Here is a 216551-nt window from a genome sequence, read left to right on the forward strand (position 1 = left end):
CCCACTCGACCGCGCGGGAGGACATCGAGGCGACCCTCACCGACGCGGGCGTCGAACGCTACATCGCGCTGCCGTACGCCCACAAGCCGGATATCGCCGCGGAGTTGAACGACTGGGTGCTTGCGAAAGCCGAAGAGAGCGAGATGTGCGTCCCGTTCGCGACGGTCCACGGCGAGGACGACGTGGCCGAGGTCGTCACCCGCGCGTTCGAGCGCGGCGCACGCGGCCTGAAGTTCCAGTGTCCCGTGCAGGGCTGTGGTCCCGCAGACCCACGGCTCGACCCCGCCTTCGAGCTCGCGAGCGAGTACGACCGCCCCATCCTCTTTCACGCCGGCACCGCGCCGATGTTCGAGGACTCGCCGCACGTGGGCGTCGACCAGTTCGAGTCGTTCCTCCAGTCGTATCCCGACGTACGAGCCGCCTGCGCCCACATGGGCACCTTCGAGGAGGACGCGTTCATCGCGCTCTTAGACGAGTACGACAACGCCTACCTCGACACCTGCTTCTCGATGAGCAGCGCCGCACCGCGATACATGGATTTCGACCCGGATTCCATCGCAACCGAGGTGTTCGAGGAACACGCCGACCGCATCATGTACGGCTCGGACTACCCGAACATCCCCCACGACTACGCCGCGGAGCGCGAGCACCTCCTCTCGCGGACGCTCTCGGAAGGGGCACAGCGCGCGATTTTTAAAGGGACGGCGGAGCGGTTCCTCGGCGAGCGTTCCTGAGTCGTACCGCTCGACTCAGTACCGCTCGTCCACGATTCCCGGTTCCTCGAGCGACTCGACGATGGTGAGCGCGTCCGGGGCGATGAGCAGCCGTTCCTTCACCGCGGTAGCGAGCGCGTTCTCATCAGCTTCGCCCTCCACCGTCAGCGCGAGGTGGTCCGTCGACCCCGGTCGGGTGACCTCGATGCGGTACTCGCCCGTGAGTCCGGGGAAGCCCGCGAGCACGGTGCCCAGACTCTCGGGGTACACCTTCACGCCCTTCACCTTCAAGCGCTCGTCCGTCCGACCGACGACGCCGTTCGGGAGGACGACCCGGCCGTCGCGGACCTCCAACTCGGCGAGGTCGCCCGTCCGGTAGCGCACGAGCGGGCAGGCCTCCTTCCGGAGGTGGGTCAAGACGAGTTCACCGCGTTCCCCCGCGGGGAGCCGCTCGCCCGTGTCCGGGTCGATGACCTCGACGAGCGCGTAGTCGTCGCGGACGACGAGGCCGTCTTCGGCCGTGGTCTCCGCCGCGACCGGGAGGATCTGTCGGGAGCCGAAGTAGTCCACGGCGGTGTCGGCGTCGAGCGCCTCCTTCACCGCCTCGCGCTGGCCTGGAATCGAGGTGAACGGCTCGCCCGCGCCGACGAAGACGTCGACGGAGGCACCGGCCTCCCCGACCTTCTTCGCGAAGGAGGGGTTGCCGACGACCGCCCGGACGTCGTATCGCTCGACCGTCGCGGCCGCCCCCTCGCTGTCGCCCGGGCCCGCGGGGATGACCTGTGCCCCCAGCGCCTCCAGCCCGCGGTGGACGATGATCCCCGTCCCGAACGTGTGGTAGCCGAAAGTGTTGAGCACCCGGTCGCCCGGTTCGATCCCCGCCTCCCGGAAGACGGCGGCGTTGGCCTCGGCCTGCCACCGCAGGTCGTCGTCGGTGTCGAAGACGGGGGCGAGGTCCTCACCCATCGGGGTAAACGAGAGCATCACGGCCTCGTCGTGACACGACCCCGTGGGGGCGTGGGTCTCGTAGTCGGCCTCCAGTTCCGCGGCCGTGAGATACGGCAGGTCGTGGAAGTCCGCCCACGTCTCCACCGCGGGGAGGTCGGCGTAGAGGTCGTACTGTCGGACCCGGTCGAGCTGACTGGTGAGCCGGTCGAGTACCTCGTCGTCGTACATGCTACGAGACGCGATACCAAGGAGCATAAATCCGTGGCCACCCCCACAGCTATACGGCCGCCCGCGGAGGGAGGAGATATGCCACGCGTCAGCATGCAGCGGCGGCGGCTCCTCCTCTGGAGCCTGCTGGCCATCGCCTTCCTCGTCCTGAACTTCCACCGGACGGCGACGGGGGTGCTCGCGGACACGCTCGCCCGCGCGTTCGACGCGACGGGGAGCGAACTCGGCTTCCTCCACGCCTCCTTCTTCTACATCTACGCGGCGCTCCAGCTCCCCGCCGGGCTCATCGTCGACCGGTACGGCCCCCGGCGGGTCGTCGCGACCGGACTCGCCGTGATGACCCTCGGCGTCGGCTGGTTCGTCACCACGGAGACGTTCACCGCCGCGCTCCTCGCCCGCGGGGTCATCGGCCTCGGGGGAAGCGTCTTCTACATCGCCACGCTGCGCTTCTGTGCCAGCTGGTTCCGCCCGGACGAGTACGCGACGATGACCGGGCTCACCATCGCCGCGGCGGGCATCGGGGGGGTCCTCGCGACGACCCCGCTCGCGCTCGCGCTCGATGCGGTGGGCTGGCAGGCCGCCCTGCTCGCGACGGGGGCCGTCACGGGCGTCCTCGCCGTCGCCGTCGCCGGGCTCGTGCGCGACACGCCCCGGCGTGCGGGCTACGAGGGCGCGGGGGGCGACGAACAGGAGACTGCCGACCTCACACAGGTGCTCTCGAACACCCGCACCGTCCTCCGTGAGCCGGAGACGTGGCTGCTCGGCGCCCTGCTGTTTTTCACCCTCGGGACGAACTTCACCGTCCTCGGGCTGTGGGGGGTCCCCTTCATCGTGGATACGTACGAGGTGTCCGTCGCCCAGGCCTCGCTGTACGTCCTGCTCGGGAACATCGGCTTCGTCCTCGGCTCGCCGGCGTTCGGCGCGCTCTCCGATCGGCTGAGCCGGCGGACGAGCCTCATCGTCGGCGGCACCGTGCTGTTTACGGCCGCCTACACCACCCTGCTCGTCGTCCCCCCGCTCCCCGTCGTCGGCCTCGTCCTCTTCCTCGCGCTGTTCGCCAACGGGGCCGTCGCGCTCTCCTTCACCGTCGCGAAGGAGCGCCACGCCCCCGACGTGGCGGGGACGGTCACGGGCGTCATCAACAGTCTCGGCTACTTCGGCGCGGCCGTCCTCCCCGCCGCGATGGGCGTCGTCCTCGACACCTACTGGACGGGCGAGGTGATCAACGGCGCCCGGGTGTACACCGTCCTCGGCTATCGCGTCGCCTTCGGCATCGCCGCGCTGGCCGGGGTGTGCGCGTTCGTCTGTGCGCTCCTGCTCCACGGGCGCGAGACCGGCGTGACGGTCCGGAGCGTCCTCTCACCCGCGGATTGACTCGGCGATGGCCGCGAGATACGACTCCCGGGTGTGGTCGAGCCGGGCCATCCAGAGCTCCTGGTAGGCCGGGTGGAGGAGGGGGATGACAGGCGCGCCGAGGTCCAGGTCGTAGCGCGTGAGGACGGTATCGAGGAAGCCGTCGAGCTCTCGCCCGGCCGCGTCGAACAGCGACTGCGTGGCGTGTTTGCCGGTGGGGAGGATGGCTGTTGGTTCGACCTGTTCGATTTCTCGAAGGAGATACGGCCGGCAGTTCGCGGACTCTTCGGGAGTCGGCTCGCGGTTCGACCCCTCGCCATCGGGTGGGAAGCATTTCACCGAATTCGTGTAGTAGCAGTCCTCCGCGTACCCGAGATCAGCGATGAGGGTCCGGATCTTCTTCCCCGACACCTGGTTCGTGTAGGCCATTCCCGTGAGGTTCCCGCCTCTCCATTGGTCGGCTTCGGGGTCACCAGCGGCGGGGGCCTCCCCCACCACGACGAGGCTCGCGTCCAGCGGGCCGACGCCCCAGGAGATGCAGGTGCGGGCCTCGGCGAGCGCGGGACAGCGCCGGCAGTCGGCGGCGAGGGGGTTTCGCTCGTCGGGGTCGGGAAACGCGCTCACTCCGTCAGCGGGAGGACGACGCCGAAGAGCAGTGGCGTCAGGAAGAACAGCAGGACGCCGACGACCTCCATCTCGAAGAAGAGCGTGACCTCCCAGTCGGGAAGCGTCCCGAACAGCGCCGCGCCCACGGTCTCGCCGAGCGCGCCGACGAGGAACAGCGCCACGCCCAGCAGGAATCCGCGTTTCGTCACCGTCGGATAGTCGATGTTGCCGTACCGGCCCATACACGCCCGAAACACGACGGGGAACGTCAACGTTTCGAGAGCGAGCGATAGACAGTCACACCCGAACACGAAAGCCCCTTATCGGTGGCTGGCAGATGAGGAGGCATGCAACGACTGCTCGAAACGGGGGCCGAACTGTTCACGGTGCTCGTCGAACTGCTCGCAACCATCGCGCTCGCCGGCATCGGCCTCAGCGCGGAACGGGTCGGCGCGGCGGCCCTCGCCACCGACACGGCGATGGCGCTGTGGTTCACCTACATCGGCCTCGTCGCGCTCGCGGGTGCCCTGCTCGTCACCCAGAACCGCCTCGCACCCCGGGTTCGCGCCGCGCTCGCGTAACTGCGGTATCGCCGGGCGTCGGGCCTGCAAGACCGATTCGTCTTTTAGGCAGGAAAGAGAGCCTTCGGGCATGGAACGATTCGAGGAGGTCGCCGACCAGTACGACCCCGACCCGCTCGAGGAGCGCGTGTTCGAGTACTGGGACGAGGTGGACGCCTACGAGAAGACGAAACGCCACCGCGAGGACGGTGAGGACTTCTTTTTCGTCGACGGCCCGCCGTACACCTCCGGGGCCGCCCACATGGGGACGACGTGGAACAAGTCGCTGAAGGACGCCTACATCCGCTATCTGCGGATGACGGGCCACAACGTCACCGACCGCCCCGGCTACGACATGCACGGGCTCCCCATCGAGACGAAAGTCGAGGAGGAGCTCGGCTTCGAGAACAAGAAGGACATCGAGGCGTTCGGGATGGAGAACTTCATCGAGGAGTGCAAGGCCTTCGCCGACGAGCAACTGGAGGGCCTGCAGGACGATTTCAAGTCCTTCGGCGTCTGGATGGACTGGGAGAACCCGTACAAGACGGTCTCCCCCGAGTACATGGAGGCCGCGTGGTGGGGCTTCGCGCAGGCCCACGAGCGCGGACTCGTCGAACAGGGGAAACGCTCCATCTCGCAGTGCCCCCGGTGTGAGACCGCCATCGCGAAGAACGAGGTCGAGTACCACCAGGTCGAGGACCCCTCCATCTACGTGAAGTTCCCCCTGAAGGGGAGAGAGGGCAGCCTCGTCATCTGGACGACCACGCCGTGGACGATCCCCGCGAACACCTTCGTCGCCGTCGACGAGGACGTGACCTACAACGCGGTTCGCGCGGAGAAGGATGGTCAGAGCGAGGTGCTGTATCTCGCCGAGGGCGTCGTCGAGGAGGTGCTGAAGAAGGGCCGCTACGACGACTACGAGGTCGTCGAGGAGCTCACAGGCGAGGAGCTGCTCGGCTGGGAGTACGACCACCCGCTCGCCGACGCGGTCGACACCTATCCCGACTTCGAGGGCGCCGGCGAGGTCTACCACGCCGACTACGTCGAGGTCGACCGCACGGGGCTCGTCCACTCCGCGCCCGGCCACGGGCAGGAGGACTTCGAGCGCGGCTTCGAACTCGGGCTCGAGATCTTCTGTCCCGTCGAGAGCGACGGCGTGTTCGACGAGCGCGCCGGGAAATATGCAGGAACGTTCGTCCGCGACGCGAACGAGGACATCATCGCCGATTTAGAGAAGCGCGGCCACCTGCTCGCCTCCGAGCGCTACGTCCACGACTACGGCCAGTGCTGGCGGTGTGACACGGACATCATCTTCCTCGCCACCGACCAGTGGTTCATCACGGTCACGGACATCAAAGACGAGCTCCTCGAGAACATCGACGACAGCGAGTGGTATCCGCAGGAGGCGCGGGACAACCGGTTCAAGAACTTCGTCGAGGATTCGCCGGACTGGAACGTCTCCCGGCAGCGCTACTGGGGCGTTCCCATCCCCATCTGGACGCCGGAGGACTGGAGTGGAGAGATGGACGAGGTCATCGTCGTCGCCACGCGCGAGGAGCTGGCCGAGCGCGTCGACCAGGACGTCGACCCCGCCGACGTGGACCTCCACCGGCCCACCGTCGACGAGCTGACCATCACCGAGGACGGGACCACCTACACCCGCGTCCCGGACGTGTTCGACGTCTGGCTCGACTCCTCCGTGGCGTCGTGGGGCACCCTCGATTACCCCTCCAACGAGGAGGATTTCGAGAACCTCTGGCCCGCGGACCTCATCATGGAGGCGCACGACCAGACCCGCGGCTGGTTCTGGTCCCAGCTCGGGATGGGCACCGCCGCGCTCGGCGAGATCCCCTACGAGAACGTCCTCATGCACGGCTGGGCGCTTGCAGAAGATGGCCGCAAGATGTCCAAATCCATCGGGAACATCGTCGCACCGCAGGAAGCCATCGAGAAGCACGGCTCCGACGCGATGCGGCTGTTCCTGCTCTCGCAGAATCCCCAAGGAGATGACATGCGCTTCTCGTGGGACGAGATGGCGAAGATGCAGCGGAACCTCAACATCCTCTGGAACGTGTTCCGCTTCCCCCTTCCCTACATGCGGATGGACGGCTTCTCGCCCGAGGACGTCGCGTTAGAGGACTGCGAACTCGAAAGCATCGACCGCTGGCTGCTCTCCCGGCTCCAGACCGTCAAAGAGGAGATGGCGGCGGCGTGGGAGGGCTACCGACAGGACGAGGCGCTCGATGCCCTCCTCGATTTCGTCGTCGAGGACCTCTCGCGCTTTTACATCCAGGTCGTCCGCGAACGGATGTGGGAGGAGTCCGACTCCGACTCGAAGACCGCCGCGTACGCGACGTTCCACCACACGCTCCGCGAGACGGTGGCGCTCGTCGCCCCGTTCGCGCCGTTCATCTCCGAGCGGATCTACGGGACGCTCACCGGCGAGTCGGGCCACCCGACCGTCCACATGGAGGACATCCCGGCGTTCGAGGAGGCGTGGTACGAGCCCGAGCTCGAGGCGGACATGCAGGTCGTGCGCGCCGTGGAAGAGGCGGGGGCGAACGCCCGCCAGCAGGCCGAGCGCAAACTCCGCTGGCCCGTCACGCGCGTCGTCGTCGCGGCGGACGACCAGCAGTCGGCCGACGCCGTCGACCGCCAGCGTGCGCTCCTCCGCGAACGGCTCAACGCGCGGGAGATCGAACTCGTCGAACCCGGCCAGCAGTGGGGCGAACTCTCCTACACCGCCCGCGCCGACATGTCCGTCCTCGGTCCCGCCTTCGGCGGGGACGCGGGCGAGGTGATGAACGCACTCAACGCCGTCTCCGTCTCGGAGAAATCCTTGGAGACGCTGGAGGCGGCCGTCGCCGACGAACTCGGCCGCGAGGTCGACCTCGACCCGGAGATGGTGGAGTTCGTCACCGAGACCCCCGAGGGGGTGTCGGGCACCCCGTTCCGCGTCGCCGGCGACGACAAGGGCGTCGTCTACGTCGACACGGCGCTCACCGAGGAGATCGAAAGCGAGGGCTACGCCCGCGAGGTCATCCGCCGCGTCCAGGAGATGCGCAAGGAGCTCGACCTCGAGCTGGACGCCGAGGCCGTCCTCAGCGTGGACATCGCCGACGAGCGGGTCGCCGACCTCGTCCGCGAACACGAGAGCCTCATCACCGAGGAGACCCGCACCGAGTTCGGTGACGCCGACGACGGGCTCGAGAAGGAGTGGGCGGTCGAGGGCGTCTCGATGACCATCGCACTCGCGCGCAAGGACTAATCCACCGCCACCCGTTTCGGGTGGTAGTGAACCGAGCGGTCCCCCTCCTGCTCACCCTCCTCGTGCTCACCGCGCCAGCGGCCGCCATCCCCATCGCGGACACGGCAGACACGGCGGAGACGGCGACGCTCGAACGCACGCTCACCGTTTCTCTCACCCCGGAGACGCCCGGCGAGATAGCGGTCGAGGCCCGCATCCAGCTCCCCAGCGGCGTCCAGGAGTTCACCCTCCGACTCCCCGGCGAGGCGACGGTGACGGCGACGGACGGCTTCGAACGCCGGACCGCCCAGCGGTACGCGTGGACGGGCAGGAGTCGGACGCCGACGCTCACCTACACCCTGCCCGCGAACCGCACCAGTTCGGGCGAGCGGTCGGGGGCGCGGGGGGGAGGCTATCGGTACGTCGACACGGGCGACTGGGCCATCGTTCCCGTTCCCCGTGTGGGTATTGCCTACTCGGGGACGGGCGACGAGCCGACACTCGACAGCCGCGTCGTCGTCACTGGCGAGGGTGTCGTCGGCGAGGACCTCGTGTTCCTCGGGGCACACACCGTCCGGAACCGGACCGCGTCGGGCCAGACGCTCCGGCTCGTCGTCCCCGACGCGGCCGACCTCGCCGAATCCCCGAGCGACATCCTCGACGCCATCGAGCGCGCCGCAGCCCTCGACATCGGCCCGCGCGACGACCGGGTGACGGTCATCGCCGCCCCCACCTCGGTCGCCTGGGGCTCCACCGGGCTCCAGCGCGGTGACGCGGACTTCTGGGCGGTCGCGGACCGCCGGCTCGACGCCCCCAACAACGTCTGGGTCCACGAGTACGTCCACACCCGCCAGACCTACCGCGCCGACGACTCCGCGCGGTGGGTGACGGAGGCGACCGCGGACTACTACGCCGCGCTGCTCACCTACCGCGCGGGCGAGATCGACTACGAGCAGTTCCGCAGGCACCTCGAGTTGGGACAGCGAGCGCGCTACGAGAACGTCGTGCTCGCCGAGCCGTCGACGTGGGGGACGATACTCGCCCCCTACGACAAGGGTGCGCTCGTCGTGGGGGCACTCGACTACCGACTCCGCCAGCGCGGCAGCAGCTACGACGCCCTCCTTCGACGGTACAACGGCCGGAACGTGACGAACGCCGACCTCGTCGACGCGGCAGGGGGCCTCGGCGGGGATGACCTCGCCGCCTTCCTCCGCGAGCACACGACGACGAGCGCGACGCCGGAGACGTGGACACGGGAGGCGCACCTCGCGGCGTTCGGGTCGAATCCGGAGTTCGCCTACGCCTTCCAGCCCCCCTACGAGCGGGCGGGGCCGTACCGAAACGACACCGGGACGACGGCCGTGACGGGCGAGACGCTCACCCTCGCGGTTCGGGTGGAGAACACGGGGACGGAAGCCGGGCAGTTCCGGGCGGTCCTCCGGCGTGACGGGACCCGCGTGGCGAACGAGACGGGGCTCCTCGAAGCCGGGGCGGCCCGGACGCTCACCTTCCCGCAGACGTTCGGGAGCGCGGGCGAGTACGGCTTCTCGGTCGGGAAGGCGACGGAGACCGTCGACGTGCGGTTCCCCGCGAGCCCGCGCGTCGTCGCGGTCGAGGCCCCTGCCCGCGTCGCGCCCGACGAGTCGTTCGTCGTCCGGACGACCGTCGCGGCCCCCGACCGGCCCGCCGACGGGAGCGTCCCCGTCTCGGTGGACGGCACGCCCGTCGCCGACCACCGGGTGCAGCTCGACGCGGGTGCCACGAGAGAGATCGAGACGCGCCTGCGGCTCACGGAGCCGGGAAAACACGAGATAACGGCACGGGAGGAGACGGTGACGGTGGTCGTCCGGTCGAGAGCGACCGGGACCCCGACAGCTGGTGACGAGGCCGAGACGGGTACACCCGGAACCCAACCGGCGACACCAACTGCGGGCGACGGAGGCGGCCTCGGCGTCCTCGCCGCGGTGAGTGCGCTGGCCGCGCTCGCGGCGGCTACAGGCGCTCGGCGATGGCGGGCGCGGCGCTGACCGAGCTCACCGGCCGTTCGAGCGTGTCGGTGCCGTAGACGGCGGTCACGCCCGCGGTGGCGAGTCGGGTCCGCGCGTTCTTCGCCAGCATCGGATGGACGCAGGTGACGAACACCTCGCGAGGGTCCGCGAGCTGGGAGATGGCCGAGGACATCGTCCCCCCCGTGGCGATGATGTCGTCGACGAGCACCACGTCGCGGCCCGCGGTCTCCGCGGCGGCGGGCGTCATCGACACCTCACCGGTGTCGTAGTTCCGCTCCTTCACGAAGTGGTCCGTCTCCCCGCCTCCGTACGAATCGCGGACGGTCTCCGCGAGCGCCGTCGCCCCCTCGTCGGGCGCGAGGAACAGCGGGTCGTCGAGCGACGGGAGGGGTTCGGCGAGCATCGGCGCGGCGTCGACGGCCCCGCAGGGGACGGTGAAGAAGTCACAGACCCCCGGCTCGTGGGGGTTCACCGTGAGCACGCGGTCGGTCCCCGTCGAGACCGCGCGGGCGACCGCACGGGCCGAGACCGGCTCGCCGTCGCGGAACGCCTGGTCCTGCCGGGCGTAGCCCATGTAGGGGATGACGGTGACGACCTCCGCGAAGTGGCGGTCGGCCACCTCCTGCAGCTGGAGCAGTTCGACGTGTGCGCGCGCCGAGTCGGTGGCGGCGACGACGACGGCACGCTCGCCGCTCACGTCCGGGGCGCGGGCGAGGAGTTCGCCGTCGGCGAAGGACTCGTACTCCACCGACGCGAGCGGCTCGTCCAGTTCGGTCGCGAGCGCGGCCGCGAGCGACTGGGACGCAGAGCCGGGGATAATCATACTCGCCCATCCCTGCGGCACAGATACAAACGTTTCTCCTCGCCCCGCGTGTGCGAAGCGGGCGCGAGGGGGCGCGTCTCAGACGAGCGGGGAGAGCGCCCGCACGTCGGGCAGGCCGAGCAGCCGGTCGCGGAAGCCGTCGCCCGCGTCCGCGAGGAACGTCCCCGACTCGGTGACGGCGTAGACGGCGTCCCCGTAGCCCACGTCGACGATGCCCGCGGGCGCCTCGACCTCGCGCCACTCGCCGTCGGCCCGCTCGTAGAGCGTCTCCGCGGTGGCCGCGTGGACCCGGTCGCCCGCGGTGGCGACGGCCGTGAACTCACCTTCCAGCGCGTCCATCCAGCCGTTGCCGAGCCAGTAGAGCCCGTCGTCGGTCGCGGCCCAGATCTCCTCGCCGACCGCGATATCGTTCACCGCCGAGAGCCCGACGTGGGTGCCGTCGAGACGAAACACACCCCCCTTCGCGGCGACGAGGTCGCCGTCGATGGCGCGCACGTCGTCGATCTCCGCGAGCGTGGTCCAGTCCCCCTCCTCCCGCGTCGCGACGCGGCCATCGCCCGCGGCGACGAGCCCTTCCTCCCCGTAGGAGACCGCGCTCGCGGGGCCGAACCCCGTCTCCACGAAGCCGTCTTCACCGGCGAGGAGCACGTCCTCGGGGGTGGCGATCGCCACACGGCCGGTAGCGGTGACATCGACACACGGCCCCCGGTACTCGAGGCCGAACTCCCCGACGAGGTCGGCCGAGACGGTGACGCGGGCCAGTCCCGCGCCAGTGGCGACGAACACGTCCGTCGCGTCCTGTTTCGCCGCGTAGACGCGCTTCTCCTCCAGTGAGATGTCCTTCTCCGCGCTCATATCGGGAACGAGAGCGCGGCCCGAAAAGGCGTTTTCATCACCGCGGCGACGGGTTCCGGGTCGCAATTCCTAACTTCGGCCCCGTCGGAACTCGGCTATGAAGGTCTTCGGGTCGAGCGGGGTCCGCGGCGTCGCCAACGAGGAGCTGACGCCCGGGTTCGTCCAGCGCATCGCGCTCGCGGCCGGGTCGGTCTGGGGTTCCGATACCGTGGCCGTCGCGCGCGACACGCGGGCGACCGGGCGGATGCTCGCGGACGCGGCCGCGAGCGGCCTCGCCAGCGTCGGCAAGGACGTCCACCGTATCGGCATCGTCCCCACGCCGGGCGCACAGGCGTACGCCGAGCGCGCAGGCGTCCCCGTGGTGATGATCACGGCGAGTCACAATCCGCCGGAGTACAACGGCGTGAAGCTCATCGGCGCGGACGGCATCGAGCTCACCCGGAACAGCCTCGAACGCGTCGAAGAGCGCCTGCTCGCCGAGCGGTTCGACACCGTTCCCTGGAATGAGACGGGCGAGAGCCGCCGGGTGGAGAACGCCCGCCGCGCGTACGTCGCGGAGGCGCTCGACGCCGTCGACAGGGAGACGATCGCCGCCGCCGACCTCACCGTCGCGCTCGACCCCGGCCACGGGGCGGGCTGTCTCACGAGCCCCGAGTTCTTCCGCGAGCTCGGCTGTGCGGTGGTCACCGTCAACGCCCAGCCGGACGGCCACTTCCCCGGCCGCGACCCCGAACCCGTCGCCGCCAACCTCGGCGACCTCGGCGACCTCGTCCGCGCGTCGGACGCCGACGTGGGTATCGCCCACGACGGCGACGCCGACCGCGCCATCTTCTACGACGAGACCGGGAGCTATCTCGAGGGGGACGCCACCTTCGCCGCGCTCGCCGCGGCCGAGCTGACGGAGAGCGATATCACCGTCTCCGCGGTGAACGTCTCCCAGCGGCTCGTCGACGTGACCGAGGCGACGGGCGCGACGCTCGAGCTCACCCCCATCGGGAGCACGAACATCATCACCCGGATCCGCGAGCTGGAGGCCGAGGGAGCCACCGTCCCCATCGCCGGCGAGGGGAACGGCGGGGTGCTGTTCCCCCGGTATCGACTGGCGCGCGACGGGGCGTTCACCGCGGCGAAGTTCCTCGAGCTCCTCGCCGAGAAGCCGGCGAGCGAGGTCGTCGCCCCCTACGACGGCTACGCGAACGTCCGCGAGAACATCCACTACGAGACCGACGCCGAACGCGACGCGATGCTCGCCGCAGCCGAGGAGTACGCCCAGTCGGCCGACGCCACGCCGACGACCATCGACGGCTACCGCCTCGACTACGGTGACGCGTGGGTGCTCGCCCGGCCCTCCGGCACCGAGCCCGTGATCCGAGTGTACGCCGAGGCGCGGGAAGAGACGCGGGCGACGGAGCTGGCCGTCGGGGCCACCGAGGCCATCCGCGCCGGAAAGAAGAACGCCTAGGGCCCCGGGCAGTCCGCGAGCGCCGACCCCAGTTCCGTCAACTCCGCTTCGAGGGCCTCCGTGTCGTCCGCGACCGTCGCGTCCTCGTCGAACTCCTCGCGAGCGACGGCGCTCTCTCTGAGGTGGTCGTAGTCGGGGTCGCGGGCGAGCGCGCGAACCCGCCGCAGGGCCGCGAGCGTCTCCTCGTCGGCGAACGCGCGCACGACGGACTCCACCTCCTCCGTGAAGTAGCGGAGCTCACCCGCCGTCATCGGGGGCCAGCCCACCGTGAACGGCTCGCCCGAGAGGCGGTCGAGATACGTCCGGTTCGTCGCCACGGCCCCCCGGAGCTCGCCGGGGTCGTCCACGTAGTGCGAGAGCTTCGAGGTGGAGTAGTCGGCGAACTCCAACAGTTTCGGGATGGGTTCTTCCCCCACGTCCTGCACCCGGACGAACGAGAGCAGCCGGTCGGGCGGGGCCTCGATGTCGAGTAAGGGGAACGAGGCGGCCCGCTCGACGAGTCCTAGCACCTCGCGGGCGGGCGCGTCGTGTTTGTATTCCTGAAACGCGCCGGTGACGGCCTCGTCGTAGGCCTGGATGGGGTCGCGCAGGCGCTCGACGGGGGCGTCGAAGTCGATGGCGTCGAGTCGCCGTTTGCGTTCGAGGGTCGATTCGAGCTCCGACCGGCGGGCCTCGGCCCGGCCCCGGGCCTTCCGGTAGCGTTCGCGCGCCTCCGCGAGGTCCTCGCGCAGCTCCGCGCGCTCCCGGGCAGGGGCGAGCGCCTCGCGCGCCTGCTCGAAGTCGCTCTCGGAGAGCACACTGGAGACCCCCGTCGTCAGGTGTTCGTCCGCGGCCTCGAACGCCTCGCGCTCGGTGACGGCGTCGGGGAGGTCGGCGTAGACCTTCCCGAGCGCCTCGCGGAAGCGGACGTACCCCTCGAAGTCGTCCCAGTCGGTGGCGCGCTCCTCGTACTGGTCGAGGGTGCGTTCGACCCGCTCGTAGGCGTCGGCGAGCGTGTCGATGTGCTCGGTCTCGTCGGCCCGCTCGCGCAGCCGCTCGTACTCCGCGGCGGCCTCCCGGAGCTCCGTCGCGACCTCCGTCATCAGTAGACGTCGTCGGGGTCGAACGCCTTCTCACCCACCACCTCGCCGTCGATGGTGCGATAGAAACAGGACTCGTAGCCCGTGTGGCAGGCTCCGCCCGTCTGGTCGACGAGATACAGGAGGGCGTCGCGGTCGCAGTCCACGCGGATCTCTTCGATCGCCTGGGTGTGGCCGGAGGTGCCGCCCTTCTTCCACAGCTCCTCGCGCGAGCGGGAGTAGTAGTGCGCGTAGCCCGTTTCCTTCGTGCGCTCGACCGCCTCCTCGTTCACGTAGGCGAGCATGAGCACCTCCCCGCTGTCGGCGTCCTGCGCGACGGCGGGGATGAGGCCGTCGCTGAAATCGAGGTCCATGCCCCCACTCGGAGGGGGAGTCAAAAAGGGCTTTCCGCCGACGACTCGGGGACTCAGGCCAGCCCCAGGAGATAGACGAGGATATCGCCGAAGGTGAGCGCGGCGACGAGCCCGACGAACATCGGGACGACGAACGGGATACCCGGGGTCACCCACACCGTCTCCCTGGCGACGAGGGTCTCGAGCCCCTCACGGAGCGTCTCCGCGTCGGTGCCGTAGGCGTGTTCCACGTCGTCGAGGAACGCCTCTGCGCCCCACGGGTCGATACGGCGGACGGCGGGAATGGGGCCGCCGTCGGTGACCGGCGCGCCCGCGAGCACCCCGTCCCCGGGGTCGTTTCGCTCCTCGGGTGCGGGGATGGCGTCGCCGTCGCGGAACGCGTCGGGGCGCTCCCGGAGCGCGGTCAGGGTCGTGCCGCGCCACCGGAGGTACATCCGCAGCGCGTCGATGTCGAGCCCAGAGCGGGTGTAGCCCGTGCGGGTCTCCAGAATCCGGCCGTACGTCTCCGCCACCTCGGGGACGGAGACGGGCCGGGCGACGGCCATCGGGAGGGCGATTCGCCGGCGAAGGAGGTTCCGCGCCGCGAGCAACAGCGGGTAGGCGAGCCCCAGCACCACCGTGTTCGAGAGGATGGTGAGCGAGAGCACCCGGAGGGGGGCGGGGTGGAGGGGGAGCGTCCCCGCGGGCAGCAAGTACACCGGGTAGTCGGGAAACACCACCGCGAGGGTCATGATGGCCTTCGCGTCCGCGCCGCCGAACCCGCCCACGCGCCAGAAGACGTAGCCGAGCGGGGCGACCAGGAGAAGGGAGACCGCCACCGAGATGGCGAACAGCCGGGTCCGGAAGGCGTCGGCGTCCGCGAGCAGGGTCGTCTCCCACGCGAGGGCGATGACCCCGAGGAGGACGAGCGGGGGCCACGTCCAGTTCGGTACCCGTCTCGTCTTGATATCGCGGTAGGCGGCCCACCCGAAGACGGGGACGACGAGCAGTCGCAGCAGGTCCGGGGGCGGGCTCCCGAGGAGGGAGTCGACGACGGAGACGGCGAGTGCGGTCACACCCGGAGTCCGCCCGGCCCCCGATTAACGGTTTCGACGGGGCTTACTCGCTGGAGGTGAAAGGACGGGCATGACCACCGGTCTCGTCCTCATCGACGTGCAGACGGGGTTCGACGACCCCGCGTGGGGGACGCGCAACAACCCCGACGCGGAGGCAGCCATCGCCGCGCTCCTCGCGGGCTTCCGTGCCGCTGGGGCCCCCGTGTTTCACGTCCGGCACGCCTCGACGGAGGAAGGGTCACCCCTGCGGCCCGACGGGCCGGGCTTCGCGTTCAAGCCCGAGGGCGAGCCCGAAGCGGGAGAGCCGACCTTCGAGAAGTCGGTGAACAGCGGGTTCATCGGGACCGGACTGGAGGACGCCCTTCGGAACGCGGGCGTCGAGCGCGTCGTCGTCTGTGGGTTCACGACGGACCACTGCGTCTCCACGACGACCCGGATGGCCGAGAACCTCGGGTTCGAGGTCGCCATCGTCCGGGACGCGACGGCGACCTTCGGGAGAGAACTGGACGGGGAGGCAATCGACGCGGAGACCAATCATCGAGTCGCGCTGGCGCAGTTGCAGGGGGAGTTCGCCGAGGTGGTGACGGTGGCGGACGTGTTGGCCGGGTTCAGATAAGCGTACGAGCTGCACGGCCAACACCAGTACGAGACGGCGAGACGTACCAGCGGCTCCAGCGAGCCGTTCGGGGCGCGAGCTCCTCGCTCCTGATTCCGCAGCGAGTGTACGGGGAACTGGGTGGCGGCTCTGACACACAGGCGTGCCCATCAGCCCGGATTCGCTGGCAAGCGGGGCTCGACGAAATAGTAGAGGAGGAATGCCAGTTGTTTATACAGCTTATCAAGTGGTTTGTTGGCATGTAACACATAAATTGGCACCAATTAAAACGCTATAGATGTCTCTACTGGCCCAACCTTCGGCCCTGCGTTCAGGCTACTTCAATTGGGGTGACGCTATCGGCGAACCTCGAGAAAGGTGATGCTGATGTGGACGTCTCGTTTCGCGTAGGCCAGGGCGAACGCCAATAATGTGAAGAGGGCGAACACCCCGAACGCCACAAGCACGGCTGCCGAAGGTGGGATCGCTGTCAGAATCATCGGGCTATCTGCTGGTGTTACTCTGTCTGTTCGTCTTCGAGCTCGTCGAGGAGCTGCTCTGCTTCCATTTCGATCTCCTCGTCTAAGTCCAACTCTGCCTCGAGATCGTCGAGGGTATCCTCGACGTCTTCTGGCGCACTGGGAGTTGGGGCTTCATCTTGTGCCGGCTCGCTCTCGGTTTCTTCCCATGGTTCCCACCGCCGCAGGTTCTGAACGAGCTGACGATAATCGTCTGGAGTAGCTTCCTTGAACTCGTCTGGGAGCTTTGACCAGCCCTTCGCTCGGCTAACCCAGTATTCGGGGCCGCGGTTGTCCCAGTACTTTCGGGGGTACTCCTCCATAGGAGTCGGTTCGGGCAGGTTGGGGTCTCGACGAGGTTCTCGTCGCCCAATCGTTGCGTCTCCTTCGACCAGGGCTTCGCGGACGAGCTCCTTGATCGTGCCCAGGTCACTCATCGACACGTCGAGAGAGGAGCAGATCTGCCTGTACTCGTCGGTGAACGACACGATATCCCCAGCCACGTCTTCATGTTGGCGGTGGTGTTCGTCCACCACGACTGCAACGACCCCCAAAGTAACTCCTTCGAGCCCCTTCTGCTGGCCGAATCTGGAGAAATCGAGGGTTTCAACGACGCTAATAACCTTCTCCCGTTCGTGTTTCGCCAACGGGAGGTCTGAGCAGATGGCCTCCGCGATACGTGTCTTGTCCCACTCGCTCTGTCGGGTCGGGAGGTCGCCATCGGAGTGATGTCGCCCATCGTGTAGTCGCCGAAGACGCTCTGCGTCATCGTCGCCGTCTCCTTCGTCCCCAATGCGCGTAGCCATCGGACTGTCGTAGCCCGCACTGTACGCGTCTTCGTGCGGGCTTCCGCCCGGATCATCGGATGAGGCGTTGATACTGTCGTCGTGTCGGGTTCTTCCTGGTTGATTGAATGCCGACATATCGTGGTGCCTCCGCCGATGATCTTCCTCATTGCCTGTACCTGTCGGTAGGGCTGATTCATAGTCAGACTCGACGAGATCCTCCATGGAGATATCCTGCAATTCTTCTGGAATTGGTTCTAAGTTGCTTTCGTGCCCAGAATCGGGCTCATCATCTGATGTCATAGTTGTTACTCGAGTTTTCTGTCTGCGTGAACTGCCGCAGGGATACGCGCGAGATTGCTACACGCGTGGCTCGATGTCGAGCCAGCGTTTCCGAATGGGGTAAGAGCTCAGAATGAAAGAGTCGTCCCTCATCGGCGTTGCGCGCAGTAGAATACTGGGAACGCTGTAGCGTCCCTCCCTCCATTTACCTGTGTTGTAGCCAGGAATAGTTAAAGGAATACCGCCAGGTTCGGATTGCTCTGCTGAAGTATCAGGCACTCTCTGTTGGATTCAGGCCATCATACAGCTGTTCGATGTTTTCATTTCTCCGCTCGGACTGCTTCCATCCTGTGGTTTACAACGAGTTGGCAGTCTTCCTCAGACGTTCTTTCCGTCGTCTCGTGGTTCACCCCCGTGGTTGTCGTAATACTTGTCGGCGAACCGTTCAGCGTTCTCGGATAGATAGTTCTCGGCTTCGTGCCAACTCTCGATATCTATCCTGAAGTCCTTGATATCGGCACCCATCGCTCGGTAGTACCGATCAGCGTGAATATCGGGCTCGCCCTCGTGCGGAGAGTTGTCCACCTTACACACCTCGACGTCCGTCCCATCGGCGAGTCGGAAGAAGAGGATGACTGCGAACGATTCGACGTTGTTCTCGTCGGGATCGAGCCGCACCCCGATGATGTAGTTGATGCCCCTGCGTTCCGTTGCCGTGTACTGGTAGTAAAAGTCAGATTGCGCCATCGTAGTCACTTGTCATTGCTGTTGAATCAGAGACGTAGAATGTCCCCTCATTCTAACAGAGGGGTTCCTGCAACAAAAAACTTTCGATTTTTGGATATGTATGGTAGTGTTACCGTTGAGGTGGTGGTTTGCGTCTGATGTCTCAGAATACTGGCTTCTCGGAAGTTTTATACCGTTGTGGTTGATACACAACGGTAAGGAGGAAGTCAGAATGTCGAGCATAACTTCAGATAGCCGCACTAGCCCCGAGGAGCGCCGTGAACGACGAGCTGAGATGGCCAGGGCGCTAGCCCGCGGGGGTATGACGGGGGTGCATGTCATCTCCCTCGAGCAGGCTGACGAAGTCCTCACCCCACGCCGCAAGGAGATCATCGAAGTCCTCGGGCACGGGGAGTACGACTCCGTCCGGGGGCTCGCCCGCGAGCTGGGCCGGGACAAGGGGCAAGTGAGCCGCGATCTCGGGCTGCTCGCCGAGCACGGTATCGTGGCGTTCGACACGGATGGGCGCTCAAAGAGCCCGCGGCTCGCCCAGGAACACGTCGTGGTCGAGCCGATCGTCTGATCCACGCACGCGGTGAGTACAGAACCACCAGTCTCGGCAGTGTGTTGACGACCCAAAACGACCGCAGGGACCGATCGAGAAACGACTACCCAGTATCGGCTCGGCGAGAGTGATAATGAAAGGAGATTGCCGCGTCTAACGTTTCGCGAGTCAGCGAAACTTAGATGACGCGGTTCTGGAGGTAGTCCAGGTGCTTCGCGTTGTAGACGAGTTTGACCTCGTCGGCCGCGGGCGAGCCGATGCAGGTGAGACGGACGTTCTTGTCGTTGACCTCCTCGTCGGAGAGGATCTGCTGCATGTCCATCTCGATGTCGCCCTCTTTGACGATGGCGGCGCAGTTCGCACACGCACCGGCGCGGCAGCTGAAGGGCCAGTCGTAGCCCTGTGCCTCCGCGGCCTCGAGGATGTACTCGCCCTCGTTGACGTCGAGGGTACCGAAGTCCTCGGCGTCGAGTCCGGCGTCACCGGCCTTCTCGAAGAGATCGTCGTCGTCGAGGTCCCAGCCGTTGTCGCCTAGTACTTCGTAGTTGAGGTAGGTTACCGTGGGCATCAACAGACCGATTCTCCCCCCAGTATGTTAAATCTCGCCTTTTTGTGGGGCCTAAACCTCGTGTAAGACCGTTTACATTAGATGGCGAACGCGAAAACACCGTACGACGCGATGGCGGCGATGGAGGGGGTGAGGATCCACATGATCATCACGCGCCCGGTGGTCGTCGGGTTGAACAGGTCCGTGCTGACGACGTCCGCCGGCCCCTCCTCGCCGATGCGGGGGACGTCCGAGACGGACCGGGTCGCCTCCCCGTCGCCGTCCGTCGCGAGCGCGTCGACCGTGACCTCCGGGCCCTTTCCGGAGACGGCGGCGCTCGCGGCGTCGGAGAGCCGGGTCGTCCGCGTCGCCCGGCCCCAGCCGAGCCCGATGATGCACATCGTCGCCGAGACGGCGAGCGAGGCGGGAATCCCTATGTACGAGAGTCCGGTGATGAGCGAGGCGGAGACGACCTCGACGATGAGCGCCGCGAGCAGGGGGAGGTCGGTGAGGTCGTTGCCGACCGTATCGAGGGTGCGCCGGGCGATGGTGAACGCCCCGAGCGCGATGGCACCGCCGCCCAGAAGCACGCCCTGCTCGACCGTGAGGGGACCGGTACCGCCCGCGACGAGCGGGGCGACGGCGTTCGCGACGTTCGACGCGCCCGCGGAGAAGGCCATGTAACAGCCGATGACGACGACGAGCGCCTTCGAGACGAGTTCGCGCCGAGGGGTGCCGTCGAGCGCGAAGCCGGCGTCGAGATACGGGTAGAGATAGCGACCGACGACGGCACAGAGCCAGAACGCGATGATGGGGGCGACGAGCCACCAGACGACGATCCGGCCCATCACGCCCCATCGGAGGGTGCCGGTGGCGACGCCGAGGCCGGCGATAGCACCCACCGCGGTCATCGAGGTGGAGGCGGGGACGCCGAACAGATTGGAGATGAGCAGCGCGAAGCCGACGAAAAAGAGGATGACCACGCTCGCGACGAGGGTGAACTCCGCGGCGGGGACGATCTCGCCGCCCATCGTCCGGATGACGTTCCGGCCGACGGTCCAGCCCCCGAGGATGGCGAAGACGCTCATCAGCCCCGCGGCGGCGAGTTTCGAGAGCGTCCCGCTGCCGACGGCGGGGCCGAACGCCACGCCCGTCGAGGAACCGCCGATGTTGAAGCCGACGAAGACGGCGACTAACAGGCCGACGAGGAGGAGCAGACTCAACACATCCGGAGCGACGAACCGAGCGCGTATAAACGACACTGTCGATACCGAGGGAGTGTCGATGGGTTTACGCGCCGATATCCCCCACGCTCGAGTATGTTCGAACGATTCGTCGTCCCCGCCGTGGACATGCAGGACGGCCAGGTCGTCCAGCTCGTCGGCGGCGAGCGCGGCACCGGCAAGGAGTACGGCGAGCCCGTCGACGCGGCCCGCAAGTGGGTCGATGCGGGCGCGCGGACCCTCCATCTCGTCGACCTCGACGGGGCCTTCGAGGGGGAGCGCGTGAACCGCGAGGCCGTCGACGCCATCCTCGACGCGGTGGACGTGGACGTGCAGCTCGGTGGGGGGATCCGCACCGCTGCGGACGCCCTCGACATCTTAGACCAGGGCGTCGACCGGGTCATCCTCGGGACCGCGGCCGTCGAGAACCCCGAGATCGTCGCCGAAATCGCGGAAGAATACCCCGACGGCGTGATGGTGAGTCTCGATTCCAAAGGGGGAGAGGTCGTCGTCTCCGGGTGGACGGAGGGGACGGGCCTCGACGCCCCGGAGGCCGCCGTGCGCTACGAGGAGCTCGGGGCTGCCGCCATCCTCTTTACCGATGTGGACGTGGAGGGACAGCTCGAGGGCGTCCGCACGGCTCCCGTCGAACGGCTCGTCGAGGCCGTCGACATCCCCGTCGTCGCCTCCGGCGGGGTCGCGACGCTCGACGACGTGCGGGCGCTGCAGGAGACGGGCGCCGCGGCCGTCGTCGTCGGCACGGCACTCTACGAGGGCGCGTTCACCCTCGAAGAGGCGCTCGACATCTAGGCGCAGGGACGCACATCCGCGCGCAGGTCCGTACACTCGCGTACGGGGCTGTCGCGGGAGCTTTTTCGGGATTTCGCCCCTCTCTCGGGTATGCGATCGTACAAGGCGAAGATGGTCGAACCCATCCGCCTCCCCTCCCGTGAAACCCGCGCCCGGAACCTCGAGGCCGCGGGCTACAACGTCTTCAACCTCGCCTCGCGTGACGTGTACGTCGACCTCCTCACCGACTCGGGGACCGGAACGATGAGCGACGCGCAGTGGGCCGCCATGATCCGCGGCGACGAGGCGTACGCCGGCTCGCGCTCCTTCGAGCGGCTCCAGCAGTCGGTCGAGGACGTGATGGGTTTCTCGCGGGTGATTCCCACCCACCAGGGCCGCGGTGCGGAGAACGTCCTCTACGGCACCCTCCTCGAAGAAGGAGAGATCGCGCTCAACAACACCCACTTCGACACCACCCGCGCGCACGTCGCCCACCAGGGCGCGCAGGCCGTCGACTGCCCCGTCGACGCCCCGTGGGACGGCGACGCCGGCGACTTCGCCGGGAACTTCGACGTGGAGAAAGCCCGGGCCGTGGTCGAGGAGCACGGTCCCGACACGGTCCCCGTCGTCATCCTCACCATCACCAACAACTCCGCCGCGGGCCAGCCCGTGAGCATGCAGAACATCCGCGAGACGGCCGTCTTCGCCGACGAGATCGACGCCACGTTCGTCATCGACGCCTGCCGCTTCGCGGAGAACGCCCACTTCATCAAGTCGCGGGAACCCGAGTACGCGGACACCCCGCTCGCCGACATCGCCCGCGAGCAGTTCGAGCTGGCCGACGCCTGCACCATGAGCGGGAAGAAGGACGCGCTCGTCAACATCGGGGGGTTCGTCGGCGTGCGCGACCCCGACCTGTTCGCCGCGTGCAAACAGCGCGCCATCCTCTACGAGGGCTTTACCACCTACGGCGGCCTCGCCGGCCGCGATCTGGAGGCGATGGCCGTCGGCCTGCGCGAGGCCGTCGACCCCCCCTACGTCGCGGAGCGCGTCGAACAGGTCGCCACGCTCGGCGAGCTCCTCACCGACGCCGGCATCCCCATCGTCCGGCCCACGGGCGGCCACGCGGTCTACATCGACGCCGCGGCGCTTCTCCCCCACATCCCCTCCGAGGCGTTCCCCGGCCAGCGGCTCGTCGTGGAGCTGTACCGCGAAGGCGGGGTCCGAGCCGTGGAACTCGGCTCGTTCGCCTTCCCCGGCGCCGAGCATCCGGAGTTCGTCCGGCTCGCCATCCCCCGGCGAACGTACTGGCGTGAACACCTCGAACACGTCGCGGAAACCGCGGCCCGGGTGGCCGAGCAGGCCGACGAGTACGTGGGGCTCGAAATCGTGAGCGAACCGCCGATTCCGGAGCTCCGGCACTTCTCGGCGGAGCTTCGGCCCGTCGAGTAGCGTTCTACTCCTCCTCGTCCTCCCAGTAGTCCACCGCGTCCTCCCGGCGATAGTAGCCGTGGAGGCTCCGCGGGTCCCGCCCACCCGGTGGCGACCCGACGAACACCCCGAGCTTGTCGCTGTCGGGGTACACCGTCACGTCCGGCTCGTTCATCGTCGAGACCGCGAGATATCGGAGCACCCCATCGGAGTCGTTGACCACGCGGTGGGCTCCCGACTCGTCCGCCGGCAGGGCGACGTAGTCCCCCGCACGCAGGGCGTGTTCCGCCCCCGCGAGGCGAAGCAGCCCCTCCCCCGCCAGCACGTAGATGGCCTCCTCGTTCGCCGTGTGGTAGTGGTACGGCCACGACCGTTCGCCCGGCGGGAGCTCGTAGAGGCTACACCCCAGCTGCTCCGACCCCGCGGCCTCCCCCAACTGCTTGCGCCGAAGCCCCATTTCGCTGTCCGACCACTCGAGGTTCCCCTCGCTGATCTTGCTCATAGAAGAGCCGTCAGCCCACGCGATGATAGTTCCACCCCGGCGACGCTCGGTGACACAGCCACCAGCTTGCGCTCGGTGAATCATCCACCAGCGACGACTGCCAATCAGTCACGCCGGGTGGGACTGAAAGGGGCCGGGCGCTCGCCAGCCGAGACGACGCAAGCACCGCAGTGACCGGAGGGAACGAGGAGCGCAGCGAGTCGCAGGCGGCGAGCGTCCGGGGGCTTTCGAAGTGGTGTTCACGGCTGTCACTGCGGCACAGCAGCAAGCAGGGGCTTTCGAAGTGGTGTTCACGGCTGTCACTGCGGCACAGCAGCAAGCAGGGGCTTTCGAAGTGGTGTCACCAGTTGTCGCCCTCACGACGCCGAACGAACCACGACAAAACCTCACACAGAGACGCAAACGACATACCACGACTCCTCAAAACGAAGAGTATGAGCGATCGAACTGCGGCGGTCACACGCGAAACCGGCGAGACGGAGATCGAGGTCGTCCTCGATCTCGACGGGGACGGGGACGCCACCATCGACACGGGCGTCGGCTTCTTCGACCACATGCTGACCGCGCTCGCGAAACACGGGCTGTTCGACCTCACGGTCCGCTGTGACGGCGACCTCGCCATCGACGACCACCACACCGTCGAGGACGTGGGCATCACGCTCGGGGAGGCCTTCTTAGAGGCCGTGGGCGACAAGCGCGGTATCGTCCGGTACGCGGACCGCCGGGTGCCCCTCGACGAGGCCGTCGGCGACGTGGTGCTCGACATCTCGGGACGACCCTACTTCCAGTGGTCGGGTGAGTTCTCCCAGCCCTCCGTCGGGGAGTTCACGAGCGACATGGCGCGGCACTTCTTCGAGTCGTTCGCGCTCAACGCGCGGGTCACGCTCCACGCCGCCATCGAGGGAGAGAACGCCCACCACGAGATCGAGGCGCTGTTCAAGTCGGCGGCGCGGGCGCTCGACGACGCGACGCGCATCGACGACCGGCGCTCCGACACCCCCTCGACGAAGGGGACGCTCTAGCGGGTGAGGGTGTCGCCGTCGCTCGAAAACCGCCCCTCGGCGATGGCGTGTTCGACGATGCGGTGGACGACCTCGTCGTCGAGGTCGTACGCGCCCGCGGCCAGCGCTTCGGCCTCCGTCCTGTCCATCGGGAACTCCCGGTTCCGGAGGAACCGCACGACCTTCCGGTAGGCCGGCGGGACGGCGGCCTCCCGCGCGATGGTCTCGCTCGCGGGGCTCGGCTCTTCGTTCTCGTCCTCGGTCTCTGCCTCCCCGTCTTCAGGCTCCGTCTCGTCCGCCTCGACCGACTCCGCCGGGGTATCGACCGCCGCCGCTTCGGTCTCCATCTCGTGGTCGCCGTCCCCGGTCGCGGGGGCCTCGCGTGTCGCCGCGCGCTCGCGGCGGCGCTCGGTCGAGCGGGCGTCCGCGTCCGCGCGAACGCGCTCCGCCGCACGGGTGTGCGCGACCTCCGCGTCCTCGTTCAGCCGGTCGAGCAGGGGGGCGACGACGTCGGCCAGCGTGTCCTTGCAGGGCGGACAGAGGACCATCCGCCGGCCACCGTCGATCTCGGGGGGGAGTACCTCGTAGACGCCGCGGCCGTCCGCGCCACAGAAGTCACAGGTGCGTACCTCGCGCATGGCCGGGGGTTCGGCGGGCCGGGTGAAAACGCCATCGGGCGCTCGCGGGGGGCCTCGGAACCGTTTTCCCGTGCCCCCACGACCCACGGGGTATGTTCGACGAAATCATGGAGAAGTTCGCGGACTCGCCGTCCCAGCAGGCGGTCATCCGTCTCCTCCTCGAACGGGGGTTCTCCGTCAACGACGAGGGGCGCGTCGTCTCGGGCGGCATCGAGATCCCCAACACGGGGATCGCCCGCGAGATCGGGGTCGACCGGCGCGTGGTGGACGCGACCACCGACGCCATCCTCGACGACCCGGAGCTCCGGCGCATCTTCCAGAACATCTCCGCGATCCCGTCGCTGATGGACCTCGCGCCCGTGCTGGACCTGACGGTGCTCACCGTGCGCGTCGCCGACGCCGACGAGTCCGGCATCGTCGCGCAGGTGACCGGCCTCATCGCCGAACGCGGCATCTCCATCCGCCAGACCATCTCACAGGACCCGGAGTTCACGGACGACCCCTGTCTCTACATCATCACGGACGCGGACCTCCCCGGCGACCTGCTGAACGAGCTCAAGGCGCTCCCGTTCGTCCGGAAGATCGAGCTCGAATAGCGAGCGGCGTGATCAGCGGAGCCGGACGAACGGCGGCTCGGCGAGCGGCTCCACGACGCGCGAGCGCCCCACCGCGTCCGAGGGCCCCTTCTCGACGGTGAAGAAGTCGAGCCCCTCCTCGCCGCGCCACGTCTTGAACGCCGTGTCCGCCTCGCTCGTGAAGAAGTCGGCCACGCGGTCGCCCGCGACGCTGCGGTCGACGGTGATGGCCGCGGAGAACCCGGGGAGCGCGATGACGTTCGCCGAGGCCCAGTAGAACATCTGGCGGGCCTGCGCCGGCGAGACGTGGTGGAGGACGGCGGAGAGTTCGAGGACGGCGAACGTCGGGCGACCGGCCAGCCGGTCGACGAGCGACCGGATCGACTCCTGGAGGCTCCCCGTCTCCGACTGGAGGATGACGTTCCGTTTCGGGAACCCCGAGAGCATCCCCGTCTCGCGGTCCTGTGAGACCGTATCCAGCAGGTAGAACTGGTCGTTCTTCATCAGCTGCTGGACGCTCCCGATGCGCGAGGCGAGCAGGTCGTTCACCCGGCCGGCGACGACGCCGGGGGCCGTGACACAGACCACGCGCGCACCGCGTTCGAGGACGTGCGCACAGACCGACGCGGTGAACGGCCAGTGGCTCGTCCGCGCGTCGTGTTCGAAGACGGTGACCCCGTCGCGGACGAACCCGCCGACCAGCTCGTCGAACCCCTCGATATCGGTGGCGAGCGTCTCGTGCTCGGACGCCGTCGACCGGGGGACCAGGCCCGCGTCGGTCGCCGAGAGCGCGAGTCGGTAACGCCGACTGTCGAGGTCCGTCGGCGCCTTCTCGACGCGAAGGAACCGCTGGAAGTCACCCCCGACGGGGTCCTGCCAGCACTCGACGACGGCCGCCGCGTGGTGGGTGAGCGCGGGCGCGTCGCCCGCAGCCGTCACGAGACAGGCCGCACCCGCCGCCTCCAGCGCGCTACAGAGCCGGACGACCCCGCCGCCCGCGTCGCCGAGGCCCTCCACACCGTCGAGGACGACCCGGTCGGGAACCGCGCCGGCCACGTCGGCCAGCGTCCCGGCCAGCCCCGCGAGGGTCGTCTCCGTGCTGTCGTCGCCGACCTCGACGGCCAGCCCGTCGGCCGTCGGGGAGACGACGACCGTCGTCACGTCGCCCGGGAGCGCCTCGCGCCGTCGCCGGTCGGGCGGCCCGACAGAGACGTACCAGTCGCCGGCCGCGAGCGCGCCGGTAGCGAGCCGCGACCGGCCCGTCCCGGAGGACCCCCGGACGAGCAGCGTCCCCTCGGTCGGAACCCCACCCCCGACGAGGCCGTCGAGGATGGCGTCCCCTGTAGAGTGCGTCATGCTCTGAATCCTCAGCGCCGACGGATATGAAACCCACCCACGGCTCGAAAACTGTATCCCGCAGGCTGGCGAGGTGTCGGGCGTGACCACGGAGTACCGCACCCTCGCCGGCCCCGCGCGAACGCGCTTCGTCGTGCAGGGCTCTGAGTTCATCGGCCACGCGCGCCCCGTCGAGACCGTCGACGACGCAGAGGCGTTCATCGCGGAGGTCGAAGCCGAGTACGCCGACGCGACCCACAACGTCCCCGCCTACCGGGTCCGCGTTGGCGACGGGTCGCTTGGAGGAGGGATGCTCCGCGAGTACTCCAACGACGACGGCGAACCCTCCGGGAGCGCCGGCAAGCCCATGTTGAACGTCCTGCAGGGCCGGGAGCTGGAGAACGTCGCCGTCGTCGTCACCAGGTATTACGGCGGGACGAACCTCGGCGTCGGGGGCCTGGTTCGGGCGTACTCGAAGTCGGTGAAGGACGCGATCGCGGAAGCGGGCGTCGTCACCGAGGTCCCTCACGAGCGGTTCGTCGCCGAGGTCGAGTACGACGATTCGGGGACGGTCCGCGGCATCCTCGAGAGTCAGGGCGTCGCGTTCGAGGCCGCTTACGACGCGACGGTCAGCTTCGAGGTTCGGGTGCCGACCGCCGACGCCGAGGGACTGCGCGACAGGCTCCGGTCGGCGACGAACGGCCGGATAGAGATCGAGTAGGGGGAGGGAGCCGAGGCCGTCAGGCCGGTGCCGCGGTGGCCGTCCCCGACGACCGCGACCGGTTCAGGACGACGAGCGCCGCGAACAGCAGCGCCCCCGCCGCACGCGCGGCGAGGTCGAGTTCCACCGTGTTCATACCGACGGGCGAGAGCAGCAGCCCCGGAGCGATGAGCAGGAGCGCGGCGAGCGAGAAGCCCGCGCGCTCGTTGCGGCCGATGTCGGTGTAGAGGTAGCCGATGACCGTCGCGCCGAGCGCGACGACGCCGACGAACACCCCGACGACGGGGATGACGACCTCGGGGATCAGGAACCCGAGGTCCGCGAAGTCGGTGGCGTTCAACACGCGCACCTCCTCACCCGTCCCGGTTCCCCGAATCAGGAGGATGCCGGGCGTGAGGACGAACGCGAACGGGACGATGGCCTTGTTGAGCGACAGGGAGAACGCCTCGATCCCCGTCTCGAACGGGTCGGATTTGGCGACGCCCGAGGCGGCGTAGGCCGCGACCGCCACCGGCGGGGTGATGTCGGCGATGACCCCGAAGTAGAGGATGAACAGGTGGGCCGCGAGGATGGGGATTCCGAACTCGGAGATGGCGGGCCCCAGCATCGAGACGAGGATGATGTACGTCACGGTGGTGGGCATCCCCATCCCGAGGATGATACTGGAGATGGCCGTGATGACCAAGAGGAGCACCAGCGACCCGCCCGCGACGTTCAGGATGAGCGCCGTGAGGTTCGGGCCCAGGCCGGACGCCGAGATGACGCCGGGGATGATCCCCGCGGCGGCGACGGCGATGACGACGGTGGTGGCCGTGCGCGCCCCGGAGTCCATCGACTTCAGGATGAAGGTGAGAAAGCGGAACGGCGCGCGGTCCGCGAGCGCCCGCCGGTCGAGCGAGTCGGCGACGGTCTCCGCGGAGTCGTCCACCTGGTCGTCGTACTCCAGAAGCGGCGGGTCGATACTCGGCCGGGCGAGCATCACGGCGACGGAGACGCCGAGGATGATCCAGCCGATGCCGCCGGCAGTGGCGAGCAGGGCCGCCTCGGGGCTCATCGCCCCGGTTCCCTGCCCGAGAACGGCCCCGACGAGGCCCGCGCCGGTGAGCAGGTGGGCGGCGAAATCCAGCAGCGCGAGCCCCGCGATGCTCCCGACGAGGGGGCCGCGGGTGTCCTCGTTGTACGCCGCCACGAGCGCGATGAGCGCCGTGATGGCGAACAGGGTGTACCACGCCGCACGGGCCACCGACAGCACCTCGATGATGAGATAGTAGAGCAGGAGCCCGATGGGGACGAGGTAGAACCACCCGCGTTTCATGTGCTCCCGGATGGTGACGGTCTCGATCCCCTCGACGGCCCCGATATCCAGACGAGAGGCCTCGAGGTGGACCATCACCCAGACGCCGAAGAAGAAGACGACGGCGGGGATGGCGGCCGCGAGAATCACGTCCGCGTAGGGCGTGAGCGTGTACTCGACGATGAGGAACGCCGCCGCACCCATCACGGGCGGGAGAATCTGGCCACCCGAGGAGGCCGAGGCCTCCACCGCACCAGCAAAGGAGGGACGGTAGCCCGAGCGCTTCATCAGCGGGATGGTGAACGCGCCCGTGGTGACGGTGTTCGCGATGGAGGAGCCCGAGATGGTCCCCATGAACCCGGAGGCGAGAATGCTGGCTTTGGCGGGGCCACCACGCCGTTTACCGGTCGCGGCGTAGGCGAGGTCGATGAACCACTTGCCGGCCCCGGACATCTCCAGGAACGCGCCGAACAGGATGAAGATGAAGATGAAATCGACTGAGACGCCGACGGGGATCCCGAACACCCCGTTGGAGGTGTTGTACCAGAGGTCACGGATGATGATGGCCCACGAGGTGTCCGTGATCGAGAGGACGCCGATGAACGGGGTGGCGGGGTCGATGAGCCACCCGTACTTCGCGTAGACGATGAACGAGGAGACGATGGTCATCAGGTAGAAGCCGAGGGTGCGCCGGGTCGCCTCCAGCACGAGGAGGACGCCGACGAGTCCCAGCAGGTAGGCCCAGCTGCTCTCCCCCAGGATCGGAAGCGCCTCCAGCGGCGCGAGGATCGGGTACACCTCACCCACCGTCCGGGCGTTGTTCAGTCCGAGCGACCGGACGACGTTGATGATCTCGTCCAACTCCGTGAGGAAGTAGAACGCCGAGAGGACGGCGAAAAGCGAGAGGACGCCGTCGAGCGGCGTGATACGCTCACCCTCCGGGTCGCCGGCGAACCACCGGACCGCGTCGGCGAGCGCCTCCACGACGGACGTGACGGGGGAGTCACCGAACCGCTCGCGGACCGCGGGCGGGACCGCCTGCAGCCGTCTGGCGACGAAGCCGTCCCCGGTGGATGGCGGGAACAGCATGAACGCCAGTACCAGCGCGAAGGCGACGTGGATGGCGCGTATCTGGAGCGTCTGGAGCGACTCGATGCCGACCCGTCCGACGAACGGGACGGTGACGGCGAAGACGATGCCCTTCGCGGCGAGCCACGTCTGGAACGCCGAAAAGAGGATCGCGACGGCGGAGACGGCCACCGCAGCGGTCCCCCGGAGCGAACGCTTCCGTTCGAGCTCCTTCAGTAGCTCCTGCTGTTCTTCCTCCGACAGTTGGTCTGGTTCGGTCTCGGTCATAGCTTCGAAATGGCTGTTGCGAGCGCGGACCGACGCTCGACGGCGATTCTGACGCTGCTGGCGTTCGACAGGGCGACGAGGTCGATGCGCCGGTCGCCCACGGTGAGCCGGTGGCCCGCAACGCGCCCGGCTTTCACGTAGAACTCCTCGTAGCTCCGATTGGGGTCGAAGACGAAATAGCCACCCGCCCGTCGCACGTCCTCACGGGCCGGCAGCCCCCACCCGTAGGATTTGAACCGCATCTTCGTGTTGTCGAGGGTCGTCCCCCGCACGGTGTAGATGTCGTGTACGGGCGTCTTCTCGACGCTGTGGGTGTACGAGAGGTTCACCGTGGTCCCCTCCTCGACGGGCACCGTCGCTAACCGTTCGCCGGTGTCGGCGTCCTCGACGACGAGGACGCGCTCGCCCGGCACCGCCGCGCCCGTCCCGGCGAGCGCGGCGACGACGAGGGCGACGGCTAGCAGGCCACGGAGTGGGCGGTCGAGTCGGGGCATAAGGGGAGGTGGTCGTCGACCTCAGCCGAAGTAGGCCTGTGCGCCCTCGTGGAGTTCGATGGACATGCCGTCCTGGGCGGAGGCCTTCGTGATGAAGTCCGTCTTGATGGTGAGGTCGTCCGTGTTGTCGAAGATGGCGGCCGAGATCTGCTCGACGGTGTCGGCTTCCATCTCGGCGCGCGTGGCGATCATCGCCTGCACGGAGACGGTCTCGCGCTTGCTGTCGATACCCTCGTAGGTGCCACCCGGGATGGTGTCGGTGGCGAAGAACGGCGCGGCGTCGAGGACCGCCTGCCGGTTGTCGCCCTTGATCTCGACGATCTCCACGTCGTTCGTGTTGGCGAGGTCCGCGATGGCGCCGACCGGCCAGCCGCCGACGACGAACGCGGCGTCGATGTCGCCGTTCTTCAGCTGGTCCGCGGCGGTCGAGAAGCCGGCGTTCTGCTCGGTGTACTCGGATATGCCGAGCGCCTCGAGAATCTGGACGGCGTTGACCTGCGTGCCCGAGCCGAGGTCACCGGTGTTGATGGTCGCACCCTCGAGGTCCGCGGGCGTCTCGATACCCGTGTCCGCGAGCGTGACGATGGTGATGGTCTCGGGGTAGAGCGTGGCGACACCGCGGAGGTTCTTCACGGGGTTACCCTTGAACGCCTCGATACCCTCACCGTTCTTCGCGTAGAACGCCACGTCGTTCTGGATGAGCGCGAAGTCGGCGTCGCCCGACTGGAGCGACCCGACGTTCTCGACGGACGCACCGGTCGACTGCACCTGCAGCGTGAAATCCGTGTTCTCCTCGACGATGGTCTTGAACTCGTTAGAGAGCGGGAAGTAGGTCCCCCCGGTCCCTCCAGCGTGCCAGGAGATGCGTGTCTCCGTACTGCCACCGCCACCCGTACAGCCGGCAAGTGCGGCGATACCTGCGAGGCCCGTTGCCTCAATGAACCGACGACGATCGAGATCGGGCGTCATACATCACAGTGTTGTTCCGAACGCTATATACTGGTATCGGTTTGCAAGCATGTTTTCGGGAGTGTTCGTCGATTGAAACACCCGAGTGAGAGAGAAAGACACACATGAGCGCTGTCGAGTCTGGTACAAGAAATGCCGTAAGGTTTCTGAGAATGAAACTGAACGGGAATTTCGCGGTGAGTACCGGTCGAAGCGGGCGCTACGCGGGGAGTAGGCGGAGAGATAGCGAGCCGAGAGGGTAACTGAAGACGACGGAACGCGGGCGCGTTCAGACGTTACTTCGTTCGGAACGCGCGGTCGCCGGCGTCGCCGAGCCCGGGGACGATGTAGCCGTCGTCGTCCAGCCGCTCGTCGATAGAGACGGTGAGCACGTCCACCTCGGGGTACGCCTCCTGCACGCGGACGAGCCCCGGCGGGGCCGCCACCGCCGAGAGGACGACCAGTCGCTCCGGGGAGCCGGCCTGCAGCACCTCCTCCAGGACGGTGACCATCGTCGACCCCGTCGCGAGCATCGGGTCCGCGACGATGACGGTGTCGTCGTCCTTGATCTCGGGGAGTTTGACGTAGTCGACGGTGATGGGGAACTCGCCGGCCTCGTTCATCCCGGCCTCCTCGTTGCGACCCGCGGAGATGACGCCCTGTTTCGCGCGGGGGAACGCCTTCAACAGCCCCTCGACGAACGGGGTCGCGGCGCGGAGGACGTTGATGATGACCACGTCGTCGAGCCCCTTCACGCGCTCGCCGGTCGTCTCCGCGAGCGGGGTCGTGATGGAGACGAACTCCGTCTCCATCATCCCGTCGATGATCTCGTAGCCGCAGATGCGCCCGAGTTTTACCAGGCCCTTGCGGAAGGAGACCTGCTCCGTGTTGACGGAGCGGAGGTGGCTCAGGGTGTGTTTCGCCAGCGCGTGCCCCACGACGTACGCGTCGTCTCGGTCCTCGATGGTCATTTCCCGAAACGGCGACCGCCGAGGCCTTAAAACGCACGAGACGGCCGTTCGGGTGTTAGCGAAGCACGATGAGGTAGGTGAGAAAGCCCAGGAACGCGGTCGCCATCGCCGCCGTGTTCCACGAGAACGCCAGCACGTCGATGAACGCGAGCCCCTTCAGCAGGGCGTAGACGAACACGAACGAGAGGAGGAAATCCAGCACCAACAGCACGCGAATGTCGCCATCGGAAGCCATTGAGGGCGGTATTGCCCGATTCGGCTTAATTGTACGGACATCCTTTAGGTGGCCCCGTGCCAACGTGTTACACATGGAGTTCAGGAACCACGAGGGGACGCACGTCGACCCCGTCCCCTTCCTCGTCGCCGCCGCGTTCGGGTTCCTGGTCGTCTTCAGCTACGGCCCCCCGTATCTGCTGACGCTCGGGCTCCCGCTCCCACTCGCGCTCGTCGTCTGTGGCGGTATCACCGCCCTCCTCACCGCCGCCGCGTACCACCACTACGTCTGGGCCTACCACCCCGAGCGGGCGAGCATCGTCGAGCCGGGCGAGCGCATCAAGCGCCTCTTCTACGGCGCGCTCATCCTCGTGGGCGTGCTCGCGCTCCTCGCGCTCCCGCTGTTCGTGCGGTAGGCGACGCTGAGAGACTGTGCGCCACACGCGCACACCCCCGTGAGCGTTTATGTCGTTCGCCCGGGACCGCCACGTATGGGACTGCTCAACACGGTGAAGGACGTGCTCGCGGCGTCCTCCTCGTCGACGAACCGCGGGACCAGCACGAACGAATCGAAGGGTGCCTACTGGTGTCACGACTGCTCGGAGCGCCTCCTGGACCTCGACGTGCCCGGTGAGGGGCCGCCCGCCTGTCCGGAGTGCGGCGACGAGATGGAGTTCGAGCGCTCGCCCGGCTCCACCGGCTGTGCCTGTTAACCCGCCGACAGGCGCGCTGACGACACGCTTTCATTGCTGGACGACAACGCACACCATATGTCACTAGCCGACCGGATATCCGACTTCATCGCCAGCCTGAAGGAGTGGTACCACGGGCTGTATCACGGCATGATAGAGCACCCCGCCTTCGAGCTCATCGAGAAAGAGGCGGAGGACACGGACGACCTCTTCCTGCTCGCTTGCTTCACTGACGCGCTCGGCGTCCCCTCCCCGGTCTCCTACTACACCTCCGAGCTACTCCCGTTCATGGCCGAGGAGTTCGGCCAGTGGGAGCGCCGGATGTGGGACCGCGGCTCGCTCATCGAACGCAAAGGCGAACAGTACCACTTCTGATGGAGCGGTTCGTCTTCTTCGGCGGCAAGGGGGGCGTCGGTAAAACGACCGTCTCCTCCGCCTACGCGCTCAAATGCGCCCGGGAGGGGCTCTCCACGCTCATCGTCTCGACGGACCCCGCCCACTCCACCTCGGACGTGTTCGACCAGCAGTTCACCGACGATCCCGCACCCGTCGAGGGCCACGAGAACCTCTACGCGATGGAGATCGACCCCCAGGAGGAGGTCGACGAGCACCTGATGGAGACCAAACGCGCCCTCTCCGATCAGGTCTCGCCCGCGATGGTCAACGAGATCGACCGGCAGATCGAGCTCGCCCACCGGACCCCCGGCGCGCACGAGGCCGCGCTGTTCGACCGGTTCATCGACGTGATGCGCGAGGCCGACTACGACCGCGTCGTCTTCGACACCTCGCCGACCGGCGGGACCCTGCGCCTGCTCTCGCTGCCCGGCCTGCTCGAGGGGTGGATCGAGCGACTCATCGAGAAGCGCGCGACCTCCATCGACCTCTACGAGAAGGCCGCCATCGGGGAGCGCTCCGCGAGACGGAAGGCCGAACAGGACCCCATCATCCAGCGGCTCAAGACGAGGAAGGAGCGGTTCGAGTTCGCCGGCGACGTGCTGCAATCCGACGCCGCGTTCTTCCTCGTGATGAACCCGGACCAGCTCTCCATCCGCGAGACGGCCCGCGCGGTGGCGTCGCTCGCGGAGTACGACCTCGACGTGGCCGGCCTCGTCGTCAACCGCCTCACCCCGTCGCCCGACGACGACGAGAACGGGCGTGGCGCGCGGTTCCTCCGCGACCGGGTCGCCACCGAGACGGAGCGGGTCGAGACTATCGAGGAGGAGTTCGACGAACCGCTCGTCGCCGCCATCGAGACTCGCGTGCGAGAGGTGAAAGGCAGCCTCCTCGAGGACGTGGCAGCGGAACTAGACATCGACGTGACATAGCGGTAGCGGGCTGAACGGCCCGTACGCCCGGATAGCGGAAAACTTCGCGGGTCTTCTGTATCTCATAAGTCACGTATGAAACCCTAGCATTTATGCATGACATGGCCTAGCGCACGGTTGAGGCACATCACCATGGTACAGGTAATCTGGCTTGTGCTGGCTGTGCTCGTCCTGTTCACCATCGGGTATCTTGGCTACTCCAAGTACCTCTCCCAGTTCGTGGAACTGGATGATGAACGCGAGACGCCAGCGCACAAGTACGAAGACGGACAGGAGTACGTACCCGCGAAGAAACCAGTGCTGCTCGGACACCACTATTCGAGCATTGCCGGCGGGGCCCCCATCGTCGGGCCCATCACGGCCGGTGTGGTGTGGGGCTGGGTCCCCGCGCTGCTGTGGATCGCCATCGGGAACCCCCTGATGGGCGCGGTCCACGACTTCGTCTCGCTCTCCGCGAGCCTTCGACACGAAGGGAAGTCGGTGGGCTACATCGTCGGCGAGTACGTCGGCGAACGCGGCAAGAACATGCTGCTGTGGTTCGCGTTCCTGACCATCATCCTGGTCGTCGCGGTGTTCGCCCTCGTGGTGGCCATCGTGTTCAACGCGTTCCCACAGGCCGCGACGACGAGCTTCCTGTACATCGGGCTCGCCTTCCTCTTCGGCATCTATCTGTACCAGCTCAACCTGCCGTTCGGTGTCGGGACGGTCGCGTTCGTCGCCGCCGTCTTCGTCAGCGTCTGGATCGGCATCCAGTACCCGCTGGCGCTGTTCCCGGGTGACTACCCCGCAGGGACGCTCGTCCTCATGTCGGGCGGCTCGTGGATCCCCGGCGCGTCCGCGCTCGGCGCGAACACCGCCGCCTGGATTCCCATCATCATGGTCTACGCGGCCGCCGCGTCCGCGCTTCCCGTGTGGATGCTGCTCCAGCCGCGTGACTACCTGTCGTCGTTCCTCCTCTACTCGGGGGTCGGCGGCGCGCTCGTCGCCATCATCGTCGGCACGCTGCTGGGCACGTCCGCCCAGCCGCTCGTCGTGAACATCGGTGCGTTCAACGGCTTCTGGGGCACCACCGGCATCTCGCCGCTGTTCCCGCTGCTGTTCATCACCATCGCGTGTGGGACCATCTCGGGCTTCCACTCGCTCGTCTCCTCGGGGACGACCTCGAAACAGCTCAACAAGGAGTCCGACGCCCGTGCCATCGGCTACGGTGGCATGCTCGGTGAGGGGCTGCTCGCCATCGTCGCCCTCTCGACGCTCGCCGTCGCGGGCGTCACCGCGGGTGGCGGTATCGGCCGCGCGCTCCCGAACTTCGCCACGGGCGGTGGGATCATCCTCACCTCCTTCGGCATCCCGACGAGCTTCGGCGGGCCGTTCATGGCGCTCGTGCTCGTGAGCTTCCTGCTCACCTCCACCGACACGGCCGTGCGTCTCGGCCGCTACATGATGGAGGAAATCGTCGGCGTCCCGGAGACCTCCGTGCAGGAGACCGCCACGAACCGCTACTGGAACCCGGTCATCCAGGCGGTCCCGGCGTACATCCTCATCACCTCGGGGTCGTGGCTGACGCTCTGGCAGCTGTTCGGCGGTGCGAACCAGCTGCTCGCCGCACTCGCACTGCTCACCGCGACCGTCTGGCTGGCCAACTGGGATGACTCGAAACAGCTCATCTCGACCGGCCTGCCGATGGCCATCATGACCACCATCACCGTGCTCGGCCTGTTCTGGCTGGCACTCTACCAGAACCTCTACACGAAGTTCATCCAGGGGCAGTGGGGTGAGGGTGGTGCGACCATCGCGGCACAGATGTCCGCGGCGGTCCAGATCGTCCTCGCGCTCGTCCTCATCGGCCTGGCACTCTCGCTGGTGAAGATGGGGATCGAGAACATCCGAGAGGTGCGCGACCGGAAGGGTGCCGCCGTGGCAGACGGCGGTTCAGTGAGCGGCGAGGAGTAGACCGCACAACCGACGTGCCTCACCCGCCGGGGTGAGGCCGGGGATTACTTTTCGTGCGTCACGCCGTCGAGCAGCGACTGCGACGGTCGCTCCCCCACGACGACGACGGTGACGAAGTCCTCACCATGGCGGACGCGGACGAGGTGGGCGTCACCGTAGGAGGTGAGCGTCGCGTTCCGGCCGAGGAGCCGTACCTGCGAGGTGGTCGCCGACCCGTCGCCGGCCCGAACGCCGGTCGCGAGTGCCACCTGTCGCTCGACCGGGAGCGTCGCGAACGGGTCACGCACGGTGTCGGTGTTCTCGATGGGGCGCACCGCGGGTGACGTGACGAGACCCACCGTCGCGTTCCCCTCGTAGCGCCGCACGGCGAGCGTGGCGTTCACGCGCTGTTGGCCCTGGAGCTCCACGTCACCCGAGATGGAGGCGCGGACGGTGGCGTCGATGCTGGGGCTGGAGGCGTTCGCGAGCGTGTAGCCGGGCGCCTCGAGCGTCGCCGGATGACTCGCGGCCCGCGCGACCCGTTCGCCGCCGAAGCCGCCGAGACAGCCGGCACTCACGGCGAGGACGCAGAGGAGCAGGAGGCGCTTCATCCGCGGATGCGGCCGAGGAGCCGCTTCAGGAGTCCGGGAGCGGGGTCCGGGAGCCGCTCCCAGAGGACGAACGCCTGTGCCACGTCCGCGCCGTGGCTCCGCACCGCCTCCTCCGCCTCCGGCGCGACGACGGCGACGTTCACCTCGTAGTGGCCGTGGTAACCGTACTTGATGAGCGTTCGTTCGTTCAGGCTCGCGACCCGCTCGCGGACGTCCTCGGGAACCTCGGGGACGACGAGGACGAAGGTGAAATCCGTCCCGTAGTGCTCCTCGTCGGCCTCGACGTACTTCGCGGCGAGGTCGTCCGCGAGGTCGACGAGCCGGTCGATCTCGGCCACGCTTACTCCATCAGTGCGCCGCGCGTAGAGGTACTCCTGCTGGTGGTGGTTCGCGAAGTTCACCGAGGGGTGGAGGAACTGCTTCTGGCTCTCCATGTAGAGCCGGCCGAACAGGTCGAACCGTTCGCCCCCCTCGCGGTGGTCGCGTTCCAGGTCGTAGTTCGTGACGAGCCGGTCGGCCACCCGGTCGAGGTACGCGTCGTCCCAGTCGGGGCGCGGGATGGCGGCGGTCTCGTCGGGCGCCTCCACCGGTTCGCTCATGGCTCGTACGGGTGGACGTCGTCCACCGCGGGCGCGCCGACCGCGATGACCGTCACCGGCCCGTCCGCATCTTCGGCGCAGTAGCCCCGCTGGGGGTTCGGCGGGGTGACGGTGAACAGCTCGCCTGCCTCGGCCTCGTAGGTCCCCTCCGGCGTCTCGACGGAGAGCGTCCCCGAGAGGACGACGAACAGCTCCTCCTGGTCGTCGTGGTAGTGGTACGCGAGCGGGATCTCCTCGCCCGGCGCGGCGTGGAACCGGTTGACCGCCATGTTGTCGAAGCCCGCCACGGGGGAGACCCGTCGCAGTTCGCAGGGGCGGTCCGGTTCCGTCTCGAGGTCGTCGGGGTCGATAACGTGATAACCCATATCGCACGGTACCGTCTCACACCGCAAAAACGCGTCGGGGCGAGGACAACGTTTAATCGGCTCGTTCCCATACGATTGCCCATGGGAGGGAAAGACACGGAAGCGTGTGGCCGGTGTGCGATGTCCACGGTCGTCGACGCCGCGACCGAGGGCGAGCGCGACCCGTTCGGCGAGGAACGTATCGAGATCGACGACGACGAGCTGCGCCGCCTGTCGCCGGGCGCGTGGTTCTCGGGCGTGAAGACCCGCCTCGACGACGCGGCGACGCGGTTCATCTACGGGCGCTGATGGAAGAGAGCGTCTCAGGGTTCAAACAGCGAGGCGACTGGGGCGATATCGTCGAGCACGGCGAGCGCATCACGCGCGCACTACGCGACCTCGCGAGCGACGGCCAGCCGGTCGACGCCGACGCCCTCGAGGCCTGGGACGAGTGGCGACCGAAACACGAGGAGCGGCTCGACGAGGACGTCAGCGACAAGACGGCCGAACAGGCCGCCGTCGGCGAGGGGGAAGGCGAGAAGAAGGGCCGTGCCCCCACCGAGGACGTCCAGCGCGCCGGCGAGAAGCTCACCGAGTCCTACGAGACGCTCGACGACGACCCGGACGAGGCCGTCGACAAGTGGAGCGAGTCCATCGACTACCTCGCGCGGGCCGCGGATTCGGCGGGTCGGAAGGCGCTCCGGAAGGTCGAGGGCGCCGTCTACAAGAACGTGATGACCCAGCTCGCCCCCTACTACTTCGACAACGAGCTGGTCAGCGCGAACGTCCAGCGGACCGGGAAGGACGACTACGTCCTCGAGGTGAACGTCAACGACGACGACCTCAAGATCCGGGTGTCGAACAGACTCGCGGACTACGAGACCTCGGTGGAGCGCTGGCACGTGGACACCCCGAAGGAGACGGAGACCGCGGCCGCCATCGAGGGGGCAGAGGTCCCCGAAGAAGAGACGAACGGGGAATCACACCCCAACTCGACCTGACTCGCCCGGGACGCCGGAGTCGGCGGGTATAAACACCGGGGTGGCGTACGCCGGGGCAATGGACCCCGGCACGGCCGTCGCCCTGCTCGTCGCCGCGTTCGCCTCCCTCTTCATGGCGTGGGCCATCGGCGCCGGGAGCTCCGGCTCCACCCCGTTCGCTCCCGCCGTCGGCGCGAACGCCATCAGCGTGATGCGCGCGGGCTTCGTCGTCGGCATCCTGGGGCTCGCCGGCGCATACCTGCAGGGAGCCAACGTCACCGAGGCCGTCGGCCGGGAGCTCGTCGTGGGCGTGAGCATCACCCCCACCGCGGCCATCGTCGGCCTGCTCACCGCCGCCATCCTCGTCGCCATCGGCGTCTTCACGGGCTACCCCATCGCCACCGCGTTCACCGTCACCGGCGCGGTCGTGGGGGTCGGCCTCGCGCTCGGCGGCGACCCCGCGTGGGCCAAGTATCGCGAGATCGTCTCGCTGTGGGTCGCCGTCCCCTTCGTCGGCGGCGGCATCGCCTTCGCCACCGCGAAACTGCTCCGCGACGAGCGGGTCCCCGAGCCCGTCGCGGTTCCGGTGCTCGCCGCGCTCATCGGCGTCATCCTCGCCAACGTGGAGTTCGTGATTCTCGGCCCCGCAGGCGAGGCCCGGGGGCTCGCGGCCGCCCTCGCGGGCGCGGTGCTCACGCTCGGCGGCACCGTCCCCGAGCCCAGCACGCTCCTCGTCACGAAAGTCGCGGTCACGGTGGCGTTCGCCCTCCTCGTGGCGGGAGTCCTCCGGCGGGACATCGTCCGCGACGAGGCCGCCGGCCAGCGCCACTTCCTGCTCGCGCTCGGCGGGCTCGTCGCCTTCTCCGCCGGCGGGAGTCAGGTCGGGCTGGCGCTGGGGCCCCTCCTTCCCATTCTCGACGACGCTCCCGTCACGATCCCGCTCACCGTCCTGCTGTTCGGCGGCGGGCTCGGCCTGCTCGCCGGGTCGTGGACCGGTGCCCCCCGGATGATCAAAGCGCTCGCGCAGGACTACTCCTCGCTCGGACCCCGGCGAAGTATCGCCGCGCTCATCCCCTCCTTCGCCATCGCGCAGTCCGCGGTGTTCCTGGGCGTTCCGGTCTCCTTCAACGAGATCATCGTCTCCGCCATCATCGGGTCGGGCTACGCCGCCGGTGGGGCAGGGGTCTCCGGCAGGAAGATGCTCTTTACCGTCCTCGCGTGGATCGGCTCGCTCGTGTTGGCGTTCGCCGTGAGCTACGGGGCGTTCTTGGGCGTCTCCGCGCTACTCGGCTGAGAGCTCCGTCTCCTCTTCCTCCCGGTCGCCGCGCGTGACGCGGGCCTTCATGATGCGGGTGTTCTCGACTTCCATCACGCGGATCTCGATGTCGTCGTAGGTGATGACCTCCCCCTCCTCGACGAGGCGGCCCGCGCGGTTGAAGATGAAGCCGGCGATGGTCTCGAACTCCTCCCCCTCGGGGAGGTCGATCTCGAGCGCCTCGTTCACCATCTCGATGTTGACCTCGCCGCGGACGACGAGCGTGTCGTCGTCTAAGAACTCCATCGGCTCCTCCTCCTCGCCCTCGAGGATCTCGCCGACGATCTCCTCGGTCAAATCCTCCATCGTCACCAGCCCCTCGGTGGTGCCGAACTCGTCGATGACGATGACCATGTGCATCCGGCTCGCGCGCAGCTCGGCGAGCAGCTCGTCCACGTTCTTCGACTCGGGGACGTGGAGGGTGGGCTCCAGTAAGTCCTCCAGCCGGAGGTCGCCGGGGTCGGACTCCCCGTAGTTCAGGTCCCGGACCAGATCGCGGATGTGGACGACGCCGATGATGTTGTCGAGACTCCCCTCGTAGACGGGCATCCGGGCGTGGCCGGACTGGATACACGTCTCGATGGCCTCCTCGATGGAGGCGTCCTTCGGGACCGCGGTCATATCCAGTCGCGGGGTCATCACCTCCTTCGCGATGGTGTTGTTGAACCGGAAGATGCGCTGGAGCATCTCGCGTTCGTCCTCCTCGATGACCCCCTCGCGCTCGCCGGTCTCGATGATGTCGCGGATCTCCTCGCGGGTGACGTAGGAGGTCTCGATGGCCGAGCGGCCGCCCGTGATCTTGTTCACCTGCCGGGTGAGGTAGTCGAAGGTGATGACGAGCGGGAGCAGCGCGTACTCCGCGAGCTGGAGCGGGCGGGAGATGCGCAGCGCCCACGACTCGGTGTTCTCGACGGCGTAGCTCTTCGGGGCCGACTCCCCGAACAGCAGGACGATGGCCGTGATGGCGAGCGTCGCGATGGCGACGGCCTGCCCCTGGTTGCCGAGCGTCACGGCGAGCAGCCCCGTCGCGATGGAGGACATCGCGATGTTGACGATGTTGTTGCCGACGAGGATCGTCACCAGGAGGCGGTGCGGGTCGTCTTTCAGCTCCGCGAGCGCCTCCGCCCCCTTGACCCCGTCGTCGACGAGGGAGTTCACCCGGTGGTCGGCGAGCGAGAACATAGCGATCTCCGAGGAGGAGAAGAACGCCGAGAGCAGGACGAGCAGGAAGATGGCGAACGCACCCAGGCTCAGAAAGAGGTTCTGGCCGAGGGTCACGCCGAGGATGTCCACCTGCGCCTGCGCGATGAGAAGCCACGCTAAACCCATTTTAGACGGGGAAGCTTGACCGGGGGGAAGATTAAGGGTTGTCATAACCGGGGGCGACACGCTTAGGGGATGGACGGTCGTATCCCGTCGCATGTCGGAGGACTCGGCCATCACGCTGTACCGATTGCAGGCCTGCCCGTTCTGTGAACGGGTCGTCCGCGTCCTGCAGGAGAACGACGTGCCCTACACGTCGCGGTTCGTCGACGCCCGCCACTCCCGGCGGAACGTCGTCAAGCGACTCACCGGCGCGCGCACCGTCCCGGCCATCGTCGACGAGAACACCGGCGTGACGATGTCCGAGAGCGCGAACATCGTCCAGTACGTCGAGAACACCTACGGGGGTGAGGCGTAATGGACCTGGATTTCGACGTCGTCGAGCTGCCCGCCGCCGAGAACCTCGAAGCCGGCGCGCAAGCGCCCGACTTCACCCGCCCGCTCGTCAACGACGAGTTCTGGGAGGACGTGAGCCTCTCGGAGCTCTACAGCGAGAAACCGGTCGTCCTCGTCTTCCACCAGATGGCGGGGGATTTCCCGCCGACGTACATGTTCCAGGAGATCCGCGACCGCAACTGGACCGACTGGGACGCTCACGTCCTCGGGCTCTCCATCTCCACCCCCTACGAGTTCAAGTCGTTCATCCGCGAGTGGCGTGATTTCGAGCAGTTCCGCTTCTTCTCGGACCCGCAGAACGAGGTCGCCGACGCCTACGGCCTCGTCCACGACCTCGACGGGATGACCGGTATCCAGGAACCCCGGCCGGCCGTCTACGTCATCGACACCGACGGCACCGTCGCCTACGAGTGGGTCTCCGAGGTGTGGCCCGACTTCCCGCCGTACGACGAGATCGAAGCGGCCGTCGAGGACCTGCTGTAGGGGATGCCGACCGACGCCGAGTACGACCGCGCAGCGGCCGCCCTCCGGGAGGGTGAACTCGTCGTCTACCCTACCGAGACGGTCTACGGGCTGGCCGCGCTCGCCACCGATGCCGACGCGGTCGAGTCGCTGTTCGAGGCGAAACAGCGGGCGAGAGACAAACCCGTCTCCGTCGCCTATCCCTCGACCTCGGCCGCCGCCGACCAGCTCCCGCTCACCGAGCGCGAGCGTCGGTTCATGGATAGGTTCCTCCCCGGACCCGTGACCGTCGTCGTCTCTCGAGGCGAGCTCCCCCCGGCGCTCACCGGTGGGGGTGACCGCGTGGGCGTGCGCGTCCCCGACCACCCCGTCTCGCTCGCGCTCTTAGAACGCGTCGCCCCCATCACGGCGACGAGCGCGAACGTCTCCGGCCGGGCGAGCGCCCGGACCGTCGCCGACCTCGACCCCGAGATCCGCGCGGCGAGCGCCGTCGTCCTCGACGGGGGCGAGACCCCCGGCGGGCAAGGCTCCACCGTGGTCGACATCGAGGAAGGCGTCGTCCACCGCGAGGGGCCGCTCGTCGAGGAGATCCGCGCGTGGCTAGCGCGAGAGGAGTGACCGGAACGTTCGCGTTCGCGTCCCACACTGCTCGCGATACTCGCAGGGTTCACACCGCGCGTCGCTGACCCGTGCGGGCGGGCCATCGATGCTTCTCGCGACCCCGAGCGCCTCCCGATACTGGGCCTTTCCGCGCGTCCCGGTGTTCACCCGTCTGACGACGCCGTGTGCGGGGTACTCCACGTACGCCTCCTCGACCTCGGCTCCCTGCTCCCACGACAGCGCCTTCGCCGCGGCGACCGCGCGGACGGTCTGGGGCTTCCAGACGCCCTCCTCGGGGGGTGCGCCCGGCGAGACGATGCTCACCGCGAGGGGGTCGGTCAGGACCTTGTGGGCGATGCCGCGGGCGTCCTTCCCCTCGAGGAAGACCGCTCTCCCCGCGGGGGCCGTGAGGTCGTCCCACCGCGCGAGTCGCTCGCGCGTACAGGCGAGGGTCGTCCGCCACTGGGTGGGCGTCACGTCGATCGGCTCCCCGGAGAGGTCGCCGTCGAACAGTTCGTCGTAGCGGAAGGCCAGCTCGCGAACCGCGGCCACCTCGGCGGGTGGGCCGATATCGGGGTCGCGCCAGCGGTAGTAGAGCTTGCGCGGGCAGTACGCCGCGGTGGCGAGGTCGGAGAACGCCTGCATCGGGGGGTCTGGTCCCCTCTCCCTACTTGAACTTCAGGCGTCGAAGCCGTCTTCGAACCAGAACCGGCCGTCGCGCTGGACCGTCTCGCCGTCCACCTCGATGCGCGTGTCCTCGCGCATATCCACGAGGAAATCGACGTGCGTGGCGCTCTCGTTCGTCTCGCGCGCGTCGGGGACGCACTCCGCCAGCGCGTCGCCGAGCGCGAGATGGACGGTGTCACCCATCTTCTCGTCGAAGAGGATGTTGCCCGAAAAGCGGTCGATCCCGCGGTTCATGCCGATGCCGAGTTCGCCCAGTCGGCGGGACCCGTCGTCCGTCTCGATGATGGCTTCGAGGGCGTCCTCGCCGCGCGTCGCGCCGAACTCCACCACCTCCCCGGCCTCGAACGCGAGCCACGCGCCCTCGATGCGCTTGCCCGCACGAAGGCGAGGAAAGTCGAAGTGGACGGTTCCCTCCGCGGAGTCGATGACCGGCACGGTGGCCACCTCCCCGTCCGGCATGTTCCGTTTCCCGTGGCAGTTCACCGTACTCATTCCGGCGATGGAGAGCGAGAGGTCCGTGCGGTCGCCCGCGACGATGCGTACCTCCTCGCCCGCTTCGAGTTTCGCCGCGACCCGCGCCTGCTTCTCTCTCTGGGCCTCCCAGTCGTGGTCGATGGCGTCGTAGACGAAGTCCGCCCACGCGTCGGTCCCCATCTCGGCGTTCTGCGCGTCGGCGCGGGTCGGGTGCTGGGTGATGACCCACCGGGCCTGGAGCCGTTCCTCGAGGACGGGGGCGTTCGCCTCGCTGTTCGCCTGCGCCTTTTCGGGGGCGATATCGTGCCCCTCCATCGCGTTCGCGTTGCCGGCGACGAGGATGACGGCGTCGGCCTCGGCCATCGCGGCGCGTTCGTGCTCCTTCGTCTCGAAGTCCTCGACGGCCAGCTCGCGGGCGTACGCGGCGCCGGCACGAGGGTTCCGCCACTGGAGCAGCGGGAGGGCACCGCGTTTTCCCAACTCCGTGTGGAGGGCGACGACCAGCTCCTCGGCCGCGGCGGGGGCCTTGATGAGGACGTAGTCTCCGTTCTCGATGTCGGTGGCGTGCTCGACCAAGAGTTCGGCGTGCCGTCGGATGCGAGAATCCATACGGATGGCACTCGGGGAGAGGGAAAAAACGTGAGCCGGAGGCGGAGTGGAAGTGAAACTGAAGCGCGGTCGAGAGTGCGTCAGTCGTCGGCCGGGGCCGCCGCGCCGGACGCGTCGGAGACCGTGACGCCCTTCGTGTCGAGCGCTTCGATGAGCAACTCGGCGATGTCCACGATCTCGATGTCGTCCTCGAAGCCGCCGGTCTTGCGACCGTCCTCGTACATCGTCATACACATCGGGCAGGCGACGACGAACTTCTCGATGCCCGACCCGGCTTCGGTGTCCTCCAGCGCCTCCCGCAGGCGTTCCTCGGAGGGTTTCGTCTCCTCTTCTAAGTCCATCCAGAGGCCACCGCCACCGCCCCCACAGCAGAAGGAGTTGGCGCGGTTGCGCGGCATCTCGTAGAGGTCACAGCCCGTGGCGCGCACGAGCTCGCGTGGGGCCTCGTACTCGTCGTTGTACCGGCCGAGATGACAGGGGTCGTGGTACGTGACGGTGTACTCCAACTCGGTTCCATCGAGCGGGAGCTTCCCGCCCGTGACGAGCTCCTCGACGGCCTGCGTCCAGTGGAGCACGTCGACATCGCCGCTCTCGTTCCAGAATCCTTCGATCTCGAAGGGCATCATCGGGTCGTCCGCGAACTCCTCGAAGTCGACCTCCGGGTACTCGTTTTTGAACGTGTTGTACGAGTGGGGGTCCGTACAGACGATCTTCTCGAAGTCGCACTCGTTCCACGTCTCGACGTGGTGGCCCGCGAGTTCGAGGAAGAGGAACTCCTCGCCGACGCGCCGGATGTCGTTGCCATCGTACTTCTCGTCGTCGAAGAGGATGCCGAAGCTCACGTCCGCTTCTTTGAGGAGGCGGGCGAGCGAGCGCGCGACCTTCTTGTTGCGCTCGTCGTAGCTCGGGTAGTCGCCGACGTACCAGAGGTACTCCACCTCCTCCTCGCGGACGTCCGTCAGCTCGAACTCGAGCTCGTCGGCCCAGTCCGCGCGCTTGCGGGGGGCGTCGCCGAACGTGTTCCCCTTCTGCATGAGGTTCTGGAAGACGTCCTGCACGGAGGGTTTGATCTCGCCCGTATCGGTGAGCTGGCGATTCAATCGCGTGAAGCTCTTCAGGTGCTCGATCTCGACGGGACAGGCGTCCATACAGGCCATACAGGCCATGCAGGACTCCATCGTCTCCGCGGCGATGACGGAGTCGCCACCGTCCGCGATGATGGGTTTCTCCTCGCCGCCGGCGTCCACGTCCTCGCGGTAGGCCTTCAAATCGAGGATGACGTCACGCGGGTCCAGATTGCGCCCGGAGGCGTTCGCCGGGCAGACGGCCGAACAGCGCCCACACTTCGTACAGGCGTCCTGGTCGAGCAGCTCCTTCCACGAGAAGGAGTCGATGGAGTCGGCGCCGGTGTCGGCGTCCAGGTCGGCCGGAATGCCGGGGAGACGCTTGCCCGCCTTCTCGTCGGCGGTGACGATGTTGGCGAAACTCGAGATCATGTGGAACGGCTTCGCGTACGGAATGGCCGCGATGAAGACGAACGCGAGGATGGCGTGGGACCACCACGCGAGTGGGTACACCGCGTTGGCCATCGCGGGGTCCATCCCGCCCGCCTGGAACACGTCCTTCACGAACCAGCCGACGAACGAGACGGTCTCGAAGGAGACGTCACGGGTGGCGCTCGTCCCGAGGATCCGCAGGCCTTCGGTGACGTAGCCGCCGACGCCCAGCAGGAACAAAGACCAGACGAGGAAGTCGTCCTCCCAGTCGGTGTGTTTCCCCCACAGCCGCTCCTTCCGGTCGGCGTAGCGCCGCCAGAGGGCGATGCCGACACCGATGACGAACAGGAAGCCCATCGCGTCCATCACCAGCGAGTAGGAGAGATAGAAGTCGCCGACGAAGAAGGAGGGCTGACCCAGCGCCTTCGTCCAGATGTCGAGGTCGATGGCGAGGATCGTGGTCCCGATGAGCAGCGTCAGAAAGCCCCAGAGGATGAACGCGTGCATGATGCCGCCGACCAGGTCGCGATTGAACTGCTTCTCGTTGGAGGCGACGATCTTGGCGGCGCGAGCGACCCGGCCGGGCAGGTCGTCCAGCCGCTCGAACCAGTCGTCCGTGCCGCGCGTGTAGCGCTCGAAGCGGCTGTAGACCCCCCACGCGAAGACGAAGACAGTCACCACGGCGAGGTAGTAGAACACCACCTCACCCACCGGAGTGATCTGCCAGAACGTCTCACGCGTGATGGGCTCCGCCTGTAGCGGGAGCGTGAGTGTCATATATTGGCGCACGGGTAGCAATTCGCTTAAGTCTTCTCACCCGGACACGCGAATTTCGCCGCCTCACCCGTGCCGTCGCCCGATAATCTCTCCACGGGCGGACAGTTTACAGGGCCGCCGAGATGGCGAGAGCGAGGGCGAACAGCAGGACGGGAAGGTCCCATCGAGTGAACCGTAGACGGGGAAGGGTCGGGTTCCACGCGAAACACCGCGAGCGCAGCGCGAGCGAGAAGGTGTCGGCCCGGGCGAACGCGCGGTTCAGCCCCCCGATGGCGACGAACTGCATCCGTTCGTGGAGCGGTCGCTCGTCGCCGAGTCGCGCCCGGTTCGCGTCCCGGACGCGTGCGAGGTCGCGTCTGAGTACCGGGAAAAAGCGGAAGACGAACGCGACGCCCATCCCCAGCAACTGCCCCGCTTTTCCGGGAATCGTCCGCTGGATGGCCGCACGGGAGTCCTGCACGGGGGTCGTCCGGACGTACGCCGCGCTGACGAAGAGCAGCAGTAGTACCCGGTAGGAGGCGAGGGCAGGGAACCGCGCCTCCGCGAGGGAGAACCACGGCGCACCGAGCGTGAGGCCGGCGAGGAGAGGTGCCATGAGCAGGAACGGGAGGAGGTATCTGAACTCCGTGAGCGCCGCGCGCGGGTCCGTCCGCGCGCCGACGAGCACGACCCCAGTGACCCCCGTGAGGACGAGCAATCCCTGCGGAGTCGTGTGGGCGAACGCCGCCGCGGCGAACGCCACCTGCACGAGCAGTTTCGACCGGGGGTCGAGCCGATGGGCGAACGACTCGCCGGGTTCGTACGCGAGGGTCACGGTCGACGCACGTCGTGACCTTCGAGGTCGTCCAGCACCGCCTCCGGGGTGTCGTCGAGGGCGACCCGACCGTCGCGCATGACGACGACGCGGTCGGCGTGCTCGATGAGGTCGCGCAGGTCGTGGGTGACGACGATGAGGCCCGTGCCCGACGCAGCGAGGGAAACGAGCCGATCGAGCACCGACTTCCGGGCAGGCCAGTCGAGTCCGGTGAAGGGCTCGTCGAGGACGAGATGGGACGGCTCCATCGCCAGCGCGCCCGCGATGGCGACGCGCGCCTGTTCCCCGCCGGAGAGCGCGTCGATGCGCTCGTCCGCTCGTCCCTGCATGTTGACGGCCGCAAGAGCGTCCGCGACCCGGCGGTCGATCTCCTCGTGCGAGAGTCCCAGATTCTCCGGGCCGAACGCCACGTCCGCGCCGACGGTGGCCGCGACGAACCCGTCGCGGGGGTCCTGAAACACCATCCCCACCCGGGTGCGCGCGAACACGGAGTGCTCGGTCACGTCGCGGTCGTCGACCAGCACCGTCCCCGTATCGGGTGCCAAGAGACCGTTCAGATGCCGGACGAGGGTCGTCTTCCCGGAGCCGTTCGCGCCCGCGAGGACGACGAACTCCCCGTCGGCGAACGAGCAGGAGACCCCGTCCACGGCGACGGTGTCACCGTAGCGGTGGACGAGCTCCCGGACCTGGATCATCCCGCGGTGACGGCGTCCGAGCGAACGATGCCGACCGCGGCCGCGATCTTGAACGCCTCCGCCGGGAGGAAGGAGGCCGCGCCGGCGACGAACGCCTCCACCGGGCCGAGCCCGGCGATGACGATGAGCCCGAGGATGCCGAGCGCGTAGATGACCAGCGTGCCGAGGACCATCGCGCCGACGAGTCGCGGGACCCCGGCCTCACGCGGGCTGCCGAGCGAGAGCCCCTGGTGGACGACCGCGCCGATGAGCGCCGCCGCGATCGGATACGACCAGAGGTAGCCCGCCGTGGAGCCGACGAGGACGCCGACACCCGACGAGCCGCCCGCGAAGATGGGCGCGCCCACCGCGCCCGCGAGCAGGTAGAGCACCATCGAGACGCCACCCCACACCGGCCCGAGCAGGATGCCCGCGAGGAAGACACCCAGCACCTGCAGCGTCACCGGAACCCCCGCCGACGGGAGGGGGTTCGGGAACGAGACGAACGCGAACGCGCCCGTCAGCGCCGCGAGCAGGGCCGCCCGCGCGAGGTTGACGACGACCTCGTCGCCCACCGCGTCGACGTTCTCGTACTCCGCACTCATCGTGACCACCCGTGCTGTTGCATACGCGAGCGTTCTCGTAAACCACATTGAAACTACCGGTTGACGGGTTCGGAGAACGGGTACCACCCACCACCGTTAAATAGCCTCCGCGAGTCATTACACAGTCAGATGGACGAGAAGACCGAGGAGCTCCGCGAGATCTTCATGGACGTCGCCGGTGGCGACACCGTCACCGAACGACAGGAGGAGAGCCGCGGCTCGCTCTCCACCGACGAGGCCCGCGACGACGACTACCTGGAGAGCGTCGTCCGCTCGATGCGCGAGCGCTACGACTTCTCCACGGAGCTCTCCGATTCGGCACTCGTCACCGTCGTCCGCGGGTTCTACGAGGGCGCGGGCGACAGCGACATCGCCGACGACCTCGGCGTCGACCGCCGGGTCGTCTTCCGCGCGCGTACCGACCTCCAGCTGGTCCGCGACCGCGACCGCGACGCCCCGTTCGACCTCGACGAACTCCGCGCGCTCCTCGACGAGGGACTCGCCGTCACCGAGATCGCCGACGAACTCGACGTGAGCGAGTCCACCGTTCGCCGCTACCGCCGGGTCGTCGAGGCCCAGCGCAACATCCAGCGCACCGGCGAACGCTACCTGGAGGAGTTCCGCGACGCCTTCGTCGATCTCGATCTCGGCGCCTCGATGACCGACGACATGAAAGAGGACGGGCTGGAGGACGCGACGGAGGGGATGGAGACGAACACGAGCTTCTAAACCCACCTTTTTGCGCCTCGGGTCTCCTCGCGCGCCTTCGGCGCGCTGTGGGGACCACTCGGCGCAAAAATCTGGACCAAAAAGGCCGCAGGCTCGCGATGCTCGCCTGCGGTGAACCTCGCTCGGGCGCAGGCGCGCCCTCGCTCGGACATCCCGCCAATTGCGTGGTTGGCCTCGTGGCCGAGGGTTTTTGCCACAGAACGCGACCAGCACGGCCCATGCAGTAACGAGAGGCGCGGCCGGGTCACGGCGGGAGTGTGACTCGCCCGGTCGCGACGGTCACGAGTCGCCTGTTCGATTCTACTCCGAGTACCACTCGTCGCGGAGCTGGCCGAACCGGATGGCGTCGACCCGCTCACCGTCGATGAACTTCGCCTCGCGTTCGACCGCTTCGCGTCGGAATCCCAGTTTCTCGAGGACGCGCTGGGAGGGCTCGTTCGGCGCGAAGACGGCGGTGCGGAGCTTCGCCACCCGGAGCTCGCCGAAGGCGTACTCACAGAGGAGCTGCGTCGCGGCGGTCGCGTAGCCCTCGCCCTGGTGGGCGGGGTCGACGAGCGCCGCGAACCAGCCCGTCCCCTCGTGGTGGTCGATCCGGCTGATGCTGACGAAGCCGACCGGTTCGTCGCCGTCGACCGGGGTGACGATGAAGCTCGGCGGATTGTCACCCTTCACGACGTGCTTCTCGTAGTGGTCCTCCGAGCTATCGACGGAGAACGCCTCGGGACCGCGGTAGTAGCGACGCACCTCGGGGTCGTTCATCCACGCCGTCACGGTCGGGATGTCCTCCTCCTCGTAGACGCGGAGCGCGACCGTGTCGTCTTCGAGGAACGCGGGACCCGGCATCAGGCCCCACCCCACTCCGACGCGAGGAGCCCGAAGAGATGCACGTCCATGCGCTCCCCCTCGACGTACCCCTCGCCAACGAGGACGCCCTCCTCGGTGAACCCGAGCTTCTCCATCACGCGCATCGAGGGCGCGTTCTCGGCGTAGACGTAGCTGGAGAGGCGATGGAGCCGCAGGGCGTCGAACGCGTGGGTGACGACCTGCCGCGCCGCGTCGGTGGCGTACCCCTTCCCGTGGTACTCCGGGGCGATCGAACAGCCGATGCTCGCGGTGCCGTCGTGCTGGTCGACCCGGAAGATGCCGATATCACCCACGGGTTCGTCGTCGACGCAGATGAGGAGCCAGACCCCGCCGTCCTCGCCGCCGGGGTTCTCCTCGTGTTCGTGTTCGTACTCGGCGAGCGACTTCGGGACCTCGTTGCGGAGGAGCCGTCGCACCTCGTGGTGGTTCCCTTTCGCGTGGAGGAACGGGAGGTCGTCCTCCTCGATGGGGTGGAGAGTGACCTCCTCGCCCCGGAGGAACACCGGCCCCGGCATCAGCGGTCACCCCACTCCGACGCGAGGAGGCCGTAGAGCACGACGTCGACGTGCTCACCCTGCACGAACTTCTCGTCGCGCTGGATCCCCTCCTGCGTGAATCCGATGGACTCGAGGGTCGCCTGCGAGGCGTCGTTCGGCGCGATGGCGCGGGCGCGGAGCTTGTGAAGCCGCCGCTCCGCGAAGGCGTACTCGACCATGAGCTCGGTACCAGCGCTCCCGTAGCCGTTCCCCTGCTCGTCGGGGTCGACGTAGCAGGCGAGTTCGGCCGTGCCGTGGGCGTCGTCGATGTCGAAGACGACCACCTTGCCGACCGCACGCGACTCACCCGCGGGTGAGATGACGAGGCCGACCGCCTCGTCGGTGTTCTCGCTGTGGCGTTCGAACGCCTGTTCCGCGGCGTGGCCGTTCTGTGGAGCGTTCGTCGTCAGTCCCCACCTGATGCGGGGGTCGTTGGAGAGCCGCTGGAGGAACTCGACGTCCTCCTCCTCCTCCGTCCGGAGGTCGACGTGCTCGCCACGTCTGAAGATGGGACCGGGCATACCCGGGAGGTGAACAGGAGAGTGAAAAAGCCTTCCGTGACGGTGTGAACCCCTCTCACAGGATGCCGAGCGCGCCCATCGTCAGCGCCGCGAGGATACACTCGAACGAGAGGGTGCCGAGCGCGGAGAGGACGACGAACTGCCGGTCGGACATCTCCGCGAAGCCGGCGGGGACGGTGAACATCCCCCTCGTAAACAGCAGCGAGTTCGAGACGGGGACGACGACGGGGCCCCAGCGGTCGAACCAGCCGTCGAACCGGTCGAGTTTCTCCTCGGAGATGGAGAACCACCGCTTCTGGAGGAGATACTCGCGGCCGCCACGCTTCGCGAGCGTGAACAGCGCGAACTGCCCCGCCGTCGCGCCGACGACGGCGATACCGACGATGAGGGCGTTCGTCTCCAGCGTCCCGCCGACGAGGACGATAGCGGCGGGGACGATCCCCTCGCTCGGCATGAAGTACATCAGCATCGCCCCCTCGAGGACGAACACGCCGAGGAGGATGAGGAAGGCGTACTCCGAGGCGAAGACCTCGCGGAGGACGGGCGTAGCGGTCTCGATGACCTCGCGGATGTACCCGGGGACATCGGCCTGCGCGGGGATGAGCATCTACCCGGAGTAGTTCGGTGGCCGGTAAATCCCTTTTCCAACGCGAGCGACGCGGTTTTTAGCCTCCACGGAGAGGGGGAGATATGGACCTCACCGACCGACCGCGCCGGCTCCGCGCGGACGGCATTCGCCCGCTCGTCTCCGAGACCTCGCTCTCCGCCTCGGACCTCATCGCCCCCGTCTTCGTCGACGCCACCACGGACGAACGGGTGCCCATCCCCTCGATGCCGGGCCACGAGCGCGTCCCCGTCTCGGAGGCGGCCGCGCGCGTCCGGGAGCTCCAAGAGGTGGGCGTGGAGTCGGTGATGGTGTTCGGCATCCCCGCCTCGAAGGACCCGGAGGGCTCCGGCGCCTGGGCCGACGACGGCGTCGTCCAGCGGTCCATCGGGCGCATCAAGGCGCAAACGGGGGCCTACGTCATCGCGGACCTCTGTCTCTGCGAGTACACGAGCCACGGCCACTGCGGCGTCCTCGAGGAGGACGCCCAGTCGGGCGACACGATGACCGTGAAGAACGACGAAACCCTAGAACTCTACGGCAAGATCGCGGTCTCGCAGGCCCGTGCGGGTGCGGACATGATCGCTCCCTCGGGGATGATGGACGGGCAGGTCGGGGCCATCCGCGAGGCGCTGGACTCCGCGGGCTTCGAGCACACCCCCATCATGGCCTACGCCGCGAAGTACGCCTCCGCCTTCTACGGGCCGTTCCGCGACGCCGCGGACGGCGCGCCCGCCTTCGGCGACCGGAGCCACTACCAGATGGATCCAGGAAATAGACGAGAGGCGATGCGCGAGGTCGCCCTCGACGTGGAGCAGGGTGCGGACGCGCTGATGGTGAAGCCCGCGCTGCCGTATCTCGACATCGTGCGCGACGTGCGCGAGGGGTTCGACCACCCCGTCGCCGCGTACAACGTCTCCGGCGAGTACGCGATGCTCCACGCCGCGGCGGAGAAGGGGTGGCTCGATCTGGAGGAGGCGGCCTACGAGTCGCTGCTCTCCATCAAGCGCGCCGGTGCGGACCTCATCCTCACGTACTTCGCGGAAGACCTGGCAAGCCGGCTGTAGCGGGGTCGAATTACGAACGTTTGCGACGATTTCCTGCCCAAACGGAGCGCGCACCAGCTCACGAGTGGACGTTCGGCGTATTTTTCGGTTGACAGCCGTCCAGTTCTCGTTGACGTAGTCATCCGGTTTTCCGACGAAGAACGACCTTATACAGCTATTATTCTCACCAATTTTGGACGTTTGACCTTGTATTCGTGAGAATTTGTGAAACACCCAACCCAACCATTATATACCAAAACTCCGTGAGCCCGAAGCGAGTACGAGATGACGAACATAGTCAAAATAGTAGAAAACATGGACGATTGCGGTAGCAACGGAGGTATCGAGTAACGATGTTCGAGCCGCTGCCGCTGCAGGGTGACATCACGGCCATCGCGAACAGCGTCAACGCGGTGTGGGTGCTGCTGGTGACCTTCCTCATCTTCTTCATGCAGCCCGGCTTCGCGCTGTTGGAGGCGGGGCAGGTCCGCGCGAAGAACGCGGGGAACGTCGTCATGAAGAACATGTGGGACTGGTCCGCGGGGGTACTGGTGTTCTTCCTGGTGGGGGCTGCGGTCTCCACCATCGCGGGGGTCCTGACGACGCCCGGCGCGTCGCTGGATCTGGCCGCGGCGTTCGGCTACATCAACGACCCCGGCTCGTGGGTCGGCTGGCTGTTCGGCGCGGTGTTCGCCATGACGGCCGCCACCATCGTCTCCGGGGCCGTCGCGGAGCGCATCAAGTTCTCCGCGTACGTCATCTACGCGCTGGTGCTGACGGCGTTCATCTACCCCGTCGTCGCCGGCTTCGCGTGGGGCGGTGACGGCCTGCTCTCGAGTGCCGGCTACCTCGGCCAGGCGCTTGGCGGCGTCGGCTACAAGGACTTCGCGGGGGCGACGGTCGTCCACGCGCTCGGCGGCATCGCCGGGCTCACCGCCGCCTACATGGTCGGCCCGCGCAAGGGCCGCTTCGACGAGAACGGCGACGCGAACCCGATTCCCGGCCACTCCGTGCTGTTCGCCGTGATCGGGACGCTCATCCTCGCGTTCGGCTGGTACGGCTTCAACGTCGGCACGCAGGCGACGGTGCTCACCGGCGAGGGTGCGTTCAACGGCGAGGCGCTCGGCCGCGTCGCGCTCAACACCACCCTCGCGATGGGCGCGGGGATGGTCGCGTCCACCCTCGTCACGACGGTCTGGGAGGGCAAGCCCGACCCGCTGTTCGGCGCGAACGGCCTGCTCGCCGGCCTCGTCGCCATCACGGGGGCCTGCGCCCACGTCTCGTGGCCCGGTGCCCTCGTCATCGGCATCATCGGCGGCGTCCAGACCCCGCTCGTCTACCGCTGGGTCGTCGACTCGCTGAAGATCGACGACGTCTGTGGCGTCTTCGCCGTCCACGGTTCGGCCGGCTTCATCGGCACCATCCTCATCCCCTTCTTCGATGTGGCTGGCTTCTCCGTGAACCAGCTCATCATGCAGATCGCCGGCAGCGCGGTCATCGGCGTCTGGACGGTCCTCACGACGATGGTCGCCATGGTCGCCATCGACCTCACGGTCGGGCTGCGCGTCAGTGAGGAGGAGGAGGAGATCGGGCTCGACCAGGGCGAACACGGCATGTCCGCCTACCCCGAGTTCACGGCCGACTCCGGTGACCGCCCCGCGGTGGCCGACGGCGGGATGGTCCCCGGGTCGGTCCGCACCGACGGCGGCGAGGAGCGCCCGACGGGGAGCCGTGCGGACCTGGCCGAACGCTTCGCGCCCAGCGGGGGTGACGACGAATGAGCGAGAGCGACATCGAGATGGTGGTCGCCTACATCCGCCCGGACAAGCTCTCGGACGTGAAACGCGGGCTGGCGGAGGTCGGCGCGCCGTCGCTGACGGTGACGAGCGTCTCCGGCCGTGGCTCCCAGCCCGCCAAGAAGAGCCAGTACCGCGGCGAGGAGTACACCGTCGACCTCCACCAGAAGGTGAAAGTCGAGTGCGTCGTCGCGGACATCGAGGGGGCGGACGTGGCCGAGGCCATCTGCGAGGCCGCGGCGACCGGCGAGCCGGGTGACGGGAAGGTGTTCGTCATGCCCGTCGACTCGGCCTACCAGATCCGCACCGGGAAGACCGGGCTCGAGGCCGTCTGAGCGTGACCGGGCTGCCCGACGGACGGGGGGCCACGGCACGCGACGCGGTCGGTCGTGCGGCGGTCGAACGGGCGGTGGATGGGGATGCACTCGAAACGGACGCGATACGGGGGTACGCGCCGCTCGTCAACTACGACGCGCTGGACGAACGGACGGTCGTCGTCCGGCTCACCGTCGCCCGGCCCGACGTGGCCGGGGTGGCCGCGATGCTCCGGGCGGCCGGGGCGGTCTCGATCTTCGAGCTGACGGGGACGGAGAACCTCTTTGCCGTCTGCCGCTTCACCGACGACGCGGCGCGGCAGGCGTTCCTCGCGGCGCTGGCGACCGACGACCGCGTCACCGGGGTGGAGGCGAACGTCGCCCTCCGAACGGTCGTCGAGGGGGACGCGCGCGGCCTGCTGTAGGCGGCGCGCACCCCAAAATACCGGGATTCCTGCGCGAGCACGGTGGACAGTCGTACAGCCTCGCGGCCGAAAACCCCCACATTCCCTGACGAAGAACGACCTTATACAGCTATTATTCTCCCCAATTTTGGACGGATGCTCCTAATACAGAGAATTACTTGCCGAATTTCAAGCAAACGATTATATGGGTGGACTCCATCACGCCAGAGCGTAACAGAGGTATACAAAGATGGTAGAATACAACATAGATGTGGACGAGCGTCCACGTGATTGCGAATGAGCGTACCAGTTCTGCAAGTAGACGTGGCGACACTCGCCGAGGGGGTCAACCTCCTGTGGGTGCTCACCGTCACCTTCCTCATCTTCTTCATGCACGCCGGCTTCGCGATGCTGGAGGCCGGGCAGGTCCGGTCGAAGAACGTCGCGAACCAGCTGACGAAGAACATGCTCACGTGGAGCATCGGCGTCATCGCCTTCTTCCTCGTGGGCGCGGGCGTCTCGACGCTCGTCGGTGATCTCACCGGCGGCCGGGCCGTCGAGCTCGGCGTCATCACCGCCACGTGGTCCGCCGGCTCCGCCGGCTGGGTGAGCTGGCTGTTCGGCGCGGTGTTCGCGATGACCGCGGCCACCATCGTCTCCGGGGCCGTCGCCGGCCGCGCGAAACTCCGCGCGTACGTCACGTACACCGTCCTGCTCGCCGCGGTCATCTACCCCGTCGTCGTCGGCTTCACCTGGGCCGGCGGCGTCCTCGCGAACATCGGCTACCACGACTTCGCGGGCGGCGTCATCGTCCACGGGATGGGCGGCGTCGCCGGCCTCACGGCCGCGTGGATCATCGGTCCCCGGATGGACCGCTACAACGCCGACGGGAGCGTGAACGTCATCCCCGGCCACTCGCTGACGTTCGCCGTGCTGGGCACGCTCATCCTCGCGTTCGGCTGGTACGGCTTCAACGTCGGCACCGCCGCCTCCGTCTTCAGTAGCGGGGAGGCCGCGGAGGGCGTCCTCGCGCTCGGTGCGTTCGACTACGTGGGCCGCGTCGCGCTCACGACCACGCTCGGCATGGCCGCGGGGGCCATCGGTGCCGGCGGCATGGCGCTGTACAAGACCGGCAAGGTCGACACGCTGTACGTCGCCAACGGCATGCTCGCCGGGCTCGTCGGTATCACCTCCATCACCGACGATATCCTGTGGGTGGGCGCGCTCTTCGTCGGCCTGCTCGCCGGCGCACAGCTCCCCATCGTGTTCAACGTCGTCGAGAAGCGCCTGAAGATCGACGACGTGTGTGCGGTGTTCCCCGTCCACGGCTCCGCGGGCCTGCTCGGGGCGCTGCTCTACCCCGTCGTCGCCGTCCCCACCTGGGCGAACGGCTTCGACGCGGGGTTCTTCACGAGCGCGCTGGTGGGCCAGATCGCGCTCGTCGTCCTCGTCACCGTCTGGACCGTCGCCGCGACCGCCGCGGTGTTCGGTCTCCTGAAGGCGATGGGCGAGGCGCGCGTCTCGGCCGCCCACGAGCGCGAGGGGCTCGACGTCTCCGAACACGGCGTCGACACCTACCCCGAGTTCGGTCGCCCCGACACCGCCGCCGACGGCGGGTACGTCGAGGGTACCGAGGTCGTCCGCACCGACGGCGGCGAGGAGGTCATCCGCACCGACGGTGGGGAGTCCCCCATCAAGCTGGTGATGGCCTTCATCCGCCCGGACAAGCTCTCGGCCGTGAAGGGCGCGCTCGTCGACGTGGGCGCCCCCTCCATCACCGTCACGAACGTCTCCGGCCGCGGCTCCCAGCCCGCCCGCAAGGGCCAGTGGCGCGGTGAGGAGTACACCGTCGACCTCCACCAGAAGGTGAAAGTCGAGTGCGTCGTCGCCGACGTGCCCGCCGAGGACGTGGTCGACGCCATCGCCGACGCCGCCCACACGGGCGAGCCCGGCGACGGCAAGGTGTTCGTCCTCCCCGTCGACGCCGCACGCCAGATCCGCACCGGCGCGGAGGGGCCGGAAGCGGTGTAGAGAAAGGGTGGGGATTTTCGTCCCTGCGTGAGAACGCGGGGGTATGAACCACGACCGCTCGCGCGAGCTGTACGACCGCGCGCTCTCCGTGCTCGCCGGGGGCGTGAACTCCTCGGTGCGCGCGACCCGCCCGTCACCCTTCTTCATCGAGCGCGGCGACGGCGCCCACGTCATCGACGCCGACGGCAACCGCTATCTGGACTACGTGATGGGCTACGGCCCCCTGCTTCTGGGGCACACGATGCCCGAGGAAGTCCGCGCCGCCGTCCAGCAGCACGCCAGTCAGGGGCCGATGTACGGCGGTCCAACCGAGGTCGAAGTCGAACTCGCGGAGTTCGTCACCCGCCACGTTCCGTCGGTCGAGATGCTCCGGTTCGTCAACTCCGGGACCGAAGCGACCGTCTCCGCCGTGCGCCTCGCTCGCGGCATCACGGGCCGGGACAAGATCGTCGTCATGCAGGGCGGCTACCACGGCGCCCAGGAGTCCACGCTCGTCGAGGGGGAACCCGGCGACGTCCACCCCTCCACGCGGGGGATTCCCGAGTCGTTCGCGGAGCACACGATTCCGGTGCCGTTCAACGACCCCGGCACCGCCCAGGACGTTTTCGAGGCCCACGGCGACGAGATCGCCGGGGTGCTCGTCGAGCCCGTTTTAGGCAACAACGGCATCGTGATGCCCGTCGACGGCTACCACGGGACCCTCCGGAACCTCTGTGACGAGTACGGGTCGCTGCTCATCTTCGACGAGGTCATCACCGGCTTCCGGGTCGGCGGGCTCCAGTGTGCCCAGGGGACGTTCGGCATCGAGCCGGACCTCACCACCTTCGGCAAGGTCATCGGCGGCGGGTTCCCGGTCGGTGCCGTCGGGGGGAAGACGGAGCTCGTCGAGCAGTTCACGCCCTCCGGGTCGGTGTTCCAGTCCGGGACGTTTTCGGGGCATCCGGTGACGATGGCCGCCGGGCTCGCCACCCTCGAGTACTGCGCCGAGAACGACGTGTACGACCACGTGAACGCCCTGGGCGAGAAGCTCCGGTCGGGCCTGCGCGACATCGTCGCCGACCAGGCCCCCGAGTACACCGTCGTCGGGACGGACTCGATGTTCAAGGTGCTGTTCACGCGCGCGGACTCACCCCCGCAGGCGGACGACTGCGCCACGGGCTGTTGTCAGGACCCGTCGTGTCCCCGCTTCGACGACTGTCCGAAGACCGGTGCGGATGTCGGCAAGGGCGAGACGGAACGCTGGGAGCGGCTGTTCTGGCAGTCGATGAAGGAGGAGGGCGTCTGGCTCACGGCGAACCAGTTCGAGTGTCAGTTCGTCTCCGACGCCCACACGATGGAGGACATCGAGCGGACGCTGGAGGCGTACAAGACCTGTCTCTAGGCGGCCGCGCCGTAGGTCTTCTCCAGGTACGCGACGATGTCGTCGGACTCCGGCATCCCCTCGATGCCGTGTTCCTTGTCGACGAGGACGGGAACGCCCGTCTGGCCGCTCACCTCCTGCACCTCGGTGCGCTCGTCGTGCGAGCGGGGCACCTCGTGGGAGTCGTACTCCAGGTCGAGTTCCGCGAGCTTCTCCTTGACTTTCGCACAGTACGGGCAACCCGGGAGTTCGTAGAGTTCGAGGTTTGCCATCACCGGTGGTAGGGACGGGCGACTTAAGAGCGTGGCGAGGGTGTGCGGTCGGGGTGCATCGCGGCCGGCGCGAACCGAACCGCCGGAACGCATCGCCGGCAGTCGTCAGGCGAATCGCCGGGTGAGCGCGACCGCGCGGGCACGAATCACCTGCCGGTGGACGAGCGCCTCGGTCAGGCCCCAGCCGAGGAGGACGAGGACGGCGAGCAGCGCGTACAGCAGGTCCCAGCCCGTCATCCAGACGGGCATGACCCACGGTGCGAGATGGGCCCACGTCCGGGCGAACTCCGCGCCGGGGGCTTCGAGTGGCGTGCCGGTGAACGCCCGGCGAATCGTCCCCTCGACGGAGGTTCGGTCGCCCGTGCCGGGGACGAGCCCCGCGCTGTTCGAGAGCGCGTAGCTCCCCGTCGCGTTCTGGTCGGCGATGGTCGGGCCACGCGACGAGCCACCCATCGCGGGGCGCTCGGCGTCGTACGGCCCCCACGTCGCGTAGAACTCCCAGACGATCTTACCCTGGGGCGTCACCTCGACGACCCGGTTGTTCAGCGAGTCGGTGATGAGCGTGTTCCCGTTCGGTAATCTATCGGCGTCACGCGGCCAGTTGAACGAGTCGGCGCCGACCTCCCACGTGCGCTCCCACGTGCAGTCCGCGGGCGGGGCGTCCATCGGGTCGCCCGAACACCGGCGTTCGTACTCCACGACCCGGTCGTTCTCCGAGTCCGCGACGACGATAGTGGGGTGTCCGTCCTCGCTCACCAGGAAGTCGGGGTTGTGCTGCTCGTAGAGTATCTCGTGGTTGCCGTCGGCCCCCAGACGCATCTCGATCTCGTCGGTCGTGCGGTTGACGACGATGACCTGGTCGAAGTTGCGCGGCGAGGCCAGCACGCGGTGCTCGTCGATGCGGTCGACGTCGTTGACGTGCGTCCAGTCCTCGTTGAAACCGCCATCGGTCGAGTTCGGGTAGTGCTCGCGGAACAGCCACTCCCAGGTGATCTCGTCGGTCGAGCGGTTGTAGACGACGAGCCGGTCGTCGCTCCGCGAGTGCGAGGCGTTCCAGTTGCGCATGTTCGCGATGAGCAGGTCGCCGTTCGGGAGCAGATCCACGTCGTGGGTGTCGTGCATGTGGAGCGTCTCCGTCCAGACGCGCTCGCGCGTCTCGGGGTCGAGCTCGTAGACCGTCGTCAACGGCGTCCCCTGCTCGCGTTTGGTGGAGACGACGAGGAGGTTCCCGTTGGCGAGCGGGTCCACGTCGTACACCCACGCGGCCCCGACCTCCTCGCCGAGGTAGGTCCACTGCGGGTTCCCTCGCTCGGAGGCGGAGACGACGCGGGCGGGCTTCTTCTCCGAGCCCTGCCCGGAGAAGTGGAACCCCTGGATGCCGACGACGGTGGAGCCGTTGGCGGGGGACTCGATGGTCCCGGGCTGGAGGCTCGTCTCCTCGTAGGTCGCCGCAGACATCGCGGAGGGCGTGAGGAGGACGAGGACCAGAAGGACGGTCGCCGCACGGACCAGCGTGCGGCGTGGTGGCAGGTCCATATCTACACGCAGGAGGAGAGATAGGAACCTTTTGTGGTTCGGTCCGCGCCACGCGAAGCGGGCGCGGACGAAGGACCACGCGAAGCGGGCGCGGACGAAGGACCACGCGAAGCGGGCGCGGACGAAGGACCACGCGAAGCGGGTCCGGAGCGCGACCCACCAACGGGGGTCGCGCACGCGCCACGCGAAGCGGGCGCGGACGAAAGACCACGCGAAGCGGGCGCTCGGAACCGGGAGAACGGAGAGAAGGGAGCCGTTCAGACGACGGCCTGCAGGACGCCGCTGGTCTGGACGTAGAAGTAGACGACGAAGGCGGCGGCGAGCCCCCACTGGGCGGGGCGCACGTCGGCGGCCTCGCCGGCCGCGACCTTCACGATGGGGTAGGAGATGATCCCCGCCGCGATGCCGTAGCCGATGTTGAAGGTGAACGGCATGATGAGCACCGTCAGCCCCGCGGGAACGGTGTGGGTGATGTTGTCCCACTCGATGTCCGTGATGTTCGAGAGCATCACGACGGCGACGACGACGAGCGCGATGTGGCTCGCGTACAGCGGGATCGCCGCGGCGATGGGGACGAAGGCGAGCGAGACGAGAAAGAGCAGGGCGACGACGAGCGCGGTCATGCCCGTGCGGCCACCCTCCTCGACGCCCGTGGCGGACTCGATGTAGGTGGTGACGGTCGAGGTACCGAGGATGCCACCGACGGTGGTGCCGACGGCGTCGGCCATCAGCGGTTTCTCGATCTCGGGGAGGTCACCGTCCTCGTCGAGGAACCCCGCGACCTGCCCGACCCCGGTGAGGGTGCCGGCCGTGTCGAAGAAGTCCACGAAGAAGAAGGTGAAGACGATGAGCGCGAAGGAGAACGGCTCGACGAACTCGAAGCCCTCGATGAACGCCCCCAGCACGGGCGTGATGTCGTACTGCGGGGCGGGGATGCCGCTCGTGAGCGTCCCCTCGCTCACCATCCCGAGGAACTCCGCGCCGTAGCCGAGCGCGGTGGTGAGCAGGATGCCGAGGATGATGGCGCCGCGGACGCCCGCGACGTAGAGCGCGAAGGTGAGGAACAGCCCGAGGACGGAGAGGGTTGCCACGGGGTCCGAGGCGATGGGGCCCAGCGTGATGAGCGTCGCGTCGCTGTTGACGACGATGTTCATCTCCTGGAGGCCGATGATGGCGAGGAACGCGCCGATACCGGAGCCGACCGCGAACTTCACCGGCTCGGGGAACGCCTCGATCAGGTACTTCCGCGCGCCGACGGCGGTGAGGAGGATGAACAGGATCCCCTCCACGACGACGGCGGCGAGCGCCGTCTGCCATGGGATGCCGAGGGTGAGGACGACGGTGAACGCGAAGAAGGCGTTCAGGCCCAGCCCCGGAGCCTGCCCGAACGGCCGATTCGCGTAGAGTGCCATGACCAGCGTCGCCACCGCGGCGGAGATGATGGTGACGACCGCCAGCATCTGGATGGTCTCGACCTGACTGTACCCCTCGATCTGGATCGCGTTCGACAGGATTCCGGGGTTGACGATGACGATGTAGCTCATCGTCAGGAACGTCGTCAGCCCGGCGAGGACCTCCGTCGTGAGGTCCGTCCCGTGTTCATCGAACCCGAAGAACTCTGCAAGTGCCATGTTGCAAGTACGAGCACAAGCGAACAGATACTACTTAATGATTTCCGTATTTTTCGGCACAACTGTGCATATACGTGGGTAACTGACGGGGGGCAGGAGGGGCGACCCGGGCCGTGGGAGTTTATTCCCACACGGGAAGCCACGAACGATGCTCACCCGCTCACCGTCGCGCGCCGGGGGACCGATTCGTGTCAGGAAGGCGGATTCTCTGCAGGTTCGGGAGCCCGACTACAGCGACGCCAGCGCGCCGACCGGCGCGTCCGTCCGTTCCTTCGCGCGTTCGATCCCCTCCTCGCCGGCGCCGATGAGCGCGAAGACGCCGCCCACGTCGGCCCCGGAGCGCTCCGCGATGTCGAGCAGGAGCTCCTGCGTCTCGCCCGAGCGGATGAGGTCGTCCACGACGAGCACGGTGTCCCCCTCGTCGATGGCGCGGGCGGGAAGGTAGTAGGTGAGTTCGATGCCCGACGCCAGCCGCTGGCGCGACTCGATGAACTCCTCGACGGCCGTCTCCTTCGACTTCTTCGCGTACGCGACGGTCGCGCCGAAGTGGCTCGCCATCGCCGCCGCGAGGGTGATGCCGTCCGTCGCCGCCGTGAGCACCACGTCGGGCGTCTCGAACGCGAACGCCTCCGCGGCGATGGGGGCGATGAGGTCCAAAAGCGCCTGGTCGAAGACGACCCGGGAGTTGTCGATGTATCCATCAGAATCGCGCTCGATGCGCGCTTCCAGCTCCGTCGCGAGCGTCTCCCGACCGATGCCCGCGACGACCTCGCGCGCCCGCTCGACGCCGGGCAGGACGTGGCCGTTCACGTACCGGTTCAGGTCGCCGGCCGGGAGGCCCGTCTCCTCGGCCAGCTCGTCGTACGTGCGCGTCTCCTTCAGCGTCCGCAGGACCGCGACCGCCTGCAGCTGGAGGGCGGCCTTCTCGGCTCGGTTCATACCGGTATGCACGCCTACGCAACCATGAATACGTCGAAATGAAACGAGGACGAAGTGACCAGGAAGGTGGCTATCGGTCGGCCAAAAGCTCGGACGCCGTGAGCAGCGACTCCAGCTCGATGTCGTGTTCCGCGAGGTTCTCGCGGGCGCCCTCCTCCCGGTCGACGACGACGAGCACGCGGTTCACGACCGCACCCGCCTCCCGCAACGCCTCCACGGCGTCGACCGCGGACTGCCCCGTCGTGGCGATGTCCTCGAGGACGACGACCTCCTCGCCCGCCTCGAACCGCCCCTCGATGCGCTTTGCCGTGCCGTACTCCTTCGCCTTCTTCCGGACGATGACGTAGGGGTTGCCCGACTCGACGGCCGTGACGGCCACCAGCGGCACCGCACCGAGCGCGACGCCCGCGAGTTTCGTGTCACCGACGCGTTCGGCAAAGGCCTGCGCGATGAGTTCGAGACACCGGGTGTCCGTCTCGAAGAGGTACTTATCGACGTAGTACTCGCTCGTCCCGCCGTGCGAGAGCTCGAACTCGCCGAATCTGACGGCATCCGCGTCCCGGAGCGCCCGGATGAGGTCCTCGTTCGCCATACGCGGGTGTGCCGGGAGCGAGGGCATAAACCGCCCGATGCGGAACGCGGATACGTGATGGACGTTCGTCCTGCTTTCAGTCAGATATCGAGACGTTCAGGCAGAGTTACTCCTTTATTCCTCGACAAACTGGATTCGACGAGAGCAGTGTTCGAAACTATCGTACTTCCGAGTGAGGCACCGTGAGCGAGTGGGTCCACACCACCTGCGTGCGGTGTGCCGTCGGCTGCGGCCACCTCCAGCGTGGCGTCGAGTCGGGCTACGGCATCGACACCGTCCGCGGGGACGCGACCCATCCGACGAACAGCGGGCTCGCCTGCCAGCGCGGCATCCGCGAGACGGCGAACCCGGAGGGGGAGTGGCTCACCCGGCCGCTCGTCCGGCGGGACGGCGAGCTCCACCCGACCACGTGGGACGTGGCGCTCGACATCGTCGTGAAGCGCTTCCGAACCCTCGTAGCGGAGAACCGGGATGCCGTCGCCGTGCTCGGCAGCGGCCAGCAGACGAACGAGGCGGCGTACCTCCTCGGCAAGCTCGCCCGCGGGGGGTTCGGCACGCGCCACTACGACGCGAACACCACGCTGTGTATGGCGAGTGCGGTCACCGCCTACTACGACGCCTTCGGGAGCGACGCGCCCCCGCCGACGTACGACGACATCCCGGACGCCGAGACGCACGTCGTCTGGGGCGCGAACCCGAGCGTCGCCCATCCGGTCATGTACCGGTGGCTCACCCAGAGCGCCCTCGGCGGCGAACTCATCGTCGTCGACCCCGTGCGCACGCAGACGGCCCGCGACGCCGATCTCCACGTCGCCGTCGAGCCGGGGAAGGACCTCCAGCTCGCCCGTGCGGTGCTCGCCCACCGCGTCGAGACGGGCGGGGTCGACCGCGCGTTCGTCCAGGCCCACACGACGGGGTTCGACGCGCTCCGTGACTCGCTGCCGGACCCCGGGGAGGCGGCCGAGCGCGCCGGCGTCGACCGCGCCGACGTGGCGGCCATCGCCGACGCCCTGGACGACCGCACGCTCGTCTACTGGGGGATGGGGGTCAACCAGAGCACCAACGGCACCGCGACCTGCGGCGCGCTCATCGACCTCTGTCTCGCCACCGGGAACATGGGGGAGGGCGCCGGCCCGTTCTCGCTCACCGGCCAGGCGAACTCGATGGGAACCCGCGTCTGCTCCGCGAAGGGGACCTGGCCCGGCCACCGCGAGTTCGAGGACCCCCGCGAACGGGAGATCATGGCCGCCGCGTGGGGCGTTCCCGAGGCCCGGCTCCCCGACGACCCCGGCCCCGGTCCGGTCGGCATCGTCGAGGCCACCGACGAGACGGTCGAGGCCGTCTGGACCGTCGCCACCAACCCCGCAGCGGGGCTCCCGGACGCCTCGCGCGCCCGCGAGCGTCTGCGCGACACCTTCCTCGTCGTGCAGGACGCCTTCCACACCGAGACGGTCGAGCTGGCCGACGTGGTGCTGCCCGCCGCGACGTGGGGCGAATCCGAGGGGACCGTGATGAACATGGAGCGGCGCGTCTCGCGGGTGCGGGCCGCGACGGACGTGCCCTCCGGGGTCCGCACCGACCTCGATATCATCGCCGCCGTCGGCGAGGGGGTCTGTCCGGGGCTCCTCGGGACGCCGACTCCCCGAGAGGCGTTCGAGGAGTTCGCCTCGCTGACGGCGGGGACCCCCGCGGACTGTCAGGGGATCGGCTACCCCCGGCTGGAGGCGGAGGGAGCGGTGCGGTGGCCCGCGCCCGACGCGGTCTCCGAAGGGGGGTACCGCTACCGCGAGGACGGCGGCTGGCGGTTCCGCACGCCCGACGGCCGGGCACGGTTCTCGTCGGTCGTCGCCGGCGAGCTCGTCGAGCCCACCGACGAGGCGTACCCGCTGACGCTGACGACGGGCCGCGAGGCGGACGCCTACAACACCGGTGTCCGCACGCGCGCGGACGGCGCGGGACCACCCGTCGCGCGGGTCACCCCCGAGGCCGTCGAGACGCACGGCGAGGCGGCGACGCTCACCTCCCGGCGTGCGAGCGTCGAGGTGACCCTCGAACCCGACCCCACCGTCCCGCCCGGGGTGGTCTGGCTCTCCATCCACCACCCCCGGACGAACGAGCTCACCACCCCCGCGCGGGACCCGCGCTCGAAGGAGCCGAACTTCAAGCAGTGCGCCGTGCGCCTCGATTCGCGAACGTCCAACGAGTGAGCGATTTAATTCCTTAAACACGCAGTATCCGTTTTAGTACTGGCCGTTCGGAACGCTTTCTCCCCGAGAGAGTTTACGGATGTCCACGCTGAATCCTATAGTCGTTCGTCCCTCGGGTTCGCGTGTGAACTGCAACACGTTCGACCACGGAATCGGTGTACAGTACGACGAACGTCGGGTGAGACCATGAGTCTCGTCCGGATGACCAAATGGCGGACGCTGCTGCTCGCGACGATGGGATTCAACCTCTCGTTTCTCATCTGGTTCTCCTTCGCCCCCTTCACGGGGCCCATCGCGGATGAGTTCAGCCTCTCGCTGGCCGAGGTGGGGCTCCTCGCGAGCGCGGCCATCTGGCTCGCGCCGTTCGGCCGCATCCTGACCGGCTGGCTCTCCGATAAGTTCGGTGCGCCCGCGGTGTTCGCCATCGTGCTCGCCTACGTCGGCGTCTTCTCGATGGCGAGCGCGTTCGCCGAGAGCTACACGGTGTTCTTCATCGAGCGGCTCATCGTCGCGACGGCGGGGATCACCTTCGTCATCGGCATCCAGCACGTCGCGGAGTGGTTCCCCGAGGAGCAGCTGGGAACGGCCGAGGGCATCTACGCCGGCATCGGCAACGCCGGGGCCGCCGGCGGGGCGCTCATCCTCCCGCGGGTGTTCGGCACGAACTGGGCCGGCCCCCTCTTCGACGTGGGGTGGCGAGCCGCGTTCTTCTACACCGGCATCGTCTCCATCGTCATGGCCGTCGCCTACTACACGCTCGGCGACGCCGCGGCGACGGAGGAGCGCCGGCAGGCCACCGCGGACAACGCCTCCTTCCGCGACTGGCTCCACACCGCGACCCGCTACGGGACGGTCGTGCTCGCGCTCGCCTACGTGATGAGCTTCGGGCTGGAGCTCTCGATGAACGGCTGGCTCGCCACCTACTACCGCGAGGCGTTCGCGACGGACGACCTCGTGCTCGCCTCCACGTTCGCGGCGACGTTCTCGCTGGCCGCGGGCCTGCTCCGCCCCATCGGCGGCTACGTCTCCGACCGGCTGGCCCGCGCGGAACGCGACATCCTCCCCGTCTTCGAGGGGCGCTACCGCGAGCAGTGGACGTTCCTCACCCTCGCGTTCATCGTCGTCTCGATGGGCGGGATGACGCTCGCGGGGCTCTCCGGACGGGTCATGCTCGCCGTCGGCGCGGGCTTCGTCGTCGGCATGACCTGTGCGTTCGCGGAGGGCGCCATCTTCGCGCAGGTGCCCGCGATGTTCCCGAACAGCTCCGGGTCCGTCGCGGGGATCGTCGGCGGCGTCGGCACGGTGGGCGGCATCGTCTTCCCGCTCGTGTACGTCGCGCCGTTCCTGCCGAACCTCCACACCGGCTACGCGGTCGTCGCGGCCGTGATGGTGCCCATCGTCCTCCTGAACGGCTGGGTCTACCGCCCGCAGATCGCCCGCCGCGCGACGGTCGACGGCTTCCTCTCCACGTCCGGCGGCGAGACCGGCGTCACGAGCGATGACTGAGGGGCTCATCGTCGCCGGCGGCTACTCCACGCGGTTCGGCGAGCCGGACAAGGCGCTGGCGCGGGTCGGCGGGGTGCCGATGATCCGGCAGGTGGCCGACGCGCTCGCCGCCGTCACGGACGGGCTGGTGGTGAACTGCCGGCGCGAGCAGCGCCCCGAACTGGAGGTGGCGCTCTACCCCCACGAGCCGCGGTTCGTCGCCGATTTGGTCCCCGACGAGGGACCGGTCGCGGGGCTGTTCACGGGGCTGCGGGCGGCACGGGCCTCCCGCGTCGTCGCGATCGCGTGCGACCAGCCGCTCGTGACCCCGTACGACCTCGAGTGCCTGCTCGCGGCCGACGAGGGGAGCGGCGCGGTGCCCGAGACGGGCGCGCGAACCCAGCCGTTCCCGGCCGTCTACCCGACCGCGGCCACGCGCGAGGCGTGTGAACGGACCCTCGCGTGTGGCTCGCGGCGGCTCGCCGAGGTACTCGACCGGCTCGACCCGGTCGCCGTGCCGACGGACCCCGCGGCCTGCGAGAGCGTCGACACCCCCGCCGACCGCGCCATGGTCGACCGCAGACTCGGTGGACGCGTGCCCTCCGACTGAGCATATAAGGTATCGATATTCTCGGTATCCGTCGGTATTTCGACCAATCCCTCGTTCTCGGTTCTCGAAGTTGGACATTCGACAACGATGAGATTCATCCCTCGACGCACGGGTATCTCGAGTAAGAACTGACAGACAATGGCAGTCGAAAATCGCGAAAAACTGGACATGGAGGGAGTGTAATGGCGCACAAGAAGGAGGAGTACAAGGAGGCGTGTTACGGCGACGCCGTCCGCGAGCACATCGAGCGGTTCGCCGCGGAGGGGTTCGAGTCGATCCCCGAGGACGAACGCGAGGAGTGGTTCACGCGCTTCAAGTTCTGGGGTGTGTTCCACCAGCGCAGCGGGCAGGAGGGCTACTTCATGCTCCGGCTGGCGAACGCGAACGGCGTCCTCGAACCCGGCCAGCTCCGCGCCATCGGCGAGGTGGCGAAGGAGTACGCGGTCGGCCCGGCGACCAACCCGGAGTTCGGCGACGCCTACATCGACCTGACGACCCGCCAGTCCGTGCAGCTCCACTGGCTCCGCCTCGAGGACATCCCCGCGGTCTGGGAGAAGCTGGAGGCCGCCGGCGTCTCCTCCCGCTCCGCGGGCGGCGACACGATGCGCAACATCACCGGCTGTCCCGTCGCGGGCAAGGGCGAGGAGTACGTCGCGACCCAACCCCTCTTGGACCGCTTTCAGGAGGAACTGCGCGGTGACGATACCCTCTCGAACATGCCCCGGAAATTCAACATCTCCGCGACGGGCTGTCACGAGGGGTGCGCCCAGGACTCCATCAACGATATCGGATTAGAGCCGGCCGAGAAGGACGGTGAACGCGGCTTCAACGTCCGGGTCGGCGGGGGGCTCGGCGGCCGCCAGCCGAGACGCGCCCGCCCGCTGGACGTCTTCGTCGCCCCCGAGCGCGCCTACGAGGTGGTCAAGGCGTTCGTCGAGCTGTATCACGAAGCGGGCGACCGCACCCGCCGGCAGAAGAACCGCGCGCGCTTCTTCGTCGACGACTGGGGGACCGAGCAGATCCGCGAGGCGCTCGCCGAGCGCGTGGCGTTCCCGCTGCGCACCGCGGGCGAGGACTTCCGGGCGGAGTACACCTACAACGCCGGGAAGCCCGCGAGCACGGGCCGCGCGGACCACGTCGGGGTCCACGACCAGGCGGATGGCCGGAACTACGTCGGGCTCTCCGTCCCCGTTGGGCGGCTCCGCGCCGCGGAGGCCATCGAACTCGCGGACCTCGCCGACGCGTACGGTTCCGGCGAGGTGCGGCTCACCCGCCGGCAGAACCCGCTCGTGATGGATATTCCGGACGAGAACCTGTCGGCGCTGCTCGCCGAACCCCTGCTCGAAACCCTGCCACCGGAACCCTCCCCGTTCCAGCGCGGGGCCATCGCCTGCACCGGGACGGAGTTCTGCTCGCTCGCGCTCACCGAGACGAAGGCGCGGCTGGCACGGGTTCTGCGCTGGCTCCGCGCGAACGTCGAGCTCCCCGACGACGTGGAGCACGTCCACATCCATTACTCCGGCTGTACGGCCGATTGCGGACAGGCAATGACCGCCGACATCGGCCTGCAGGGGATGCGCGCCCGCAAGGACGGCGAGATGGTGGAGGCCGTCGACATCGGCGTCGGTGGCGGCATCGGCGAGGAGCCGAGCTTCGTGGAGTGGATCCGCCAGCGCGTGCCCGCCGACGAGTCCGCGGGCGCGCTCCGGAGTCTCCTCGAAGGGTTCGCCGCCCACCGCGAGCCCGGCCAGTCGTTCCGCGAGTGGGTCGACGCGACCGGGACCGAGGCGCTCGTCGAGCTGTGTGAGCCCCATGAAACGGACTACGAGGACCCGTGTCTCCACGACGCGAAGCAGTCGTGGTACCCCTTCGCCGAGAGCGAGGAGCCGCCCGCGACCGCGGAGGTGCCGGGCGATGACTGACCGCGAGGAGCCCGAGCCGACCGCGTCCATCGCACCGATGGACGCCGCGCCGGAGCTGTACGGCCCCGCTGACACGACGGGGCCGGCGACTGCGGACCGAACTACTCGCGGGGCGTGACCGGAACCCGCGGGGCCACGGGCTCGCCCTCCTTCACCGTCTCGGCCACCACGTCGACGTCGACCGCCTCGACCGCCGCGTCGGTGACGAGCCGGCTGCAGTACGTGTCGAACTCCTCGCGCGAGCGGAACCGCCCGACAGCAAAGAGGTTCCACGGGCCGGTCAGCTCGTAGACGCTGTGGATGCGGGGGCAGTCGCGGAGCCGCTCGGTCACCGTGGGGACGGCGTCGTCGGCCACCCGGAGCCGGATGACCACGGGACAGGCGTAGCCGGCACGGTCGTAGTCGACCCGGACGGTGTGGCCGCGGACGACCCCGCGGTCCTCCAGTGCGGCGAGGCGGTCCCGGACGGTCGTCCCGGGGAGCCCCGTCTCCGCGGCGATATCGAGCAGCTCGGCACGGCCGTCGGCCTGGAGGGCGGCGACGATGCGGGCGTCCGCCTCGTCGAGGCCGTCGCTCACGGCCCACCACCCGGACGAACGGTCGGCCGGTCGGGCGCTAACGCGACGAACGGACAGCAGTTCATGGCTGAGGCTGTGGATAACCACGTATATAAATCTGAAGTTGAAAATGTAGCAAATTAGTACGCAGAAGTATTCGAGCGTGCAGAATACCCCACGATATTACGGATATAAGGTCGTTCTTCCGGGGAGAATCTGGCCGTTCGTCGCGTCGAAACTGGACGGGCGTCGAGCGGGTCCCCCGTCGATTCCGGGGTGGTTCGCTCGCGCGCGGTCGCTACCAGGGTTCGGCCTTCAGCCCGAGCGCGTAGGCCCCGGCGTTGGTGAGCAGGTGCAGGAGCGGTGTGGCGACGAGGACGACGAGGAGTCGCGGAAGGGTGAACACCGACGTGAACCACCCCGGCGCGAGCAGGGCGACGAGCCCCAGCGAGACGACGACGAAATCCAGCTGGTCGAGCAGGGGGAAGGCGGTCCCGCGCTCCCGGCCCGTCCGGCGTTTGACGAAGGAGGCGAGGATGTCACCGAGCATCGCCCCGGCCGCGAGCGCGAACGCGACGACGGGGGTGAACGTCGGCACCCCGTACCCCACCGCCTCGACGGTGGGGGCGACGAGGTTCAGCAGGTAGGCGACGGCGACGCCGGCGACGATGCCGACACCGGTGCCACGCCACGTCTTCCCGTCACCGAGGAGCCGGCGGTCCCCCATCGTCCGCCCACCGTCGATGGGGGCACCCCCACCGGCGAGGACGGCCGCGTTGTTGGGGATGTAGGCGGGGCCCATCGCCCAGAGCGCGACCACGACGGTTTCCACGACCATAGTCGCGCTCCGGCACGGGAGATGATAAAACACTCCACCTCGCCCCGGACCCGGGAGCGAACGACCGGAAGGCGGTAGCGTAATACGCCGGGCGGGCAAAATTTGTCGCATGATTCCGCCCATCGCCAGCCGCTTCGTCGCCGGTGAGTCCATCCCCGCCGTGCTGGACCACACGCGCGAGCTGAACGAGGGGAACGTGAAGGGCATCCTGAACCTCCTCGGGGAGCACTACGACTCCCCGACCGACGCCGCGGCCGACGCCGCGACCTACCGGGAACTGGTGGAGGAGATCGGCCGCAGCGACCTCGACGCCTGCATCTCGATAAAGCCCTCCCAGATCGGGCTGGATGTGGGTGCCGAGGTGTTCGCCGAGCACCTCGCCGCGATTCGGGAGACGGCAGCAGAACACGACGTGTTCGTCTGGGTCGACATGGAGGACCACACCACCATCGACGACACCCTCGACGCCTTCGAGGCCAACGTCACCGCGTACCCGAAGATGGGGCTGTGCGTGCAGGCGAACATGAAACGCACCCGCGAGGACCTGAAACGGCTCGTCGACCTCCCCGGGAAGGTCCGGCTCGTGAAGGGCGCGTACGACCCGCCGAAGGCGCTCGCCTACCGGGACAAAGCCCGCGTGAACGAGGCCTACCGCGAGGAGCTGGAATACCTGTTCGAACACGCCGACCACGTCGCCGTCGGGAGCCACGACCCCGCGATGATCGACCACGCCATCGAGCTCCACGAACAGCACGGCACCCCCTTCGAGATCCAGATGCTGATGGGCGTCCGCGAGGACGCGCAGTTCGACCTCGCGAGAGAGTACGAGGTCTACCAGTACGTCCCCTACGGCGACAAGTGGCTCTCCTACTTCTACCGGCGAGTGATGGAGCGCAAGGAGAACGCGCTGTTCGCGCTCCGGGCCATCCTCCAGGGGTAGCCCCCCGTGATGGGTGTGCCCGCGGCTCGCCCCCTTCGAAGCGCTGATTAGGCCCCGGAGGCAGGGTTTCACCAATGCTCCCCTCGTCGTGGAAGCGGGACGTCGCCTCCGGCCTCGTGGTCCTCATCCCCGTCATCGTCACGGCCTACGTCGTCGCGTTCATCTTCCAGCGGCTGGCCGACCTCCCGTTCCTCCAGACGACCCTCCCGGACAACCCCGGGCTCCGGGTCCTCGTGACGCTCGTCATCTTCACGCTGCTCGTCCTCTCCGTCGGCTACCTGATGCGGACCGCCGTCGGCGACTACGTGGAAGGGCTGCTCGACGACGTGATGAACCGTATCCCCCTCCTGCGGGTCGTCTACAACGCCTCGAAGATGGCCGTCGAGACGGCGCTCACCGGCACGGACGAGCTCCAGAAGCCCGTGAAGATCACGACCTGGCACGGCCACCGCATGACCGCGTTCAAGACCGGGAAGACCACCCCCGACGGCCGCGAGGTGCTCTTCTTGCCCACCTCCCCGAACATCACCACCGGGTTCGTCGTCGAGGTGGAGCCCGGCGAGTACACCGAAACTGACGAGTCCGTCGAGGACGCACTGACCCGCGTCCTCTCCGCGGGCTTCGGGGAGTCCCGGAGCAAGTCCGTCCCCATCGACGTCGTCGAGGAAGACGAGTAAGGCGTGCGCGACCGGCTCCTCCAGACGTGGAAACGCGTCTTCGGGCTCGCCGGCCCCGTCATGGCCGAACAGGTGTTCCGCACCGCGATGCGGACCACCGACGTGCTCGTCACCGCCCTCTTCTCTCCCGCGGCGGTCGTCGCCATCGGCCTCGCCGATTTGTATGCGAGATTCCCCCTCCGGATCGGCCTCGGCCTCGGCGGGGGCGCCATCGCCCTCTCCTCGCAGGACACCGGTGCCGGTGCAGAAGCGACCCGCGACGAGGCCGTGGCGTGGGCGCTGGTGCTCGCGTTTCTCACCGGCATCCCGTTCGTCCTCGTCGGCGTCTTTCTGGGTGAGGCCGCCATCGCCGTCTTCGGTGCGGACCAGAGTGTCGTCGACCTCGGCGCGACCTACCTCCTCATCATCTTCGCCACGGCACCCGCCCGACTCGTCGGGCTCGTCGCCTCCCGCGCGCTGCAGGGGACCGGCGACACCCGCACCCCGATGTACGTGAACGTCCTCGGGAACAGCCTCAACATCGCCGGCTCGGTGGGCCTGGGACTGGGCCTCCTCGGCCTCCCTCGACTGGAAGTGACGGGCGTCGCGCTCGCCACCGCGAGCGCGAACGTCCTCATCGCGCTGCTGCTCGTCGGCGCGCTCCTCCTCCCCGGCACCGAGGCCGGCCTGATTCGCCCCCGGAACCGCATCGTCGCCAGACAGCTGGTCGTCGTCTCCGGCCCCCGAACCGCCGAGGGGTTCGCCGCCGAACTCGCGGAGTTCCCGTTCAACGCCCTTCTCTTAGGGTTCGGCGAGCAGGTGAACGCCGGCTTCCAGATCGGCCGGCGCATCTACCAGCAGGTGACCGGCCCCCTCTCGCGCGGCTACAGCGTCGCCGCCTCGATCCTGGTGGGCCAGTCGCTGGGCGAGGGCAAACCCGACGAGGCGCGCGAGAACGGCTGGGCGGTCGCCGCGCTCGGGCTCCTCACGGTGGGGGGCATCGGCGGGCTGCTGTTCCTCGCCGCGCCCACCGTCGTCCGCGTGTTCCCCGGCGTCGGCGGGGAGTACGCCGTCGGCTTCACCCGCGCCTACGGGCTCGCCGCGCCCGCACTCGTCACCTTCGTCGCCCTCTCCGGCGCGCTGCAGGGCGCGAGCGAAACCAGAGTGCCGTTCGCCGCCCGGCTCACCGGGATGTTCGGCTTCTTCCTCGGGCTCTCGTACCTGCTCGGCGAACTGCTGGGCTACGGCCCGCTCGGGGCCTATATTGGGATCTGGAGCGCCTTCGCGTGGATGGCGCTGGTCGTCGCCGTCGGCTTCCACCGGACGGGGTGGGCCGCCCGCGCCGCCGGGATGATGGACGAACGGGGGAGCGGAGCGGGGGTCGAGTAAGACTCAGCGCCGCGACTCGGCCCGCACCTTCTTCAGCCCAGCCACGACGAGGAGAACGCTCGTCCCCGCGGCGAGGATGAAGATGGGAAGCAAGCGGTCAACGTAGCCCGTTCCCTGCAGGGTGTCCGAGACGGCGAAGAAGAACGCCGCCCAGATGAGCGCGATGGCGACCACGAGGTCGTTGCCGTGGCTCCCGAACAGCGGCCGAGCCTTGAGATTCATGGAGGACAGACGCTCGCTGGGGAGATATAGCTGCGCTCGGGGAGAGAGAAAATCGAAGAAGGCGGGAGTTTACCGCTCGTCGAGTTCCGGGAACTCGAGGCCCTTCTCGCCGACGTAGCGGGCGCGGGGCCGGATGAGGCGGTTGTCCTCCTGGTACTCGAGGATGTGGCCGATCCAGCCACCGACGCGGCTCATCGCGAAGATGGGGGTGTACATGTCGATGGGGATACCGAGCTGGTAGTACACCGTCCCGGAGTAGAAGTCGACGTTCGGGGCGATCCCCTTCGAGGTGAGCCCCACGTCCTCGGCGAAGTAGTTCTCGATGGCGGTGGCCATCTCGTACCACTTCTCGGTGCCGGACGCCTCGGCGAGCTCCTGGGACTTGCCCGCGAGGATCTTCGCGCGGGGATCCTTCACGGAGTAGACGCGGTGGCCCATCCCGGGGACGCGCCAGTCCTCACGCTCGTCGCGGGCGCGCTTGACGAACTCGACGGGGTCCTCGCCGGCCGCGTCGATCTCGAGGAACAGCTCCATCACGTCCTGGTTCGCGCCGCCGTGGAGCGGGCCCGACAGTGCGCCGATCCCGCCGACGACGGCGGAGTAGACGTCGGCCATCGTGGAGGCGATGACCATCGAGGTGAACGTCGAGGCGTTGAGGCCGTGGTCGGCGTGGAGCGTGAGCGCCTGATCGAACGTCTCGGCGGCCACGTCGTCCGGCTCCGTGCCGGTGAGCATGTAGAGGAAGTTCGCGGCGTGGGAGAGGTCCTCGCGCGGCTCCAGCGGCTCTGCGCCCTGCCGGTAGCGGTCGAAGGCGGCGAGCGCGGTGGGGAGCTTCGCCGTGATGCGGCGGCCCTTCCGGGCGGCGGCCTCGAGGTCGTAGTCGTCCGCGTCGGCCTCGGGGTCCGAGGCGGAGAAGGAGGAGACGAGCGTGCGCAGTGCGGCCATCGGCTCCTCGTCGGCGTCGGCGAGCAGCTTCGCCGTCTGGAGCACGTCGTCCGAGACGGCGCGTTCGGCGGCCATCTCGGTCGTGAAGGCGTCGAGCTCCTCGCGTGTCGGCAGTTCGCCGTGCCAGAGGAGGTAGACGACCTCCTCGAAGCTGGCGTGCGCGGCCAGGTCCTCGATGGCGTAGCCTCGATAGATGAGCTGACCGACATCGCCGTCGATGAACGAGAGCGACGACTCGGCGACCAGCACACCCTCGAGCCCCTTGTGAAGTTCCTCGGACTCGGACATAACTGTCGTTTCGCTGGCCTCCGGAAAAGCATTATCTTTCACCCGCAATCTGCCGGAAGGCCGTGAGCGGCCCGTTCACGGGCGTGAGCGTACGCTACGACAGAACATGCCAATCGGCGAACCCGAACGCCCGGCCGCGTAGGTTTTTATCGCCGGCCGCGGAAAGCCGGGGTATGTCGCACGAGGTCGAGTACGAGCCGGTGAGCGTGAAGGAGCTCCTCGCGGAGATGAAAGACACCGCGGAGCTCCTCATCGACCTCTCCTACTCGGCCGTGCTCCTCGGCTCCGACGAGGTGGCCGAGGAGGTACTGGAACTCGAAGAGCGCATGGACGTCCTCCAGCTCCGCGCCCGGATGAGCCTCCTCATGGCCGCGCGCAGCCCCGAGGACGCCGAGGCGCTCGCGCCCGTGCTGGGCATCGTCGGGGCCGCGGAGAAGATCTCCGACGCCGCCGGGGATATCGCCAAGGTCGTCCTCGAGGATATCGGCCTCCCCGACGAGATGCGCGCGGCGCTCCCGGAGAGCGTCGAGACGCTCGTGCGCGCCACCGCCCGCCCGGACACCCCCGCGACCGGGCGCACGCTCGGCGAGTTGAACCTGGAGACCGACACCGGCGTCCGCATCATCGCCATCCGGCGACAGGGTGACTGGCTGCCGAACCCGGACCACGAGACCCGGGTCGAAGCCGGCGACGTGACGCTCCTCCGGGGCCCCGAAGCGGGTGTCGTCGAGGCGTACCCCAAGCTCACCGGCGAGGAGTACATCCCGCCGGACTCCCCGGAGGCGGCCATCGACGATCTCGAACGCGCCGTCGACTCCATCGTCCTGATGAAGGACATGGCCGAACTCGCCGTCGACATCGCCTACGGCGCGGTGCTGTTCGACTCCGACGGGCTCGCGGAGGAGGTGGTCGAACTCGAGGCGGAGGTGGACGCGCTGCAGTCGCGGTTCGAGGCGTGGGTGCTGCAGGCCGCCGCGGACGTGAACGACCCCGTCTCGCTGCGCGGACTCGTGCATCTCGCCACCTCCACCGAGATCATCTCCGACGCGGCACTCGAGATCAGCGAGGGGGTCCTCCGGGGGCTGGGCACCCACCCGGTGATCCAGGAGGCGGTCCTCGAATCGGACGAGGTCATCGTCCGGCTCCCCATCGCGGAGGGGAGCCGGCTCGACGGCGCGACGCTCGGCGGCCAGATGGTGAAGACGGAGACGGGGATGCGCGTCATCGCCGTCCGTCGCGGAGAGGCCTCCGCCGACGAGACGAGACTGGGCCACGGCCCCGGCGACTGGGTGGTCTCACCCGGGCCGACGACGGCACTCAACGCCGGTGACAGCATCATCGCGAAGGGGACCCGCGCGGGCGCCGAACGGCTGGCGTCGCTCGTCAGCTAGCCCGCGCCAGCCGCACCGCGCTGGCGACCGTGAACACCGCCGTCAACAGCAGGCCGACCCCCGTCGCGAGGACGAACCCCAGGCCGACGTAGAACACCGTCGGGACCGACGGGTCCGGTGGGGACTGGAGGACGGCGGCGACGAGCACGGCGGCGAGGAGGACGCCGATACCGAAGCCGAGTTTCGCGTTCCGGGCGACGTTGAGCGCCGCGAGGAACCGCGCGGTTCCGGGGCGCTCTGGCGTGTCGGCACTCACACCTCGGGAGAGGGGCGCGGACGGCAAAGCGGTTCGGATACCCGTGCAACCCCCGCGGGGTATCAGTAGGCTAATGAACGTGTGGCGTCCGACTGTGGAGTATGACTACCCTCGGCACGGCAGACGCCGCCCCCGGCGAAATCGACGTGGGGCGATTGCCGGTCGGCGAGGCACGCGACGGCTCCGAGGTGAGCCTCCCCGTCTGCGTCATCAACGGCGCGGCCGAGGGGAAGACACTCTACATGCAGGCCGTCTCCGACGGGGACGAACTCAACGGGCTGGGCGTCGTCCAGCGCGTCGTCCCCCGCATCGACCCCGCGGAGCTGTCGGGCACCCTCCTCGTCGTCGGCATCGTGAACTGGTACGGCTTCCAGGCCGCAAAGCACCGCAACCCCATCGACGACACGAAGATGAACCGCACCTACCCCGGCGACGCGAACGGGACGGCCTCCGAGCGCATCGCCGCCGCGACGTTCTCCGCGGCCCGGCGCGCCGACCTCGTCCTCGATTTACATCAGGGCTCCACCTCCCGGATGATAAACGAGGCCCGCGTCCGCTGTGGCCCGCGCCACCGCCTCCACAGCGAGTGTCTCGAACTCGCGAAGGTGTTCGGGACGGGGCACGTCTTAGACCAGAAGGGCCCCGACGGCCAGCTCGCCCGCGCCGCCCCCGACGAGGGCATCCCCACCATCGACCCCGAGCTCGGCGGCTGTGTCGGCTGGGACGAAGAGTCCATCCGCATCGGCACCCGTGGCGTGATGAACGTCCTCACGCACTACGGCTTCCTCGACGGGGAGATCGAGCTCCAGCCCCAGACCCGCGCCAGCGGCTTCTCACAGTACGGTTCGCCCGCGGGGGGCCTCGTCTCCTTCAAGGTCGAGCTCGGCGACGAGGTGGCCCGCGGCGACACCCTGTTCGAGGTCACCGACCCCTTCGGGAACGTCAAGACGACCGTGACGGCCGACACCCGCGGCGTCTTCTGGCGCGCGCGCCGCCTCCCGCAGGTCGCGAGCGGCGAGTACGTCTGTTCGGTCGGGACCGACATCGACGAGTACTGACCGACACCACCTTTTCGGCTCCCCCACTAGAGGGGCTATGCTCGAATGTTCCGTCTGCGGCGACACCTACGAGGACCGGTGGCGCTGTACCTGCGGCGGCCCGCTCGATTTCGCCCACCAGCCGCTCCCCGACGGCGACCCCACCATCGACGCGAGAAATGGGCTCTGGGCCTTCGAGGACTTCCTCCCGACCGAGCCGTCCGTCACGCTCGGGGAGGGCTTTACCCCCCTCGTCGCCGCGAACGACTGGGACTGCGATTTCAAACTGGAGTACGTCTTCCCCACCGGCTCGTTCAAGGACCGCGGGGCGACCACGACGCTCTCCTATGCCGTCGAGCGGGGCGTCGACCACGTGCTCGAGGACTCCTCGGGCAACGCGGGCGCGGCCATCGCCACCTACGCGGCCCGCGCGGGCATCGAGGCCACCATCTTCGTCCCCGCCGGGGTGAAGGAGTCGAAGGTGAAGGCCATCCGCCGGGCGGGCGCCACCGTCGAACGCATCGACGGCGGGCGACAGGCCGTCACCGACGCCTGCATCGACGCCGTCGAGGCGGGTGAGGGCTGGTACGCCTCCCACGCGTGGAACCCCGCGTTCTTCGCGGGCACCGCGACCATCGCGTACGAGATCGCCGCCCAGCGCGACTGGGAGGTGCCGGACGCCGTCGTCACCCCACTCGGCCACGGCACGCTCTTCCTGGGGGCCTACCGGGGCTTCCGCGCCCTGCTGGAAGCCGGCTGGACCGACCGGATGCCCCGCCTGCTCGGGGCGCAGGCCGCGGGCTACGCCCCCATCGTGGAGGCGCTGCACGGGCCCGAAGGAGGGAACGAGAAGAACGAGGTGGCCGACGGCATCCAGATCAGCCAGCCAGCGCGGAAGGACCAGATTCTCGAGGCCATCGAAGAGACGGACGGCGACGCCATCGCGCTCTCGGAGAAGGCGGTCGCCGTCGAACTCGACCGCCTCCACGCCGCGGGGTTCTACACCGAACCGACGTGTGCGGTCGCCCCCGCAGCCCTGCGTGAGTACCGGGAACGGGGCGTCCTCGGCCCCGGTGCAGATGTCGTGGTCCCCCTGACGGGGTCGGGGCTGAAGGGTTAGCGCGCCGGGTGCGTCGGCGCGTCGAACCCCCCTCGAATCAGGGGCTTGGCGACGTGACGCCGGGCCTCCGGGGGGACCTCGTACCACCCGATTTCGAGGTGGCGTTCGACCTCGATCTCCTCCTTTTCGGGCGCGCTCGTCTTGCACTCGCGACACCGGTACCCCTGATTCCGCCCGGCGGATTTCATCGTCCGGTCGCAGTCGGGGCAGACGGGGGGTCGGAGTTCGGTGCGATTGAGGTCCCGAACCGCGAACTTCTCCAGTTTGAGGGTTCCATCCGAGACTTCCCCGCAGGCGAGGATGTCGTCACCTACACGGAGCGCCCGCACCCGATTCCGGAAGCGGCCGGTCGGCTCGAACGCCGCACACCGGAGGGTTTCGCCGTCCTCAATCTCGAAGAAGACGTGGCCCCCCTCGCGTGTCTCGGGTGGAGTGGAAACGGTGCCTGCGACGCGGTAGCCCTTCCCGTCGTCGAGGGACCCGATCTCCCCGTCGTTGAGGTGCGCGTCCGTCCCCTGGTTCGTCAGGAACGTTTGACGATGAGTGGCGGCCTCGCTCTCGATGGCCTCGGACACCTGCTTCGTCGCCGCGGGGTCGTCCCCGCGGATGCCGTGGAGCACCGGGCAGGGGGTTCGGGGCACGCAGACGGCGGTCCCCGTCACGGTGTCGACGGTGTCCCACACCTCGGGGTAGGCGGCCTCGGCAGCCTCGAACACCGAGTCGTACTCCACCTCGCGGTCGGTTCCCCACTCGCCTGCTTCTCGGTAGGCGATGGTCTCGTAGGTCCACTCGTCGAACGCCCGCCACGCGCCGACGGCCGCGAGCGCGCCCACGAGGCCCTGTTCGGTACCCCAGGCCGCGCAGATGAAGCCGGAGGCCTCGGCGAGGGCACGCGTCTCGTCCACGGCGAGATGCTCGCGCAGGGCCGCCCGCGCGTGGGCGGCGACGGCCTCGGGCACGTCGTCCGGAGAGCCGGACGACACGACGATTCCGGGGTTCGTCCGGGGGTCGTCCGTCTCGGCACACTCGGCGACGATCTCGCGGGCCGCATCGAGGGCCTCCTCGGGTGCGGCGTCCGTGTGAATAGCCAGGGCAGCGTTCCCCCGCGTCTTGTACTCGATGGCGGGATTCAGTCGGACGAGGAGCGTTCGCTCGGCCCCCAGACGCGCGGCGAGCAGGCTCGCGGCGTAGGTCGTACACATCCCCCGCTCGCGGGAGTCCGTGTCGTCGAGGCCGATGACGGTCATTGTTGTCGTTCGTTCTTGTGTACCTATCCGAATTTCGGGTCGTCTCTCATCCGGAGCGAACGCAGTTGGGTATCGGGTACCACTCCACCAGTATTTTTATACATAGGATCGGCAATGAATGATACCGATGAACGGAGAGGAGTGTCGTAGCCGTGGATGAGGACCGCATCCCGGAGGTACCGATAGTTGACGGAGAAATCGACCGTCCGTTCACAACAGACGACAATGGAGCATGGAATCCGGATGTGTCGGAGGCACAGAGCCTGTTGCTGGAGGAATCTCGACGTGTTATCGATCGTCAGCACACTAAAACCGACAACATCGATGACAAGGCAGCGAGGACAGTTCGGCTAACACTCATCGTACTCGGCCTCGTCATTTCAGGCGCGACGTACCTCGACGGAGGCGTGAATATTCTCATAAGGGTAGGTGTCGGGTTTCTGGTTCTGGCAGTACTATTCGGCGTCTCAACGTACGGCACCTCGAACCTGTTCGCAGGTGTCACCACACGCATGGTTGACGATGAACACCGGATAGACCCAGACGTCGAACACGTCCGGTCGGACGTTCTCGTGTGGTTCGAGTGGATCGTACAGGAGAACCGGTACCTCGTATCGGGGAACGCTGCACTCCTCGCTGCGACACGCGCACTGTTTACTGCCGCGATCATCGTGTTGACGTACGGAGCTGGCGCACAAGCGGGGGAGCTCCCGTTCCCATAATATGGCGAATCTGTCCGTCATGGGTAATGTTTAAACAAGTACGGGCCTGACCTACGGGTATGAGCCGCAAACTTCGGGAGCCCGAAAACGAGAGCACCGTCCGAGCGGTGCGGGTCCAGACCGGGCCACAGTGGCTCTCAAACATCAAGCGGAAGCTCGGCAAGCGCCTCGTTACGGACGACGAGTAACGACACCAGAGAGGGTACGCTGTTTTTATAATACATCAATAGCTGGAGTCTCAAGCACTCAGGTGCGTTGTTTATTGCGCAAAGACACCCCCCGCACGGCTCGTGACCGCTATAGAGCGGCCCGGTGACCCCCCACAACACATATACGTGGGGAAACGCTTATCTCCCCCTATGTCTCGCAGCGCACTGGTCGAGAACATCACCGCGATGCTACAGGATGCGGGATTCGTGGTGAGCGACCGGTGTGCCATCCGTCCGAAGAGCTTCGACCTCGCGGCCCGGCGTGGGGAGGACGTCCTCCTGCTGAAGGTGCTCGCGAACGTCGACGCCTTCGACGGACCCACCGGTGCCGAGATGCGACGGCTGGGGTCCTACCTCGACGCCACGCCGCTCGTCCTCGGGCTCCGCACCCGCGACGAGGAGCTGAACCCCGGCGTCGTCTACTTCCGCCACGGCGTCCCCGTCATCTCACCCGACACCGCCGTGGACCTCTTCGTCGAGGAGGTCCCCCCGCTCATCTACGCCGCCCCCGGTGGGCTCTACGTCAACATCGACGGCGACCTGCTCGCCGACGAGCGCCAGCGCCGTGACCTCTCGTTGGGGCAGCTGGCGAACGAACTCGGCGTCTCGCGGCGCACCGTCTCGAAGTACGAGGACGGGATGAACGCCTCCGTCGAGGTCGCCGCCCAGCTGGAGGAGTTCTTCTCCGCGCCGCTGGCCGCCCCCGTCGACGTGCTCGAGGGCGCCGAGGAGGTGCGGGAGGACGCCGACCCCGACGCGCCAGAGGCGGACCCCGACGACGAGCCCATCATCACCGTCCTCACCCGCGTGGGCTACACCGTCCACCCGACCCAGCGCGCGCCGTTCAAGGCCGTCTCCGAGGACGCGACCGATTCGGTTCTCACTGGGCACTCCGAGTTCAACCGAACCGCGGAGAAACGCGCCCGCATCATGTCCTCGGTGAGCGACATCGTCCGCACCCGGTCGTTCTACGTCGTGGACCGGGCGACCCGCGATTCGGTCGAGGGGACGGCGCTCATCGAGCGCGAGGAGATCGAGAAGATCGCCGATGCCGACGACCTGCGCGACCTGATTCAGGAGCGCACCGAGGCGGCCTGAGCCGGCTACGTCCCCAGTTCGCGGAGTTTCTTCTGGACCTGCGAGTAGACTCGCGGGTGGAGGTTCATCCCCTCGTCCACGAGGTCATAGAGGAGATCGGACGCCTCGTCGCCGGTGAGAACGCCCGCCTTCGTGCATTTGAGCAGCAGCGTCGTCACCCACCAGCAGTCGACGCCGTGGCTGCGGGCGACCTCGATGAGTGCCCGGTCGTTGGCGAGCAGGACCGTCTCGTCCGTCTCCGCGAGCAGGATGACGGAGGCGTCGGTGACGGCGATCCCCTCCAGCGTGGCGATCCCCTCGGCATCGGGTGGTGTCTCGGAGAGGGAAACGTCTTCGAGGAACGCTTTGAGCGCTGCCGTCCCTCGGTTCCCCTCCGTGAGAACTTCGTCCCGGACGGCCTCCGTCGTCCGCACGTCGTCGAAGACGGCCGTGACGAGGTCGAGTCGCCCGACCCACGCGAGCGGAATCGACGCGGAGGAGTCGATGACGACCATCAGATGCGATCGAGGTCCCGTTCGAGGTCCTCGGTCGTGTAGCCGACATCGATGCCGGCCTCGGCGGCGAGCGAGAGCATCTCGACGTACGGGACGCCCGCGAGATCGGCGGCCTTCCGGACGGTGATCTTGTGTTCACGGAGCCCGTCGAGTGCCTTCTCGCGCCGCCAGTCCGCCAGTCCCTGCCGGATGAGCCGACGGAGCACTTCGGACCGGTCCGCGGTCAGCTCCGCTTCGAGTTCGGCGAGTGCCTCCTCGTCCTCCTCCGGGATGCGCGTCGTGACGGTCTTCATCGTTACGAACACCTACGTTACGATACGTAATAGACGTAACGCCGAGGACTCAGACCAGCGCGAACCCCCACACCACGACCATCCCCGCCACGATGGTAGCGAGGACGTTCTCCGTCCGCCACGCGACCAGCCCCGCGACCACCGCGGCGACGACCTGGGGTGGCTCGTAGCTCAGCCCCGCGGGCTCGAGCGCGATGACTGCAGGGACGACGAGCGCCGCGAGCACCGCCGCGGGGACGTATCTGAGTACCGTCGCCAGCGTGGACGGCATCCCGTCGAGTCGCCCGAGCAGCGCGATGAACGACAGGCGAATGGCGAACGTGCCGACCCCCGCAGCGACGATGGCGAGCCAGATCTGGGTCGTCGAGTAGCTCATCTTTCACCCCACAGTTCGAGTGCCGATCCCGCGAGGATGCCGACGAGCGCGCCGAGCAGGAGCCCCAGATTGAACGGGAGCGTCGACCCGACGACGGCGACACCCGCCCCGACGAGCGCCGCGAACCCGGTCTCGCGGTCCTCGATGGCGGGGACCAAGAGAGCGAGGAAGGTGAGCGGGACGACGAATTCGAGGGAGAGGCCATCGGGGACGGCGCTCCCGACGACGGCACCGACGATAGTGCAGAGCTGCCAGACGACCCAGAGCGTGAGCGCCGTCCCGAGGTAGAAGGCGAGTTTCGAGCGCTCACCGTCGCTCCGGAACTCCGTGATCGACACTGCATACGCCTGGTCCGTGAGGACGTAGGCGGCGAGGGCCTTCCGCACCCGGGCGAGCCGCTGGAAGTGGGGGGCGATGGAGGCGCTGTACATCGCCATCCGGAGGTTGATGACGATGGCCGTGAGGACGACGACCGCCACGGGGGCGTCCCGGCCGATGAGGTCGATGGCCGCGAGCTGTGACGCGCCGGCGAAGATGACGACGGACATGCCGACCGCCTCGACCACGGAGAGCCCGGCGTTGACCGCTGCCGCACCCGCCACGAGCCCGAACGGGATGACGCCGACGAGGATGGGTGAGATGGTTCGAACCCCCGCGAGGAAGTCCTCGCGGGCGCTGTGGGTGCTCATACTCGACCCTGATGACGGGGGGAGAAGAAGCCGCCGACACCGGCACGCCCTGCCTCTCAGAACTCCGTGCCCTTCCGCGCGCGCTGGCCCGCGTCCATCGGGTGTTTCTCCTTTTTCACCTGCGTGACGAGGTCGGCCACGTCGTAGAGATACGCGGGCTTCTCGTGACTCCCGGTGAGGACGAGTTCCAGATCCGAGGGCTTCGCGTCGACGAGGTCGAGCACGTCTTCCTCCGCTAAGAGCCCCACCGAAACGGCGTACAGCACCTCGTCGAGGATGAGCATGTGGACCCCCTCTTCGGGCGGGGCGTCGAGGGCGAGCGGGCCGTCGACCCCCTCGCTCGCGGTGAGGAGCTCGCGGGCGCGTTCGAGCCCCCCGAGCGCGCGGGCCTGGTGTTCGTCGTCGTCGGACCCATCCAGGAAGCCGTGCCAGCCGTAGTTGCCGGAGTTCTCATACGAGAACCCAGGAAAGGCCTCGATGGCGTTGTACTCGCCGCGGACGTCCTCGACGCTGGCCGCACCGCCCTTCATGAACTGGAGCATGTGGACGCGGTAGCCGTGGCCCGCGGCGCGGAAGCCCATCCCCATCGCGGCCGTCGTTTTGCCCTTGCCGTCGCCCCACCACGCCTGCACGAGCCCGAACGCCTCGGGCGCGCTGGGTTCGATCTCGCGGGCGACGGGGGAGTGGCCCTTGCCGGGCGTCTTCGCGTGCTGGTCGTCGGTCGGTGCCTCGTCGGTCATCGTATCGTCTGTAGCGTCGTCTGTCATGGTTCGAACACCTCGGTTGCTCTGCTGGTCACGGTTCCGTACTCCGCGTCGGCGACCGACGCGGGCATCTCCCGCTCGGCGTATCGCGACTGGAGGCTCGCGCGCACCGCGTCGCGGACGCAGGCGCGGGCCGCGGCCCCGACGGGCGTCGCGCTCCCGGAGAACGTGGCGGGCTCCCCCTCCTGGTTCGACCCGACGACCACCGCGTCGGAGGTCGTGCCGGGCACGCCCGTCTCCGCGAGGAGGGTGGCCGCCTTCGCCTCCGCGACGACGGAAAGCAGGTTCGCGAGCGCCGCGTCGTCGAGCGCCCGGGCCGTCCCGAGAACCACGTTCACCGTGCCCGTCTCCGGGGTTTCGGCGAGCGTCTCCGGGGCACCGGAGGGCTCCATCGGCAGCGCGGCCGGATTCGAGACCCCCGCGGTGGCGTAGACGACCACGGAGTCGCTTCGCGCCCCGCGGAGATGCTGCAGGTCGACGCCGGTGAGCAGCGCGGGCCCGGGCGTGTCGAACCCCGCGCGGGCGAGCCGTTCGTCGAGATAGGCGTCGAGGTCCGTCCGGTCGAACCCCTCGGGGACGGAGACGTTGTACGCTGCTGCCTCATCGGAGAACCCGCCCGCCCACCCCGTCGAGAGCCAGCGCGCCTCGCCCGAAACCTGGCACACACCATCCGCGACCCGCGCGTCAAACACGGGACAACACCTCCAGCAGGCGGGTGTTCTCCGCGGGAAGTCGGACGGCGACCCGGACGTGGTTGTCCAGGCCCCGGAAGGTGGTCGCGTCGCGGACGGCGATCCCCTCGGCGCGGGCCGCGGCGACCACCTCGCGCACCTCGCGGTCGCCCACGTCGAACAGCAGGAACGGGGCGTCGGAGGGGAACACCTCGAACCGCTCGGAGAGCGCCTCGCGCATCCGTTCGCGCTCGCTCGCCACGCGCTCTCGCGTGCGCGAGACGAACTCGTCCTGTCGGAGACAGTGCGCCCCCACGTCGAGTTCGGGGCGCCCGAGGTTCCAGGTTCGGCGGGCCGCGCCGAGCGCCTCTCGCAACTCGCCGGTGGCGACGGCGTAGCCGTTTCTGAGCCCCGGCAGCCCGAACAGTTTGGTGAGCGAGCGGGCGACGACCACCCCCGCCTCGCCGGCGAGTGACGGCTCCTCCGTGAACCCCAGGAACGCCTCGTCGACGAGGAGGACGGTGTCGGTCTCGCGACAGCGCGCGGCGAACGTTCTGAGTTCCTCCGAATCGTAGCACTCCCCAGTCGGGTTGTTCGGGTTGCAGACGACCGCGAGCGCGTGGCCCGCGGGGTCCGCATCCAGGAGTTCGTCGTGGGGGACGAACTCCGGAACCGCGCCCTGGAGCCTGACCTCCCGGGCGTACTCGGCGAAGCTGGGCGCCGGGAGGAGCGCGGTGTCGCCCGCCTCGCAGGTGGCTTCGACCGCGAGGCGGATGGCCGCGAGCCCGCCCGGGGTCGGGACCACCTCCGCCTCCCGACAGTCGACGAAGTCGGCCGCGGCCGCCACGTACTCGCGGGGGGGTTCCGTGGGGTAGGTGCGCGCCCGGTCGAACGCCTTTTCATATACGCGCTCCGCGCCCGGCGGCACCTCGGGGTTCGTGTTCGCGCTGAAATCCAGTATCGCGGGGTCGTCGTCGCTCCCGTGGGGGACACGCCCGACAGTACGGAGCGTCCTAGGGTCCATCGTCACCCACCAGCGCCGTGTAGCGCTCGAACAGTCGCGCTCTGATACGCTCCATCGGGACCCCTTCGCGCTCGGCGTACCAGAGTGCACCGCCCATGCCGACCCCCTCCTTCGCCACGCCGGCGAGGTAGTGGTCCGTGGCGACGTGCTCGCCCGGCTGGAACCCGGGATCGGTGACGTGGAGGGTCACGCCGAGGTCGGCCGCCGCCTCGCGGATGGCGACCGTCTCGTCCGCGGCGACGAACGACGTGGTGGCGATCTCGAACTCCCCGTCGACGCCGAGCCGCCGGGCCACCGCCGCGGCCGCGACCTGCTGGGTCCCGCCCGCGAGGGTGACGCGCGCGCCGCGGGAACGCGCGCCCGCGAGCAGGCCCGCCGTGGCGGCGAGCGTGGGGTCGCCGAGCTCCCGGACCGCGGCGATGGGGTCGTCCGCGAGCCCGCCCGGCTCGATACCGCTCTCGGCCATCCCCTCGGCCACGACCTCCTCTTTCAGCGAGACGGGGTTCTCCGGGAGCGACGAGGAGACGCCGTGGGGTTCACCGAGCGCGCGGAGGACCCCGAGTGCCGTGGTCGTCCCGCCCGGAACGCTCTCCGCGAGGAGGAGTTCGTCGTCGGGGAGGCTCGCGCCCACCGCCTTCGCCCGGTCGAACAGCGCGCGGGCGTTCGGGACGGGTGCCGCCTCGCGGATGTCGCCGCCGGGGCGGTCGCCCAGTCGGATGGCGGGGACGGCCGTCCGCGCGGCCATCCCGGCGTCCGCGACGACGAACGCGAAGTCGACGCACTCGCGGACCGCGCGGGTGACCATCGCCGGGGTGGGACAGCCGTCGGGGCTCACCGGCACGAACGGCGCGAACACCGGTTCGCCGTAGGCGACCAGCTCCGCGTCCGCAGCGGGCGTGTGGGCCATCAGCTCGGGTGCCGCCCCCGCGGCGCTGATGCCGTCGATAGCGGCCGTCTCCGTGGCGCCCGCGACGAGCACGAGCTTCATCGCAGCGCCTCCGCGAGTCGCGCGTCTTCGAGCCGGTTCACGTTCACCGCCAGTCGGGCGTCGTAGCTCAGATACATGGTGTCGGTGTCGTCGGTGTCGTCGGTGTCGTCGGTGTCGTCGGTGTCGTCGGTGTCGTCGGTGTCGTCCGAAACGAGATTGAGGCCGGTTGGGGCGACCTCGCGCCCCTCGCGGATGTAGGTGGTGTCCGCGCTCGCGCCGAGCGCGCGCGTGAGGGCGGCGGGCACACAGACCTGGACGCTCCGTCCCTCGCCCGCCGCGAACGCGTCGAGCACGCGGTCCACGTGCTCGGGCGCCAGAAGGGGCAGGTCCGCGGCGACCGTGAGCACGGGCGTGCCGACGGCCTCGATGGCGACTCCCAGATCCGCGACGTAGCCGTCGCCGGGCGTCTCCACGCGGTCGACCCCGCGGTCGGCGAGGTGGGCCGCCGTCTCCGGGGTGTGAGGCGTGACCGCCGCGTGGACCCGGTCGATATCGCTCGCGCACAGGGCGTCGACGACCGCATCGACCATCGGCTCGCCGGCGATCGCGAAGAGGGGTTTCTCCCCCGCCCAGTCGAGGCGGGTGCCACGGCCGCCACACATCACCAGTGCATCCATACGACCACCCCCGTGAGGAGCGCGGCGAGTCTCGCGACCTCGTTCGCCGCGCCGATGACGTCGCCGCTGATGCCGCCCAGGATGGTGTTTCCCCACCGGAGGGTGGCGATCCCCGCGAGGAGGGCGGTCACGAGCGCGGTGCCGGCGGCCGGATGCGGCCACGTGAGCAGCGCGGCGGGGAGCGCGACGAGGACGGGGAGGATGAGGTCCCGGCGACCGTGCCCGCCCGCGACGGCCGATCCGAGCCCCTCGTGGGTCGCGGTGCCGAGACACGCCACCGAAGCCATCGCGAGTTTCGCGCCGACCTCCGCGGCGACGACGAGCCCCACGACCCGAACGGGGAGCGGTGCGAGCGCGAGGCCCGCGGACCAGAGCCCGATGAGCACCAGGCCGAGCGCGAGGACGGCCCCCACGCCGACCGTCGTATCGCGCATCACCGCGCGGCGCTCGTCCGGGAGCCCGTGGACCACGGCGGCGTCACCGAGGTCGGCGACGGCGTCGGCGTGAGGGATGCCCGTCACGACGTACACCCACGCGAGGAAGGCGAACGCCGTCACCGGATCGGGCGCGGGAGGCAGGAACGGGAGCGCGAGCACGGCTCCGATGACGTACCCCGCGAGGGGGAACGCCGCGGGTGTCGCGCGGAAGGCGTCCCACGCGCGTTCGCTCTCGCCGACGGGAGCGCGGGTGAGAAAGCCCAGTGCGCCGCGGAGCGCGGTCAGGACCACGCGACCACCCCCGAGAGCCCGGCGACCACACCGGCGAGCACGACCGCGAGGAGTGCCGCGCGGTCGACGACCCGGACCCCGCGTGCCGCGGTTTCGGGCGAGGGGAGGGTGGCCTCGGGGTTGAGGGTGTACGCGCCCGGCTTCGCCAGTCGAGTGTCGAGGACGGCGGCGAGCGTCGCCATCGGCCACCCCGAGTTCGGAGACGGGGGCTCGTCTGCCCACCCCCGGGCGCGGGCGAGCGCCCCCGGAGTCCCGGCCGCGAACGCGATGCACGCGGCGCTCGCGCGGGCGGGCAGCCACATCACGAGGTCGTCGAGCCGCGCGCTCGCGGTGCCGTGACGCTTCTCGGGATAGCCGAGCATGGAGTCGAGGGTGTTGACGCCCTTCACCCACGCCGCGGCGCCCGTGGCGACGGGGAGCGAGACGAGCGCCCCCAGCGCGAACGCGAGCAGTGGGGCGACGAGGCCGTCCGCGAGGTTCTCCGCGGCGCTCTCGACCACACCGCTTCTGAGTTCGGCGTCCGAGAGTTCGGATGTGTCGCGGCCGACCAGCGCGCGGATCGAGTGGCGGGCCTCGTCCGTGTCGGAGGCGATAGCTGTCAGGACCTCGTTCGATACGTCGACGAGCATCCGGCGGCTGCTCGTCGCGAAGAGCCAGAGCCCGGCGAGCGCGGCGCCCGCGAGGGGGTGGCCCCCGACTGCGATCGCCGTCGTGCCGCCGGCCACGCCCGCGGCGAGAAGTGGGAGGACGACGGCGATGGCGACCCCCGTCGCGAACGGGAAGCGCCACGCGCGGTCGAGCGGGGCGACGAGCCGGCCGAACAGCGCGACGGGGTGGACTCGCGTTGGGGGTTCCGCGAACGCGGCGTCGAGGGCGAACGCGAGGGCCACCGCCGCGAGCGCGAGGATGCTCATCGTTCCCCCTCCAGCCAGTCGGGGAACTCGGGGAGCGAGACCTCGTCGACGTGGACGAACTCGCCACCGCAGTCGGCGATACCCCCGTCCGTCCGCGGGTCGTCGCCGACGTGTATCAGGTCCGAGAGCGACGCGTCGAACGGGGCGACGACGGCCTCGAACGCCCGGCGGTCGGGCTTGCGCCAGCCACAGCCGACGCTCGTGACGACGGTGTCGACGGCGGGGAGGTCGGCGAGCGAGAGCGCCCGCTCGGCCAGTCTCGGAACCGAACAGTTCGAGCAGACGGCGACGGGGCCGTGCTCGCTCGCTGCAGCGATCGCCTCGGGAGCGCCCTCGCGGACCGTCACGTCGTCGGGCGCGAACGCGGCCCGCACGGCGTCCCCGACCCTCCCGAAATCGGCGTCGACCCCGCGGCTCGCGAGCGCGGCGAGCACGTGCTCCGCGAGCGGGAGTTCTGCCCCCGCCTCGACCTCGACGTGGGCCGTCGCGTAGGCCGCGGGCCAGTCGGCCGGAACCGCGATACCGCGGGCCGCGAGCTCGCGCGCGACGGCCGCCGCTGGGTCGGCCGGCCGCGGCGCGTCCACGAGCGTCCCGAAGAGGTCGAAGGAGACTATCATCGTGTTTCCCCGGTCCACGCCCGGCGTGAACGGGTCGTGTCGCCTCTCGACGCGAGTCCAACTTATACGTACCTATTGCAACTGTAGTTGTGTTCGGCCCGTCAGTCGTCGGCCGCCGGCCGCGACTCGGTGTCGGCGACCGCGTGGAGCGCGTTCCGCACCGTGCCGTGCTCGACGGCGTGGGGACGGCCGGGCGCGTCGTCGTACCCGTACTCGAAGAGCCGGTTCCGGTTGAGACAGAGCTTCGTGAACTCCGGCTGGAGGAGGTCGAACAGCTCGAACCGGTCCTCGAGTTCGGGGAACCGGGCCTGATAGTCGAGGATCGTCTCGCGGGCGTGCGTCCAGAACCGGGCCTCGGGGTAGTCCTCGTGGACTTCGAGCAGGTCGGCGACGTACCGGAGCACGCAGACGAACAGCCCGGAGAAGATGAACTGACAGAGCCCCTCCGGTGGCTCCTTGCGGAGGACCTCGTGGAGCTCGTCGGGGAGCGCCTCCAGCTCGGGGAGCGGCTGGTCGCTCACGTTCACGTCGTCCGCGAAGTCCTTCACCGCGAGCCGCGAGGGGATCCCGTCCTCCAGGACCAGGATGGTGTTCTGCCCGTGCGGGGAGAACACCGTCCCGTAGCGGTAGAGGAAGTGCAGGAGCGGCGGCAGCACCGTCTCGAAGAACCGCGCCAGCCACTCGTCGAGGGACAGGCCAGACCGTTCGACCAGTCGCAGGAGGGAGGAGTCACCGTCCCCGTCGACGTGCAGCAGCGACGAGAGCGTGACGGCCCGCTCGTCGTCGTCGAGGAAGGTGTAGATGGACTCCCGCCAGACCGCACCGAGGAGCTCGTGATACTGATACGGCGAGCCGTCGATGTCGGTGAACTCGGAGTGGTCGTAGGTGACGCCCGCGATCTCGCCGGGGAGGATCAGCCCCTCCGCCTGGAGGAACTCGTCGCGTTCGGCGATCCCCTTCACGTACTCGGTGACTGTCGGGGCGATCGCGGTCCGTTCCTCGGGAAGCCCGCGCCAGACGAGCGTGTTGAGAATTCGCATCGGCACCTTCACGTGGTGTTTCGTCTCGTCGTCGACGTTGACGAAGGTGCGGACCGACTGCTGTGGCAGGTAGGCGTCCGGCCCCTCGCCGAGCGGGACGATGTCGTCAGCGGCGATGTGGTCGGGGAACAGGGGGACGATGCTGTTGTCCCACTGCCAGTCGTGGACCGGGAGGAAGTAGTACGCGTCGGGGTCGAGCCCCCGTGACGCGAGCCGGTCACGGAACTGCCCGTAGTGGTCGCCGAGCTCCTGCCGGACGAGCGAGTCGTGGTCCACGTCCCCGGTTCCGACGAACGTCGCCCGCTCCGTGCGGACGGCCGCCCACGAGAGCGTCACGGGCTCCTTTCGCTCGGGGGCGTACCGGCGGTAGTCGTCGTAGCCCCAGCCGAGCCGCCCCTTGTTGTAGGTGATCCACGGGTGGCCCGTCATCTCCCCCTCCAGCCGTGCGTAGTCGAGCGCCGTCGGGTCGACCCCGTCGCGATTCCGGTCGCGCGCCTCGATGTGGGCGTCGGCCAGCAACGTCCGTTTGTACTCGCGGACGAGGTTCCCCTCGGTGAGCCCGTCGAGGGACGTGGCCTCGCCGAGGTCGCGCAGCAGGCGGAGCGGGTCGGTCACCGGCTGCCAGTCACCGTCAGTTCGGCGCTCGACCGTTCCCTCGTTCACGTGGAGGCTGTCCATCAGCCGCTCGACGCCCTCGAAGCGGTAGCTCGCGTCCCCCAGATCGAACCGGTAGACGGCCGCCTCGGGGTCGGGTCGCCGTGGCGTGAGGATCTCCTCGTAGGAGAACTCCGCGATCATCTTCTCGAGGAGTCGGCGTTCGACCGTCTCCCAGGTGTCCGTGTCCAGTGCGTGCTGTCGCGTCGTGTCGTTCGGATTCATCGGTGGTCGGTGGTGAGCGTCGGTTCGCGCCCGCGGTCGCGGGACGCGTTCGGTGCACGGTCGAGGAACCGGTCGACGGAGAAGTCCTGATACACGGTGTCTGTGTCCTCCGGGTAGGCCTCCCGGTCGACGAGCCGGTTGACGAACCGCGTGTTGCGGTGACAGCCGAGGCCGAGGTCGGGGACCCCGACGCCGTGGGTGTGCACGTCGGCGTTCTGGAGGAACACCTCACCCGGCACGTCGGTCTCCAGCCGGTGATCCGCCGTCACGGCGAACCGACCCCGGTCGTCGCGCTCGATGACGGGGTCGAGCGGGTCGAGGAACGCCGGGTCGGGTCGGACGTAGCCGGTCCCGAGGACGACGACCTCGCTCTCGTGGCAGAACGACTCGTCCGCCTGCCACTGATGGCAGTCGAGGGCGTACGCGTCGCCGACCGCCGCGATGTCCCGCACCTCCGTCATGGCGAACAGCCCGACGTCCGGGCTGCGGTCGCCGATGGACCGCCGGTAGAGCAGGTCGTAAATCGCCGCGCTCGTCCCCGGGTCGATCCCCTTGTACAGGAGGTCCTGTTCCGGGACGAGGTCGTCTTTGACCCCCTGCGGGAGGTCGTAGACGTACTGCTCGTACTCGGGGGTGAAGTGTTGCAGGCCGAGCTTCGAGTACTCCATCGGGAAGAAGCCGTCCGACCGGGTGAGCCAGTCCAGCCGGTAGCCGTGGTCGGACTGGCGCTGGAGCAGGTCGTAGAACACCTCCGCGGCGCTCTGCCCGGAGCCGACGACCGTGACCGACGACGCGTCGAGGACGCGGTCGCGGGTGTGCCGGTACCGGGCGGTGTGGAAGACGTCGCGCTGGGGGTGGCCCCCGAGGTGGTCGGGGACGTGCGGTCGGGAGCCGATGCCGAGCGCGAGATGCTCCCCGCGGTAGGTACACGTCTCGCCGGTCTCGGGGTCGCGCGCGACGACGACGAAACACGCCCGGTCGTCGTCCCAGCCGACCGCGGTGACCTCACGGCTGAACCGACACGTCTCCAGCGACTCGACGACCCACCGGAGGTAGTCGTTGTACTCCCGGCGGGGCGTCTGGAACGTCTCGTAGAAGTAGAACTCGTAGAGCCGTCCCGTCTTCCGCAGGTAGTTGAGGTAGCTGTGGGGGTTCGTCGGGTCCGCGAGCGTCACGAGATCGGCGAGGAACGGGACCTCGAGGGTCGTCCCCTCCAGGAGCATCCCCTCGTGCCAGTTGAACTCGGCGTCGCGTTCGAGGAAGACGGCGTCGACGTCCTCCTCGACACCGTCGAGCAGGGCCGCGAGCCCGAGGTTGAACGGTCCGATGCCGACCCCGACGAGGTCGTGAACGGGGGCCTCAGACATCGGCCGCACCTCCCGCGGGCTCGGCCAGCACGTCCGTCTCGAACCGGTCGCGGTCACACACCAGCAGCAGGGCGTCCTTCCCCGCCTCCGCGAAGTGGAACTCCTCGTGGGGTTCGAACCCACACTGCTCGAACGTGTGGATAGCGCGCCCGTTGCGGGCGTCGGGTTCGGCGACGACGCGGTCGGTCTCCGGGTGGCGGAACTGCATGGCGACGACGGCACGCAACAGCGGGCGCGCGTAGCCGTGGCCCAGATACTCCGTCGGCCCGATGAGGAGGTGGACCCCCCGGTCCGTGGGGTCGGCGTCGTAGTAGTTCGCCACGTCGTCGTCGGCCGCCCAGTAGCACTCCCAGTAGCTCATCGGCACGTGGTCGAGATAGCCGACGTAGGGGGTGAGATGGTCGTCGTCGAGCTTCGCTTCGAGCCGGTCGCGGAACGCCGACAACGGCAGGTCGAGCTGCCAGTAGGGCTTGACGTGGTCGTTCCCGAGCCAGGCGTGGAGACGGCCGAGGTCGCGCGCCAGCGTGGCGCGGCGGAGCGAGACCGTCCGGTCGAGCTGGCTGTCGGTGCGCTGGTAGTCGTAGGTCGACGTGACGAGTGCGTTCGGGTCGGTCATGGGTCGAGTTCGGTGACGAGGGGGTTGGTCACGTCCGTGTAGACGGACTGGTTCTCGAGGTCGTTCTCCAGTTCGTCCAGCCCACGGAACCGCGTGAGGAGGTTCGCCTTACACGGGACCGTGGGGGACTCCAATAGCGGGTCGAGGAACGCCGAGTCGGCCGGTGCGTAGCGTTCGCGGGCGCGTTCGAGCTCCCGGCGGAGCTGGGCCAGCAAGCGCGTCTCGTCTGCGAGCCCGGCGCTGCCGAACGCGTTGACGAGGTCGAACGCGTTGTTCAGGACGACGTAGTAGCGGAGCCGCTCGTCGGCGACCGCGTCCGCACAGACGGTCGCCGCCCGCTCGCCGACGCCGGGGAGGTAGTCGTCGACGGCGTCGTACCGGGACTCGGGGAAGTAGAACCCCTGATTGTCCCGGTAGCGGAACTCGCTCGGGTACCCCTCGGCGTCGAGCGTCAGCACCGAGTTCTGCTGGTGGGCCTCGACGCCGACCCCCTGCTGGAGGTAGAGCCACAGCACGGGCCGGATGGCGATCTCGAGGTACCGCCGGAACCACTCCTCGCTGACGGTCGCCTCGGTGCGCCCCTCGCGGTCGGCGATGCCCGCGACGAGCCGGCCGAGCCGGGACCGGCCCGCGATGGCGTCCTGACAGAGCGCGACCAGCGGCGTCGAGCGGTCGGCCAGGTCGCCGCGGAAGGGGTTCGCCCGGAGCACCGTCTCCAGCCCCGACTCCCGACCGTCCCCGACGTCGAGCGCGAGGAACGCCGGGTCGCGGACGATGTCGAACGCCGGGAACGCCGCGTCGAGTTCGTCGCCGAACGCGGTGTCGAGCAGCTCCGCGACGGCCACGCCGCGTTCGAGTTCCGGCCGTTTGTTCGTCCGCACGGAGTTGGTGATCGTCACGTTGAGTGATGATTTCACCATGAACGGTGCGTCCGGGCTGTACAGCGTCCGGACCGAGGTCGTCGGGTAGAACGGTCGGCCGACCGAGCCGAGAAACGCGAGCCCGTCGCCGAGGTGTCGCTGGACGTGCGGCTGGTCGAGGAGGTAGGCCGCCTGCCACGGGTGGACGGGCAACAGGACGGCCTCGCTCTCGACGTGCTCGGCGACGAAGGCGTCCGACACGGACGGGTCGGCACGCAGCGCCTCCTTCACCCACGCGGCGGCGCTCGTGTCGCGTGCCGAGCCGGTCGAGACGAGCGCGGGGTCGGCCCGGACGTAATGCAGCGGGAACGCCCCACGGCGTTCGGGGGCGTAGGTCGCCCGGTCCCGGTCGGCGATGCCCTGCCGGCTCTTCGGCGTCGGGTGCCGGTGGTGGCCGAACACGAGCGACTGCTCGGCGTCACGGAACGACAGCCGTTCGGCGGTGAGCCGGTCGTCACCCGCGCGGGCGGCGACGAACGAGCGGACGTTCCGCTTGCTCCGGAGGACGCGCTCCAGCAGCGCGTCCGGGACGGCGGCCCCGTCGTGTGTCAGCGAGAGGTCCTTGACCACGAGCGCGGCGAGGGTGGCCGCGTCGGCCGGGGCGACCGACCCGTCGGGGAGCCGGTACCGCACCGGCGTGTCGAACAGGTGTCGCTCCGTCGGGGAGCGGTGTTCGAGCGGGGCCAGCAGGTCGACACCCTGTGCGGGGAGCCGGGCGTGGAGGAGCCCGTCCGGACCGGGGGCGACGCCACCGACCGGACCGTCGCGCACCGCGTACGCGCCGGTCTCCCGGAGATAGCAGTTGAGGAACGCGTGGACGGTCGCGTCGTCCGCCCGCGCCGCGGGATCGACGGTGTCGGGCGACTCGACGGTCTGGCTCACGCGACCACCTCCTGGGCGAGGGCGGTCTCACCACACTCGCGAACGACGTCGAGCATCGCGGCGACGTCGTCCAGCGTGGTCCGCGGGTTCAACAGCGTGAACTTCAGACTGGTGACGCCGTCCACCTCGGTCCGGGCGACGATGGCCCGGCCGTCGTCGAGGAGTCGGCGACGGATGGCGGCGTTGAGCCGGCTCACCGCGTGGTCGTCCACCAGGCGTGGCCGGTAGCGGAAGACGACGGCGTTCAGCGTCGGCTCGTGGACCAGCTCGAAGTCGTCGGCCGCGTCGAGCAGGTCCGCGGCGGCCGTCGCCAGATCGAGCGTGGCCGAGACGAGCGCACCCAGCCGGTCACGACCGAGCGCGCGGAACGCGACGTAGGGTTTCAGCGCGTCGAACCGCCGCGTCGTCTGTACCGACTTCGCGACCAGGTTCGGGACGCCGGACGCGTCGTCGCTCGCCGGGTTGAGGTAAGCGGCGTTGCGCGCCATCCACCGGAACTCGTCCCCGTCGCGGACCAGGAGCGCGCCGCAGCTGATCGGCTGGTAGAACAGCTTGTGGAAGTCGACGGCGAGGGAGTCCGCACGCTCGATGCCGTCGAGCCGCGCGTCGTCCGTCAGCGCGAGTGCGCCGCCGTACGCGGCGTCCACGTGGAACCAGAGGTCGTGCTCGTCGGCCCGGTCGGCGAGGGCGGCGAGCGGGTCGATACTCCCGAAGTCGGTGGTGCCGGCCGTCCCGACGAGTGCGAACGGGACCGCACCGGCCGCGTCGAGCGACGCGAGCGTCTCGTCGAGTGCGTCGAGGGACAGCCGGTGGTCGCCGTCGGTCGGGACGGACACCACCGCGTCCTCGCCGAGGCCGAGGTGGTGGGCCGCCTGCTTGCCGGTGAAGTGTGCCGCCTCCGAACAGAGGATGCGAAGGGAGCTCGCGGCCGGTGGGAGCCCGGCGGTCTGTACGTCCCGGTCGAACGCCCGGTGGCAGTGGCGGTCGCGCGCGAGCAGGAGCGCCTGAAAGTTCGACTGAGTCCCGCCGCTCGTGAAGACGCCGTCGGCGGACGCCGGGAGCCCGAACAGCTCGCGGAGCGCCTCGACCACCTGCTGCTCGAGGACGGTCGCGGCCGGTGCCTGGTCGAAGGAGTCGAGCGACTGGTTCGCCGCGGTGAGCATCGCCTCGGCGGCGAGCCCCGGCACCATCGGCGGGCACTGGAGGTGCGCCGCACACCGGGGGTTCGACGTGCCGACGGAGTGGGGGAGTACGGTCGTCGCGACCTCGTCGAGCGCGGCCGGGAGGCCGACGCCGGTGTCGGGGAGCACCGGGGCGTCGAGCACCGCGTCGAGTGCCTCGGGGGAGCGACCCGAGTAGGGCGTCTCGGCATCGGCGAACGCGAGGACGGCGTCCGTCGCTCGCGCCATCGCCTCCCGGTAGGCGGCGTCGCCCGCGTCCGAGCCGAGGAACAGCTCGTCGGTGCTCATGCGGCGACCTCCGAGGCGTTCCCCTCGGCCGTCGCGACGGCGGCGACCGCCTCGTCGAAGATGGCGGCGATCTCGTCCACCTGTGGTTTCGAGACGACGAGCGGCGGGAGGAACCGCGCCGTCGCGCTCGCCCGGCCGCCGAGTTCGACGATGAGCCCGCGGTCGAAACACTCGGACTGGACGGCGGCCGCGAACTCGCTGTCCGGGGCATGGGGGCCAGCACCCTGCCAGTCGGCGTCCGTATCGACGAACTCGACGCCGAGCAACAGCCCGCGGCCGCGGACGTCGCCGACGGCCGCGAACCGATCGCCCGTGGCGTCGAGGTGGTCGCGGAGCCGCGCGCCCATCGCGGCCGCGTGGTCGTCGAGGTCGTGTTCGAGCACGTGGTCGATGGTCGCCTCGCCGGCGGCCATCGCGAGCTGGTTCCCGCGGAACGTCCCCGCGTGGGCACCCGGCTCCCACACGTCGAGCGACTCGTCGTAGACGACGACGGCGAGGGGCAGCCCGCCGCCGATGGCCTTCGAGAGCGTGACCACGTCGGGCGTGATCTCCGCGTGTTCGAACGCGTAGTGCTCGCCGGTCCGGGCGAGTCCGGACTGGATCTCGTCGACGATGAGCGGAACGTCACGCTCGCGCGTGATGCGACGGATCTCCCGGAGCCACGTGTCGGGAGCGGGAACCGACCCGCCCTCGCCCTGCACGGGTTCGAGGATGACGCCGGCGGGGTCGGTGATGCCGCTTTTGTCGTCGTCGAGGAGGTTCTCCACGTAGCGGCTGGCGATGCGCGCCCCCTCGGGACCGCCGACGCCGAACGGACACCGGTAGTCGTTCGGATACGGGAGGTGGTGGACGTCGTTCATCAGCCCCGGGAGCGGGGCTTTGGTGTCGGTGTCGCCCATCAGCGCGAGCGCCCCGTTCGTCATCCCGTGGTAGGCCCCCTGAAACCCGAGGACGCTCCGGTTGCCGGTCGCCGTCTTGACGAGCTTGAGCGCGGCCTCCACCGCGTCGGTGCCCGCGGGGCTACAGAACTGGACTTTCGCCCCGTCGGCGAACGCGTCGGGGAGGCTGGCGAACAGCGCGTCGACGAACCGCTCCTTCGCGGGAGTGGTGATGTCGAGCGTATGGAGGGGCCGACGGGCGTCGAGGACCCGTTCCATCGCCTCGACCACGCGCGGATGGTTGTGGCCGAGTGCAAGCGTCCCCGCACCCGCCAGACAGTCGTAGTACTCGTTGCCGTCCATGTCGGTCACGACGACCCCCTGCGCCTCGCGGATGGCGAGGGGGAGCGACCGTGGATACGTCCGCGCGTTCGACTCCCGCCCGGCCTGCTGGGCGAGCATCGCGCGGTTGCTGGTCTCGGGATACGTCACGGGACGCCACCTCTGACGCCGGTTACACCCGAAGCGAGACATGAGTGAACGCGGATACTTGTACACGGCATACAGGATTTAGGCTAGCCTAAACCAATTTAAAGCTACCGGATTTTAGGCCAGCCTAAATATTTTCAGAGCAGACACAGATTCGATACATCTCCCGAAAACGCGCGATTCAGCACCGCCAGTGGGCCAAGCGGCCGAGCGCGACCGCGTGCCAGCCGGAGATTCCGTATCGTCGTTATTGATATATCGGCTCGCCGACTCCGGTGCGGCGACCGGGCAGCACCTCGCCCCGTACCCGAAGGGGGTTTCACTCCCCGGCGTTTCTCTGCGAGTATGACAGAGACGTTTCGCCTGGCGACGCGCGGGAGCGCCCTCGCGTTGCGACAGGCCGCGAGCGTGAAGGAGGCGCTCGAGACGCGGAAACGCGAGGTCGAGCTGGTGGAGGTCCAAACGAAGGGGGACGAGATCACCGACGACCTCATCCACCGCCTCGGCAAGACGGGGGCGTTCGTCCGCGCGCTGGACGAGCGCGTGCTCGACGGCGACGTGGACGCCGCGATCCACTCGATGAAGGACATGCCGACGGAGATGCCGAGCGAGCTCGTCGTGGCCGGCGTCCCCGAGCGGGCCGCCGCGGGCGACGTGCTCGTGACGCCGAACGGCACCGACCTCGACGACCTCCCGGAGGGTGCGGTCGTCGGGACGGGCTCCCTGCGACGCGGTGCGGAACTGCTCGCTCGACGGCCCGACCTGAACATCACGCCCCTGCGCGGCAACGTCGACACGCGGGTGGAGAAGCTCCTCGCGCCCGGGCTCCAGCAGGAACACGACGCACGGACGGAGGCCGAGAAGACGGACGACGGGGGCTACTCCGAGAGCGTGGAGACGTGGTTCAGCGGCCTCCACGAGATCGAGCGTCGGGCGCTCGAACGCGACGTGGAGACGGAGTTCGACGCCATCGTGCTGGCCGAATCGGGGCTCCAGCGGGCCGGCATCCTCCCGAACGTCGAGTACCAGCGGCTCCCCACCAAGGAGTTCGTCCCCGCGCCGGGACAGGGGGCCATCGCCGTCACCACGCGGGACGGCGAGCTCGCGGAGACGGTCAAACGGGCCGTCGACTTCCCGCGGAGTCGCGTCGAGACGACGGTCGAACGGACCGTTCTCAGGGAGCTCAACGGCGGCTGTATCGCCCCCATCGGCGTCCACGCGGTGATGCAGGGGCCGTACGTCCACACGTCGGTCCGGGTGCTCTCGCGCGACGGCACCGAGGAGGTGTCGGTGACGCGCGACCTCACCATCGAACGCCACCACAAGGCCGCGAAGAAGCTGGGTGCGGACCTCCGCGAGCAGGGCGCGGCGGAGCTCATCGAGGAGGCGCGACGCTCGATAGAATGACGGGGAAGGTGTACCTCGTCGGCTCGGGGCCGGGCGACCCGGAGCTGCTGACGGTGAAGGCGCGCCGCCTGCTGGAGGAGGCCGACGTCGTGCTCCACGACAAGCTTCCCGGCCCGGAGATCATCGAGCTCGTCCCCGAGGCGCGCCGCGAGGACGTGGGGAAACGCGCGGGCGGCGAGTGGACGCCACAGGAGTACACGAACCGGCGGCTCGTCGAGCTCGCGAACGAGGGAAAAACCGTCGTCCGGCTCAAGGGCGGCGACCCGTTCGTCTTCGGCCGCGGCGGCGAGGAGATGGAACACCTCGCGGCGAACGAGATCCCGTTCGAGTACGTGCCGGGTATCACCGCCGGTATCGCGGGACCGGGCGCCGCGGGCATCCCGGTCACCCACCGCGACCACAACTCCAGCGTCTCGTTCGTCACGGGCCACGAGGACCCCGAAAAGGACGAGTCCGCCGTCGACTGGGGCGCGCTCGCCGCGACGGGCGGCACCCTCGTCGTCTACATGGGCGTCGGGAAGCTCCCGGAGTACACCCGGGCCCTGCGAGACGCGGGCATGGACCCCGACACTCCCGTCGCGCTCATCGAGCGGGCGACGTGGCCCGACCAGCGCGTCGCCGTGGGCACGCTCGACACCATCGTCGCGGTTCGCGACGAGATGGAGATCGCCCCGCCAGCCATCACCGTCATCGGCGAGGTGGCGGCGACCCGCGAGCGCGTCGTCGAGTTCATGGAGGGGCGATAAGATGACCGTCGCCGTCTTCCGCCCCGACGACGAACGGCTTCGCGACGCCGTCGCGCTGCTCGACTCCCTGGGCGTCGAACCGCTCCCCGACCCGATGCTCGAAGTGGAGCCCACGGGCGCGACCCCGCGTGAGGACGCCGCGTTCACCGTCCTCACGAGCAAGACGGGCGTGGAGCTGGCCCACGAACAGCGGTGGGCGCCCTCTGGGGAGGTCGTCGCCATCGGCGAGGCGACCGCGGCCGCGCTCGAAGCTCACGGCTACGAGGTGGACCTCCTCCCCGCCGAGTACACCTCCGCGGGGCTCGTCGCCCTGCTCGCCGACCGCGCCGAGGGAGCGACCGTCGAGGTAGCCCGCTCGGACCACGGCAGCGACGTGCTCACCGACGGGCTCAACGACGCGGGCGCGTACGTCCACGAGACGATACTGTACAGGCTCGTCCGCCCCGCCGGCGCGGGCGTGAGCGCCGAGCGCGCGGCCGCCGGCGACCTCACAGCGGCGCTGTTCACCTCCTCGCTCACGGTGCGGCACTTCCTCGAGGCGGCCGAGGAGCGGGGCATCCGCGAGGCGGCGCTCGCCGGCCTGAACGACGCCGTCGTCGGCTGTATCGGGCCGCCGACCCGTGAGACGGCCGAGGCGCTCGGTGTCGAGGTGGACGTGGTCCCCGAGGAGGCCGACTTCGAGGCGCTCGCGCGGGCCGTCGTCGCGGGGCTCGCGGGGTAACCGTTATGCCAACCGACCTAGAGTGGTGTGGTATGTGCGATGGCGAGGTCGCGTGACGAAGTAGACGTCGGCGACATCTCACCGATGGCGTGGCGGCTGCTCCGGACGGCAGCCGGCTACGAACAACGCGGTGTCGAAAAGGAGTTAGACACGCTGATGCAGGCGCACGTGTCGATGCTCGAATCGAACACCCGGTCGCTGTCGACCGACCGTCTCGAACAGCTGTTTGCGCTGTACGCCGCCGACCTGACCGATGAGCAAGTCACCGCCCTCGTCGAGCACTTCTGACCATGCGCCCAGTCACCCACCGACGACGGCTGCTCGCGACCTTCCTTGCGAGCGTCGGGCTCGTCGCTGTCGCGCTCGTCCCCCGACCCGTATCGCTCACTGCAGAGGGACAGGTGACGCTCGGCGTCGTCGTCTTTGCTGCCTTCCTCTGGACGACCCGAGGGCTTCCACTTCCCGTGACGGCGCTCGCCATCCCCACGCTGCTCACCGCGCTCGGGGTGTACGACCAGCTCGCCGCAGCGCTCGCGAACTTCGCCGACCCGCTCATCTTCCTGTTCATCGCGGGGTTCATGCTGGCGAACGCGCTCAGCAGCTACGACATCGACCGCCGAATCGCCCTGTGGCTCCTCGCGCGGCTCGGCTCCTCGCCGCGCCGACTCGTCCTCGCAATCATGGTCGCCACCGCGTTCCTCTCGATGTGGGTCTCGAACACGGCGACGACGGCCATGATGACGCCCATCGCGCTCGGCGTACTCGCCGAAGTCATCGGCCGCGAGGCACTGGATGGGGACACCTTCTCGAACCTCCAGATATCCACCCTCCTCGGAACGGCGTACGCCGCCTCCGTTGGTGGGGTTGCCACCCTCGTCGGGACGCCGCCGAACGCCGTCGTCGTGGCCGCGCTCGACCGGCTCGCCGGTATCGAGCTCTCGTTCGTCGACTGGCTCGCCGTGGGGCTCCCGGTCACAGTCGTCACCCTCCCGTTCGTCTGGTACATGCTCGTCTACCAGCTCTATCCACCGGAGATAGACGACGTGAGTGACGCTCGGGCCCGTGCCGTTGACTTCCTCGAAGCGGAGGGAGAGCTCTCCCCGAAGGCCTGGCGCGTGGCCGCCATCTTCGCCGGTACCGCGACGCTCTGGGTCGGCGGCGGCCTCGGCCCGTTCCTCACGGGGGTTCTCTCTCCCGAGGTTCACGCCACACTGTTCGGAGCGGGGGGAGATCGTGGCCTGCTCTACTTCCCGCTCGTCGGGCTCTACGCCATCCCGGCGCTCGTCGTTTCCGGGACGATGGAGTGGGACGACCTCGTCGATATCGACTGGGGGACCATCCTCCTGTTCGGTGGTGGCATCACCCTCGCCGACGCGCTCCAGCGAACGGGCGCAGTCGAATGGCTCGCTGGCGGGCTGTTTCTGCTCACCGACGCACCGATCCTCCTCGTCGTCGGGGCAGTCATCACGTTCGTCGTCTTCACGACCGAGGTGACGAGCAACACCGCGACAACGAGCGTCCTCGCACCCCTCCTCGTAGGTGTCGGCGGGGTGCTCGCCGGGACGCTCGGAGTCGCCCCTGCCCACGCCGCGATGTTCCTGGCGATCGCGGGTGGGGTCGCCGCGTCCTTCGCGCTCGCGCTCCCCGTCGCCACGCCCCCGAACGCCATCGTGTTCGGGTCGGGACACATGAGCCAGGAGCATATGCTCCGGGCAGGAATCGTCCTCAACCTGCTGCTGACGGTCGTGCTCACCCTGCTACTTACCGGACTGTTCTATCTCGTGTGGCCGGTCGTCCTCTGGTGACCGGCGGAGGTCGCTGCGTGACGATACGGCCGCGCTCCCCGACCATCATGGTCGTTCGGGTAGTAACGACAACGAGTTCACATTCTGGCGCGAGAAGCCCCGAAAACCCGATGTATCAACGATACACTTAACAATAGTAAGTCATATTGTGTCATGTGTTACGTCACCATGAGTAGAGAACACACGCGACGTACGTTTCTAGCAACGACCGGGACGGCCGGCGCACTCGCGCTCGCTGGCTGTACGGGCACCAGCGGAACCGATGACTCGAACGGCGGCTCCACAGACGCCAACGACGGTGGGGGCTCCAGCGGCGGTTCGAGCGGTTCCGACACGATTACCCTCGGCGGCTCGATGTCGCTCTCGGGCGACAACGCCGACCTCGGGAAGCTGTACAAGGACGCCTACGAACTCACCGTCAAGCGGATCAACGAGAACGGAGGTATCGAGGCGGGCGACGGCAACACCTACGAGCTGGAGATGATCCTCCGGGACGACGAGACCGACGCCTCGAAGTCGAAGGGGATCTATCAGGAGCTCATCGACCGCGAGGGGGTCGACTACCTGCTGGGGCCGTACTCCTCGACGGTGACCCTCCCCGCCTCGGCCGTTGCCGCGCGCAACAAGAAGCCGATGGTGGAGGGTGGCGGTGCCTCACCGGAGATCTTCAACCAGGGCAACGAGTTCATCTTCGGACTGCTCCCGACGGCGAACAAATACGCACTCTCGGCGGTGGACATGGCGCTCGCCCAGTCACCGGCGCCGAAGAAAGCCGCCCTCCTCGCTGAGGACGACACCTTCAGCCAGTCCACGGCAAAGGGCGTCCGCGCGAAGATCGAGAACTCCTCGATGGACCTCGTCGTCGACGAATCCTTTCCGACGGAGACCTCCGACCTCTCGACGAACCTCGGGAAAGTCCGGGACCAGGGTGCGGATATCCTCATCCTCGCAGCCCACCAGAAGCACGCCATCATCATGGCGAAACAGCTGGAGAGCCAGGACGTGAACGTCGACATGGCGATGGCGACCGTCGGCTCGCTCAATCAGTCGTTCAAAGACGAGACCGGCAAGAACGGTGATTACATCTACGGCCCCTCCTCGTGGGCGATCAACGCGGACTTCGAGGACCCGGTCTACGGCTCCACCTCCGGGTTCGCGGACGCCATCCGTTCGGAGTACGGCTACGACCCGGACTACCACTCCGCTGCCGGTGAGACCGTCATCCTCACGTTCAAACGAGCGTTCGAGCAGGTTGACGAACTCGACCCCATCAAGGTCAGAAACGCCATCCGCGACATCCAGTTCACGAGCGCGTACGGTAACATCGCGTTCGGGGAGAAGGGGGTCATCGACAAGGAGATGCTCGTCTACCAGTGGCAACCGGACGCGGGCAAGCAGATCGTCTGGCCGGAGGCAGTCCAGCAGTCCGCGCCCAGCTATCCGATGCCCGACTGGAGCGAACGGTAGATGGCGTTCGTACAGTTCGTCGTCAACGGCCTGCTCGTCGGGGCGCTGTTCGCCGCCGTCGCCGTCGGGTTCGCGCTCATCTGGGGCGTCGTCGACATCATCAACCTCGCGCACGGCGAGATGATGATGCTCGGCGGCTACGTGAGCTACTACACCCTCACCCTCGTCACGGGCGCGCAGGGTACGTCGCCGAACGCCTCCCCACTGCTCGCCATCGCCACCGTCCCGGTCGCGATGGCCGTGCTCTTCGCAGTAGGGTACGCGCTCCAGCGGGGGCTCGTCTCGCAGGTGACCGGGACGGACCTGTTTCTCACGCTGCTGGTCACGTTCGGCCTATCGATCCTCATTCAGCAGCTGACGATCCAGGCCGTCACCGCGAACCCCCGAACGATCTCGGTGACGTTCGCCGACCCCTCGCTCACCGTCGTGGGTATCGTCATGGAGAAGCTGAAGCTCATCGCGTTCGTCGGTGCACTGGCGCTCACAGCCGGGATGTTCGGCTTCCTCAAGACGACGCGCACGGGGCGGGCCATCCGCGCTGTTGCGCAGAATCCCGAGGCGGCTGCACTCGTCGGGATCGACGTAGAGCACGCCCGCGCGACGACGTTCGGGCTCTCCTCCGCCATCGCGGCGGGGGCCGGGGCGTTCATCGCCATGATCCTGAGCATCGACCCGCAAATGGGACTCATCTACACGCTCAAGAGCTTCGTCATCGTCGTCTTCGGTGGCATCGGCTCCGTGCCGGGGGCCCTCGTCGGCGGGCTGCTGCTCGGCACCGTCGAAGAGCTCACAGCGGGGCTCGTCTCCTCGAAGTGGACGCTCGCCGTGAGCTTCTCACTGCTCATCGTCCTTCTCGTCGTCAAACCATCCGGGCTGTTCGGTGAGGGGGTGGAAGAATGACCGACGGCGGACTTGCACAGCGGACCCTCGACGTGGGGGCCTCGCACGCCTGGAAGCTCATCGGTCTCTTCGCGCTCGTCCTCGCCGTGCTCCCCTTCGCCGGCCTCCCGTCCGGCTACTGGACGACCATCGCCACCGAGCTGTTCCTGTTCGCCGTGCTTGCCCTGTCGTGGGACCTCATCGGCGGGCAGACGGGCTATCCGAGCTTCGGACAGATGGCGTTCTTCGGGGTCGGCGCGTACACCACCGCCGTCCTCGTGAAGAAGTCGGCGTGGGCGTTCCCACCCGCGTTCCTGCTCGCGGGCGTCCTCGCAGTCATCGCCGCGGCCATCATCGGCGTCGTCGTCCTCCGACTGCGGGGGGGCTACTTCGCCATCGCGACCCTCGGTGTGTTGCTCGTCGCCCAGCAGGTGACGAACAACCTCGAGGTGACGAACGGGCCGGACGGCATCATCCTGTTTAATCCCCCGGATATCCTCCCGGCGGTACCGCTCTCGACGGAGTTGGAGTTCTACTACCTGTATCTCCTGCTGCTCGTCGTCGAGATCGCCCTCGTCTACTACCTGATGGACACGCGGTTCGGCCACGTGCTGAACACCATCAGGGACGACGAAGTGAAGGCGACGGCGATGGGGTTCAACACGACCTACTACAAGACCGCGGCGTGGGTCATCGCCGGGCTCTTCACGGGGCTCGCCGGCGCAGGGTACCCCATCTTCAACACGTTCGTCGACCCCCTGACCGCCTACAACGGCGCGTGGAACGTCGAGCTCATCGCGATGGCGCTACTCGGCGGCGCGGGCACCGTCGCCGGCCCCGTCCTCGGCGCGTTTGGCCTCAGACTCTCGATCCGCCTCATCGAAGGGGTCGACGTCTTCGCGGGCTGGCAGCTCGTCATCATCGGGCTCGTCGTCATCGGGACGGTGATCGCCTTTCCGAAGGGGATCGTCGGCACGCTCCAGGAGCGCGCGAGCTCCATGGAGTACTACAAACACGGTGGCCAAGCCGCGAGCGAGACCGGAGGTGATGCGGAATGAGCGGCCCCATCCTCAGTACGGAGAGCGTCACGAAGACGTTCGGGGGCCTCACCGCCGTCGACGCCGTCGATATGGAGGTCGAAGAGGGCGAGATTGTCGGCCTCATCGGCCCGAACGGGGCCGGCAAGTCGACCCTGTTCAACTGTATCACAGGGGCGCTCGACGCGAACGAGGGCACCGTTCGGTTCGACGGCGAGGAGATCACCGACTGGACGCAAGACCGTATCGCACGCAACGGGCTCCTCCGGATGTTCCAGCACACGCGTGTCTACGGCGACATGACTGTCCGTGAGAACATGCTCGTCGCCGCGAGCGAGGACGATGGACTGACGAACGTCCTTCGTCCTCCCTCAGATGCGGCACGAACGAAGGCCGACGAGCTACTGGCGTATATCGGTCTCGATGGGCTCGCAGGCGTCCGCGCAGGGCGGATGAGCTTCGGCCAACAGAAGCTCCTGGAGTTCGGTATGGGGCTGATGGCCGACCCACAGATGTTGCTCATGGACGAGCCCGCGGGCGGGATCAACCCCTCGATGCTCAACAAACTCATCGAGTACATCCGTGAGGCGAACACGGATCGGGAGGTGACGATTCTCCTCATCGAACACAACATGGAGTTCGTGATGGAGGTCGCCGACCGTATCTACGTGCTCGCACACGGTGAGAAGATCGCCGAGGGGACACCGGAAGAGATTCAGAACGACCAGCGCGTGTTAGACGCGTATCTGGGGAGAGAATGACGCTACTCGAACTCAACGACGTGACGGCCGGATACGGGAACACCACCGTCCTCCACGACGTCTCTATCGCCGTGGAGGAGGGCGAAATCGCCTGTCTCATCGGGCCGAACGGCTCGGGGAAGTCGACACTGATGAAGTCAATCTACGGCTTCGCGGACATCTTCTCCGGGGAGGTTCGGATGGAAGGCGAGGACGTGACCGGCCGGTCGCCACAGGAGTCCCTGAAAAACGGGATGAGTTACGTCCTGCAGGACGCATCGGTCTTCCCAGATATGACAGTCCATGAGAATATGCTCATGGGAGGATACGTGTTCAACGACGACGAGCGCGCGAACGCGCGCGCCGAGGAACTCTACGAGGAGTTCCCCGCACTGGTCGAGCTCAAGTCCCAGAAGGCCGGGTCACTCTCCGGCGGGCAGCGACGCCTGCTGGAGTTCGCCCGCGCGCTGATGGTCGAACCCGAGGTGATGATGCTGGACGAGCCCTCCATCGGGCTCGAACCCAAGTACATCGACCAGGTGTTCGACCGTATCCGGAAGGTGAACGACCTCGGGACAACCGTCCTACTCGTCGAGCAGAACGCCGAGAAGGGCCTCTCCGTCGCGGACAAGGGGTTCGTCCTCGCGTCCGGCGAGATCAAGTTCACCGGGACGGGGACGGAGCTCCTGAACAACGACGAGGTCGGGCGGCTCTACCTCGGTGGGTGACACCACGCGGTGGCCCATCCACTCGTGACGGACTCACACACCGGCATCGACTGCCACCGACGGACGGCTTTACCGCGGCAGGTGAGTACCGTCACCTAATGACGACACAGGCGTGGCGGGCCGTCGGCGCGGTGAGCGGCTGGCAGGCCGCGGCCTCCCTTTGCTACTACGCCGTCTTCGCCGCGACCACCTACTTCCGCGAGGCGTTCGGCATCTCGCGGACGCTCGTCGGCGTCCTCGTCACGGTGACGACGCTCGGCTACACGCTCAACCTCTTCCCGAGCGGCGCGTTCGTCGACGGGTTCGGCGAGAAGCGCGTGATGCTCGCCGGGCTGGCCGCGCTCGCCGCGGGGACGACCGCCATCGCCCTCTCGCCCACCTTCGCCGTCCTGCTCGTCGCGGGGCTCCTGCTCGGGATGGCCTACGCCACGGCGATGCCCGCCTCGAACAAGGGAATCGTCGCGAACGCGCCCGCGGGCAGCGAGAACCTCGCGATGGGGCTGAAACAGGTCGGCGTCACGGTCGGGTCGGGCGCCGCGTCGCTCGTCATCGCCGGGGTGGCGAGCGTCGTCGCCTGGCAGTGGGGGTTCGGCGTCATCGCCGTGCTCGCGCTGCTCTATGGGATCGTCTTCGCCGTCGCCTACGAGGGGACGGGCGGCGTCGGCGAACTGCGGGTTCCCGACACCCGGTCGCTCGCGGGGAACCGGACCTACCTGCTGCTCGCGGCGGCCGGCTTCTTCATCGGCGCCACCGTCTTCACCACCATCGGCTACACCGTGCTCTACGTCGACGAGGCCGTGGGCGCGAGCGCCGCCGTCGCGGGCGTCGTGCTCGCGGTGACGCAGGTGACCGGGAGCGTCGGGCGCATCGGGGCCGGGGGGCTGGCCGACCGCGTCGGTGGGGCCCGCGGGGCGGCCACCGTGACCCTCGCACAGGCGGTCCCCGCCGTCGGTATCTACCTCCTGCTCGCACGCGGTGCGCCCTCGCTTCCCGTCGCCGTCGTGCTCTTCGCGGGGTTGGGGCTCACGATTCTCGGGCTGACGGGCGTCTACTACTCCACGATGGGGGAGGTGGTCGCGAGCGAGGAGATCGGGGCGGCGACGGCGGGCGGGCAGACCGCGCTCAACGCCGGGGGACTGGTCGCCCCCGCGCTGTTCGGGGTCCTCGCGGATTCGGTCGGCTACGAGGCCGGCTGGACCGTCCTCGCCGTGTTCATGGCCAGCGCCGCAGGGTTCATCGCGCTCGTCCGGCGGCGGGTGTGAGGCCGGCGGGGATAGACTCATAAACCGTATGTCGGGATAACGAATCCCGATCTGCGGAGGAGATCGACAGTGGGAGCCACGGGGGCGTGCATCCGAAATATATAGAGCGCCCGGAGAAACTGTAGAAACCCGAAACGGTTTGTACGAGTATCGGTTGAGGGGAGACATGACCGTGGTGGCAGGGGTGGCACTCGCAGCGGACGCGTTCGGATTGGGGGAAGCCCTCAGTACGGAGGTGCCAGCCGAGATCGAGTTGACACAGATCGTCCCGGCCGGGACGCGACAGCGACCGTCGCTTCGGGTCGAGACCGCCGATACCGAGGCGTTCGAAGCGTCGGTTCGCCGGGACTCGCGCGTGGCGGAGCTAACCGTCCACAGCCGGCGGGCGGGGCGAACGCTGTACGAACTCGACTGGACCGTCACCGGCAACGGGCTCCTCTCGCTCACCGAGGAGCACGATATCCTGCTCGAGCACGGCCGCGGAACCGCCGAGGAGTGGACGCTCCAGATCCGTGCGCCCACGCTCGACGCCTTCCGGAGGTTCCACACCGACTGCCAGAACCAGGGGATCCCGCTTCACGTCGAGTGGGTCTCCGAGACACCGCTCACCGAGGCGCCGCGCTCCGGAGGGGAAGCCGAGTCCACAGCACCTCCCGTCTCACCGGTGGTGGGCGGGAGCCCCGATTCCGACCCCCCGGCCGAGTCCGCGGACGTGATGCCGTTCCGGCAGATCGTCGAGAACGTCGAGGAGGTCGTGTGGATGACCGACCCGGAGAAGGCGGAGATGCTCTACGTGAACCCGGCGTACGAGGAGGTGTGGGGACGGCCCCGCGAGGAGCTCTACGAGGAGCCGCGTTCCTTTCTCGACGCGATCCACCCCGAGGACCGGGAGCGGGTGCAAGCCGCCCTCGACGCACAGACGGAGGGCCGATACGACGAGACGTACCGGATCGTCCGTCCGGACGGGGCGGTCCGCTGGATTCGGGACCGCGCGGTCGTGATTCCTGGTGCGGGTCAGGACGTGTACCGCGTCGCCGGCATCGCGGAGGACATCACCGAGCGCAAGCGGCGCGAGCGCATGCTGACGGGGCTCCACGACGTGACACACCCGCTTTTGCGTGCCAGCTCGGACGATGAGATCGCCGAGTTGACCGTCGAGACGGTCGAAGCCGTGGTCGACACGCCGCTCGTGAGCCTCTATTTCGCCGACGAGAAGACGGGCGCGCTCCGCCCGGCTGCCCACACCGACGCCGTGGACGAGGGGACGGGCGACCCGTCTCTGTTCTCCGAACAGCGGGCACGGATGCGGGAGGCGCTCGACGAGCAGTCGCTCCGGCTGTACGACGACCTCGACGCACAGCCGGCCGCCGACGGCCCGACCGTCCGAAGCGCACTGGTCGCGCCCGTCGGCGACGCCGGCGTTCTGGTGGCCGGGGACACCACATCCGGGGCGTTCGACGAGGTGGACACCGAGTTCGTGGAGCTGTTGGCGGCCAACGCGGGGACCGCGCTGGACCGCGTCGCGTACGAGCAACACCTGGAGTGGCAAAACGAGCAGCTCGTGGACCTCTCCCGGCTCAACACGGTCATCCGTACCATCGACCGGGCGCTCGTGGAGGCGACCACCCGGGAGGAGATCGAGACGAACGTCTGTCGCCAGCTCGTGGAGAACGGCTCCTATGCGGCGGCGTGGATCGGCGAACGCCGGACTGACCGTGGGGTCACGATACGCGCGGCCGCTGGGGTCGTGGACGAGGTCTGCGACGGCGAGACCACCGTCGTGGAGAACGCCCCGATGGTCGAGGAGCTGGTCGACACGGCGTATCACACCGGCGCGGCCCGCGTCGTGCCGGCGCTCGAGGAGACCGCGAACACCGACCGCTGGCACGAACGGCTCGTCGACCACGGCTGTCGGGCCGCGGCGGCGATCCCGCTCGACGTGGGAGACGCCCGCTACGGCGTTCTGACGGTGTACGCCACCCGGGCGGAACCGTTCGACTCGGAGGAGGTGACGCTCCTCCGTGACCTCGGCCAGACGATCGGCCGGGCCATCCGGGCCGCCGAGACCCGGCGGACGCTGTTGACGGACACGGCCGTCGAGCTCGAGTTCGAGGTGACGGACACGAACTCGTTTTTCATCGCCATGTCGGAGACGCTCGGCTGCCGACTCGACCTGGAGGGGATCGTCCCGCTGGAGGAGGACCGACTGCTCTACTACATCACGATGGAGGGGGCCGAACCGGAGACGCTCTCCGAGCAGGCGGCCGACGCGGCGCACATCGAGACCGCCCGGCTCCTCACCGAGACCGAAAACGGCGGGGTGTTCGAGTTCCGCGTCACGGGAGCCTCCGCGATCATGCCCCTCGTCGACTACGGAGCCACGGTCTCGACGGCGAGCGCGGACCACGGGGTCGGTCGACTCACCGCCGAAGTCGCCCCGGAGACGGACACCCGGACCGTGTTGAACGGGCTGCGGGCGCTGTGTCCGAGCGCGAGGTTGGTCAGCAAACGGAACGTCGACCGCCCCACCCGGACGGGAAAGCAGTTCCGCGAGCAGCTCACCGGGCGGCTCACCGACCGTCAGCTGAACGCCCTGCGCGCGGCGTATTTCGCGGGCTACTTCGAGTGGCCCCGCGAGAGCACGGCGGAGGAGATCGCCGCGCCGATGGACATCTCCTCGTCGACGTTCCACTTCCACCTGCGCCACGCGCTCGAGAAGCTGCTCCTCTCGTTTTTCGAACCGGCCGCGGTGAGCGGGAGCTGACCGCCGACGCGGAGCCACGGTCGACGGGCCGTCCCCACGGCAGGCCGGTCGGCGGCGGTCACACCCGACCGTCGGATATCTAGGCAGTTGGATAGTGCTTTTCTGTCGTCATCTACCGTTGAGTGGCCTACGCTCTCCGTGCGGAGGGGAGATCACCATGCAACGAGTCACCGAGATCATCGACGGCGTACCGGTTCGAGTCCCGAAGTGGAGCGGAAACGCGGCCGACCCCCAGACGGGGTGGAGCGGATGAGCGGCGACGGCCTCCGGGTGGAGTTTCGCATGCGCGACCACACGCCTGCGGGGGCACACGAGCGACAGCAGTCGGTGTACGAGCGGCTCCAGCAGCTCCGAGGGGCCGGGAAGATCACCGAGATCGACGTGCTGGTCGGCGGGACCCGGGTCCCCGTCACCGGCCCGGGTGAGAGCGACGGCCAGGCGCGTGCCACCCAGGAGACCTATCGGGCGTTCGAAGCGTGGGCCGCCCGGAGCGGGTGCACGCTCGCCCCGGCGTTCGACACCCGCGAGTGCGGCACGCTGGTGGGAGACGAGCAACGCGAGGTGCTCGTCTTCCCCCTGCTGTCCCTCGCGCTGTACGGCGACGACGAGCTCCGGGCGGTGTTTCCCCACGTAGCCGACGATGGGGTGCGAACCGTCGAAGACGGGCTCGACGCGATAGCGACCGGGGGGTGGCGGGACGGTACCGTGGCGGGAGAACAGGCCGTGCCGCAGTCGCCCAGTCGTCCCGCTCTAGGTGATTGCACACCGGATTGATTCTCCCATACGTAGTGGTACCATACACCGAGGTGAATACGATGCCGGAATGTGACAACTGTGGTCGGTTCACGACGGCCGATTTCGTTCGCGTGTTCGGGAGCGCCAGCGGCGAGCTGGCGGGATGTCTGCACTGTCTGGACCGGACCGAGCTCCGGAACGGCGGTGGGGCCGGGGGTGACTGACGGATGTCCCACTCGGACGCGACGCTCGGTCGGTGTCCCGACTGCGATATCGAGATCCCACGGGGGAACCTGCTGATCGAGTACGATACCGCGGCCGGCAGGGCACTGTACGCCGAATGTCCGCAGTGTCAGGACGTCGTCCACCCGGCCGAGTGAGCCGGACGGGCGAGCGCCAGCTCCTGAGGTTTAACCCCGAGAACGCGAAAGGTGGCGTATGACCACCGACGCCCCCGTTCCCGAGCTCGCGGAGCGGGCCGCGGCCTGTGCCGAGCGGCTGCGCGCGACCGACCGCGTCCTCCTCGCCTCCCACATCGACGCCGACGGGCTGACGAGCGCTGCCGTCGCCGCCACCGCGCTCGAACGCGCGGGACTTCCCTTCGAGGTCGTCTTCAAGAAACAGCTCGACGCGGCGGAGATCGCCTCCATCGCGGCGCGGGAGTACGACACCGTCCTGTTCACGGACTTCGGGAGCGGCCAGCTCGACGACATCGCCCGCCACGAGCAGGCGGGGGATTTCACCCCCATCATCGCGGACCACCACCAGCCCGCGGATGCGGAGACGGAGTTCCATCTGAACCCCCTCCTGTTCGGTATCAACGGCGCGTCGGAACTCTCGGGCGCGGGCGCGGCGTACGTGCTCGCGCGGGCGCTCGGAGGAGAAGAGAACCGAGACCTCGCACGCCTCGCGGTCATCGGCGCGGTCGGCGACATGCAGGATTCGGATGGCGAACTCCACGGCGCGAACGCGGCCATCGTCGCCGAGGGGGTCGAAGCCGGCGTCCTCGCGGAGGGGAAGGACCTCGCCGTCTACGGGAAGCAGACCCGGCCGCTCCCGAAACTCCTCCAGTACGCGAGCGACGTGTACATCCCCGGCATCACCAACTCCCAGTCGGGCGCCATCTCGTTTCTGGAGGACCTCGCTATCGAGACCAAAGAGGGGGGCGACTGGAAACGCTGGGTGGACCTCACCGACGACGAGAAGCGGGCGGTGGCGCAGGCGCTGTTCAAACACGCCGTCACCCGAGGCGTGCCGGCCCACCAGATCGAGAAGCTCGTCGCGACGAGCTACACCCTCCTGGACGAGGAGGAGGGGACGGAACTCCGGGACGCCTCCGAGTTCTCCACGCTGCTCAACGCGACGGCGCGCTACGACCGGGAGGACGTGGGGCTCGCCGTCTGTCTCGGGGACCGGACGGAGGGACTCGCGCGGGCCCGCGAACTCCTCTCGAACCACCGGCGGAACCTCTCCGAGGGCCTCCAGTGGGTGAAACGCAACGGCGTCACGAAGGAAGAGCACGTCCAGTGGTTCGACGCCGGCGACGAGATCCGCGAGACCATCGTCGGCATCATCGCGGGGATGGCGGTCGGGTCGGACGGTATCGACCGGAACACGCCCATCATCGCGTTCGCGCACAAGAACGACGAGGAGACGAAGGTCTCCTCCCGCGGGACCCAGGGCCTCGTCCGGCAGGGGCTCGATTTGGGCGCGGCGATGGGGGAGGCCTCGACGGCCGTCGGCGGGGGCGGTGGGGGCCACGACGTGGCTGCGGGAGCCACCATTCCGACCGGGAAGGAGACGGCGTTCATCGACCACGTCGACCGCATCGTCGGCGAGCAGCTGGGGGAGAAAGTGAACACCGCGGGGTGACCCACGGCGCCGGATGGCGGTTTCTAGCCGAAACGAAGGGGGAGCGGCGGCGCCGTGTCGTGGTGGAATCGCTGGCCGCGCGCGGAGGTTTGATATCGCGATATACGATTTATCGCGAGGAGAAAGGCGAAGGTGACTCGAGTGGGGAGCCAGCACGAAATCGGCGCGGAGAGCGCGCTATCGCTGGAAAGCGGCGAGGCGCAGAAACAGTGCGGTCGGTTATCGCGCCGTGTAGCCCTCGGTGAGCGACTCGACGTACTTCGCGACCACGTCGACTTCGAGGTGGACGGGGTCACCCACGCGCTTCTCATGGAGGTTCGTGATCTCGTAGGTGGAGGGGATGACGGCGATCTCGAAGCCATCCTCGTCCAGCGAGGCGACGGTGAGCGAGATGCCGTCCACGCAGATGGAGCCCTTCTCGACGACGTAGCGGCCCATCTCGTCGGGGAGGGAGATGCCCAGCCGCCAGTCACCGTCGGACTCCTCGGAGTCCGACGAGCCCCCGCTCGCGTCGCTCGCGGGGACCCCCCCAACCTGCTCCAGTTTCGTCACCTCGGCCGTCCCGTCGACGTGGCCCTGGACGAAGTGCCCGTCGAAGCGACCGTCAGCGGGCAGCGCGCGTTCGAGGTTGACGATATCGCCTTCCGAGAGGTCGCCGAGATAGGTGCGCTCGACGGTCTCCGCGGCGAGAAAGAGGCCGAAACTCTCCTCGTTCCAGTCTTCGACGGTGAGACAGGCGCCCGAGACGGCGACCGACTGGCCGTACGCCAGCTCGCCCGCGAACGACGCGCGCACGCGGAGGCGCAGCCCCGCCTCGGTCTCCTCGCGGCCGACGATCTCGCCCGTCTCCTCGATGATGCCGGTGAACACACTCGGAGTAGGCGACGAGGGGCACAAGAGCGTTATCGTTCTCACGTTTGGAATACACCGTTCTCGGAACGTACATCCCCACTCGCGACCAAGCGACGGGGGACGACCATGCAGTGTTCTCGGCGGCGGTTCATCGGTTCGACGCTCGGACTCGCCGGAGTCGGGGCGACCGGCGGCTGCCTGACCCCCCTGACGCCGGGTGAACCCGCCTTCCTCTCGTACAAGGCGGTCGAAGTGGAGTGGGAGACCGACCGCGGGGAGCGGTACGTCGCGGATCTCTGCTGGCTGTGGTCGGACGGCAGGAGCCGGGTCTTCGGGTGGGCACCCGAGGAGTACCCCGCTATCGTCCGAACGGCGACCGACGTGACGGTCTCCGCCGAGACGGCCCGAGCGCTCGACGAGCGCTTCGCCGGCGTGCGGTTCCGCGTCGGCCTATCGCGGGTCGGGACGACCGGGCTCTCGATGCGAGAAAGCGACCTCGGCACGCGCGACGTCTCACGGGCGCGGTTCAACCGCGTGCAGTTCGGCGACCGGCTCCGGGCGGTGCGGACCGACTCGGGCGTCCGTATCCGTTCCGTCCGGACGGGCGGGCACGGCGACCCCGCCGACTGGAGCGTGACGGTCGGGACGAAGGCCCTCACCGAGCAGTTCCCCGACCGGCAGGTACCGGACCCGCGGTGAGCGCCGACGCCGGGACCCGGGCGTTCGGACCAACGCGGTGGGTTTTTCGCCGGGCGTGAGAGAGGGACGGTATGGGAAGAGGCATCCTCGGAACCATCGGGCTGGGGCTGACGCTGGCGTTCGCCATCCCGGTCGGCCTGCTCGGACTCGACAGACTGCTCGCCGGTGACACCCTCGTCGGCGCGGGCTTTCTGGGGCTCGCGGTGCTGATGGTCGCCATCGAGGAGTATCTCACGACGCCGATGGACCTCCCCGGGAAGCTCGCGGAGAAGACCGTCGGGGCGGTGGCGAAAGAGCCCGAAGAGAAGGAGGACTAGTCGTCGGCGGCCGCCGGCTCCATCGGCTCCTGCGCGTTCGCCATCAGGTCGTGGAGGGGTTCCTCGCGCGGTTCGTTGTGGAGCAGGACGTCGATGGGGAGCGTCGGCGCCCCGTCGATGAGGTTCTCCATGAGGACGAGCCGCTCGCGAGCGCGGGACATGCCGACGTAGAACACCCGGCGCTCGTTGTCGGTGAGGACGGGGATCGGGTCGGTCCCCTTCGAGAACTCGAAGCCGTCGGGGATCTCCTCCTCGGTGACGGAGGCCGCCATCTGCTCGACCACCTTCTCCGTGAGGTCGGTGTTGACGAAGACGTGGTCGGCCTCGCGACCCTTCGCGGAGTGGATGGTGCCGACGCGGACGCGCGTTGGGTCCATCCCCTGGTACTCACCCGAGAAGTACGACTTCACCGACCGCTCCTGGAAGTTCGAGACGCGGGAGAGCATATCCGCGGCGCTGCCGGGACCGGGGGTGAACGGCGCGTACTCCTGGACGAAGTCGGACTCCACCTCGATGTCGGCGAGCGCGTTCGTCTCCTCCGCGTCCGAGAGCTCGTCGATGGCGTCGAACATGTCGTCGCGCTCGCCCGTGCCGAAGGCGCTGTCGGCGAGCATCTCGGCGAGCCGCCGGGCTTCGAGGGCCGTCATCGGCTCGTCCGCGTCGTACTTCTCGATGGCCGAGACGTAGCCACGAAGCCGTTCGTCCCACAGCCGCATGTCGGTGAGTGCGGTAAAGGGGATGCCCGTGGGGATGAACTCGTCCATGAACTGGAACAGCTGGTAGCGGGCGCGGAACAGCACCATGATAGTGCCGTCGTCGTCCTCCTCCAGCGTGGCGCGGACGTTCCGCACGAGTTCGAGCATCGAGGGGTCACGCACGGCTTCGACCGTCCCTCCCTCCTTGCGGGGTTTGAGGTCCTTCTCCTGACGGTTCTGGATGTGGCGGATCTCGCGGTTCACGACGTGGAGGACGTTCGAGGGAAGGCGGTAGGAGTTCGGGAGGATGACGTCCTCGTCGGGGTCGGCCTCCAGCAGGAGCTTCGGGTCCGCGCCCTGCCACGCGTAGACGACCTGGTCGTCGTCACCCGCGATGAGCACCGACTCCATGTGGGGTTTCCATTCTTCATAGACCTCGTGCTGGAGCGTCGTGATGTCCTGGAACTCGTCGATGACGAGGTGGTCGACGTTCGGGAGGAGCGCGCGCTGTTTCACCCGTTCGAGCATGTCGGCGAAGCCGACGACGCCCTCCTCACCCTTGTAGGCGCGCCACGCGCGGATGGCCTCGGGCACGTCGATGCGCTCGTCGTCCGAGGGCCACGTCGGGGTGTACTTGTTCCCGGTCTGGGCGTTCGGGTCCACCTCGGGCGGGAGTCGCACCTCGTCGACGTTCCACTGGAACGGCACGTCGTACCAGTCGGCGACCTCGCGCTGGGTCCGCTGGAGCCACTGGGAGGTGGCGATGATCTTGTTCCCCATCGTCGTCGACCGGGAGGAGCGCCGTCGCGAGCCGGAGTACTCGTCTTCGAACTCCAGCCCGTAGTTCTCACAGAACGCCTTTTTGTGCTTCTCGCCGACCACGTCGCCGCGCGAGAGGTTGAGCAGTTCGTACGCCTTCGCGTGCATCGTACAGACGTTCCCCTTCAGCGAGCGGGGGGAGCAGTCGAGCAGCTCCGCGAGGCGCTCGCGGATCTCGGTGGCGGCGGCACGGGTGTAGGAGACGACGAGGATGTCGTTCACTTCGACCCCCTCGTCGAGCATGGTGTCGACGCGCTCTAACAGCGCGGTCGTCTTCCCGCTCCCGGGACCGCCGAACAGTCGGGTGACCTGCGGGCCGTCAGTCATTGCACCTAGTCTAGGGACACCCCCCCTTAAGCGGCGTGGCTCGGGAAACGGGGAGAAACCGGGCGTTTCACGGGCGTTGCGAGGGGTTCAGCCGCGCGGCTCGCGAAGAGTGAACACGCCGAACGAACGGGGACCGGTGGCAGGTTACGGCTGCCAGCCGCAGACCGTACACGCGTCCGCGGACATCTCGTGGAGCCCCCCGCAGTCGGGACATCGTTTCTTGTTATAGTCCTGCTCCCAACTGGGTGCCTCCGTCGCGTGGCCTCTCTCCGTGAGGAACTGGTCGAAGATGTCGTCGTTCGCGGTCGCCATACACGACTCCCTTACCCCCCATCCGACTTAAATCTGTGTGAACACGCAACACGGGTCGCGTTGGCACGGATAAGGCTGATGGCCGGCTCGAATCTACCCGTCAGTAACGCGAGGACCAGCAGTACACCAATTACGCCAGCACACCAAGTACACCCCATGCCGCTGAGCATCGAGGAGTTCGAGGCCGGAGAGCTACCACAGCGGACGAGCGTCCCGGAGCAGGTGGTCAGCTACCTGTACGCCCACCGGGACAAGGCGTTCACCCGGGCCGAGATCGCGACGGCGATTGACGCCGACCCGAACACTGTCGGGACGGCACTCTCCCGGCTGAAAGCTCGCGAGCTCGTCCGACACAAGGGGGAGTACTGGGCGATCACTGACGACGAACACCGGGTCGCGGCCGCCTACGACCTCCACACCGCCAGTGAACGACTCGACGAGGAGGACGGCGGAATCGACCCCGACGAGTGGGACGACGCGGCGCCCGAGATGCCGCACCCGAGCGAGCGGGACGGAGAGGAATGAAGCCCGAACGGGGCGATGTCGGCTCGTTGCAGGGGCGGGTCACCGGCGAGTTCACCGGCCGGGTCGTCGACGCGGTGGAGGGGTACCTGTCCTGAACTACAGCCCGTAGAGGTCGCCGAACTTCGCCTCCGCGTAGTCGATGAAGTGCTTTGCAGTAAAGGACTCGCCCGTCGCGTGCTCGATGAGCTCGTCCGTGGTGTAGCGCGTCCCGTGGCTGTGGACCTCCTCCGTGAGCCAGGCGTGGAGGGCGTCGAACTCCCCGTTCTCGATTTTCCCTTCCAGGTTCTCGATCTCCTCACTCGCCGCGGCGTAGAGCTGTGCGGCGAGCACGGAGCCGAGCGAGTAGGTCGGGAAATACCCGAAGGAACCGTGCGCCCAGTGGATGTCCTGGAGACAGCCCTCCGCGTCGGAGTCCGGCGTGACGCCGAGATACTCCTCCATCTTCGCGTTCCACGCCTCGGGGACGTCCTCGACGGCGAGGTCGCCCGCGATGAGGTCGCGCTCGATCTCGAACCGGAGGATGATATGCATGTGGTAGGTGAGTTCGTCCGCCTCCACGCGAATGCGGTTCTCCGGGTAGAGCTGGTTCGCGGCCTCGTACGCTTCACGAGGAGTCATGTCGCCGGTGTCGAGATGCTCCGCGACGAGCGGGAGATAGCCGTTCCAGAACGCCTTCGAGCGGCCGACGTGGTTCTCCCACAATCGAGATTGGGACTCGTGGACGGTGAGCCCGCGGTGCTGGCCGAGCGGGGTGCCGTACGCCTCCTTCGGGAGGCCCAGCGTGTAGGTGGCGTGGCCGAACTCGTGGATGGTCGAGCCGATGGCGTCGACCGGGTCGTCCTCCTTGAACCGTGTCGTCACCCGCGCGTCGAACTGCGTTCCCGTCGAGAACGGGTGGGGCGCCACGTCGATGCGGCCGTGCTCCTCGGGGTAGCCGAGATAGTCGAGCGTCGCCTTCGAGAGCGCCATCTGGTTCGCCTCGGGGAACTCCCCGTCGAAGGGGGCGGCGAGCGCCGCGTCGCTCGCCTTCAGCTCCTCGATGAGGGGGACGAGCGCGTCGCGCAGCTCCTCGAGGACCGCTTCGGCGGTTTCGAGGGGCAGGTACGGCTCGTAGTCGGCGAAGAGCACCGCGTAGGGGTCCGCGTCGGGGTCGATGTGATTCGCGTACTCGCGTTTGAGCTCGAGCAGCGTCTCCACCTTCGGCGCGAACGTCTCCCAGTCGCTCTCCGCCTTGGCCTCCTTCCAGACGGGAAGCGCGTTCGAGGTCTCCTCGGAGATGCGTTCGACGAGGTCGGAGGGGACCTTCGCCGCGCGGTCGAACTCCCGGCGGATCTCACGGACGACGGCGGCCTGCTCGGCGTCGAGGTCCTCGGCTTCGGCCGCGTCGAGGGCCGATTCGAACTCTTCGGACGTGAGGAGGTCGTGGCTCGTCGCCGAGATGGCGGAACGCTGTTTCGCCCGGGCGGGGGTCCCGCCTTCGGGCATCATCACTTCCTGATCCCACGACAACACCTGATTCGCGTCGCGGAGATAGGAGATGCGCTTGTACTGCTCGAGGAGGGCTTCGTAGTCTCCCATGGGCGGGAGTGGGACACCCACGGCAATAAACCACGCAGAATCAGGCCGTCGGCCACGTCTCCGCGAGCGCGGTGTACACCGCGCGACACCGCTCCAGCACGGCGACCGAGACGGACTCGTCGGCGGTGTGGGCCTCCCCCGGCTCGGCCGCGCCGACGACGAGACAGGCCGTCCCGTTCGCGGCGAGCCACCCCGCGTCCGTCGCGTGGGGTTTGGCGACGTGCTCGCCCGCGCCCTGCAGCTCGCGGACGGTGCCGAGGACGGCCTCGGCGAAGGCGTCGTCCGCGCAGGCCATCGGCGGGAGGTCCTGCCCGACCTCGTGCTCCACCCCCTCGGGGAGGTCGAACGCCGCGCGCTCGCCGGGGACGGTGCGCTCGTCGATGGTGATTTCACACGCCTCGGGGACGACGTTCCAGGCGCTTCCTCCCTCGATTTCGGTGACGACGACGCTCCCGGAGAGCCGGGTGCCGAGCACTTCGGTCTCGGGAGCCTCGCAGTCGCGAACCGCGTCCACCGCGTCGGCGCCCCGGTAGATGGCGTTCTCGCCGGCCTCGGGTTCGCTCGCGTGGGCCGCCCGCCCGCGTGCCGTGAGCGTGTGCGCGCGACGACCCTTGTGGGCGACGGCCACGTCCGTGACCCCCTCGGCCGAGTAGCCGGTCGAGCCCTCGCCGACGACGGCCCAGTCGGGCGCGAAGCCGTCGTCGATGGCGGCGCGACAGCCCTCTCCACCCAGCTCCTCCCCGACGAAGGAGGCGAAGGTGAGCGTCCCCGCGGGGTCGGCGTCCCGGAACGCGAGCAGCATCGCGGCGAGCGTCCCCTTCATGTCGGCCGTCCCGCGGCCGTAGAGTCGCCCGTCGCGCTCCTCGACGACGTACTCGCCGTCCGCGACCTGTGAGGGGTCCGGAGGGACCACGTCGTGGTGCCCGACGAGCGCGAGCTCGGGGCCGGTCCCCGTGCTCGCGAAGACGTTTCCGGCCTCGTCGCGGGTGACGGTGGCGGCCGTTTCCCGCCGGAGCCACGCCTCGATGGCGTCCCCCACGTCGGTTTCGTCCTCGTGGCTCGGTATCGAGACGAGCCGACGAGTGAGTTCGGTGACTGCCATGCCACGTGTTCGACCGGCGGTACGTTAATCCCCCTCGGTGTCGAAGACGTGGCAATCATGCCGGCGGGCGCGGAGGGCTTCGTGGGGGATCGCCTCGAGCTACGGGAGGTGCTCGATGCGCTCCCCGTCGGCGTCGTCGCGTTCACCCCCGATGGGGTCATCGCGTTCATCAACCAGCAGGCCGCCGACTGGCTCGGGCTCTCCGTCGCGGAGGCGGAGGGGGAACACATCGACAGCGACGGCTGGGAGATCCTCAACCCCGACGGGAGCGAGATGGCCCCCGAGGACTACGCCCTCTCGAAGGTGCTCGCGACGGGCGAGAGCGTCATCGACGACCGCGCGCGCCTCCGCGTCGCGAGCGGGCGGGAGTTCGACATCGCGACGAGCGCCCGGCCGCTGTACGACGACGGGAGTCTCGAGTTCGTCGTCGGCACCTTCGAGGACATCTCGGAGACACGCACCCACGAGAGCCGGCTGGTGGCCTCGAACCACCAGCTCGACGCGCTCGCGAGCGTCCTTTCACACGACCTCCGGTCGCCGCTCACCGTCGCAACGGGCTATCTCGACCTCGCGCGGGAGACGGGCGATCTCGCCCACCTCGACCGGGTCGAGCGCGCCCACGACCGGATGCGCGAGCTCATCGGTGACCTCCTCCGGCTCGCCCGCAGCGGCGAGGAGGTGGGCGAGCGCGTCGAGCTGGACCTCGCGACCGTCGCCGAGGACGCGTGGAAGAACGTCGAGACGGGGGACGCCCGGCTCGTCACCGCGTCCGTCACCGTGAACGGCGACCGGAACCGGCTCACCCAGCTGTTCGAGAACCTGTTTCGGAACTCCGTGGAGCACAGCTCCACGGGCTGTCGGACAGGGTCCGACAACTCTGTCGAACATAGTTCGACAAGCCCTCGCTCGCAAGCTCACGAGGATGCAGTGGAGCATAGCTACACAGACCGCCGGACGCAGTCCGGCGACGCCTTCGAACACAGTGAACACGCCGGCGAAGCGCTCACCGTCCGCGTCGGCCCCCTCGACGGTGGCTTCTACGTCGAGGACGACGGCCCCGGGCTCCCCGAGGCCGTCCGCGAGGCGGTCGAGGACGGGCGACTCGACGAGCTGTCCGGGCTCGGCCTCCGCATCGTCACGAGCATCGCGACGGGCCACGGCTGGCGAGTCACCGCGACCGAGGGACGAGACGGCGGCGCCCGCTTCGAGTTCCTCCAGTAATCACCCTTATCAGGCTCCCGGACCGAATGGCGGTATGAACGTAGTTCCGGACACCAGCGCCGTCATCGACGGCCGGGTGTCACAGCGGGTCGACGACGGCTCGTACGCGGGGGCGACCGTCCTCGTGCCCGAGGCCGTCGTCGCCGAGCTGGAGTCCCAGGCCAACGAGGGCCGCGAGCGCGGCTGGGACGGCCTCGCCGAACTCCAGCGGCTCGTCGAACTCGCCGAGGAGGGGACCGTCACCGTCGAGTACGTCGGCGGGCGCCCCGAGTCGAGCGACAAGGCGAGCGCGGACGAGGGGGCCATCGACGCCGTCATCCGCGACGTGGCACAGGACCACGACGCCACTCTCCTCACCAGCGACAAGGTGCAGGCGGAGGTCGCCCGCGCGAAGGGACTCGCCGTCGAGTACGTGGAGGCCCGCTCGCGCGACGTCGACTCGCTGGATATCGAGCAGTTCTTCGACGAGCAGACGATGTCCGTCCACCTGAAGACGGGGGTGCGCCCGATGGCCAAACGCGGTGATATCGGCGATCTGCACTACCAGACGATCGGCGACGAGGTCCTCTCCGAGTCCGAGCTGTCCGGGTTCGCCCACGACATCGAGCGCTCCGCGGAGGCCTCCGCACACGGCTTCATCGAGCTTTCGGAACCCGGGATGCAGATCATCCAGTTCAAGGACATGCGTATCGCGGTGGCCCGCCCGCCCTTCTCGGACGGCATCGAGATCACCGCCGTCCGGCCCATCGTCAAGACCGACATCGACGACTACGAGTTCGCCGACGAGCTCCGGAGTCGCCTCTCCGAGCGCCAGCGCGGCGTCCTCATCTCCGGGTCGCCCGGCGCCGGGAAGTCCACCTTCGCGCAGGCCGTCGCGGAGTATCTCGCCGACTCGGATTACGCGGTGAAAACGATGGAGAAACCCCGCGACCTGCAGGTCGGCCCGCACATCACCCAGTACACCGAGCTCGCCGGGTCGATGGAGAAGACCGCCGACTCCCTGCTCATGGTCCGCCCGGACTACACCATCTACGACGAGGTCCGGAAGACCAGCGATTTCCGCACCTTCGCCGACATGCGGCTCGCCGGCGTCGGCATGATCGGCGTCGTCCACGCGACCCGCGCCATCGACGCTCTTCAACGATTGGTCGGCCGCGTCGAACTCGGCATGATCCCGCAGGTCGTCGATACGGTCGTCTACATCGAGGCCGGCCAGGTCCACACCGTCTACGACGTGACCACCGAGGTGAAGGTCCCCCACGGCCTCGTCGAGGAGGACCTCGCCCGGCCCGTCATCGTCATCAAGGACTTCGAGACGGGGAAGCCCGCCTACGAGATCTACACGTTCAACCGCCAGGTCGTCACCGTCCCGCTCAAAGAGGGCGAGGAGGCGAGCGACACCGGCGTCGACCGCCTCGCGAAACAGGAGATCGAACGCGAGATCCGCTCCGTCGCGCGCGGCCACGTCGACGTGGAGCTCAAGAGCCAGAACACCGCCGTCGTCTACGTCGAGGACGACGACATCTCCTACGTCATCGGGAAAGGTGGCGGTCGAATCTCGGATATCGAGGAACGTCTCGGCATCGACATCGACGTGCGGACCCACGACGAGAACCCGAACTTCGGGAACTCGTCGGGGTCGAGCGGAGGCGGCTCCCCCGCCGGCGAGCGCGTGACCCCCGAGATCACCTCCCGGCACGTCATCATCCCGCTGGGCGGCCACCAGGGCGACACCGTCGAGGTGCGCGCGGAGGGCGAGTACCTCTTCACCGCCACCGTCTCCCGCGGCGGCGAGATCCAGGTGTCGAGAGGAAGTGCCATCGCCGAGGAGCTGGAGGCGGCCATCGACCGCGGGAAGGCGATCACCGTGGTTCCCCAGTAGGGAAACCACAAGCCAGCACTCGCTCCGCTCGCGCGGATACCGTCGTCCCGCAGTAGCGGCACGACGAACCCGCGTTCACTTCGTTCACGCGGACACTGTGGTTCCCCAGTAGGGAAACCACAAGCCAGCACTCGCTCCGCTCGCGCGGATACCGTCGTCCCGCAGCAGCGACACCTCGAACCCGGATTTCTCGGGTCGACACCTCGAACAGCGCCACCGCTATCTGGCAGGTGAAAAAGCGGGAAAATGAACGGTTAGTCAGTCGTCAGCGGCTGCCGCTTCCGTGCCGGCTGGCGACTCCTCCTCGATGATCTGGTACAGGTTCTGGCGTGCGTCCGCGAAGTACACGTCTTCGGAGACGATGTCGATGTCTTCCAACCGTTCGAGCGCGTAGCGAACGGTCCGGGCCGAGAGCATCGACTCCTGCACGATGGCCTTCTGGGTCATCGGGCCGTTGTACTCCAGCACCTTGAACACGAGTTTGGCGCTCGGCGGCAGGTCGGCGATGTCCTCCCCTTGGGATTCAGGCATCGTACCTCGTACAACGGACGCCATACGCTTAAAGATTGATGCTCTGTCGAAGAAATCTTGCCGTTTCAACCCCGGAGAGTATCGAAATCGCGAATATCAATTTACTTTTCTGAAACGCAACCGCAGTTGTGTAGATGGGCTTCCGGCAAACGAACCGCTTTTGCCGCCGCGTGGCGGAGGTGGGGACATGGCAACCGACACCGCCGGCCGTTTTTCCCCGCATCTCCGGGGCCTGACGGTCACGTCGCTCGCGGCGATCATGGGTATCGTCGCGGCGGGCGTCTCATCGGTCGTCACCGCGGAGGCGACCAACCCGGCGACGAGCGAGCTCGGCCTGCTCGTGCTCGCCGGCGCGGTCATCGTCCAGTTCCCGGTCCTGCGACTCGTCGGCATCGACGTCGAGGACTTCGGAGCCAAGGACTACCTCTACGTGGCGTTCATGACGTTCGCCCTCTGGTTCGTCTGCTGGGCCATCCTGCTGAGTACGGGGACGACCCTCTAACATGGCCAGAGACAGCATCGCAGTGGTCGACCTCGACCGCTGTTCGCCCGACCGTTGTAACTATGAGTGCGCGAACTACTGCCCACCGAACCGGACGGGCAAGGAGTGTATCACGCAGCGCGGGCCCGACGCGGAGGAGGGCGGCCCCGACCAGATCCGCATCTCCGAGGAGATCTGTCTGGGCGAGACCTGCGGGATCTGCGTCGAGAAGTGCCCCTTCGACGCCATCGAGATCATCAACCTCCCGCAGGAGCTCCAGGAGGAACCGGTCCACCGCTACGGCGAGAACGCCTTCGAGCTCTACGGGCTCCCGGCCCCGGAGGACGGCCGCGTCACCGGCATCCTCGGCCCGAACGGCATCGGGAAGACCACCGCCGTGCGCCTGCTCGCCGGCGAGATCCAGCCGAACCTCGGCCGCCACGCGGACCCACCCGAGTTCGAGGAGGTCATGCAGCAGTTCCGCGGCACCGAGCTGCAGGACTACCTCTCCGAACTCCGCGACGGCGACGTGACCGTCGCGCGCAAGCCCCAGTACGTCGATAAGATCCCCAGCCAGTTCTCCGGGAAGACCCGCGAACTCATCGAGGGCGTCGACGAGCGCGGCGTCGCCGACCAGCTCGTCGACCGGCTCGGCATCACCCCGGTCATCGACCAGGAGATCGGCACGCTCTCCGGCGGGGAGCTCCAGCGCGTCGCGCTCGCCGCAACGCTCGTCCGGGACGCCGACTTCTACTTCCTCGACGAGATCACCCCCTACCTCGACATCGGCCAGCGCGTCACCGCCGCCCGCCTGATTCGGGAGCTCGCCGAGGAGGGCGACCGCTCGATGCTCGTCGTCGAACACGACCTCGCCGTGCTCGACCTGCTCGCCGACACCATCCACGTCGCGTACGGTGAGCCCTCCGCCTACGGTGTCATCACCTCCCCGAAATCGACGAAGAACGGCATCAACGAGTATCTCAAAGGGTATCTCGAGAACGAGAACATGCGCATCCGCCCGAACGCCATCGAGTTCGAGCGGCACGCGCCCCGCGACCCCACCCTCCGCGGTGAGGACGTGCTCGTGGAGTACCCCGCGATGTCCAAGTCCTACGGCGAGGGCGAGTTCTCGCTGGAAGTCGACGCCGGCAAGATCCGGAACAACGAGGTGCTCGGCATCGTCGGCCCGAACGGCATCGGGAAGTCCACCTTCGCGAAGCTGCTCGCGGGCCGGCTCGCCCCCGACGAGGGCGAAATAGATGTGGACCTCGACATCTCCTACAAGCCGCAGTACGTCGAGATCGACCAGCCGATGCGCGTCGACGCGTTCCTCTCCTCCATCACGGACGACTTCGGCTCCTCCTACTGGGAGACCGAAATCGCCCAGCCGCTCCAGCTCTCGCGCATCATGGAGCAGAACCTCACCGACCTCTCCGGTGGGGAGCGCCAGCGCGTCGCCATCGCCGCGTGTCTCTCGAAGGACGCCGACCTCTACCTGCTCGACGAGCCCTCGGCCCACCTCGACGTCGAACAGCGCGTGCTCGCCACGCGCGCCATCCGCCGCTACACCGAGAACCACGGTGCCACCGCGATGGTCATCGACCACGACATCTACATGATCGACCTGCTCGCCGACCGCCTGCAGGTCTTCTCCGGCGAGCCCGCCGAGTACGGCCACGCCGGCGAGCCGAAGGGCATGCGCGACGGGATGAACGAGTTCCTCGCGAACCTCGACGTCACCTTCCGGCGCGACCAGCGCACCAGCCGCCCGCGCATCAACAAACCCGGCTCCCAGAAGGACCGCGAGCAGAAGAACGCCGGCGAGTACTACTACGCGCCGGCCGGCGAGGAGGAGTTCGACGCGGACGAGGACCTCGAATAGCAGCGTCGGTTTTCGGGTTTTTCAGGGTGTGAGCTTGCCGTCGGAGTAGCCACGCGGCCGTCTGCGCGTGCCGCGAGCACCCGCGAGCGCAAGCGCGAGTCGGGGGTGAGCCGAACGACAGTGAGGCGAACGTCGTGGGACGAGTGGAACGAGTCCCACGGAAAAGGGCTGGTGCGGTGCGGTCGCGGTGCTGTGCTGTGCGGTTCCTGGCGGAATCGCAAAGGGCGAACGCTCTCGACGACGGCGCGTACCGACAAGCACCGCAGCCGAAGGCGAGGAGCGCAGCGGACGCACCGAGTCGAGAGCGTGAGGGCTTTGCAGCCCTTCTCAGCGAAGCAGTCGCTACTGACTCAAAAACCAAACCAACACCAAAAGAATCAGTCCTCGAACTCAGCGGAATTGTCCTGCGGATTGTACCCAAGAACCTCCTTCGCTCTATCGAGCGAGTAGTATTTCCGGTCGTTATCCGAAATCCCGTAGACGATCTCGTAGTCATACTCAGCCTCGATGGCGCACTGATGCAGGTGCGCACAGTCCCGGTGTGAGAGCCACATCGCCTGCCCTCGTTCATAATCGACCGGAGGATGGCCCTTCGTCAGGTTCCCGATGCGAATACAGCACACGGACAGCCCCTCCATGTCGTGATAATACCTCCCGAGTGTCTCCCCGGTGGCCTTCGACACCCCGTAGAGGTTCTTCGGGCGGGGGAGTTCCGTCCCGTCGAGCCGATACTCCGACTCCTCGCGGTAGATCTCGGGCTGTCTTTCAAATTCGTAGGCCGCGACGGCGTGATTGGAGGAGGCGAAGACGAACTTCTCCACCCCCGCATCGACCGCGGCCTCCATCGTCACCTTCGTCCCGTGGATGTTGTTCTGGAGGACGCTGTCCCAGGGGGCTTCCGGGCGGGGGTCGCCGGCGAGGTGGAGGACCGCGCCGACGCCCTCGCAGGCCTCACGCATCGTCTCGGGATCGGTGATGTCGCCGACGAGGTAGTCGTGGGCCGGCTCCTCGTCCGGCGGGGTGTAGAACATGAGCCGCCAGTCGTACGCGTCTTCGAGGCCCTCGAGGATGGCCCCACCGACGCGGCCGCCGGCACCCGTGAGCAGAACCGGCTCGTCCATATCGGCCCCTCGCCCGAAGGCGGTAAGAAACGTCCGATTCCACAGCTGTCAGGCGGTGGGAAAGAGCGCGACGGGGGACCGAACCGCGGGGGACTATTGGGCTGCCCCACCGAGAGGGGGCATGGACCCCACGGACGCCCAGACGGCCTGCTTCGAGGCGGGCATCAAGTTCGGCACGCTCTACCACCAGTTCACGGGGACGCCGCTCGCCCCCCGGTCGGCTGACTCCATCGCACGGGCGATGGAGGAGGCCATCGAGAACCAGCCGCACTGTCTCGAGGTGTCGGTCGACATCCTCGAGGACGCCGTGCGCGAGGAGCTCGCGGGCACCGACGCGACCTACACGGAGCTGACTGGCCGGTTCATGGAGGTGGAGATGGTCATCGACTACGAGGGGGTAGAGGTCCACACCCGGATGGACATGGTCGACGGCTACCCCCTGATGCGCGTGGAGTCGGTCGAAGAACCGGAGCCGGCGACCGAGTAACACGGCTCACGAAGGTTTTTGTCTCGGTCGGCGAACAGGACTGGTATGTCCCTCCACGCGACCGAGAACCTCGAGACGGCGTTCGAGGCGACCCGTGACCTGCTCGTCCCCCTGAACGCCCGCCGCTGGGTTCGCCTCGCCGCGATGGTGTTCTTCCTCGGTGGCGTCTCGATGCCCGGCCCCGGCCTCTCCATGACGACCGAGAGCCCCCACTTCGGCACGGAGTTCGGGCATCTCCCGTTCATGTTCGGGCGCACCGGGCTGCTGCTCGTCGCACTCGTCGCCGTCGGCCTCCTCGTCGCGCTCGCCTTCGCGGTCGTCGGGAGCATCATGGCGTTCGTCCTCGTCGAGGCGCTCGTCTCCGGCGAGACTCGCATCAGAGAGCCGTTCGGGGAGCACGTCGGCGACGGCCTCCGACTGCTCGGCTTCCGGGTGCTCATCGGCCTGTTCGCGCTCCTCCCGCTGGCGCTGCTCGGCGCTGCAGCGTTCGCCCTCCGCGGCCCCGGCGGGCTCTCCATCGCGCCCCTCCTCGTCGCGATTCCGGTGTTCCTCGTCGTCGTCCCCGTCGCCGCGGTGGTGAACGGGTTCACGACGGCGTTCGTCGTGCCGATCATGCTCCGGGAAGCCTGTGGCCCCGTCGCGGGCTGGAAGCGGCTCTGGCCCGTCGTGCGCGGGAACCTCGAGGAGTACGGCGTCTACCTCCTGCTCTCCATCGTCCTCTCGGTGGTCGGTGGGGCCGCCGTCTCGACGGTGGTGGGGCTGCTCGCCGCGGTGTTGTTCATCCCGGCGGGGCTCGTCGGCCTGTTCGGTGCCGGCCTCGGCCTCCTCACCGGTACGAACGCCCTGCTTTTCGTGCTGCTCGCCCCGTTCATCCTCGCCGGGGGGTTCGCCCTCCTCGCGGTGACGGCCGCGGTCCGGGTGCCCGTGGTGGCGTATCTCCGGTACTACGCCCTGCTGGAGCTGGGCGACACGAGCGAGTACGACCTGCTGGAGCGGGACGAGGGGGATGACGGAGACGAGAGCGGAAGCGAGGACGGGGCGCCCCCCGCTGGAACGGCCGGAACGGCCTGAGTCGGTCGGTTTTCACTTTCAGTTTCGGGCGTCCTTTTATCCCCCCTGCCGCTGAATCACACGGTATGAGTCAAGCGACCCTGAACGACGACGAGCTGTTCGGCGAGGCGGCAAGCGAGATGCGCGCGGACGTGGAGGCCTCCCTCGACGAGGCGCGCGCGGCCCTCCCGGACGCCGACAGCATCTGGGACGTGGAGGCGGACAACACCCTCGGCGTGCTGAACGGCCTCCGCTCGGCGCTCGACACCGGCGACGCCGCGGACCACCTCCGCGACGCCAAGAAGTGGTTCGCCGTCGGCAAGCGCGCAGACGCGTTCGACGACCCCGAGGACCTGGAGGAGGCGATCGCCGAGGTCGAGGCGCTGATGGCGGAGGTCACCGAGGCCCACGAACAGGTCTCGACGCTCGCCTCCACGATCCCCGGCCTCCGCGGGAAACTGGAGGAGGCCGTCGAGGCAGAGGACGACGAGAGCGATGAGGACGAGGAGGAAGAGGAAGAAGAAGAGGAAGAAGAAGAGGAAGAAGAAGAAGAAGAAGAAGAGGAGTGATCAGCGCGCGCGGGTCGCCACCGCATCCGCGACCTCCGCGAGCGCCATCGCCGCCTCCTCCAGCAGTTCCTCGCCGAGCGCCGCCGACCCCGTCGTCGGGTCTCCCACGACGCCGCTGTCGGTGAACTCCGACGAGTCGTGGGCCAAGTTCACGCCGTGGAGCCACTCGCCCCACCGGTCCGCCGCACCGTCTTTCGCTTCCTGCGTTCTGTCCTCGTGCACCAACTCGGGGTGGAGATGCCGCATGAGTGCCGTCTCCACCTTGCCGGCGTGGCCCATCCCCTCCGCGGCGATGGCGTCGAACCACGTGAACGGGACGGCGTAGGATGCGTCCTGCCGGGAGATGGTCGCACAGACCTCCCCGAGGGCGTCGACGTTCCCGCCGTGGCCGTTGACGACCACCACTCTCGAAAAGCCGTGGTGCGCGAGCGAGCCCACGGTCTCCCGAATGTTCGCGCGGAAGGTGTCCGGCGAGAGCCAGAGCGTGCCGTCGAAGGCGCGGTGTTCCTCCGCGATTCCGATGGGGAGGGTCGGCGCGACGAGCGCCTCGCGCCCGTAGGTGTCCACGTAGGCCTCCGCACCCGCGTCCGCGACGGCCTCCGCGGCGAGGAAGTCCAGGCCGAGGGGGGCGTGCGGGCCGTGCTGTTCCGTGCTCCCGACGGGGAGAAGCGCCACGTCCGCGTCCGTGTCACGCACGTCGGTCCACGTCGAGTCGGCGAGGTGCATATCGGGGATGGGAGTGGCAGCCCCTTAGTCCTCATCGCCCGCGCCATCTCCAGTCGAAACCATGGCGTTCGCTATATACTACCCGATAGCCGTCGTATTTCTCCACCCGAAACCATGGCGTTCGCTATTGAGACGACTATACTCGACCGAAAACTCCAGTCGAAACCATCGGGTGTGGTAAATATGTGAACGGTCCTCAGTCGTCCAGTTCCGTGCGCGCCTGTCGGGCGGCCGCGCGCTCGATGAACTCCTCGGGAAGCTCGTCGATTTCGCCAGCCTGTACGCCCCAGAGGTGGGCGTAGAGCCCGTCCTCGCTGATGAGCGCCTCGTGGGTGCCGCGCTCGACCACTCGCCCGTCCTCGAGGACGACGATCTGGTCGGCGTCCTTGATCGTCGACAGGCGGTGCGCGATGGAGAACGTCGTCCGGTCCTCGGTGAGGTCGTCCAGCGAGCGCTGGATGAGCATCTCCGTCTCCGTGTCCACGTCGGAGGTCGCCTCGTCGAGCACGAGGATCTCGGGGTCCTTCAGGATCGCGCGGGCGATGGAGATGCGCTGGCGCTGGCCTCCGGAGAGTTTGACCCCCCGTTCGCCGACCTTCGTGTCGTACCCCTCCGGGAGGTTGGTGATGAAGTCGTGGGCCTCCGCCGCCTTGGCGGCCGCGACGATCTCCTCGTCGGTGGCGTCGAAGGTGCCGTAGGTGATGTTCTCCTTCACGGTCCCGTAGAAGAGGAACGTGTCCTGTGAGACGTAGCCGACGTGCTCGCGCAGGGAGGGGATGGTCACGTCACGGAGGTCCTGCCCGTCGATCTCGATGGCCCCGTCGTCCACGTCGTACATCCGGAGCAGGAGTTTCAGGACGGTTGATTTCCCGGCCCCGGTGGGACCGACGAGTGCGAGCGTTTCTCCTCCAGGCACGTCGAAGCTCACGTCCTCGATGATGGGCTCCTCCTCGTAGCCGAAGGTGACCTCGTCGTAGACCACGCGCCCCTCCTCGACGTCGAGCGAGTCGGCGTTCGGGTCCTCCGCGATGCGGGAGGGTTCGTCCATCAGCCCGAAGATGCGCGCGGCGGAGGCGTACGCTCGCTGATACATGTTGATGATCTGCCCGAACTGGGCCATCGGCCAGATGAACTGCTGAGACAGCAGGATGAACGTGACGAACTCACCGGGTTTGAGCGAGCCCGAGAGGGGGCCGAGCGGGGCGTCGAGCACCCACAGCCCGCCGATGAGGAACGTCATGACGAAGCCGACGCCCGCGAGCACGCGCAGGCCGGGGAAGAACTTGATGCGCGTCGCGATGGCGTCCCAGTTCGCGTCGAAGTAGTCCTGTGAGACGTCGTCGACGCGGTCCGACTCGTAGTCCTCGGTGTGGGAGGTCTTGATGACCTGAATCCCGCCGAGGTTGTTCTCCAGTCGGCTGTTCACCTGCCCGACGGAGGAGCGCACCTCGGCGTACTTCGGCTGGATGGTCTGGATGAACGTGTAGGTGAACACGGCGAGCAGCGGAACGATGACGAGCGTGATGAGCGCGAGCTGCCAGTTGATCCACAGCAGGATGGCGGCGATGCCGACGACCATCACGCCAAGCCGGAACGCGGAGTTCATCCCGTCGTTGAGGAACCGCTCCAGCCGGTTCACGTCGTTCGAGAGGATGGACATCATCTCGCCGGTCTGCTTGTCGGCGAAGAACTCCATGTTCAGCCGCTGCATCTTGTCGTAGGTGTCCGTCCGGATGGCGTGCTGGATGTGCTGGGCGAAGGCGTTCCACCCCCAGTTGCGGGTGTAGTGGAACGCCGCGCCGCCGAAGAAGGCGAAGGAGATGATGCCGACGGTGAGCCAGAGCTGGCCGGCTCGGGTCGTCGGGAGCCACGCGTCGGGGACGAGAAAGAGGCTGTACGGCTCGTTCTGGAGGAAGATGGCGTCAACCGCGATACCGAGCAGCAACGGCGGAAGCAGATCGAGCACCCGGGCGACGATGCTGGAGAGCACACCGACGACGAACGCCGTCCGGTGCCCGGCGCCGTACTCCCCGAACAGCCGGCGCATGGGGTTCTCGGCGTTCTCCCGTTGCTCCTCGAACGGGTCGTCATCAGACGCTGCGAGGTCCATTGAACGTCCGTTCGGGACCCACGCCTAAATGGGTTCCCTGAACGCGGTTCCTGTAAGAATCCTTATCGCTCGATGACGACCCGGTCACCCTCCTCGATACCCCTTCGCGTCGTCCAGTTGTAGTTCACTTCGAGGACGTACTGGCCCCGACCCGGATACCTGAACTCGTTCCCGTCGGCGCCCTCGGGGGGTTCCGGCGCGTGGTGGATGGTGGTGATGCGGCCATCGGCCCCGATGTAGACGATGTCGATACCGAAGTCCATCCCCCGCATGACGTAGGTGTGGTTCCCCTCCTCGTCGTAGGTGAACAGCATTCCCCGATTCTCGGGGAGCGACTCCGTCTCCGAGAGCCCGGTGTAGCGCTTCTGGAAGGTGTCGGCGATGGCGACCCGCACGGCCCCGAGCTCCGTACCGTTCTCGGCGAGCACCCGGACGGTGGCCTGTTCGTAGGCCCCCTCGGTGGGGGTCCCGCCGGGGGCTTCCGTCGTCGGCTGGAAGCCATCCGTCGTGAGAAATGGCTCGTAGGCACCCGTGGCGACGAACACGCCCGTCACGGCGAGGAGCGCGACGAGGAGGTGGGTCACCCGACGGTCCATACGTGGTGTGTGTGTGCGAGCGGTGAAAGCCTGTCGCCCCGGAACGTAAGGGCTATTCCCGTGTGGTGATTCGGTTCGCGTGCGGACCCGTAGTCTAGTGGTTACGACGCTTCCCTTACAAGGAAGAGATCGGTGGTTCAACTCCGCCCGGGTCCACTTCTGTCTGCACACGCGACGAGCACCCGTGAGCGCCGCGAACGGTGTGCGAGGAGCCGTGCCGACGAATGGACCCACCGGAGTTGAACCCTGCGAGGCGCGCGCAGCGAGCGAACGCGAGCGAGCACGTCTCGCTTCGGTTCAACTCCGTCCGGGTCCACCCAGACGTTCGACGCCGCCCCAAGAACGAAACCGCCGCGACCCCCATCTCACCACGCGTCCCTGTCCCCGCGCAGCCACAGGTACTCACAGTCGTCGAGCCAGACGGTGACGCCGCCGTCCTGCACGTGGTAGTCGGCGTCACCGAGGACCTGCTCACCGACGGGAGCGTCGAACTCGAGGACGGTCTCGCGGGGTTCGTCGGCGAAGCTGTGGACGGTGAGCAGTACGGAGTCGTCGAGGTGGAACCGGTGGGCCCAGACGTCCTTGTGGCCGGTGTCGAGGACCTCGAAGAAGCCGTGGGCGACTTCGGGACACCGGTGGCGGGCCTCGATGGCGGCCGATACCCGATTGAGGAGGGAGTCGGGGTCGTCGCGCTGGGACGCGACGTTGATGTGGTGGAAGCCGAACCGGTCGTCGTCGTTGACGGGGAGGACGAGGTCGTCGGCGTCGGCGGTGGAGAAGCCGGCGTTCTCGGAGTCGTCCCACTGCATGGGGGTCCGGACGGCGAAGCGCTCGGGGAGCGAGAGGTCCGCGCCCATGCCGATCTCGTCGCCGGAGAAGACGATCGGGGTGCCGGGCAGCGAGAGGAGCAGGCTGTGGGCCATGGCGATGCGGTCGTGGTCGCCGTCGTAGAGGTCGGCGAGCCGGAGGCGGTGGCCGCGACCGAACACCCAGGAGTCCTCCTCGCCCTCGCCGCGACGGAAGTACTCGCGGGCGTGTTCGAGCGTCTCGTGGGGGAGTTTGAGGAGGTTCCACTCGTCGTGGTTCCGGAGGAAGTTCGCCCACCAGACGGTGTCGGAGGGCTCGGGGAGGAGGTCGAACATCCGGTGGAGCGGCCAGGTGTCTTTCACCCCGATGCCGTAGGTGAGATGCGAGTTCCCGACGAAGTTGAACAGCACGTCGAACGCCTCGCCGTCGGCGAAGTACTCGTGGAGCCGGTGGGGTTCGTCGTCCGCTTCCGCGAGGAGGACGGCGTCGTGTTTCACGGCGCGGGCGCGGCGTTTCATCTCCCGGAAGAGCCAGTGGGGGTCCTCCAACTCGGTGGCGTTGTGACCCTTCGGGAGGGTCATCGGATGGGCCGCGTCGATGCGGAACCCGTCCACGCCGCGTTCGAGCCAGAACTCCAGTATCGAAAAGAGCTCCTCCTGGACGGCGGGGTTGGCGACGTTCAGGTCCGGCTGGTGGCCGTAGAACTGGTGGAAGTAGTGTTTCTCGGCCACGTCGTCGTAGCTCCAGACGCCGTCTTCGAACTCCGGGAAGATGTTCATCGTGTTGTACGCCTCCTCGACGTGACTCGTCCAGAGGTAGTAGTCGTGGTACTCCGAGAACGGGTCCTCGCGGGCGCGCTGGAACCACTCGTGCTCGGTGGAGGTGTGGTTCAGGACGAGGTCGGTGAGGACGCGCATCCCGTGGTCATCCGCGGCGTCGATGAACGCCTCGAAATCCGCCATCGTGCCGACGCGCTCGTCGACGGCGTAGTAGTCGGCCACGTCGTACCCGTTGTCCCGCAGCGGACTGGGGTAGAAGGGGCGTAGCCAGAGGCAGTCGACGCCCAGCTCGTCGAGATACGGGAGGCGGTCGATGAGTCCCTGAAAGTCGCCCCAGCCGTCGCCGTCGCTGTCGTTGAACGTCCGCACGTTCAGCGTGTAGACGACGGCATCGCGGTACCAGTCCGGTCGCTCGAGGTGCCCGGTCATCCTTGCTGAGAGCACTCGGCCGAAGGTAAAAACCTGCCCGAATCACCCGACCCCCGCGAAATACCGGTCGTAGTGGGCCGCACAGCCGGGGTTGAACGCGGCCCCGCACGCGGGGCACGCGTGGTCAGATTCGAGGTACTCGGAGACCGAGAGCAGCGACCCGCAGGCCCCGCAGAGCACCCCCGGCTCGTCGAACGCAGAGTTAGGAATGGGCTCCGCGTCGTGGTCCGCGATGGCCGCGTGGCACGCCGCGCAGGCGAAGTACCGATCACAACAGGCGAACCGGATGGCGATGATGTCGCGCTCGGTGGCGTAGTGGGCACACCGCGTCTCGATGTCGAGGCCGATTCCGTGGACCGTGGTATCCCCGACCGTCACCGTCTCACCCTCGGACATGCACTGGGGTTCGCCGCGGGCGTGGATGAACCCTCCGACCCACGAAAAGGCTATACCGCGTCCGAAGCGAAGGGGTGGTATGTCGTCACAAGCTGGGTCCGACTGTCCGGAGTGTGGTGGGCGGTTGGAGAGCACGGACGGGATGACCTACGTCTGTCAGAACTGTGGCCGGGAGTACGACAGCGCCGACGTGTTTCTGCTGTAGCGTTTCGAAATCCTTTTTTATATAATCGCCGTCGGGTACGGTGTAGGCCGCCTTAGCTCAGACTGGGAGAGCACTCGACTGAAGATCGAGCTGTCCCCGGTTCAAATCCGGGAGGCGGCATTTTCCTGCGAACCAACGAAGGAGCAGAGCGACTGAGTCTGTGAGCAGTGAAAATGGTCCCGAGCGGATTCTGAACCCTACGAGGCGAGCGTAGCGAGTCTCGATCTGGTTCAAATCCGGGAGGCGGCATCCGGCTTCTACACGGTTCTCATTCGAGAGCGTTACGCACTCGGCTGAAGATCGAGCTGTCCCCGTTCTCGCGAGCGTAGCGAGCGAGAAGTCGAAAGACGAGCGAAGCGAGTCTTTCGGAAGTTCACAATCCGGGAGTCGGCATTTTCCTGCGAACCAGCGAAGGAGCGACGCGACGGAGCCTGCGAGCAGTGAAAATGGTCCCGACCGGATTTGAACGCACGAGCAGCTTCGCTGCGAGTGAAGTTCACAATCCGGGAGGCGGCATGGTACTCACAGTTCAAATACCTGCGGTGCCGCGCGGGCGATTTTCACCGTTTCTTGGAACCGATTTACAACTCACCAAAATGCAGACCTACTCACGTCCCGTGGCAGCGGAATCGAGTCCAACGGGGCGTCCCTGCTCCCACTCGACAGCGAGGACTGCGTCTCGAAGCGGGTTGAGTCTGCGCTCGACGACGTCCAGCGGATGTGAGTCGATGAACTCCGCGGGTTCGTGCGCGACGGGTGTCGCGCCGTCGTTCACTTGCAGATGAACTGGTCCGAGGTCGCTGTGCGTGTCGTCTTGATGCCAGCCGACCAGCAGACTTCGCTCTGGCTCGATCCAGTTGAACCAGTAGTACTCGTGAGGCTCTCCAGTCTGTAGTTGAAACCCAATCTCGACCCGCGCGCCCGTCACCGGGTACTGGTTGTCACCGAAGAACTGGCGTGGGTTTACCTCAGCGATCACCCGGTACGGGCCGGCTTCACGCGGCTCAGCACGTCGCCGCCGAACGTTCTCGAACTCACCACTGAGTCGGTTCTGGATACGGTCGTGAAGCCGCTTGCTCTGCAAGTTCGTCCGATTAGCGAGGAAAACCACCATTAGGCGAGTGTCGAGGGAGAGTCAGTCCGCGGTGACGAGAGTTCCACGACGTCATCATACAGCTGGAGGGCATGCCTTACGAGCCCGAGTTCCGTGTTGATCGCTTCCCATGTGGCGATCACGTTACGACGGTCACGAAGCTCCTCAGCCGAGAGCTCCTCATTCACAAGTTGTTCCCGGAACTCTTCGAGCGAACTCACGTCGTACGCTGAAGCCAACTCTTCCTGTTCCTCCTTCAGCTCTGTGAGCTGGCTCTCCAATTCGTCACGCGAGTGAGCCTCGATCAGATCAGTCACTTCATCAAAGAGCATCCGCACAGGATTCAGGTCGTAGGCTTTCGTCCCGTCGACGGTCGTTTCAGTGACCCAGTCATCGCTCTGCAGTCGCTGGAGTTCATCGTCAGCCGTTGCACGCGAGACATCTGCTCGGTCCGCGATCTCCTGCACCGGTGTTGGCTCGTCCAGCAGCTCCACGACGTGCCGGACGCGCTCACGCCCGCTCATACTCTCCGTCCACGATCCCGGATTCGAGTCAGCCATCCGACTAGGTCTTGCACTGCTTGGATGAAATAATTTCCCCCTGCTCAAATATTCAAATTCCACGTGACCGAACAGGTGGAGAGTGGTGAAAAAGTGGCTTCGCATTCGCCGTCGACGAGAGGCTCGAAGGCGGCGAGTTCGAGGTCTGTGAGGGTTCGAAGTCTGCGAGGAAAGAACGAGCCGTCCGCGCGGTTACTCGAGGTCGAAGCGGTCGGCCTGCATGACCTTCTGCCACGCCTCGACGAAGTCCTCGACGAACTGTTCCTCGGCGTCGTCGGCCGCGTAGGCCTCGGAGAGCGCGCGGAGCCGGGAGTGCGAGCCGAAGATGAGGTCGGCGCGGGTGGCCGTCCACTCCACCTCGCCGGTCGCGCGGTCGACGCCCTCGTAGACGTTCTCGTCGTCGGTAGCCTGCCACGCGGTGTCCATCCCGAGCAGCGTCGTGAAGAAGTCGTTCGTGAGCGTCCCGGTGTCGTCGGTGAAGACGCCGTGGTCGGCATCGCCGTAGGTCGCGCCGAGCGTGCGCATGCCGCCGACGAGCACCGTCATCTCGGGGGCGGTGAGGTTCAGGAGGTCGGAGCGGTCGACGAGGAGCTCCTCGGCCGGGCGGTCGGCCTCGTCGCTGTAGTAGTTGCGGAAGCCGTCGGCCTCGGGCTTGAGCGCCTCGAAGGAGTCGGCGTCGGTCTGCTCCGGGGTGGCGTCGACGCGGCCGGGCTCGAACGGGACCGTCACGTCGTAGCCGGCGTCGGCCGCGGCCTGCTCGACGGCGGCGTTCCCGCCGAGGACGATGAGGTCGGCGAGCGAGACGCGGGTGTCGTCGTCGCGCGACTCGTTGAACTCGGCCTGGATGCCCTCGAGCGTCTCGAGGACGGTTTCGAGCTCCGCGGGCTCGTTCACTTCCCAGCTACGCTGGGGTTCGAGCCGGATGCGGGCGCCGTTCGCGCCGCCGCGCTTGTCGCTGTCGCGGTAGGTCGAGGCGGCCGCCCACGCGGTCTTGACGAGCTGGGGGACGGTGAGGTCCGTCTCGAGGATGTCGGCTTTGAGCGCATCGACGTCGGAGGCGTCGATGACATCGTACTCACGCTCGGGGAGGGGGTCCTGCCAGAGCATCTCCTCGTCCGGGACCTCGGGGCCGAGGAACCGGGACGGCGGGCCCATGTCACGGTGCGTGAGCTTGTACCACGCCTTCGCGAACGCCATCCCGAACGCCATCGGGTTCTCCTGGAAGCGCTCGATGATCGCCCGGTACTCGGGGTCGCGCTTCAGGGCGACGTCCGTCGTGAGCATCATCGGCAGCTCCTCGTCGTCGCCGTGGGTGCCCGGTGCCGACTCGACTTCGTCGGGGTTCGTCGGCTTCCACTGCCACGCACCGCCGGGACCCTTGTGGGGCTCCCACTCGTGGTCGAGGAGGTTGTCGAGGTAGCCCGTGTCCCACTGCGTGGGGTTGCTCGTCCACGGCCCCTCGATGCCGCTGGTGATGGTGTCGGCGCCCTTCCCGGACTCGTAGTCGTTCGCCCAGCCGAGCCCCTGCGACTCGATGGGGGCCGCCTCCGGCTCGGCGCCGAGGTGGTCGGGGTCGTCCGCGCCGTGGACCTTCCCGAAGGTGTGGCCGCCGGCGATGAGCGCCGCGGTCTCCTCGTCGTTCATCGCCATGCGGTCGAACGTCTGGCGGATGTTCTCCGCCGAGGCCATCGGGTCGGGCTTCCCGTCGGGGCCCTCCGGGTTCACGTAGATGAGGCCCATGACGGACGCGCCGAGCCCCTCCTCGATGCCGCCGGGCTCGTCGAACCGCTCGTTCGTCTCCATCTCGGTCTCGGGGCCCCACCAGACGGCCTCGTCCTCCTTCCAGGCGTCCTCGCGGCCGCCGGCGAAGCCGAACGTCTTGAACCCCATCGACTCGATGGCGACGTTCCCCGCGAGGATCATCAGGTCGGCCCACGAGAGGTTCCGGCCGTACTTCTGCTTGACCGGCCACAGCAGGCGGCGGGCCTTGTCGAGATTCGCGTTGTCGGGCCAGCTGTTGAGCGGGGGGAACCGCTGGCGACCGCCATCGGCACCGCCGCGGCCGTCGGCCGTGCGGTACGTGCCGGCGCTGTGCCACGCCATCCGGATGAAGAGCGGGCCGTAGTGGCCGTAGTCGGCGGGCCACCAGTCCTGGGAGGTCGTCATGACCTCCTCGATGTCCGCCTTCACGGCGTCGAGATCGAGGGATTCGAACGCCTCTGCGTAGTCGAAGTCGTCGTCGTACGGGCCGACGTTACTCGCGTTCTGGTCGAGGATGTTCACGTCGAGCTGGTTCGGCCACCAGTCGTAGTTGGACCGCTGCATTACCAGCTGATTGTTGCCATTGCGTGTTAAGATTGTCTACTTCGGTGAGGAACAGTTCGCGGTCGGGAAACCAATCTATCGGATTCGCAAACTTCTGTTGTCTGGCTCACGTGTTCGCCCCCGCTGGGCCCACGAGTCGACCGACGGTTCCGCCACGCCAACCCTCTTCGTCGCGGGGGGCGAAGAGCCGCCGAATGGCTCCGCTCCGTTCCCGGCTGGCGTCGGTGCTCGCCCGACTCAAGCGCCCCCTGCTGTACGTGATGGGCCTGTTCTACGTCGGCGCGGGACTCCTCCACTTCGTCTACCCGCAGGCGTACGCACAGGCGATCCCCCCGGTCTTCCCGGCACGGCTCGCGCTCGCGTATCTCTCCGGCGTCGCGGAGGTCGTCCTCGGCATCGCGGTGCTCTACCCGCCAACGCGACGGCTGGCGGCGTGGGGGATCATCGCGCTGCTCGTCGCCGTCTTCCCCGCGAACGTCTACATGGCGACGAGCGGGGTCGTCATCGACGCCGCGCCCGCGTTCGCGCGCGACCCCTCTACTCTCACGAGATGGGCACGGCTCCCGTTCCAGGCGGTGTTCATCGCGTGGGCGTGGTGGTACACCCGGCCCAACGGGAGGGACCGGGGGGCTGCGGACGGCCCGACCGGGTAAAGATTGATTACTCGCTGCCGGAAACAACCGACATTCATGCCGATAGATTATGCGGAATCCTGCGAGGCGTTCGAGTGGGACATCCCGGCCGACTACAACCTCCCGGCGGTCATCGACACCCACGCCGAGGCGTTCGGGGACCGGGTGGCGGTGACGTTCCGGAACGAGGCTGGGGCTCGGGAGGAACGGACCTTCGCCGACATCCGGGACGACGCGAACCGCTTCGCGAACGCGCTCGCCGCGCGCGGCGTCGGGAAGGGCGACCGGGTGATGCATCTGTTCCCCCGGCATCCGGACGCCTTCGCCATCCAGCTCGGCGTCCTCACGCGCGGGGCGCTCGTGGTCCCCTGTTCCTCGATGCTCCGCGCGAAGGACATCGAGTTCCGGGCGACCGACTGCGAGGCGACGGCGGTCGTCTGTCACGCCTCGCTGACGGAGATGGTCGAGCCGGTCCTCGACTCGACCCCGCTGGAGACGCTCGTGGTCCTCGACGGCGAGCACGAGGGGTGGGAGTCCTTCTCGGAGCTCATCGACGGCGAGTCGGCCGACCACGACGGGCCCGAGTTGGGTGCGGATGACCCGATGTCCATCAACTACACCTCGGGGACGACGGGCCAGCCGAAGCCCGTGATGCACCGCCATCGCTGGATGCGCTGTTTCGAGCTGGTGAACGGGCCGTACTGGTGGGGCTACACCCAGGAGACCGACTTCTCAGACGAGCTGATGTGGGCGACGACGGGGACGGGCTGGGCGAAGTGGTTCTGGAGCCCCGTCGGCGTGGGCCTGACCACCGGCGCCCCGCAGTTCCTCTACGACGGGGCGTTCGATCCCGAAACGTTCCTCGAGCTCATGGCCGAGGAGGGGGTCACCCGGCTGTGTGCCGTGCCGACCCAGTACCGGATGTTCAGCCAGCTCGACGACCTGGGTTCCTACGATGTCTCCCTCCGGGAGGTGCTCTCCGCCGGCGAACCGCTCAACAGCGAGTCCATCACGGATATCGAAGAGGCGTTCGGCATCACCCCGCGGGACGGCTACGGCCAGACGGAGACCGTCGCGCTCGTCACGAACTACCCCGGCATCGACGTGAAGCCGGGGAGCATGGGCCGCCCCGCGCCGGGGATGGGCACCACCATCATCGACGTGGAAGCGGAGCGCGAACTCGGCACCGACGAGATCGGCGAGATCGCCGTCCCCGTCGACTGCCCTGGCATCTTCGACGGCTACTTCGAGAAGCCAGAGCTCGACGCGGAGACGTTCAGCGGGGAGTTCTACCGCACCGGCGACCTCGCCAGCCGCGACGGCGACGGCTACTTCTTCTTCGAGGGCCGGGCCGACGACATCATCCTCTCGGCGGGCTACCGCATCGGCCCGTTCGAGGTCGAGGACGCGCTCGTCGACCACCCCGCCGTCGCCGAGCCGGCCGTCGTCGAGAGTCCCCACGACGAGCGCGGCCACGTCGTGAAGGCGTACATCGTCCTCGCCGAGGGGTACGAGCCGAGCGACGACCTCATCGAGGAGATCCAGACGTTCACGAAGGAGGCGACGGCCCCGTACAAGTACCCGCGTCGCATCGAGTTCGTCGAGGAGTTGCCGAAAACGTCGAGCGGGAAGATCCGCCGGGTCGAACTCCGGAAGCGGGAGCGGGAGCGCGTGGAGTAGGGCCACCACACCTTTCCGGCCTCGGGCCGAACTGAGAGTGGGATGAACGCATCCACTCTCGCCATCGCGTTCGGTGCCGGACTGTTCGTCCTCCCGATCCCCGGGACGTTCGTCACAGGGACGCTGGTCGCGGGGGCCGGCGGGCTGGCCAAGTGGCTCGGCTCGTGATCACGTGTCGGCGAGCCGTTTCAGCGTCTCGAACTCGCCCGCGTCGTAGGCGATGACGCGCACGTCGGCGAGCGTCGCCGGCTCGTACTCCCGGATTTCTTCGAAGATGCACGGGGCGCCCTCCTCGAGCGGAACGCCCGCGATGCCACAGCCGAGCGCCGGGAGCACCAGCGACGCACAGCCGAGGTCGTCCGCCCGGGCGAGCGCGTTCCAGGTCGCGTCGCGAATCGATTCCTCCGTGGCCCCGCCACCGGGCCGCATCGTCGCCGCGTGGATGACGTACTCGGCATCGAGGCGGTAGCCCCCGGTCTCGACGGCCTCGCCCAGCTCGATGGGTGCCTGCTCGCGGGCTTCCGCCTGAATGTCCTCTCCAGCTGCCCGGCGGAGCGCGCCCGCGACCCCCCCGCCCATCTCGAGGGCCGTGTTCGCGGCGTTGACGACCGCGTCGGCCCGCTGGGCGGCGATATCCCCCTGGATTACGTCGAACTCCATGGTTCAGATGTCGACCCGGTCGCCGTCCTCGGGGACAACCACGTCGTCGACGGCCTCGCGCAGGTCCGCGCGCGTGAGGAGACAGTGGTTGATCGCGTCCATGTGGACCGCGATGACCTGCCCGTCGGTGTGGTCGCGGACCGCGTCCACGTCCTCGGCGTCCATCGTGATGGGCTTGCCCTCCGTGAACTGCGCCGCGCCCGCGTTGACGACGACGGCGTCCGGGTCGTGGGTGGCGAGGGTCCGGGCGACCGCGTCGTACCAGACCGTATCCCCCGCGAGATACAGCCGGGTGTCGGCGTCGATGACGAACCCCGCGACGGGGGCCATCGCCTGCGCGAGCGACCCGTGGCCGTGGCGGGCCGGGACCCGGGTGATGGTCCCCTCGCCGAACGCGCGTTCCTCGTCGATGGGCCGCACGTCCGAGAAGCCCTCCTCGCGGAAGGCGTCGGCCTCTTCGGGCTGGCAGTAGAGCGGGACGCCGGGGGAGAGCGCCTCGCGCGCTGCGTCGTCGAAGTGGTCGTTGTGCCGGTGGGTGACGAGCACGGCGTCGTAGTCGAGGGAGACGTCCGGCAGCGGGAGAAGGGGGTTGCGCTTCTCGTTCGGGCTGTTCTGGATCGGCGGGTCCACTCCGGGGTCCCCGAGCATCGGGTCGACGAGGAGCGTTCGGTCCGCGATGTCGACGAGCAGCGTGGCGTGCCGGACGAGCTGACAGGTGGCCATGAGGGGACAACACACGGCGCCCGATTAAATCCACCCGACGGACACGGAGGAGGCGAACGGAGCTCTCGCGGGCTGAAACGGTGTCTCACGGGGTCGAGCGCCCTTCGGAAGCCTTATCAGTCGGTATCGTCTCCCCTCAAAGGCAATGGCGAAAGGAACCGTTGATTTCTTCAACGACACTGGCGGCTACGGATTTATCAAGACTGAGGACGCGGACGAGGACGTTTTCTTCCACATGGAGGACGTCGGTGGCCCGGACCTCGAGGAAGGGCAGGAGCTGGAGTTCGACATCGAGCAGGCCGACAAGGGCCCGCGCGCGACGAACGTCACCCGCCTGTAAGGCGTATTTCACACCGCTTCCGCGGTGAACTGACAAACACGCGCTTTTTCGGACGCTACTCGACGAGCGGCGCATCCGCCCGGTAGTGCATCGCCATCGGCAACCCCTCCGCGTCCAGTGGCGGCTCCTCGGGGAGCGACCGCAACGGCGCGTCGCCGGGGCGGGCGGTGTACGCGAGCGCGACGGCGTCGAGCACGTCGGGGACGGACACCTCGAATCCTGTGGTCCCCTCCGCGACGCCCTGGACGACCGGGGGCGCGTCCCGGTTCAACTCCGCGAGGGTGCGCATCCGCTCGGCGTAGCCCGCGGCCGTCCCCTTCGGCTCCTCGAGCGGCTCCCCCGCGAACGCCCGGAAGCAGAGCTCCGGGTGCGATTCGGCGAAGACCCCTCGGGCATCGGGGAGCTCCTGGAGGAGTTCGTCCACCGCGGCGATGGCCTCGCTCGCGGCGAACGCGCGCTCGGTGAGGCGAACCCCGGCCTTGCGCTCGTGGGTGCGCGTGGCCGCCGGGAACCGGCGTTTCCGGGTGGCCTCCCTGACTGGTGGGGGGACGATGTGTTCGCGCTGGGGGCCGACCGCCTCCCGCGCGAGTTCGTCGCACTCGCGGTGGCCCCGCCCGCTCTCGATGAGGCCGATGGGGACGCCGACGAGGATCCGCGCTGCCGTCTCCTCGTACGCGAGCCACGCGGCCCCCACGCTGTCGAACACCTGCACGTGGTCGAAGCCGGTCGGGGAGAAGGCGACCGCCAGCCACGGCTCCGCGGTGAGCCCGACGTAGAGCGGTTCCGCGGCGTCTGCCATACGTGTGCTACGCGTTCGCACTGATAAAAGGGTTCGTCAGACGCTCACCGCTCGCGCACAGCGGGTCAGGTGAGAAATCGAGGAGCCGCCGGCTCAGGTGAGCCGTGCGAGCTCCTCGTCCGAGAGCTCGAGGTCCGCGGCCCGCATGTTCGCCTCCAAGTGCGCGACGCTGGAGGTCCCCGGAATCGGGAGCGTCACGTCCGAGTGCTGGAGGAGCCACGCGAGCGCGATCTGGTAGACGGAGGCGTCGTGCGCCTCGGCCACCGCGTCGATTCCCTCGACGTCCGAGAGGTCGCCCGCGCCGAGCGGGAACCACGGGATGAAGCCGATGTCGTACGCCTCACACGCCTTCAGCACGTCCTCGTCCGAGCGGTCGGCGATGTTGTACTGGTTCTGGACCGTCGCGACCTCGACGATCTCGCGGGCCGTCTCGAGCTGGTCGACGCTGACGTTCGAGAGCCCGACGTGCTCGATGAACCCCTCGTCTTTGAGCTCGGCGAACGCGTGTACGGAGTCCTCGAAGTCCGTGTCCGGGTCGGGCCGGTGGAACTGATAGAGGTCGATGGTGTCCACCCCGAGCCGGTCGCGGGAGACGAGTACCTGATTCCGGATGTAGTCGGGGTCGCCGTGCGGGAGCCAGTCACCCTCGGCGTTGCGGAGGAGCCCCGCCTTCGTCGCCACGACGGCCTCCTCGGGCGCACCGGCCTCCCGGAGGATGCGTTCGCTCACGCCGGGACCGTAGGAGTCCGCGGTGTCGATGAAGTCCACGCCGAGCTCCAGCGCGCGCTCGACGACCGCGCGGGCGGTCGCCTCGTCGTCGGGCGTGCCGATGATGTCGTCGCCACACAGCCGCATCGCGCCGAAGCCGAGTCGGTTCACCGTGAGCTCGCCACCGATATCGAAGGTGTCCATACCCGGTGGTGCGTCCGGCTGTCGGATAGCCGTTGTCCCCGCGGAAATCCGCCGTGGTGGTCGACACCGGACAGCCGGCACGAGCGGGGTGGACTTGGCGTGACCGATTCTCCCGCTGTGAGAACGCTCGTAGCAATACATCATCCCCCACGAAGAGGGAGGGGTATGTACTGGGTACAGAAGACGCTACTCGGGATGCTCTCCGCGTTGACCGTCGGGAGCGTCGCCGCCACGCTCCTCTCGATGCCGATCTAGCGGGCGGAGAGCCCGGTGACCGACTCGGGGGTGAGCGCGAACCCGAGGAAGTCCTGCATCGGCTCCGTCGCGGAGAACAGGTCCGGATACCACGCGTTCGCCTCCACCGCGGCGAGCAGCGTCGGCCACTCCTCGGCCCCGACGGAGCGCAGCGGGCCGGTCGCGATGACGCTCGTCCAGTCGGCCTTCCCCTCGACCGCGTAGGCGAGGAAGCTCGCGGTCGTCGTCTCGTTCGCGAACACCTCCTTGCGGCTCTCCTCGCGCGGGCGCTGGAAGACGAAGTAGAGCGTCTCCCCGTCGTAGCCGAACGAGACGGGGAAGCCGTAGGCCTCGCCCGCCGCCGCGAGCGAGAGCACGCCGTGGCCCTGCGACCGGAGGAACGAGTCGATCTCCGCGCGTTCCAGCGTCCGGGCCGGTAACCCACCGACATCTGCGGCAGCCATGCGAGAAGTAGGGGACGAACGAGAATGACCGTTTCGTCAACAGAAGTTCTGCGTGGCGTAGACCCCGTCGTCGGCGACGACGATGCCGATTCCCTCCCGCGAGAACCGCGCTTTCAGGACGTTCTCGCGGTGGCCCGGCGAGCGCATCCACTCGCGGACGATGCGGTCAGCAAGCGCCTGCTCGGAGACGGCGAGCTCCCCGTTCGGCGTCGTGTAGATGTTCTCGCCGCCGGGGCAGTCGATACCGGCGCGACGGTAGCGGTCCGCCAGCCCCGACCCGTTCGGCGCCTCGTGGGCGAAGTACTCCCGTTCGAGCATGTCGCGGCTGTGCGCCTCCGCGACGGCCGCGAGCGTTTCGTTGTAGGCGAGCGGGGCGAGCCCGCGCGCCTCGCGCTCCTCGTTTATCTCCGCGTGGACGAGCCGTTCGACCCGCTGCTCGTCGAGGCCGGGGTCGGGCGCGGCAGCGAGCGCCCCCGCGACGGCGAGCGCGAGGACGACGGCCACGAGGAGCCCCTTCAGCAGGCGCTGAGGGTCCGAGAGTCGGGGAGTCTCGGGGACCTCGCGGGTCCGTGGCGCGCCGTAGTCGGTGTACCGGCCCTCGACGCCGGGGCAGTCGTGTGCCGCGGGCGAACGGTGTTCCTCACAGACCGGCGCGGCGCAGTGGCGGCACGCGGCGGAGACGGGGACCTCACGGCCGCAGACGGAACAGTCCACGGTCGGCTATGGGGGAGGAGAAGGAAAAACCGTGCGTCAGCGTGGACCAAGCGGAGGGGTCACCGGGAGTCGGAAGCGAGGCGCGTCAGCGGGGGTCCGGCAGTGCGCGTTTCGACCGCGGGGGCATCAGGTAGTTGCCGCGCCGGCGGACGAAGGTGTACTCGAGGATGCCGTTGTTCACCCGCTGGCGGATGGCGGGGTTCTCGGTGTACCGCTCGCCGTTCATCGCCTCGCGGGTCTTCTCGAAGTCCCCGATCTCGCGGTGGACGGCGAGGAAGTGCAAGCCCGCCTCGCCGCCGTCCGTCGAGTCGAAATCGCGGCGGAGGATGATGGGCGAGCCGTCCTCTCGCGCGTCGCTCGCCATCTTCTGGGAGTGGCCGATGCGGCCGTACTCCGAGGCGGCCGCGGCGGGGTCGCCGCAGTCGTCCATCGCCGAGTCGTCGCCGAGCGACTCGCCGGTACCCTCCACGGTCCCCTGTTCGGCGTGGAACGGACAGAACATCTCGGCGACGCGGTCCTCGTGGTCCTGCTCGCCGTACCAGTCGTCCAGCCGGAGCCGGATCTTCGAGAGGTGCTGGGTCGTGCCCTCGGCGAACGGCCCCGACTGGATGGTCACGCGGTCCTCGCTCGCCTGGTTCTTCGTGAAGCCGGATTTGAACCCCATGAACAGCGGGGCGTCCTCCGGGACGGGGTCACCGTCGGGGATCCCTTCCACGTCCTGATGCTCCGCGGGGAGCCCCGCGCCGACGAAGCCGGTGCGGCGCTCCCGGCGGTCGAGCACGCCGTCGAACGAGGCCGTCAGCTCGACGCCGTTCGCCCGCTCGCGGTTGCCGAGGAGGGCCTCTTCCGCCTCCAATACGACGGGAGCGTGGTCGCTGGCGAGATGGACGACGAGGTCCGGGTCGTCGAGCGCGGGGTCCTCGAACGACGAGAGCGCCGTCGGCTTCGGGAGGTCGACGCTCTCGGGGAGCGACTCGTCGAACCGCTCGAAATAATAGGGCGAGTAGCTCGCGGTGACGAGCAGCCCCTCGTTCGACCACGCGTAGGCGCGGTTGAGGCCGTCGAGCGCCGCGGCGACCTGCTCGCGGTCGGCGTCGGTCGGCGGGCCGTCGCCCGGGAGGTCGAACAGCGCGACGACGTGGTGCCGCGGCGCGACGGCGTTCCCGTGGTCGTCCGTTCGGAGGACGGCGTTCCACGCGTGCTGGCGCTCCGGCACCGCGTCGAGGTCGCCCGTCGGCACGTCAGGGCCACCGCCGAGCCGCTCGGTACAGGCCGACAGCGCGCTCGCGCCGCCGATGGCGACGGCGGCCTTCATGAACTCCCGGCGGGTGCCTTCGGTTCTGCGTTCGACCATTACAACGTCACCTCCATCGGCTCAAAGTTCAAGAATGCGGTCTCGTACCCCTCGTGGCGCGCGACCTGCGGGGGCGTCGTCACCTCGATGGCGAGGGTATCACCCGACTCGACCGACTCGACGCCCGCGCCGTAGTGGTAGCCCAGCTCGGGGTCGAGCGTCCGGGCGAGTTCGCCCTCGAACACCGTCTCGCCGTCGCGCGTGAGGGTGGCTGCCAGCCCGGCCGCGGGGATGACCATCCGGTTGTACGGGGTCGACATGACCGCCGCGAGGTAGGTGGGGGCATCCACCCCGGCAGGAGGCTCGCGGACGACGATATCGACGGTGGCGTCGCCGCTCGTCGCGGTCGCGCGGGCGTCCAGCTCGGGGGCGAAGCCGGTCGGCAGCATCTCCATCTGCATCGGCTCCACCGCGGCCCGCGAGCCGGCCTTCTCGGGCGTGGTGCGATACATGATCTCGTCGCGTTTCGCCCGCGAGTACTCCATCTCGATGGTCGTCGAGGCGGCGTTGCCGAACTTCCCCTCGAACTCGCCCGTGCGGCGAATGGGCATCCCACCGACGGAGACGGTCACGTCGTAGGTGCCATCGCCATCGAGCCCGAAGTTCGCGCCGTAGTGGAACCCCATCGGCTGGGAGAGCATGGGGTAGATGACCTCCTGTGAGACCAGCGCGCCGTCCTTCTCGATTTCGATGGAGAGACCCGTTTCGGGGAGCACCTGTTTCGTCTCGGGGTCGAACACCGTCGCCATCAGGTGGACGTCGTCGTCCGCCTCGATCTCGGTCAGCTGGATCGAGGAGCCGTTGACGTTCCAGAAACGGTGCGGATAGGAGTACATCAGGCCGAACTGATAGCCGTCGGCCATCCCCATCCCGGCCATCTGCATCCCCTCGACGTGCGTGGGGTAGTACACGGCGTCGGGGCGGTCCTCGAGGACCGCGGGCTGGCCAGCCGGCTCGGTTTGCAGGAGACTGGAACACCCGGCGAGCCCGGCGACACCGGCGAGCCCGGCGACACCGGCGAGCGTGCCGGCACGAAGAAACGTCCGTCTGTGCATGTCGGGAGGGTCGTCCCCCGGAGAAAAGCCGGTTCTGGTAGGTCTCTCGAAGGCGTTCGAGACTCGTGCCAGAACGGCTTCAGTATCTCCCAACGTTCCTGGGGTATGGCACTCAGCAGACGCAGTATGCTTCGCAGTACAGGCGCAGCCGTCGGGCTCGCGGCACTCGGCGTGACGACCGTCGGCACCGCCGCCGCGCACTTCCCCGAGGGACTGGAGTTCACCGTCCGGACGCCGGGGGGCGACGACACGCTCCGGCTCGACTCGGAGACGCACCTCGCAGTCACCGTGCGCCCGAGCGAGGAGTTCGACCCGCTGGCGAAACAGGGCCGGCGCATCGCCGAGCGCTACCGCCTCGGCGTGAGCGATGTCGTGGCCGTGGACGGCGCGGGCGCACGACCCGTCACCAGTTTCGTCGGCGCTGACCACGCGGATTCGGGGCTGACCCTCGTCTTCCCAGTCGAAGGCACCGGCCTCGAAGCGGGCGACACCGAAGTCGAACTCCGCTGGGAGCGCGGCGAGGTCGGCGCGCACCACGGGCTCTCCGGAACGGCGTCGCTGACGGTAGAGTAGGTCATTCCGCGAGCAGCGAGTCGACGAGCCGGGTGAAGCGGTCCACCAGCCGGGCGGGCATCGACGGCTCCGCGCGTTTGAGCAGGCGGGCGGTGCGCTCGGGCCGTGAGAGCACGAGCGTGACCCGACCGTAGGTGTCGCGCTGTTTTTCGACGAGTCCCTGCTCACACAGCCGGTCGAGGTGCCACTCCAGCGTGGAGCGGGCGATACCGGCTCGTTCGGCCGTCTCCCCGGCTGGAAGAGGGCCATCGGCCATCAAGACGCCGACGATGTCGGCGGCGGTCTCCCGGCGGAGGAGGGCGAGGGCGGCCCGCTCCCACGGGTCGTACTCCGGCGTGAAGTAGTGGGTGCGGCCGTAGTGGTCCGCACTCACGACCCGGTCCGCCTCCAGCAGGCGGTGGAGGTGGTACTGCACCTGTCCGGGTGCGAGGTCCAGCTCGCGGCCGAGCGCGGAGAAGTGGACGCCGGGGTCGGCCGCGATGTGGCCGGCGATGCGTTCGCGGGTCTCACTCATATTTCGCCTCCCGGCGCGCCGTCCGCGCCGTGTACACCGCGGCGATGACGAGGCTGGCCATCGCCACGTCCAGCCCGTGTTCGAGCGTGTGGTGTGCCGAATCGGGAATCATCCCCCACATCGTGCCGACCGCGACCGCCGTGCGGGCGAGCAGGGTGGCGAGTGCGAGCGTGACGAGGAGGTACGACCACGATTTTCGGCGAAGGAGCGCGGCGAGCGAGAGGCCGATGACGGCCGCCGACGCCAGTCCGGCGATGGCGAGCAGGACGGCCAGAATGAACTCCTCGGTCACGGGGCATCACCCTGACCGAGTAGCCGCGTGGAAAAAGCCGTTTCGACCGTCACGGTCGCCTCCGGCGGGCGAGGACGACCGCGGCGAGCAGGGCCAGCACGGCCACGACGACGCCGAAACCGGGGGCCGTCCCACGGGTGGGCGTCTCGGTCCCCGTGTCGCCGGGCGCCTCGGTCGGCGGTTCGAAGTCGGTCGGCAGGGGGGTCGCCGTGGTCACGATGGCCGACTCGTCCGGAGTCGGCGTCGGCGTCTCATCGCCCGTCAGGACCCGGACGCCGAAGCGCGTGGCGACCGCCTTCTCGCCGGCCCGGACGGGGGTGTCGGCCTCGGTGAACTGTCCGTCCCCGTCGTCGGTGTAGAGCACGGCATCGAGGGTGGCGCGGTCGGCCGGGAGCCCCGAGACGGGGACGGAGACGTTCTCGTGTGTGCCCGCCGAGAGCGCGACGACACCGAGCACGGCACCGCGCTCGCCGGCAGAGACGTTGTGGAGGACGAGGTGCCCCGCTTCCGGGAGCGTGGCGGTGCGGACGCGGACGGTCTCCGTCACGCGCTGGGGGGCGAACCCCGCGGCGGTGACGACGGCCGTGGCGTTCCGCTCGAGGACGAACCGCTCGCCGGCGGGCTGGCCGAAGTTCGAGAGCGGGTTGTCCTCGTCGGGCTCGAAGACGCCGTCGCCGTCGTCGCGGTGGAGGACGACCCACACGTCGCGTGCACCCTCCCACTCGCTCCAGACGGCGTCGTCGATGGTGACCCGCACGTCGGTTTCGAGCCCGCCTTCGCCCGCGAGTGCGGTGTGGCCGATGGGCTCGCCCGGCTTGCCGTTCGCGTCGGTGTGGACCACCGCCCAGCCGTCGACGGCGATGAAGGCCGTCTCGACGACGACCGTGCCGTCCGCCGACTGCTGGGGCGGGGCCGTCGCGTGATTCACGTGCGCGCTCGCGGGAACGGCGAGCAGGAGCGCACAGACGAGCACGACGACGAGCGAACGCTTCATACCTCCAGATAGGTCCCCAGCGGGAAAACTCACAGTGTCAAAGACATCGGCTCGAACTGGAGGAACGCCCGCTCGTACCCCTGGTGGCGGGCGACCTGCGGGGGGGTCGTCACGCGGAGTTCCAGTTCGTCGCCGGACTCGACGGCGACATCGGTCCCGTAGTGGTAGCCGAGCGTCGGGTCGAGCATCCGGACGAGCTCCCCCTCGAACACCGTCTCGGACCCACGAGTGACGGTCGCCTCCACGCCCGCAGCGGGGAGGAACAGGCCGTTGTAGCGGGTGCGGGCCGAGGCGTAGAGCCGTCCCTCGTGGTGGCCGACGAGGAACCGCGCGTCGTCGCTCATCACCGCCCCGCGGTAGCCCGGCAGGTCGTTCTGGGAGGGTGCGTAGCCGGTGGGCATCATCCCCATCTCCATCGGCTGTACCGCCCCCGGCTTTCCGTAGGCGTCGAGCCGTTCCGACTTCACCTTCGCACGCTCCTCGTCGGTGAATTCGAAGTCGATAACGGTGGACGCGGCCGCGTCGAACTTCCCCTCGAACGACCCCCGTGTCTCGATCGGGAGCCCCCCGACGCTCACGTTCGCGGTGTAGGAGCCGTCGCCGTCGAGCCCGAAGTTCCCGCCGTAGTGAACACCCATTCGCTGGGAGAGCATCGGGTAGATGACCTCCTGTGAGACGAACTCACCCTCCTTCTCGATCTCGATGGAGAGCCCGGTCTCCGGGATGACCGTCTCCGTCTCGGGGTCGAAGACGGTAGCCATCAGGTGGATGTCGCCGAAGGCCTCGGTCTTCTGGACGGACGTGCCGTTGACGTTCCAGAAGGCGTGGGGAGCGGAGTACATCAGGCCGACGCGGTAGGGGCCGGCCGTTCCCATCCCCTGCATCGCCATCGTCTCGCGGAACTGCTGGACGTAGATGCCGCTGGGGAGGTCCACACTAGGAGTGGTAGTCGGAGTCGAAGAGGTCGTCGAGTCATCGGCAGATCCGTCGCCGCCCGTACAGCCCGCGAGGCCGGTGAGACCCGCGGCGAGGCCGGCGCGGAGGAGGTGCCGTCGGTTCATTGCCGTACCATGGGTCCGACCTCGGTAAGGGGTTCTGGTAGACCTCTCGAATCCCGGGGTGGGAGAAACAGGACTTTACGCGGAGGAGCGATACCCACCGGTATGAGAGGTATCCTCGCACTCGCCGTCCTCCTCGTGCTCGCCGGCTGTCTCGGCGGCGGGCCGGGTGCCGACGCGCCCACGCTCGAGGAGCGGTGGACCGCCGGCGGGTCATCCGTGCAGGGGAACCACCACGCCATCGCCGCGGGGCGGGTCGAGGGGGAGGCCGTCATCGCCGCACCCGTCGGCGGTCGACAGGGTGAGGGCGGCTGTGCCCTGCTCGTCTTCGACGGGACGGGGAGCGAACGCTGGCGCGACACCATCGCTCCCGAGGCCTGCACCATCCACGCCGTCGCGGACCCCACCCTCGCCGATTACGACGGCGACGGCACCGTAGAGCTGCTCGCCGCGACGACGGAGAAGGAACTGGTCGCCTACGACGCGCTCACGGGGGACGAGGAGTTCACGTTTCCCCTGTCGAACTACGGCTACACGAAGCCCGTCGTCGCGGACGTGACGGGCGATGGCGTAAACGAGATCGTCGTGACGGACATCGACGGGACGCTGTACGTCGTCAACGAGACGGGGAAGCTATGGAACCGCTCGCTCGACGCGTTCTCGTGGAGCGCACCCGCAGTCGCCGACTTCACGGGGGACGAGCGCCCCGAGATCGTCCTCGGCATCGGGAACGGCACGGCCCTCGCGTTCGACGCCGCGGGTGAACGGCTCTGGCGAACCGAGACCGACGGGGGCGTGACGTGGACGGCGCACGGTGACCTCGACGGCGACGGCGCCCCGGAGTTCGTCGTCGCCACGGAGGCGGGCGCGGTGCAGGCGTTCGACGGCGACGGCTCCCTGCTGTGGGAGCGCTCTCTCGGCAGGCTCGCCGCGGTCGGTGCCGTGGTCGACGCGGACGGCGACGGGACCGCGGAGGTGTACGCCACCGCGCGGGACGCCACCCTGCGGGCGCTCGACGGGCCTTCCGGCGAAACGGAGTGGGAGACCACGCTCACGAGCGAGGCCGTCCAGATGACGCCGCCGCCCGTCGTGGGTGACGTGACCGGGGACGGCGAGCCGGAGATCGTCGCCACCACGAACAACGGGCGGGCGCTCGTCGTCTCCCCGTCGGGAGAGATCCGGGGCGTCTACGAGCGCGACGCGAGCATCTACACGCACGCGACGCTCGGGGACACCGACGGCGACGGCGTCGCGGAGGTCTACCTCATGTACGGTGATGGCAAGGTGGTGGCGATAGCCACCGAGAAGGTGTAGAGAGACGCCCGTGGATGGCCAAATTCGGACGAACACCCGTACAAAAGACTAATCAATGAGTGATTCATTAATTACCTCATGAGCATGAACTGGGAGGCGGAGCGGGATATGGCTCGGGATGTCGAGGAGAACCCCGAGCTGTACGCGGCCCTTGCGGACACGGACGACGAGTAATCAGCTCTCGGTGCAGTCGACGTATTCCTGCGGTAGTACATCGCGGAAGTAGCGGAGCCACACCTCGTACAGCTCGTCTTTCTCGTACAGCGTATCCAGGGTTACATTCGGAATCGCTCGGCGAACCTCGTGCGACTCGTCTCTAGCCTGCCTCGTGCGGTCAGGGGACCACGATCCCAGCTCGATGCCGTTTTCGGTGAGCAGCTTGCGGAGAAGTGCGATTGCGGTTCGATGGTTGGCATCTCGAAAGAAATGCTTCCCGACGACGGCGTGCATCCAGAGCGCACACTGCTCGACTAACGGAGCCTCGGTCGGGAAGTCACGGATGACGCGCCGAAGGTCACCGTTTCGAACGACCCAGATTTCACGGCGCACGGCTTCTTTCGACGCGTGCGGCCCCACGTCGTACTGCGCCTCGCTCATCAGGAACGAGGTGTTCCTGAACTTGAAATTCTCCGCGCTAATCGAGGAGAGGTCAGTGATACGAGGCGCGTCCTGACTCACGGACAGTACGACCCACTATCGGGTGATAAACACAAGTGGTCAGCACGGCGTCTCCCGAATGAAAGAACCGACGGCGACGGCGTCGCGGAGGTGTACCTCATGTACGGTGATGGCAAGGTGGTGGCGATAGCCACCGAGAAGCTCTGAGTCAGGTCAGTACTCGAAGTCGGACTCCATATCCTCGTAGAGGTCGTCGAAATCGAGTTCCTCGTCGCGGTTCTCCATCGCCTTCTCGATCTCGCGCTCACGGCGCTGCTGACGCTTCACACGACCTTTCCGTTCGCGTCCGCGCTTCGTGTCTCCCATACGTGAGAGTCAATGCCACGCATGGATATAATAGTGTCGGCACCCCCCGCTCCGGGGACAGGATACGGAACGGAAGCCAGCGGCTGAGCCGGAGAGCTGGAGACCGAATGTGAATGGCAGAACGGGGAACGAGGACGAAACCGAAGGAGGCGGCGCGGTTACTGCGGGAGCGGGGGCTCGCCGGGCAGCGCGTCGCGGCCGTGCGGAGCCTCGAAGTCGAGGTTCGGACCGACCGGGATGAGCTTCTTCGGGTTCAGCGAATCGTGAGTGGTGTAGTAGTGCTCCTTGATGTGGCTCATGTTGGTCGTCTCCCCGAAGCCGGGCGTCTGATACAGGTCACGCAGGTACGGCCAGAGGTTGTCGTACTCGTAGATGTGCTTGCGGTTACAGCGGAAGTGGGTGTGGTAGACCTGATCGAAGCGGACGAGGGTCGTGTACATCGCGATGTCGGCCTCGGTGAGGCGGTCACCGGCGAGATAGCGCTGGTCCGCCAGCACCTCGTCCCAGCGGTCGAGTTCGTTGAACAGCTCGCGGACGGCGCTGTCGTACGCCTTCTGTGACTCCGCGAACCCCGCCCGATACACGCCGTTGTTGATGGGCTCGTAGATGGCCTCGATGCGGTCGTCGACCGCCTCGCGGTACCCCTCGGGGTAGAGGTCGACGCCGTTTCCGTCGAACGCCGTGTCGAGCATCCGCATGACCTCCTTCGACTCGTTGTTGACGATGGTCTCCTCTTCCCTGTCCCACAGCACGGGCACCGTCACGCGACCCGTGTACTCCGGGTCCGCCTCGACGTACGCCTCCCGCAGGTAGTCGAAGCCGTTGATGGAGTCGGCCGAGCAGCCCTTCTTCCCGGGCGTGAACTGCCAACCGTCCTCGTCACGGTACGGGTCGACGTAGTCGACGGAGATGGCGTCTTCGAGCCCCTTCAGCTTTCGCGTGATGAGCGTCCGGTGGGCCCACGGGCAGGCGTACGAGACGTAGAGGTGATAGCGCCCGGACTCCGCGGGGTACTCCTCGCCGATGAACTCGCGGAACGAGGTCGGCTGTCGCTCGAACTCTCCCGACTCGTTGGTGGCCTGGTACTCCTCCTCCGAGAGCCACTCCCCGTTGACGAACTGGTGCATTCGTTCGTAGGTTGGGGATGAGAACGGATAGGCGTAGTGGCGACACGGATGTCACCGGGGAACCCGCACACCACCGCGCCTGCACCACCGCTCGACTCCCCGTCCCGGCGAGTGAACCGAACGCCGGCGTCATCCCGCTTCGAAGGCTTTATCCACGTACTCGGCAGTAGTTCCACGTAATATGAGCGACAAACCTGCCTCGATGTACCGGGACATCGACAAGCCGTCGTACACCCGTCGCGAGTACATCACCGGGATTCCCGGATCGAAGATCGCACAGCACAAGATGGGCCGCAAGGACAAAGAGCCCGAGGACTACCCCGTCCAGATCTCGCTCATCGTCGAGGAGTCGATGCAGATCCGCCACGGCTCGCTCGAAGCCTCCCGGCTCTCCGCCAACCGTCGCCTGCTGAAGGAGCTCGGCGAGAACGGCGACTACAAGATGATCCTCCGGAAGTTCCCCCACCAGGTCCTGCGCGAGAACAAGCAGGCGACCGGTGCGGGTGCGGACCGTGTCTCCGACGGGATGCGCCAGTCGTTCGGGAAGATCGTCGGCACCGCCGCGCGCGTCTACGCCGGCGAACAGCTCTTTACCGTCTGGTGTAACCCCGAGGACGCCCCCGTCGTGAAGGACTCGCTGCGCCGCGCGTACAACAAAATCTCCCCGCCGTGCCGCATCAAGGTCGAGCGCGGTGAGGAGCTGCTCGTCGCGTAACGCGGTCCGTCTCTCTTTCCCGTTTTCGCCCGGTGCAGAGTGGCAGGTGTGTTCGTTCGGTGAATGCCGAGAGGTCTGGATAGCCACCCACACAGGTCCCAGAAGTGCCGAACAATCCGGCCGAAACTCTTTGTTCGGGTAGGACGTTCGTGCCAGCATGGGAAGTCACGTCCGTCGAGGGAGTCCACCGTTCGAAGACGTAAGACCCGACGACGAACAGCAGGACTCACTCGGTGAGTTCCTCTCTGAGGAGAATCAAGAGCTTTCGTTGGGGGAGTTCCTCTCCGGGCGGTTCAGTTCACTCGACATCGACCCGGTCGAAGAGGTCCGGACGGTTCGCCGTCGCGAGAAGGAATGAGACTACTCGTCGATGCCAACGTCCTCGTCGCTGCGATGGTGGAGGAGGATGGCGGAGGCGAAGCGACAGCACTACTGAAACAGGAGCACGAGTTCTGTGTCTCGGTGACGACGTTGATGGAGGTTCGAACCGTTTTGAGCAAAAAGAAGCGAATCGAAAAGGAGGCCATCGAACGGACTATCGGCGGGATAGTTGCCCGGACAGACGTGTACGCACTTGAACGAGACGACATCCTCAACGGATACACGATGCAAAAACAGAATTTCTTGTATCCGATAGATTGTCTCCTCCTCTCACTGGCTGACGATATCGGTGCGAATCTCGTGACGTTCGGTGCTGAATTGCAAGACGCCGGCGCTGTAGCCCCGGCGGAATTGGTGTAAAATGCTCAAACTCACCGTCGCCACGAACGCCGAGACCCTCGACCGCATCAGGACACCCCTCAGAGAGCGCGGTATCGAGGCCGAGTACGTCCCGACGAGCGAACGCCTGCTTCCCCTCGATTCGGATTTGGGCGAGTTCGACGCCGGGTTCGTCTTCCCCTCGCGACTGATGGAGGGTGGAGTTGCCGACGCCATCCTCGACGTGCCCTGGGTGAACGACCGGGAAGCGATTCTTCGTTCCAGAAACAAGGCCGGGGCGCTCGCGCGCCTGCGCCGGGCGGGCGTGCCCACGCCCGAGACGGTGCTGGTGTCGAATCAGGTGGGGCAAGCAGACCTCCGGGCTGCGTTCGAACGGTTCGAGTCCCCCGTCGTCGTGAAACCCAACTCCACGACGCGGGGGGTGGGCGTGGCGAAGGCCCACGACCTCGACTCCTTCCTCGGCGTGACGGACTACCTCTCCTTAGTCCACGACTACCGCGCGACGGGGGACAGGTCGTTCCTCGTCCAGGAGTATCTCCCCGACGCGCGGGACTACCGGGCGATGGTCGTCGACGGGGAGTTCGCGGGGGCCGTGGAGCGACGGCTGCCCGATTCGATACTGAAATCCGGGGGCTGGAAGCACAACGTCCACCGCGGGGCCGAGGCACGAGGGGTCGACCTGCCCGACGACCTCCGGCGGCTGGCGGAAGACGCCGCCGAGGCGCTCGATATCCGGTGGCTGGGCGTGGATATCCTCGTCTCGGACGGAAGGGCGGTGGTGAACGAGACGAACGCACGGCCCACGGTCGATAGCGAAACGAAGTACGAAGACGGGTTCTACGACCGGCTCGCGGCGCTCATCGAGGACGTGGCGGGCGCCTGAAAACGGGGAGCCTCAGTTCAGGTCGATCTTCGAGGAGTCGTCGGCGCGGGCGAGTGTCACCTCGAGGACGCCGTTGTTGAACGACGCCGACGCGGAGTGTTCGTTGACGCGCACGGGGAGGGTGAGTCGCTCCTCGTACTCCCGGTGGTCGGAGGCCGCCCGTACGGTGAGGTGGCGGCCGTCGCATTTGATGTCGATACCGTCCTTCTCGATGCCCGGCAGGTCACCGACGACGCGGAGCTGCTCGTCGGTCTCGTAGATGGAGAAATGCGCATCGTCGCCGAACCCCGCGTCGGCGTCGATGTTCACGTTCCCACCGGTCATCTCTTCCATCATCCGCTCGATCTCGCGGAAGATGTCGTCGAAGGGGTCGTCGCGGTCATCACGACGCATACGAACGCTGGTAGGCGACTCCACGGCAAAAGCCTTCTGTCCGTGTCAACCGATGACAAACCGTCAGCTGGAGCTCAGAAGCCGACGCCGATGGCCTCGTTCGTCGTCTCGATGGACGCCTCGCGGTCGGCCGTCCCGAGCACCGCGCGGATGGCGTCGACGTTCTCCGGAATCACGTCGGACTCCTGGTGGATGGCCTGGAACAGATAGAGGTCGTCGTCCTCCATCGAGATGGACTCCTCCCAGATGCAGTTCTCCCAGATATCGGCCCGAGGCCGGTCGCGGTCCATCGCGAACTCCTTCAGCTTGCCCGCGCCGTCGATATCGTACTCGGGGGGGATGAGGAACAGTCGAGACTCCTCGGCGAGGAGCGCTTTGACCTCTTCTTCGGTGGGAACCTCCTCCAACTGGACGTTCACGCTGTGGGTGTGCATCAGCGTCGCGGGCACCTTCATCCCGAGCGTGTCGATCGCGAGGTCGGGGAAGATGGTGTTCACGTCGGGGCCGTGGTGGGAGGGGAGGGTCACCGGGTTCGGGAGGATGTCGTTGATGGGTCCCCGGGAGGTCTGGCCGGGGTCGCCACCGCGGCGGACGAGCGTCACCCGCGCCTTCTTCACGCCGTACTCCTCCTGCAGCGGCGCGAGGAGCCGGGAGAGCCCGGTCGTGTTACAGGAGACGACGCGGACGTGGTCCGCGCCCTCGGCCTGCTCGAAGTTGCCGCGGGCGTTGAACGAGACGTCCACGAGGTCCGCGCTCTCGCCACCCTGATACAGCGCGGGGGTGTCGTACGCCTCGTAAAGCGCTTTGTTGTCCGCGCCGATGCCGGAGGGACAGCAGTCGACGACGATGTCGGCCGACTCGACGAGTTCCTCGACGGTGCCGGCCACCTCGATGCCGGCCTCCTCGAACAGGGGAAGCCGCTCCTCGATGGCGGCGTAGAGGGGGTAGCCCTTCGCGACCGCGGTCTCGGCCTCGTGGTTCGGTCGGGTCTTGGCGACGCCGACCAGTTCCATGTCCGGCTGGAGCGCGACCGCGTCGGCCACGCGCTTCCCGATGGTCCCGTACCCGTTGATGGCGACCTTACTCATGCGCGAGGCTCGCGTGCCGCGCGCATTAACCGTTTCGAGACTCCTACCCCGAAATTCACCGAGTCGCGAGTAAACCCCGAGGAGGCGAGGGGAAGCCATTTCTCTCCGCGGGGAAAAATGGAACCATGACCGATCTCCGGACCCCCGCAGAGACCGCCATCGGCCAGTGTCTCGACCTGCGCGCGCACGAATCGCTCGTCGTCGTCACGGACGACGAGCGGCTCCCCATCGGTGCGGCGCTGTACGAGGCCGGCCGCGAGGTGACGACCGACGCCACGCTCCTCCGGTTCCCGCCCCGAACACAGCACGCCGAGGAGCCACCTGCGCCCGTCGCCGCGGCCATGCGGGAGGCGGACGTGTTCCTCGCCCCCACCACGAAATCCCTCTCGCACACGGACGCCCGCTCGGCCGCCTGCGCCGCGGGTGCCCGCGGTGCGACCCTCCCCGGCATCACCGAGGAGGTGTTCACGACCGGCCTCGATGCCGATTACGACGCCATCGCCGCGGAGTGTGCCCGGATGCTCGACAAGGTCGAAGGGGCCGAGGAGATCCGCGTCACCTCGCCGCAGGGGACGGACGTCACGTTCGCCTTCGGCGACCGGGAGTGGCACGACGACACCGGCATCGTCCACGAGCCGGGTGACTTCTCGAACCTCCCCGCGGGCGAGGTGTTCATCTCCCCCGTCGACGCGAACGGCGTCTTCGTCGTCGACGGCACCATCTCGCCGCACTCCCTATTAGAAGCGGGCCAGACCGTCCGGTTCGAGGTGGAAGACGGCACCGTCACCGACATCGACGACCCGGACGTGGCCGCGGAGTTCGAGGCGGCCGCGGAGGAGGTCGGTGCGGACGCCTACAACCTCGCCGAGCTCGGCATCGGGACGAACCTCGCGGTCACGGAACTCGTCGGCTCGGTGCTCTTGGACGAGAAGGCGGCCGGAACGGTCCACATCGCGGTGGGTGACGACGCCTCCATCGGCGGGGACGTCTCGGCGCCGATCCACTCCGACGGCGTGTTGCGGGAGCCGACGGTGTACGTGGATGGGGAGGTCATCGACCTCCCAGAGCCGCAGCGGTGAAACCGTGAAGAGGGGAGCGCATAGCGCTCCCGGAGCCGTTGTTCCGGTAGTTCTCGGCACCAGCACTCACCCCAGCGGGACCGAGACAGACGGAAAACCCCAGTCCGCGCGCTTTTACGTCCGCACACGCAATCTGCCCCTATGAGCCAACCCACGGAGCGTGTCGCGGCCCGCTGTCCGTCGTGTTCGACGGACGAGCCGACCGCGCACGAACTGCTGAAGGAGGGTGGACTCGCCACCGTCCGGTGTACGGAATGTGGCCACGTCCACAAGACGGAACTCACGGCAGAGGAGACGATAGAGCGACGCGTCGTCGTCTCGCAGGAGGACGAGTCGTTCACCGCGCAGGTGGAAGTCGACCCCGAGCGGAAGCTGAAGAAGGGCGAGGAGTTCCTCCTCGACACGGAGGAGGCCATCCTCACCGTCCGCATCACCGATTTGGAGTACCCGGACGGCCAGCGCCACGCGCTCGCCGAGGCCGAGGACGTGGGGACCATCTGGACCCGCGCGGTGGGGAACGTGGCGGTCAACCTCACGCTCCACCCGAAGGACGGGCGGCGCGACGAGACCCGCTCGCTGAAGATCCAGGTGCCCGGCGACGAGGAGTTCACCGTCGGCGCGACGAGCGAGTACGGCGGCGAGGAGTTCACCGTCGAGGGGATCGTCATCCGCGACGACGCCATCTCCCGGTACGACTTCGAGCAGCTGGACCACGACCGCGACACGGCGCAGGCGAAGGACATCAAGCGGCTCTACGCCCGCGACGAGTCCTCCACCGCCTGGTCGGCGTGGTAAGGCTAAGGCACTAACATCCCCGTCCCGAACGCGGGGCATGCACCGCGAACGCCGCCTCCTGTGGGCCGCCCGCGACTCGGGCGCCCTCGACGCACTCCTCTCGACGGCCGGCACCCCCGCGAGCGTCGCGACCGAGACCGGGCTCGACGAACGCGACGCGGCCCTCCTCGTCGACGCGCTCGCCGAGCAGGGCTTTCTCGAGCGCGTGGGCGAGGAGTACGAACCGACGAATCGCCTCCTCGGCTTCCTCACGAAGACGGACCTGCGCTCCATCGGTACCCTCCCGCAAGCGCTCGACGATTTCACGAGGTGGGCCGCGCTTCCCGACACCCTCCGGGGGGAGCCGGTCCCCGAGCCGACCCACGCCCTCCGCAATCGGCTGGGCGCGATGGAGGACGCCCCGGAAGCGCACGTCAGGGCCGTCGTCACCGAGGCGCTCCGGGCGACCCCCGATGCAGAACGGATAACGGTTCTCGCCGACGGGCCGGGGCGACACGCCCGCGAGGCCGCCGAGCGGGGACTGGCTGTGACGCTGGTGGAGACGCCCGAAATCATCGGGGAGATCAGACCCCTCCTCGCCCCGACGCCCGTCGAACCGGTGGCGGGCGACCCCTCTGGGACGGTCCCGGACGCGGACCTCGTCATCGCCGTCGACGTGGCCCGGCGATACGACGAGCCCGCCCTCACCCGACTCCTCGCGCGGGCGGCCGGGGCACTCGGCTCCGAAGGAGCCGTCGTCCTCGTCGAACCCCTCCGCGGTGAGACCCCCGGGGTGGCCCTCGACGCGGTCGAGGCGCGGGCGCGGGGCGAGTCCGGGCGGACGCACACGCGCGCGGCGTTCGAGCGGGTGTTCGAGGCGGCCGGGCTCCGGCTCGACGTTCGAGACGTCCCCGGCACCGACCGGTTCGCCCTCCGCGGGCGCGGGGTTGAATAGCCCCCGCGCCCGAGTTCGGCTATGGACCCGGCGGTGCTGCGCGAGGACATGGTCGACAGCCTCCAACACGCCTCGAAACGGGCGATACACACGGAGAGCATCGGCCTCGCGATGCGGGAGGTCCCCCGCCACGAGTTCGTCGAGGAGGGGGAGGCGTACGCCGACCGCGCGTTCGAGCGGTACGGGACCCGCATCCTCGCGCCGAGCACCGCCGCTCGCCTGCTGGAGGCCGTCGCGCCCGAGCCCGACGACCGAGTCCTCGTCGTCGGGGCGGGCGTCGGCTACACGGCCGCCGTCCTCGCCGAGCTCGTCGGCCCCGAGAACGTCCACGCCGTCGACATCGACCGCCGGCTGGTCTACGACGCGAGGGAGAACCTCGACCGGGCGGGCTACGGCGCCGTCCTCGTCGACTGTCTCGACGGGGCGGGCGGTCTCCCCGCGTACGCTCCCTACGACCGAATCCTGGTGGAGGCCGCGGCCATCGACCCGCCGGCACGGCTCGTCAGCCAGCTCGCGCCCGAGGGGCGGCTCGTCCTCCCCGTCGGCGGTGGCGGGGGCCAGGAGCTCTGTCGGGTGGACGCGTCGGGAGCAGTCGTCGAGCAGCGCGGGACCGTCGTCTTCCGACCGCTGCTGGTCGACGGGGAGCAGGGGACCACGCCGGAGCGCAACCGCACGGTGCGGGAGGACCGCGAGCACGCGGCGCGCCACTTCGAGCGCCGGCGCGGCTGGGAACAGGAGTGGATCGACTGGGACGCCCGTTACTGACCCGTGAACTCGGGGTCGCGCTTCTCCGCGAAGGCGGCGACCCCCTCCGCGAAGTCGTCGGTCGTTATCATCTCCTCCTGCGCGCGCGCCTCACCCTGCAGCGCCTCCTCCAGCGAGCGGTGTGAGTTGCGGTAGACGAGCCGCTTCGCCTCGGCGACGGCCTTCGTCGGCCGGTTCAGCAGGGTCGCCACCCGCTCCTCGACGAACCCGTCGAGGTCCGCAGCCGGGAGCGCGTCGTTGACGATGTTGAGCGCGACGGCCTCCTCCGCCGAGATCTCCTCGCCCGTCGCCAGCAGCTCGAAGGCGCGCCGCACCCCGATGAGCCGTGGGAGGACGTACGTCGCCCCCGTGTCGGGAGCGAGCCCGATGTTCGTGAATCCCCAGCCGAAGACGGCGTCCTGTGAGGCGTAGACGAAGTCGCAGGCGGTCGCGAGCGAGGCGCCCGCGCCGACGGCCGCGCCGTGGACCTTCGCGACCGTGGGTTTCTCCATCTGGAGCAGGCCGCGCGCGATACGGTTGAGGCCGCGTTCGAGCTCCGCGCTCGGGCCGCCGCTCCCCATCCCGGCCGAGAGGTCAAGCCCCGAACAGAAGGCGTCACCCTCGCCCGTGAGGACGACACACCGGACCGAGTCGTCGTGGGCCACGTCGTGGATGTGGTCCGCGAGCGTCACGCTGTCCTCGACGGAGATGGCGTTCTTCCGGTCGGGGTTCGAGATGGTGAGCGTCACCGCCTCGCCGTCGTCATCGCGATGGATTGCCATACCGGGAGAGGCGAGCGCGTCGGCTTGAAACTACGGGTCGGTCACGCGTCGCCCGACTCGGCGAGCGAGAGGGCCGGCGACTCGATGCCGGCCTCGTCGAACGCCGCGAGCGCCCGCCGGCTCACGTCCGCGTCGAACGCGAACTCGTCGCGGAGGTCGTTCACGTACGCCTTTCCTCGAATCCGGCGGTGGGTGGGTTTCGCGTCGACGAGAACGACGACGGGGTGGTCGTCGGTGAGGTAGAGATACGGCGAGGTGAGAAGCGCCTCCTCGACGATGGTCGCCGCCCGGTCGTGGTCGGCCCCGTGGGCGACCGGGAGGTCGATGACCACCTGCATCTCCGCGTTGCCGTCGTTGGCGTTCGTCACGGCCTCCACGAACACGGCCGCGTTTGGGACCGACACCGCGGAGTCGTCCGGGGTGACGAGCCGCGTGGAGCGCAGGCCGATATCGCGCACCTCGCCGTAGGTCCCGCCCAACTCGACCTTGTCCCCGACCTGATACGGGCGCTCGACGATGAGCAGGAACCCGCCGATGACGCCCGCGGCGAGGTCCTTCACGCCGAACCCGATCGCGGCGCCGATGAGCCCCGAGAGCGCGAGCAGCTGCGTCCCCGACACCTGCAGGATGGGGACGAGGATGGAGTAGACCGCCGCGGCGTAGATGCAGAACTTCGCGACGGGGATGACCATCTTCACCGTGATACGGCGGTTCCCCGCCCGCTCCGAGACGGCGGTGAGCCCCGCGGTCGCGAGCCGCGCGAACAGGTACGCGAGGAGGAGGGTCGTGACGACCCCCGTCAGCGTCGGGATGTCGAGCGGGACGTCGACGGGAACGTCGACCGGGGCGTCGGACTGGGTCACGGGATCCGCCTCCGGTCGACGGCCCTGGCCGCGGTCGGGAGCCCCGCCGGCGTGGGCGCGTACCCCGTCTCCGTGCGTTCGACGAGCCCCTGCCGGACGAGTGCCCGGAGGACGCCACCGACCTCGCGCCGACCCGTCACGGCGTCGAGTTCCCCGCGGGTCGCCAGCTCCTTGGCGAGGACGACCCGGAGCGTGAACGCCTCGATGGTGTCGAGTTCGGGGCTCTCGACGCCCGCGTCCACCCACGCGGGGGCGAGCCGTCCCTCACGAACCGACCGCTCCCAGATGGCCCGTGCGACCCCGGGGTTGCCGCGCGATTCGGCCGCGAGCCGCTCGAACACCGCGTCCCGGGGGTCGCCCTCGTTCGTCCGGACGTGCGTCAGCCAGTCGCGATTGATTCGAGGATACGGCACCGACAGCGAGCGCCCGGCCACCCGTGGCGTCCACTCGCCGCGCACGACGGCGGGCAGGCGGTCGTTCGGGTTCGCGATGAACTCCACGTCCCCGTCGAGGTGGGCCGCGAGCGCCCCGGCGTCGAGGTCGGGGAGCCGGACCACGGCGTCGAACGCCGGCTTGACCGCCCGCGAGCGCGTGAGATACGCCCACGAGAAGGCGTTCCAGCCGGTCACGACGAGCCCGTCGCTTCGCGCGACGGCCACGAGGAACGCGTCGAGGGGGTCGAACCCCCCGACGCGCCGGGTGTAGAGCTGCTGGCAGTCGTCGACGACGAGGGTCCCCGAGTCGGGGATATCGGGGGCGTCCGCTCCCGGGTCGAGCGAGTGACGGGTCGTCTCCGCGCGCTCGGCGAGATGGTCGAGGACGGTCGCGCGGCCCGCGAACGGCTCGCCGACGATGGCGACCGTCCCCTCCCCCGCGTGCAGCGCGGCGTCCACGTCGGTGAACCCCGGCGTCTCGGGGAGCCCCAGCGTCTCGGTATCGACTCGCTCGCCAGTCACGCACCGACCGACGACCGCCGCGGGGAAATACCTAGCCCGCCGTCACCACGGGTCCAGTGGGGGAGTCAGCCCGCGACGACCAGCAGCCGCGTGTTCCCGCGACGGTCGACGTACTCGCTGCCCGCGGGGGGTTTCACCTCGAAGGTGACCTCGCCGTCGGGCTGGTTCGGCCCGAGCGAGGGGGCGAGCGTGAGCGTCGCCACCCCCGCGGCGTCCGTGCGGGCGGTTGCCACCCCATCCAGCCGGGCCGTGTCCCCACGGGCGACCACCGTGGCGTTCGAGACGGGCGCCCCGTCCGAATCGACGACCCGCACCGCCACGGTCTGCTCGCCGGGGGTGGTCACCTCGGGTTCGGGCTGGATGTCGAGCTCCGAGACGCCGAGCGCGGAGAGTCCGGAGATCATGTTCATCATCACCGAGAGCGACGCGACGCCGACGACGAGCGCGACGACGAGCCGCACCGGCAGCCCCTCGATACCGCGATTGTCCATGCGGAACATGGGGTCGCTGGCCCCGTTCCCCCACAAAAACCCTCGGCCGAGAACTCATATACGAACGCGAGCCAGCCATCCCATGACCGTCATCGGCGGTGAGCGCGACGCGATGGAGCTGGGCACCTACCTCGCGCGGGACGGGAGCCGCGGCGGCCCCGTCGGACTCGATATCGACCGGGCGCACGCGGGCGTCGTCGTCGGGAAACGCGGGAGCGGGAAGTCCTACACCCTCGGCGTGCTGGCGGAGGCGCTCGCGGCCCGGCGAGGGGTGACGCCCGTCGTCTGCGACCCGATGGGGGCGTTCGAGGGGCTCGCCGCCGCGGGGCTGGACGTAGTTCGACCTCGCGTCCGCGCGAGCGCGCTCGACGGCCGGGCGTGGTGCGACCTCCTCGGGCTCGCCCCGACCTCGGGAGCGGGCGCGCTCGTCTGGGCGAGTGCGGGCGCGAGCGACACGCTCGCAGGGATGCACACTCACGTGGAGCGCGCCGACGCCCCCGCGAGCGACCGGCAGGCAGCCGTGAACCACCTCCAGCTCGCGGCGGACTGGGGCGTGTTCGACCCCGACGGGCTCACGGTCGAGGCCCTCCACGGGTCGGTGCTCGCGCTCCAGAAACTCGACCGCGCGCCCGCGAACGCGGTCGTCCGGGCCGTCGCGAGCGCGCTGTATCGGGCACGGCTGGAGGGAGCGGGCCCGCTTCCCTGGCTGCTCGTCGACGAGGCGCACGGCTTCTTCGAGGGTGTGGCCGGGCCGGCGCTCCGGCGGCTGTTCACCCGGGGGCGCGCGCCGGGGGTGAGCGTCGTCGCCGCGACACAGCGACCCGCGGCGCTCCCCGACTACGCCATCTCGCAAGCGGACCTGCTCGTCGCCCACCGGCTGACCGGCGCGGCCGACCGCGAGCGCCTGGCGCGCGCTCGCCCGAGCTACCTCCCCGGGTCGCTCGCCGACCGGCTTCCCGACGGCGTGGGTGAGGCCCTCGTCTTCGACGATGCGACGGGGCGGGCCCACGCCGTCCGAATCCGAGAACGCCGGACCGACCACGGCGGCGCGACCGCGCGCGCCGACGAGGGCGACGCTGTCGGAGCCGGGCAGGAGCCGAAACCGTCGAATAGTTCCGCGCGATAACAGTGGTAATGACCGGACTCGCGCGGCAGCTGGCGGTCGTCGCCGTAGGCGCCTTCCTCGGCGCGACCGCCCGGTACGCCGTCGCGCTCGCGCTCCCCGGCGCGTTCCCGTGGGGCACCCTCCTCGTGAACGTCGCCGGGAGCTTCCTGCTGGGCGTCCTCCTCTACGAGGAGCGCCTAGTCGGGGGGCTCCCCGCCGAGTTCCAAGTGCTCGCCGGCACCGGCTTTCTCTCCTCGTTCACGACGTTCTCGACGTTCGCCGTCGAGACGGCCACCCTGACGCCACCGCTCGCGCTCGCCAACGTCGGGGCGAACTACACGCTCGGCCTGCTCGCCGTCCTGCTCGGGCGCGCGGTCGTGGAGGCGGTCGAATGAGCCTCTGGCTCGTCGGACTCGGTGGGGTCGCGGGCGCCGTCGCGCGCGTCCTCGTCGGCGAACGCGTGGAGCGCCACGCCCGCGACACCCTGCTCGTGAACGTCGCCGGGAGCTTCCTCCTCGGCGTCGTCACCACCGCACCCGTCCCCGAGCCGGTCGCGTTGCTCGTCGGCGTCGGGTTCTGCGGCGCGTTCACGACGTTCTCGACGTTCGCCGTCGAGACGGTGGGGTTCCTCGAAGCGGGCGACCCACGACGGGCGCTGCGCAACGCGGGCGGGTCCCTGGCCGCAGCGCTGCTCGCCGTCGGTGTCGGCTTCCTCGTCGGCGGCCTGCTCTAGTCCTCGAGATCGAGCTTCCGGAGCGCCGCCTCGAAGTCGTCCGCATCGAGCGCCCGCGTCGTGTCGTCGAGCTGCTGGCGGAGGGTCTCGATCCGGTCCGTGAGATCGCCGTACGCCCCGCTCTCATCGAGCTCCCGGGGCGTCTTCTGGGTCTCCAGGGCAGCCCGCTTCGAGACCAGCGAGAAGTACTCCCGGAGCTGGCTGTCGTACGTGCCGCGCTTGAGCAGCGTCTCGACCCCCTCCCGGAGCTCCTCGCGGCGGATCGGCTTGACGAGATACTCGTCGAACCCCATCTCGATGATGTCGAAATCCGGCTCCACCGCCGTCACCATCGCTACCTGGCAGGCGTAGCCCGCCTCGCGGATCGCCGCGAGGACCTCGTCTCCCGACTTGTCCGGCATCAGCCGGTCGATGAGCGCCACGTCCACCTCCTCGGAGGCCGCCTCGAGTGCCTCCTCACCGCCGTAGGCAGTCCGGACGTCGTAGTCGGCACTCAGCCACGCGGTGTACAGGTCGGCGAGATCCGGCTCGTCGTCCACGACGAGCACGGTGGGGCGGTCTTCGGTCATAGCTCACGGACGCGGCGCAGCGTCATACCCTACCCGTCGCCACCCGATGGCTTGAGGTTTATGGGAAGCAGAGGTGGAAAAATCAGGGCAATCGCCGGTCGAACGTGTAGTCGGTGGCCCAGTTTATCGACGGGTGGTCGAGCGTCGCGTCGAATCGCAACTCCATCTTCTGTGTCGTCGCCTCGTCGATTGGGATCCAGTAGAGCGCCCCTGTCGCCGGATACCGGACCGCGAACGCGTCAATCCGGTCCTCGTAGGTGTGTTCGTGGTACTCCCCATCGCGGGTCGTCTGCGAGTGGGTGTTGAATCGGATCGTCTCCGGCTTGTTCTCCCACGCGGTCTTACACTGAACTCGCAGGAGTTCGTCCGCATCGACCACGAGGTCGTGGGGGTCGTTGTCCCCGAACGGGATCGAGACGCTGTAGTCGCGAGCGACCAGCTCGGCGAGGATTCTGGCCTCCGTCTCGTCGCCGATGGCCTTCGTGTTCGCCATGGGTCGCGTGGCTCGCGATCGCTGAAAGAGGTTCGGAGGGGCGGCGGCTCACGGCCAGACGGTGAGGAACACTGTAAGGAACCGAACGCGTCCTGCGGGACTGAGCAGCACCGCAGGTGCTGCGAAGGTCGCGAGAGCTGTGCTCTCGCGGAATTCTCGTGAGCATCGCGAGCGAGAAGTCGGCGTGGACGGCGGGATTTGAACCAGAGCCAGACGTGCTCGCTGACGCTGCGCGCGACTGGCAGGGTTCAAATCCCTTCTTCGACGTTTCGCGAAACACGACTCACGAGTCGCTTTGCTCCTCGTTCATGTTGTGTTTCGCAGAAAGCGCCCGAGGCGGGACTGAGCAGAGTCTTTGACTCTGCGAAGGTCGCGAGAGCTTTGCTCTCGCGGGATTTGAACCACGGTCGGAGCGAAGCTCCTCCCTGCTTCAAATCCCTTCTTCGGCGTTCTCCGAACTCACGAATCGCTCGGCGATGAAACGCCTCGCTGGAGAAGTGAGTTCGGAAGGAAACGCCCGAGGCGGGATTTGAACCCGCGTCACAACCGTGACAGGGTTGTATGATGGGCCACTACACCACCCGGGCTGAACGCATTCAATCGTATCCCGGTGGCAGTATTAAGGCTTTCCAAACGATGACGCCGCGGTACGGTGACCCACGGGAACGGGACGGAAATACTAATGTGGGAGTCTCCCGTGTGAGCGGGTAACGACCGCCGTCGCCGACTCGGGTGGTGGCGACCCGGAGAGCCGCAGCCGTCTCGTTTGACAAGCGTTAAGTGCGCGCGCCGAGTAGCGCGCTGTAGTATCTCGTGACAGCTTCTTCACCCGCCCAGATGCACACATGGTAGACGTCAGCCAACACAACCTCGTCCCAGAGCACAACATCCTCGATGAGGCCGACATCGAGGACGTGCTGGAGGAGTACAACATCGACCGAACAGACCTGCCGAAGATCAAACGTCGGGACCCCGCGCTGCCCGACGGCGCACAGCCCGGTGACGTCGTGGAGATCGTCCGTGACTCCCGGACGACGGACCGAGCCGTGGTATACCGACTGGTGATCGACTAATGAACGTCGAAGACCGACGAACGATATCCCGCGAATACTTCTCGAAGGACCGCCTCGCCGAACACCACTTCCGCTCGTTCAACGCCTTCCTCTCGCGAGGGATGCAGCAGGTCGTCGAGGAGAAGGAGACCATCGAGACGGACATCGGTGACAAGGAGGGGCAGGAGCCCGTCCGCGTCGACCTCGGTGACATCCGCGTCGCGACCCCCCGCGTTCGGGAGGCCGACGGGTCGGAGGAACTGCTCTACCCGCAGGAAGCACGCCTCCGCAACATCACCTACTCCGCCCCGGTGTTCATGGAGATGACCATCGTCCGCGGTGGCGACGAGGAGGAGGAGCACGTCGTCGACCAGGCCGAGACGAAGGTGGGCCGGATGCCCATCATGGTCGGCTCGGACCTGTGTAACATCGCCGGCTACTCCGACGAGGAGCTCATCGAGATCGGTGAGGACCCCGCGGACCCCGGTGGCTACTTCATCGTCAACGGCTCCGAGCGCGTGCTGATGACGAGCGAGGACCTCGCACCGAACAAGATCCTCGCCGAGCACGACACGAAGTACGGCGACGACATCCAGGTGGCGAAGACGTTCTCACAGCGCCGTGGCTACCGGGCGCTCGTCCTGTGTGAGCGGAACCGGCAGGGCCTGCTGGAGGTCTCGTTCCCGTCCGTCTCGGGGAGCATCAACTTCGTCACGCTCGTGCGCGCGCTGGGCCTGGAATCCGACGAGGAGATCGTCCACCGCGTGAGCGACGACCCGGAGGTCGTGAAGTTCATGCTGGAGAACTTAGAGGCCGCCGAGGTCGACTCCACGATGGAGGCGATCGAGACGCTCGGGAAGCGCGTCGCCTCGGGCCAGGGGAAGAACTACCAGCTGAAGCGGGCCAACTACGTCATCGACCGCTATCTCCTCCCGCATCTCCACGAGGAGGGCGTCGAGGACGAGGAGGTCCGGATGAACAAGGCCGTCTACCTCTGCCGGATGGCCGAGGCGTGTTTCGAGCTGGCGCTCGGCCGCCGCGAGCCGGACGACAAGGACCACTACGCCAACAAGCGGCTCAAGGTCTCGGGCGACCTGATGAAGGACCTGTTCCGGACGGCGCTCAACAAGCTGGCGCGTGACGTGAAGTACCAGCTCGAACGCGCGAACATGCGGAACCGGAAACTCTCCGTCAACACCGTGGTTCGCTCGGACGTGCTGACGGAACGACTGGAGCACCCCATCGCCACCGGGAACTGGGTCGGTGGCCGCTCGGGTGTGAGCCAGCTGGTCGACCGCACGGACTTCATGGGTGTGCTCTCGCACCTGCGCCGGCTTCGTTCGCCGCTCTCCCGAAGCCAGCCCCACTTCGAGGCGCGTGACCTGCACGCGACCCAGTGGGGTCGCATCTGTCCCTCCGAGACGCCGGAGGGGCCGAACTGTGGGCTCGTGAAGAACTTCGCGCAGGCGATGGAGCTGTCACAGAACGTCCCGGACGAACAGGAACTGAAACGCGAACTCTCGTCGATGGGTGTCCAGGGGATTCCGGGCATCGAGACCGTCGACACCACCCCCGCAGACGACTAACATGAGTCAAGGACGAGAAGCCAAAGTCTACGTCAACGGTAGCCTGATCGGGACGCATCCCGAACCGCACGCGCTCGCGCAGAACATCCGCGAGGCCCGTCGCCGCGGGGAGGTCAGCGAGATGGTCAACGTCTCGGTGAAGCCCCGCACGAACGAGGTCATCGTCAACGCCGACGCCGGCCGCGCCCGCCGCCCGCTGTTCGTCGTCGAGAACGGCGAGACGCTCGTCTCCGACGAGGAGATGGAGGCCGTCGCCAACGGCGAGTTGGCGTTCGAGGACCTCGTCGACCGCGGCTACATCGAGTTCATCGACGCCGAGGAGGAGGAGGACATCCTCGTCGGGGTCGACGAGGACGACCTCACCGAGGACCACACGCACCTCGAGGTCGACCCGCAGCTGATGTTCGGTATCGGTGCGGGGATGATTCCGTACCCCGAACACAACGCCTCGCCCCGCATTACGATGGGATCGGGGATGGTGAAGCAGTCGCTCGGCCTGCCGAGTGCAAATTATCGAATCCGGCCGGACACGCGTCAGCACCTGCTCCACTACCCGCAGCTCTCGATGGTGAAGACGCAGACCACCGAGCAGATCGGGTTCGACGACCGCCCGGCGGCACAGAACTTCGTCGTCGCCGTGATGAGCTACGAGGGGTTCAACATCGAGGACGCGCTCGTGCTCAACGGCGGTTCTGTTAATCGTGCGCTCGGTCGCTCGCACTTCTTCCGCACGTATGAAGGAGAGGAGCGCCGCTACCCCGGTGGCCAGGAGGACCGCTTCGAGATCCCGGACGACGAGGTCCGTGGCGCGCGCGGTGAGGACGCGTACACGCATCTCGACGAGGACGGCCTCGTCAACCCCGAGACGAACGTCGGCGAGAACGACGTGCTGCTCGGGAAGACCTCTCCTCCCAGATTCCTCGAGGAGCCGGACGACATGGGCGGGCTCTCCCCGCAGAAGCGCCGCGAGACCTCCGTCACGATGCGCTCCGGTGAGTCCGGTGTCGTGGACACGGTCACCCTCATGGAGGGTGAAGACGGCTCGAAGCTCTCGAAGGTGAAGGTGCGCGACGAGCGGATTCCTGAGTTGGGAGACAAGTTCGCCTCGCGCCACGGCCAGAAGGGTGTCATCGGCCACATCGCGCCGCAGGAGGACATGCCGTTCACGCAGGAGGGGGTCGTGCCGGACCTCATCGTCAACCCCCACGCCCTGCCGTCGCGGATGACGGTCGGGCACATCCTCGAGATGCTCGGCGGCAAGGTCGGCTCGCTCGAGGGCCGGCGTGTCGACGGGACCCCCTTCACCGGGGAGGACGAGGAGGAGCTCCGTGACGGGCTCGTCGACCACGGGTTCAAGTCCAACGGGAAGGAGGTCATGTACTCCGGCGTCACCGGGGAGAAGATCGAGGCCGAGATCTTCGTCGGCGTGATCTTCTACCAGAAGCTCTACCACATGGTCTCGAACAAGATTCACGCGCGTTCGCGTGGGCCCGTGCAGGTGCTCACGCGCCAGCCCACGGAGGGGCGTGCCCGCGAGGGTGGGCTCCGTGTGGGGGAGATGGAGCGCGACGTGCTCATCGGGCACGGCGCCGCGATGGCGCTCAAGGAGCGTCTGCTGGACGAGTCCGACCGCGAGTTCATCCACGTCTGTGGGCAGTGTGGGATGAGCGCGGTCGAGAACGTCGAGCAGCGGCGTGTCTACTGCCCGAACTGCGGCGAGGAAACGGACGTCCACGAGGTGGAGATGAGCTACGCGTTCAAGCTCCTCCTGGACGAGATGAAGGCGCTCGGTATCGCACCGCGCATCGAACTCTCCGAGGCAGTCTAACATGAGTACGCCGAGACGTTCCAGTTCGCTCGCGTTCGCTCGCAGCACGGGCTGCGACTCGCCTACACAGACGAAATTCCGAAGGAATTCAGTATGAGTCAAGGACAAGCCCCCAAACAGATCGGGTCACTCAGCTTCGGGCTGATGGACCCCGAGGAGTATCGCGACATGTCCGCCACGAAGGTGATCACGGCGGACACCTACGACGACGACGGTTTCCCCATCGACATGGGGCTGATGGACCCCCGGCTGGGGGTCATCGACCCCGGCCTGGAGTGTAAGACCTGCGGGAAACACAGCGGGTCGTGCAACGGCCACTTCGGCCACATCGAACTCGCCGCCCCCGTCATCCACGTCGGGCACGCGAAGCTCATCCGCCGGCTCCTGCGGGGGACCTGCCGCGACTGCTCCCGGCTCTGTCTGAACGAGGACGAGCGTCAGGAGTTCCAGGGGCGTCTGCAGCGCACCCGCGAGCTCGGCGAGGACCCCGGCGACGTGATGAAAGCCGCCATCCGGCAGGCCCGGAAGGCGAACAACTGTCCGTTCTGTGGCGGCAAGCAGTACGACATCAACCACGAGAAGCCGACCACCTACTACGAGGTGCAGGAGGTGCTCGCCTCCGACTACTCCGACCGCATCGCCGCGGCGATGGAGGGCCGCACCGTCGACGAGGAGGAGGACGACGAGGACAGAGAGCCCATCGCGCCCGACGAGCTCGCGGAGGAGACGGGTATCGACGTCTCGCGCATCAACGACATCATCGCGGGGACGTTCCGCCCGAAGAAGGAGGACCGCAAGAAGCTGGAGAAGGCGCTCTCCATCGACCTCACCGAGGAGGACATGAACAAGCTCATGCCCTCCGACATCCGCGACTGGTTCGAGGACATTCCCGACGAGGACATGGAGGTGCTCGGCATCTCCTCGGAGAAGTCCCGCCCCGAGTGGATGATTCTCACGGTGCTGCCGGTCCCGCCGGTGACGGCCCGTCCCTCCATCACGCTGGATAACGGCCAGCGGTCGGAGGACGACCTCACTCACAAGCTCGTGGACATCATCCGCATCAACCAGCGGTTCATGGAGAACCGTGAAGCGGGTGCGCCGCAGCTCATCATCGAGGACCTCTGGGAGCTGCTCCAGTACCACGTCACCACGTTCATGGACAACGAGATCTCGGGGACGCCGCCGGCGCGCCACCGCTCCGGTCGCCCCCTGAAGACCCTCTCCCAGCGCCTGAAAGGGAAGGAGGGTCGCTTCCGTGGGTCGCTCTCCGGGAAGCGCGTGAACTTCTCGGCCCGGACCGTCATCTCCCCGGACCCGACCCTGTCGCTGAACGAGGTCGGGGTTCCGGACCGCATCGCGACGGAGATGACCCAGACGATGAACGTCAACGAGCGCAACCTCGCCGACGCCCGGCGCTACGTGCGGAACGGCCCGCACACGCACCCCGGCGCGAACTACGTTCGACGACCGGACGGCCGACGCCTGAAGGTCACGGAGAAGAACTGCGAGGAGCTCTCGGAGAAGGTCGAGGTCGGCTGGGAGGTCTCCCGCCACCTCATCGACGGCGACATCGTCATCTTCAACCGCCAGCCGTCGCTCCACCGGATGTCCATCATGGCCCACGAGGTCGTGGTGATGCCGTACAAGACGTTCCGGCTCAACACCGTCGTCTGTCCCCCGTACAACGCCGACTTCGACGGGGACGAGATGAACATGCACGCGCTGCAGAACGAGGAGGCCCGCGCGGAGGCGCGCGTCCTCATGCGCGTGCAGGAACAGATCCTCTCCCCGCGGTTCGGTGAGAACATCATCGGCGCGATCCAGGACCACATCTCGGGGACGTACCTGCTCACGCACGCGAACCCGCAGTTCAACGAGACGCAGGCGCTCGACCTGCTGCGTGCGACGAGCATCGACGAGCTGCCGGAACCGGACGGCGTGAACGAGGACGGGGTCGAGTACTGGACCGGCCGCACCATCTTCTCGCTCCTCCTCCCGGACGACCTCTCCTTAGAGTTCGAGTCCTCCACGGGCGACACGGTCGTCATCGAGGACGGCCAGCTGCTGGAGGGAACCATCGACGAGGACGCGGTCGGCGCGTTCGGCGGCGAGATCGTCGACGCGCTCTGTAAGCTCTACTCGATGACCCGCGCACGCGTGTTCATCAACGAGGTCGCCACGCTGGCGATGCGTGCCATCATGCACTTCGGGTTCTCCGTCGGCATCGACGACGAGTCGGTCGACGCGAAGGCCGAAGAGCAGATCGACGAGGCCATCGAGAACTCCTACGAGCGCGTCGGGAAGCTCATCCAGACGTACGAGGCGGGCGAGCTGGAGTCGCTGCCCGGCCGGACGGTCGACGAGACGCTGGAGATGAAGATCATGCAGACGCTCGGGAAGGCGCGTGACGCCGCCGGTGACATCGCCGACGACCACCTCACGGACGACAACCCCGCGGTCATCATGGCCCGGTCCGGTGCGCGTGGGTCGATGCTGAACCTCACGCAGATGGCCGGCTGTGTCGGCCAGCAGGCGGTCCGCGGCGAGCGCATCAATCGTGGGTACGAGGACCGAACCCTCTCGCACTACAAGAAGAACGACCTCTCCGCGGACGCCCACGGCTTCGTGGAGTCGTCGTACCGCACGGGGCTCTCTCCGCGTGAGTTCTTCTTCCACGCGATGGGTGGCCGCGAGGGGCTCGTGGACACGGCCGTCCGCACCTCGAAGTCCGGGTATCTGCAGCGCCGGCTCATCAACGCACTCTCCGAGCTGGAGACGCAGTACGACGGGACGGTCCGCGACACGTCGGACACCATCGTCCAGTTCGAGTTCGGCGAGGACGGCACCTCGCCGGTGCGCGTCTCCTCGAAGAAGGACCGCGACATCGACGTGGAGAACATCGCCGACCGCATCATGGAGGCGGAGTTCGACACCGAAGACGAGCGTGCGGAGTTCATCGGCGAGAAACACCCGCCGACGAACCTCTCGGAGCATCAGGACACCTGGCAGCGCCAGGAGGTGGAATCCGATGACTGAAGTCACACAGGACATGAAGGCCGTCGTCGAGGACACGGAGCTACCCCGACGGCTCAAGGACCGCGTCTACGACGCCATCGAGGCGCGTGAGGGCGTGACGGTAGCGCAGGCAGCCGACATCGCCGGGGCCGTGGAGTCCCGGTATCTGGAGACCCGAATCGACCCGCTGGACCCCGTCGGGACCGTCTCGGCGCAGTCCATCGGTGAACCCGGTACACAGATGACCATGAACACCTTCCACTACGCGGGCGTCGCGGAGATCGACGTGACGCAGGGGCTCCCCCGGCTCATCGAGCTGGTGGACGCCCGGAAGACCCCGGACACGCCGATGATGACGGTCCACCTCGAAGACGAGTTCGCGACGGACCGCGAGCGCGCCCACGAGGTCGTCTGGAACATCGAGGCGACGCGCATCCTCGCGCTCGGTGACGTCTCCACGAACGTGGCGGACATGATCGTCCAGATCGACCTGAACGAGGACACGCTCCGCGAGCGCTGGCCGACCGTCGACAACCTCGACGACATCGCCCAGGAGATCGCGGACACCATCGACTCGGAACTCGGCGTCTCGACGACCCGTCCCGAGGAGACGGTCATCGAGTTCGGCCCGGAGGAGCCCTCCTACCGCGAGCTGCTCCAGCTCGTCGAGGAGCTCCGCGACGTGGTGTTCAAGGGGATCGACGAGGTCTCCCGCGTCGTCATCCGGAAGGAGGAGCTCGACAACGGCGAGGAGGAGTTCGTCCTCTACACGGAGGGGTCGGCGTTCGGCAAGGCGCTCAAGATCCCCGGCGTCGACGCCTCGCGCACGACGTGTAACAACATCCACGAGATCCACCGCAACCTCGGTATCGAGGCCGCTCGCGAGGCGCTCATCGACGAGACGATGAACACGCTCCGGGAGCAGGGGCTCGACGACGTGAACATCCGGCACATGATGCTCGTCGCCGACATCATGACGAACCGTGGTGAGATCGAGTCCATCGGTCGCCACGGCATCTCCGGGAACAAGGAGTCCGTGCTCGCGCGTGCGGCGTTCGAGGTCACGGTGAACCACCTGCTCGACGCCTCCATCCACGGCGAGGTCGACGACCTGAACGGCGTGACGGAGAACGTCATCGTCGGGAAGCCCATCAAGCTGGGCACGGGTGACGTGGACCTCCGGATGGGTGCGAAGCAGGCGGCCAAGAGCGACGACTGATGGCCATCACCCTCTCGGACGAGGCGCGCCAGTACATCGCCCTGTTCGAGGAGGTGACGGAGGTCGCGGCCCGCGACTGCCTCGTCGACGACGAGCACGACCGGCTCGTGTTCGTCGTCCCGCCGGGGGAGATGGGCCAGGCCATCGGTCCCGGCGGCACGCGCGTGGCGAAGGTCGAGGAGAAGCTCGGCCGCTCCGTGGAGCTCATCGAGGGGGCCGACGACCCCGAGGCGTTCGTCGCGAACGCGCTCGCCCCGGCGGCGGTGTACAACGTCACCATCAGCTCCGGGGAGACGGTGGTCGCCTACGCGGAGGTCGACAGAAACGACCGGGGCGTCGCCATCGGCTCGGGCGGGAAGAACATCGAACTCGCTCGGCAGTTGGCGAAACGGCACTTCGATATCGATGATATCGAGCTAACGTAGGACATCGCAAATCGCCCAAGATTTATATCACTTCGGGGCCGACTCTAGCTTGGTTCCAAACATCAGCGGGAGGTGGCTTTCACACTTCCCGTCGCTTACGATTGATAGCTCCCGGCTTAGTTTCCGAATAGATACCCATGATTTTTTATACGCATAGTGAAACGTATTCGACGGTGGCAGTATGCCACCGACCCCGCAGGTGTTTGGAACCATCTTCGCGGGTTGTATCAGCGCAAAGACGGCGATGTGGGCTGTGACGACGGCTCTTCGCATCATCGTCATCGTCGTAACCCTGATGCGACTTAAGCGGGAGTAGTAGGCAACGAATCTCCCTACGGTAAACGGGGCGGCGACGGCCGCCCTGGGAAGAAAGGCCGAAGTTGGGGCGATTCGGTTCCGCCCACACCTGTCGGGGTTCTCACGTACACCGTGAGTCGCAACTATCGGAGGCCTATCGAAGCGCCTCGCGGACCGCCGTCGAGACGACGATGGCGACCGCGGAGACGAAGATGAGGATGCCGATACTCCACGACATTCCGACGACGATACCGACGAACTCACTTTCTTCTGCCATGAGGAACGGCGCGGCGAAGCCGAGGACCATCATGAACACGGCGAACGCCATCACCTTCAGGAAGACCCCGTTGAGGAGGACCGAGAGGGGTCCAGAGCGCTCGGATTGTGCGGACATATCAGTTGCTCCCGCCGCTGGACGTATGAAGGTTTGTTCCCCGCGTCAGTACGACACCACACCACATGCCGGGAAGGAGCCGTCACGCCCTCGAAAAGGGATGCTTAAGTAGCTCGATACGGAAGAGAAGCGTACTATGGCGAACGGCAAATATGCCGCGCGCAAGCTCAAGAAGGACCGCCAGAAACACCGGTGGTCCGACTCTGACTACGCGCGCCGCGCTCGTGGGCTCGGCAAGAAGTCCGACCCGCTCGAAGGGGCCCCGCAGGGCCGCGGTATCGTACTGGAGAAGGTTGGCATCGAGGCCAAGCAGCCGAACTCGGCGATCCGGAAGTGCGTCCGAGTTCAGCTCATCAAGAACGGGAAGCAGGTCACCGCGTTCTGTCCCGGTGACGGTGCCATCTCGTTCATCGACGAGCACGACGAGGTCACCATCGCCGGGATCGGTGGTGCGAAGGGTCGTGCCATGGGTGACCTCTCCGGCGTGAACTACAAGGTGGAGAAGGTGAACGGCGTCTCCATGATCGAACTGGTCCGCGGGAACGCGGAGAAGCCGGTGCGATAATGTCGGAAGAAGAGCAACCGGAGCCGGACGCGCCGGTCTCCACGGACGACGAGCGCGTCTCCGCCGAGCTGTTCGGCGTCTGGGACGTCTCCGAGATCGAGTACACCGACCCCGCGATGCGTCGGTACATCACCGTGACGCCCATCGCGCACACGCAGGGGCGCCACGCCTCCAAGCAGTTCAAGAAGTCGGAAATCTCCATCGTCGAGCGGCTCACGAACCGCCTGATGCAGACCGACGAGAACACGGGCAAGAAACAGAAGGCGACGAAGATCGTCCGCGAGGCGCTCGACATCATCCACGAGCGCACCGACGAGAACCCGGTGCAGGTGCTCGTCCGCGCGGTCGAGAACTCCGGCCCGCGTGAGGAGACCGTCCGCCTGAAGTACGGTGGCATCTCCGTCCCGAAGGCCGTCGACGTCGCGCCCCAGCGCCGCGTCGACCAGGCCCTGAAGTTCATCGCGCAGGGCACCTACAGCGGGTCGTTCAAGACGACGACCTCCGCCGCCGAGGCCCTCGCGAGCCAGATCACGGGCGCCGCCGACTACAACATGCAGGCGTACCCCATCTCCCAGAAGGAAGAGAAAGAGCGCGTCGCGGCCGCCGCGCGGTAATCTCCCGCGATTTCTTTCGTTCTCTCGATTTGTCGAGTGACGACGCTGTCTACTCCGTGATTCGGTTCAGAGAATGAGAACACATGGGAAACCCTCGCTTGAGTCGATTGAGGGACCAAACACGTAGGAAGCCCTCGGCCGCTCGCGGTCGCTGCGCGAGATATCCGCGCACGCGATAGGGCTCGCGCAGGCGACTCCCCTTCGGCGCGACCGCCCTCGCCCTTCCAGTCCACCAGGCCAGCACCGCGACCGCACCACACAGCACCTACGGTTCCCGTGTGGTGCGGCCCGCTCGCCGTTCGTGCCCCTCGCGTGCGCTCCGGGCCACGCGCCGAGCGGGCACGCACACACAGCCGTGGCTGCGTGGGCGAGCGCACGCACGTGGGAGACTGCTCAGTCGGCCGCAGCCGTCCGACTCGAATCCAGCACGTACTCGCGGGTCACGTCCACGAGCGCCTTTCTGTAGGTGGATTCGTCCGTCTCCCTCGCGAGCGAGCGGAAGTGCTCTTTGAACGTCTCCACGCGCACGCCGGGGGCGTCCGCGCCTGCGGCCCGCGCGAGGGCGTACAGGCGGTGGTCCGGGTCGATGGCGTCGTGGCGTTCGAGCAGCGCGAGCGCGAACGCGGCGTTCACGGCGGTGATGTCGGGGTCCGCGCCGGTCGTCTGTCTGACCCAGCCGTCGGGGGCGTGGGCGGGCCGGTCCGCGAGCGCGGCCGCGAGCGAGGACTCCATGAAGTCCACTAGCTTCACCGGCGAGGTGACGGCGAGCGTCAGGTCGTCGGCGTAGATGTCCTTCATGTGGTTGGCGATCTGGTAGACGTGGGCGAGCTTCCGGCGCTCGACGCTGTGGCCGGCGAGCGCGAGGAACAGCGCCTCCTCCGTCTTGAGGTGGTGGGAGGGGTGCGCCTGCTCGTAGCGGTACATGTGGGCGAACTCGTGACAGGCGAGTTCGACGGCCATCGCGCTCGTGGCGGCCTGTCGGCTCATCACGAGGACGTGGTGGTCGTCGTAGTGGCCGGTGAGGGTGCGTTCGTCCGGGTCCTCGCGGAGCTCGACCTCGACGGGGAGCTCGAGCTCCCACTCGGCAGCGAAGCGGTCACGGGCGGTGTAGAACGGTTTCGTCGGCCCGACATCCTCGACTCGCAGTTCCATGCTACCACTTACCAAGGAGTATGCATATAAGACGTTTGTGCCGCCGGCGGGCGGTTCCAGTGGAAGTGGAGGGGTGACAGCGGGGAGCCGGGGTCGACGGGATGGGTGAGAGCCGGCCACACACGGAGAGTGTGAATCGGACGCACACGGTGGAAAGACGGGTCAACGCCACCGTCTGCGCCGACGTGAAACACTACCCTTTTCACGCTGCTATTGGAAACCACCTGTATAATGGGCCGACGTAAGAAAATCGTACAGGAATGTGAGAAGCTGATGGACAAGCCGGAGCAGATCCGGAACATCGCCATCGCGGCTCACGTCGACCACGGGAAGACGACGCTGACAGACAACCTCCTCGCCGGTGCGGGGATGATCTCCGACGCCACCGCGGGCCAGCAGCTCGCGATGGACACGGAGGAGGACGAACAGGAGCGTGGGATCACCATCGACGCGGCGAACGTCTCGATGACCCACGAGTACGAGGGGAAGAACCACCTCATCAACCTCATCGACACGCCCGGCCACGTCGACTTCGGTGGCGACGTGACCCGCGCGATGCGTGCCGTCGACGGGGCGCTCGTGGTCGTCGACGCCGTCGAGGGCGCCATGCCCCAGACGGAGACCGTCCTGCGACAGGCGCTCCGTGAGGGTGTCAAGCCCGCCCTGTTCATCAACAAGGTCGACCGCCTCATCTCGGAGCTCCAGGAGGGCCCCGAGGAGATGCAGCGCCGCCTCCAGAAGGTCATCCGCGACGTGAACGAACTCATCCGCGGGATGACCGAGGAGATGGACGACGTCGACGACTGGACCGTCTCCATCCAGGAGGGGACCGTCGGCATGGGCTCGGCCCTCTACAAGTGGGGGATCTCGATGCCCTCCATGCAGCGAACCGGCATGGACTTCGGCGAGATCATCGACCTCGAGCAGGCCGACAAGCGCCAGGAGCTCCACGAGCGGACGCCGCTTTCGGACGTCGTCCTCGACATGGTCTGTGAGCACTTCCCGGACCCCATCGAGGCCCAGCCCCGTCGTATCCCGCGCATCTGGCGTGGCGACGCGGAGTCCCAGCTCGCCCAGGACATGAAGAACGTCGAGGACGAGGGCGAGGTCGTCCTCATGGTCACCGACATCGGTATCGACCCCCACGCCGGCGAGATCGCCGCGGGTCGTGTCTTCTCCGGCACGCTGGAGAAGGGCCAGAACCTCTACGTCTCCGGGACCGCGGGCACGAACCGCGTCCAGTCCGTCGGGATCTACATGGGTGGCGAGCGCGAGGAAGTCGAGCGCGTTCCCGCGGGGAACATCGCGGCCGTCACCGGCCTGCGTGACGCCATCGCTGGCTCCACCGTCTCGAGCGTCGAGATGACCCCGTTCGAGTCCATCGAGCACATCTCGGAGCCCGTCATCACGAAGAGCGTGGAGGCCCAGAACATGGACGACCTGCCGAAGCTCATCGAGACGCTGCGTCAGGTCTCCAAGGAGGACCCCACCATCCGCATCGAGATCAACGAGGACACCGGGGAGCACCTCATCTCCGGGCAGGGTGAGCTCCACCTCGAGGTCATCACCCAGCGTATCGAGCGGAACCAGGGCATCCCGGTCATCACCGGTGAGCCCATCGTCGTCTACCGCGAGGCGCCCACCCAGCCCGGCCACGAGGTCGAGGGCATCTCGCCGAACCGCCACAACCGGTTCTACGTGACGGTCGAGCCGCTCTCGGAGGACCTCGTCGAGCTCATCCGGCTCGGTGACGCCTCCATGGACATGCCCGAGCTGGAGCGCCGCGAGGCGCTCATGGAGGCCGGCATGGACAAGGACACGGCCCAGAACGTCGAGCACATCTACGGCACGAACGTCGTCATCGACGACACGAAGGGTATCCAGCACCTCAACGAGACGATGGAGCTGTTCATCGAGGGGCTCGAGGAGGCGCTGGACGACGGCCCGCTCGCCGCCGAGCCGGTCCAGGGTGCGCTCATCCGCCTGCACGACGCGAAGCTCCACGAGGACGCCATCCACCGTGGTCCCGCGCAGGTCATCCCGGCGACGCGTGACGCCATCCACCGTGGCCTCATCGCGGCCCGCACGAAGCTGCTCGAGCCGATCCAGAACGTCCGCATCGACGTGCCGAACGACCACATGGGCGCCGCCTCCGGCGAGATCCAGGGTCGCCGCGGCCGCGTCGACGACATGTACCAGGAGGGTGACCTCATGGTCGTCGAGGGGATCGCCCCCGTCGAGGAGATGATCGGGTTCTCCTCCGACATCCGCAGCGCGACGGAGGGTCGCGCGTCGTGGAACACGGAGAACGCCGGCTTCCGCGTGCTGGCCGACTCCATGCAGCGCGAGAAGATCATGGAGATCCGCGAGCGCAAGGGGAAGAAGCTCGAGCTCCCCGAGAGCATCGACTACATCTAACTCGGCCCCCTTCTTTCGATTTCGTCGGCCCAGCGAACGCGTTATAGCATTCGGTCGTAGAGCGCGTCGATCTCCTCGTTGATGCGCTCCGGGTCCGAGGCACCCCACGGGTTCCGCGAGAAGTAGTACATCGAGGCGATGACGACGCCGACCGTGACCGCCAACTCGGGAGCGACGGCGCCCACGGCGAAGGCGAGGCCACCGGCGAGGATTCCTGCGATGATGATATCCAGCAGTTGGTGTGCAACGCTCATACCCGGTCGTACGGGCGGGGTGCCTGTAAGCGGTCTGGCGCGAGATTGTGAAGAACCGCAGTCTTATACCCGCCGACGCGTGAAAGGCGAGTATGTCACCGACGGAGGTTCCGCCGGGGGACAGTGTGCGAGCATACACGGTTCGCCTCGAGCTCGTCGACGAGCCGGGCGAGCTGCTTCGCACACTGCGACCCATCGCCGAGAACGGCGGGAACCTACTTTCCATCTTCCACGAGCGGGGGAACCTCACCCCGCGGGGACACATCCCCGTCGAGGTCGACTTAGAGGCCCCGCCGGAGCGCTTCGAAGTCATCGTCGAGGCCCTGCGCGACGCCGGGGTGAACGTCATCCGGGCGGGCGAGGACCACTACTCCGAGGAGCTCACCGTGCTGCTCGTCGGCCACCTCGTCGACACGGACCTCTCCGACACCCTCCGGCGTATCGAGAACTGCGGGCACGCGAGCATCGCGGACGTGTCGCTGAGCGCCGCGCAGGGGACCGACGACGTATCGAGCGCCCGACTCCGACTCGTGGCCAACGAGGAGGGCGTCGAGCACGCACTGGGCACCGTGCGGAGCGTGGCGGAGGAGAAGGAGCTGCGTGTCATCGAGCCGCTCGCGGGGGGTGAGCTATGAGACTCGCCGTGCTCGGTGCCGGGGCGGTCGGCACGTCCGTGGTGGAGCTGGCGGGCGACTACGGCCACACCGTGGTCGCGCTCGCCGATTCCTCCAGCGCCGCGGTCGACGAGGCCGGTATCGACGCCGAGGCCGTCCTCGCGCGCAAGGAGGACGAGGGTGTCGTCGGCGACGCCAGCGTGGCGGACGCGCTCGACTGCGACTACGACGTGCTCGTGGAGGCCACGCCGACGACGCTCGGGGACGCCCAGCCCGGGTTCGGCCACGTCGAGCACGCGCTGGCGCGCGACCGGCACGTCGTGCTGGCGAACAAGGGCCCCGTCGCGGAGCGCTACGACGAACTCCGCGCGCTGGAAGCCGACAGCGAGGGGACCGTGCTGTTCGAGGCCACCGTCGCCGGCGCCATCCCCGCGCTCTCGACCATCGACGACGTGGGGGCAGAGCACGTCACCTCCGTCCGGGGCGTTCTCAACGGGACGGCGAACTTCATCCTCACGCGGATGGCCGCGGAGGGGCTCGGCTACGAGCACGTGCTCGCGGAGGCACAGGACCTCGGCGTCGCGGAGACGGACCCGAGCTTCGACGTGGAGGGGACCGACGCCGCGCTGAAATGCGTCATCCTCGCGAACCTCCTCTACGGCGGCGGCTACACCCTCGAGGACGCCGAGGTCGAGGGGATCGAGGAGATCCCGGGCGACGCGCTCGACCTGGCGACGGAGGACGGCCGGACGGTCCGGCTCATCGGCGAGGTCGTGGACGGCGAGATCCGCGTGGGCCCGCGGCTCATCCCCGCGAACGGGACGCTCGCCGTGACCGGCACGCAGAACATCGTCCAGCTGGAGACCACCTTCGCCGGCACCCTCAACATCTCCGGACGGGGGGCAGGCGGCCCGGAGACGGCGAGCGCGGTACTTGCGGACGTGGGACGACTCCCCGAACGGTGACACACAGACGCGTGTGAACGGGTGCCAAATCGCCTGACGCGCCCGGATTCAGGGGATTCGTATCGAAATCGTTTTAGGAGCCAATACCGAAACCTCCCCACATAGCGCCTTAGCGCGTGAGACCAACAATGAGTGACAAACCCCACCAGAACCTGGCCGTAATCGGCCACGTCGACCACGGGAAGAGTACGATGGTCGGGCGACTCCTGTTCGAGACAGGCAGCGTCCCCGAGCACGTCATCGAGCAGTACCGCGAGGAGGCCGAGGAGAAGGGCAAGGGCGGCTTCGAGTTCGCCTACGTCATGGACAACCTCGCCGAGGAGCGCGAGCGCGGTGTCACCATCGACATCGCCCACCAGGAGTTCGACACCGACGAGTACTACTTCACCATCGTCGACTGTCCGGGCCACCGTGACTTCGTGAAGAACATGATCACCGGTGCCTCGCAGGCCGACAACGCGGTGCTCGTCGTCGCCGCCGACGACGGTGTCGCGCCCCAGACCCGCGAGCACGTCTTCCTGGCCCGCACGCTCGGTATCAACGAGCTGATCATCGCGGTCAACAAGATGGACATCGTCGACTACGACGAGGCCAAGTACAAGGCCGTCAAGGAGGACGTCACCAAGCTCCTGAAGCAGGTGAACTTCCGCTCCGACGACGCCACGTTCATCCCGACCTCGGCCTTCGAGGGCGACAACGTCTCCGAGTCCTCGGAGAACACGCCGTGGTACGACGGCCCGACGCTCGTCGAGGCCCTCAACGACCTGCCGGCCCCGCAGCCGCCGACGGACGCGCCGCTGCGCCTGCCGATCCAGGACGTCTACACCATCTCCGGCATCGGGACGGTCCCGGTCGGCCGTGTCGAGACCGGTACCCTCGACGTCGGTGCGAACGTCTCGTTCCAGCCCTCGGACGTCGGTGGCGAGGTCAAGACCATCGAGATGCACCACGAGGAAGTGCCGCAGGCCGAGCCCGGTGACAACGTCGGGTTCAACGTCCGCGGCATCGGCAAGGACGACATCCGCCGCGGTGACGTCTGTGGCCCCGCCGAGGAGCCGCCGAGCGTCGCCGAGACGTTCGAGGCCCAGATCGTCGTCATGCAGCACCCCTCCGTCATCACCGCTGGCTACACGCCGGTCTTCCACGCCCACACGGCGCAGGTCGCGTGTACCATCGAGTCCATCGACAAGAAGCTCGACCCCGCCTCCGGCGAGGTCGCCGAGGAGAACCCGGACTTCATCCAGTCCGGCGACGCCGCCATCGTGACGGTTCGCCCGCAGAAGCCCCTCAGCATCGAGCCGTCGAGCGAGATTCCGGAGCTCGGCTCCTTCGCCGTCCGTGACATGGGTCAGACCATCGCGGCCGGGAAGGTCCTGAGCGTCAACAAGCGGTAAACGCATGCAACAGGCACGCGTCCGCCTCGCGGGCACCAGCCCCGAGGACCTCGACGGAATCTGCGACGACGTCCGCGACATCGCGGACAAGACGGGCGTCCAGCTCAGCGGCCCGGTGCCGCTCCCGACGAAGCGGCTGGAAGTCCCCTCGCGCAAATCGCCCGACGGTGAAGGGACGGCCACGTGGGAACACTGGCAGATGCGCGTCCACAAGCGTCTCATCGACATCGACGCCGACGAACGCGCGCTCCGTCAGCTCATGCGGATCCAGGTCCCGAACGACGTCTCCATCGAGATCGTCCTCGAGGATTGAGCGAACCCTGCGGGTTCGCGAAAGCTGGAAGACGCGGACGCGTCTTCCAGAACTGAGTGAATCCGGGGATTCACGAAGGCTGAATCGCTGGACGCGATTCAGCAATCGAGCGAGACCGAAAGTCTCGCGAATACCGGAACACGAGGTGTTCCGGAAGTGAGCGAATCCGTAGGATTCGCAAAGTGCGCGAACACCCGTTCGCGTCCCGGATGACCTGCGACGGACGCGTCGTCCGTCCATCCCACTCACGCGCATTTTCGCGCGACGGAAACGCAATATACAAGAAGCCGTCTCGGGTATAGGCGGTTGCGGGCTCGTAGATCAGTGGCAGATCGCTTCCTTCGCAAGGAAGAGGCCCTGGGTTCAAATCCCAGCGAGTCCATCGAAATTCTCACGACACCACACGGCGAGCGAAGTCCTCGTGAACGGAGTGAACGAGGGCTCGGCAGACGAGTGTAACGAGTCTGCCTGAGCGAGCCGCTGGTGTCGTGTGATTGAGTGCGACGAAGCTGGGATTTGAAGCCCTGTGAGTCGCAGCGCCCGAGCGGAGTTCTCACGAGCGAAGTTCTCGTGAGCGTAGCGAACGAGAACTTGCTGGAGCAAGCTCCAGCAAAGCGAGTGAGAGCATGCCGAAGCTTGCTTCGGCAGAGAGAGGGCGACCGTCTCACTCTGGGTTCAAATCCCGCGAGGGCGAAGCTCTCGCGTACCTCGCGAAGCCTTCGGCTTCGCTCAGTCCCAGCGAGTCCACCCCTCGTTATCAAGCCACGCAGACGGGGGCTGTTATAACATATCGTCAGTCGTCTCCGCACTCCGCAACTCCCCGAGCGTCGTGTACTGGAGTGACTGCGGATACCTCGACTCAAACGGGACGGGGTCGTCGAGTTCGTAAAGCGAGCCGGACTCGAACGTGATGACCTTCTTTCCGTCTGCGATCTTCGCCCCGTCCTGATAATCCTGCGGCTCGCGCATCAACTCCGCCGCATCAGGTTCTACCACGTCCCTCACTTTGGCGAAGTATTTGACCTCCCGAACGTCGCCGGTAACATACATTGCGACGTAGTCGAAGTCACTTCCAACCCGAACGAAACCCCACGCTTCGTTCTCTTTGAGAAATGGGAGTCCAGACTCTTTGGTCGGGAATACAGCGACTCGTGCCTCTGCATCGCCCTCAATTTCTTTCCGAGCTATCGTGCCTGAGACTCGGTTTTCCAGCGTTGTGATATCATCTTCGGCCTCGTCGGGTTCTGATTCGTCCTCTTCCTGGGACTCGTCGGGTGGTTCCTCGCTGACGAAGTGTCGCTGTTCACGGAGCACAGAAACGAGATTCTGCACGAACTCCCGAGACTGTTCTTCGAGGTCGATAGTGAGGCCACCGACCTCGTTCTCCACGGCCTCGGTAATGGATTCGGTAACGCTGTCTTCGTTTTCTTGGAGCCGTCGAATCGCCCGGTTCGTCTGCGCGACCTGCTCAGCGACCTCGTCCGATTTTCCTGACCGAATCGATTCCTTGGTAAGTAATTCCAGTACGTCCGGGGTCTCGGCGAGATCATCGAGATCGAACTGAACGACGGACACCTCCTCACCGCCGTTTCGGTGGCGGTTCTTGGTCAAGACCTCGAAGGACTTTCCGTTGGTCAAAATCCCCCAGTCTACATCGAGTTCCTGTCTCATATAACTCCGCAACTGCCGAACTTCGTTGTCGGAGAGCGTAGACCGGACGGGCTTCGCTTCGACGAACACCACAGGAGAATCTCCGACGAGAAGGGCGTAATCAACGTGGGTGCTCCCCGAGGCCATCGGGATTGTGTATTCAAGCGCGACTTCGGTAGAGTAGAGGTCCCACCCGAGGAGTTCGAGAAACGGCTGCACGAGTTTGACCTTGGTATTCTCCTCGTCCATCTGCGGTGACGACTCAATGAGTTGTTGACACCGCTGGACGTACTCGTCGATTTCATCCCGGTCCATTATCACGACGTGGACGGGGGGCCCTATTTAAATTGATGCTAGTCGAACACGACTCCACGGATTTGAACGACTGCTTCTTGCTTTTCTTAGTGCTCTATTCGCGCGGCATCCAATGAGTCCAAACCGACTCTAGACCCCAGGTCGTAGCCTCGTTCTCGTCCCGACGGCCGGACCGAAGGAATATGCCGGCGGGTGTGGTACATGCACACATGATAGTCCGTGAGGCCGCGGCGGAGGACATCGAGGCGATTCGGGAGGTGGCAAAGCGGTCGTGGGCGGTGGATTACCCGGATATCCTGACCCGGGAGACGGTGGAGGAAGGGGTCGACGACTGGTACGCGGTCGAGCAGCTGGAGGCCGAGCTCACGCACGCGCGGACGCAGCTCTTCGTGGCCGAGCGTGACGAGGTGGTCGTCGGGTTCGCCCACGCGAGCTGGGGCGGCGAGGAGGGGTACATCATGCGGCTCTACGTCCATCCGGACCACCGGTGGGAGGGGGTGGGACAGGCGTTGCTCGTGCGGACGTGTAGGGCGCTCTCCGAAGTGGGGGTCGAGCGCGTCAGCGCGATGGTGCTCACGGAGAACGACCCCGGGCGGGCCTTCTACGAGCGGTTCGGGTTCGAGCAGGCGGACGAGAGCGAGACGACGATCGGCGGGGAGACCTACCGGGAGAACCGCTACGTCCTGACGGGGGAGGTGACGCCGGAGCGTCGGTAGCGATCCCGAGCGTACGGGTTTTTATCGGAGTGTGCGGAACCTAGACACATGGCTCGAACGGTGAGCATGGTGGCGCTGTGGGTGATCGTCATCGCTGCAGTGGCGTGGATCGCGGGCGGTGTGACCCGGGTGGTGCTGATCGTTCTGGGGGAGCCGCGGGTGTGGTCCGCGGACGTGGGAGGGCTGGTGGCGCTGACGCTGTTCATCCTCCTCGGGAGCGTGGCGGTGGGGCGGCGCGTGTTCGGCTGACGAGTGGACGGGAGCGAAGCGTAGTTGGGGGTCGCGGGCGAATCGGGGGTATGGAACCCACCGGGGCCTGGGATGCGGAGGAGACCGTCGCGTTTCTGGAATCGACCGCCGTCCCGGTGCGGCTGTCGTGTCACACGCCGACGGGGGCACTGTGGATGCTCTCGCTGTGGTTCGAGTGGAAGGCGGGGGCGCTGTGGTGTGCCACGTCGGCGAGCGCGGACGTGGTCTCGTATCTGGACCACGACGACCGCGTGGCGTTCGAGGTGTCGACGAACGAGCCACCCTACAGGGGCGTGCGGGGCAACGGGACGGCGACGATAGCGCCCGACACCGAGAAGGAACTGTTGCGGTCGCTCTTGGAACGGTATCTCGGGGGGACGGACACGCCGCTCGCGAGTGAGCTGCTCTCCCCCGAGCGGGAGGAGGTGAAACTCAGGATCGACCCGCACAAACTGTACACGTGGGACTTCACGGAGCGGATGGCGGCGGTGAGCGAGGAGCGCGACGATTAGAGCGACCGTGGCGACCGGTGGACCGTGAGGTCGACGGCGCGGCGGGCGCCTTCGAGGTCGGCGACCATCGCGGCGACGATCTTCTCCGACTCGCGGACGACGATGGGTTTGAGCTTGTCGAACAGCGTGTTCGCGGAGAGGAAGCCGGGGAGCCGGATGCCCGTCACCGAGGCGGGGTCGAACTCGATGAGCAGGCGCAGGCGGGTGGCGTGCTCGCGGTCGTCGGGTGGATCCACGGGATCGATGAGCCACGCGCCGCGGGCGCTCACGTCCTTGGTCGCGCGCCAGTCGATGCGGTTCGGCGGGTCGACCTCGGTGACCCGGGTCTCCGAGGTGTAGGAGAACTTCCACCAGGAGACGGTGATGCGGTAGTCGGTGCCGGGCCCGCCGTCGCCGTACTGCCGCACCGAGTCGAGATGCGCGGAGTAGTCGGTGTACCCCGAGAAGTCCTGGATGAACCCGTACACCTCCTCGGGAGGTACGTAGATGACGGTGCTGGCGTCGATGGCGTCCACGCCCCGAGATAGGTGGCGGGCCGGATAACTCTACGCCCGGCGGAAATCCGGGTGGTATCCGATTCCTATCCCCGCAGCGCCTCGACGGGGTCGAGCGTGGCGGCCTTGTAGGCGGGGTACAGTCCGCTGACGAGCGCGACGACGACGCCGAAGCCGAACGCGAGCAGGAGGTAGCCGGCGTTCGAGGGGTCCGTCACCACCGAGAGCTCGATGGGGGTGAAGTACCAGAGGCCGGCGGCGGCGGCCATCGAGAGGACGACCCCGGCGAGCCCGCCGAACACCCCCAGCAGGGCCGCCTCGACGACGAGCGTCCGGAGCACGTCGTTCTTCTGGACTCCCACCGCGCGGAGGACACCGATCTCCCCGCGGCGCTCGCGGGTACTCATCAGCATCACGTTGAAGATGGAGACGCCGGCGACGAGCAGCGAGACGGCGGCGAGACCGACGAGAAACGAGTTGAGAAGTGCGAAGAACTCGTTGATGCGGTCGATAACCGACCCCAACTCGAAGACGCTCACGCGGTCCGTGCGGGCGTTCAGGCGGTCGCGGACGCCCGCGGCGATGGCGGTGGCGTCCGCACGGGAGTCGGCCTGCACGACGACCTGCGAGGGGGTCTGGTCGGCGAACTCCTCGGGCGGCAGGACGACGGCGTTGTCCGGGGTGACGGGCGAGATGTCCTGTGCCTCGGCCATGACCGCGACGACCCGGTAGCGGTTCCCCTCCACCTCGATGAGCGAGCCCACCGTCAGTCCGAGACTGTCCGCCACCTCGGGGCCGACGACCGCCCCCTGTCTGAGCCGTTCGGGGATGGTCCCGTTACGGACGTCGAACAGCACGTCCGGGCGGTCGGTTCCGTACAACTGGGCGAACGTGGACCCGCTCGCCCCCTCGATGACGGCCCCGCCGGTGATGACCGGGACGGCGGTTCCGCGCCCCTCCGCGATTCGGCGGATCTCGATGACGTCGCGCTGGGAGAGCGCCTCCACGCCAGCATCGGCGTTCGGGCTCACGATCACCTGGTTGCCGATACCGCCGAACGACTGGGTGGCCGAGAGCTGGAGGACGTTCCCGAAGATGCCGAGCGTGGCGATGGCGAGCACGCCGATGACGATGCCGAGCGCGGCGAGCGCCGAGCGCAGCCGGTTGCGCGCGAGGTTCCGCCGGGCCATCGCGACCGCGGGAAAGCGGGTCATCGCAGCTCCCCGTCGACGATCTCGACGACCCGGTCGGCGTACTCCGTGACGAGTTCGTCGTGGGTGACACAGACGAGCGCCACCCCCTGGTCTCTGATCCGGGCGAACTCCTCTAAGACATCGGTCCCCGTCTCCCGGTCGAGGTTCCCGGTCGGCTCGTCGGCGAGCACCACCGCGGGTTCGTTGATGAGCGCGCGGGCGATGGCGACGCGCTGTTTCTGCCCGCCGGAGAGTTCGTCGGGCGTGTGGTCGAGCCGGTCGCCGAGCCCCACCCGATCGAGGAGGGATTCGGCGCGGGCCGTGGCGTCGCGGTCACGGTCGTACACCGTCGGGAGGAGGACGTTCTCCAGCGCGGTCAGCGAGTCGATGAGGTAGAACTGCTGGAAGACGAAGCCGATGGAGTGCTTCCGGGCGCGGGTGCGTTCGGTCTCCGAGAGCGTCGTGACGTCCCGGCCCTCCAGCAGCACGGTGCCCGCGGTCGGGGAGTCGAGCAGGCCGAGGATGTGGAGCATCGTGGATTTTCCCGAGCCGGACGGGCCGATGATGGAGACGAACTCCCCGGGCTCGATGGCGACGTCGACTCCCTTCAGCGCCCGAACGCGTTCGCTCCCCGTCTCGTAGGTCTTCTCGACGCCCCGGAGCTCCAGCGGGGTCATCGCCGGGAGACGAACGCCGCCGCGCCGGCGACCACGAGAACGAAGACGCCACCACCCACCGCGAGCCCAAGCCCGAGCGGGCCACGCGACTGCTGCGGTTCCTCGACTTCGTAGGGCACCGTGATGGTCTCCGTTCTCACCTCACCGCCCACGCGGTAGGTCACTTCGATGGGGACCTCGGTGGCGTTCGCGTCCGCGCGCGCCGTGAGTTCGAAGGGGGCGAACGCCGACCCCTCGACGGTGCCGACGAAGTAGTCGCGTGAGGGGTAGGCAGGGGTGACGTGGTCGGTCTCGCCGACCGCGACGACGACCCCCGTCACCTCACCGTCGCCGACGTTGCCCGCGTTCCCGGTGATACGAACGATATCACCGTCGCGTTCCAGGTCGATACCCGTCAAGCGGAGGTCGCCGGCGGGCGGGCGGTACGGGTAGCTCCCCACCGTCTCGAACGACTCGCCGCCGGTCTCGTACGCGAGCCGTGCGGTGACGTTCGTCGGCGTCCGGACCGTCGAGAGGTCGATTTCGACCGTGACGGACTCACCGGGGGCGATGGCCGGGACGGCCACCCGGGGGAGCGGCCGGTCGGCGACGGGAGTGAGGACGCCGTCGGTGACGCGGGCGTTCCCGAAGTTCGTCACCTCGACGGCGAGCCGGTCGGGCGTCGACGCCCCCTCGTCGTCCTGCTGCTGGAGCTGGCCCCCGCCCGCGCCGAGGAGGCCGCCGAGTTGGCCCGCCGCGGCGGTCGTCGGGTCGTCGTCGGGCGAGACGGGGCGGACCGCGAGCTCCACGTCCGCGCGGAGCGGCTCCACCTCGACGGGAGTGGTGCTCGTGGTCCGGGCCGCCGCGCCGGTGTCGGTGAGATACGACACGGAGGTCTCGAGGGTCGCCGACCCCGTGCTCGCGGGCGTGAGCGTCACGTTCACGGTCACGCTGGCACCCCCGGCGATCGTGGGGATGGGGCGGGTGTCACGGGCGTCGCCCACGGCGAACGAGACCTGAACGTTCCGGACGGCCTCCGCGTTCGGGTTCGAGACGGTCACGGGGATGCGCGTTTCGGCGCCCGCGACGAGCGTCGGGCGCTCGAAGTCGAGCTGGGGTGGCGCGCGCTCGACGACGACGGTGAGCGGGCGCTGGACCCGGACCTCCTCGCCGTCCGAATCGCGGCCGACGGCGACGACGGTGAGCTCGTGCGTGCCGGCCCGGTCGAACGTCGTGGACAGGTCGAGGGTGAGCGACCCGCCCGGGGAGAGCGCGCCGGGGCGGGTGGCCGTCGCGAGGACGCGCTCACCGGAGAGTCGGCTCTCGTCGCGGAGGTCGACGCGGGTGAGGTTCACGGCGGAGGGGGAGCCCGCGGCGTCACTGACCGTGACCGAGACGGTCGTGGGTTCGCCGACGGCCGGTGTCGACGGCGTGACCGTCGCGTCGTCGATGGTGAGTCTCGCGTCGGGGATGGCCATCGCCGACGGGACGACGAGCAGGAGGGCGAGGAGGACGGGGAGGAGGCGCATTCGCTACCGGACAGAGGTTCGGAAGCCAGAAATAGGTTCGTACAGCGGGTATCCGCGGGGTCGAGGCGTCGAGGCGTCGAAGGATCGAGGCGTCGAAGGATCGAGGCGTCGAAGGGTTACTCCGCCGCGGCGACGGAGAGGTACTCGTCGAGCAGGTCCTCGCGCTCGCGGAGCTCCTCGACGGTCCCCTCCCAGGCGTTCGAGCCCTTCTCGATGATGTAGGCGCGCTCACCCAGATCGAGCGCGAACTCGACGTTCTGCTCGGTGAGCAGCACCGTCACGTCCTCTTTGACGACCTCGCTCAGGACCTCCTTCAGGTCACTGACGATGACGGGCGCGAGCCCCTCCGTCGGCTCGTCGAGCAGCAGCACGTCGGGGTCCTGTACGAGCGCGCGGGCCACGGAGAGCATCTGTTGCTCACCACCGGAGAGGTTCCGGCCCTTGTTCTGCCGGAGCTCGTCGAGCTTGGGGAACACGTCGTACATGTCGCTGATGGGGCGCGGTGAGGAGCAGGCGTCGTAGGCCACCTGCAGGTTCTCGTGGACCGTCAGCGTCGGGAACACCCGGCGCTCCTCGGGGACGAGCTTGATGCCCGCGTTCGAGATGCCGTCGACGGACTCGTCGATGATCTCGTCGCCGCGGTAGGTGATGCTCCCCTCGCGGCGCGGGATGGTGCCCGTGATGGTCCGGAGGGTGGTCGTCTTCCCCGCCCCGTTGCGCCCGAGGAGGGTGACGACCTCGTTCTGTTCGACCACCATATCGAGGTCGAACAGGACGTGGCTATTACCGTAAAAAGCGTTCACGTCTTTCAGTTCGAGGACGCTCACTGGAGAACACCCCCGTCGGCCATGGCCTCCTCATCGTCGGCGTCGGCCCCGAGGTACGCCTCACGGACGCGCTCGTCGGCCATCACCTCGTCGGGCGTGCCGTCCGCGATGAGCGTCCCGTTGTCGAGCACGAGGATGCGGTCGGAGATGCCGAGCACGACCTCCATGTCGTGTTCGGTGAGGACGAAGGTCGTCTCCGTCTCCTCGTCGAGTCGTTCGACGAGCTTCACCATCCGTTTCGTCTCCGTGGCGTTCATCCCGGCGGTCGGCTCGTCGAGCAGGACGACGGTCGGGTCCGTCCCGAGCGCGAGCGCGATCTCGACCTTGCGCTTGTCACCGTGCGAAAGATTCGCACACTTCTCGTGGGCCACCTCCTCGAGGCTCGTGAGCTCGATGATCTCCTGGACCTCCTCGGTGAGTTCCTCGTCGGCGCGCGCGACCGACCGGAGGTCGAAGGTGCGGTTGTTCTTGCTGATGCGGGCGATTCGGAGGTTGTCCATCACGGTCAGGCCGTCGAACACGTTGTTGATCTGGAACGCCCGCGAGAGGCCGATGCGGTTGATCTCGTACGGCTCCTTCCCGGTCACCTCGACGAGGTCCCCGCCCTCGCGGGGCTGGAGGTGGACCGTCCCCTTCGTCGGCTCGAGCTGGCCGGCGAGCAGGGTGTAGAAGGTGGTCTTGCCCGCCCCGTTGGGGCCGATGATACTGGTAATCTCCTCGTCGTCGATACTGACGCTCACGTCGTTGACGGCGACGAGCCGCCCGAAGCGCCGTTCGAGGTTCTTGGTTTCGAGGACCTTCGTCATGCTTCAGCACCTCCGAAGAGGCCGGTCGGTTTCCAGACGAGCACGAGGATCATGGCGATGAACGGGAACAGCTGCCCGGCGCCGGAGACGACGAGGCTGCCGAGGGCGGTGAGCAGGCCGATGAGCATCGCGCCGACGAAGGCGCCGGCGAAGGAGCCGAGGCCGCCGATGACGACGACGACGAAGGCGCTGATGATGACCTGGTCACCGAGCGAGGGGGTGACGGACTGCAGGGGGGCCGCGAGCGCGCCGCCGAAGCCCGCGAGCGCCGCGCCGACGAAGAAGACGCCGGTGTACAGCAGGGGGACGTTGATGCCGAGCAGGCTCGCCATCTCCCGGTCGCTGGAGGTCGCGCGGGTGACGCGCCCGATGTTGGTCTGGCGGAGCACGAGGAACAGCGCGCCCATCACGACGATGGACATCAGGATGACGAACGCCCGGTAGGTCGGGATGGCGAGCGAGGGGGTAAAGCGGATGGTCCCCTCCAGCACGGCCGGGGCGTTGATAACCCGCGACTGCGAGCCGAACGTGAACCGCGTCAGATCCGTGAGGATGAGCACGAACGCGAACGTCAACAGCAGTTGGTCGAGCTCTTCACGCCCGTACATCCGCCGGATGAACACGCCCTCGATGAAGATCCCGAGTACCCCGACGACGATGATGGCCGCCAGGATACCGGGGACGAACCCCAGCGCCGGGATATTGATGACGCCGAACAGGGTGAGTCCCTCCACGAACGCCACGGACATGTACGCCCCGATCATGTACATGACGCCGTGTGTGAAGTTGAGCACCTCCAGCACACCGAAGATCAGGCTGAGCCCCACTGCCACGAGGAACAACCGGCTTCCGATGCTGATGCCGGTGATGATTTGGTCGAAGATGAGACCAGATGATACCATACCACAACCCTTTGTGGATAGGTCATTAATGTTTCTGCTAATTGCTGTAATGTTTCTGTTAGTTCAGGCGCGGAACGCCCCCGCCGAAACCAACTGACGGGAGGGGGCGGGCCGGTTTCGGCAAATAATGTAACGAGGTCGGTAGCTTTCGTGCCATTGGTGTGCGATTTCACCCCATGGTTATATATTGGGTTTGTGCATAGGGATGATAGACCATGGTAGAAAAGGTCAATTCGGACCCGGGTTCATCCGGCTCCAGTAAGTCGAGTACGGTCGGCAGACGGTCATTCCTCGCTGCGGCGGGCGCAGGGGCGACCGCTGCCCTCGCCGGCTGTTCCAGTCTCGGGGGAGGCGGTGGCGGCGGCCCGATCAAGATCGGAGGCGTCTATCTCCTCTCCGGTATCGCCGAGGCGCTCGGCGCGGCCTCCCGCGCGGCCGCGGAGGTCGCCGTCGACACCGTGAACGAGGAGGGCGGCATCAACGGCCGCCAGGTCGAGATCATGTTCCGCGACCACGGCTCCAACCCGCAGCAGCAGATCCGCTCGCTGGTGCAGGAGGAGAACGTAGACGCCATGATCGGCCTCACGTCGTCGGGCGTGACGCTGAACTCCGGCCCGACCATCGAACAGCTCGGCGTCCCCTTCACGCTCACCGACATCGGGACCCCGTACATCACGGAACACAACGTAGAGAAGTACGGCGACTACTACGAGGACTCCGACGGTCGCGCCGCCGGCATCCCGAACCTGTTCCGCACGAACGCGAACACGACCATCAACACCTACGCGATGGCGAAGTGGGCGATGGACAACCTCGATGTCCAGCGGGTCGCGAACATCGGCCCGGACTACGCCTACGGCCAGCAGACCTGGGAGTACTTCAAGGCGTTCTCGGACGGCCTCGGTGCGGGCTACGACTACGTCGAGTCGGTGTTCCCGAGCCTGGGTGCGTCGGACATGACCCCGCAGATCAACCAGGTGCTCAACGCCGAACCGGACCTCGTGTTCACGAGCTTCTGGGCGGGTGACGCCGTCACCTTCGCCCAGCAGGCCGCCGAGCAAGGGCTGTACGACCAGGTGGAGGACGTGTTCGACACCCTCGGCGCGGACCCGACGGTGTTCAAGGCGCTCGGGAGCACGATGCCCGAGGGCGTCCACTACTCCGGCTGGTACTGGCACTCCGCGTTCGACAACCCGCAGAACGACCGGTTCCTCGAAGCCTACCGGAACAAATACCAGGGGACGGACACCATCAACATCCCCTCCTTCACGGGCGGGAGTTCGTGGTCCGCCATCTTCGTCTACAAGAAGGCGATGGAAGCCGCGGGCAGCACCAACCCGGACGATGTCATCTCCGAGATGGAGGGCATCTCCTACAACGGCCCGCGCGGCCAGTGGACCATCGACGCCGACAGCCATCAGGCGTCGGCCCCGACCGTCATCGGCGAGACGAGCATGGACGACGACGTGCCGTACGACGGTGTCGGGCTCACCAACACCGAGACGTACCGTCTCGGGCGGAGCAAGGCGCTCGATCTGCTGGAAGGCTCCGGTCTCCCGCCGGGCGTCTGAGATGACCGAGGTACCCCACCACTCATGAGTTACGTAGACGGATTCCGAAAACAGCTGGCCGAGGGACAGAACACGAGCCTCCTCATCGGCGCGGGGCTGGTGCTGCTGCTCGCAGCGCCGCTGTTCCTCGGTGGCTTCCAGACCACGCTGCTGACGGAGACGCTCATCTTCGCCATCTTCGCGACCGCCTTCAACCTCCTGTACGGCTACACCGGCCTGCTGTCGTTCGGACACGCGATGTTCGTCGCGGCGTCGGGCTACACCGTCGCCAAGGTGATACAGGTGGTCGCGCCCGCGCTCGGCTTCCCCGAGCTGTTCGGTGGGGCATCCGTGCTGGCGACGTTCGTGCTGGCCGTCATCCTGGGTGTCGTCATCGCGACCCTGCTGGCCGTCGGGGTCGGCTACCTCTCCGTGCAGCTGACGGAGATCTACTTCGCGATGATCACCCTGTCGTTCTCGATGGCGATCTACGCCGTCGTGAACCAGGACACCATCGGGACCCTGCTCCAGCAGGCGGGCTACGGCAACGGCGTGTTCACCAACGGCTCGGACGGGATCACGTTCATCCTCGGCGACGTGAACCTCTTCGGGTTCGAGTTCGCGCTCGTGAACATCCGTGACCCCGCGGCGTTCTACGTCATCACGGTGTTCGTGTTCGCGGTCTCGATGTACCTGCTCTACCGCATCGTCGAATCCCCGTTCGGGATGGCCTGCCGCGCGATCCGGGAGAACCCCGGCCGCGCCGAAGCGCTCGGCATCAACGTCACCAAACACAGCTGGGCGACGTTCATCATCTCGGGGGCGTTCTCCGGGCTGGCCGGCGCGCTGCTCATCCCGCTGTTGACGGGGGTTCGCCCCGACTACGCCTACTGGACGTTCTCCGCCGAACCGGTCATCATGACCGTCATCGGCGGCCCGTACGCGTTCCTCGGGCCGCTCGTCGGCGCGTTCAGCTACGAGTACCTCCGGTGGTTCATCAGCCAGTTCCCCCTGTTAGAGGAGTACTGGCAGTTCACCTTCGGAGTCCTGCTGCTCATCGTGGTGCTGTTCTTCGAGAACGGCGTCTACGGCGGCATGCGGTGGGTCCGCGAACGGGTCCGCGAACGGCGGAGCTAACCCTCCGATACCCCTTTTTCGACGTGGCCCCACCTTCCTCCGTGAGTCGTACCACCCTCGCGCTCGTCGGCCTCGTCGTGCTCCTCGTCCTGGCCGGCTGTAACGCGCCGGCCACGGAGACGGAGCGGACGCTGACGCCCGCGCCGGTGCCCGAGACGGCCTCCCCCACCCCAACGCGGGCGCTCGCACCGGGCGTGGACTCCGCCGGGGTGTTCGACTCCCCCGCGCTCGCCAGCGCCCACGCCCGCGTCCTCGGCGAGGCATCCTACACCGTCAACCAGACCGTCTTCCAGCAGTACCCGAACGGGACGGTCGACGCGCGCTACGTCACCGTCGCGCGGTTCGCGGCCGACCACACCGTCTTCCGGTCGACGCTCCGGCAGGCCGACCGCCGTGACGGACGGCTCGTCACCCGCCGGGTCGAGCGCTACGGCGACGGCAGCCGCGTCTACGAGGCCGTCACCGCCGAAAACGAGACGACGTACGGGGTCGTTCGCGGCCCCGACGGGGAGCCGCGCTCGCCGGTGAACGTCTTCCCCGCGAACCTGACGAACCGCCGGCCCATCGAGCGGCTGTTCACCCTCGTCGAGACGGAGACGGTCGAGACACGAGCCCGGAACGGGACCCGGTTCGTGCGGGTCGCCACTACCGAACCACAGCGGCTCCCACCCCTGCGGAACGTGACGCTGACGGCCACGGTACGCGAGGATGGGGTCGTCACCGCCTACCGGGTGACCTACGACGTGGACCGCGGCGAGGGACGCATCGACGTGCTGGTCGCGCTGGAGTACACCGCCATCGGGGAGACCACCCCCGAGGCGCCCCCGTGGCTCGACCGGGCGCGTGACTAACCCTCCCGCTCGCGGAGGTCCTTCCGTCTGATCTTCCCGGTCGTCGTCTGCGGCAGTTCCTCCAGAAAAGCGATCTCGCGAGGGTACTCGTGTTTCGCCAGCCGGTCTTTCACGAGCTGTTGGATCTCCTCGCGGAGCGCGTCGTCGCCCTCGACACCGGAGACGGGCTGGACGAACGCCTTGATGATCTCACCCCTCGTGTCGTGGGGGACGCCGACCACGCCGACCTGCTCCACCGAGGGGTGTTCGAGGATGGCGCTCTCCACCTCGGCGGGGCCGACACGGTAGCCCGACGTGATGATGACGTCGTCGTCGCGCGATTTGAACCAGAAGTAGCCCTCTTCGTCGTGGGAACCGAGGTCGCCGGTGAGATGCCAGTGGCCCCCGTCGGGGTCGTCGACGGTGACGCTCGCGGTTTTCTCGGGCTGGTTCCAGTACTCCTCGAAGACGACGGGGTCGCCTTCGCGCTTGATGGCGATGTGGCCCACCTCACCCGGGGGGAGGCGCTCGCCGGTGTCGGGGTCGATGATGGCCACGTCGTGACCGGGGGCGGGTTTACCCATGCTGCCGACCTGCGCCGGGAACCACTGCCGGCAGTTGGTGACGATGATGTTCGCCTCCGTCTGGCCGTACAGTTCGTTGATAGCGAGGCCGTCCATCTCCTCGTCGGCCCACGCCATGATCTCGGGGGTGAGCGACTCCCCGCCCGAGCAGACGGCCTCGAGCGCGAGTTCCTCCTCGTAGTCGACGTTCATCATCATCCGGATGGCGGTGGGCGGGAGGAAGGCGTTCGTCACGTCGTACGCGTCGAGGATCTCGTACGCTTCCCGGGGGTCGAACTTTCCCATCGGGTAGGCGACGACGGGCTGACCGTAGTGCCACGCGGGCCACAGCAGGTCGCCGAGCGCCCCGATCCACGCCCAGTCCGCGGGCGTCCAGAACACCCCCTCCGTGTCGAGTTCGAAGTACATCGAGAACGCCGGCAGATGACCGAGCCACACGTCGTGGGTGTGGAGCACCCCCTTCGCGGGACCGGTCGACCCGCTGGTGTAGATGATGATGGCGTCCGTGTCGGGCGTGGTGTCCGCGATGTCGATGTCGGGCGTGGTGTCGTAGAGCGCGTCGAAGCGGGTGTCGCCGCCGTCGCCGTCCACCTCGATGTGCCAGTCGAGGTCCGGGCAGTCGGTGACGGCCTCAGAGACGGCATCGGTAACACTCTCGTCGGCGACGACGGCCGTCGCCCCACTGTCGTCGAGCCGGTACTGGAGCCCGTCGGGGCCGAAGAGCACGGAGAGGGGAAGCGAGATGGCCCCGAGCTTCCAGCAGGCGAGATGCGTGAGCGGGTTCGCCACCTTCTGTGGGACGACGACACCTACCCGGTCGCCCCGGCCGATCCCCCGCTCGGCGAACGCGGTGGCGACCCGATCGGAGAGCTCGTCCAGCTCCCCGAAAGTGTAGGTCTCCGTGGAGCCGTCGGGCTGTCGCTGGTAGAGCGCGTCGGCGTCCGGGTCGTGTTTCCGGAGGAAATCGTACGCGAGATTGTAGTCGTGGGGGATCTCCCACTCGAACTCCGCGCGGGCCGTCTCGTAGTCGGGGTAGTCGAGGTCGATATGCCACGCCATGGGTGGCGGTACCACGTCCCGAGAGACGAAAGCGTTCTGGTGTCTAGAGGTCGAGCTCCGCGCTCTCGGTGTCCGCCTCCTCCTCCGTGAGTTCGGCGTCCTCCTCGTCCTCGACGACTTCGAGGCCGCGGGCGTTGACGGCGTGGGGGTCGAGCCCAACCTCCTGAAGGAACTGCTTGTAGAGCCGTTCGCAGGTCTCACCGGCCTTCTGCCGGGCGCTCGCGTGGTCACACAGCTCCGCGAGGTCGTGGTCCTCGGGGCCCTCGTTCTGGTAGATGATCCAGTGGTTCACGAGGTCCGAAAGCCGGCGGATGGGCGAGGTGAAGTGGCCGTAGATCTCGAAGTTCAGCGCGTGGTGGCCGCCGAACGGGTCGGACATGTACTTCGCCCGGGGCATCACCTTCATCACGGCCCACTGGATCTTGTTGAGCTGTCGCCCGGGGGCCTGCTCTAAGGTGGCGTTGACCGCCTTCCGGGGGTCGTCCCACGCGTCGCCCGGAATCGAGACGCCGTCGAGTTCCTGAATCTCCCGCAGCGCCTTGTCCCACTCCTGGGGGGTGGGTTGCGGGTGGACCCGGAACATCGCTTCGAGGCCGCGGACCCACTGGAGCTCGTGCGTGACGGCCTTGTTCGCCTTCAGCATGCACTCCTCGATGATGGTGTGCGCGCGGTCACGGGCGGGGTTCAGGACGAGCGAGCCGTCCTCCTTCCGCTGTTCGTGGAGCTTGTCCGCGAGCTCGTGGACGAGCGTGAGTTCGTCGTGGAGCTCGGCCGTCTCGTCGTCCAGCCGCTTCTCCGCCTGCTTGTAGGTGAGCCGCTCGTCGGAGTGGATGACGGATTTGTAGATGTCGATCTCCTCGTACGAGAGCGTCTCGGGGTCGATTTTCATCTCCACGGTGTGGGCCAGCCGGTCCTCGTTGGGGACGAGCGAGCAGACCGTTTCGGCGAGGACGGGCGGGAGCATGTGGATGGTGTAGGCGGGGAGATAGACGGTGTTCCCGCGTTTGACGGCCTCTTCCCACATCTCGCTGCCCGGGTGGACGTAGTGGGTCACGTCGGCGATGTGGACCCAGAGGTGATAGCGGCCGTCGTCCAGTCGCTCGATGGAGATGGCGTCGTCGAAGTCCTGCGCGTCGACGGGGTCGATGGTGCAGGTCGTCAGGTCACGGCAGTCGACCCGGTCGCCGCTTTCGAGTTCCTCTTCGATGTCGGCCTCGGGGTCCTGCGTCGCGTTCTTCGCCTCGATGAGCACGTCGTCGGGGAACGTGTCGCGGATCTCGAACTCCTCGAACAGCTCCGTGCGTTTGTTGTCGAGGTGGCGGGCCAGCTCCTCGTCGATCTGGACGGGGCCCTGGCCTTCCGCGGTCCCGGCGTAGGCCTGGTCGTCGGTCATGGCTTCCGGTTTGTGGGGGAGGGGGTTAGGGTTGTCGGGCGGGAGAGGCGAGCGTAGCGAGTCTCTCCGAACGGCGAACGGCGACCGTAGGGAGCCGTGAGGCGGGAGGGTCGAACGTGGTGAGACCCTCCGGATGGCGAGCGGTGACCGTAGGGAACCGCGAGCGGCGCGGGGCGCCCGGAGTCCTCGTGAGCGGCAGCGAACGAGGGCATGCCGGAGCACGCTCCGGCAGAGGGCGTCCCGCGGAACGGCGAGCGGGGAGAGCGAGGGTCGAGCGAAGTGAGACCCTCGAAGGCGAACGGACGAAGTCCGTGAGCCCGTGACCCGCGAGCGGCGGGACCCGAGCATCGCGAGGGTCCCGGAACGGCGAGCGGGGAGTGGAACGACCCGCGAGCCTCAGTACGTCTGCAACCGGGGGTCACCCCCCACCCGACCGGTGAGCAGGTAGGCGACGGGGAGGGTGACCGTCAGCGAGAGGGCCAGCCAGAGCACCTGCGAGGCGGGGTCCGGTGGAGAGAGGACGGAGGCGAGGACGAACCCGGCGGTGACGCCGAAGCCGAGGGTGCCGGCGAGGCGCTCGCGGCGTTCGGGGGGTGCGCTCCGGGGCTGGAAGTGGCCGACGGCGACGAGGAGCAGGTAGACGACGAGCAGGGGGGAGAAGACGCCCGCGAAGGCCCACAGCAGGGGGGAGTCACTGCCGCGGTGGCGGGCGTCGTCGTAGACCCAGACGGCGAGCGCGGCGAAGGCGGCCATCGGGAGCAGCAGGAGGACGGGGAGGAGCAGCCGGACGGGGAACTGTTGGAGGAGCACCTTACTCGTGTTCGTTGCGTTCGGGGCGGGTGCGGTCGCGGACGAGGCTGGTGTAGCGGTCGAGGAACTCCGCGTTCGCGACCTCGCCGGCGCCGCTCTCCGTGAGGACGGCTTCGAGGTCGCCGCGCGGCTGGTTGCAGGTGTCGCGGAAGCAGGGTTTACAGAGGTACTCGAACTCCTTGCCGTGGCGCTCCCAGCGGTCGCCTTCCTTGTCGTACTCGCGGGCGTCGGTGCGGGGGACCGCCTCGCCGCAGGCGATGCAGGTCACCTCGTCACGGCCGCCGCGTGTGCCCCACATACCCACACGTTGCGAATCCGGCTACTTAGCCGTTCCTGCCTCGGCGACCCGGTGACGGGGAAACGAACGGATTTATCCGCGGACCCCCGAAGGGGAGGGTATGCAGGTGAAATCCCGCCATCATCTTCGCGGCGACGAGATCGACGCCATCGTGGAGGCCATCGAGGCCGGCCTCGGCGTGACGGTCGAGGGGGACGCCTTCGAGGAAGTGGAGTTCAAGGACTCCGACTGGGAGGTCGTCCTCGTCGACGGCGAACCGCTCGTGGCGTTCTTCGACGACGAGCCGTTCCTCACGGTGAAGGGGGCGAACGCCTTCCCGCCGGAGCACAACGTCGTCACCGTCGACGCGGGGGCGGTGTCGTTCGTCTCCGACGGGGCGAACGTCATGCGGCCGGGCATCACGGAGGCCGACGACTCCATCGACGAGGGGGAGCTCGTCGCCATCGCGGAGGAGACCCACGGGAAGGTGCTCGCCATCGGCCGCGCGGAGGTCGACGGCGACGACATGGTCGGCGACTCGGGCCGGGTCATCGAGTCGATCCACCACGTCGGCGACGAGCTGTATCAGTTCTCGGTCTGAGTCTCCAGGTAGAAGACGGCGAGGCCGTCGACGACCGCGAGCCCGGCGATCGCTCCGGCCGCAGTCGTCTCCCCGAGGCTCGCGAGCGCGAGCGCGACGACCCCGAACAGCAGGATTTCGAGGCCGAGTCTGGGGAGCTCCGGCAGTCGGTAGGGGGCCGTGGGGGCGACGAAGGTGCCCCAGACCCCCGCCGCGAAGAGGGGCGCGATGACGGCGAGCGCGACCTGCACGAGGAGGGTCGTCCCCGTCCGGAGCCCCCAGTAGGCGAGCGCCGCGAGCGCCGCGAGTTCGAGGAGGAACCGGACGGCGTAGACGCCCATACCGAGGGGGGACCGCAGGAGGGAGTCGTCGCTCATTCGCCGAGGTCGTCCTCCGCGTAGGCGTCCTCGTACTTCGCGAGCGCGGCGTCGAAGCTCTCTACGGCGAGGTCGAACGTCTCGTACAGCGCGTCGATGGGGTCGGGGGTCGCGTCGACCCGCAGGTCGTCGTAGTACGGGTCCATATCGCGGTCCTCCGTCGTCGTCACCTTCAGGGCCGCGGACTGCACCCGCAGGTCCTCGCGTTTGTCCCCGCCTTCCGCGTAGCCCGCCGCGAGCGCGTCGATGAGCCGGCGGGCGAGCGGTAGCTCCCGGTCGGAGGTCTCGTAGCTATCGGCGGTCGCGTCGAGCACCTCGGGGCCGGCAAGCAAGTTGCCGGCGACGGTGAAGCTCCCCCTGTCGCGGTGGCCGTAGTGGTCCATGCACTCTTCCCCCGAAAAGACGAAGCTCCCCTCGCGGCCGACCCCGTGGAGCTGTCGCCCCGCCCGCCCCTCGTCCGCGTCGAGCAGGGCGGAGAGCGCGTCGTCGACGGCGAGCCCATCGGCCAGATACTCGATCCCCTTCGCCCCGAGTTCGACGTTGGTGATCGACTGGGTGGAGACGGCCCCGTACTCGTTCGCGTGCGGGCAGAGCGCGCCGACGCCCGCGAGCCGGGTGGTGACGGCGACGCCGAAGCGGTACTGCTCGTCCCCCTCGCTGTCCTCGTACGTCTCGCGGACGCAGATGCTGAAGGTCATACCCGACCCTCGAATCGAGAGGAGAAAAAAGACTCAGTCATCGCCACGCCCCGTGTGGGGACGCCCAGCCGTTGGATTTTCCCCCCGGCTGAGACGTGTCTGACGTAACACCTATGCCGATCCCGACCAGTTTCGGGTCTATGGGCCTGATGAGCAAACTGCTCGGGGGAGGATCGCGCAACGCCGACGACTACGTGGCGCTCGACATCGACGACTTCGACGCCGCGCCGAACGACGTGGGCACGAACGTCCACATCGCCACCATCGGCGGGAAACAGGACGTCGTCGCCATCAAGGACGCCGTCTACGACGGCGACATCGTCATCGCCGACATCACCCGGCACACGACGACGGACCGGACGATGGAGCACATCTCCGACGAGCTGAAGCAGGTCGCCCGCGAGGTGGGCGGCGACATCGTCCAGAAGGACGACGAACAGCTCATCATCACGCCAGGCGGCATCTCCATCTCCCGCGAGAAGCTCGGCGGCCGCTGACGCGACCCCCCGCGTCGTGTGGTGCGACACCGCACACCGGCTGGTCCTGCCTCTCACAGCATCCTTAACCGGAATCGGCACGCATAGCCAACAATGACGCTGGCCATCAAGGCCGACGGACTCGAGAAGGAGTACGGCGACGTCCGCGCGCTGGACGGCCTCTCCTTCGAGGTCGAGGAGGGGGAGTTCTTCGGACTGCTCGGGCCGAACGGCGCGGGCAAGACGACGTTCATCAACATCCTCGTCGGCCTCGCGCGCTCGACCGGCGGCTCCGCCGAGGTGTTCGGCTTCGACGTCGAGTCGGAGTACCAGGAGGCGCGCGACCGCATCGGCCTCGCGCCCCAGGAGTTCAACGTCGACCGCTTCTTCCCCATCCACGAGGTCTTAGAGCACAAAGCCGGCTACCACGGCGTCCCCCCCGAGGAGGCCGCACGCCGCGCGAACGAGGCGCTGAAGACGGTGGGCATCTACGACAAGCGCGACACCCGCTTCGACTGGCTCTCCGGCGGGATGAAACGCCGGTTTCTGCTCGCCCGTGCGCTCGTCACCGACCCCGATCTCCTCATCCTCGACGAGCCCACGGCCGGGGTGGACGTGGAGCTCCGGCGTGACCTCTGGAACCTCGTCCAGCGGCTCAACGACGAGGGGACGACCGTCCTGCTCACCACCCACTACATCGAGGAGGCCGAGCGGCTCTGTGACCGGGTCGCCATCATGGACGCCGGGAAGAAACTCGAGGTCGCCACGCCCGACGACCTCCGGTCCCGGGGGACCGACACCCTCGTCGTCACCCTCGCCGAGGCGCCCGACGGCATCCCCGATATCGACGCGGAGGGGGTCCACAAGGTCGCGCTGGACGACCGCACCCTCGAAGTCAGTGCCGACAGCGCGGGCGCGGTCGCCCCCGACGTGCTCCGCGCGCTCGACCGCGCGGGCTACGAGGTCTCGGATCTGGACATCCGCCGGGCCTCCTTAGAGGAGGTGTTCGTCGACATGACGCGGCTCGACGACGACGCCCAGACGATGGAGGTGGAGCCGTGAGCACCGTCTTCGGCACCGGCTTCCGCTCGCTTCTGAAACGCGAGATCCTCCGGTTCGTCCGCCGGCCCAGAAACACCTTCCTCCCGCCCGCCATCACGAACATCCTCTACTTCGCCGTCTTCGGCCTCGTGCTCGGGGGGCGAATCGACTCCATCGCCGGCTTCCCGTACATCCTCTTCATCCTCCCCGGGCTGGTCGTGCTCGGTGCGGTGTCGAACTCCTTCGAGAACGCCTCCTTCTCCATCTTCCATGGCCGGTGGAACGAGTACATCCACGAGATCCTCACCTCGCCGCTCTCGTACACGAGTCAGGTGCTCGCGTACGTGATGGCCGCGGCGCTCCGCGGCATCGTCGTCGGGTTCATCATCGTCGGCGTCGGCGTCGTCTTCGTCCCGTTCGCCATCCCGGCCGGGACCGTCCCCGTCGCGAGACCCCTCTATCTCGTCGCGTTCATCGTCGTCATCACGATGCTGTTCGCCTCCTTCGGCGTCCTCGGAGGACTGTGGGCCCGCGACTTCGACTATCTCACCGTCCTCACGCAGTTCATCATCAGACCCCTGACGTTCTTCGGGGGCGTCTTCTACTCGCTTTCCGACATCCCGGGGATCTTCCGGACGCTCTCGCTTCTCAACCCGATGGTGTACATGGTCAACGGCGTCCGCTACGGCTTTCTGGGCTACACGGAGGTCGACGCGAACCTCTCGCTCGCGGTGCTCTCCGGGCTGACGGTGGCGATGCTCGCGCTCGATATCCTTCTGTTCCGGCGTGGATACGGCATCATCGAGTGACGCGGGATTTTGATTAGGCTCGCGGCCATACCCCCGTGTATGTACCGTGCAATCCTCCCGAACGGCCAGCTCGAATGCGACGACTACGAGAAGCTGGACGACGGCGTCGAGTTGTACGCGGAAAACGGTGAGCTGCTCGCGTTCGTCCCGTACTACAACCTCGAGGCGCTTCTCACGGAGCACGCCTACGAGTCGGACGAGCCGAGCGTGATGTAAGCGGGTTAGACGCCGTCAGGAGTTTCGTCGTCTTCGACCGCGCGCTTCATCGACTCGCGGCGGGACTTGGCGTCGCGACCCGTACACTCGAGGAGGAAATCGTTCTTCGCCGTGTTCGCGTCGCCGGCTTTGTCCACGTCGCCGGTCTCCATGAGCTCCTGGAGGTCGCGCTCCACGAAGTCGACCGCGAGTTTGTCCTTCTTGCCGGAGTAGGCGACGGCGCCGGCGACGACCTTCTCGAAGACGGGGTTGTCGGGCTCGCCGACGACGTAGAGGTCGCTCCCCTTGAACTCGGTCGTCCCCGTGATGGGGCCGAAGTACTCCTCGATGGTCCCTTTCAGGTCCGGGACTCGCTCTTCGAGATACTCGCCCCGGCGCATCTTGTATTCCTCCATGCGTGGGGCCACGCGCGACGGGGGTTTACGAATTTCGCTCGCCTTCGAGGTAGCCGCGGTGACACTCCGGGCAGGCGTCGCCCGCGCGCAGCGAGGAGCCGTCGACGCTGGTCGTGAAGCCACACTCCGGACAGACGTACGCGCCGTCGGGGACGAGCAGGCCGTCGTCGGTCGGCTCGGTGGTGAGCGCCGCGTCCGTGGCCGCCTCCTCGGTCGCCCCCTCGGTCGTCGGCTCCGCGGCGTCCGACTCGACCGCTTCCGGCTCCGTGGCCGGCGACGGGGTGGGGTCCCACGGCTCGTCGTCGTCGGGCCACTGCCCCGGTTCGCGGGTCGGCTCCTCGCCGTCGTCGAGGATCTCGGCGTCCTCCTCTTCGGGGTCGCGGTCGGCCAACGACTCGATGGCCTCCGCGGTCGCCTCGTCGGGCGGAGCGAGCCGGTCGTCCTCCTCCGCCTCGACCTCCTCGTCCGCCGCGCCCGTGTCGTCCGGAATCGGCTCTTCCGTGTCCTGTCGCGGGGTGCCGGTCGGCTCCTCGTAGGCGTCCTCGTCGTGCTGGTCGATTCCCTGTGCATCGACCGTCTCCGGCTCGACGATGGCCGTCACCTCCTTGCTCTCGGAGACGACCTTCGACTCGTCACAGCGGGTGCAGTGGGCGATCTCGCGGATGGTGGTGACCACCTCGTCGCCGCGCTCCTCGCGCTCCCGCTCGGTCTCGGGGTCGGCGAAGTCGTGCCCCAGTAGCGAACACTTGAATCCCATTACCGCGTGATGCTGCCGTTCGACACATAAGACTGCCGCCGTCCCCGCGAACCGTTAAGGGCAGTCGTGACGAACACACTCGTATGCAGGCCAAGCGGGAGTTCCGCGACCGCGACGAGACGCAGGTCGCGGTGCTCGACGCGCTCGTCGAGCGGAACGGCGAGGGCATGACCGTCTTCGAGGTCCGAGCACACGTCGACGCGAGTATCGACCGCATCGAGACGGCCCTCGGGGAGCTGAAGGACGCGGGGCTCATCACGGTGGAGCGCGACGGCGACCGGACGTGCATCTACCCCGACCCGAAGGTGGTCCCGGACCCGACGGAGCCGGAACCGGAGCCGTCGCTCGTCGAGAAGCTCCGCGACCGGCTCCCCTTCTGAGGCCGAGAGCGTCCCGTTTTTATTCGTCCTCCTCCGAGAACCGGCAATGACTGTCGTCGGCACGATGCACGAGGACCACGGGGCGACGTTCACCGAGTACGACGGCCGGCGCGTCGTCGACCACTACGGCCGGCCGGAGCGCACCCACCGCGCCGTCCGCAACGCCGTGGGCGTCATCGAGATGGGCTACGGCATCGTCGAGGTGACGGGCGCCGACCGGGTCGACTTCGTCGACAACGCGCTCACGAACGACGTTCCGACCGAGGACGGCCAGGGCGTCTACGCCCTGCTGCTCGACGCGCAGGGAGGCATCCGCACCGACTGCTACGTCTACAACGCGGGCGAGCGCCTGCTCTGTTTCACGCCGCCGGCGAACGCGGGCTGGCTCGCCGAGGAGTGGGCCGAACACACCTTCATCCAGGACGTGGAGGTCGCGGAGGCCTCCGAGCGGTTCGGCGTCTTCGGCGTCCACGGCCCCAAAGCGACGGAGAAGGTGGCGAGCGTCCTCCACAAGATCGGCACCCCCGATGGCGCACTGAACTTCGACCGCGGGTCGATGGGCGAAGCCGGCGTCACCGTCATCCGCGGTGACGACCCCACCGGCGACGAGGCCTACGAGATCATCTGTGCGGCCGACCACGGGGAGGAGGTGTTCGACACGCTGCTCACCCGGGGGCTGAACGCCGTCCCGTTCGGCTACGCGACGTGGAACACGCTCACGCTCGAAGCCGGCACCCCGCTGTTCTCGAGCGAACTGAAAGGGCGGGTCCCGAACGTCGCCGGCCTCCGCAACGCGCTGGACTTCGAGAAGGGCTGTTACGTGGGCCAGGAGGTCGTCTCCCGCGTGGAGAACCAGGGTCGCCCCTCCAAGCGGCTGGTCGGACTGCGACCCGACGCGGTCCCCGAGGCGGGCGCGGCGGTGTTCGACGGGGACGCCACGATCGGGGAGGTCACCCGGGCGGCCGACTGCCCGAGCCTCGACGGGCCCGCGGCGCTCGCGTACGTGGACTTCACGAACGACGCCGAGGCGCTGACCGTCCGGGTCGACGGCGACGAGGTCGAGGCGACGCGCGTCCCCCTCCCGTTCTACGAGGGATCGGCGGCCTCGAAGCGGCTGCCGACGTACCCCGAGGCCTGACTATCGCAGGAGCGCCCGGAGCTGCTCGCGGGAGAACAGCGACGTGGGCTCGTCCATGTGGACGCCGATCTCGCCCGAGAAGAGCCGCATGCCGAGCCGCTGGAGGGGCTCGGGGACATCGTAGCCCCACCGGATGAGATGGCCCAGTCGGATCTCGGTTCGCAGGTCGTCGCGCCACGCCCGCTCGTAGTCGCCGAGCGTCCCGGGGCGCGCCGGGTCGACGGTGCGAGCCGCGTGGTCCGCCGCGCGCATCCCGTAGAGGATCCCGCCGCCCGTGAACGGCTTCGTCTGGCCCGCGGCGTCCCCGACGAGCAGCGACCGGGTGCCCGTCACCCGTTTCGGCGGGCCGACCGGGATCGCGCCCGAGCAGCGGTGTTCGACGGTGACGCCGTACTCGTCGAGCAAGGAATCGAACCGCCCGCGGGCGTCGTCGCCGGGGGAGACGGCGAGCCCGTACTCCACCCCGCCATCTCCTCTCGGGATGCGCCACGCGAAGAAGCCCGGTATCGTGAGGTGGACATCGACGAAATCGTCGTCGTCGGGCGTGAAATCGAAGCCGAGGACGCCGTGGAGGAACTCGTCCGGCTCGGGAAGGCCCACCTCGGCGCGGACCCGCGACCGGGGGCCGTCCGCGCCGACGACCAGCCGCGCCTCGTAGGTGTCGCTGCCGTCGGGGCCCTTCGCCGTCACGCGGACCCGGTCGTCCTCCTCGCGGACCCGCGTGACCGTGTGGCCGTCGCGCACGTCGGCTCCCGCGTCCGCAGCCGCGCCCGCGAGCACCTTGTCCAGGAGGACGCGGTCCACCGCGTTCGAGATGGGCGCCTCGCGGTAGAAGGGGTACGGGCGCGCGTCGGGGCCGCCCAGCCGGAACCGGGCGCCCGAGATGGCGTTCTGGAAGAGCGCGTCGTGGTGTTCCTCGGGGACGTACTCCCAGAGGTCGAGCGAGACGTGCCCGGAGCAGGCGAGCGGCTTCCCGATCTCCCCCTGCTCGAAGACGAGCACGTCACGCCCGCGTTCCGCGGCCGACCGGGCGAACCGCGCGCCGGCCGGGCCAGCACCGACGACGATGAAATCGTACACGCCCGAGGCTACGGGCGAGAGAAAAAGAAGCTTCCTCGTTAGCTCCGGAGCTTGCGGAACA

237 protein-coding genes and 4 tRNA genes (2 of these 241 only partly in view) are annotated in these 216551 nt (G+C 67.9%); 118 read left to right on the forward strand and 123 right to left on the reverse strand.

The window, feature by feature from the left end; all coding sequences use genetic code 11:
* Positions 1-734, forward strand: the 3' portion of a protein-coding gene (locus tag ACQUQR_RS11330) for an amidohydrolase family protein (protein WP_435196588.1). Its footprint begins 103 nt before the window's first position; the window shows 734 of its 837 coding nt (coding positions 104-837); the start codon falls outside the window, past its left edge; it ends in the stop codon at positions 732-734.
* 15 nt (positions 735-749) lie between these two features.
* Here ACQUQR_RS11330 and ACQUQR_RS11335 read toward each other — a convergent pair whose 3' ends face one another.
* Positions 750-1889: a phenylacetate--CoA ligase family protein gene (locus ACQUQR_RS11335; protein WP_435196589.1), complete on the reverse strand. Its 1140-nt coding sequence runs from the start codon at positions 1887-1889 to the stop codon at positions 750-752.
* Between the two features lie 78 nt (positions 1890-1967).
* Between ACQUQR_RS11335 and ACQUQR_RS11340 the strand changes: the two genes are divergently transcribed.
* Positions 1968-3263, forward strand: coding sequence for an MFS transporter (locus ACQUQR_RS11340; RefSeq protein ID WP_435196590.1), 1296 nt, complete (start codon positions 1968-1970; stop codon positions 3261-3263).
* Here the strand turns inward: ACQUQR_RS11340 and ACQUQR_RS11345 are convergent.
* Together ACQUQR_RS11345 and ACQUQR_RS11350 are read right to left on the reverse strand one after the other, a co-directional pair.
* Complete coding sequence (locus tag ACQUQR_RS11345; RefSeq protein ID WP_435196591.1) at positions 3249-3866, reverse strand: uracil-DNA glycosylase; 618 nt, start codon at positions 3864-3866, stop codon at positions 3249-3251. The genes ACQUQR_RS11340 and ACQUQR_RS11345 overlap by 15 nt on opposite strands.
* Positions 3863-4090, reverse strand: a complete 228-nt coding sequence (locus ACQUQR_RS11350; RefSeq protein WP_435196592.1) for a hypothetical protein — start codon at positions 4088-4090, stop codon at positions 3863-3865. The genes ACQUQR_RS11345 and ACQUQR_RS11350 overlap by 4 nt, the downstream gene beginning before the upstream one ends.
* A 105-nt stretch (positions 4091-4195) precedes the next feature.
* On the opposite strand from ACQUQR_RS11350, the gene ACQUQR_RS11355 reads away from it, so the two are divergent.
* The 3 genes from ACQUQR_RS11355 to ACQUQR_RS11365 all read left to right on the forward strand — a co-directional run bounded on the left by ACQUQR_RS11355 (position 4196) and on the right by ACQUQR_RS11365 (position 9682).
* A complete protein-coding gene (locus tag ACQUQR_RS11355) occupies positions 4196-4429 on the forward strand; it encodes a hypothetical protein (RefSeq protein ID WP_435196593.1) in 234 nt (77 codons plus the stop codon).
* 70 nt (positions 4430-4499) lie between these two features.
* On the forward strand, positions 4500-7676 hold the full coding sequence (gene ileS, locus ACQUQR_RS11360; protein ID WP_435196594.1) for an isoleucine--tRNA ligase: 3177 nt from the start codon (positions 4500-4502) through the stop codon (positions 7674-7676).
* Positions 7677-7702: 26 nt separating this feature from the next.
* A complete protein-coding gene (locus tag ACQUQR_RS11365) occupies positions 7703-9682 on the forward strand; it encodes a hypothetical protein (RefSeq protein ID WP_435196595.1) in 1980 nt (659 codons plus the stop codon).
* Here ACQUQR_RS11365 and prs read toward each other — a convergent pair.
* Positions 9648-10487: a ribose-phosphate diphosphokinase gene (gene prs / locus ACQUQR_RS11370; RefSeq protein WP_435196596.1), complete on the reverse strand. Its 840-nt coding sequence runs from the start codon at positions 10485-10487 to the stop codon at positions 9648-9650. The genes ACQUQR_RS11365 and prs overlap by 35 nt on opposite strands.
* Before the next feature lie 78 nt (positions 10488-10565).
* Positions 10566-11342 (reverse strand): HVO_0234 family beta-propeller protein, encoded by a 777-nt coding sequence (locus tag ACQUQR_RS11375; RefSeq protein WP_435196597.1) that lies wholly within the window; start codon positions 11340-11342, stop codon positions 10566-10568.
* 97 nt (positions 11343-11439) lie between these two features.
* Between ACQUQR_RS11375 and glmM the strand changes: the two genes are divergently transcribed.
* Entirely contained in the window at positions 11440-12804 is a 1365-nt protein-coding gene (glmM, locus tag ACQUQR_RS11380) for a phosphoglucosamine mutase (protein WP_435196598.1), read from the forward strand.
* Here glmM and ACQUQR_RS11385 read toward each other — a convergent pair.
* The 3 genes from ACQUQR_RS11385 to ACQUQR_RS11395 are packed head-to-tail and all read right to left on the reverse strand — an operon-like array spanning position 12801 to position 15291.
* Entirely contained in the window at positions 12801-13886 is a 1086-nt protein-coding gene (locus ACQUQR_RS11385) for a DUF7118 family protein (protein ID WP_435196599.1), read from the reverse strand. The two genes, glmM and ACQUQR_RS11385, sit on opposite strands and share 4 nt — an antisense overlap.
* The gene (gene hisI, locus ACQUQR_RS11390) at positions 13886-14236 is read right to left on the reverse strand and encodes a phosphoribosyl-AMP cyclohydrolase (RefSeq protein ID WP_435196600.1); all 351 of its coding nucleotides are present in this window, start codon (positions 14234-14236) and stop codon (positions 13886-13888) included. Before hisI ends, ACQUQR_RS11385 begins: the two co-directional genes overlap by 1 nt.
* Before the next feature lie 53 nt (positions 14237-14289).
* A complete protein-coding gene (locus ACQUQR_RS11395; protein ID WP_435196601.1) occupies positions 14290-15291 on the reverse strand; it encodes a prepilin peptidase in 1002 nt (333 codons plus the stop codon).
* 70 nt (positions 15292-15361) lie between these two features.
* Here ACQUQR_RS11395 and ACQUQR_RS11400 point away from each other — a divergent pair, with 70 nt between their 5' ends.
* Positions 15362-15907 carry a cysteine hydrolase family protein gene (locus ACQUQR_RS11400; protein ID WP_435196603.1) on the forward strand — a complete coding sequence of 182 codons (546 nt, stop codon included), beginning with the start codon at positions 15362-15364 and terminating at the stop codon, positions 15905-15907.
* Positions 15908-16403: 496 nt separating this feature from the next.
* Here the strand turns inward: ACQUQR_RS11400 and ACQUQR_RS11405 are convergent, their stop codons facing one another.
* Complete coding sequence (locus ACQUQR_RS11405) at positions 16404-17414, reverse strand: hypothetical protein (protein ID WP_435196604.1); 1011 nt, start codon at positions 17412-17414, stop codon at positions 16404-16406.
* 435 nt (positions 17415-17849) lie between these two features.
* Positions 17850-18218: a DUF7718 family protein gene (locus tag ACQUQR_RS11410; RefSeq protein WP_435196605.1), complete on the reverse strand. Its 369-nt coding sequence runs from the start codon at positions 18216-18218 to the stop codon at positions 17850-17852.
* Between the two features lie 301 nt (positions 18219-18519).
* Between ACQUQR_RS11410 and ACQUQR_RS11415 the strand changes: the two genes are divergently transcribed.
* Entirely contained in the window at positions 18520-18780 is a 261-nt protein-coding gene (locus ACQUQR_RS11415; RefSeq protein ID WP_435196606.1) for a transcriptional regulator, read from the forward strand.
* Between the two features lie 160 nt (positions 18781-18940).
* Here the strand turns inward: ACQUQR_RS11415 and fer are convergent, their stop codons facing one another.
* Together fer and ACQUQR_RS11425 are read right to left on the reverse strand one after the other, a co-directional pair.
* A complete protein-coding gene (fer, locus tag ACQUQR_RS11420) occupies positions 18941-19330 on the reverse strand; it encodes a ferredoxin Fer (RefSeq protein WP_435196607.1) in 390 nt (129 codons plus the stop codon).
* Positions 19331-19407: 77 nt separating this feature from the next.
* Positions 19408-20535, reverse strand: coding sequence for an anion permease (locus tag ACQUQR_RS11425; RefSeq protein WP_435196608.1), 1128 nt, complete (start codon positions 20533-20535; stop codon positions 19408-19410).
* 93 nt (positions 20536-20628) lie between these two features.
* On the opposite strand from ACQUQR_RS11425, the gene hisA reads away from it, so the two are divergent.
* Together hisA and ACQUQR_RS11435 are read left to right on the forward strand one after the other, a co-directional pair.
* Positions 20629-21342, forward strand: a complete 714-nt coding sequence (gene hisA / locus ACQUQR_RS11430; protein WP_435196609.1) for a 1-(5-phosphoribosyl)-5-[(5-phosphoribosylamino)methylideneamino]imidazole-4-carboxamide isomerase — start codon at positions 20629-20631, stop codon at positions 21340-21342.
* Positions 21343-21432: 90 nt separating this feature from the next.
* Positions 21433-22773, forward strand: a complete 1341-nt coding sequence (locus ACQUQR_RS11435) for a tryptophanase (protein ID WP_435196610.1) — start codon at positions 21433-21435, stop codon at positions 22771-22773.
* A gap of 4 nt (positions 22774-22777) precedes the next feature.
* Here the strand turns inward: ACQUQR_RS11435 and ACQUQR_RS11440 are convergent, their stop codons facing one another.
* Entirely contained in the window at positions 22778-23254 is a 477-nt protein-coding gene (locus ACQUQR_RS11440; protein ID WP_435196611.1) for a cupin domain-containing protein, read from the reverse strand.
* A 434-nt stretch (positions 23255-23688) separates the two neighbouring features.
* Here ACQUQR_RS11440 and hisB point away from each other — a divergent pair, with 434 nt between their 5' ends.
* Positions 23689-24276 carry an imidazoleglycerol-phosphate dehydratase HisB gene (gene hisB, locus ACQUQR_RS11445; RefSeq protein ID WP_435196612.1) on the forward strand — a complete coding sequence of 196 codons (588 nt, stop codon included), beginning with the start codon at positions 23689-23691 and terminating at the stop codon, positions 24274-24276.
* Here hisB and ACQUQR_RS11450 read toward each other — a convergent pair.
* On the reverse strand, positions 24273-24893 hold the full coding sequence (locus tag ACQUQR_RS11450) for a hypothetical protein (protein ID WP_435196613.1): 621 nt from the start codon (positions 24891-24893) through the stop codon (positions 24273-24275). The two genes, hisB and ACQUQR_RS11450, sit on opposite strands and share 4 nt — an antisense overlap.
* Before the next feature lie 92 nt (positions 24894-24985).
* Between ACQUQR_RS11450 and ACQUQR_RS11455 the strand changes: the two genes are divergently transcribed.
* Positions 24986-25489 carry an amino acid-binding protein gene (locus ACQUQR_RS11455; RefSeq protein WP_435196614.1) on the forward strand — a complete coding sequence of 168 codons (504 nt, stop codon included), beginning with the start codon at positions 24986-24988 and terminating at the stop codon, positions 25487-25489.
* A gap of 12 nt (positions 25490-25501) precedes the next feature.
* On the opposite strand, the gene ACQUQR_RS11460 is transcribed toward ACQUQR_RS11455, so the two are convergent.
* On the reverse strand, positions 25502-26824 hold the full coding sequence (locus ACQUQR_RS11460) for an RAD55 family ATPase (protein WP_435196615.1): 1323 nt from the start codon (positions 26822-26824) through the stop codon (positions 25502-25504).
* Between the two features lie 82 nt (positions 26825-26906).
* Here ACQUQR_RS11460 and ACQUQR_RS11465 point away from each other — a divergent pair, with 82 nt between their 5' ends.
* Complete coding sequence (locus tag ACQUQR_RS11465) at positions 26907-27524, forward strand: IMPACT family protein (RefSeq protein WP_435196616.1); 618 nt, start codon at positions 26907-26909, stop codon at positions 27522-27524.
* Positions 27525-27543: 19 nt separating this feature from the next.
* On the opposite strand, the gene ACQUQR_RS11470 is transcribed toward ACQUQR_RS11465, so the two are convergent.
* From ACQUQR_RS11470 to ACQUQR_RS11490, 5 genes are all read right to left on the reverse strand, one after another.
* Complete coding sequence (locus ACQUQR_RS11470) at positions 27544-30174, reverse strand: TRAP transporter permease (RefSeq protein ID WP_435196617.1); 2631 nt, start codon at positions 30172-30174, stop codon at positions 27544-27546.
* Entirely contained in the window at positions 30171-30668 is a 498-nt protein-coding gene (locus ACQUQR_RS11475) for a DUF1850 domain-containing protein (RefSeq protein ID WP_435196618.1), read from the reverse strand. Before ACQUQR_RS11475 ends, ACQUQR_RS11470 begins: the two co-directional genes overlap by 4 nt.
* A 21-nt stretch (positions 30669-30689) precedes the next feature.
* The gene (locus ACQUQR_RS11480) at positions 30690-31637 is read right to left on the reverse strand and encodes a TAXI family TRAP transporter solute-binding subunit (RefSeq protein ID WP_435196619.1); all 948 of its coding nucleotides are present in this window, start codon (positions 31635-31637) and stop codon (positions 30690-30692) included.
* Between the two features lie 275 nt (positions 31638-31912).
* The gene (gene upp, locus ACQUQR_RS11485) at positions 31913-32587 is read right to left on the reverse strand and encodes a uracil phosphoribosyltransferase (protein WP_435196620.1); all 675 of its coding nucleotides are present in this window, start codon (positions 32585-32587) and stop codon (positions 31913-31915) included.
* Between the two features lie 55 nt (positions 32588-32642).
* Positions 32643-32822 carry a hypothetical protein gene (locus tag ACQUQR_RS11490; RefSeq protein ID WP_435196621.1) on the reverse strand — a complete coding sequence of 60 codons (180 nt, stop codon included), beginning with the start codon at positions 32820-32822 and terminating at the stop codon, positions 32643-32645.
* Between the two features lie 73 nt (positions 32823-32895).
* On the opposite strand from ACQUQR_RS11490, the gene ACQUQR_RS11495 reads away from it, so the two are divergent.
* The 5 genes from ACQUQR_RS11495 to ACQUQR_RS11515 all read left to right on the forward strand — a co-directional run bounded on the left by ACQUQR_RS11495 (position 32896) and on the right by ACQUQR_RS11515 (position 36770).
* Complete coding sequence (locus ACQUQR_RS11495) at positions 32896-33216, forward strand: hypothetical protein (protein WP_435196622.1); 321 nt, start codon at positions 32896-32898, stop codon at positions 33214-33216.
* 75 nt (positions 33217-33291) lie between these two features.
* A complete protein-coding gene (locus ACQUQR_RS11500) occupies positions 33292-33513 on the forward strand; it encodes a hypothetical protein (RefSeq protein ID WP_435196623.1) in 222 nt (73 codons plus the stop codon).
* A gap of 57 nt (positions 33514-33570) precedes the next feature.
* Complete coding sequence (locus tag ACQUQR_RS11505; protein WP_435196624.1) at positions 33571-33867, forward strand: hypothetical protein; 297 nt, start codon at positions 33571-33573, stop codon at positions 33865-33867.
* Positions 33867-34817, forward strand: a complete 951-nt coding sequence (locus tag ACQUQR_RS11510) for an ArsA family ATPase (RefSeq protein ID WP_435196625.1) — start codon at positions 33867-33869, stop codon at positions 34815-34817. The genes ACQUQR_RS11505 and ACQUQR_RS11510 overlap by 1 nt, the downstream gene beginning before the upstream one ends.
* A 132-nt stretch (positions 34818-34949) precedes the next feature.
* The gene (locus ACQUQR_RS11515) at positions 34950-36770 is read left to right on the forward strand and encodes a carbon starvation CstA family protein (RefSeq protein WP_435196626.1); all 1821 of its coding nucleotides are present in this window, start codon (positions 34950-34952) and stop codon (positions 36768-36770) included.
* Positions 36771-36814: 44 nt separating this feature from the next.
* Here the strand turns inward: ACQUQR_RS11515 and ACQUQR_RS11520 are convergent, their stop codons facing one another.
* Genes ACQUQR_RS11520 through ACQUQR_RS11530 form a run of 3 tightly spaced genes read right to left on the reverse strand, consistent with a single transcriptional unit; the run spans position 36815 to position 38324 of the window.
* On the reverse strand, positions 36815-37360 hold the full coding sequence (locus ACQUQR_RS11520) for a hypothetical protein (RefSeq protein ID WP_435196627.1): 546 nt from the start codon (positions 37358-37360) through the stop codon (positions 36815-36817).
* Positions 37357-37959, reverse strand: coding sequence for a hypothetical protein (locus tag ACQUQR_RS11525; protein ID WP_435196628.1), 603 nt, complete (start codon positions 37957-37959; stop codon positions 37357-37359). Before ACQUQR_RS11525 ends, ACQUQR_RS11520 begins: the two co-directional genes overlap by 4 nt.
* Positions 37956-38324 (reverse strand): cupin domain-containing protein, encoded by a 369-nt coding sequence (locus ACQUQR_RS11530; protein ID WP_435196629.1) that lies wholly within the window; start codon positions 38322-38324, stop codon positions 37956-37958. The genes ACQUQR_RS11525 and ACQUQR_RS11530 overlap by 4 nt, the downstream gene beginning before the upstream one ends.
* A gap of 81 nt (positions 38325-38405) precedes the next feature.
* Between ACQUQR_RS11530 and ACQUQR_RS11535 the strand changes: the two genes are divergently transcribed.
* Genes ACQUQR_RS11535 through ACQUQR_RS11545 form a run of 3 tightly spaced genes read left to right on the forward strand, consistent with a single transcriptional unit; the run spans position 38406 to position 40577 of the window.
* On the forward strand, positions 38406-38612 hold the full coding sequence (locus ACQUQR_RS11535) for a hypothetical protein (RefSeq protein WP_435196630.1): 207 nt from the start codon (positions 38406-38408) through the stop codon (positions 38610-38612).
* Positions 38612-39304, forward strand: a complete 693-nt coding sequence (locus ACQUQR_RS11540; protein WP_435196631.1) for a DUF5828 family protein — start codon at positions 38612-38614, stop codon at positions 39302-39304. Before ACQUQR_RS11535 ends, ACQUQR_RS11540 begins: the two co-directional genes overlap by 1 nt.
* 58 nt (positions 39305-39362) lie before the next feature.
* Positions 39363-40577 (forward strand): anion permease, encoded by a 1215-nt coding sequence (locus ACQUQR_RS11545; protein ID WP_435196632.1) that lies wholly within the window; start codon positions 39363-39365, stop codon positions 40575-40577.
* Here the strand turns inward: ACQUQR_RS11545 and ACQUQR_RS11550 are convergent.
* Complete coding sequence (locus ACQUQR_RS11550; RefSeq protein WP_435196633.1) at positions 40566-41927, reverse strand: hemolysin family protein; 1362 nt, start codon at positions 41925-41927, stop codon at positions 40566-40568. The two genes, ACQUQR_RS11545 and ACQUQR_RS11550, sit on opposite strands and share 12 nt — an antisense overlap.
* Positions 41928-42018: 91 nt before the next feature.
* Here ACQUQR_RS11550 and ACQUQR_RS11555 point away from each other — a divergent pair, with 91 nt between their 5' ends.
* Genes ACQUQR_RS11555 through ACQUQR_RS11565 form a run of 3 tightly spaced genes read left to right on the forward strand, consistent with a single transcriptional unit; the run spans position 42019 to position 43397 of the window.
* Positions 42019-42279: a glutaredoxin family protein gene (locus tag ACQUQR_RS11555; protein WP_435196634.1), complete on the forward strand. Its 261-nt coding sequence runs from the start codon at positions 42019-42021 to the stop codon at positions 42277-42279.
* Positions 42279-42800 (forward strand): redoxin domain-containing protein, encoded by a 522-nt coding sequence (locus tag ACQUQR_RS11560; RefSeq protein WP_435196635.1) that lies wholly within the window; start codon positions 42279-42281, stop codon positions 42798-42800. The genes ACQUQR_RS11555 and ACQUQR_RS11560 overlap by 1 nt, the downstream gene beginning before the upstream one ends.
* Positions 42801-42803: 3 nt before the next feature.
* Complete coding sequence (locus tag ACQUQR_RS11565) at positions 42804-43397, forward strand: L-threonylcarbamoyladenylate synthase (RefSeq protein WP_435196636.1); 594 nt, start codon at positions 42804-42806, stop codon at positions 43395-43397.
* Here the strand turns inward: ACQUQR_RS11565 and ACQUQR_RS11570 are convergent.
* From ACQUQR_RS11570 to ACQUQR_RS11595, 6 genes are all read right to left on the reverse strand, one after another.
* On the reverse strand, positions 43380-44024 hold the full coding sequence (locus ACQUQR_RS11570; RefSeq protein ID WP_435196637.1) for a CRISPR-associated protein Cas4: 645 nt from the start codon (positions 44022-44024) through the stop codon (positions 43380-43382). The two genes, ACQUQR_RS11565 and ACQUQR_RS11570, sit on opposite strands and share 18 nt — an antisense overlap.
* A 33-nt stretch (positions 44025-44057) precedes the next feature.
* Positions 44058-45149 carry an aminopeptidase gene (locus ACQUQR_RS11575; protein ID WP_435196638.1) on the reverse strand — a complete coding sequence of 364 codons (1092 nt, stop codon included), beginning with the start codon at positions 45147-45149 and terminating at the stop codon, positions 44058-44060.
* Positions 45150-45229: 80 nt separating this feature from the next.
* The gene (locus ACQUQR_RS11580; protein ID WP_435196639.1) at positions 45230-47422 is read right to left on the reverse strand and encodes a heterodisulfide reductase-related iron-sulfur binding cluster; all 2193 of its coding nucleotides are present in this window, start codon (positions 47420-47422) and stop codon (positions 45230-45232) included.
* Positions 47423-47528: 106 nt separating this feature from the next.
* The gene (locus ACQUQR_RS11585; protein WP_435196640.1) at positions 47529-48236 is read right to left on the reverse strand and encodes an energy-coupling factor transporter transmembrane component T family protein; all 708 of its coding nucleotides are present in this window, start codon (positions 48234-48236) and stop codon (positions 47529-47531) included.
* The gene (locus tag ACQUQR_RS11590) at positions 48233-48931 is read right to left on the reverse strand and encodes an energy-coupling factor ABC transporter ATP-binding protein (protein ID WP_435196641.1); all 699 of its coding nucleotides are present in this window, start codon (positions 48929-48931) and stop codon (positions 48233-48235) included. The genes ACQUQR_RS11585 and ACQUQR_RS11590 overlap by 4 nt, the downstream gene beginning before the upstream one ends.
* Positions 48928-49515 carry a biotin transporter BioY gene (locus ACQUQR_RS11595; protein WP_435196977.1) on the reverse strand — a complete coding sequence of 196 codons (588 nt, stop codon included), beginning with the start codon at positions 49513-49515 and terminating at the stop codon, positions 48928-48930. Before ACQUQR_RS11595 ends, ACQUQR_RS11590 begins: the two co-directional genes overlap by 4 nt.
* 129 nt (positions 49516-49644) lie before the next feature.
* Between ACQUQR_RS11595 and ACQUQR_RS11600 the strand changes: the two genes are divergently transcribed.
* Positions 49645-50244: a helix-turn-helix domain-containing protein gene (locus tag ACQUQR_RS11600; RefSeq protein ID WP_435196642.1), complete on the forward strand. Its 600-nt coding sequence runs from the start codon at positions 49645-49647 to the stop codon at positions 50242-50244.
* 300 nt (positions 50245-50544) lie between these two features.
* On the opposite strand, the gene ACQUQR_RS11605 is transcribed toward ACQUQR_RS11600, so the two are convergent.
* The 4 genes from ACQUQR_RS11605 to ACQUQR_RS11620 are packed head-to-tail and all read right to left on the reverse strand — an operon-like array spanning position 50545 to position 52772.
* A complete protein-coding gene (locus tag ACQUQR_RS11605; RefSeq protein WP_435196643.1) occupies positions 50545-51087 on the reverse strand; it encodes a GNAT family N-acetyltransferase in 543 nt (180 codons plus the stop codon).
* Positions 51087-51623 (reverse strand): GNAT family N-acetyltransferase, encoded by a 537-nt coding sequence (locus tag ACQUQR_RS11610; RefSeq protein ID WP_435196644.1) that lies wholly within the window; start codon positions 51621-51623, stop codon positions 51087-51089. Before ACQUQR_RS11610 ends, ACQUQR_RS11605 begins: the two co-directional genes overlap by 1 nt.
* A complete protein-coding gene (locus ACQUQR_RS11615; protein ID WP_435196645.1) occupies positions 51623-52165 on the reverse strand; it encodes a GNAT family N-acetyltransferase in 543 nt (180 codons plus the stop codon). Before ACQUQR_RS11615 ends, ACQUQR_RS11610 begins: the two co-directional genes overlap by 1 nt.
* A 55-nt stretch (positions 52166-52220) precedes the next feature.
* The gene (locus ACQUQR_RS11620) at positions 52221-52772 is read right to left on the reverse strand and encodes a DedA family protein (protein ID WP_435196646.1); all 552 of its coding nucleotides are present in this window, start codon (positions 52770-52772) and stop codon (positions 52221-52223) included.
* Between the two features lie 83 nt (positions 52773-52855).
* On the opposite strand from ACQUQR_RS11620, the gene hemB reads away from it, so the two are divergent.
* The 6 genes from hemB (at position 52856) to hemL (ending at position 59741) form a co-directional block, all read left to right on the forward strand.
* Complete coding sequence (hemB, locus tag ACQUQR_RS11625) at positions 52856-53836, forward strand: porphobilinogen synthase (RefSeq protein WP_435196647.1); 981 nt, start codon at positions 52856-52858, stop codon at positions 53834-53836.
* 332 nt (positions 53837-54168) lie between these two features.
* The gene (locus ACQUQR_RS11630) at positions 54169-55596 is read left to right on the forward strand and encodes an ammonium transporter (protein WP_435196648.1); all 1428 of its coding nucleotides are present in this window, start codon (positions 54169-54171) and stop codon (positions 55594-55596) included.
* A complete protein-coding gene (locus tag ACQUQR_RS11635) occupies positions 55593-55946 on the forward strand; it encodes a P-II family nitrogen regulator (RefSeq protein WP_435196649.1) in 354 nt (117 codons plus the stop codon). The genes ACQUQR_RS11630 and ACQUQR_RS11635 overlap by 4 nt, the downstream gene beginning before the upstream one ends.
* Before the next feature lie 2 nt (positions 55947-55948).
* Positions 55949-56350: a hypothetical protein gene (locus ACQUQR_RS11640; RefSeq protein ID WP_435196650.1), complete on the forward strand. Its 402-nt coding sequence runs from the start codon at positions 55949-55951 to the stop codon at positions 56348-56350.
* A gap of 276 nt (positions 56351-56626) precedes the next feature.
* Positions 56627-58360, forward strand: a complete 1734-nt coding sequence (locus tag ACQUQR_RS11645) for an ammonium transporter (protein WP_435196651.1) — start codon at positions 56627-56629, stop codon at positions 58358-58360.
* 43 nt (positions 58361-58403) lie between these two features.
* Complete coding sequence (gene hemL, locus ACQUQR_RS11650) at positions 58404-59741, forward strand: glutamate-1-semialdehyde 2,1-aminomutase (protein ID WP_435196652.1); 1338 nt, start codon at positions 58404-58406, stop codon at positions 59739-59741.
* Here hemL and ACQUQR_RS11655 read toward each other — a convergent pair.
* From ACQUQR_RS11655 to pyrE, 5 genes are all read right to left on the reverse strand, one after another.
* The gene (locus tag ACQUQR_RS11655) at positions 59738-59992 is read right to left on the reverse strand and encodes a glutathione S-transferase N-terminal domain-containing protein (RefSeq protein WP_435196653.1); all 255 of its coding nucleotides are present in this window, start codon (positions 59990-59992) and stop codon (positions 59738-59740) included. The two genes, hemL and ACQUQR_RS11655, sit on opposite strands and share 4 nt — an antisense overlap.
* Positions 59993-60097: 105 nt before the next feature.
* The gene (locus ACQUQR_RS11660) at positions 60098-61528 is read right to left on the reverse strand and encodes an arylsulfotransferase family protein (protein ID WP_435196978.1); all 1431 of its coding nucleotides are present in this window, start codon (positions 61526-61528) and stop codon (positions 60098-60100) included.
* Between the two features lie 257 nt (positions 61529-61785).
* Complete coding sequence (locus ACQUQR_RS11665; RefSeq protein ID WP_435196654.1) at positions 61786-63159, reverse strand: NCS2 family permease; 1374 nt, start codon at positions 63157-63159, stop codon at positions 61786-61788.
* A gap of 228 nt (positions 63160-63387) precedes the next feature.
* A complete protein-coding gene (locus ACQUQR_RS11670) occupies positions 63388-64098 on the reverse strand; it encodes a phosphoribosyltransferase family protein (RefSeq protein WP_435196655.1) in 711 nt (236 codons plus the stop codon).
* Between the two features lie 70 nt (positions 64099-64168).
* Positions 64169-64690: an orotate phosphoribosyltransferase gene (pyrE, locus tag ACQUQR_RS11675; RefSeq protein ID WP_435196656.1), complete on the reverse strand. Its 522-nt coding sequence runs from the start codon at positions 64688-64690 to the stop codon at positions 64169-64171.
* Between the two features lie 182 nt (positions 64691-64872).
* Here pyrE and nasA point away from each other — a divergent pair, with 182 nt between their 5' ends.
* The 5 genes from nasA to ACQUQR_RS11700 all read left to right on the forward strand — a co-directional run bounded on the left by nasA (position 64873) and on the right by ACQUQR_RS11700 (position 71032).
* On the forward strand, positions 64873-66897 hold the full coding sequence (nasA, locus tag ACQUQR_RS11680) for an assimilatory nitrate reductase NasA (RefSeq protein WP_435196657.1): 2025 nt from the start codon (positions 64873-64875) through the stop codon (positions 66895-66897).
* A gap of 201 nt (positions 66898-67098) precedes the next feature.
* On the forward strand, positions 67099-68403 hold the full coding sequence (locus ACQUQR_RS11685; protein ID WP_435196979.1) for an MFS transporter: 1305 nt from the start codon (positions 67099-67101) through the stop codon (positions 68401-68403).
* Positions 68396-68992 (forward strand): molybdenum cofactor guanylyltransferase, encoded by a 597-nt coding sequence (locus tag ACQUQR_RS11690; protein WP_435196658.1) that lies wholly within the window; start codon positions 68396-68398, stop codon positions 68990-68992. Before ACQUQR_RS11685 ends, ACQUQR_RS11690 begins: the two co-directional genes overlap by 8 nt.
* Positions 68993-69174: 182 nt before the next feature.
* Entirely contained in the window at positions 69175-70914 is a 1740-nt protein-coding gene (locus ACQUQR_RS11695) for a nitrite/sulfite reductase (RefSeq protein ID WP_435196659.1), read from the forward strand.
* Positions 70907-71032, forward strand: coding sequence for a hypothetical protein (locus ACQUQR_RS11700; RefSeq protein ID WP_435196660.1), 126 nt, complete (start codon positions 70907-70909; stop codon positions 71030-71032). The genes ACQUQR_RS11695 and ACQUQR_RS11700 overlap by 8 nt, the downstream gene beginning before the upstream one ends.
* On the opposite strand, the gene ACQUQR_RS11705 is transcribed toward ACQUQR_RS11700, so the two are convergent.
* Together ACQUQR_RS11705 and ACQUQR_RS11710 are read right to left on the reverse strand one after the other, a co-directional pair.
* Positions 71016-71492, reverse strand: a complete 477-nt coding sequence (locus ACQUQR_RS11705; RefSeq protein ID WP_435196661.1) for an Lrp/AsnC family transcriptional regulator — start codon at positions 71490-71492, stop codon at positions 71016-71018. The genes ACQUQR_RS11700 and ACQUQR_RS11705 overlap by 17 nt on opposite strands.
* 277 nt (positions 71493-71769) lie before the next feature.
* Positions 71770-72309, reverse strand: a complete 540-nt coding sequence (locus tag ACQUQR_RS11710; RefSeq protein WP_435196662.1) for a CDP-2,3-bis-(O-geranylgeranyl)-sn-glycerol synthase — start codon at positions 72307-72309, stop codon at positions 71770-71772.
* 109 nt (positions 72310-72418) lie between these two features.
* Between ACQUQR_RS11710 and ACQUQR_RS11715 the strand changes: the two genes are divergently transcribed.
* The 3 genes from ACQUQR_RS11715 (at position 72419) to ACQUQR_RS11725 (ending at position 75294) form a co-directional block, all read left to right on the forward strand.
* Positions 72419-73249 (forward strand): proline dehydrogenase family protein, encoded by an 831-nt coding sequence (locus ACQUQR_RS11715; RefSeq protein ID WP_435196663.1) that lies wholly within the window; start codon positions 72419-72421, stop codon positions 73247-73249.
* Positions 73250-73323: 74 nt separating this feature from the next.
* Positions 73324-73926, forward strand: a complete 603-nt coding sequence (locus ACQUQR_RS11720; protein WP_435196664.1) for a DUF502 domain-containing protein — start codon at positions 73324-73326, stop codon at positions 73924-73926.
* Positions 73927-73986: 60 nt separating this feature from the next.
* Positions 73987-75294, forward strand: coding sequence for an MATE family efflux transporter (locus ACQUQR_RS11725; protein WP_435196980.1), 1308 nt, complete (start codon positions 73987-73989; stop codon positions 75292-75294).
* 3 nt (positions 75295-75297) lie between these two features.
* Here ACQUQR_RS11725 and ACQUQR_RS11730 read toward each other — a convergent pair whose 3' ends face one another.
* Positions 75298-75516, reverse strand: coding sequence for a hypothetical protein (locus tag ACQUQR_RS11730; RefSeq protein ID WP_435196665.1), 219 nt, complete (start codon positions 75514-75516; stop codon positions 75298-75300).
* A gap of 69 nt (positions 75517-75585) precedes the next feature.
* The gene (gene citZ / locus ACQUQR_RS11735) at positions 75586-76749 is read right to left on the reverse strand and encodes a citrate synthase (protein WP_435196666.1); all 1164 of its coding nucleotides are present in this window, start codon (positions 76747-76749) and stop codon (positions 75586-75588) included.
* 173 nt (positions 76750-76922) lie between these two features.
* Between citZ and ACQUQR_RS11740 the strand changes: the two genes are divergently transcribed.
* The gene (locus ACQUQR_RS11740) at positions 76923-78140 is read left to right on the forward strand and encodes a potassium channel family protein (RefSeq protein ID WP_435196667.1); all 1218 of its coding nucleotides are present in this window, start codon (positions 76923-76925) and stop codon (positions 78138-78140) included.
* On the opposite strand, the gene ACQUQR_RS11745 is transcribed toward ACQUQR_RS11740, so the two are convergent.
* Positions 78133-78396, reverse strand: a complete 264-nt coding sequence (locus ACQUQR_RS11745; protein WP_435196668.1) for a DUF7536 family protein — start codon at positions 78394-78396, stop codon at positions 78133-78135. The genes ACQUQR_RS11740 and ACQUQR_RS11745 overlap by 8 nt on opposite strands.
* 101 nt (positions 78397-78497) lie before the next feature.
* Between ACQUQR_RS11745 and ACQUQR_RS11750 the strand changes: the two genes are divergently transcribed.
* On the forward strand, positions 78498-79454 hold the full coding sequence (locus ACQUQR_RS11750) for a succinylglutamate desuccinylase/aspartoacylase family protein (RefSeq protein ID WP_435196669.1): 957 nt from the start codon (positions 78498-78500) through the stop codon (positions 79452-79454).
* A gap of 37 nt (positions 79455-79491) precedes the next feature.
* Positions 79492-80553, forward strand: a complete 1062-nt coding sequence (locus tag ACQUQR_RS11755) for a threonine synthase (protein WP_435196670.1) — start codon at positions 79492-79494, stop codon at positions 80551-80553.
* On the opposite strand, the gene ACQUQR_RS11760 is transcribed toward ACQUQR_RS11755, so the two are convergent.
* On the reverse strand, positions 80550-81800 hold the full coding sequence (locus ACQUQR_RS11760) for a TiaS agmantine-binding domain-containing protein (protein ID WP_435196671.1): 1251 nt from the start codon (positions 81798-81800) through the stop codon (positions 80550-80552). The genes ACQUQR_RS11755 and ACQUQR_RS11760 overlap by 4 nt on opposite strands.
* Before the next feature lie 152 nt (positions 81801-81952).
* On the opposite strand from ACQUQR_RS11760, the gene ACQUQR_RS11765 reads away from it, so the two are divergent.
* From ACQUQR_RS11765 to ACQUQR_RS11775, 3 genes are all read left to right on the forward strand, one after another.
* Positions 81953-82522: a hypothetical protein gene (locus ACQUQR_RS11765; protein WP_435196672.1), complete on the forward strand. Its 570-nt coding sequence runs from the start codon at positions 81953-81955 to the stop codon at positions 82520-82522.
* Between the two features lie 59 nt (positions 82523-82581).
* A complete protein-coding gene (locus ACQUQR_RS11770) occupies positions 82582-82710 on the forward strand; it encodes a hypothetical protein (RefSeq protein WP_435196673.1) in 129 nt (42 codons plus the stop codon).
* Positions 82711-82881: 171 nt separating this feature from the next.
* Positions 82882-83829, forward strand: a complete 948-nt coding sequence (locus ACQUQR_RS11775; protein ID WP_435196674.1) for a transcriptional regulator — start codon at positions 82882-82884, stop codon at positions 83827-83829.
* Between the two features lie 5 nt (positions 83830-83834).
* Here the strand turns inward: ACQUQR_RS11775 and ACQUQR_RS11780 are convergent, their stop codons facing one another.
* From ACQUQR_RS11780 to ACQUQR_RS11865, 18 genes are all read right to left on the reverse strand, one after another.
* Complete coding sequence (locus tag ACQUQR_RS11780) at positions 83835-84323, reverse strand: hypothetical protein (RefSeq protein ID WP_435196675.1); 489 nt, start codon at positions 84321-84323, stop codon at positions 83835-83837.
* On the reverse strand, positions 84323-84616 hold the full coding sequence (locus ACQUQR_RS11785; RefSeq protein WP_435196676.1) for a UPF0175 family protein: 294 nt from the start codon (positions 84614-84616) through the stop codon (positions 84323-84325). Before ACQUQR_RS11785 ends, ACQUQR_RS11780 begins: the two co-directional genes overlap by 1 nt.
* A gap of 49 nt (positions 84617-84665) precedes the next feature.
* Positions 84666-84992, reverse strand: coding sequence for an AzlD domain-containing protein (locus tag ACQUQR_RS11790; RefSeq protein ID WP_435196677.1), 327 nt, complete (start codon positions 84990-84992; stop codon positions 84666-84668).
* The gene (locus ACQUQR_RS11795) at positions 84989-85681 is read right to left on the reverse strand and encodes an AzlC family ABC transporter permease (protein WP_435196678.1); all 693 of its coding nucleotides are present in this window, start codon (positions 85679-85681) and stop codon (positions 84989-84991) included. Before ACQUQR_RS11795 ends, ACQUQR_RS11790 begins: the two co-directional genes overlap by 4 nt.
* 56 nt (positions 85682-85737) lie before the next feature.
* Positions 85738-86448, reverse strand: a complete 711-nt coding sequence (locus tag ACQUQR_RS11800) for a cob(I)yrinic acid a,c-diamide adenosyltransferase (RefSeq protein ID WP_435196680.1) — start codon at positions 86446-86448, stop codon at positions 85738-85740.
* Positions 86445-87137 (reverse strand): adenosylcobinamide amidohydrolase, encoded by a 693-nt coding sequence (locus ACQUQR_RS11805; protein ID WP_435196681.1) that lies wholly within the window; start codon positions 87135-87137, stop codon positions 86445-86447. Before ACQUQR_RS11805 ends, ACQUQR_RS11800 begins: the two co-directional genes overlap by 4 nt.
* Entirely contained in the window at positions 87130-88140 is a 1011-nt protein-coding gene (locus tag ACQUQR_RS11810; protein ID WP_435196682.1) for a threonine-phosphate decarboxylase, read from the reverse strand. Before ACQUQR_RS11810 ends, ACQUQR_RS11805 begins: the two co-directional genes overlap by 8 nt.
* A complete protein-coding gene (gene cobT / locus ACQUQR_RS11815; RefSeq protein WP_435196683.1) occupies positions 88130-89128 on the reverse strand; it encodes a nicotinate mononucleotide-dependent phosphoribosyltransferase CobT in 999 nt (332 codons plus the stop codon). Before cobT ends, ACQUQR_RS11810 begins: the two co-directional genes overlap by 11 nt.
* A complete protein-coding gene (locus tag ACQUQR_RS11820; RefSeq protein ID WP_435196684.1) occupies positions 89125-89745 on the reverse strand; it encodes an NTP transferase domain-containing protein in 621 nt (206 codons plus the stop codon). The genes cobT and ACQUQR_RS11820 overlap by 4 nt, the downstream gene beginning before the upstream one ends.
* Positions 89730-90473, reverse strand: coding sequence for an adenosylcobinamide-GDP ribazoletransferase (gene cobS / locus ACQUQR_RS11825; RefSeq protein ID WP_435196685.1), 744 nt, complete (start codon positions 90471-90473; stop codon positions 89730-89732). The genes ACQUQR_RS11820 and cobS overlap by 16 nt, the downstream gene beginning before the upstream one ends.
* Positions 90464-91387, reverse strand: coding sequence for a CobD/CbiB family cobalamin biosynthesis protein (locus ACQUQR_RS11830; RefSeq protein ID WP_435196686.1), 924 nt, complete (start codon positions 91385-91387; stop codon positions 90464-90466). The genes cobS and ACQUQR_RS11830 overlap by 10 nt, the downstream gene beginning before the upstream one ends.
* Positions 91384-92004 carry an HAD family hydrolase gene (locus ACQUQR_RS11835; RefSeq protein ID WP_435196687.1) on the reverse strand — a complete coding sequence of 207 codons (621 nt, stop codon included), beginning with the start codon at positions 92002-92004 and terminating at the stop codon, positions 91384-91386. Before ACQUQR_RS11835 ends, ACQUQR_RS11830 begins: the two co-directional genes overlap by 4 nt.
* 101 nt (positions 92005-92105) lie before the next feature.
* Positions 92106-93923, reverse strand: a complete 1818-nt coding sequence (locus ACQUQR_RS11840; protein WP_435196688.1) for an IucA/IucC family protein — start codon at positions 93921-93923, stop codon at positions 92106-92108.
* Positions 93920-95290, reverse strand: coding sequence for a lysine N(6)-hydroxylase/L-ornithine N(5)-oxygenase family protein (locus tag ACQUQR_RS11845; RefSeq protein ID WP_435196689.1), 1371 nt, complete (start codon positions 95288-95290; stop codon positions 93920-93922). Before ACQUQR_RS11845 ends, ACQUQR_RS11840 begins: the two co-directional genes overlap by 4 nt.
* On the reverse strand, positions 95283-95906 hold the full coding sequence (locus ACQUQR_RS11850; protein ID WP_435196690.1) for a GNAT family N-acetyltransferase: 624 nt from the start codon (positions 95904-95906) through the stop codon (positions 95283-95285). The genes ACQUQR_RS11845 and ACQUQR_RS11850 overlap by 8 nt, the downstream gene beginning before the upstream one ends.
* Entirely contained in the window at positions 95903-97708 is a 1806-nt protein-coding gene (locus ACQUQR_RS11855; RefSeq protein WP_435196691.1) for an IucA/IucC family protein, read from the reverse strand. The genes ACQUQR_RS11850 and ACQUQR_RS11855 overlap by 4 nt, the downstream gene beginning before the upstream one ends.
* Positions 97705-99177: a pyridoxal phosphate-dependent decarboxylase family protein gene (locus ACQUQR_RS11860; RefSeq protein ID WP_435196692.1), complete on the reverse strand. Its 1473-nt coding sequence runs from the start codon at positions 99175-99177 to the stop codon at positions 97705-97707. The genes ACQUQR_RS11855 and ACQUQR_RS11860 overlap by 4 nt, the downstream gene beginning before the upstream one ends.
* The gene (locus ACQUQR_RS11865; RefSeq protein ID WP_435196694.1) at positions 99174-100547 is read right to left on the reverse strand and encodes a diaminobutyrate--2-oxoglutarate transaminase; all 1374 of its coding nucleotides are present in this window, start codon (positions 100545-100547) and stop codon (positions 99174-99176) included. The genes ACQUQR_RS11860 and ACQUQR_RS11865 overlap by 4 nt, the downstream gene beginning before the upstream one ends.
* Before the next feature lie 342 nt (positions 100548-100889).
* Between ACQUQR_RS11865 and hemC the strand changes: the two genes are divergently transcribed.
* From hemC to ACQUQR_RS11945, 16 genes are all read left to right on the forward strand, one after another.
* Positions 100890-101951 (forward strand): hydroxymethylbilane synthase, encoded by a 1062-nt coding sequence (gene hemC / locus ACQUQR_RS11870; protein WP_435196695.1) that lies wholly within the window; start codon positions 100890-100892, stop codon positions 101949-101951.
* Positions 101948-102697: a uroporphyrinogen-III C-methyltransferase gene (gene cobA, locus ACQUQR_RS11875; RefSeq protein WP_435196696.1), complete on the forward strand. Its 750-nt coding sequence runs from the start codon at positions 101948-101950 to the stop codon at positions 102695-102697. Before hemC ends, cobA begins: the two co-directional genes overlap by 4 nt.
* Position 102698: 1 nt before the next feature.
* Positions 102699-103418, forward strand: coding sequence for a uroporphyrinogen-III synthase (locus ACQUQR_RS11880; RefSeq protein ID WP_435196697.1), 720 nt, complete (start codon positions 102699-102701; stop codon positions 103416-103418).
* Between the two features lie 39 nt (positions 103419-103457).
* Positions 103458-103706 (forward strand): hypothetical protein, encoded by a 249-nt coding sequence (locus ACQUQR_RS11885; protein ID WP_435196698.1) that lies wholly within the window; start codon positions 103458-103460, stop codon positions 103704-103706.
* Between the two features lie 2 nt (positions 103707-103708).
* Entirely contained in the window at positions 103709-105223 is a 1515-nt protein-coding gene (locus tag ACQUQR_RS11890) for an SLC13 family permease (protein ID WP_435196699.1), read from the forward strand.
* Between the two features lie 168 nt (positions 105224-105391).
* A complete protein-coding gene (locus tag ACQUQR_RS11895) occupies positions 105392-106690 on the forward strand; it encodes an amino acid ABC transporter substrate-binding protein (RefSeq protein WP_435196700.1) in 1299 nt (432 codons plus the stop codon).
* Complete coding sequence (locus tag ACQUQR_RS11900; protein ID WP_435196701.1) at positions 106691-107590, forward strand: branched-chain amino acid ABC transporter permease; 900 nt, start codon at positions 106691-106693, stop codon at positions 107588-107590. It begins immediately after the preceding gene.
* Positions 107587-108627 carry a branched-chain amino acid ABC transporter permease gene (locus ACQUQR_RS11905; protein ID WP_435196702.1) on the forward strand — a complete coding sequence of 347 codons (1041 nt, stop codon included), beginning with the start codon at positions 107587-107589 and terminating at the stop codon, positions 108625-108627. Before ACQUQR_RS11900 ends, ACQUQR_RS11905 begins: the two co-directional genes overlap by 4 nt.
* Positions 108624-109367 (forward strand): ABC transporter ATP-binding protein, encoded by a 744-nt coding sequence (locus ACQUQR_RS11910; protein WP_435196703.1) that lies wholly within the window; start codon positions 108624-108626, stop codon positions 109365-109367. Before ACQUQR_RS11905 ends, ACQUQR_RS11910 begins: the two co-directional genes overlap by 4 nt.
* Positions 109364-110074, forward strand: coding sequence for an ABC transporter ATP-binding protein (locus ACQUQR_RS11915; protein WP_435196704.1), 711 nt, complete (start codon positions 109364-109366; stop codon positions 110072-110074). Before ACQUQR_RS11910 ends, ACQUQR_RS11915 begins: the two co-directional genes overlap by 4 nt.
* A 98-nt stretch (positions 110075-110172) precedes the next feature.
* Complete coding sequence (locus ACQUQR_RS11920; protein WP_435196705.1) at positions 110173-111336, forward strand: MFS transporter; 1164 nt, start codon at positions 110173-110175, stop codon at positions 111334-111336.
* 166 nt (positions 111337-111502) lie between these two features.
* Complete coding sequence (locus ACQUQR_RS11925; RefSeq protein ID WP_435196706.1) at positions 111503-114100, forward strand: bacterio-opsin activator domain-containing protein; 2598 nt, start codon at positions 111503-111505, stop codon at positions 114098-114100.
* A 249-nt stretch (positions 114101-114349) separates the two neighbouring features.
* Complete coding sequence (locus ACQUQR_RS11930) at positions 114350-114874, forward strand: HTH domain-containing protein (RefSeq protein ID WP_435196707.1); 525 nt, start codon at positions 114350-114352, stop codon at positions 114872-114874.
* Between the two features lie 41 nt (positions 114875-114915).
* On the forward strand, positions 114916-115059 hold the full coding sequence (locus ACQUQR_RS11935) for a DUF7563 family protein (protein WP_435196708.1): 144 nt from the start codon (positions 114916-114918) through the stop codon (positions 115057-115059).
* A gap of 3 nt (positions 115060-115062) precedes the next feature.
* A complete protein-coding gene (locus ACQUQR_RS11940) occupies positions 115063-115215 on the forward strand; it encodes a hypothetical protein (protein ID WP_435196709.1) in 153 nt (50 codons plus the stop codon).
* A gap of 58 nt (positions 115216-115273) precedes the next feature.
* Positions 115274-116707: a DHHA1 domain-containing protein gene (locus ACQUQR_RS11945; protein ID WP_435196710.1), complete on the forward strand. Its 1434-nt coding sequence runs from the start codon at positions 115274-115276 to the stop codon at positions 116705-116707.
* A gap of 219 nt (positions 116708-116926) precedes the next feature.
* Here the strand turns inward: ACQUQR_RS11945 and ACQUQR_RS11950 are convergent, their stop codons facing one another.
* Positions 116927-117577 carry a riboflavin synthase gene (locus tag ACQUQR_RS11950; RefSeq protein WP_435196711.1) on the reverse strand — a complete coding sequence of 217 codons (651 nt, stop codon included), beginning with the start codon at positions 117575-117577 and terminating at the stop codon, positions 116927-116929.
* Positions 117578-117685: 108 nt separating this feature from the next.
* Here ACQUQR_RS11950 and ACQUQR_RS11955 point away from each other — a divergent pair, with 108 nt between their 5' ends.
* A complete protein-coding gene (locus tag ACQUQR_RS11955; protein WP_435196712.1) occupies positions 117686-118258 on the forward strand; it encodes a hypothetical protein in 573 nt (190 codons plus the stop codon).
* A 71-nt stretch (positions 118259-118329) separates the two neighbouring features.
* Complete coding sequence (locus tag ACQUQR_RS11960) at positions 118330-118575, forward strand: DUF7533 family protein (RefSeq protein WP_435196713.1); 246 nt, start codon at positions 118330-118332, stop codon at positions 118573-118575.
* Here the strand turns inward: ACQUQR_RS11960 and ACQUQR_RS11965 are convergent.
* Together ACQUQR_RS11965 and ACQUQR_RS11970 are read right to left on the reverse strand one after the other, a co-directional pair.
* The gene (locus ACQUQR_RS11965) at positions 118572-120416 is read right to left on the reverse strand and encodes a UvrD-helicase domain-containing protein (protein WP_435196714.1); all 1845 of its coding nucleotides are present in this window, start codon (positions 120414-120416) and stop codon (positions 118572-118574) included. The genes ACQUQR_RS11960 and ACQUQR_RS11965 overlap by 4 nt on opposite strands.
* Before the next feature lie 144 nt (positions 120417-120560).
* The gene (locus tag ACQUQR_RS11970; protein ID WP_435196715.1) at positions 120561-120728 is read right to left on the reverse strand and encodes an HVO_0416 family zinc finger protein; all 168 of its coding nucleotides are present in this window, start codon (positions 120726-120728) and stop codon (positions 120561-120563) included.
* A 156-nt stretch (positions 120729-120884) separates the two neighbouring features.
* On the opposite strand from ACQUQR_RS11970, the gene ACQUQR_RS11975 reads away from it, so the two are divergent.
* Positions 120885-121253, forward strand: coding sequence for a hypothetical protein (locus ACQUQR_RS11975; RefSeq protein WP_435196716.1), 369 nt, complete (start codon positions 120885-120887; stop codon positions 121251-121253).
* Positions 121254-121349: 96 nt separating this feature from the next.
* Here ACQUQR_RS11975 and ACQUQR_RS11980 read toward each other — a convergent pair whose 3' ends face one another.
* Together ACQUQR_RS11980 and ACQUQR_RS11985 are read right to left on the reverse strand one after the other, a co-directional pair.
* Positions 121350-122831, reverse strand: a complete 1482-nt coding sequence (locus tag ACQUQR_RS11980; RefSeq protein ID WP_435196717.1) for a carboxypeptidase M32 — start codon at positions 122829-122831, stop codon at positions 121350-121352.
* A gap of 40 nt (positions 122832-122871) precedes the next feature.
* Positions 122872-123933 carry a M20 family metallopeptidase gene (locus ACQUQR_RS11985; protein ID WP_435196718.1) on the reverse strand — a complete coding sequence of 354 codons (1062 nt, stop codon included), beginning with the start codon at positions 123931-123933 and terminating at the stop codon, positions 122872-122874.
* A 57-nt stretch (positions 123934-123990) separates the two neighbouring features.
* Here ACQUQR_RS11985 and ACQUQR_RS11990 point away from each other — a divergent pair, with 57 nt between their 5' ends.
* Both ACQUQR_RS11990 and ACQUQR_RS11995 read left to right on the forward strand, forming a co-directional pair.
* Positions 123991-125154, forward strand: coding sequence for a PAS domain-containing protein (locus ACQUQR_RS11990; RefSeq protein WP_435196981.1), 1164 nt, complete (start codon positions 123991-123993; stop codon positions 125152-125154).
* A gap of 34 nt (positions 125155-125188) precedes the next feature.
* On the forward strand, positions 125189-127036 hold the full coding sequence (locus tag ACQUQR_RS11995; RefSeq protein WP_435196719.1) for a PINc/VapC family ATPase: 1848 nt from the start codon (positions 125189-125191) through the stop codon (positions 127034-127036).
* A 258-nt stretch (positions 127037-127294) separates the two neighbouring features.
* On the opposite strand, the gene ACQUQR_RS12000 is transcribed toward ACQUQR_RS11995, so the two are convergent.
* Positions 127295-127567 (reverse strand): ArsR family transcriptional regulator, encoded by a 273-nt coding sequence (locus ACQUQR_RS12000; RefSeq protein ID WP_435196720.1) that lies wholly within the window; start codon positions 127565-127567, stop codon positions 127295-127297.
* A gap of 187 nt (positions 127568-127754) precedes the next feature.
* Here ACQUQR_RS12000 and ACQUQR_RS12005 point away from each other — a divergent pair, with 187 nt between their 5' ends.
* Positions 127755-128069 (forward strand): hypothetical protein, encoded by a 315-nt coding sequence (locus ACQUQR_RS12005; RefSeq protein ID WP_435196721.1) that lies wholly within the window; start codon positions 127755-127757, stop codon positions 128067-128069.
* A gap of 1 nt (position 128070) precedes the next feature.
* Entirely contained in the window at positions 128071-129930 is a 1860-nt protein-coding gene (locus ACQUQR_RS12010) for a ribosome biogenesis/translation initiation ATPase RLI (RefSeq protein WP_435196722.1), read from the forward strand.
* Between the two features lie 377 nt (positions 129931-130307).
* On the opposite strand, the gene azf is transcribed toward ACQUQR_RS12010, so the two are convergent.
* Complete coding sequence (gene azf / locus ACQUQR_RS12015; RefSeq protein WP_435196723.1) at positions 130308-131051, reverse strand: NAD-dependent glucose-6-phosphate dehydrogenase Azf; 744 nt, start codon at positions 131049-131051, stop codon at positions 130308-130310.
* 121 nt (positions 131052-131172) lie between these two features.
* On the opposite strand from azf, the gene ACQUQR_RS12020 reads away from it, so the two are divergent.
* The 3 genes from ACQUQR_RS12020 (at position 131173) to ACQUQR_RS12030 (ending at position 133157) form a co-directional block, all read left to right on the forward strand.
* Complete coding sequence (locus ACQUQR_RS12020) at positions 131173-131538, forward strand: dihydroneopterin aldolase family protein (RefSeq protein ID WP_435196724.1); 366 nt, start codon at positions 131173-131175, stop codon at positions 131536-131538.
* 45 nt (positions 131539-131583) lie between these two features.
* The gene (locus ACQUQR_RS12025) at positions 131584-132609 is read left to right on the forward strand and encodes a DUF7544 domain-containing protein (protein WP_435196725.1); all 1026 of its coding nucleotides are present in this window, start codon (positions 131584-131586) and stop codon (positions 132607-132609) included.
* A gap of 65 nt (positions 132610-132674) precedes the next feature.
* Positions 132675-133157 (forward strand): DUF5790 family protein, encoded by a 483-nt coding sequence (locus tag ACQUQR_RS12030; protein WP_435196726.1) that lies wholly within the window; start codon positions 132675-132677, stop codon positions 133155-133157.
* Here the strand turns inward: ACQUQR_RS12030 and ACQUQR_RS12035 are convergent, their stop codons facing one another.
* From ACQUQR_RS12035 to ACQUQR_RS12045, 3 genes are all read right to left on the reverse strand, one after another.
* Positions 133158-133883, reverse strand: a complete 726-nt coding sequence (locus ACQUQR_RS12035; protein WP_435196727.1) for a creatininase family protein — start codon at positions 133881-133883, stop codon at positions 133158-133160.
* A gap of 196 nt (positions 133884-134079) precedes the next feature.
* Complete coding sequence (locus ACQUQR_RS12040) at positions 134080-135993, reverse strand: ABC transporter ATP-binding protein (RefSeq protein WP_435196728.1); 1914 nt, start codon at positions 135991-135993, stop codon at positions 134080-134082.
* A 62-nt stretch (positions 135994-136055) separates the two neighbouring features.
* Positions 136056-136589, reverse strand: a complete 534-nt coding sequence (locus ACQUQR_RS12045; protein ID WP_435196729.1) for a DUF192 domain-containing protein — start codon at positions 136587-136589, stop codon at positions 136056-136058.
* Positions 136590-136672: 83 nt separating this feature from the next.
* Here ACQUQR_RS12045 and ACQUQR_RS12050 point away from each other — a divergent pair.
* Positions 136673-136745: transfer RNA gene (locus tag ACQUQR_RS12050), tRNA-Val, on the forward strand.
* A gap of 209 nt (positions 136746-136954) precedes the next feature.
* On the opposite strand, the gene ACQUQR_RS12055 is transcribed toward ACQUQR_RS12050, so the two are convergent.
* Together ACQUQR_RS12055 and ACQUQR_RS12060 are read right to left on the reverse strand one after the other, a co-directional pair.
* Positions 136955-138604 (reverse strand): alpha-amylase family protein, encoded by a 1650-nt coding sequence (locus tag ACQUQR_RS12055; protein WP_435196730.1) that lies wholly within the window; start codon positions 138602-138604, stop codon positions 136955-136957.
* A 42-nt stretch (positions 138605-138646) separates the two neighbouring features.
* Positions 138647-139000: a CHY zinc finger protein gene (locus tag ACQUQR_RS12060; protein ID WP_435196731.1), complete on the reverse strand. Its 354-nt coding sequence runs from the start codon at positions 138998-139000 to the stop codon at positions 138647-138649.
* A 79-nt stretch (positions 139001-139079) separates the two neighbouring features.
* Here ACQUQR_RS12060 and ACQUQR_RS12065 point away from each other — a divergent pair, with 79 nt between their 5' ends.
* Together ACQUQR_RS12065 and ACQUQR_RS12070 are read left to right on the forward strand one after the other, a co-directional pair.
* The gene (locus ACQUQR_RS12065; RefSeq protein ID WP_435196732.1) at positions 139080-139205 is read left to right on the forward strand and encodes a hypothetical protein; all 126 of its coding nucleotides are present in this window, start codon (positions 139080-139082) and stop codon (positions 139203-139205) included.
* A gap of 46 nt (positions 139206-139251) precedes the next feature.
* Positions 139252-139325, forward strand: a tRNA-Phe gene (locus ACQUQR_RS12070).
* A gap of 484 nt (positions 139326-139809) precedes the next feature.
* Here ACQUQR_RS12070 and ACQUQR_RS12075 read toward each other — a convergent pair.
* The 3 genes from ACQUQR_RS12075 to katG all read right to left on the reverse strand — a co-directional run bounded on the left by ACQUQR_RS12075 (position 139810) and on the right by katG (position 143183).
* Positions 139810-140319 (reverse strand): hypothetical protein, encoded by a 510-nt coding sequence (locus ACQUQR_RS12075; RefSeq protein WP_435196733.1) that lies wholly within the window; start codon positions 140317-140319, stop codon positions 139810-139812.
* The gene (locus ACQUQR_RS12080) at positions 140319-140822 is read right to left on the reverse strand and encodes a DUF7342 family protein (RefSeq protein WP_435196734.1); all 504 of its coding nucleotides are present in this window, start codon (positions 140820-140822) and stop codon (positions 140319-140321) included. Before ACQUQR_RS12080 ends, ACQUQR_RS12075 begins: the two co-directional genes overlap by 1 nt.
* Positions 140823-141050: 228 nt before the next feature.
* Complete coding sequence (gene katG, locus ACQUQR_RS12085) at positions 141051-143183, reverse strand: catalase/peroxidase HPI (protein WP_435196735.1); 2133 nt, start codon at positions 143181-143183, stop codon at positions 141051-141053.
* A 194-nt stretch (positions 143184-143377) separates the two neighbouring features.
* Here katG and ACQUQR_RS12090 point away from each other — a divergent pair, with 194 nt between their 5' ends.
* The 3 genes from ACQUQR_RS12090 to ACQUQR_RS12100 are packed head-to-tail and all read left to right on the forward strand — an operon-like array spanning position 143378 to position 145663.
* Entirely contained in the window at positions 143378-143836 is a 459-nt protein-coding gene (locus ACQUQR_RS12090; protein WP_435196736.1) for a DoxX family protein, read from the forward strand.
* 36 nt (positions 143837-143872) lie between these two features.
* Positions 143873-145495 (forward strand): acyl-CoA synthetase, encoded by a 1623-nt coding sequence (locus ACQUQR_RS12095; RefSeq protein WP_435196737.1) that lies wholly within the window; start codon positions 143873-143875, stop codon positions 145493-145495.
* Positions 145496-145537: 42 nt separating this feature from the next.
* Positions 145538-145663: a hypothetical protein gene (locus ACQUQR_RS12100; protein WP_435196738.1), complete on the forward strand. Its 126-nt coding sequence runs from the start codon at positions 145538-145540 to the stop codon at positions 145661-145663.
* Here the strand turns inward: ACQUQR_RS12100 and ACQUQR_RS12105 are convergent, their stop codons facing one another.
* Together ACQUQR_RS12105 and ACQUQR_RS12110 are read right to left on the reverse strand one after the other, a co-directional pair.
* Positions 145664-146155: a macro domain-containing protein gene (locus tag ACQUQR_RS12105; RefSeq protein ID WP_435196739.1), complete on the reverse strand. Its 492-nt coding sequence runs from the start codon at positions 146153-146155 to the stop codon at positions 145664-145666.
* A gap of 3 nt (positions 146156-146158) precedes the next feature.
* Positions 146159-146878, reverse strand: coding sequence for an MBL fold metallo-hydrolase (locus ACQUQR_RS12110; RefSeq protein WP_435196740.1), 720 nt, complete (start codon positions 146876-146878; stop codon positions 146159-146161).
* A 145-nt stretch (positions 146879-147023) separates the two neighbouring features.
* On the opposite strand from ACQUQR_RS12110, the gene ACQUQR_RS12115 reads away from it, so the two are divergent.
* A complete protein-coding gene (locus ACQUQR_RS12115; RefSeq protein ID WP_435196741.1) occupies positions 147024-147218 on the forward strand; it encodes a cold-shock protein in 195 nt (64 codons plus the stop codon).
* Between the two features lie 55 nt (positions 147219-147273).
* Here the strand turns inward: ACQUQR_RS12115 and ACQUQR_RS12120 are convergent, their stop codons facing one another.
* The 6 genes from ACQUQR_RS12120 to ACQUQR_RS12145 all read right to left on the reverse strand — a co-directional run bounded on the left by ACQUQR_RS12120 (position 147274) and on the right by ACQUQR_RS12145 (position 152750).
* The gene (locus tag ACQUQR_RS12120; protein ID WP_435196742.1) at positions 147274-148017 is read right to left on the reverse strand and encodes a DUF429 domain-containing protein; all 744 of its coding nucleotides are present in this window, start codon (positions 148015-148017) and stop codon (positions 147274-147276) included.
* A gap of 93 nt (positions 148018-148110) precedes the next feature.
* A complete protein-coding gene (locus ACQUQR_RS12125; protein ID WP_435196743.1) occupies positions 148111-148929 on the reverse strand; it encodes an aldo/keto reductase in 819 nt (272 codons plus the stop codon).
* Between the two features lie 251 nt (positions 148930-149180).
* Positions 149181-149627, reverse strand: coding sequence for a pyridoxamine 5'-phosphate oxidase family protein (locus ACQUQR_RS12130; RefSeq protein ID WP_435196744.1), 447 nt, complete (start codon positions 149625-149627; stop codon positions 149181-149183).
* A 36-nt stretch (positions 149628-149663) separates the two neighbouring features.
* Positions 149664-150341, reverse strand: coding sequence for a CAP domain-containing protein (locus ACQUQR_RS12135; protein WP_435196745.1), 678 nt, complete (start codon positions 150339-150341; stop codon positions 149664-149666).
* Between the two features lie 85 nt (positions 150342-150426).
* Positions 150427-151695, reverse strand: a complete 1269-nt coding sequence (locus ACQUQR_RS12140) for a DUF7405 family protein (protein ID WP_435196746.1) — start codon at positions 151693-151695, stop codon at positions 150427-150429.
* A complete protein-coding gene (locus ACQUQR_RS12145) occupies positions 151695-152750 on the reverse strand; it encodes a DUF7350 domain-containing protein (RefSeq protein WP_435196747.1) in 1056 nt (351 codons plus the stop codon). Before ACQUQR_RS12145 ends, ACQUQR_RS12140 begins: the two co-directional genes overlap by 1 nt.
* Before the next feature lie 126 nt (positions 152751-152876).
* On the opposite strand from ACQUQR_RS12145, the gene ACQUQR_RS12150 reads away from it, so the two are divergent.
* Complete coding sequence (locus tag ACQUQR_RS12150; protein WP_435196748.1) at positions 152877-153323, forward strand: hypothetical protein; 447 nt, start codon at positions 152877-152879, stop codon at positions 153321-153323.
* 1 nt (position 153324) lies between these two features.
* Here the strand turns inward: ACQUQR_RS12150 and ACQUQR_RS12155 are convergent, their stop codons facing one another.
* From ACQUQR_RS12155 to ACQUQR_RS12170, 4 genes are read right to left on the reverse strand one after another with little or no spacing between them, the layout of a single operon-like run.
* Positions 153325-153837 (reverse strand): winged helix-turn-helix transcriptional regulator, encoded by a 513-nt coding sequence (locus tag ACQUQR_RS12155; protein ID WP_435196749.1) that lies wholly within the window; start codon positions 153835-153837, stop codon positions 153325-153327.
* Complete coding sequence (locus ACQUQR_RS12160) at positions 153830-154129, reverse strand: DUF7471 family protein (RefSeq protein WP_435196750.1); 300 nt, start codon at positions 154127-154129, stop codon at positions 153830-153832. Before ACQUQR_RS12160 ends, ACQUQR_RS12155 begins: the two co-directional genes overlap by 8 nt.
* Positions 154130-154178: 49 nt before the next feature.
* Complete coding sequence (locus ACQUQR_RS12165; RefSeq protein ID WP_435196751.1) at positions 154179-155123, reverse strand: DUF7282 domain-containing protein; 945 nt, start codon at positions 155121-155123, stop codon at positions 154179-154181.
* Between the two features lie 29 nt (positions 155124-155152).
* On the reverse strand, positions 155153-156184 hold the full coding sequence (locus tag ACQUQR_RS12170; protein ID WP_435196752.1) for a DUF7350 domain-containing protein: 1032 nt from the start codon (positions 156182-156184) through the stop codon (positions 155153-155155).
* Between the two features lie 102 nt (positions 156185-156286).
* Between ACQUQR_RS12170 and ACQUQR_RS12175 the strand changes: the two genes are divergently transcribed.
* Positions 156287-157495: an FG-GAP-like repeat-containing protein gene (locus ACQUQR_RS12175; protein ID WP_435196754.1), complete on the forward strand. Its 1209-nt coding sequence runs from the start codon at positions 156287-156289 to the stop codon at positions 157493-157495.
* Between the two features lie 174 nt (positions 157496-157669).
* On the opposite strand, the gene ACQUQR_RS12180 is transcribed toward ACQUQR_RS12175, so the two are convergent.
* The 3 genes from ACQUQR_RS12180 to ACQUQR_RS12190 all read right to left on the reverse strand — a co-directional run bounded on the left by ACQUQR_RS12180 (position 157670) and on the right by ACQUQR_RS12190 (position 159606).
* Entirely contained in the window at positions 157670-158173 is a 504-nt protein-coding gene (locus ACQUQR_RS12180) for a hypothetical protein (protein ID WP_435196755.1), read from the reverse strand.
* A 153-nt stretch (positions 158174-158326) separates the two neighbouring features.
* A complete protein-coding gene (locus tag ACQUQR_RS12185) occupies positions 158327-158479 on the reverse strand; it encodes a hypothetical protein (protein WP_435196756.1) in 153 nt (50 codons plus the stop codon).
* 158 nt (positions 158480-158637) lie between these two features.
* The gene (locus ACQUQR_RS12190; protein ID WP_435196757.1) at positions 158638-159606 is read right to left on the reverse strand and encodes a glutathione S-transferase family protein; all 969 of its coding nucleotides are present in this window, start codon (positions 159604-159606) and stop codon (positions 158638-158640) included.
* Positions 159607-159787: 181 nt separating this feature from the next.
* Here ACQUQR_RS12190 and ACQUQR_RS12195 point away from each other — a divergent pair, with 181 nt between their 5' ends.
* From ACQUQR_RS12195 to ACQUQR_RS12210, 4 genes are all read left to right on the forward strand, one after another.
* Positions 159788-160321: a 50S ribosomal protein L16 gene (locus tag ACQUQR_RS12195; RefSeq protein ID WP_435196758.1), complete on the forward strand. Its 534-nt coding sequence runs from the start codon at positions 159788-159790 to the stop codon at positions 160319-160321.
* Between the two features lie 157 nt (positions 160322-160478).
* Complete coding sequence (locus tag ACQUQR_RS12200) at positions 160479-160679, forward strand: hypothetical protein (protein ID WP_435196759.1); 201 nt, start codon at positions 160479-160481, stop codon at positions 160677-160679.
* The gene (locus ACQUQR_RS12205; protein WP_435196760.1) at positions 160676-161062 is read left to right on the forward strand and encodes a type II toxin-antitoxin system VapC family toxin; all 387 of its coding nucleotides are present in this window, start codon (positions 160676-160678) and stop codon (positions 161060-161062) included. Before ACQUQR_RS12200 ends, ACQUQR_RS12205 begins: the two co-directional genes overlap by 4 nt.
* Position 161063: 1 nt before the next feature.
* Positions 161064-161924 carry an ATP-grasp domain-containing protein gene (locus tag ACQUQR_RS12210; RefSeq protein ID WP_435196761.1) on the forward strand — a complete coding sequence of 287 codons (861 nt, stop codon included), beginning with the start codon at positions 161064-161066 and terminating at the stop codon, positions 161922-161924.
* A 12-nt stretch (positions 161925-161936) separates the two neighbouring features.
* On the opposite strand, the gene ACQUQR_RS12215 is transcribed toward ACQUQR_RS12210, so the two are convergent.
* The gene (locus ACQUQR_RS12215) at positions 161937-162317 is read right to left on the reverse strand and encodes an Hsp20/alpha crystallin family protein (RefSeq protein WP_435196762.1); all 381 of its coding nucleotides are present in this window, start codon (positions 162315-162317) and stop codon (positions 161937-161939) included.
* A 74-nt stretch (positions 162318-162391) separates the two neighbouring features.
* A complete protein-coding gene (locus ACQUQR_RS12220; protein ID WP_435196763.1) occupies positions 162392-163405 on the reverse strand; it encodes a type II glyceraldehyde-3-phosphate dehydrogenase in 1014 nt (337 codons plus the stop codon).
* Between the two features lie 125 nt (positions 163406-163530).
* On the opposite strand from ACQUQR_RS12220, the gene ACQUQR_RS12225 reads away from it, so the two are divergent.
* The 4 genes from ACQUQR_RS12225 to ACQUQR_RS12240 all read left to right on the forward strand — a co-directional run bounded on the left by ACQUQR_RS12225 (position 163531) and on the right by ACQUQR_RS12240 (position 166978).
* Entirely contained in the window at positions 163531-164484 is a 954-nt protein-coding gene (locus ACQUQR_RS12225) for an aminopeptidase (RefSeq protein WP_435196764.1), read from the forward strand.
* Between the two features lie 141 nt (positions 164485-164625).
* Complete coding sequence (locus tag ACQUQR_RS12230) at positions 164626-165279, forward strand: HVO_0476 family zinc finger protein (RefSeq protein WP_435196765.1); 654 nt, start codon at positions 164626-164628, stop codon at positions 165277-165279.
* A 37-nt stretch (positions 165280-165316) separates the two neighbouring features.
* Positions 165317-166213 (forward strand): methyltransferase, encoded by an 897-nt coding sequence (locus ACQUQR_RS12235; RefSeq protein ID WP_435196766.1) that lies wholly within the window; start codon positions 165317-165319, stop codon positions 166211-166213.
* Positions 166214-166234: 21 nt separating this feature from the next.
* Positions 166235-166978 carry a protein-L-isoaspartate O-methyltransferase family protein gene (locus tag ACQUQR_RS12240; protein WP_435196767.1) on the forward strand — a complete coding sequence of 248 codons (744 nt, stop codon included), beginning with the start codon at positions 166235-166237 and terminating at the stop codon, positions 166976-166978.
* On the opposite strand, the gene ACQUQR_RS12245 is transcribed toward ACQUQR_RS12240, so the two are convergent.
* From ACQUQR_RS12245 to ACQUQR_RS12260, 4 genes are all read right to left on the reverse strand, one after another.
* Positions 166972-167739, reverse strand: a complete 768-nt coding sequence (locus ACQUQR_RS12245; RefSeq protein ID WP_435196768.1) for an enoyl-CoA hydratase/isomerase family protein — start codon at positions 167737-167739, stop codon at positions 166972-166974. The two genes, ACQUQR_RS12240 and ACQUQR_RS12245, sit on opposite strands and share 7 nt — an antisense overlap.
* 41 nt (positions 167740-167780) lie before the next feature.
* Positions 167781-168602, reverse strand: coding sequence for a mechanosensitive ion channel family protein (locus ACQUQR_RS12250; RefSeq protein ID WP_435196769.1), 822 nt, complete (start codon positions 168600-168602; stop codon positions 167781-167783).
* The gene (locus tag ACQUQR_RS12255) at positions 168599-169558 is read right to left on the reverse strand and encodes a hypothetical protein (protein ID WP_435196770.1); all 960 of its coding nucleotides are present in this window, start codon (positions 169556-169558) and stop codon (positions 168599-168601) included. The genes ACQUQR_RS12250 and ACQUQR_RS12255 overlap by 4 nt, the downstream gene beginning before the upstream one ends.
* 65 nt (positions 169559-169623) lie before the next feature.
* Positions 169624-170058, reverse strand: coding sequence for an Ig-like domain-containing protein (locus ACQUQR_RS12260; RefSeq protein ID WP_435196771.1), 435 nt, complete (start codon positions 170056-170058; stop codon positions 169624-169626).
* Positions 170059-170131: 73 nt separating this feature from the next.
* Here ACQUQR_RS12260 and ACQUQR_RS12265 point away from each other — a divergent pair, with 73 nt between their 5' ends.
* The 3 genes from ACQUQR_RS12265 to ACQUQR_RS12275 are packed head-to-tail and all read left to right on the forward strand — an operon-like array spanning position 170132 to position 171887.
* Positions 170132-171175: an ATP-binding protein gene (locus ACQUQR_RS12265; protein ID WP_435196772.1), complete on the forward strand. Its 1044-nt coding sequence runs from the start codon at positions 170132-170134 to the stop codon at positions 171173-171175.
* An 8-nt stretch (positions 171176-171183) separates the two neighbouring features.
* Positions 171184-171549 (forward strand): fluoride efflux transporter CrcB, encoded by a 366-nt coding sequence (gene crcB, locus ACQUQR_RS12270; protein WP_435196773.1) that lies wholly within the window; start codon positions 171184-171186, stop codon positions 171547-171549.
* Positions 171546-171887: a fluoride efflux transporter FluC gene (locus ACQUQR_RS12275; protein ID WP_435196774.1), complete on the forward strand. Its 342-nt coding sequence runs from the start codon at positions 171546-171548 to the stop codon at positions 171885-171887. Before crcB ends, ACQUQR_RS12275 begins: the two co-directional genes overlap by 4 nt.
* Here the strand turns inward: ACQUQR_RS12275 and ACQUQR_RS12280 are convergent.
* From ACQUQR_RS12280 to ACQUQR_RS12290, 3 genes are all read right to left on the reverse strand, one after another.
* Positions 171884-172456, reverse strand: a complete 573-nt coding sequence (locus tag ACQUQR_RS12280; RefSeq protein WP_435196775.1) for a HalX domain-containing protein — start codon at positions 172454-172456, stop codon at positions 171884-171886. The two genes, ACQUQR_RS12275 and ACQUQR_RS12280, sit on opposite strands and share 4 nt — an antisense overlap.
* An 82-nt stretch (positions 172457-172538) precedes the next feature.
* Entirely contained in the window at positions 172539-172949 is a 411-nt protein-coding gene (locus ACQUQR_RS12285) for a group I intron-associated PD-(D/E)XK endonuclease (protein ID WP_435196776.1), read from the reverse strand.
* Positions 172950-173463: 514 nt separating this feature from the next.
* A tRNA-Asp gene (locus ACQUQR_RS12290) sits at positions 173464-173536 on the reverse strand.
* A 258-nt stretch (positions 173537-173794) separates the two neighbouring features.
* Here ACQUQR_RS12290 and ACQUQR_RS12295 point away from each other — a divergent pair.
* From ACQUQR_RS12295 to ACQUQR_RS12320, 6 genes are all read left to right on the forward strand, one after another.
* Complete coding sequence (locus tag ACQUQR_RS12295; RefSeq protein WP_435196777.1) at positions 173795-174022, forward strand: DNA-directed RNA polymerase subunit H; 228 nt, start codon at positions 173795-173797, stop codon at positions 174020-174022.
* A complete protein-coding gene (locus ACQUQR_RS12300; protein ID WP_435196778.1) occupies positions 174022-175587 on the forward strand; it encodes a DNA-directed RNA polymerase subunit B'' in 1566 nt (521 codons plus the stop codon). The genes ACQUQR_RS12295 and ACQUQR_RS12300 overlap by 1 nt, the downstream gene beginning before the upstream one ends.
* A gap of 1 nt (position 175588) precedes the next feature.
* Positions 175589-177415, forward strand: coding sequence for a DNA-directed RNA polymerase subunit B (rpoB, locus tag ACQUQR_RS12305; protein ID WP_435196779.1), 1827 nt, complete (start codon positions 175589-175591; stop codon positions 177413-177415).
* A 93-nt stretch (positions 177416-177508) separates the two neighbouring features.
* Positions 177509-180451, forward strand: a complete 2943-nt coding sequence (locus ACQUQR_RS12310) for a DNA-directed RNA polymerase subunit A' (RefSeq protein ID WP_435196780.1) — start codon at positions 177509-177511, stop codon at positions 180449-180451.
* The gene (rpoA2, locus tag ACQUQR_RS12315; protein WP_435196781.1) at positions 180444-181649 is read left to right on the forward strand and encodes a DNA-directed RNA polymerase subunit A''; all 1206 of its coding nucleotides are present in this window, start codon (positions 180444-180446) and stop codon (positions 181647-181649) included. Before ACQUQR_RS12310 ends, rpoA2 begins: the two co-directional genes overlap by 8 nt.
* Positions 181649-182074: a NusA-like transcription termination signal-binding factor gene (locus ACQUQR_RS12320; RefSeq protein WP_435196782.1), complete on the forward strand. Its 426-nt coding sequence runs from the start codon at positions 181649-181651 to the stop codon at positions 182072-182074. The genes rpoA2 and ACQUQR_RS12320 overlap by 1 nt, the downstream gene beginning before the upstream one ends.
* A 451-nt stretch (positions 182075-182525) precedes the next feature.
* Here the strand turns inward: ACQUQR_RS12320 and ACQUQR_RS12325 are convergent, their stop codons facing one another.
* Positions 182526-182765: a hypothetical protein gene (locus tag ACQUQR_RS12325; RefSeq protein WP_435196783.1), complete on the reverse strand. Its 240-nt coding sequence runs from the start codon at positions 182763-182765 to the stop codon at positions 182526-182528.
* Between the two features lie 136 nt (positions 182766-182901).
* Between ACQUQR_RS12325 and ACQUQR_RS12330 the strand changes: the two genes are divergently transcribed.
* Positions 182902-183330, forward strand: coding sequence for a 30S ribosomal protein S12 (locus tag ACQUQR_RS12330; RefSeq protein WP_015410678.1), 429 nt, complete (start codon positions 182902-182904; stop codon positions 183328-183330).
* Entirely contained in the window at positions 183330-183944 is a 615-nt protein-coding gene (locus ACQUQR_RS12335) for a 30S ribosomal protein S7 (protein WP_435196784.1), read from the forward strand. Before ACQUQR_RS12330 ends, ACQUQR_RS12335 begins: the two co-directional genes overlap by 1 nt.
* A gap of 393 nt (positions 183945-184337) precedes the next feature.
* Here ACQUQR_RS12335 and ACQUQR_RS12340 read toward each other — a convergent pair whose 3' ends face one another.
* The gene (locus tag ACQUQR_RS12340; RefSeq protein WP_435196785.1) at positions 184338-185096 is read right to left on the reverse strand and encodes a DUF5781 family protein; all 759 of its coding nucleotides are present in this window, start codon (positions 185094-185096) and stop codon (positions 184338-184340) included.
* 231 nt (positions 185097-185327) lie between these two features.
* Here ACQUQR_RS12340 and ACQUQR_RS12345 point away from each other — a divergent pair, with 231 nt between their 5' ends.
* A complete protein-coding gene (locus tag ACQUQR_RS12345; RefSeq protein ID WP_435196786.1) occupies positions 185328-187514 on the forward strand; it encodes an elongation factor EF-2 in 2187 nt (728 codons plus the stop codon).
* Positions 187515-187555: 41 nt separating this feature from the next.
* Here the strand turns inward: ACQUQR_RS12345 and ACQUQR_RS12350 are convergent, their stop codons facing one another.
* Positions 187556-187768, reverse strand: a complete 213-nt coding sequence (locus tag ACQUQR_RS12350; protein ID WP_435196787.1) for a hypothetical protein — start codon at positions 187766-187768, stop codon at positions 187556-187558.
* 92 nt (positions 187769-187860) lie between these two features.
* On the opposite strand from ACQUQR_RS12350, the gene ACQUQR_RS12355 reads away from it, so the two are divergent.
* The 5 genes from ACQUQR_RS12355 to ACQUQR_RS12375 all read left to right on the forward strand — a co-directional run bounded on the left by ACQUQR_RS12355 (position 187861) and on the right by ACQUQR_RS12375 (position 191436).
* Entirely contained in the window at positions 187861-188403 is a 543-nt protein-coding gene (locus tag ACQUQR_RS12355) for an amino acid-binding protein (RefSeq protein WP_435196788.1), read from the forward strand.
* Complete coding sequence (locus ACQUQR_RS12360; protein WP_435196789.1) at positions 188400-189347, forward strand: homoserine dehydrogenase; 948 nt, start codon at positions 188400-188402, stop codon at positions 189345-189347. Before ACQUQR_RS12355 ends, ACQUQR_RS12360 begins: the two co-directional genes overlap by 4 nt.
* Before the next feature lie 128 nt (positions 189348-189475).
* Entirely contained in the window at positions 189476-190741 is a 1266-nt protein-coding gene (gene tuf / locus ACQUQR_RS12365) for a translation elongation factor EF-1 subunit alpha (protein WP_435196790.1), read from the forward strand.
* Positions 190742-190745: 4 nt separating this feature from the next.
* Positions 190746-191054 carry a 30S ribosomal protein S10 gene (gene rpsJ, locus ACQUQR_RS12370; protein ID WP_435196791.1) on the forward strand — a complete coding sequence of 103 codons (309 nt, stop codon included), beginning with the start codon at positions 190746-190748 and terminating at the stop codon, positions 191052-191054.
* 310 nt (positions 191055-191364) lie between these two features.
* Positions 191365-191436: transfer RNA gene (locus ACQUQR_RS12375), tRNA-Ala, on the forward strand.
* Between the two features lie 398 nt (positions 191437-191834).
* Here the strand turns inward: ACQUQR_RS12375 and ACQUQR_RS12380 are convergent.
* Positions 191835-193019 (reverse strand): type I restriction enzyme HsdR N-terminal domain-containing protein, encoded by a 1185-nt coding sequence (locus tag ACQUQR_RS12380; protein ID WP_435196792.1) that lies wholly within the window; start codon positions 193017-193019, stop codon positions 191835-191837.
* Positions 193020-193228: 209 nt separating this feature from the next.
* Between ACQUQR_RS12380 and ACQUQR_RS12385 the strand changes: the two genes are divergently transcribed.
* From ACQUQR_RS12385 to ACQUQR_RS12395, 3 genes are read left to right on the forward strand one after another with little or no spacing between them, the layout of a single operon-like run.
* Positions 193229-193735 (forward strand): GNAT family N-acetyltransferase, encoded by a 507-nt coding sequence (locus tag ACQUQR_RS12385; RefSeq protein ID WP_435196793.1) that lies wholly within the window; start codon positions 193229-193231, stop codon positions 193733-193735.
* 48 nt (positions 193736-193783) lie between these two features.
* Positions 193784-193984 carry a hypothetical protein gene (locus ACQUQR_RS12390; RefSeq protein ID WP_435196794.1) on the forward strand — a complete coding sequence of 67 codons (201 nt, stop codon included), beginning with the start codon at positions 193784-193786 and terminating at the stop codon, positions 193982-193984.
* A gap of 50 nt (positions 193985-194034) precedes the next feature.
* The gene (locus tag ACQUQR_RS12395; RefSeq protein ID WP_435196795.1) at positions 194035-194496 is read left to right on the forward strand and encodes a pyridoxamine 5'-phosphate oxidase family protein; all 462 of its coding nucleotides are present in this window, start codon (positions 194035-194037) and stop codon (positions 194494-194496) included.
* On the opposite strand, the gene ACQUQR_RS12400 is transcribed toward ACQUQR_RS12395, so the two are convergent.
* From ACQUQR_RS12400 to ACQUQR_RS12430, 7 genes are all read right to left on the reverse strand, one after another.
* Positions 194493-195011, reverse strand: coding sequence for a type II toxin-antitoxin system RatA family toxin (locus tag ACQUQR_RS12400; protein WP_435196796.1), 519 nt, complete (start codon positions 195009-195011; stop codon positions 194493-194495). The two genes, ACQUQR_RS12395 and ACQUQR_RS12400, sit on opposite strands and share 4 nt — an antisense overlap.
* A 65-nt stretch (positions 195012-195076) precedes the next feature.
* A complete protein-coding gene (locus ACQUQR_RS12405; RefSeq protein WP_435196797.1) occupies positions 195077-196204 on the reverse strand; it encodes an ABC transporter permease in 1128 nt (375 codons plus the stop codon).
* Positions 196201-196860 (reverse strand): ABC transporter ATP-binding protein, encoded by a 660-nt coding sequence (locus ACQUQR_RS12410; RefSeq protein WP_435196798.1) that lies wholly within the window; start codon positions 196858-196860, stop codon positions 196201-196203. The genes ACQUQR_RS12405 and ACQUQR_RS12410 overlap by 4 nt, the downstream gene beginning before the upstream one ends.
* Positions 196857-198368, reverse strand: a complete 1512-nt coding sequence (locus tag ACQUQR_RS12415) for a CARDB domain-containing protein (RefSeq protein ID WP_435196799.1) — start codon at positions 198366-198368, stop codon at positions 196857-196859. Before ACQUQR_RS12415 ends, ACQUQR_RS12410 begins: the two co-directional genes overlap by 4 nt.
* A 116-nt stretch (positions 198369-198484) precedes the next feature.
* Positions 198485-199195, reverse strand: a complete 711-nt coding sequence (locus ACQUQR_RS12420) for an ABC transporter ATP-binding protein (protein WP_435196801.1) — start codon at positions 199193-199195, stop codon at positions 198485-198487.
* A complete protein-coding gene (locus tag ACQUQR_RS12425; RefSeq protein ID WP_435196802.1) occupies positions 199192-200001 on the reverse strand; it encodes an ABC transporter ATP-binding protein in 810 nt (269 codons plus the stop codon). Before ACQUQR_RS12425 ends, ACQUQR_RS12420 begins: the two co-directional genes overlap by 4 nt.
* A complete protein-coding gene (locus ACQUQR_RS12430; RefSeq protein ID WP_435196803.1) occupies positions 199998-200903 on the reverse strand; it encodes a branched-chain amino acid ABC transporter permease in 906 nt (301 codons plus the stop codon). The genes ACQUQR_RS12425 and ACQUQR_RS12430 overlap by 4 nt, the downstream gene beginning before the upstream one ends.
* 215 nt (positions 200904-201118) lie before the next feature.
* Here ACQUQR_RS12430 and ACQUQR_RS12435 point away from each other — a divergent pair, with 215 nt between their 5' ends.
* Genes ACQUQR_RS12435 through ACQUQR_RS12445 form a run of 3 tightly spaced genes read left to right on the forward strand, consistent with a single transcriptional unit; the run spans position 201119 to position 204441 of the window.
* Positions 201119-202474, forward strand: coding sequence for an ABC transporter substrate-binding protein (locus ACQUQR_RS12435; RefSeq protein ID WP_435196804.1), 1356 nt, complete (start codon positions 201119-201121; stop codon positions 202472-202474).
* Positions 202475-202498: 24 nt separating this feature from the next.
* Positions 202499-203590: a branched-chain amino acid ABC transporter permease gene (locus tag ACQUQR_RS12440; protein WP_435196806.1), complete on the forward strand. Its 1092-nt coding sequence runs from the start codon at positions 202499-202501 to the stop codon at positions 203588-203590.
* A 41-nt stretch (positions 203591-203631) separates the two neighbouring features.
* Positions 203632-204441, forward strand: a complete 810-nt coding sequence (locus ACQUQR_RS12445; RefSeq protein WP_435196807.1) for a DUF7537 family lipoprotein — start codon at positions 203632-203634, stop codon at positions 204439-204441.
* On the opposite strand, the gene ACQUQR_RS12450 is transcribed toward ACQUQR_RS12445, so the two are convergent.
* The 4 genes from ACQUQR_RS12450 to ACQUQR_RS12465 form a co-directional block, all read right to left on the reverse strand.
* On the reverse strand, positions 204438-206063 hold the full coding sequence (locus ACQUQR_RS12450) for an AMP-binding protein (RefSeq protein WP_435196808.1): 1626 nt from the start codon (positions 206061-206063) through the stop codon (positions 204438-204440). The two genes, ACQUQR_RS12445 and ACQUQR_RS12450, sit on opposite strands and share 4 nt — an antisense overlap.
* A gap of 43 nt (positions 206064-206106) precedes the next feature.
* The gene (locus tag ACQUQR_RS12455) at positions 206107-207456 is read right to left on the reverse strand and encodes an RNB domain-containing ribonuclease (RefSeq protein WP_435196809.1); all 1350 of its coding nucleotides are present in this window, start codon (positions 207454-207456) and stop codon (positions 206107-206109) included.
* 396 nt (positions 207457-207852) lie between these two features.
* Positions 207853-208266 carry a hypothetical protein gene (locus ACQUQR_RS12460; protein ID WP_435196811.1) on the reverse strand — a complete coding sequence of 138 codons (414 nt, stop codon included), beginning with the start codon at positions 208264-208266 and terminating at the stop codon, positions 207853-207855.
* Position 208267: 1 nt separating this feature from the next.
* Positions 208268-208564 carry a DUF7562 family protein gene (locus ACQUQR_RS12465; protein WP_435196812.1) on the reverse strand — a complete coding sequence of 99 codons (297 nt, stop codon included), beginning with the start codon at positions 208562-208564 and terminating at the stop codon, positions 208268-208270.
* Positions 208565-208664: 100 nt separating this feature from the next.
* Between ACQUQR_RS12465 and ACQUQR_RS12470 the strand changes: the two genes are divergently transcribed.
* Complete coding sequence (locus tag ACQUQR_RS12470) at positions 208665-209144, forward strand: RNA-binding protein (RefSeq protein WP_435196813.1); 480 nt, start codon at positions 208665-208667, stop codon at positions 209142-209144.
* Here the strand turns inward: ACQUQR_RS12470 and ACQUQR_RS12475 are convergent.
* Entirely contained in the window at positions 209129-209500 is a 372-nt protein-coding gene (locus ACQUQR_RS12475; RefSeq protein ID WP_435196814.1) for a YrdB family protein, read from the reverse strand. The genes ACQUQR_RS12470 and ACQUQR_RS12475 overlap by 16 nt on opposite strands.
* A complete protein-coding gene (locus ACQUQR_RS12480; protein ID WP_435196815.1) occupies positions 209497-210198 on the reverse strand; it encodes a DUF1028 domain-containing protein in 702 nt (233 codons plus the stop codon). Before ACQUQR_RS12480 ends, ACQUQR_RS12475 begins: the two co-directional genes overlap by 4 nt.
* A 140-nt stretch (positions 210199-210338) precedes the next feature.
* Between ACQUQR_RS12480 and ACQUQR_RS12485 the strand changes: the two genes are divergently transcribed.
* The 4 genes from ACQUQR_RS12485 to ACQUQR_RS12500 all read left to right on the forward strand — a co-directional run bounded on the left by ACQUQR_RS12485 (position 210339) and on the right by ACQUQR_RS12500 (position 212740).
* A complete protein-coding gene (locus tag ACQUQR_RS12485) occupies positions 210339-210695 on the forward strand; it encodes a cell division protein SepF (RefSeq protein WP_435196816.1) in 357 nt (118 codons plus the stop codon).
* A gap of 93 nt (positions 210696-210788) precedes the next feature.
* Positions 210789-211736 (forward strand): ABC transporter ATP-binding protein, encoded by a 948-nt coding sequence (locus ACQUQR_RS12490; protein ID WP_435196817.1) that lies wholly within the window; start codon positions 210789-210791, stop codon positions 211734-211736.
* Positions 211733-212524 carry an ABC transporter permease gene (locus tag ACQUQR_RS12495; protein WP_435196818.1) on the forward strand — a complete coding sequence of 264 codons (792 nt, stop codon included), beginning with the start codon at positions 211733-211735 and terminating at the stop codon, positions 212522-212524. The genes ACQUQR_RS12490 and ACQUQR_RS12495 overlap by 4 nt, the downstream gene beginning before the upstream one ends.
* Positions 212525-212563: 39 nt before the next feature.
* Complete coding sequence (locus ACQUQR_RS12500) at positions 212564-212740, forward strand: hypothetical protein (RefSeq protein ID WP_435196819.1); 177 nt, start codon at positions 212564-212566, stop codon at positions 212738-212740.
* A 5-nt stretch (positions 212741-212745) separates the two neighbouring features.
* On the opposite strand, the gene ACQUQR_RS12505 is transcribed toward ACQUQR_RS12500, so the two are convergent.
* Both ACQUQR_RS12505 and ACQUQR_RS12510 read right to left on the reverse strand, forming a co-directional pair.
* The gene (locus ACQUQR_RS12505; RefSeq protein WP_435196820.1) at positions 212746-213135 is read right to left on the reverse strand and encodes a DUF5611 family protein; all 390 of its coding nucleotides are present in this window, start codon (positions 213133-213135) and stop codon (positions 212746-212748) included.
* A gap of 25 nt (positions 213136-213160) precedes the next feature.
* Positions 213161-213892: a DUF7093 family protein gene (locus ACQUQR_RS12510; protein ID WP_435196821.1), complete on the reverse strand. Its 732-nt coding sequence runs from the start codon at positions 213890-213892 to the stop codon at positions 213161-213163.
* A gap of 83 nt (positions 213893-213975) precedes the next feature.
* On the opposite strand from ACQUQR_RS12510, the gene ACQUQR_RS12515 reads away from it, so the two are divergent.
* On the forward strand, positions 213976-214272 hold the full coding sequence (locus tag ACQUQR_RS12515) for a DUF6432 family protein (protein WP_435196822.1): 297 nt from the start codon (positions 213976-213978) through the stop codon (positions 214270-214272).
* 46 nt (positions 214273-214318) lie between these two features.
* On the forward strand, positions 214319-215410 hold the full coding sequence (locus ACQUQR_RS12520; RefSeq protein WP_435196823.1) for an aminomethyltransferase family protein: 1092 nt from the start codon (positions 214319-214321) through the stop codon (positions 215408-215410).
* Here the strand turns inward: ACQUQR_RS12520 and ACQUQR_RS12525 are convergent, their stop codons facing one another.
* Positions 215411-216490, reverse strand: coding sequence for a geranylgeranyl reductase family protein (locus tag ACQUQR_RS12525; RefSeq protein ID WP_435196824.1), 1080 nt, complete (start codon positions 216488-216490; stop codon positions 215411-215413).
* 38 nt (positions 216491-216528) lie between these two features.
* Positions 216529-216551: the 3' portion of a hypothetical protein gene (locus ACQUQR_RS12530; protein WP_435196825.1), read on the reverse strand. 466 nt of this gene lie beyond the right edge of the window; only the last 23 of its 489 coding nucleotides appear in the window; its start codon lies off the right edge, out of view — the gene reads right to left on this strand; its stop codon occupies positions 216529-216531.

Origin of the sequence: Natronomonas sp. EA1 (assembly GCF_051195035.1) — an archaeon.
Lineage (GTDB): Archaea > Halobacteriota > Halobacteria > Halobacteriales > Haloarculaceae > JBNTJV01.

Coding starts and splice junctions, on each gene's coding strand:
- ACQUQR_RS12185 (WP_435196756.1), bottom strand. CDS start 158,479: ATGGGAGACACGAAGCGCGGACGCGAACGGAAAGGTCGTGTGAAGCGT.
- ACQUQR_RS11840 (WP_435196688.1), bottom strand. CDS start 93,923: ATGAATCCGAACGACACGACGCGACAGCACGCACTGGACACGGACACC.
- ACQUQR_RS12490 (WP_435196817.1), top strand. CDS start 210,789: ATGACGCTGGCCATCAAGGCCGACGGACTCGAGAAGGAGTACGGCGAC.
- ACQUQR_RS12205 (WP_435196760.1), top strand. CDS start 160,676: ATGAGACTACTCGTCGATGCCAACGTCCTCGTCGCTGCGATGGTGGAG.
- tuf (WP_435196790.1), top strand. CDS start 189,476: ATGAGTGACAAACCCCACCAGAACCTGGCCGTAATCGGCCACGTCGAC.
- ACQUQR_RS11525 (WP_435196628.1), bottom strand. CDS start 37,959: ATGAGCGAACCGGTGGAGGCGCCCGACGAGACCGCCGCCATCCCGCGC.
- hemB (WP_435196647.1), top strand. CDS start 52,856: ATGGACCTCACCGACCGACCGCGCCGGCTCCGCGCGGACGGCATTCGC.
- ACQUQR_RS12165 (WP_435196751.1), bottom strand. CDS start 155,123: ATGAAGCGTTCGCTCGTCGTCGTGCTCGTCTGTGCGCTCCTGCTCGCC.
- ACQUQR_RS12515 (WP_435196822.1), top strand. CDS start 213,976: ATGCAGGCCAAGCGGGAGTTCCGCGACCGCGACGAGACGCAGGTCGCG.
- ACQUQR_RS11350 (WP_435196592.1), bottom strand. CDS start 4,090: ATGGGCCGGTACGGCAACATCGACTATCCGACGGTGACGAAACGCGGA.
- ACQUQR_RS12140 (WP_435196746.1), bottom strand. CDS start 151,695: ATGGTCGAACGCAGAACCGAAGGCACCCGCCGGGAGTTCATGAAGGCC.
- ACQUQR_RS12475 (WP_435196814.1), bottom strand. CDS start 209,500: ATGAGCGACGACTCCCTCCTGCGGTCCCCCCTCGGTATGGGCGTCTAC.
- ACQUQR_RS11550 (WP_435196633.1), bottom strand. CDS start 41,927: ATGGGTTTAGCGTGGCTTCTCATCGCGCAGGCGCAGGTGGACATCCTC.
- ACQUQR_RS12320 (WP_435196782.1), top strand. CDS start 181,649: ATGGCCATCACCCTCTCGGACGAGGCGCGCCAGTACATCGCCCTGTTC.
- ACQUQR_RS11605 (WP_435196643.1), bottom strand. CDS start 51,087: ATGCCGGGTCCCGCGTTCCTCGAAGACGACACGGTCGCGCTCCGCGTC.
- ACQUQR_RS12500 (WP_435196819.1), top strand. CDS start 212,564: ATGTACCGTGCAATCCTCCCGAACGGCCAGCTCGAATGCGACGACTAC.
- ACQUQR_RS12240 (WP_435196767.1), top strand. CDS start 166,235: ATGGACCCGGCGGTGCTGCGCGAGGACATGGTCGACAGCCTCCAACAC.
- ACQUQR_RS11385 (WP_435196599.1), bottom strand. CDS start 13,886: ATGACGGAGGTCGCGACGGAGCTCCGGGAGGCCGCCGCGGAGTACGAG.
- ACQUQR_RS11470 (WP_435196617.1), bottom strand. CDS start 30,174: ATGACCGAGACCGAACCAGACCAACTGTCGGAGGAAGAACAGCAGGAG.
- ACQUQR_RS11400 (WP_435196603.1), top strand. CDS start 15,362: ATGACCACCGGTCTCGTCCTCATCGACGTGCAGACGGGGTTCGACGAC.
- ACQUQR_RS11590 (WP_435196641.1), bottom strand. CDS start 48,931: ATGATCCAGGTCCGGGAGCTCGTCCACCGCTACGGTGACACCGTCGCC.
- ACQUQR_RS11475 (WP_435196618.1), bottom strand. CDS start 30,668: ATGCCCCGACTCGACCGCCCACTCCGTGGCCTGCTAGCCGTCGCCCTC.
- ACQUQR_RS12220 (WP_435196763.1), bottom strand. CDS start 163,405: ATGAGTAAGGTCGCCATCAACGGGTACGGGACCATCGGGAAGCGCGTG.
- ACQUQR_RS11775 (WP_435196674.1), top strand. CDS start 82,882: ATGTCTCGCAGCGCACTGGTCGAGAACATCACCGCGATGCTACAGGAT.
- ACQUQR_RS11440 (WP_435196611.1), bottom strand. CDS start 23,254: ATGAGCAAGATCAGCGAGGGGAACCTCGAGTGGTCGGACAGCGAAATG.
- fer (WP_435196607.1), bottom strand. CDS start 19,330: ATGCCCACGGTAACCTACCTCAACTACGAAGTACTAGGCGACAACGGC.
- ACQUQR_RS11980 (WP_435196717.1), bottom strand. CDS start 122,831: ATGGGAGACTACGAAGCCCTCCTCGAGCAGTACAAGCGCATCTCCTAT.
- ACQUQR_RS11535 (WP_435196630.1), top strand. CDS start 38,406: ATGGGAGGGAAAGACACGGAAGCGTGTGGCCGGTGTGCGATGTCCACG.
- ACQUQR_RS12045 (WP_435196729.1), bottom strand. CDS start 136,589: ATGGACCGTCGGGTGACCCACCTCCTCGTCGCGCTCCTCGCCGTGACG.
- ACQUQR_RS12405 (WP_435196797.1), bottom strand. CDS start 196,204: ATGACCCGCTTTCCCGCGGTCGCGATGGCCCGGCGGAACCTCGCGCGC.
- ACQUQR_RS11690 (WP_435196658.1), top strand. CDS start 68,396: ATGACTGAGGGGCTCATCGTCGCCGGCGGCTACTCCACGCGGTTCGGC.
- hemC (WP_435196695.1), top strand. CDS start 100,890: ATGACAGAGACGTTTCGCCTGGCGACGCGCGGGAGCGCCCTCGCGTTG.
- ACQUQR_RS11905 (WP_435196702.1), top strand. CDS start 107,587: ATGACCGACGGCGGACTTGCACAGCGGACCCTCGACGTGGGGGCCTCG.
- ACQUQR_RS11670 (WP_435196655.1), bottom strand. CDS start 64,098: ATGAACCGAGCCGAGAAGGCCGCCCTCCAGCTGCAGGCGGTCGCGGTC.
- ACQUQR_RS11860 (WP_435196692.1), bottom strand. CDS start 99,177: ATGAGCACCGACGAGCTGTTCCTCGGCTCGGACGCGGGCGACGCCGCC.
- ACQUQR_RS12345 (WP_435196786.1), top strand. CDS start 185,328: ATGGGCCGACGTAAGAAAATCGTACAGGAATGTGAGAAGCTGATGGAC.
- ACQUQR_RS11595 (WP_435196977.1), bottom strand. CDS start 49,515: ATGAGTGCGGAGTACGAGAACGTCGACGCGGTGGGCGACGAGGTCGTC.
- ACQUQR_RS12425 (WP_435196802.1), bottom strand. CDS start 200,001: ATGACGAAGGTCCTCGAAACCAAGAACCTCGAACGGCGCTTCGGGCGG.
- ACQUQR_RS11695 (WP_435196659.1), top strand. CDS start 69,175: ATGGCGCACAAGAAGGAGGAGTACAAGGAGGCGTGTTACGGCGACGCC.
- ileS (WP_435196594.1), top strand. CDS start 4,500: ATGGAACGATTCGAGGAGGTCGCCGACCAGTACGACCCCGACCCGCTC.
- ACQUQR_RS12175 (WP_435196754.1), top strand. CDS start 156,287: ATGAGAGGTATCCTCGCACTCGCCGTCCTCCTCGTGCTCGCCGGCTGT.
- katG (WP_435196735.1), bottom strand. CDS start 143,183: ATGCAGCGGTCCAACTACGACTGGTGGCCGAACCAGCTCGACGTGAAC.
- ACQUQR_RS11635 (WP_435196649.1), top strand. CDS start 55,593: ATGAGCGAGAGCGACATCGAGATGGTGGTCGCCTACATCCGCCCGGAC.
- ACQUQR_RS11355 (WP_435196593.1), top strand. CDS start 4,196: ATGCAACGACTGCTCGAAACGGGGGCCGAACTGTTCACGGTGCTCGTC.
- ACQUQR_RS12035 (WP_435196727.1), bottom strand. CDS start 133,883: ATGCACCTCGCCGACTCGACGTGGACCGACGTGCGTGACACGGACGCG.
- ACQUQR_RS11645 (WP_435196651.1), top strand. CDS start 56,627: ATGAGCGTACCAGTTCTGCAAGTAGACGTGGCGACACTCGCCGAGGGG.
- ACQUQR_RS11455 (WP_435196614.1), top strand. CDS start 24,986: ATGTTCGACGAAATCATGGAGAAGTTCGCGGACTCGCCGTCCCAGCAG.
- hisA (WP_435196609.1), top strand. CDS start 20,629: ATGTTCGAACGATTCGTCGTCCCCGCCGTGGACATGCAGGACGGCCAG.
- ACQUQR_RS11960 (WP_435196713.1), top strand. CDS start 118,330: ATGGGAAGAGGCATCCTCGGAACCATCGGGCTGGGGCTGACGCTGGCG.
- ACQUQR_RS12190 (WP_435196757.1), bottom strand. CDS start 159,606: ATGCACCAGTTCGTCAACGGGGAGTGGCTCTCGGAGGAGGAGTACCAG.
- ACQUQR_RS12230 (WP_435196765.1), top strand. CDS start 164,626: ATGAGCCAACCCACGGAGCGTGTCGCGGCCCGCTGTCCGTCGTGTTCG.
- ACQUQR_RS11405 (WP_435196604.1), bottom strand. CDS start 17,414: ATGGAGGATCTCGTCGAGTCTGACTATGAATCAGCCCTACCGACAGGT.
- ACQUQR_RS12395 (WP_435196795.1), top strand. CDS start 194,035: ATGGAACCCACCGGGGCCTGGGATGCGGAGGAGACCGTCGCGTTTCTG.
- ACQUQR_RS11895 (WP_435196700.1), top strand. CDS start 105,392: ATGAGTAGAGAACACACGCGACGTACGTTTCTAGCAACGACCGGGACG.
- ACQUQR_RS12125 (WP_435196743.1), bottom strand. CDS start 148,929: ATGGACACCTTCGATATCGGTGGCGAGCTCACGGTGAACCGACTCGGC.
- ACQUQR_RS11830 (WP_435196686.1), bottom strand. CDS start 91,387: ATGAGCATCCTCGCGCTCGCGGCGGTGGCCCTCGCGTTCGCCCTCGAC.
- ACQUQR_RS11900 (WP_435196701.1), top strand. CDS start 106,691: ATGGCGTTCGTACAGTTCGTCGTCAACGGCCTGCTCGTCGGGGCGCTG.
- ACQUQR_RS11795 (WP_435196678.1), bottom strand. CDS start 85,681: ATGAGCACCCACAGCGCCCGCGAGGACTTCCTCGCGGGGGTTCGAACC.
- ACQUQR_RS11785 (WP_435196676.1), bottom strand. CDS start 84,616: ATGAAGACCGTCACGACGCGCATCCCGGAGGAGGACGAGGAGGCACTC.
- ACQUQR_RS11975 (WP_435196716.1), top strand. CDS start 120,885: ATGCCGCTGAGCATCGAGGAGTTCGAGGCCGGAGAGCTACCACAGCGG.
- ACQUQR_RS11715 (WP_435196663.1), top strand. CDS start 72,419: ATGATTCCGCCCATCGCCAGCCGCTTCGTCGCCGGTGAGTCCATCCCC.
- ACQUQR_RS11990 (WP_435196981.1), top strand. CDS start 123,991: ATGCCGGCGGGCGCGGAGGGCTTCGTGGGGGATCGCCTCGAGCTACGG.
- ACQUQR_RS12265 (WP_435196772.1), top strand. CDS start 170,132: ATGACCGTCATCGGCGGTGAGCGCGACGCGATGGAGCTGGGCACCTAC.
- ACQUQR_RS12390 (WP_435196794.1), top strand. CDS start 193,784: ATGGCTCGAACGGTGAGCATGGTGGCGCTGTGGGTGATCGTCATCGCT.
- ACQUQR_RS12020 (WP_435196724.1), top strand. CDS start 131,173: ATGGACCCCACGGACGCCCAGACGGCCTGCTTCGAGGCGGGCATCAAG.
- ACQUQR_RS11655 (WP_435196653.1), bottom strand. CDS start 59,992: ATGGCAAACCTCGAACTCTACGAACTCCCGGGTTGCCCGTACTGTGCG.
- rpoA2 (WP_435196781.1), top strand. CDS start 180,444: ATGACTGAAGTCACACAGGACATGAAGGCCGTCGTCGAGGACACGGAG.
- ACQUQR_RS12415 (WP_435196799.1), bottom strand. CDS start 198,368: ATGCGCCTCCTCCCCGTCCTCCTCGCCCTCCTGCTCGTCGTCCCGTCG.
- ACQUQR_RS12480 (WP_435196815.1), bottom strand. CDS start 210,198: ATGACCTTCAGCATCTGCGTCCGCGAGACGTACGAGGACAGCGAGGGG.
- ACQUQR_RS12065 (WP_435196732.1), top strand. CDS start 139,080: ATGTCGTCACAAGCTGGGTCCGACTGTCCGGAGTGTGGTGGGCGGTTG.
- ACQUQR_RS11965 (WP_435196714.1), bottom strand. CDS start 120,416: ATGACTGACGGCCCGCAGGTCACCCGACTGTTCGGCGGTCCCGGGAGC.
- ACQUQR_RS11495 (WP_435196622.1), top strand. CDS start 32,896: ATGGAGTTCAGGAACCACGAGGGGACGCACGTCGACCCCGTCCCCTTC.
- ACQUQR_RS12280 (WP_435196775.1), bottom strand. CDS start 172,456: ATGACCGAAGACCGCCCCACCGTGCTCGTCGTGGACGACGAGCCGGAT.
- ACQUQR_RS12440 (WP_435196806.1), top strand. CDS start 202,499: ATGAGTTACGTAGACGGATTCCGAAAACAGCTGGCCGAGGGACAGAAC.
- ACQUQR_RS11450 (WP_435196613.1), bottom strand. CDS start 24,893: ATGCGCGAGGTACGCACCTGTGACTTCTGTGGCGCGGACGGCCGCGGC.
- ACQUQR_RS12090 (WP_435196736.1), top strand. CDS start 143,378: ATGGCTCCGCTCCGTTCCCGGCTGGCGTCGGTGCTCGCCCGACTCAAG.
- ACQUQR_RS11685 (WP_435196979.1), top strand. CDS start 67,099: ATGACCAAATGGCGGACGCTGCTGCTCGCGACGATGGGATTCAACCTC.
- ACQUQR_RS11460 (WP_435196615.1), bottom strand. CDS start 26,824: ATGACGCACTCTACAGGGGACGCCATCCTCGACGGCCTCGTCGGGGGT.
- ACQUQR_RS11660 (WP_435196978.1), bottom strand. CDS start 61,528: ATGGACCTGCCACCACGCCGCACGCTGGTCCGTGCGGCGACCGTCCTT.
- ACQUQR_RS12235 (WP_435196766.1), top strand. CDS start 165,317: ATGCACCGCGAACGCCGCCTCCTGTGGGCCGCCCGCGACTCGGGCGCC.
- ACQUQR_RS12355 (WP_435196788.1), top strand. CDS start 187,861: ATGTCACCGACGGAGGTTCCGCCGGGGGACAGTGTGCGAGCATACACG.
- ACQUQR_RS12130 (WP_435196744.1), bottom strand. CDS start 149,627: ATGGCTGCCGCAGATGTCGGTGGGTTACCGGCCCGGACGCTGGAACGC.
- ACQUQR_RS11520 (WP_435196627.1), bottom strand. CDS start 37,360: ATGAAGCGCCTCCTGCTCCTCTGCGTCCTCGCCGTGAGTGCCGGCTGT.
- ACQUQR_RS12000 (WP_435196720.1), bottom strand. CDS start 127,567: ATGCCTGAATCCCAAGGGGAGGACATCGCCGACCTGCCGCCGAGCGCC.
- ACQUQR_RS12030 (WP_435196726.1), top strand. CDS start 132,675: ATGAGTCAAGCGACCCTGAACGACGACGAGCTGTTCGGCGAGGCGGCA.
- ACQUQR_RS12325 (WP_435196783.1), bottom strand. CDS start 182,765: ATGTCCGCACAATCCGAGCGCTCTGGACCCCTCTCGGTCCTCCTCAAC.
- ACQUQR_RS11835 (WP_435196687.1), bottom strand. CDS start 92,004: ATGATAGTCTCCTTCGACCTCTTCGGGACGCTCGTGGACGCGCCGCGG.
- ACQUQR_RS11410 (WP_435196605.1), bottom strand. CDS start 18,218: ATGGCGCAATCTGACTTTTACTACCAGTACACGGCAACGGAACGCAGG.
- ACQUQR_RS11850 (WP_435196690.1), bottom strand. CDS start 95,906: ATGACCGACCCGAACGCACTCGTCACGTCGACCTACGACTACCAGCGC.
- ACQUQR_RS12195 (WP_435196758.1), top strand. CDS start 159,788: ATGAGCGACAAACCTGCCTCGATGTACCGGGACATCGACAAGCCGTCG.
- ACQUQR_RS11630 (WP_435196648.1), top strand. CDS start 54,169: ATGTTCGAGCCGCTGCCGCTGCAGGGTGACATCACGGCCATCGCGAAC.
- ACQUQR_RS11665 (WP_435196654.1), bottom strand. CDS start 63,159: ATGGCACTTGCAGAGTTCTTCGGGTTCGATGAACACGGGACGGACCTC.
- ACQUQR_RS12100 (WP_435196738.1), top strand. CDS start 145,538: ATGAACGCATCCACTCTCGCCATCGCGTTCGGTGCCGGACTGTTCGTC.
- ACQUQR_RS11615 (WP_435196645.1), bottom strand. CDS start 52,165: ATGCCCGGTCCCATCTTCAGACGTGGCGAGCACGTCGACCTCCGGACG.
- ACQUQR_RS12105 (WP_435196739.1), bottom strand. CDS start 146,155: ATGGAGTTCGACGTAATCCAGGGGGATATCGCCGCCCAGCGGGCCGAC.
- ACQUQR_RS11570 (WP_435196637.1), bottom strand. CDS start 44,024: ATGCAGGCGTTCTCCGACCTCGCCACCGCGGCGTACTGCCCGCGCAAG.
- ACQUQR_RS12245 (WP_435196768.1), bottom strand. CDS start 167,739: ATGGCAATCCATCGCGATGACGACGGCGAGGCGGTGACGCTCACCATC.
- hisI (WP_435196600.1), bottom strand. CDS start 14,236: ATGGACCTCGATTTCAGCGACGGCCTCATCCCCGCCGTCGCGCAGGAC.
- ACQUQR_RS11760 (WP_435196671.1), bottom strand. CDS start 81,800: ATGACCGTCATCGGCCTCGACGACACGGACTCCCGCGAGCGGGGGATG.
- ACQUQR_RS11945 (WP_435196710.1), top strand. CDS start 115,274: ATGACCACCGACGCCCCCGTTCCCGAGCTCGCGGAGCGGGCCGCGGCC.
- ACQUQR_RS12225 (WP_435196764.1), top strand. CDS start 163,531: ATGACCGATCTCCGGACCCCCGCAGAGACCGCCATCGGCCAGTGTCTC.
- pyrE (WP_435196656.1), bottom strand. CDS start 64,690: ATGGCGAACGAGGACCTCATCCGGGCGCTCCGGGACGCGGATGCCGTC.
- ACQUQR_RS12060 (WP_435196731.1), bottom strand. CDS start 139,000: ATGTCCGAGGGTGAGACGGTGACGGTCGGGGATACCACGGTCCACGGA.
- ACQUQR_RS12215 (WP_435196762.1), bottom strand. CDS start 162,317: ATGCGTCGTGATGACCGCGACGACCCCTTCGACGACATCTTCCGCGAG.
- ACQUQR_RS11740 (WP_435196667.1), top strand. CDS start 76,923: ATGTCGCACGAGGTCGAGTACGAGCCGGTGAGCGTGAAGGAGCTCCTC.
- ACQUQR_RS12275 (WP_435196774.1), top strand. CDS start 171,546: ATGAGCCTCTGGCTCGTCGGACTCGGTGGGGTCGCGGGCGCCGTCGCG.
- ACQUQR_RS12310 (WP_435196780.1), top strand. CDS start 177,509: ATGAGTCAAGGACAAGCCCCCAAACAGATCGGGTCACTCAGCTTCGGG.
- ACQUQR_RS11480 (WP_435196619.1), bottom strand. CDS start 31,637: ATGACGCCCGATCTCGATCGTCGTCGGTTCATTGAGGCAACGGGCCTC.
- ACQUQR_RS12260 (WP_435196771.1), bottom strand. CDS start 170,058: ATGTTCCGCATGGACAATCGCGGTATCGAGGGGCTGCCGGTGCGGCTC.
- ACQUQR_RS11940 (WP_435196709.1), top strand. CDS start 115,063: ATGTCCCACTCGGACGCGACGCTCGGTCGGTGTCCCGACTGCGATATC.
- ACQUQR_RS11800 (WP_435196680.1), bottom strand. CDS start 86,448: ATGACAGACGACGCTACAGACGATACGATGACCGACGAGGCACCGACC.
- ACQUQR_RS11910 (WP_435196703.1), top strand. CDS start 108,624: ATGAGCGGCCCCATCCTCAGTACGGAGAGCGTCACGAAGACGTTCGGG.
- ACQUQR_RS11810 (WP_435196682.1), bottom strand. CDS start 88,140: ATGGACCCTAGGACGCTCCGTACTGTCGGGCGTGTCCCCCACGGGAGC.
- rpsJ (WP_435196791.1), top strand. CDS start 190,746: ATGCAACAGGCACGCGTCCGCCTCGCGGGCACCAGCCCCGAGGACCTC.
- ACQUQR_RS12410 (WP_435196798.1), bottom strand. CDS start 196,860: ATGACCCCGCTGGAGCTCCGGGGCGTCGAGAAGACCTACGAGACGGGG.
- ACQUQR_RS12080 (WP_435196734.1), bottom strand. CDS start 140,822: ATGAGCGGGCGTGAGCGCGTCCGGCACGTCGTGGAGCTGCTGGACGAG.
- ACQUQR_RS11820 (WP_435196684.1), bottom strand. CDS start 89,745: ATGGATGCACTGGTGATGTGTGGCGGCCGTGGCACCCGCCTCGACTGG.
- ACQUQR_RS12005 (WP_435196721.1), top strand. CDS start 127,755: ATGGCAACCGACACCGCCGGCCGTTTTTCCCCGCATCTCCGGGGCCTG.
- ACQUQR_RS12385 (WP_435196793.1), top strand. CDS start 193,229: ATGATAGTCCGTGAGGCCGCGGCGGAGGACATCGAGGCGATTCGGGAG.
- ACQUQR_RS12295 (WP_435196777.1), top strand. CDS start 173,795: ATGGTAGACGTCAGCCAACACAACCTCGTCCCAGAGCACAACATCCTC.
- ACQUQR_RS11435 (WP_435196610.1), top strand. CDS start 21,433: ATGCGATCGTACAAGGCGAAGATGGTCGAACCCATCCGCCTCCCCTCC.
- upp (WP_435196620.1), bottom strand. CDS start 32,587: ATGACCATCGAGGACCGAGACGACGCGTACGTCGTGGGGCACGCGCTG.
- ACQUQR_RS11930 (WP_435196707.1), top strand. CDS start 114,350: ATGAGCGGCGACGGCCTCCGGGTGGAGTTTCGCATGCGCGACCACACG.
- ACQUQR_RS11915 (WP_435196704.1), top strand. CDS start 109,364: ATGACGCTACTCGAACTCAACGACGTGACGGCCGGATACGGGAACACC.
- ACQUQR_RS12110 (WP_435196740.1), bottom strand. CDS start 146,878: ATGGCCACCTGTCAGCTCGTCCGGCACGCCACGCTGCTCGTCGACATC.
- ACQUQR_RS11340 (WP_435196590.1), top strand. CDS start 1,968: ATGCCACGCGTCAGCATGCAGCGGCGGCGGCTCCTCCTCTGGAGCCTG.
- ACQUQR_RS12040 (WP_435196728.1), bottom strand. CDS start 135,993: ATGGACCTCGCAGCGTCTGATGACGACCCGTTCGAGGAGCAACGGGAG.
- ACQUQR_RS11770 (WP_435196673.1), top strand. CDS start 82,582: ATGAGCCGCAAACTTCGGGAGCCCGAAAACGAGAGCACCGTCCGAGCG.
- ACQUQR_RS11955 (WP_435196712.1), top strand. CDS start 117,686: ATGCAGTGTTCTCGGCGGCGGTTCATCGGTTCGACGCTCGGACTCGCC.
- ACQUQR_RS11725 (WP_435196980.1), top strand. CDS start 73,987: ATGGCCGAACAGGTGTTCCGCACCGCGATGCGGACCACCGACGTGCTC.
- ACQUQR_RS11545 (WP_435196632.1), top strand. CDS start 39,363: ATGGACCCCGGCACGGCCGTCGCCCTGCTCGTCGCCGCGTTCGCCTCC.
- ACQUQR_RS11600 (WP_435196642.1), top strand. CDS start 49,645: ATGGACGAGAAGACCGAGGAGCTCCGCGAGATCTTCATGGACGTCGCC.
- glmM (WP_435196598.1), top strand. CDS start 11,440: ATGAAGGTCTTCGGGTCGAGCGGGGTCCGCGGCGTCGCCAACGAGGAG.
- ACQUQR_RS12115 (WP_435196741.1), top strand. CDS start 147,024: ATGGCGAAAGGAACCGTTGATTTCTTCAACGACACTGGCGGCTACGGA.
- ACQUQR_RS11335 (WP_435196589.1), bottom strand. CDS start 1,889: ATGTACGACGACGAGGTACTCGACCGGCTCACCAGTCAGCTCGACCGG.
- ACQUQR_RS12510 (WP_435196821.1), bottom strand. CDS start 213,892: ATGGGATTCAAGTGTTCGCTACTGGGGCACGACTTCGCCGACCCCGAG.
- ACQUQR_RS11935 (WP_435196708.1), top strand. CDS start 114,916: ATGCCGGAATGTGACAACTGTGGTCGGTTCACGACGGCCGATTTCGTT.
- ACQUQR_RS12520 (WP_435196823.1), top strand. CDS start 214,319: ATGACTGTCGTCGGCACGATGCACGAGGACCACGGGGCGACGTTCACC.
- azf (WP_435196723.1), bottom strand. CDS start 131,051: ATGGACGAGCCGGTTCTGCTCACGGGTGCCGGCGGCCGCGTCGGTGGG.
- ACQUQR_RS11985 (WP_435196718.1), bottom strand. CDS start 123,933: ATGGCAGTCACCGAACTCACTCGTCGGCTCGTCTCGATACCGAGCCAC.
- rpoB (WP_435196779.1), top strand. CDS start 175,589: ATGAGTCAAGGACGAGAAGCCAAAGTCTACGTCAACGGTAGCCTGATC.
- crcB (WP_435196773.1), top strand. CDS start 171,184: ATGACCGGACTCGCGCGGCAGCTGGCGGTCGTCGCCGTAGGCGCCTTC.
- ACQUQR_RS11700 (WP_435196660.1), top strand. CDS start 70,907: ATGACTGACCGCGAGGAGCCCGAGCCGACCGCGTCCATCGCACCGATG.
- ACQUQR_RS12360 (WP_435196789.1), top strand. CDS start 188,400: ATGAGACTCGCCGTGCTCGGTGCCGGGGCGGTCGGCACGTCCGTGGTG.
- hemL (WP_435196652.1), top strand. CDS start 58,404: ATGAACCACGACCGCTCGCGCGAGCTGTACGACCGCGCGCTCTCCGTG.
- ACQUQR_RS11415 (WP_435196606.1), top strand. CDS start 18,520: ATGACGGGGGTGCATGTCATCTCCCTCGAGCAGGCTGACGAAGTCCTC.
- ACQUQR_RS11505 (WP_435196624.1), top strand. CDS start 33,571: ATGTCACTAGCCGACCGGATATCCGACTTCATCGCCAGCCTGAAGGAG.
- ACQUQR_RS12095 (WP_435196737.1), top strand. CDS start 143,873: ATGCCGATAGATTATGCGGAATCCTGCGAGGCGTTCGAGTGGGACATC.
- ACQUQR_RS11780 (WP_435196675.1), bottom strand. CDS start 84,323: ATGGTCGTCATCGACTCCTCCGCGTCGATTCCGCTCGCGTGGGTCGGG.
- ACQUQR_RS12335 (WP_435196784.1), top strand. CDS start 183,330: ATGTCGGAAGAAGAGCAACCGGAGCCGGACGCGCCGGTCTCCACGGAC.
- ACQUQR_RS12330 (WP_015410678.1), top strand. CDS start 182,902: ATGGCGAACGGCAAATATGCCGCGCGCAAGCTCAAGAAGGACCGCCAG.
- ACQUQR_RS11750 (WP_435196669.1), top strand. CDS start 78,498: ATGACTACCCTCGGCACGGCAGACGCCGCCCCCGGCGAAATCGACGTG.
- ACQUQR_RS12470 (WP_435196813.1), top strand. CDS start 208,665: ATGCAGGTGAAATCCCGCCATCATCTTCGCGGCGACGAGATCGACGCC.
- ACQUQR_RS11790 (WP_435196677.1), bottom strand. CDS start 84,992: ATGAGCTACTCGACGACCCAGATCTGGCTCGCCATCGTCGCTGCGGGG.
- cobT (WP_435196683.1), bottom strand. CDS start 89,128: ATGAAGCTCGTGCTCGTCGCGGGCGCCACGGAGACGGCCGCTATCGAC.
- ACQUQR_RS11610 (WP_435196644.1), bottom strand. CDS start 51,623: ATGCCGGGGCCGGTGTTCCTCCGGGGCGAGGAGGTCACTCTCCACCCC.
- ACQUQR_RS12075 (WP_435196733.1), bottom strand. CDS start 140,319: ATGGTGGTTTTCCTCGCTAATCGGACGAACTTGCAGAGCAAGCGGCTT.
- ACQUQR_RS11490 (WP_435196621.1), bottom strand. CDS start 32,822: ATGGCTTCCGATGGCGACATTCGCGTGCTGTTGGTGCTGGATTTCCTC.
- ACQUQR_RS12430 (WP_435196803.1), bottom strand. CDS start 200,903: ATGGTATCATCTGGTCTCATCTTCGACCAAATCATCACCGGCATCAGC.
- ACQUQR_RS12505 (WP_435196820.1), bottom strand. CDS start 213,135: ATGGAGGAATACAAGATGCGCCGGGGCGAGTATCTCGAAGAGCGAGTC.
- ACQUQR_RS11565 (WP_435196636.1), top strand. CDS start 42,804: ATGCCGACCGACGCCGAGTACGACCGCGCAGCGGCCGCCCTCCGGGAG.
- ACQUQR_RS11500 (WP_435196623.1), top strand. CDS start 33,292: ATGGGACTGCTCAACACGGTGAAGGACGTGCTCGCGGCGTCCTCCTCG.
- ACQUQR_RS11720 (WP_435196664.1), top strand. CDS start 73,324: ATGCTCCCCTCGTCGTGGAAGCGGGACGTCGCCTCCGGCCTCGTGGTC.
- ACQUQR_RS11710 (WP_435196662.1), bottom strand. CDS start 72,309: ATGGTCGTGGAAACCGTCGTGGTCGCGCTCTGGGCGATGGGCCCCGCC.
- ACQUQR_RS12300 (WP_435196778.1), top strand. CDS start 174,022: ATGAACGTCGAAGACCGACGAACGATATCCCGCGAATACTTCTCGAAG.
- hisB (WP_435196612.1), top strand. CDS start 23,689: ATGAGCGATCGAACTGCGGCGGTCACACGCGAAACCGGCGAGACGGAG.
- ACQUQR_RS12145 (WP_435196747.1), bottom strand. CDS start 152,750: ATGCACAGACGGACGTTTCTTCGTGCCGGCACGCTCGCCGGTGTCGCC.
- ACQUQR_RS11845 (WP_435196689.1), bottom strand. CDS start 95,290: ATGTCTGAGGCCCCCGTTCACGACCTCGTCGGGGTCGGCATCGGACCG.
- ACQUQR_RS11510 (WP_435196625.1), top strand. CDS start 33,867: ATGGAGCGGTTCGTCTTCTTCGGCGGCAAGGGGGGCGTCGGTAAAACG.
- ACQUQR_RS12485 (WP_435196816.1), top strand. CDS start 210,339: ATGGGCCTGATGAGCAAACTGCTCGGGGGAGGATCGCGCAACGCCGAC.
- ACQUQR_RS12010 (WP_435196722.1), top strand. CDS start 128,071: ATGGCCAGAGACAGCATCGCAGTGGTCGACCTCGACCGCTGTTCGCCC.
- ACQUQR_RS12055 (WP_435196730.1), bottom strand. CDS start 138,604: ATGACCGGGCACCTCGAGCGACCGGACTGGTACCGCGATGCCGTCGTC.
- ACQUQR_RS12025 (WP_435196725.1), top strand. CDS start 131,584: ATGTCCCTCCACGCGACCGAGAACCTCGAGACGGCGTTCGAGGCGACC.
- ACQUQR_RS12435 (WP_435196804.1), top strand. CDS start 201,119: ATGGTAGAAAAGGTCAATTCGGACCCGGGTTCATCCGGCTCCAGTAAG.
- ACQUQR_RS12155 (WP_435196749.1), bottom strand. CDS start 153,837: ATGAGTGAGACCCGCGAACGCATCGCCGGCCACATCGCGGCCGACCCC.
- ACQUQR_RS11755 (WP_435196670.1), top strand. CDS start 79,492: ATGCTCGAATGTTCCGTCTGCGGCGACACCTACGAGGACCGGTGGCGC.
- ACQUQR_RS11575 (WP_435196638.1), bottom strand. CDS start 45,149: ATGGATTCTCGCATCCGACGGCACGCCGAACTCTTGGTCGAGCACGCC.
- ACQUQR_RS11580 (WP_435196639.1), bottom strand. CDS start 47,422: ATGACACTCACGCTCCCGCTACAGGCGGAGCCCATCACGCGTGAGACG.
- ACQUQR_RS11920 (WP_435196705.1), top strand. CDS start 110,173: ATGACGACACAGGCGTGGCGGGCCGTCGGCGCGGTGAGCGGCTGGCAG.
- prs (WP_435196596.1), bottom strand. CDS start 10,487: ATGATTATCCCCGGCTCTGCGTCCCAGTCGCTCGCGGCCGCGCTCGCG.
- ACQUQR_RS12285 (WP_435196776.1), bottom strand. CDS start 172,949: ATGGCGAACACGAAGGCCATCGGCGACGAGACGGAGGCCAGAATCCTC.
- ACQUQR_RS11995 (WP_435196719.1), top strand. CDS start 125,189: ATGAACGTAGTTCCGGACACCAGCGCCGTCATCGACGGCCGGGTGTCA.
- ACQUQR_RS11880 (WP_435196697.1), top strand. CDS start 102,699: ATGACCGTCGCCGTCTTCCGCCCCGACGACGAACGGCTTCGCGACGCC.
- ACQUQR_RS12170 (WP_435196752.1), bottom strand. CDS start 156,184: ATGAACCGACGGCACCTCCTCCGCGCCGGCCTCGCCGCGGGTCTCACC.
- ACQUQR_RS12150 (WP_435196748.1), top strand. CDS start 152,877: ATGCTTCGCAGTACAGGCGCAGCCGTCGGGCTCGCGGCACTCGGCGTG.
- ACQUQR_RS11530 (WP_435196629.1), bottom strand. CDS start 38,324: ATGGGTTATCACGTTATCGACCCCGACGACCTCGAGACGGAACCGGAC.
- ACQUQR_RS11885 (WP_435196698.1), top strand. CDS start 103,458: ATGGCGAGGTCGCGTGACGAAGTAGACGTCGGCGACATCTCACCGATG.
- citZ (WP_435196666.1), bottom strand. CDS start 76,749: ATGTCCGAGTCCGAGGAACTTCACAAGGGGCTCGAGGGTGTGCTGGTC.
- ACQUQR_RS11540 (WP_435196631.1), top strand. CDS start 38,612: ATGGAAGAGAGCGTCTCAGGGTTCAAACAGCGAGGCGACTGGGGCGAT.
- ACQUQR_RS11890 (WP_435196699.1), top strand. CDS start 103,709: ATGCGCCCAGTCACCCACCGACGACGGCTGCTCGCGACCTTCCTTGCG.
- ACQUQR_RS11620 (WP_435196646.1), bottom strand. CDS start 52,772: ATGCTCATCCCCGCGCAGGCCGATGTCCCCGGGTACATCCGCGAGGTC.
- ACQUQR_RS12210 (WP_435196761.1), top strand. CDS start 161,064: ATGCTCAAACTCACCGTCGCCACGAACGCCGAGACCCTCGACCGCATC.
- ACQUQR_RS11925 (WP_435196706.1), top strand. CDS start 111,503: ATGACCGTGGTGGCAGGGGTGGCACTCGCAGCGGACGCGTTCGGATTG.
- ACQUQR_RS12120 (WP_435196742.1), bottom strand. CDS start 148,017: ATGGCAGACGCCGCGGAACCGCTCTACGTCGGGCTCACCGCGGAGCCG.
- ACQUQR_RS11730 (WP_435196665.1), bottom strand. CDS start 75,516: ATGAATCTCAAGGCTCGGCCGCTGTTCGGGAGCCACGGCAACGACCTC.
- cobA (WP_435196696.1), top strand. CDS start 101,948: ATGACGGGGAAGGTGTACCTCGTCGGCTCGGGGCCGGGCGACCCGGAG.
- ACQUQR_RS12340 (WP_435196785.1), bottom strand. CDS start 185,096: ATGGAACTGCGAGTCGAGGATGTCGGGCCGACGAAACCGTTCTACACC.
- ACQUQR_RS12200 (WP_435196759.1), top strand. CDS start 160,479: ATGGGAAGTCACGTCCGTCGAGGGAGTCCACCGTTCGAAGACGTAAGA.
- ACQUQR_RS11970 (WP_435196715.1), bottom strand. CDS start 120,728: ATGGCGACCGCGAACGACGACATCTTCGACCAGTTCCTCACGGAGAGA.
- ACQUQR_RS11515 (WP_435196626.1), top strand. CDS start 34,950: ATGGTACAGGTAATCTGGCTTGTGCTGGCTGTGCTCGTCCTGTTCACC.
- ACQUQR_RS12465 (WP_435196812.1), bottom strand. CDS start 208,564: ATGTGGGGCACACGCGGCGGCCGTGACGAGGTGACCTGCATCGCCTGC.
- ACQUQR_RS12455 (WP_435196809.1), bottom strand. CDS start 207,456: ATGACCGACGACCAGGCCTACGCCGGGACCGCGGAAGGCCAGGGCCCC.
- ACQUQR_RS12350 (WP_435196787.1), bottom strand. CDS start 187,768: ATGAGCGTTGCACACCAACTGCTGGATATCATCATCGCAGGAATCCTC.
- ACQUQR_RS12380 (WP_435196792.1), bottom strand. CDS start 193,019: ATGGACCGGGATGAAATCGACGAGTACGTCCAGCGGTGTCAACAACTC.
- ACQUQR_RS11375 (WP_435196597.1), bottom strand. CDS start 11,342: ATGAGCGCGGAGAAGGACATCTCACTGGAGGAGAAGCGCGTCTACGCG.
- ACQUQR_RS11560 (WP_435196635.1), top strand. CDS start 42,279: ATGGACCTGGATTTCGACGTCGTCGAGCTGCCCGCCGCCGAGAACCTC.
- ACQUQR_RS12450 (WP_435196808.1), bottom strand. CDS start 206,063: ATGGCGTGGCATATCGACCTCGACTACCCCGACTACGAGACGGCCCGC.
- ACQUQR_RS11555 (WP_435196634.1), top strand. CDS start 42,019: ATGTCGGAGGACTCGGCCATCACGCTGTACCGATTGCAGGCCTGCCCG.